The sequence below is a fragment of the Streptomyces sp. NPDC007205 genome (assembly GCF_040634095.1).
Taxonomy (GTDB): Bacteria; Actinomycetota; Actinomycetes; order Streptomycetales; family Streptomycetaceae; genus Streptomyces.
Genome location: NZ_JBEYEW010000003.1, coordinates 226,447 through 447,677, shown reverse-complemented (window position 1 = coordinate 447,677; position 221,231 = coordinate 226,447). Strand labels below are relative to the sequence as shown.

The 221,231-nt window shown below is 71.5% G+C and carries 224 protein-coding genes, 1 tRNA gene, 4 pseudogenes and 1 riboswitch (1 of these 230 running past the window's edge); of the genes and pseudogenes, 120 read left to right on the top strand and 109 right to left on the bottom strand.

The window, feature by feature from the left end; translation table 11 throughout:
• From pstC to pstB, 3 genes are all read left to right on the top strand, one after another.
• A protein-coding gene (gene pstC, locus ABZ624_RS08580; protein WP_360084008.1) for a phosphate ABC transporter permease subunit PstC crosses the window boundary here: on the top strand, window positions 1-879 show its 3' portion. Its footprint begins 129 nt before the window's first position; the window shows 879 of its 1,008 coding nt (coding positions 130-1,008); the start codon falls outside the window, past its left edge; it ends in the stop codon at window positions 877-879.
• The gene (pstA, locus tag ABZ624_RS08575; protein WP_360084006.1) at window positions 876-1,928 is read left to right on the top strand and encodes a phosphate ABC transporter permease PstA; all 1,053 of its coding nucleotides are present in this window, start codon (window positions 876-878) and stop codon (window positions 1,926-1,928) included. Before pstC ends, pstA begins: the two co-directional genes overlap by 4 nt.
• A gap of 84 nt (window positions 1,929-2,012) precedes the next feature.
• Window positions 2,013-2,789: a phosphate ABC transporter ATP-binding protein PstB gene (gene pstB / locus ABZ624_RS08570; RefSeq protein ID WP_360084004.1), complete on the top strand. Its 777-nt coding sequence runs from the start codon at window positions 2,013-2,015 to the stop codon at window positions 2,787-2,789.
• 115 nt (window positions 2,790-2,904) lie between these two features.
• On the opposite strand, the gene ABZ624_RS08565 is transcribed toward pstB, so the two are convergent.
• Both ABZ624_RS08565 and ABZ624_RS08560 read right to left on the bottom strand, forming a co-directional pair.
• Window positions 2,905-3,903 (bottom strand): inorganic phosphate transporter, encoded by a 999-nt coding sequence (locus ABZ624_RS08565; protein WP_360084002.1) that lies wholly within the window; start codon window positions 3,901-3,903, stop codon window positions 2,905-2,907.
• A 7-nt stretch (window positions 3,904-3,910) separates the two neighbouring features.
• Window positions 3,911-4,531, bottom strand: coding sequence for a DUF47 family protein (locus ABZ624_RS08560; RefSeq protein ID WP_351805165.1), 621 nt, complete (start codon window positions 4,529-4,531; stop codon window positions 3,911-3,913).
• Window positions 4,532-4,737: 206 nt separating this feature from the next.
• On the opposite strand from ABZ624_RS08560, the gene ABZ624_RS08555 reads away from it, so the two are divergent.
• Window positions 4,738-5,043, top strand: coding sequence for a metal-sensitive transcriptional regulator (locus tag ABZ624_RS08555; RefSeq protein ID WP_208900074.1), 306 nt, complete (start codon window positions 4,738-4,740; stop codon window positions 5,041-5,043).
• Here the strand turns inward: ABZ624_RS08555 and ABZ624_RS08550 are convergent.
• Both ABZ624_RS08550 and ABZ624_RS08545 read right to left on the bottom strand, forming a co-directional pair.
• Window positions 5,040-5,204 carry a hypothetical protein gene (locus tag ABZ624_RS08550; RefSeq protein WP_360084083.1) on the bottom strand — a complete coding sequence of 55 codons (165 nt, stop codon included), beginning with the start codon at window positions 5,202-5,204 and terminating at the stop codon, window positions 5,040-5,042. The genes ABZ624_RS08555 and ABZ624_RS08550 overlap by 4 nt on opposite strands.
• A 101-nt stretch (window positions 5,205-5,305) precedes the next feature.
• Window positions 5,306-6,154 (bottom strand): hypothetical protein, encoded by an 849-nt coding sequence (locus tag ABZ624_RS08545; RefSeq protein WP_360084000.1) that lies wholly within the window; start codon window positions 6,152-6,154, stop codon window positions 5,306-5,308.
• A gap of 142 nt (window positions 6,155-6,296) precedes the next feature.
• On the opposite strand from ABZ624_RS08545, the gene ABZ624_RS08540 reads away from it, so the two are divergent.
• On the top strand, window positions 6,297-6,482 hold the full coding sequence (locus tag ABZ624_RS08540; RefSeq protein ID WP_360083998.1) for a hypothetical protein: 186 nt from the start codon (window positions 6,297-6,299) through the stop codon (window positions 6,480-6,482).
• Here ABZ624_RS08540 and ABZ624_RS08535 read toward each other — a convergent pair.
• The 7 genes from ABZ624_RS08535 to ABZ624_RS08505 all read right to left on the bottom strand — a co-directional run bounded on the left by ABZ624_RS08535 (window position 6,464) and on the right by ABZ624_RS08505 (window position 13,463).
• Window positions 6,464-6,871, bottom strand: coding sequence for an NUDIX hydrolase (locus tag ABZ624_RS08535; protein WP_360083996.1), 408 nt, complete (start codon window positions 6,869-6,871; stop codon window positions 6,464-6,466). The two genes, ABZ624_RS08540 and ABZ624_RS08535, sit on opposite strands and share 19 nt — an antisense overlap.
• Window positions 6,868-7,938, bottom strand: coding sequence for a CHAD domain-containing protein (locus ABZ624_RS08530; protein WP_360083994.1), 1,071 nt, complete (start codon window positions 7,936-7,938; stop codon window positions 6,868-6,870). The genes ABZ624_RS08535 and ABZ624_RS08530 overlap by 4 nt, the downstream gene beginning before the upstream one ends.
• Window positions 7,919-10,153, bottom strand: a complete 2,235-nt coding sequence (locus ABZ624_RS08525; protein ID WP_360083992.1) for an RNA degradosome polyphosphate kinase — start codon at window positions 10,151-10,153, stop codon at window positions 7,919-7,921. Before ABZ624_RS08525 ends, ABZ624_RS08530 begins: the two co-directional genes overlap by 20 nt.
• Window positions 10,154-11,053: 900 nt before the next feature.
• Window positions 11,054-11,980: a mycothiol synthase gene (mshD, locus tag ABZ624_RS08520; protein WP_360083990.1), complete on the bottom strand. Its 927-nt coding sequence runs from the start codon at window positions 11,978-11,980 to the stop codon at window positions 11,054-11,056.
• A 217-nt stretch (window positions 11,981-12,197) separates the two neighbouring features.
• Window positions 12,198-12,845: a Uma2 family endonuclease gene (locus tag ABZ624_RS08515; protein WP_360083988.1), complete on the bottom strand. Its 648-nt coding sequence runs from the start codon at window positions 12,843-12,845 to the stop codon at window positions 12,198-12,200.
• 100 nt (window positions 12,846-12,945) lie between these two features.
• Window positions 12,946-13,239: a hypothetical protein gene (locus tag ABZ624_RS08510; protein WP_360083986.1), complete on the bottom strand. Its 294-nt coding sequence runs from the start codon at window positions 13,237-13,239 to the stop codon at window positions 12,946-12,948.
• Entirely contained in the window at window positions 13,236-13,463 is a 228-nt protein-coding gene (locus ABZ624_RS08505) for a hypothetical protein (protein WP_360083984.1), read from the bottom strand. The genes ABZ624_RS08510 and ABZ624_RS08505 overlap by 4 nt, the downstream gene beginning before the upstream one ends.
• Window positions 13,464-13,596: 133 nt before the next feature.
• On the opposite strand from ABZ624_RS08505, the gene ABZ624_RS08500 reads away from it, so the two are divergent.
• Together ABZ624_RS08500 and ABZ624_RS08495 are read left to right on the top strand one after the other, a co-directional pair.
• Window positions 13,597-14,421 carry a helix-turn-helix transcriptional regulator gene (locus ABZ624_RS08500; RefSeq protein WP_360083982.1) on the top strand — a complete coding sequence of 275 codons (825 nt, stop codon included), beginning with the start codon at window positions 13,597-13,599 and terminating at the stop codon, window positions 14,419-14,421.
• Window positions 14,418-14,639 carry a DUF397 domain-containing protein gene (locus tag ABZ624_RS08495; RefSeq protein WP_360083980.1) on the top strand — a complete coding sequence of 74 codons (222 nt, stop codon included), beginning with the start codon at window positions 14,418-14,420 and terminating at the stop codon, window positions 14,637-14,639. Before ABZ624_RS08500 ends, ABZ624_RS08495 begins: the two co-directional genes overlap by 4 nt.
• 101 nt (window positions 14,640-14,740) lie before the next feature.
• Here the strand turns inward: ABZ624_RS08495 and ABZ624_RS08490 are convergent, their stop codons facing one another.
• From ABZ624_RS08490 to ABZ624_RS08475, 4 genes are all read right to left on the bottom strand, one after another.
• Complete coding sequence (locus ABZ624_RS08490; RefSeq protein WP_360083978.1) at window positions 14,741-15,145, bottom strand: multidrug efflux SMR transporter; 405 nt, start codon at window positions 15,143-15,145, stop codon at window positions 14,741-14,743.
• 47 nt (window positions 15,146-15,192) lie between these two features.
• Window positions 15,193-15,513: an SMR family transporter gene (locus ABZ624_RS08485; protein ID WP_351239818.1), complete on the bottom strand. Its 321-nt coding sequence runs from the start codon at window positions 15,511-15,513 to the stop codon at window positions 15,193-15,195.
• A gap of 154 nt (window positions 15,514-15,667) precedes the next feature.
• Window positions 15,668-16,324: a DsbA family oxidoreductase gene (locus ABZ624_RS08480; protein WP_360083976.1), complete on the bottom strand. Its 657-nt coding sequence runs from the start codon at window positions 16,322-16,324 to the stop codon at window positions 15,668-15,670.
• The gene (locus tag ABZ624_RS08475) at window positions 16,321-16,809 is read right to left on the bottom strand and encodes a nucleoside deaminase (protein ID WP_360083974.1); all 489 of its coding nucleotides are present in this window, start codon (window positions 16,807-16,809) and stop codon (window positions 16,321-16,323) included. The genes ABZ624_RS08480 and ABZ624_RS08475 overlap by 4 nt, the downstream gene beginning before the upstream one ends.
• 188 nt (window positions 16,810-16,997) lie before the next feature.
• On the opposite strand from ABZ624_RS08475, the gene ABZ624_RS08470 reads away from it, so the two are divergent.
• The 8 genes from ABZ624_RS08470 (at window position 16,998) to ABZ624_RS08435 (ending at window position 23,145) form a co-directional block, all read left to right on the top strand.
• A complete protein-coding gene (locus ABZ624_RS08470; protein ID WP_360083972.1) occupies window positions 16,998-17,444 on the top strand; it encodes a MarR family transcriptional regulator in 447 nt (148 codons plus the stop codon).
• Between the two features lie 458 nt (window positions 17,445-17,902).
• The gene (locus ABZ624_RS08465; protein WP_360083970.1) at window positions 17,903-19,381 is read left to right on the top strand and encodes an AMP-binding protein; all 1,479 of its coding nucleotides are present in this window, start codon (window positions 17,903-17,905) and stop codon (window positions 19,379-19,381) included.
• The gene (locus ABZ624_RS08460; RefSeq protein WP_360083968.1) at window positions 19,378-19,635 is read left to right on the top strand and encodes an acyl carrier protein; all 258 of its coding nucleotides are present in this window, start codon (window positions 19,378-19,380) and stop codon (window positions 19,633-19,635) included. The genes ABZ624_RS08465 and ABZ624_RS08460 overlap by 4 nt, the downstream gene beginning before the upstream one ends.
• A gap of 106 nt (window positions 19,636-19,741) precedes the next feature.
• Entirely contained in the window at window positions 19,742-20,116 is a 375-nt protein-coding gene (locus ABZ624_RS08455) for an ectoine synthase (RefSeq protein ID WP_360083966.1), read from the top strand.
• A gap of 81 nt (window positions 20,117-20,197) precedes the next feature.
• On the top strand, window positions 20,198-21,352 hold the full coding sequence (locus tag ABZ624_RS08450; protein WP_360083964.1) for an acyl-CoA dehydrogenase family protein: 1,155 nt from the start codon (window positions 20,198-20,200) through the stop codon (window positions 21,350-21,352).
• Window positions 21,353-21,377: 25 nt separating this feature from the next.
• Window positions 21,378-22,064, top strand: a complete 687-nt coding sequence (locus tag ABZ624_RS08445) for a transglutaminase-like domain-containing protein (RefSeq protein ID WP_360083962.1) — start codon at window positions 21,378-21,380, stop codon at window positions 22,062-22,064.
• Between the two features lie 29 nt (window positions 22,065-22,093).
• Complete coding sequence (locus ABZ624_RS08440; protein WP_360083960.1) at window positions 22,094-22,903, top strand: maleate cis-trans isomerase; 810 nt, start codon at window positions 22,094-22,096, stop codon at window positions 22,901-22,903.
• Entirely contained in the window at window positions 22,900-23,145 is a 246-nt protein-coding gene (locus ABZ624_RS08435) for a DUF6253 family protein (RefSeq protein WP_360083958.1), read from the top strand. The genes ABZ624_RS08440 and ABZ624_RS08435 overlap by 4 nt, the downstream gene beginning before the upstream one ends.
• An 88-nt stretch (window positions 23,146-23,233) precedes the next feature.
• On the opposite strand, the gene ABZ624_RS08430 is transcribed toward ABZ624_RS08435, so the two are convergent.
• Together ABZ624_RS08430 and ABZ624_RS08425 are read right to left on the bottom strand one after the other, a co-directional pair.
• Window positions 23,234-23,656: a MarR family winged helix-turn-helix transcriptional regulator gene (locus ABZ624_RS08430; RefSeq protein ID WP_360083956.1), complete on the bottom strand. Its 423-nt coding sequence runs from the start codon at window positions 23,654-23,656 to the stop codon at window positions 23,234-23,236.
• Entirely contained in the window at window positions 23,653-24,543 is an 891-nt protein-coding gene (locus ABZ624_RS08425; RefSeq protein WP_360083954.1) for an NmrA/HSCARG family protein, read from the bottom strand. The genes ABZ624_RS08430 and ABZ624_RS08425 overlap by 4 nt, the downstream gene beginning before the upstream one ends.
• 119 nt (window positions 24,544-24,662) lie before the next feature.
• Here ABZ624_RS08425 and ABZ624_RS08420 point away from each other — a divergent pair, with 119 nt between their 5' ends.
• Complete coding sequence (locus ABZ624_RS08420) at window positions 24,663-25,142, top strand: MarR family transcriptional regulator (protein ID WP_360083952.1); 480 nt, start codon at window positions 24,663-24,665, stop codon at window positions 25,140-25,142.
• Window positions 25,143-25,217: 75 nt separating this feature from the next.
• Here ABZ624_RS08420 and ABZ624_RS08415 read toward each other — a convergent pair whose 3' ends face one another.
• The 6 genes from ABZ624_RS08415 to ABZ624_RS08390 all read right to left on the bottom strand — a co-directional run bounded on the left by ABZ624_RS08415 (window position 25,218) and on the right by ABZ624_RS08390 (window position 30,773).
• A complete protein-coding gene (locus tag ABZ624_RS08415) occupies window positions 25,218-26,681 on the bottom strand; it encodes a HAMP domain-containing sensor histidine kinase (protein ID WP_360083950.1) in 1,464 nt (487 codons plus the stop codon).
• Window positions 26,678-27,412, bottom strand: a complete 735-nt coding sequence (locus ABZ624_RS08410) for a response regulator transcription factor (RefSeq protein ID WP_360083948.1) — start codon at window positions 27,410-27,412, stop codon at window positions 26,678-26,680. The genes ABZ624_RS08415 and ABZ624_RS08410 overlap by 4 nt, the downstream gene beginning before the upstream one ends.
• A gap of 90 nt (window positions 27,413-27,502) precedes the next feature.
• Window positions 27,503-27,724, bottom strand: coding sequence for a hypothetical protein (locus ABZ624_RS08405; RefSeq protein WP_360083946.1), 222 nt, complete (start codon window positions 27,722-27,724; stop codon window positions 27,503-27,505).
• A gap of 31 nt (window positions 27,725-27,755) precedes the next feature.
• Entirely contained in the window at window positions 27,756-28,766 is a 1,011-nt protein-coding gene (locus tag ABZ624_RS08400; RefSeq protein WP_360083944.1) for a trypsin-like peptidase domain-containing protein, read from the bottom strand.
• A gap of 100 nt (window positions 28,767-28,866) precedes the next feature.
• The gene (locus tag ABZ624_RS08395) at window positions 28,867-29,892 is read right to left on the bottom strand and encodes a LacI family DNA-binding transcriptional regulator (RefSeq protein WP_360083942.1); all 1,026 of its coding nucleotides are present in this window, start codon (window positions 29,890-29,892) and stop codon (window positions 28,867-28,869) included.
• A gap of 71 nt (window positions 29,893-29,963) precedes the next feature.
• On the bottom strand, window positions 29,964-30,773 hold the full coding sequence (locus ABZ624_RS08390; protein ID WP_360083940.1) for a response regulator transcription factor: 810 nt from the start codon (window positions 30,771-30,773) through the stop codon (window positions 29,964-29,966).
• 169 nt (window positions 30,774-30,942) lie between these two features.
• Between ABZ624_RS08390 and ABZ624_RS08385 the strand changes: the two genes are divergently transcribed.
• Complete coding sequence (locus ABZ624_RS08385) at window positions 30,943-31,809, top strand: alpha/beta fold hydrolase (RefSeq protein ID WP_360083938.1); 867 nt, start codon at window positions 30,943-30,945, stop codon at window positions 31,807-31,809.
• On the opposite strand, the gene ABZ624_RS08380 is transcribed toward ABZ624_RS08385, so the two are convergent.
• From ABZ624_RS08380 to ABZ624_RS08315, 14 genes are all read right to left on the bottom strand, one after another.
• Entirely contained in the window at window positions 31,778-32,002 is a 225-nt protein-coding gene (locus ABZ624_RS08380) for a hypothetical protein (RefSeq protein ID WP_360083936.1), read from the bottom strand. The two genes, ABZ624_RS08385 and ABZ624_RS08380, sit on opposite strands and share 32 nt — an antisense overlap.
• Window positions 32,003-32,053: 51 nt before the next feature.
• On the bottom strand, window positions 32,054-33,112 hold the full coding sequence (locus tag ABZ624_RS08375) for an LLM class flavin-dependent oxidoreductase (protein WP_360083934.1): 1,059 nt from the start codon (window positions 33,110-33,112) through the stop codon (window positions 32,054-32,056).
• 139 nt (window positions 33,113-33,251) lie between these two features.
• On the bottom strand, window positions 33,252-33,428 hold the full coding sequence (locus ABZ624_RS08370) for a thiazolylpeptide-type bacteriocin (protein WP_360083932.1): 177 nt from the start codon (window positions 33,426-33,428) through the stop codon (window positions 33,252-33,254).
• A gap of 33 nt (window positions 33,429-33,461) precedes the next feature.
• Window positions 33,462-33,644 carry a thiazolylpeptide-type bacteriocin gene (locus ABZ624_RS08365; protein ID WP_360083930.1) on the bottom strand — a complete coding sequence of 61 codons (183 nt, stop codon included), beginning with the start codon at window positions 33,642-33,644 and terminating at the stop codon, window positions 33,462-33,464.
• A gap of 116 nt (window positions 33,645-33,760) precedes the next feature.
• A complete protein-coding gene (locus tag ABZ624_RS08360; protein WP_360083928.1) occupies window positions 33,761-35,005 on the bottom strand; it encodes an amidohydrolase in 1,245 nt (414 codons plus the stop codon).
• A complete protein-coding gene (locus ABZ624_RS08355; RefSeq protein WP_360083926.1) occupies window positions 35,002-36,915 on the bottom strand; it encodes a TOMM precursor leader peptide-binding protein in 1,914 nt (637 codons plus the stop codon). The genes ABZ624_RS08360 and ABZ624_RS08355 overlap by 4 nt, the downstream gene beginning before the upstream one ends.
• Window positions 36,912-37,670 (bottom strand): ABC transporter permease, encoded by a 759-nt coding sequence (locus ABZ624_RS08350; protein WP_360083924.1) that lies wholly within the window; start codon window positions 37,668-37,670, stop codon window positions 36,912-36,914. The genes ABZ624_RS08355 and ABZ624_RS08350 overlap by 4 nt, the downstream gene beginning before the upstream one ends.
• Window positions 37,667-39,853, bottom strand: coding sequence for an ATP-binding cassette domain-containing protein (locus tag ABZ624_RS08345; RefSeq protein ID WP_360083922.1), 2,187 nt, complete (start codon window positions 39,851-39,853; stop codon window positions 37,667-37,669). The genes ABZ624_RS08350 and ABZ624_RS08345 overlap by 4 nt, the downstream gene beginning before the upstream one ends.
• Complete coding sequence (locus tag ABZ624_RS08340) at window positions 39,853-40,947, bottom strand: lantibiotic dehydratase C-terminal domain-containing protein (protein ID WP_360083920.1); 1,095 nt, start codon at window positions 40,945-40,947, stop codon at window positions 39,853-39,855. The genes ABZ624_RS08345 and ABZ624_RS08340 overlap by 1 nt, the downstream gene beginning before the upstream one ends.
• Window positions 40,944-43,691 carry a lantibiotic dehydratase gene (locus tag ABZ624_RS08335; RefSeq protein ID WP_360083918.1) on the bottom strand — a complete coding sequence of 916 codons (2,748 nt, stop codon included), beginning with the start codon at window positions 43,689-43,691 and terminating at the stop codon, window positions 40,944-40,946. The genes ABZ624_RS08340 and ABZ624_RS08335 overlap by 4 nt, the downstream gene beginning before the upstream one ends.
• Before the next feature lie 14 nt (window positions 43,692-43,705).
• The gene (locus ABZ624_RS08330; protein ID WP_360083916.1) at window positions 43,706-45,295 is read right to left on the bottom strand and encodes a SagB family peptide dehydrogenase; all 1,590 of its coding nucleotides are present in this window, start codon (window positions 45,293-45,295) and stop codon (window positions 43,706-43,708) included.
• Window positions 45,296-45,323: 28 nt separating this feature from the next.
• On the bottom strand, window positions 45,324-47,273 hold the full coding sequence (locus ABZ624_RS08325; RefSeq protein ID WP_360083914.1) for a TOMM precursor leader peptide-binding protein: 1,950 nt from the start codon (window positions 47,271-47,273) through the stop codon (window positions 45,324-45,326).
• Window positions 47,270-49,483 (bottom strand): TOMM precursor leader peptide-binding protein, encoded by a 2,214-nt coding sequence (locus tag ABZ624_RS08320; RefSeq protein ID WP_360083912.1) that lies wholly within the window; start codon window positions 49,481-49,483, stop codon window positions 47,270-47,272. The genes ABZ624_RS08325 and ABZ624_RS08320 overlap by 4 nt, the downstream gene beginning before the upstream one ends.
• Window positions 49,484-49,682: 199 nt before the next feature.
• A complete protein-coding gene (locus ABZ624_RS08315; protein WP_360083910.1) occupies window positions 49,683-51,425 on the bottom strand; it encodes an AfsR/SARP family transcriptional regulator in 1,743 nt (580 codons plus the stop codon).
• A gap of 373 nt (window positions 51,426-51,798) precedes the next feature.
• Here ABZ624_RS08315 and ABZ624_RS08310 point away from each other — a divergent pair, with 373 nt between their 5' ends.
• Complete coding sequence (locus ABZ624_RS08310; RefSeq protein ID WP_360083908.1) at window positions 51,799-52,053, top strand: MoaD/ThiS family protein; 255 nt, start codon at window positions 51,799-51,801, stop codon at window positions 52,051-52,053.
• A gap of 4 nt (window positions 52,054-52,057) precedes the next feature.
• Window positions 52,058-53,260, top strand: a complete 1,203-nt coding sequence (locus ABZ624_RS08305) for a hypothetical protein (protein WP_360083906.1) — start codon at window positions 52,058-52,060, stop codon at window positions 53,258-53,260.
• Window positions 53,261-53,451: 191 nt separating this feature from the next.
• On the opposite strand, the gene ABZ624_RS08300 is transcribed toward ABZ624_RS08305, so the two are convergent.
• The 4 genes from ABZ624_RS08300 to ABZ624_RS08285 form a co-directional block, all read right to left on the bottom strand.
• A complete protein-coding gene (locus tag ABZ624_RS08300; RefSeq protein WP_360083904.1) occupies window positions 53,452-53,742 on the bottom strand; it encodes a DUF1416 domain-containing protein in 291 nt (96 codons plus the stop codon).
• Window positions 53,743-53,766: 24 nt separating this feature from the next.
• The gene (locus ABZ624_RS08295) at window positions 53,767-54,612 is read right to left on the bottom strand and encodes a sulfurtransferase (RefSeq protein ID WP_360083902.1); all 846 of its coding nucleotides are present in this window, start codon (window positions 54,610-54,612) and stop codon (window positions 53,767-53,769) included.
• 129 nt (window positions 54,613-54,741) lie between these two features.
• A complete protein-coding gene (locus tag ABZ624_RS08290) occupies window positions 54,742-54,822 on the bottom strand; it encodes an Ms5788A family Cys-rich leader peptide (RefSeq protein WP_350751515.1) in 81 nt (26 codons plus the stop codon).
• Window positions 54,823-55,044: 222 nt separating this feature from the next.
• The gene (locus ABZ624_RS08285; protein ID WP_360083900.1) at window positions 55,045-55,782 is read right to left on the bottom strand and encodes a DUF2993 domain-containing protein; all 738 of its coding nucleotides are present in this window, start codon (window positions 55,780-55,782) and stop codon (window positions 55,045-55,047) included.
• A gap of 118 nt (window positions 55,783-55,900) precedes the next feature.
• Between ABZ624_RS08285 and ABZ624_RS08280 the strand changes: the two genes are divergently transcribed.
• A complete protein-coding gene (locus ABZ624_RS08280) occupies window positions 55,901-56,164 on the top strand; it encodes a DUF3099 domain-containing protein (protein WP_360083898.1) in 264 nt (87 codons plus the stop codon).
• A 6-nt stretch (window positions 56,165-56,170) separates the two neighbouring features.
• Here the strand turns inward: ABZ624_RS08280 and ABZ624_RS08275 are convergent, their stop codons facing one another.
• Genes ABZ624_RS08275 through ABZ624_RS08265 form a run of 3 tightly spaced genes read right to left on the bottom strand, consistent with a single transcriptional unit; the run spans window position 56,171 to window position 57,176 of the window.
• Window positions 56,171-56,533 (bottom strand): DsrE family protein, encoded by a 363-nt coding sequence (locus tag ABZ624_RS08275; protein WP_360083896.1) that lies wholly within the window; start codon window positions 56,531-56,533, stop codon window positions 56,171-56,173.
• A complete protein-coding gene (locus ABZ624_RS08270; protein ID WP_360083894.1) occupies window positions 56,530-56,787 on the bottom strand; it encodes a hypothetical protein in 258 nt (85 codons plus the stop codon). Before ABZ624_RS08270 ends, ABZ624_RS08275 begins: the two co-directional genes overlap by 4 nt.
• Window positions 56,784-57,176, bottom strand: a complete 393-nt coding sequence (locus ABZ624_RS08265) for a hypothetical protein (protein ID WP_360083892.1) — start codon at window positions 57,174-57,176, stop codon at window positions 56,784-56,786. The genes ABZ624_RS08270 and ABZ624_RS08265 overlap by 4 nt, the downstream gene beginning before the upstream one ends.
• A gap of 172 nt (window positions 57,177-57,348) precedes the next feature.
• On the opposite strand from ABZ624_RS08265, the gene ABZ624_RS08260 reads away from it, so the two are divergent.
• The 5 genes and pseudogenes from ABZ624_RS08260 to ABZ624_RS08240 all read left to right on the top strand — a co-directional run bounded on the left by ABZ624_RS08260 (window position 57,349) and on the right by ABZ624_RS08240 (window position 59,928).
• A complete protein-coding gene (locus tag ABZ624_RS08260) occupies window positions 57,349-58,188 on the top strand; it encodes a helix-turn-helix transcriptional regulator (protein WP_360083890.1) in 840 nt (279 codons plus the stop codon).
• Window positions 58,170-58,463, top strand: coding sequence for a DUF397 domain-containing protein (locus ABZ624_RS08255; RefSeq protein ID WP_360083888.1), 294 nt, complete (start codon window positions 58,170-58,172; stop codon window positions 58,461-58,463). The genes ABZ624_RS08260 and ABZ624_RS08255 overlap by 19 nt, the downstream gene beginning before the upstream one ends.
• A 63-nt stretch (window positions 58,464-58,526) precedes the next feature.
• Window positions 58,527-58,715 (top strand): annotated as a pseudogene (locus ABZ624_RS08250) (hypothetical protein); the annotation flags it as partial.
• The gene (locus ABZ624_RS08245; protein ID WP_360083886.1) at window positions 58,696-59,211 is read left to right on the top strand and encodes a DUF6879 family protein; all 516 of its coding nucleotides are present in this window, start codon (window positions 58,696-58,698) and stop codon (window positions 59,209-59,211) included. The pseudogene ABZ624_RS08250 and the gene ABZ624_RS08245, both read left to right, overlap by 20 nt.
• A gap of 135 nt (window positions 59,212-59,346) precedes the next feature.
• Window positions 59,347-59,928, top strand: a complete 582-nt coding sequence (locus ABZ624_RS08240) for a hypothetical protein (protein ID WP_360083884.1) — start codon at window positions 59,347-59,349, stop codon at window positions 59,926-59,928.
• Window positions 59,929-60,012: 84 nt separating this feature from the next.
• Here the strand turns inward: ABZ624_RS08240 and ABZ624_RS08235 are convergent, their stop codons facing one another.
• On the bottom strand, window positions 60,013-60,171 hold the full coding sequence (locus ABZ624_RS08235) for a hypothetical protein (protein WP_360083882.1): 159 nt from the start codon (window positions 60,169-60,171) through the stop codon (window positions 60,013-60,015).
• Window positions 60,172-60,478: 307 nt separating this feature from the next.
• On the opposite strand from ABZ624_RS08235, the gene ABZ624_RS08230 reads away from it, so the two are divergent.
• The 6 genes from ABZ624_RS08230 (at window position 60,479) to ABZ624_RS08205 (ending at window position 65,879) form a co-directional block, all read left to right on the top strand.
• The gene (locus ABZ624_RS08230) at window positions 60,479-61,054 is read left to right on the top strand and encodes an FABP family protein (RefSeq protein ID WP_360083880.1); all 576 of its coding nucleotides are present in this window, start codon (window positions 60,479-60,481) and stop codon (window positions 61,052-61,054) included.
• Window positions 61,055-61,457: 403 nt separating this feature from the next.
• The gene (locus ABZ624_RS08225; protein WP_360083878.1) at window positions 61,458-62,126 is read left to right on the top strand and encodes a hypothetical protein; all 669 of its coding nucleotides are present in this window, start codon (window positions 61,458-61,460) and stop codon (window positions 62,124-62,126) included.
• 14 nt (window positions 62,127-62,140) lie between these two features.
• A complete protein-coding gene (locus ABZ624_RS08220) occupies window positions 62,141-63,814 on the top strand; it encodes an N-6 DNA methylase (RefSeq protein WP_360083876.1) in 1,674 nt (557 codons plus the stop codon).
• Complete coding sequence (locus ABZ624_RS08215) at window positions 63,811-64,440, top strand: restriction endonuclease subunit S (RefSeq protein WP_360083874.1); 630 nt, start codon at window positions 63,811-63,813, stop codon at window positions 64,438-64,440. The genes ABZ624_RS08220 and ABZ624_RS08215 overlap by 4 nt, the downstream gene beginning before the upstream one ends.
• Before the next feature lie 26 nt (window positions 64,441-64,466).
• Window positions 64,467-64,904 (top strand): Fur family transcriptional regulator, encoded by a 438-nt coding sequence (locus ABZ624_RS08210; RefSeq protein WP_360083872.1) that lies wholly within the window; start codon window positions 64,467-64,469, stop codon window positions 64,902-64,904.
• Window positions 64,905-64,913: 9 nt separating this feature from the next.
• A complete protein-coding gene (locus ABZ624_RS08205; RefSeq protein WP_360083870.1) occupies window positions 64,914-65,879 on the top strand; it encodes a folate-binding protein in 966 nt (321 codons plus the stop codon).
• Between the two features lie 4 nt (window positions 65,880-65,883).
• On the opposite strand, the gene dtd is transcribed toward ABZ624_RS08205, so the two are convergent.
• A complete protein-coding gene (dtd, locus tag ABZ624_RS08200; RefSeq protein ID WP_360083868.1) occupies window positions 65,884-66,309 on the bottom strand; it encodes a D-aminoacyl-tRNA deacylase in 426 nt (141 codons plus the stop codon).
• A gap of 157 nt (window positions 66,310-66,466) precedes the next feature.
• Between dtd and ABZ624_RS08195 the strand changes: the two genes are divergently transcribed.
• The 9 genes from ABZ624_RS08195 (at window position 66,467) to ABZ624_RS08155 (ending at window position 77,084) form a co-directional block, all read left to right on the top strand.
• On the top strand, window positions 66,467-67,123 hold the full coding sequence (locus ABZ624_RS08195; protein ID WP_360083866.1) for an aerial mycelium formation protein: 657 nt from the start codon (window positions 66,467-66,469) through the stop codon (window positions 67,121-67,123).
• A gap of 51 nt (window positions 67,124-67,174) precedes the next feature.
• Window positions 67,175-68,413 carry a GNAT family N-acetyltransferase gene (locus ABZ624_RS08190; protein WP_360083864.1) on the top strand — a complete coding sequence of 413 codons (1,239 nt, stop codon included), beginning with the start codon at window positions 67,175-67,177 and terminating at the stop codon, window positions 68,411-68,413.
• Window positions 68,414-68,714: 301 nt separating this feature from the next.
• Complete coding sequence (locus ABZ624_RS08185) at window positions 68,715-69,626, top strand: winged helix-turn-helix domain-containing protein (RefSeq protein WP_360083862.1); 912 nt, start codon at window positions 68,715-68,717, stop codon at window positions 69,624-69,626.
• A 55-nt stretch (window positions 69,627-69,681) separates the two neighbouring features.
• Window positions 69,682-70,569 (top strand): GntR family transcriptional regulator, encoded by an 888-nt coding sequence (locus tag ABZ624_RS08180; protein WP_360083860.1) that lies wholly within the window; start codon window positions 69,682-69,684, stop codon window positions 70,567-70,569.
• Complete coding sequence (locus ABZ624_RS08175) at window positions 70,569-71,294, top strand: HAD-IA family hydrolase (RefSeq protein WP_360083858.1); 726 nt, start codon at window positions 70,569-70,571, stop codon at window positions 71,292-71,294. Before ABZ624_RS08180 ends, ABZ624_RS08175 begins: the two co-directional genes overlap by 1 nt.
• A gap of 164 nt (window positions 71,295-71,458) precedes the next feature.
• On the top strand, window positions 71,459-73,705 hold the full coding sequence (locus ABZ624_RS08170) for an aminoglycoside phosphotransferase family protein (protein WP_360083856.1): 2,247 nt from the start codon (window positions 71,459-71,461) through the stop codon (window positions 73,703-73,705).
• Window positions 73,706-73,714: 9 nt separating this feature from the next.
• The gene (locus ABZ624_RS08165; protein ID WP_360083854.1) at window positions 73,715-74,329 is read left to right on the top strand and encodes a TetR family transcriptional regulator; all 615 of its coding nucleotides are present in this window, start codon (window positions 73,715-73,717) and stop codon (window positions 74,327-74,329) included.
• A 62-nt stretch (window positions 74,330-74,391) separates the two neighbouring features.
• Window positions 74,392-76,410 (top strand): AAA family ATPase, encoded by a 2,019-nt coding sequence (locus ABZ624_RS08160; protein WP_360083852.1) that lies wholly within the window; start codon window positions 74,392-74,394, stop codon window positions 76,408-76,410.
• A 134-nt stretch (window positions 76,411-76,544) separates the two neighbouring features.
• Window positions 76,545-77,084, top strand: coding sequence for a DUF6817 domain-containing protein (locus ABZ624_RS08155; protein WP_360083850.1), 540 nt, complete (start codon window positions 76,545-76,547; stop codon window positions 77,082-77,084).
• A gap of 1 nt (window position 77,085) precedes the next feature.
• Here ABZ624_RS08155 and ABZ624_RS08150 read toward each other — a convergent pair whose 3' ends face one another.
• A complete protein-coding gene (locus tag ABZ624_RS08150; RefSeq protein WP_360083848.1) occupies window positions 77,086-79,455 on the bottom strand; it encodes an excinuclease ABC subunit UvrA in 2,370 nt (789 codons plus the stop codon).
• A gap of 61 nt (window positions 79,456-79,516) precedes the next feature.
• Entirely contained in the window at window positions 79,517-80,155 is a 639-nt protein-coding gene (locus tag ABZ624_RS08145) for a LysE family translocator (protein WP_360083846.1), read from the bottom strand.
• A 141-nt stretch (window positions 80,156-80,296) separates the two neighbouring features.
• Between ABZ624_RS08145 and ABZ624_RS08140 the strand changes: the two genes are divergently transcribed.
• From ABZ624_RS08140 to ABZ624_RS08125, 4 genes are all read left to right on the top strand, one after another.
• Window positions 80,297-81,646, top strand: a complete 1,350-nt coding sequence (locus ABZ624_RS08140) for a PLP-dependent aminotransferase family protein (RefSeq protein ID WP_360084077.1) — start codon at window positions 80,297-80,299, stop codon at window positions 81,644-81,646.
• Window positions 81,647-82,047: 401 nt separating this feature from the next.
• Window positions 82,048-82,545 carry a helix-turn-helix transcriptional regulator gene (locus ABZ624_RS08135; protein ID WP_360083844.1) on the top strand — a complete coding sequence of 166 codons (498 nt, stop codon included), beginning with the start codon at window positions 82,048-82,050 and terminating at the stop codon, window positions 82,543-82,545.
• A 78-nt stretch (window positions 82,546-82,623) separates the two neighbouring features.
• Window positions 82,624-83,220 carry a hypothetical protein gene (locus ABZ624_RS08130; RefSeq protein WP_360083842.1) on the top strand — a complete coding sequence of 199 codons (597 nt, stop codon included), beginning with the start codon at window positions 82,624-82,626 and terminating at the stop codon, window positions 83,218-83,220.
• 103 nt (window positions 83,221-83,323) lie between these two features.
• Window positions 83,324-83,668, top strand: coding sequence for a DUF2516 family protein (locus tag ABZ624_RS08125; RefSeq protein ID WP_360083840.1), 345 nt, complete (start codon window positions 83,324-83,326; stop codon window positions 83,666-83,668).
• A 122-nt stretch (window positions 83,669-83,790) separates the two neighbouring features.
• Here ABZ624_RS08125 and ABZ624_RS08120 read toward each other — a convergent pair whose 3' ends face one another.
• The 3 genes from ABZ624_RS08120 to ABZ624_RS08110 all read right to left on the bottom strand — a co-directional run bounded on the left by ABZ624_RS08120 (window position 83,791) and on the right by ABZ624_RS08110 (window position 87,421).
• Complete coding sequence (locus ABZ624_RS08120) at window positions 83,791-85,095, bottom strand: fused response regulator/phosphatase (protein ID WP_360083838.1); 1,305 nt, start codon at window positions 85,093-85,095, stop codon at window positions 83,791-83,793.
• 288 nt (window positions 85,096-85,383) lie between these two features.
• A complete protein-coding gene (locus tag ABZ624_RS08115) occupies window positions 85,384-86,469 on the bottom strand; it encodes an NlpC/P60 family protein (RefSeq protein WP_360083836.1) in 1,086 nt (361 codons plus the stop codon).
• 166 nt (window positions 86,470-86,635) lie between these two features.
• On the bottom strand, window positions 86,636-87,421 hold the full coding sequence (locus ABZ624_RS08110; RefSeq protein WP_360083834.1) for a class I SAM-dependent methyltransferase: 786 nt from the start codon (window positions 87,419-87,421) through the stop codon (window positions 86,636-86,638).
• Between the two features lie 237 nt (window positions 87,422-87,658).
• Between ABZ624_RS08110 and mshA the strand changes: the two genes are divergently transcribed.
• A complete protein-coding gene (gene mshA, locus ABZ624_RS08105) occupies window positions 87,659-88,996 on the top strand; it encodes a D-inositol-3-phosphate glycosyltransferase (protein ID WP_360083832.1) in 1,338 nt (445 codons plus the stop codon).
• Entirely contained in the window at window positions 88,989-89,492 is a 504-nt protein-coding gene (locus ABZ624_RS08100; RefSeq protein WP_360083830.1) for a YbjN domain-containing protein, read from the top strand. Before mshA ends, ABZ624_RS08100 begins: the two co-directional genes overlap by 8 nt.
• A gap of 5 nt (window positions 89,493-89,497) precedes the next feature.
• On the opposite strand, the gene ABZ624_RS08095 is transcribed toward ABZ624_RS08100, so the two are convergent.
• Window positions 89,498-90,292 (bottom strand): AraC family transcriptional regulator, encoded by a 795-nt coding sequence (locus ABZ624_RS08095; protein WP_360083828.1) that lies wholly within the window; start codon window positions 90,290-90,292, stop codon window positions 89,498-89,500.
• Window positions 90,293-90,341: 49 nt separating this feature from the next.
• Here ABZ624_RS08095 and ABZ624_RS08090 point away from each other — a divergent pair, with 49 nt between their 5' ends.
• A complete protein-coding gene (locus ABZ624_RS08090; protein WP_360083826.1) occupies window positions 90,342-90,767 on the top strand; it encodes a DUF2000 domain-containing protein in 426 nt (141 codons plus the stop codon).
• A gap of 19 nt (window positions 90,768-90,786) precedes the next feature.
• Here ABZ624_RS08090 and ABZ624_RS08085 read toward each other — a convergent pair whose 3' ends face one another.
• On the bottom strand, window positions 90,787-91,260 hold the full coding sequence (locus tag ABZ624_RS08085) for a carboxymuconolactone decarboxylase family protein (protein WP_360083824.1): 474 nt from the start codon (window positions 91,258-91,260) through the stop codon (window positions 90,787-90,789).
• Between the two features lie 522 nt (window positions 91,261-91,782).
• Between ABZ624_RS08085 and ABZ624_RS08080 the strand changes: the two genes are divergently transcribed.
• The 3 genes from ABZ624_RS08080 to ABZ624_RS08070 all read left to right on the top strand — a co-directional run bounded on the left by ABZ624_RS08080 (window position 91,783) and on the right by ABZ624_RS08070 (window position 92,891).
• Complete coding sequence (locus ABZ624_RS08080; RefSeq protein WP_360083822.1) at window positions 91,783-91,992, top strand: hypothetical protein; 210 nt, start codon at window positions 91,783-91,785, stop codon at window positions 91,990-91,992.
• A 412-nt stretch (window positions 91,993-92,404) separates the two neighbouring features.
• Window positions 92,405-92,560 (top strand): VCBS repeat-containing protein, encoded by a 156-nt coding sequence (locus ABZ624_RS08075; RefSeq protein ID WP_360083820.1) that lies wholly within the window; start codon window positions 92,405-92,407, stop codon window positions 92,558-92,560.
• A gap of 100 nt (window positions 92,561-92,660) precedes the next feature.
• Window positions 92,661-92,891 carry a hypothetical protein gene (locus ABZ624_RS08070; RefSeq protein ID WP_360083818.1) on the top strand — a complete coding sequence of 77 codons (231 nt, stop codon included), beginning with the start codon at window positions 92,661-92,663 and terminating at the stop codon, window positions 92,889-92,891.
• 72 nt (window positions 92,892-92,963) lie between these two features.
• Here ABZ624_RS08070 and ABZ624_RS08065 read toward each other — a convergent pair whose 3' ends face one another.
• Entirely contained in the window at window positions 92,964-94,226 is a 1,263-nt protein-coding gene (locus ABZ624_RS08065; protein ID WP_360083816.1) for an MFS transporter, read from the bottom strand.
• A gap of 175 nt (window positions 94,227-94,401) precedes the next feature.
• On the opposite strand from ABZ624_RS08065, the gene ABZ624_RS08060 reads away from it, so the two are divergent.
• Together ABZ624_RS08060 and ABZ624_RS08055 are read left to right on the top strand one after the other, a co-directional pair.
• Window positions 94,402-95,163, top strand: a complete 762-nt coding sequence (locus ABZ624_RS08060) for a phosphoglyceromutase (RefSeq protein WP_360083814.1) — start codon at window positions 94,402-94,404, stop codon at window positions 95,161-95,163.
• Window positions 95,164-95,325: 162 nt separating this feature from the next.
• A complete protein-coding gene (locus ABZ624_RS08055) occupies window positions 95,326-96,153 on the top strand; it encodes a GAF and ANTAR domain-containing protein (protein ID WP_360083812.1) in 828 nt (275 codons plus the stop codon).
• 123 nt (window positions 96,154-96,276) lie between these two features.
• On the opposite strand, the gene ABZ624_RS08050 is transcribed toward ABZ624_RS08055, so the two are convergent.
• Together ABZ624_RS08050 and phoU are read right to left on the bottom strand one after the other, a co-directional pair.
• Window positions 96,277-96,432, bottom strand: a complete 156-nt coding sequence (locus ABZ624_RS08050; RefSeq protein ID WP_360083810.1) for a hypothetical protein — start codon at window positions 96,430-96,432, stop codon at window positions 96,277-96,279.
• 237 nt (window positions 96,433-96,669) lie between these two features.
• Window positions 96,670-97,359: a phosphate signaling complex protein PhoU gene (phoU, locus tag ABZ624_RS08045; RefSeq protein WP_360083808.1), complete on the bottom strand. Its 690-nt coding sequence runs from the start codon at window positions 97,357-97,359 to the stop codon at window positions 96,670-96,672.
• Between the two features lie 180 nt (window positions 97,360-97,539).
• On the opposite strand from phoU, the gene ABZ624_RS08040 reads away from it, so the two are divergent.
• Window positions 97,540-98,799, top strand: a complete 1,260-nt coding sequence (locus tag ABZ624_RS08040; RefSeq protein WP_360083806.1) for an ATP-binding protein — start codon at window positions 97,540-97,542, stop codon at window positions 98,797-98,799.
• Window positions 98,796-99,476, top strand: a complete 681-nt coding sequence (locus tag ABZ624_RS08035; protein WP_030342036.1) for a response regulator transcription factor — start codon at window positions 98,796-98,798, stop codon at window positions 99,474-99,476. Before ABZ624_RS08040 ends, ABZ624_RS08035 begins: the two co-directional genes overlap by 4 nt.
• A gap of 73 nt (window positions 99,477-99,549) precedes the next feature.
• On the opposite strand, the gene ABZ624_RS08030 is transcribed toward ABZ624_RS08035, so the two are convergent.
• A complete protein-coding gene (locus ABZ624_RS08030; RefSeq protein ID WP_360083804.1) occupies window positions 99,550-100,245 on the bottom strand; it encodes a DUF461 domain-containing protein in 696 nt (231 codons plus the stop codon).
• Window positions 100,246-100,848: 603 nt separating this feature from the next.
• On the opposite strand from ABZ624_RS08030, the gene ABZ624_RS08025 reads away from it, so the two are divergent.
• From ABZ624_RS08025 to ABZ624_RS07995, 7 genes are all read left to right on the top strand, one after another.
• The gene (locus ABZ624_RS08025) at window positions 100,849-101,331 is read left to right on the top strand and encodes a CarD family transcriptional regulator (protein WP_003953493.1); all 483 of its coding nucleotides are present in this window, start codon (window positions 100,849-100,851) and stop codon (window positions 101,329-101,331) included.
• Window positions 101,332-101,693: 362 nt separating this feature from the next.
• Window positions 101,694-102,446: a 2-C-methyl-D-erythritol 4-phosphate cytidylyltransferase gene (ispD, locus tag ABZ624_RS08020; protein ID WP_360083802.1), complete on the top strand. Its 753-nt coding sequence runs from the start codon at window positions 101,694-101,696 to the stop codon at window positions 102,444-102,446.
• On the top strand, window positions 102,436-102,933 hold the full coding sequence (ispF, locus tag ABZ624_RS08015) for a 2-C-methyl-D-erythritol 2,4-cyclodiphosphate synthase (RefSeq protein ID WP_360083800.1): 498 nt from the start codon (window positions 102,436-102,438) through the stop codon (window positions 102,931-102,933). Before ispD ends, ispF begins: the two co-directional genes overlap by 11 nt.
• Window positions 102,934-102,987: 54 nt before the next feature.
• Complete coding sequence (locus tag ABZ624_RS08010; RefSeq protein ID WP_360083798.1) at window positions 102,988-103,392, top strand: PPOX class F420-dependent oxidoreductase; 405 nt, start codon at window positions 102,988-102,990, stop codon at window positions 103,390-103,392.
• A 60-nt stretch (window positions 103,393-103,452) separates the two neighbouring features.
• Window positions 103,453-104,853 (top strand): cysteine--tRNA ligase, encoded by a 1,401-nt coding sequence (gene cysS, locus ABZ624_RS08005; RefSeq protein WP_360083796.1) that lies wholly within the window; start codon window positions 103,453-103,455, stop codon window positions 104,851-104,853.
• Window positions 104,854-104,944: 91 nt separating this feature from the next.
• Window positions 104,945-105,886 carry a 23S rRNA (guanosine(2251)-2'-O)-methyltransferase RlmB gene (gene rlmB, locus ABZ624_RS08000; protein ID WP_360083794.1) on the top strand — a complete coding sequence of 314 codons (942 nt, stop codon included), beginning with the start codon at window positions 104,945-104,947 and terminating at the stop codon, window positions 105,884-105,886.
• A 128-nt stretch (window positions 105,887-106,014) separates the two neighbouring features.
• A complete protein-coding gene (locus ABZ624_RS07995; RefSeq protein WP_360083792.1) occupies window positions 106,015-107,727 on the top strand; it encodes a DoxX family membrane protein in 1,713 nt (570 codons plus the stop codon).
• A gap of 57 nt (window positions 107,728-107,784) precedes the next feature.
• On the opposite strand, the gene ABZ624_RS07990 is transcribed toward ABZ624_RS07995, so the two are convergent.
• The 3 genes from ABZ624_RS07990 to ugpC all read right to left on the bottom strand — a co-directional run bounded on the left by ABZ624_RS07990 (window position 107,785) and on the right by ugpC (window position 110,387).
• Entirely contained in the window at window positions 107,785-108,516 is a 732-nt protein-coding gene (locus tag ABZ624_RS07990) for a nucleotidyltransferase family protein (protein ID WP_360083790.1), read from the bottom strand.
• Between the two features lie 63 nt (window positions 108,517-108,579).
• Window positions 108,580-109,041, bottom strand: coding sequence for a hypothetical protein (locus tag ABZ624_RS07985; RefSeq protein WP_360083788.1), 462 nt, complete (start codon window positions 109,039-109,041; stop codon window positions 108,580-108,582).
• Window positions 109,042-109,250: 209 nt separating this feature from the next.
• Window positions 109,251-110,387 (bottom strand): sn-glycerol-3-phosphate ABC transporter ATP-binding protein UgpC, encoded by a 1,137-nt coding sequence (ugpC, locus tag ABZ624_RS07980; RefSeq protein ID WP_360083786.1) that lies wholly within the window; start codon window positions 110,385-110,387, stop codon window positions 109,251-109,253.
• Between the two features lie 289 nt (window positions 110,388-110,676).
• Between ugpC and ABZ624_RS07975 the strand changes: the two genes are divergently transcribed.
• Window positions 110,677-110,754 (top strand) — tRNA-Thr (locus ABZ624_RS07975).
• A gap of 50 nt (window positions 110,755-110,804) precedes the next feature.
• Here the strand turns inward: ABZ624_RS07975 and ABZ624_RS07970 are convergent.
• Complete coding sequence (locus tag ABZ624_RS07970) at window positions 110,805-112,211, bottom strand: FAD-dependent oxidoreductase (protein WP_360083784.1); 1,407 nt, start codon at window positions 112,209-112,211, stop codon at window positions 110,805-110,807.
• A gap of 10 nt (window positions 112,212-112,221) precedes the next feature.
• Window positions 112,222-112,875 carry a rhomboid-like protein gene (locus ABZ624_RS07965; protein ID WP_360083782.1) on the bottom strand — a complete coding sequence of 218 codons (654 nt, stop codon included), beginning with the start codon at window positions 112,873-112,875 and terminating at the stop codon, window positions 112,222-112,224.
• A gap of 68 nt (window positions 112,876-112,943) precedes the next feature.
• On the opposite strand from ABZ624_RS07965, the pseudogene ABZ624_RS07960 reads away from it, so the two are divergent.
• The 3 genes and pseudogenes from ABZ624_RS07960 to ABZ624_RS07950 all read left to right on the top strand — a co-directional run.
• Window positions 112,944-113,556 (top strand): annotated as a pseudogene (locus ABZ624_RS07960) (aminoglycoside phosphotransferase family protein); the annotation flags it as partial.
• Between the two features lie 75 nt (window positions 113,557-113,631).
• Entirely contained in the window at window positions 113,632-114,111 is a 480-nt protein-coding gene (locus tag ABZ624_RS07955) for a GNAT family N-acetyltransferase (RefSeq protein ID WP_360083780.1), read from the top strand.
• 77 nt (window positions 114,112-114,188) lie between these two features.
• Complete coding sequence (locus ABZ624_RS07950) at window positions 114,189-114,878, top strand: pentapeptide repeat-containing protein (RefSeq protein ID WP_360083778.1); 690 nt, start codon at window positions 114,189-114,191, stop codon at window positions 114,876-114,878.
• 27 nt (window positions 114,879-114,905) lie between these two features.
• Here the strand turns inward: ABZ624_RS07950 and ABZ624_RS07945 are convergent, their stop codons facing one another.
• Window positions 114,906-115,406 (bottom strand): hypothetical protein, encoded by a 501-nt coding sequence (locus ABZ624_RS07945; protein ID WP_360083776.1) that lies wholly within the window; start codon window positions 115,404-115,406, stop codon window positions 114,906-114,908.
• 53 nt (window positions 115,407-115,459) lie between these two features.
• Here ABZ624_RS07945 and ABZ624_RS07940 point away from each other — a divergent pair, with 53 nt between their 5' ends.
• Window positions 115,460-116,848, top strand: coding sequence for a M1 family metallopeptidase (locus ABZ624_RS07940; protein WP_360083774.1), 1,389 nt, complete (start codon window positions 115,460-115,462; stop codon window positions 116,846-116,848).
• Window positions 116,849-116,969: 121 nt separating this feature from the next.
• Here ABZ624_RS07940 and ABZ624_RS07935 read toward each other — a convergent pair whose 3' ends face one another.
• Window positions 116,970-117,545: a TerD family protein gene (locus ABZ624_RS07935; RefSeq protein ID WP_031170907.1), complete on the bottom strand. Its 576-nt coding sequence runs from the start codon at window positions 117,543-117,545 to the stop codon at window positions 116,970-116,972.
• 193 nt (window positions 117,546-117,738) lie between these two features.
• Between ABZ624_RS07935 and arfB the strand changes: the two genes are divergently transcribed.
• Both arfB and ABZ624_RS07925 read left to right on the top strand, forming a co-directional pair.
• A complete protein-coding gene (arfB, locus tag ABZ624_RS07930; protein ID WP_360083772.1) occupies window positions 117,739-118,176 on the top strand; it encodes an alternative ribosome rescue aminoacyl-tRNA hydrolase ArfB in 438 nt (145 codons plus the stop codon).
• A gap of 93 nt (window positions 118,177-118,269) precedes the next feature.
• The gene (locus ABZ624_RS07925) at window positions 118,270-119,130 is read left to right on the top strand and encodes a sigma-70 family RNA polymerase sigma factor (protein WP_360083770.1); all 861 of its coding nucleotides are present in this window, start codon (window positions 118,270-118,272) and stop codon (window positions 119,128-119,130) included.
• A gap of 102 nt (window positions 119,131-119,232) precedes the next feature.
• Here the strand turns inward: ABZ624_RS07925 and ABZ624_RS07920 are convergent, their stop codons facing one another.
• Together ABZ624_RS07920 and ABZ624_RS07915 are read right to left on the bottom strand one after the other, a co-directional pair.
• Window positions 119,233-119,691, bottom strand: a complete 459-nt coding sequence (locus tag ABZ624_RS07920; protein ID WP_360083768.1) for a GNAT family N-acetyltransferase — start codon at window positions 119,689-119,691, stop codon at window positions 119,233-119,235.
• Window positions 119,692-119,741: 50 nt separating this feature from the next.
• Complete coding sequence (locus tag ABZ624_RS07915; RefSeq protein ID WP_360083766.1) at window positions 119,742-120,314, bottom strand: flavin reductase family protein; 573 nt, start codon at window positions 120,312-120,314, stop codon at window positions 119,742-119,744.
• 302 nt (window positions 120,315-120,616) lie between these two features.
• Here ABZ624_RS07915 and cdgB point away from each other — a divergent pair, with 302 nt between their 5' ends.
• Window positions 120,617-122,275 (top strand): diguanylate cyclase CdgB, encoded by a 1,659-nt coding sequence (gene cdgB / locus ABZ624_RS07910; protein ID WP_360083764.1) that lies wholly within the window; start codon window positions 120,617-120,619, stop codon window positions 122,273-122,275.
• Between the two features lie 118 nt (window positions 122,276-122,393).
• A complete protein-coding gene (locus ABZ624_RS07905; RefSeq protein WP_360083762.1) occupies window positions 122,394-123,329 on the top strand; it encodes a CBM35 domain-containing protein in 936 nt (311 codons plus the stop codon).
• A 198-nt stretch (window positions 123,330-123,527) separates the two neighbouring features.
• Here ABZ624_RS07905 and ABZ624_RS07900 read toward each other — a convergent pair whose 3' ends face one another.
• The 3 genes from ABZ624_RS07900 to ABZ624_RS07890 all read right to left on the bottom strand — a co-directional run bounded on the left by ABZ624_RS07900 (window position 123,528) and on the right by ABZ624_RS07890 (window position 126,720).
• Window positions 123,528-124,457, bottom strand: a complete 930-nt coding sequence (locus tag ABZ624_RS07900; protein ID WP_360083760.1) for a 1-phosphofructokinase family hexose kinase — start codon at window positions 124,455-124,457, stop codon at window positions 123,528-123,530.
• A 131-nt stretch (window positions 124,458-124,588) separates the two neighbouring features.
• Window positions 124,589-125,731 carry an N-acetylglucosamine-6-phosphate deacetylase gene (nagA, locus tag ABZ624_RS07895; protein ID WP_360083758.1) on the bottom strand — a complete coding sequence of 381 codons (1,143 nt, stop codon included), beginning with the start codon at window positions 125,729-125,731 and terminating at the stop codon, window positions 124,589-124,591.
• The gene (locus ABZ624_RS07890; RefSeq protein WP_360084075.1) at window positions 125,731-126,720 is read right to left on the bottom strand and encodes an ROK family protein; all 990 of its coding nucleotides are present in this window, start codon (window positions 126,718-126,720) and stop codon (window positions 125,731-125,733) included. Before ABZ624_RS07890 ends, nagA begins: the two co-directional genes overlap by 1 nt.
• Window positions 126,721-126,862: 142 nt before the next feature.
• Between ABZ624_RS07890 and ABZ624_RS07885 the strand changes: the two genes are divergently transcribed.
• From ABZ624_RS07885 to otsB, 3 genes are all read left to right on the top strand, one after another.
• A complete protein-coding gene (locus ABZ624_RS07885; protein WP_360083756.1) occupies window positions 126,863-128,116 on the top strand; it encodes an extracellular solute-binding protein in 1,254 nt (417 codons plus the stop codon).
• A 35-nt stretch (window positions 128,117-128,151) separates the two neighbouring features.
• Complete coding sequence (locus tag ABZ624_RS07880) at window positions 128,152-128,376, top strand: DUF3263 domain-containing protein (protein ID WP_360083754.1); 225 nt, start codon at window positions 128,152-128,154, stop codon at window positions 128,374-128,376.
• A 166-nt stretch (window positions 128,377-128,542) separates the two neighbouring features.
• Window positions 128,543-129,376, top strand: a complete 834-nt coding sequence (gene otsB, locus ABZ624_RS07875) for a trehalose-phosphatase (protein ID WP_360083752.1) — start codon at window positions 128,543-128,545, stop codon at window positions 129,374-129,376.
• Here the strand turns inward: otsB and ABZ624_RS07870 are convergent.
• Both ABZ624_RS07870 and ABZ624_RS07865 read right to left on the bottom strand, forming a co-directional pair.
• Window positions 129,364-130,803 carry a trehalose-6-phosphate synthase gene (locus ABZ624_RS07870; RefSeq protein ID WP_360083750.1) on the bottom strand — a complete coding sequence of 480 codons (1,440 nt, stop codon included), beginning with the start codon at window positions 130,801-130,803 and terminating at the stop codon, window positions 129,364-129,366. The two genes, otsB and ABZ624_RS07870, sit on opposite strands and share 13 nt — an antisense overlap.
• Before the next feature lie 74 nt (window positions 130,804-130,877).
• On the bottom strand, window positions 130,878-131,822 hold the full coding sequence (locus ABZ624_RS07865; RefSeq protein WP_360083748.1) for a glucosyl-3-phosphoglycerate synthase: 945 nt from the start codon (window positions 131,820-131,822) through the stop codon (window positions 130,878-130,880).
• Window positions 131,823-131,951: 129 nt separating this feature from the next.
• A riboswitch (SAM riboswitch) is annotated at window positions 131,952-132,099 on the top strand.
• Between the two features lie 17 nt (window positions 132,100-132,116).
• Between ABZ624_RS07865 and thrC the strand changes: the two genes are divergently transcribed.
• The 4 genes from thrC to groL all read left to right on the top strand — a co-directional run bounded on the left by thrC (window position 132,117) and on the right by groL (window position 136,219).
• A complete protein-coding gene (gene thrC, locus ABZ624_RS07860; protein ID WP_360083746.1) occupies window positions 132,117-133,400 on the top strand; it encodes a threonine synthase in 1,284 nt (427 codons plus the stop codon).
• On the top strand, window positions 133,397-133,672 hold the full coding sequence (locus tag ABZ624_RS07855; protein ID WP_360083744.1) for a MoaD/ThiS family protein: 276 nt from the start codon (window positions 133,397-133,399) through the stop codon (window positions 133,670-133,672). The genes thrC and ABZ624_RS07855 overlap by 4 nt, the downstream gene beginning before the upstream one ends.
• 432 nt (window positions 133,673-134,104) lie before the next feature.
• A complete protein-coding gene (locus tag ABZ624_RS07850) occupies window positions 134,105-134,308 on the top strand; it encodes a cold-shock protein (protein ID WP_004929928.1) in 204 nt (67 codons plus the stop codon).
• A 288-nt stretch (window positions 134,309-134,596) separates the two neighbouring features.
• Window positions 134,597-136,219 (top strand): chaperonin GroEL, encoded by a 1,623-nt coding sequence (gene groL, locus ABZ624_RS07845; RefSeq protein WP_184965634.1) that lies wholly within the window; start codon window positions 134,597-134,599, stop codon window positions 136,217-136,219.
• A gap of 38 nt (window positions 136,220-136,257) precedes the next feature.
• Here the strand turns inward: groL and ABZ624_RS07840 are convergent, their stop codons facing one another.
• From ABZ624_RS07840 to ABZ624_RS07820, 5 genes are all read right to left on the bottom strand, one after another.
• Window positions 136,258-137,619 (bottom strand): MFS transporter, encoded by a 1,362-nt coding sequence (locus ABZ624_RS07840; protein ID WP_360083742.1) that lies wholly within the window; start codon window positions 137,617-137,619, stop codon window positions 136,258-136,260.
• Window positions 137,620-137,704: 85 nt separating this feature from the next.
• Window positions 137,705-138,385, bottom strand: coding sequence for a Uma2 family endonuclease (locus tag ABZ624_RS07835; protein WP_360083740.1), 681 nt, complete (start codon window positions 138,383-138,385; stop codon window positions 137,705-137,707).
• A 59-nt stretch (window positions 138,386-138,444) separates the two neighbouring features.
• Window positions 138,445-139,269, bottom strand: coding sequence for a hypothetical protein (locus ABZ624_RS07830; RefSeq protein WP_360084073.1), 825 nt, complete (start codon window positions 139,267-139,269; stop codon window positions 138,445-138,447).
• A 250-nt stretch (window positions 139,270-139,519) separates the two neighbouring features.
• A complete protein-coding gene (locus ABZ624_RS07825) occupies window positions 139,520-139,720 on the bottom strand; it encodes a DUF397 domain-containing protein (protein WP_360083738.1) in 201 nt (66 codons plus the stop codon).
• Window positions 139,704-140,543, bottom strand: a complete 840-nt coding sequence (locus tag ABZ624_RS07820) for a helix-turn-helix transcriptional regulator (RefSeq protein WP_360083736.1) — start codon at window positions 140,541-140,543, stop codon at window positions 139,704-139,706. The genes ABZ624_RS07825 and ABZ624_RS07820 overlap by 17 nt, the downstream gene beginning before the upstream one ends.
• Before the next feature lie 114 nt (window positions 140,544-140,657).
• Here ABZ624_RS07820 and ABZ624_RS07815 point away from each other — a divergent pair, with 114 nt between their 5' ends.
• Window positions 140,658-141,077, top strand: coding sequence for a hypothetical protein (locus ABZ624_RS07815; RefSeq protein ID WP_360083734.1), 420 nt, complete (start codon window positions 140,658-140,660; stop codon window positions 141,075-141,077).
• 116 nt (window positions 141,078-141,193) lie between these two features.
• Complete coding sequence (locus ABZ624_RS07810; protein WP_360083732.1) at window positions 141,194-142,318, top strand: NADH:flavin oxidoreductase; 1,125 nt, start codon at window positions 141,194-141,196, stop codon at window positions 142,316-142,318.
• Window positions 142,319-142,367: 49 nt separating this feature from the next.
• Here ABZ624_RS07810 and ABZ624_RS07805 read toward each other — a convergent pair whose 3' ends face one another.
• From ABZ624_RS07805 to ABZ624_RS07790, 4 genes are all read right to left on the bottom strand, one after another.
• Window positions 142,368-142,937: a hypothetical protein gene (locus tag ABZ624_RS07805; RefSeq protein WP_360083730.1), complete on the bottom strand. Its 570-nt coding sequence runs from the start codon at window positions 142,935-142,937 to the stop codon at window positions 142,368-142,370.
• 202 nt (window positions 142,938-143,139) lie between these two features.
• Window positions 143,140-144,543, bottom strand: a complete 1,404-nt coding sequence (locus ABZ624_RS07800) for a PTS transporter subunit EIIC (RefSeq protein WP_360083728.1) — start codon at window positions 144,541-144,543, stop codon at window positions 143,140-143,142.
• A gap of 16 nt (window positions 144,544-144,559) precedes the next feature.
• Entirely contained in the window at window positions 144,560-145,483 is a 924-nt protein-coding gene (gene murQ, locus ABZ624_RS07795) for an N-acetylmuramic acid 6-phosphate etherase (protein ID WP_360083726.1), read from the bottom strand.
• Between the two features lie 71 nt (window positions 145,484-145,554).
• Entirely contained in the window at window positions 145,555-146,460 is a 906-nt protein-coding gene (locus ABZ624_RS07790) for a MurR/RpiR family transcriptional regulator (protein WP_360083724.1), read from the bottom strand.
• 56 nt (window positions 146,461-146,516) lie between these two features.
• On the opposite strand from ABZ624_RS07790, the gene ABZ624_RS07785 reads away from it, so the two are divergent.
• Window positions 146,517-146,900 (top strand): hypothetical protein, encoded by a 384-nt coding sequence (locus ABZ624_RS07785; RefSeq protein ID WP_360083722.1) that lies wholly within the window; start codon window positions 146,517-146,519, stop codon window positions 146,898-146,900.
• Window positions 146,897-147,175 (top strand): DUF4031 domain-containing protein, encoded by a 279-nt coding sequence (locus ABZ624_RS07780; RefSeq protein WP_360083720.1) that lies wholly within the window; start codon window positions 146,897-146,899, stop codon window positions 147,173-147,175. The genes ABZ624_RS07785 and ABZ624_RS07780 overlap by 4 nt, the downstream gene beginning before the upstream one ends.
• Here the strand turns inward: ABZ624_RS07780 and ABZ624_RS07775 are convergent.
• Together ABZ624_RS07775 and ABZ624_RS07770 are read right to left on the bottom strand one after the other, a co-directional pair.
• Window positions 147,157-148,224, bottom strand: a complete 1,068-nt coding sequence (locus ABZ624_RS07775) for a GNAT family N-acetyltransferase (RefSeq protein WP_360083718.1) — start codon at window positions 148,222-148,224, stop codon at window positions 147,157-147,159. The two genes, ABZ624_RS07780 and ABZ624_RS07775, sit on opposite strands and share 19 nt — an antisense overlap.
• 27 nt (window positions 148,225-148,251) lie before the next feature.
• On the bottom strand, window positions 148,252-148,896 hold the full coding sequence (locus ABZ624_RS07770; protein WP_360083716.1) for a hypothetical protein: 645 nt from the start codon (window positions 148,894-148,896) through the stop codon (window positions 148,252-148,254).
• 139 nt (window positions 148,897-149,035) lie between these two features.
• On the opposite strand from ABZ624_RS07770, the gene ABZ624_RS07765 reads away from it, so the two are divergent.
• Window positions 149,036-149,734 (top strand): copper homeostasis protein CutC, encoded by a 699-nt coding sequence (locus tag ABZ624_RS07765; RefSeq protein WP_360083714.1) that lies wholly within the window; start codon window positions 149,036-149,038, stop codon window positions 149,732-149,734.
• A 13-nt stretch (window positions 149,735-149,747) separates the two neighbouring features.
• Here the strand turns inward: ABZ624_RS07765 and ABZ624_RS07760 are convergent, their stop codons facing one another.
• The 7 genes from ABZ624_RS07760 to ABZ624_RS07730 all read right to left on the bottom strand — a co-directional run bounded on the left by ABZ624_RS07760 (window position 149,748) and on the right by ABZ624_RS07730 (window position 157,317).
• A complete protein-coding gene (locus tag ABZ624_RS07760; RefSeq protein ID WP_360083712.1) occupies window positions 149,748-150,569 on the bottom strand; it encodes a hypothetical protein in 822 nt (273 codons plus the stop codon).
• A gap of 55 nt (window positions 150,570-150,624) precedes the next feature.
• Window positions 150,625-152,712 carry an ATP-binding domain-containing protein gene (locus ABZ624_RS07755; protein WP_360083710.1) on the bottom strand — a complete coding sequence of 696 codons (2,088 nt, stop codon included), beginning with the start codon at window positions 152,710-152,712 and terminating at the stop codon, window positions 150,625-150,627.
• Between the two features lie 91 nt (window positions 152,713-152,803).
• Window positions 152,804-154,627, bottom strand: a complete 1,824-nt coding sequence (locus ABZ624_RS07750) for an ABC transporter ATP-binding protein (protein ID WP_360083708.1) — start codon at window positions 154,625-154,627, stop codon at window positions 152,804-152,806.
• The gene (locus ABZ624_RS07745) at window positions 154,624-155,049 is read right to left on the bottom strand and encodes a lasso peptide biosynthesis B2 protein (RefSeq protein WP_360083706.1); all 426 of its coding nucleotides are present in this window, start codon (window positions 155,047-155,049) and stop codon (window positions 154,624-154,626) included. Before ABZ624_RS07745 ends, ABZ624_RS07750 begins: the two co-directional genes overlap by 4 nt.
• Window positions 155,046-155,300: a lasso peptide biosynthesis PqqD family chaperone gene (locus tag ABZ624_RS07740; protein WP_360083704.1), complete on the bottom strand. Its 255-nt coding sequence runs from the start codon at window positions 155,298-155,300 to the stop codon at window positions 155,046-155,048. The genes ABZ624_RS07745 and ABZ624_RS07740 overlap by 4 nt, the downstream gene beginning before the upstream one ends.
• Before the next feature lie 23 nt (window positions 155,301-155,323).
• Complete coding sequence (locus ABZ624_RS07735) at window positions 155,324-157,171, bottom strand: lasso peptide isopeptide bond-forming cyclase (RefSeq protein WP_360083702.1); 1,848 nt, start codon at window positions 157,169-157,171, stop codon at window positions 155,324-155,326.
• A gap of 35 nt (window positions 157,172-157,206) precedes the next feature.
• A complete protein-coding gene (locus ABZ624_RS07730; RefSeq protein ID WP_228624525.1) occupies window positions 157,207-157,317 on the bottom strand; it encodes a keywimysin-related RiPP in 111 nt (36 codons plus the stop codon).
• Between the two features lie 446 nt (window positions 157,318-157,763).
• On the opposite strand from ABZ624_RS07730, the gene ABZ624_RS07725 reads away from it, so the two are divergent.
• Both ABZ624_RS07725 and ABZ624_RS07720 read left to right on the top strand, forming a co-directional pair.
• The gene (locus tag ABZ624_RS07725; protein ID WP_360083700.1) at window positions 157,764-157,946 is read left to right on the top strand and encodes a hypothetical protein; all 183 of its coding nucleotides are present in this window, start codon (window positions 157,764-157,766) and stop codon (window positions 157,944-157,946) included.
• A 90-nt stretch (window positions 157,947-158,036) separates the two neighbouring features.
• A pseudogene (locus tag ABZ624_RS07720) lies at window positions 158,037-158,245 on the top strand (transferase); the annotation flags it as partial.
• Here ABZ624_RS07720 and ABZ624_RS07715 read toward each other — a convergent pair.
• Complete coding sequence (locus ABZ624_RS07715) at window positions 158,194-159,846, bottom strand: DNA repair helicase XPB (RefSeq protein WP_360083698.1); 1,653 nt, start codon at window positions 159,844-159,846, stop codon at window positions 158,194-158,196. The pseudogene ABZ624_RS07720 and the gene ABZ624_RS07715 overlap by 52 nt on opposite strands.
• Window positions 159,847-159,908: 62 nt before the next feature.
• Window positions 159,909-162,608 carry a helicase-associated domain-containing protein gene (locus ABZ624_RS07710; RefSeq protein WP_360083696.1) on the bottom strand — a complete coding sequence of 900 codons (2,700 nt, stop codon included), beginning with the start codon at window positions 162,606-162,608 and terminating at the stop codon, window positions 159,909-159,911.
• 126 nt (window positions 162,609-162,734) lie between these two features.
• On the opposite strand from ABZ624_RS07710, the gene ABZ624_RS07705 reads away from it, so the two are divergent.
• Together ABZ624_RS07705 and ABZ624_RS07700 are read left to right on the top strand one after the other, a co-directional pair.
• A complete protein-coding gene (locus tag ABZ624_RS07705; protein ID WP_360083694.1) occupies window positions 162,735-163,793 on the top strand; it encodes a hypothetical protein in 1,059 nt (352 codons plus the stop codon).
• Window positions 163,794-163,918: 125 nt separating this feature from the next.
• Complete coding sequence (locus tag ABZ624_RS07700; protein WP_360083692.1) at window positions 163,919-164,563, top strand: HAD family hydrolase; 645 nt, start codon at window positions 163,919-163,921, stop codon at window positions 164,561-164,563.
• On the opposite strand, the gene ABZ624_RS07695 is transcribed toward ABZ624_RS07700, so the two are convergent.
• On the bottom strand, window positions 164,521-164,790 hold the full coding sequence (locus ABZ624_RS07695; protein WP_360083690.1) for a hypothetical protein: 270 nt from the start codon (window positions 164,788-164,790) through the stop codon (window positions 164,521-164,523). The two genes, ABZ624_RS07700 and ABZ624_RS07695, sit on opposite strands and share 43 nt — an antisense overlap.
• Before the next feature lie 174 nt (window positions 164,791-164,964).
• Between ABZ624_RS07695 and ABZ624_RS07690 the strand changes: the two genes are divergently transcribed.
• On the top strand, window positions 164,965-165,348 hold the full coding sequence (locus ABZ624_RS07690; protein ID WP_351239550.1) for a cold-shock protein: 384 nt from the start codon (window positions 164,965-164,967) through the stop codon (window positions 165,346-165,348).
• Window positions 165,349-165,371: 23 nt separating this feature from the next.
• Here the strand turns inward: ABZ624_RS07690 and ABZ624_RS07685 are convergent, their stop codons facing one another.
• The 4 genes from ABZ624_RS07685 to ABZ624_RS07670 all read right to left on the bottom strand — a co-directional run bounded on the left by ABZ624_RS07685 (window position 165,372) and on the right by ABZ624_RS07670 (window position 168,958).
• The gene (locus tag ABZ624_RS07685; RefSeq protein ID WP_360083688.1) at window positions 165,372-166,223 is read right to left on the bottom strand and encodes a 1,4-dihydroxy-6-naphthoate synthase; all 852 of its coding nucleotides are present in this window, start codon (window positions 166,221-166,223) and stop codon (window positions 165,372-165,374) included.
• On the bottom strand, window positions 166,213-166,959 hold the full coding sequence (locus ABZ624_RS07680; protein ID WP_360083686.1) for a futalosine hydrolase: 747 nt from the start codon (window positions 166,957-166,959) through the stop codon (window positions 166,213-166,215). The genes ABZ624_RS07685 and ABZ624_RS07680 overlap by 11 nt, the downstream gene beginning before the upstream one ends.
• Window positions 166,932-167,429: a DUF2771 domain-containing protein gene (locus tag ABZ624_RS07675; protein WP_360083684.1), complete on the bottom strand. Its 498-nt coding sequence runs from the start codon at window positions 167,427-167,429 to the stop codon at window positions 166,932-166,934. Before ABZ624_RS07675 ends, ABZ624_RS07680 begins: the two co-directional genes overlap by 28 nt.
• A gap of 131 nt (window positions 167,430-167,560) precedes the next feature.
• Window positions 167,561-168,958 (bottom strand): MFS transporter, encoded by a 1,398-nt coding sequence (locus ABZ624_RS07670; protein WP_360083682.1) that lies wholly within the window; start codon window positions 168,956-168,958, stop codon window positions 167,561-167,563.
• Window positions 168,959-169,290: 332 nt separating this feature from the next.
• Here ABZ624_RS07670 and ABZ624_RS07665 point away from each other — a divergent pair, with 332 nt between their 5' ends.
• Both ABZ624_RS07665 and ABZ624_RS07660 read left to right on the top strand, forming a co-directional pair.
• Window positions 169,291-170,217, top strand: coding sequence for a DUF3027 domain-containing protein (locus ABZ624_RS07665; protein ID WP_360083680.1), 927 nt, complete (start codon window positions 169,291-169,293; stop codon window positions 170,215-170,217).
• A 162-nt stretch (window positions 170,218-170,379) separates the two neighbouring features.
• Window positions 170,380-171,381 (top strand): alpha/beta fold hydrolase, encoded by a 1,002-nt coding sequence (locus tag ABZ624_RS07660; RefSeq protein WP_360083678.1) that lies wholly within the window; start codon window positions 170,380-170,382, stop codon window positions 171,379-171,381.
• A gap of 78 nt (window positions 171,382-171,459) precedes the next feature.
• Here ABZ624_RS07660 and ABZ624_RS07655 read toward each other — a convergent pair whose 3' ends face one another.
• Complete coding sequence (locus tag ABZ624_RS07655) at window positions 171,460-171,984, bottom strand: ATP-binding protein (RefSeq protein WP_360083677.1); 525 nt, start codon at window positions 171,982-171,984, stop codon at window positions 171,460-171,462.
• A 113-nt stretch (window positions 171,985-172,097) separates the two neighbouring features.
• On the opposite strand from ABZ624_RS07655, the gene ABZ624_RS07650 reads away from it, so the two are divergent.
• From ABZ624_RS07650 to ABZ624_RS07635, 4 genes are all read left to right on the top strand, one after another.
• Entirely contained in the window at window positions 172,098-172,943 is an 846-nt protein-coding gene (locus tag ABZ624_RS07650) for a helix-turn-helix transcriptional regulator (RefSeq protein WP_360083675.1), read from the top strand.
• On the top strand, window positions 172,940-173,131 hold the full coding sequence (locus ABZ624_RS07645; protein WP_360083673.1) for a DUF397 domain-containing protein: 192 nt from the start codon (window positions 172,940-172,942) through the stop codon (window positions 173,129-173,131). Before ABZ624_RS07650 ends, ABZ624_RS07645 begins: the two co-directional genes overlap by 4 nt.
• A gap of 33 nt (window positions 173,132-173,164) precedes the next feature.
• Window positions 173,165-176,341: a molecular chaperone Hsp90 gene (locus tag ABZ624_RS07640; RefSeq protein WP_360083672.1), complete on the top strand. Its 3,177-nt coding sequence runs from the start codon at window positions 173,165-173,167 to the stop codon at window positions 176,339-176,341.
• Between the two features lie 190 nt (window positions 176,342-176,531).
• On the top strand, window positions 176,532-177,362 hold the full coding sequence (locus tag ABZ624_RS07635) for a hypothetical protein (protein WP_360083670.1): 831 nt from the start codon (window positions 176,532-176,534) through the stop codon (window positions 177,360-177,362).
• Between the two features lie 3 nt (window positions 177,363-177,365).
• Here the strand turns inward: ABZ624_RS07635 and ABZ624_RS07630 are convergent, their stop codons facing one another.
• Window positions 177,366-179,762, bottom strand: coding sequence for an HAD-IC family P-type ATPase (locus tag ABZ624_RS07630; protein ID WP_360083668.1), 2,397 nt, complete (start codon window positions 179,760-179,762; stop codon window positions 177,366-177,368).
• Window positions 179,763-179,808: 46 nt separating this feature from the next.
• Window positions 179,809-180,075, bottom strand: coding sequence for a DUF2530 domain-containing protein (locus ABZ624_RS07625; protein ID WP_360083666.1), 267 nt, complete (start codon window positions 180,073-180,075; stop codon window positions 179,809-179,811).
• A gap of 171 nt (window positions 180,076-180,246) precedes the next feature.
• Between ABZ624_RS07625 and ABZ624_RS07620 the strand changes: the two genes are divergently transcribed.
• A complete protein-coding gene (locus ABZ624_RS07620; RefSeq protein ID WP_360083664.1) occupies window positions 180,247-181,698 on the top strand; it encodes an NCS2 family permease in 1,452 nt (483 codons plus the stop codon).
• A gap of 37 nt (window positions 181,699-181,735) precedes the next feature.
• On the opposite strand, the gene ABZ624_RS07615 is transcribed toward ABZ624_RS07620, so the two are convergent.
• Complete coding sequence (locus ABZ624_RS07615; protein ID WP_360083662.1) at window positions 181,736-181,918, bottom strand: ribbon-helix-helix protein, CopG family; 183 nt, start codon at window positions 181,916-181,918, stop codon at window positions 181,736-181,738.
• A 153-nt stretch (window positions 181,919-182,071) separates the two neighbouring features.
• Here ABZ624_RS07615 and ABZ624_RS07610 point away from each other — a divergent pair, with 153 nt between their 5' ends.
• Together ABZ624_RS07610 and ABZ624_RS07605 are read left to right on the top strand one after the other, a co-directional pair.
• Complete coding sequence (locus ABZ624_RS07610) at window positions 182,072-182,509, top strand: MarR family transcriptional regulator (protein ID WP_076087155.1); 438 nt, start codon at window positions 182,072-182,074, stop codon at window positions 182,507-182,509.
• 99 nt (window positions 182,510-182,608) lie between these two features.
• Window positions 182,609-183,880 (top strand): MFS transporter, encoded by a 1,272-nt coding sequence (locus ABZ624_RS07605; protein WP_360084071.1) that lies wholly within the window; start codon window positions 182,609-182,611, stop codon window positions 183,878-183,880.
• Between the two features lie 15 nt (window positions 183,881-183,895).
• Here the strand turns inward: ABZ624_RS07605 and ABZ624_RS07600 are convergent, their stop codons facing one another.
• Window positions 183,896-184,483 (bottom strand): Uma2 family endonuclease, encoded by a 588-nt coding sequence (locus tag ABZ624_RS07600; RefSeq protein WP_360083660.1) that lies wholly within the window; start codon window positions 184,481-184,483, stop codon window positions 183,896-183,898.
• A 106-nt stretch (window positions 184,484-184,589) separates the two neighbouring features.
• Here ABZ624_RS07600 and thpR point away from each other — a divergent pair, with 106 nt between their 5' ends.
• Window positions 184,590-185,162: an RNA 2',3'-cyclic phosphodiesterase gene (gene thpR / locus ABZ624_RS07595; protein ID WP_360083658.1), complete on the top strand. Its 573-nt coding sequence runs from the start codon at window positions 184,590-184,592 to the stop codon at window positions 185,160-185,162.
• Between the two features lie 177 nt (window positions 185,163-185,339).
• Here the strand turns inward: thpR and ABZ624_RS07590 are convergent, their stop codons facing one another.
• The 3 genes from ABZ624_RS07590 to ABZ624_RS07580 all read right to left on the bottom strand — a co-directional run bounded on the left by ABZ624_RS07590 (window position 185,340) and on the right by ABZ624_RS07580 (window position 187,752).
• Entirely contained in the window at window positions 185,340-186,344 is a 1,005-nt protein-coding gene (locus ABZ624_RS07590) for an aldo/keto reductase (protein WP_360083656.1), read from the bottom strand.
• Window positions 186,345-186,395: 51 nt separating this feature from the next.
• The gene (locus ABZ624_RS07585; protein WP_360083654.1) at window positions 186,396-186,980 is read right to left on the bottom strand and encodes a Uma2 family endonuclease; all 585 of its coding nucleotides are present in this window, start codon (window positions 186,978-186,980) and stop codon (window positions 186,396-186,398) included.
• A gap of 88 nt (window positions 186,981-187,068) precedes the next feature.
• Window positions 187,069-187,752, bottom strand: a complete 684-nt coding sequence (locus ABZ624_RS07580; protein WP_360083652.1) for an SGNH/GDSL hydrolase family protein — start codon at window positions 187,750-187,752, stop codon at window positions 187,069-187,071.
• Between the two features lie 111 nt (window positions 187,753-187,863).
• Here ABZ624_RS07580 and ABZ624_RS07575 point away from each other — a divergent pair, with 111 nt between their 5' ends.
• A complete protein-coding gene (locus tag ABZ624_RS07575) occupies window positions 187,864-188,856 on the top strand; it encodes a WD40 repeat domain-containing protein (RefSeq protein WP_360083650.1) in 993 nt (330 codons plus the stop codon).
• A 264-nt stretch (window positions 188,857-189,120) separates the two neighbouring features.
• Here the strand turns inward: ABZ624_RS07575 and ABZ624_RS07570 are convergent, their stop codons facing one another.
• On the bottom strand, window positions 189,121-189,837 hold the full coding sequence (locus tag ABZ624_RS07570) for a hypothetical protein (RefSeq protein WP_360083648.1): 717 nt from the start codon (window positions 189,835-189,837) through the stop codon (window positions 189,121-189,123).
• Between the two features lie 225 nt (window positions 189,838-190,062).
• Between ABZ624_RS07570 and ABZ624_RS07565 the strand changes: the two genes are divergently transcribed.
• Together ABZ624_RS07565 and ABZ624_RS07560 are read left to right on the top strand one after the other, a co-directional pair.
• On the top strand, window positions 190,063-190,638 hold the full coding sequence (locus ABZ624_RS07565) for a hypothetical protein (protein ID WP_360083646.1): 576 nt from the start codon (window positions 190,063-190,065) through the stop codon (window positions 190,636-190,638).
• Window positions 190,639-190,939: 301 nt separating this feature from the next.
• A complete protein-coding gene (locus ABZ624_RS07560) occupies window positions 190,940-191,908 on the top strand; it encodes an alpha/beta hydrolase (RefSeq protein WP_360083644.1) in 969 nt (322 codons plus the stop codon).
• Between the two features lie 68 nt (window positions 191,909-191,976).
• Here the strand turns inward: ABZ624_RS07560 and serC are convergent, their stop codons facing one another.
• Complete coding sequence (serC, locus tag ABZ624_RS07555) at window positions 191,977-193,095, bottom strand: phosphoserine transaminase (protein ID WP_360083642.1); 1,119 nt, start codon at window positions 193,093-193,095, stop codon at window positions 191,977-191,979.
• A gap of 157 nt (window positions 193,096-193,252) precedes the next feature.
• On the opposite strand from serC, the gene ABZ624_RS07550 reads away from it, so the two are divergent.
• From ABZ624_RS07550 to ABZ624_RS07465, 18 genes and pseudogenes are all read left to right on the top strand, one after another.
• Window positions 193,253-196,435, top strand: coding sequence for an FAD-binding and (Fe-S)-binding domain-containing protein (locus tag ABZ624_RS07550; RefSeq protein ID WP_360083640.1), 3,183 nt, complete (start codon window positions 193,253-193,255; stop codon window positions 196,433-196,435).
• Between the two features lie 88 nt (window positions 196,436-196,523).
• Entirely contained in the window at window positions 196,524-196,724 is a 201-nt protein-coding gene (locus ABZ624_RS07545) for an SCO3870 family protein (RefSeq protein WP_360083638.1), read from the top strand.
• Between the two features lie 148 nt (window positions 196,725-196,872).
• Window positions 196,873-197,655: a metallophosphoesterase family protein gene (locus tag ABZ624_RS07540; protein WP_360083636.1), complete on the top strand. Its 783-nt coding sequence runs from the start codon at window positions 196,873-196,875 to the stop codon at window positions 197,653-197,655.
• Window positions 197,656-197,980: 325 nt separating this feature from the next.
• Window positions 197,981-198,109 carry a hypothetical protein gene (locus ABZ624_RS07535; RefSeq protein ID WP_360083634.1) on the top strand — a complete coding sequence of 43 codons (129 nt, stop codon included), beginning with the start codon at window positions 197,981-197,983 and terminating at the stop codon, window positions 198,107-198,109.
• Window positions 198,110-198,215: 106 nt separating this feature from the next.
• Window positions 198,216-200,204 (top strand): ABC transporter ATP-binding protein, encoded by a 1,989-nt coding sequence (locus tag ABZ624_RS07530; protein WP_360083632.1) that lies wholly within the window; start codon window positions 198,216-198,218, stop codon window positions 200,202-200,204.
• Between the two features lie 123 nt (window positions 200,205-200,327).
• A complete protein-coding gene (locus ABZ624_RS07525; protein WP_360083630.1) occupies window positions 200,328-201,257 on the top strand; it encodes an EamA family transporter in 930 nt (309 codons plus the stop codon).
• 228 nt (window positions 201,258-201,485) lie between these two features.
• A pseudogene (locus ABZ624_RS07520) lies at window positions 201,486-201,665 on the top strand (transcriptional regulator); the annotation flags it as partial.
• A 622-nt stretch (window positions 201,666-202,287) separates the two neighbouring features.
• A complete protein-coding gene (locus tag ABZ624_RS07515; RefSeq protein WP_360083628.1) occupies window positions 202,288-202,437 on the top strand; it encodes a hypothetical protein in 150 nt (49 codons plus the stop codon).
• Between the two features lie 432 nt (window positions 202,438-202,869).
• The gene (locus ABZ624_RS07510) at window positions 202,870-204,042 is read left to right on the top strand and encodes a DUF4157 domain-containing protein (RefSeq protein WP_360084069.1); all 1,173 of its coding nucleotides are present in this window, start codon (window positions 202,870-202,872) and stop codon (window positions 204,040-204,042) included.
• A gap of 77 nt (window positions 204,043-204,119) precedes the next feature.
• Window positions 204,120-204,914: a TIGR03084 family metal-binding protein gene (locus ABZ624_RS07505; RefSeq protein ID WP_360083626.1), complete on the top strand. Its 795-nt coding sequence runs from the start codon at window positions 204,120-204,122 to the stop codon at window positions 204,912-204,914.
• Window positions 204,911-206,587: an acyclic terpene utilization AtuA family protein gene (locus ABZ624_RS07500; protein ID WP_360083624.1), complete on the top strand. Its 1,677-nt coding sequence runs from the start codon at window positions 204,911-204,913 to the stop codon at window positions 206,585-206,587. The genes ABZ624_RS07505 and ABZ624_RS07500 overlap by 4 nt, the downstream gene beginning before the upstream one ends.
• Window positions 206,584-208,182 (top strand): carboxyl transferase domain-containing protein, encoded by a 1,599-nt coding sequence (locus tag ABZ624_RS07495; RefSeq protein ID WP_360083622.1) that lies wholly within the window; start codon window positions 206,584-206,586, stop codon window positions 208,180-208,182. Before ABZ624_RS07500 ends, ABZ624_RS07495 begins: the two co-directional genes overlap by 4 nt.
• A gap of 11 nt (window positions 208,183-208,193) precedes the next feature.
• The gene (locus ABZ624_RS07490; RefSeq protein ID WP_360083620.1) at window positions 208,194-210,038 is read left to right on the top strand and encodes a biotin carboxylase N-terminal domain-containing protein; all 1,845 of its coding nucleotides are present in this window, start codon (window positions 208,194-208,196) and stop codon (window positions 210,036-210,038) included.
• Between the two features lie 7 nt (window positions 210,039-210,045).
• Complete coding sequence (locus ABZ624_RS07485) at window positions 210,046-211,206, top strand: acyl-CoA dehydrogenase family protein (protein ID WP_360083618.1); 1,161 nt, start codon at window positions 210,046-210,048, stop codon at window positions 211,204-211,206.
• 23 nt (window positions 211,207-211,229) lie between these two features.
• The gene (locus ABZ624_RS07480; RefSeq protein ID WP_360083616.1) at window positions 211,230-212,798 is read left to right on the top strand and encodes a 4-coumarate--CoA ligase family protein; all 1,569 of its coding nucleotides are present in this window, start codon (window positions 211,230-211,232) and stop codon (window positions 212,796-212,798) included.
• Entirely contained in the window at window positions 212,795-213,532 is a 738-nt protein-coding gene (locus tag ABZ624_RS07475; protein ID WP_360083614.1) for an enoyl-CoA hydratase family protein, read from the top strand. Before ABZ624_RS07480 ends, ABZ624_RS07475 begins: the two co-directional genes overlap by 4 nt.
• A 4-nt stretch (window positions 213,533-213,536) precedes the next feature.
• Window positions 213,537-214,136: a TetR/AcrR family transcriptional regulator gene (locus ABZ624_RS07470; RefSeq protein WP_360083612.1), complete on the top strand. Its 600-nt coding sequence runs from the start codon at window positions 213,537-213,539 to the stop codon at window positions 214,134-214,136.
• A gap of 248 nt (window positions 214,137-214,384) precedes the next feature.
• Window positions 214,385-215,419, top strand: a complete 1,035-nt coding sequence (locus ABZ624_RS07465) for a 2-oxoglutarate and iron-dependent oxygenase domain-containing protein (protein WP_360083610.1) — start codon at window positions 214,385-214,387, stop codon at window positions 215,417-215,419.
• 119 nt (window positions 215,420-215,538) lie between these two features.
• Here the strand turns inward: ABZ624_RS07465 and ABZ624_RS07460 are convergent, their stop codons facing one another.
• The gene (locus ABZ624_RS07460) at window positions 215,539-216,639 is read right to left on the bottom strand and encodes a citrate synthase 2 (RefSeq protein WP_360083608.1); all 1,101 of its coding nucleotides are present in this window, start codon (window positions 216,637-216,639) and stop codon (window positions 215,539-215,541) included.
• 194 nt (window positions 216,640-216,833) lie between these two features.
• Between ABZ624_RS07460 and pdxH the strand changes: the two genes are divergently transcribed.
• Complete coding sequence (gene pdxH / locus ABZ624_RS07455) at window positions 216,834-217,520, top strand: pyridoxamine 5'-phosphate oxidase (RefSeq protein ID WP_360083606.1); 687 nt, start codon at window positions 216,834-216,836, stop codon at window positions 217,518-217,520.
• A 48-nt stretch (window positions 217,521-217,568) separates the two neighbouring features.
• On the opposite strand, the gene ABZ624_RS07450 is transcribed toward pdxH, so the two are convergent.
• Both ABZ624_RS07450 and ABZ624_RS07445 read right to left on the bottom strand, forming a co-directional pair.
• Window positions 217,569-218,957 (bottom strand): PAS domain-containing protein, encoded by a 1,389-nt coding sequence (locus ABZ624_RS07450; RefSeq protein WP_360083604.1) that lies wholly within the window; start codon window positions 218,955-218,957, stop codon window positions 217,569-217,571.
• 396 nt (window positions 218,958-219,353) lie between these two features.
• Window positions 219,354-220,109, bottom strand: a complete 756-nt coding sequence (locus tag ABZ624_RS07445) for an SIS domain-containing protein (RefSeq protein ID WP_360083602.1) — start codon at window positions 220,107-220,109, stop codon at window positions 219,354-219,356.
• A 224-nt stretch (window positions 220,110-220,333) separates the two neighbouring features.
• Between ABZ624_RS07445 and ABZ624_RS07440 the strand changes: the two genes are divergently transcribed.
• Window positions 220,334-221,026 carry a metal-dependent transcriptional regulator gene (locus tag ABZ624_RS07440; protein WP_351239470.1) on the top strand — a complete coding sequence of 231 codons (693 nt, stop codon included), beginning with the start codon at window positions 220,334-220,336 and terminating at the stop codon, window positions 221,024-221,026.
• Window positions 221,027-221,231: the final 205 nt, after the last annotated feature.

The following is a 221,231-nucleotide window of genomic DNA, read 5'->3' as shown; positions in this document are numbered from 1 at the left end:
TCCGGCATCCTGCTGCTGGTGATCATGGCCGCGATCGCGGTCTTCCTCACCTACCGCGCCTCCCTCGCGATCAGCAAGGACCACGGGAACTTCCTGACCACCTCCGAGTGGAACACCAACCTCACCCCGCCGAGCTTCGGCATCGCGGTGCTGGCCTACGGCACGGTCGTCTCCTCGATCATCGCCATGGTCATCGCGGTTCCGATCGCCGTCGCGATCGCGCTGTTCCTCACCCACTACGCCCCGCGCCGGCTGCGCGGTCCCATCGCCTATGTGGTCGACCTGCTCGCCGCCGTGCCGTCCATCGTCTACGGCCTCTGGGGCGCCCTGATCCTCGTCCCGCACATGACCGGCCTGTACGGCTGGCTGAACGACTACCTCGGCTGGACCGGCCTCTTCTCCTGGGACGACGGCGCCCCCCGCGCCATGCTCACCGTCGGCATCCTGCTGGCGATCATGATCCTGCCGATCATCACCAACGTCAGCCGCGAGGTGTTCCGGCAGGTCCCGCGGATGCACGAGGAGGCCGCGCTGGCCCTCGGCGCCACCCGCTGGGAGGTCGTCCGCATGTCCGTCCTGCCCTTCGGCCGCTCCGGTGTGATCTCCGCGTCCATGCTCGGCCTCGGCCGCGCCCTCGGCGAGACGATGGCCGTCGCCACCGTGCTCTCCCCGGACTACGTCATCCACCTCAGCCTGCTGAACCCGGGCGGCGGCACCTTCGCCCAGAACATCGCCAGCAAGTTCGGTGAGGCCACCGAGCAGGGCCGCGACGCGCTGATCGCCTCCGGTCTCGTCCTGTTCGTCATCACCCTGCTGGTCAACGGCGCGGCCCGCGCGATCATCGCCCGCCGCAAGGAGTACTCGGGGGCCAACGCATGACCACCGCAGCCGTCACCGACAAGCGCCCCAGCACGCTGCGCGGCGCCAGCCTGCCGAAGTGGTCCCCGTGGGCCATCGCCGCCGGCTCGATCGGCCTGGCCGTGATCATCGGCCTGGCCGGCGGCCTGCACAGCAAGGTCCAGTGGGGCCTGATCGCCGCGATCCTCTTCGTCCTCGGCACCTACGGCATCGCCACCCGGGTGGAAGGCCGCCGGCAGGCCAAGGACCGGATCGCCACCTCCTTCGTCTGGGTCGCCTTCCTGCTCGCCGTCGTCCCGCTGGTCTCCCTGATCTGGGTGACCGTCTCTCGCGGTGTGAAGGTCCTCGACGTCTACTTCCTCACCCACTCCATGGGCGTCGTCGCCGACTCCGAGCCCGGTGGCGGCATCTACCACGCCATCATCGGCAGCCTGGAGCAGGTCGGCCTCGCCACCGTCATCGGTGCGCCGATCGGCATCCTCACCGCGATCTACCTGGTGGAGTACGGGCGGGGCAAGCTCACCCAGGCCGTCACGTTCTTCGTGGACGTCATGACGGGTATCCCGTCGATCGTCGCGGGCCTGTTCATCCTGTCGCTGATGCTCATCTTCCAGATGCAGCCGTTCGGCTTCGCGGGTTCGCTGGCGCTGGCCATCCTGATGATGCCGGTCGTCGTCCGCTCCACCGAGGAGATGCTCAAGCTCGTCCCGAACGAGCTGCGCGAGGCCTCGCTGGCACTCGGTGTGCCGAAGTGGCGGACCATCCTGAAGGTGGTCCTGCCGACCTCCATCGGCGGTATCACCACCGGCGTCATGCTGGCCATCGCCCGTATCGCGGGCGAGACCGCCCCGGTGCTGCTGCTGGTGTTCGGCAACCCGTTCATCAACAACAACCCGTTCGAGGGCGCGCAGGCGTCGCTGCCGCTGTACATCTACCAGCAGTACGCGCAGAGCGCGGGCGCCAACGCGGCCTACGACCGCGCGTGGGCGGCGTCCCTCACACTGATCGCCTTCGTGATGATCCTCAACCTGGTGGCACGCGGCATCGCCCGCTGGAAGTCCCCCCGGTGACCTTTCGCGGCTACCGCCGCGCGGCCGGCCGCTGACGCGGCCAACAGCGACCGAGCTTGAATCTCTGGAAGTGAAGTAGACGACATGGCCAAGCGAATCGACGTAAGCGGACTGACCGCCTACTACGGCTCCCACAAGGCGATCGAGGACATCTCGATGACCGTCGAGCCGCGCTCGGTGACGGCGTTCATCGGCCCCTCCGGCTGCGGCAAGTCGACGTTCCTGCGCACGCTGAACCGGATGCACGAGGTCACCCCCGGTGGCCGCGTCGAGGGCAAGGTGCTGCTGGACGACGAGGACCTGTACGGCGCCGGCATCGACCCGGTGTCCGTCCGCCGCGAGGTCGGCATGGTCTTCCAGCGCCCCAACCCCTTCCCCACGATGTCGATATTCGACAACGTGGCGGCGGGCCTGCGCCTGAACGGCAAGTACAAGAAGCCGGAACTGAACGACATCGTCGAGAAGTCCCTCAAGGGCGCGAACCTCTGGAACGAGGTCAAGGACCGCCTGAGCAAGCCGGGCTCCGGCCTTTCCGGTGGTCAGCAGCAGCGGCTGTGCATTGCCCGCGCGATCGCGGTCCAGCCGAAGGTGCTGCTGATGGACGAGCCCTGCTCGGCCCTGGACCCCATCTCGACCCTCGCCATCGAGGACCTGATCGGCGAGCTGAAGGAGCGCTTCACGATCGTCATCGTGACGCACAACATGCAGCAGGCGGCGCGTGTCTCGGACCGTACGGCGTTCTTCAACCTGGCGGCGGTGGGCCAGCCCGGCCGCCTGATCGAGATCGACGACACCGAGCGCATCTTCTCCAACCCGTCGGTCCAGGCGACGGAGGACTACATCTCCGGCCGCTTCGGCTGACCGTCCCCTGATCCCCTCGCGGTGCTGCATGGCGGTGCCACCGCGAGGACGCAAAAGGGCCCGCCCCTGGCTCCCGGGGGCGGGCCCGCTGCGTTCGCTGCGCCTGCCTCGGCCGCTACAGGACCGTCAGGTTCAGTACGCCGAACGCCAGCGCGGCGACCAGTGCCGCTGCCGGCATCGTGATGAACCAGCCCAGGACGATGTTCTTGGCCACACCCCAGCGGACGGCGTTGACGCGCTTGGTGGCACCGACGCCCATGATCGCCGAGGTGATGACGTGGGTCGTGGAGATCGGGGCCTTGAAGAGGTACGCCGTGCCGAACATGATCGAGGCACCGGTGGCCTCGGCCGCGAAACCCTGCGGCGGGTCCAGCTCGATGATCTTGCGGCCGAGCGTGCGCATGATGCGCCAGCCGCCCGCATAGGTGCCGAGGGAGAGCATCAGAGCGGAGACGATCTTCACCCAGACCGGGATCGGGTCGCCGTATGTCGTGTGGCCGGAAATCACCAGTGCCATGACGACCACACCCATCGTCTTCTGGGCGTCCTGGAGGCCGTGGCCCAGTGCCATGCCCGCCGCCGAGACCGTCTGCGCGATCCGGAAGCCGCGCTTGGCCTTGTGCGGGTTGGACCGGCGGAACAGCCACATGATGGCCAGCATCACGAGGTATCCGACGATCAGGCCGACCACCGGGGACAGGAACATCGGGATGATGACCTTGTCCACCACGCCGTTCCAGTGGACGGCGGTACCGCCCGCCAGGGCCGCGCCGACCAGGCCGCCGAACAGGGCGTGGGAGGAGGAGGACGGCAGGCCGAAGTACCAGGTGACCAGGTTCCAGGTGATGGCGCCGACCAGCGCGGCGAAGAGGATGCCCATGCCGGTCGAGCCGGACGGCGTCTCGATCAGACCCTCACTGACCGTCTTGGCGACGCCCGAGCCCAGGAAGGCACCGGCCAGGTTCATGACCGCCGCCATGGCGAGGGCCGCCCGCGGGGTCAGCGCCCGCGTCGACACCGACGTGGCGATCGCGTTCGCCGAGTCGTGGAAACCGTTCGTGTACGTGAAGAAGAGCGCGACCGCGATGGTCACGACCAGGGCGAAGGTGGCCATCGACGCCTCAGGACTCCTTGACGGCGATGGTCTCCACCGTGTTCGCCACGTGCTCGAACGCGTCCGCCGCCTCTTCCAGGACGTCCACGATCTGCTTGAGCTTGAGCACCTCGATGGCGTCGTACTTGCCGTTGAAGAGGTGCGCCAGCAGCTTGCGGTGGATCTGGTCCGCCTGGTTCTCCAGGCGGTTCACCTCGATCCAGTACTCGGTGAGGTTGTCCAGCGTGCGCAGGTTCGGCATCGCCTCCGCCGTCAGCTCGGCGGCCCGGGCCAGTACCTCGATCTGCTGCTCGACGCCCTTCGGCAGTTCCTCGACGTTGTAGAGGACGACCAGGTCGACGGCCTCTTCCATGAAGTCCATGATGTCGTCGAGGGACCCGGCGAGGGAGTAGATGTCCTCGCGGTCGAACGGCGTGATGAACGAGGAGTTGAGCTGGTGGAAGATCGCGTGTGTGGCGTCGTCACCCGCGTGTTCCGCGGCCCGCATACGCTCTGCGATCTCGGCTCGGGCAGGTGCGTCCGCCCCGAGCAGTTCCATCAGGAGCTTCGAGCCCGTGACGATGTTGTCCGCGGATGCGGCGAACATGTCGTAGAAGCTCGTCTCCCTGGGGGTCAGACGAAAGCGCACGTGGGGTCCTCGGGGTGCTTCGGTTTCGGTCAGGCTGATGCTAGGCGCATCATCCGGCCACGGCTATCGGGCCGCATCCCAGTGTCGCCCATCGGGCAGAGTGATCAGCACGGGGGCGTACCAAGGCCCTCCTACCCCGCAGAATTCGTTACCATATACCCAGTAGGGGTATGTATCCGCAGCTCGTTCCGAGAGGGAGGCCCGCGATGACGACGACCGAGGCCGGCGCCACGCACGGCTACCACAAGCAGAAGGACGAGCACCTCAAGCGGCTGCGCCGGATCGAGGGCCAGATCCGCGGCCTGCAGCGCATGGTCGACGAGGACACGTACTGCATCGACATACTCACCCAGGTCTCGGCCTCCACCAAGGCGCTGCAGTCCTTCGCGCTGCAGCTGCTGGAGGAGCATCTGCGGCACTGCGTGGCCGACGCGGCCCTCAAGGGCGGAGACGAGATCGACACCAAGGTGGATGAGGCGACGAAGGCGATCGGCCGCCTCCTGCGGTCCTAGGCCCTGCCGTCACGCTCCTCGGACACCCGCAGCACCTGGTCGATGCTCTCCAGGCTGAGCCGGTCCTCGGCCGCGGAGGCCGCGATGATCAGCTCTCCGCACAGCTCGATCTCGGCGAGGGCCACATGGTCCTGCACCGCCGTACCGCCGACCGGAGCCACCCGCCTCACCTCTTCCCTGCCGTCACCGACTTCCTAGGGTAGGCAGCCCTCTACACACCGCGCATGGCACGGACGGGCTACTTACGGGGTGGTGGGACGGACTAGTCGCCGCCCTCGGCGATACGGCCCGCGTAGATGTCCGCCGAGCGTGGCAGCCGTACGCCGGCGGGGGCGCCGAAGTCGTACAGCAGCGTCGTCGAGGCGACCGCCACGGGGATCTTCTGCCGGCTGTTGACAAAACTGAAGTGCTGCCTGAGCTTGCGGATGCGGCCCTGGTCGTCCAGGTAGGCGTCGAACGGAACCCGGGTGGTGGCGAACCCTTTCGCCGCCGCGGCCAGCGGCTGCCGGTTCTCGGCGGAGGCCAGGCGGGCCGCGCTGCGCAGGTCGGCCGTGCCCCGGTAGTGCCGTACGGCCGTGCCGCCGACCTCGGTCCTGCCGACGTAGGTCGCCGTCCGCGTCCCGAGCAGCACCTCGGCCGCCGCGTACGGGTCGGTCGCGCCGCCGGTGACCAGGTTGCCGTCGGACAGCGTGGCGGTGTCCACCCGCACCCACTTGTCGGCGGGCACGCCCGCGCCCCGGTTCTTCATGAACAGGGCCCCGGGAGCCAGGAGTTCGGTGATCGGCTGGTGCTCGGCGGTGCCCGACGGATCCTCGGGCAGGACGACCGTGAGCCGGCCGATCCGGCGCTCGAAGTCGTAGACGCCCTTGCCGCGGATGGTGACGCGGGTGCCGCCGGTCGCCATCTCCATGGACGTGGTGGCCTTGGAACTGCCCGCGCCGCGCAGGGTGTCGGCGGTCCGGTGCAGAACGGCGACCGGATCGCCCCCGTCCCTGACGTCCTCGGCGGCGGCCCCGGTGCCGGAACAGCCTGTGGCGCCTGCCCCGAGGCCGAGCAAGATGCCGACCGCGACGAACGTCCTGCCCGCGTTCCTGTGCTGCCGCCGATCCATCGCCTGCCTACCCCCAGCCGGTACGTCCGTCACGGGCCCCCTGTCGTCCGGTTAACGACCGGTAGGAGGCGCCGTCACGCGCCGGCCGGGCGCGGGGACAGCCGTGCGAACCCTTTGCGCACGGGTGGGTAACGTTGTCGGGGTGACAGTCACCGAGGCACGGCAGGACGGGCCGGAAGACGCCCGGTCCGGGCAGGAACACCTCGTCACGACGACCGAACAGGGCCGCTTCTGCGTGGCCCGCTGCAGCTGCGGCTGGCGCGGCCCCGCGCGCAGGGCCCGCAGCCAGGCCCGCACCGACGCGGAGGGTCACGCGGCGGAGCTGTGAAACGCGTCCACCAGGTCACGGTCGCGGGGGTGGGTGAGGCGGCTGCGGGCAGCGGCGGGCGAGAGCCACAGGATCCGGTCCACCTCGTCGTTCGGCGTGAAGTGGCCGGAAACCGCCTCGGCCGCCCAGTAACGCACCTGCTTGGGGCGGCCGTTGGCGAGATAGCACAGGGTCGGCAGCTCCTCGCCGGGCTCGGCCGTGTACCCGGTCTCCTCCGCGACCTCCCGCAGGGCACCCACGAGCGGCTCCTCACCCCGCTTGAGCTTGCCTTTTGGATGCGACCAGTCGTCGTACCTCGGCCGGTGGACCAGGCACAGCTCGACAGAGGCGTCCACCGGCGAGCGGCGCCACAGGACGCAGCCGGCCGCCTGGACCAGGGTGTCGCTCACACCGCCTCCACCGTCTCCTTCTGCCAGGCCTGCTGGAAGGCGAACCTGGCGGCCTCCACCTCGTGCCGCTGGTCGGCGTGGAGCACGCCGAGCGCGTACGCCGTCGCCGGGGCGATACGGGGCGTACGGGCGGCCTGGGCCGCCGCCGCTGCCGCCTCCGAGGCGTCCCGGTGCCGGTTCAGTGCCCGGCCCGCCGCCAACAGGCTCGCGTCCACCGGGGCGTTGCTCCCGTGCAGCACCTCCCGGGCGTACCGGTGCAGGCGCAGCAGCAGACGGACCTGGTGCCAGGGGCCGTCCTGGGGATGCGGGGACGGGTCCGCGGCCAGACCGTGGACGAGGGCCTCCGCGTTGTACGGGTGGCCCGCGGTGACCAGGGGGAGCGCGGCGACGGCGGCTGTCAGCCGTTCCTCCGCGGCGGCTGCCAGGGGGTGCAGGCCGGTGGTGGGGGCGGTGGGGGTGAGGGGGACTTCGCTGGCGAGTACGGCGACCTTGTCGGCGACGGCGTGGAAGCGGGACGAGCCGAGGGCCTGCAGTGCCGTGGAGTGGGCTCGGGTCCGGGCCAATGTCAGCTGGCGTTCCAGCAGGGCGCCTGCTTTTGCCGCGCCTACGGTGAGGTTGCCGCGTTCGGGGACGGGTGCCGCCCCAGCGGCACGACTGCCCGCAGCCACGACGGCTGCCGTATCGGCCACCTGGGCCGGGAGCGCCGTCAGCCCCGACAGGCGGTGCAAGGCCTGCAGCAGGCGTTCCAGGCGGGACTCGTATGCGTGCTCAAGGCCCAACGTGCCTGACAGCCAGGCCAGTTCGGGGCGCATCTCCTCGGACCAGTCGGGGTCGAGGAGAGGGCGGAAGGTGTGCAGGCTGCCGCTGATGCGGCGGGCCGAGCGGCGCAGCAGGCGTGCCGCGTCGACGGACTCCTCCGCACCGCCCGCCGTGGTGCCGCCGGTCTCCCGGTGCAGGCGCAGGGCGCGGAGGAACTCCGTGGCCCGGGCGCGCAGATACGCCGCGAGGGCGTCCCCGGTCACCACTTCGGCCGTGGGGTCCGTCGGGTCAAGGTGTTGCTGTGCCACGCCGGCGCCTCCGGGCGTCTATGAGCATCTCCTGGACGTTGCGCAGGGGTTGGCCGTCCGAGTCGGTCGCGTGCCGCGTCCACTCGCCGTCGGTGCCGAGGTGCCAGGAGACGGTCGTGTCGGACATGCCGGTGTCCAGCAGCCGGTTGAGGGCTGCGCGGTGGGCGGGGTCGACGACCCGCACCAGGGCCTCTATCCGGCGGTCGAGGTTGCGGTGCATCATGTCGGCGCTGCCGATCCAGACCTCGGGTTCGCCGCCGTTGCCGAAGGAGAACACGCGGGAGTGCTCCAGGAAACGGCCGAGGACCGAGCGGACCCGGATGTTGTCGGACAGGCCGGTGACGCCGGGGCGGATCGCGCAGATGCCGCGGACCCAGATGTCGACCGGCACGCCGGCCTGGGACGCCCGGTAGCAGGCGTCGATGACCGCCTCGTCGACTATGGAGTTGACCTTGATGCGGACGAAGGCCGGGCGGCCCGCGCGGTGGTGCTGGACTTCCTTGTCTATCCGCGAGACCAGGCCGTCCCGCAGGGACTTGGGGGCCACCAGCAGGCGGCGGTAGGTCTCGCGTCGGGAGTAGCCCGACAGGCGGTTGAACAGGTCGGAGAGGTCCGCGCCGACCTGCGGGTCGGCCGTGAGCAGGCCCAGGTCCTCGTACAGGCGCGCCGTCTTCGGGTGGTAGTTGCCGGTGCCGACGTGGCTGTAGCGGCGCAGGGTCTCGCCCTCCTGGCGGACCACCAGGGACAGCTTGCAGTGCGTCTTCAGGCCGACCAGGCCGTAGACGACGTGACAGCCGGCCTCCTCCAGTTTGCGCGCCCACTTGATGTTGGCGTGCTCGTCGAACCGGGCCTTGATCTCGACCAGGACGAGGACCTGCTTGCCGGACTCGGCGGCGTCGATGAGCGCGTCGACTATCGGGGAGTCGCCGGAGGTGCGGTACAGGGTCTGCTTGATCGCGAGGACGTCCGGGTCGGCCGCGGCCTGCTCCAGGAAGGCCTGGACGGAGGTGGAGAAGCTGTCGTACGGGTGGTGCAGCAGCACGTCCCGGGTGCGCAGGGCGGCGAAGATGTCCGGCGGGGACGCCGACTCGACCTCGGCGAGGTCGCGGTGGGTGCCGGCGACGAACTTGGGGTACTTCAGCTCGGGCCGGTCGAGGCTGTGGATGCGGAAGAGGCCGGTGAGGTCCAGGGGGCCGGGAAGCGGATACACCTCGGCCTCGCCGATCTTCAGCTCGCGGACCAGCAGGTCCAGCACCTCGCGGTCGATGGACTCCTCGACCTCCAGGCGCACCGGCGGGCCGAAGCGGCGCCGCATGAGCTCCTTCTCCAGGGCCTGGAGGAGGTTCTCGGCGTCGTCCTCCTCGACCTCCAGGTCCTCGTTCCGGGTCAGCCGGAAGGCGTGGTGCTCCAGCACCTCCATGCCCGGGAACAGCTCCTCCAGGTGGGCGGCGATGACGTCCTCCAGCGGGACGTACCGGCCCGGGGCGGCCTCCAGGAAGCGGGACAGCAGCGGCGGCACCTTCACACGGGCGAAGTGCTTGTGGCCGCTGACCGGGTTGCGTACGACGACGGCCAGGTTCAGGGACAGGCCGGAGATGTACGGGAACGGGTGCGCGGGGTCCACGGCCAGCGGGGTGAGGACCGGGAAGATCTGGTGGCGGAAGAGCGTGAAGAGGCGGGCCTGCTCCTTCTCGGCCAGCTCGTTCCAGCGGACCAGGTGGATGCCCTCGTCCGCGAGTGCGGGGGCGACGTCCTCGTGGTAGCAGGCGGCGTGCCGGGCCATGAGCTCGCGCGAGCGGGCCCAGATCATCTCCAGCACCTCGCGCGGCTGCAGGCCGGAGGCGGAGCGTGTGGCCACGCCCGTGGCGATGCGGCGCTTCAGCCCTGCGACCCGGACCATGAAGAACTCGTCCAGGTTGCTGGCGAAGATCGCGAGGAAGTTCGCCCGCTCCAGCAGGGGCGTGTTCGGGTCCTCGGCCAGTTCCAGGACGCGCTCGTTGAAGGCGAGCCAGCTGCGTTCACGGTCGAGGAACCGGCCCTGCGGCAACACTGCGCCGTCGACGTGCGACTCTTCGTATGCGTCGAGGTCGGCATCGATGTCGGGTTCCAGGTCGGAGACGGCCGCGGACACCGTGTGCGGGCGGTGCGCGGCGATGGAGCCCACGGAGGGCTGGACGTGCTGGACCTCGGCTGCCTGGGTGTCTTGCTGACTCATGAACCCATTCTTCCGCGCCAGGGGCGAGACGGGCGCGTCGGAACGTGCGGGTGGGAGCGTCACGATCCCGTTTCCCGCGGGCCCCTCGGGGGGCGGCGAAGGCTCTGGCACGGCGGGCTTCATTGGCCGAGCGTCGCAAGCCTGGCTGAATCAATGGTTACGGAGACATGACGTGCGGGATAGCGGGGGGCGGCTCCCGGGGGTCTTGCGCAGTCGTCGTGGGGCTGCGGGGCGTGCGCCGGGTGCGGGTGGCAGTGCGTCGGTGTGCGGGGCCCCGGCGCCGGCCGTCCCGGTGCCGGTCCGGCGGGCGCTGCGTGCCGTGATGCGGGTTGCCTCCGTGGGGCCCGCCGCGCGCCTGGGCCCTGTCGTGCGTCGGTCTGCGAGGGGCCCGGCGCCGGCCGTCGCTGTCCGGCGGACCCGACCTCGCCCCGGGGCGCTGAGGCCCGCTGCCCTCGCCCTCGCCCTGGGCCTCGCCTTCGTCGTGTACGACCCTGCCCGGCACACCACGGCCCCGGTGCCGGGGGCCTGTGGTGGGCGGCCGTGCTGCTGCTCGTGCCCTGCTGGTCCGGTCCCGGCCGGGGACGTCCCCTGTGGAGGCCGGGACCGCGTCGTGCCGGGACCGCGTTCGTGCCGGCCTCGCGGCGGCCGCGGTAGCCGTACCCGACGCGGAGGAGCCGGAACCCGGTCGGGCCCGCTCGTCGCCGCCCTGCCCGGTGCCGCCGTCCCTTATGCCCCTGCTGCCGCCCGCCTGCCGGGCGCGGTTCGTGACGCCGGCCGGCCCCGAGCGGGCCGGGGTGGGCGTGGGTGGGCATGGGTGCGCGCGGGGAGGCGCGGGGGTGGCGCCGGTGTGGGCGGTGGCGCCGCGCGAGCCGCCGGCCGGCAGGCGCTGGAGGCCGGTGTTCAGGTCTCCGTGCGGTACATCAGGTCCGTCTCGTACGTGCTGAACCCCAGCCGCTCGTACACCGACACCGCCGCCTGGTTGTCGGCGTCGACGTAGAGCATCGCGGTCGGCAGCTGCTGGGCGGCCAGGTGGCGCAGGCCGATCGTGGTGAGGGCCTTGCCGAGGCCGCCGCCCTGCTCACCGGGGCGGACCCCGAGGACGTAGACCTCGCCCAGCCCCTCCTCGGCGTGCACCTTGGTCCAGTGGAACCCGATCAACTCCCCGCGCCGCTCGGCGAGGAAGAACCCGGCAGGGTCGAACCACGGCTCGGCCTTGCGGTCGTCGAGGTCCCGCTGGGTCAGCGAGCCCTGCTCGGGGTGGTGGGCGAAGGCGGCGGCGTTGACCTCCAGCCAGGCCGCGTCATCCTTGCCGGACACGAAGGCACGCACGGTCACGCCCTCCGGCAGCACCGGGTCGGGCAGCGCCAGGTCGGTCAACGGCCGCCGCATCTGGCGCAGTTCGCGGAACAGGGTCAGGCCGAGCACCTGCGCGAGATGCCGGGCGGCGGAATGCCCGCCGTGTGCCCACACCCGCAGCCGCTTGCCGGAGGCGGCGAGCAGCGCCGACCCGAGCGCCCGGCCGTGCCCGTGTCCGCGGTGCGCGGGGTCGATGACGAGTTCGGCGGCCGGTGCCTCCACCGGGTCGGTGTCCTCCAGCTGGGCGTAGCCGACGAGTTCGTCGCCGACGGTCATCAGCAGATGCGAGACGCCCGCGCGGGGACCTCCGCGCAGCTGCAGCCGGCCCTGCTCGGACACCGGCTGCTGCCCGTCGACCCGGGCGGCCTCGGCGAGCAGGGCCGCCACGGCCTCGGCCTGGTCCGGGGTGAGCGCGGAATGGGTCTCGATGGAGCGGGCGGGGAAGGCCCGTACGGTGTCGTCGCTGCTCATGGGTAGAGGGTACGGCAGGTGACTCATTGATTGAGGTCTCACCGGAATTGCCCTGTTTCCGGCCAGGTGGTACATCGGCCTCACCCTCACTCAGGAGAAGCTCGACCAGAGGCAGCCGAAGCGGAACATCGGCGGGCGCGGGGCAACGGCCGTACGCAGACGCTGAATCAGGGGGACTCTTCCGGCATGGGCCCCACCCTACGAAGCCCCCGTACGCTCAGCTCCGCTTGGGCCCGGTGATGGCCTCACCGACGACGAATCCCTTGGCGGGGCCTTCGGGGATGGTGACGTCGGTGCCGTAGGGGACGCGGTGGATGTCCTCCCAGTCGGCCTTGTCGGGACGAGGGCCGGTGAAGAGGGTGACGGCGCCCTGACCGTCGTATTCGTCGATGAGGATGTAGACGGGGATGCCGGCGCGGGCGTATTCGCGGCGCTTGCGGAGCCTGTCGCGTTCCAGATTGCGGTTGCCCGGAGATGCCACTTCGACAAGGAGGTAGACGGCTGAAGCGACCAGGCCCAGTCCTTCCTCGTCAGCGTGCGACTCCAGGTCTTCCGGTGCGATCAGGAGGTCCGGGATCCATGCCTTGCGCTGGTGGATGACGTTGGTGTCCTGAAAGGCCGCGTATTGTCCCTCCCCCAGGAAGCGCACCAGCCCGTTTCGGAGGCGGTTGATGATCTGGGCATGGGACAGGCGGCCGGTGGGCGACACCTCGATGGCTCCCTCGATGATCTCGGCGCGGTAGCCCTCGGGGAGTTCCATGGCCTTCCATGCCTGCCACAGGACGTCGTCCAGGTCGGGTCCTTTCAGGGATTCAGCCGTGGCCTCGGACATGGTCTCGGGCCTCTCATGTGCGAGAGCGGTCAAGGTGGCACCTCCTCAAGTGTGGGCTGGGTTCGGCAGCGGCACAAGCAACGCGATCACGGTAGGCGCGGCTGTGCATATGACAGGGGAAAATGACCTGCGCTCACCCGATCGGGTCATGGGGCTGGATGCGCGCGCCCCTGCTGTAGGCGATGCGAAGCACCTCCGCCAGGGATTCCGACGCCCTGGTCAGTGCGAAGCGGACCGCGTGTTCCCCTGCGGCCTGGTCCGCGAGCACGGCCTTCGCGCCGGCGAGCACCTGCTCCCCCGACCGCAGCTGCGCGGCCTCCACGTCGTCGGCGAGGAGGGAGAGGCGGCTGTGGTCGTGCTCGGCGCTGAGGTAGCAGGGCTTGCCCTCCGGGGTGGTCCAGGGCAGGAGGCGGAGTCCGTCCCTCACGCGAACACCTCCACGTCGTGGAGGTACGGGCGTACGAGGGGGGTGTCGTACAGGAAGAGGTGTGCTTCGAGGTCGTCCTGCGGGTGGCCGGAGTCCGGCGGCAATGGCGGTCCGGTGTCCGGCAGTTGGAGCGGGCTCGCGCGGCGGCGCCCCCGGGCGGGGAGCAGGGCCCGGATGAGCAGGAGCAGCAGCGGTTCGATGAGTCCGGCGACACGTGCGCGCACGTCGACACTCCGTGGGAGGCAGGGGGTTTGACGAGCGGTGATTACCGTTCGTGCCTCGATCGTCACAGCTCCGGCGTACGCTGCGGAAGAGGTTCGGTGTTGCCTGGGGCGCCAGGCAACGGGGAGGGGTGACGTGGGGGAGAACGTTGACGCCGCGCCGGTTTCCGGTCGGGGCATGCTGGGGCAGACGCTGAGGGTGCTGCGCGACAAGGCCGGGAAGTCGCTGGGGCAACTGGCCGAGGAGACCGGGTACGACAAGAGCTATTTGAGTCGGCTGGAGTCGGGGGAGCGGCTGTCCAAGGTGACGGTCATGGAGGACCTGGACGGGTATTACGGCACGGGTGACCTGCTGGTCGGTCACTGGAAGGCGGCTCGGCTGGACGCATTCCGGGACCGGTACAAGGAGTTCATGAGGCTGGAGGCGACGGCGCGGATCATGTGGATGTTCACGCCGGGCGTGCCGGGGCTCCTCCAGACCGAGGATTTCGCCCGGGAGGTGTTGTCTGGGCCCCAGACAACACTGGAGGGCGACGACTGGGTCGAGGAGCAGGTGGCCGCTCGCCTGGGGCGGCAGTACCTGCTGCGACAGAAGCCGGTGCCCAGCGTCCGCATCGTCATGGACGAGTACGCGTTCCGGCGCCCCGCGGCCGTCCGGGAGACCTGGGAGGAACAGCTCCTCCGTATCGAGGCCGTCGCGATGCTGCCGAATGTGACGCTTCAGGTGCTGCCCTTCGCCGCCGGGGTCCACCACCACATGCACGCGTCGCTGACGCTGCTGTGGCAGAAGGACGCCAGCGGTGTTGCCTATGTGGAAGGCGACACCCGGGGCGAGTTGATCGAGGAACCGGACGGGGTCCTGCGGCACCGACTGTCCTACGATCGGCTCCGGGACATGGCGTTGTCCCCGTCGGACTCGCTCGCGTTCATCAGGGACGCACTGGAGGAGCACAGATCATGAACCACACCCCCGACCTCAGCACCGCCACCTGGCGCAAGTCGAGCTACAGCGACGGGGGAGCCAACAACTGCGTCGAGGTCGCCGACGGCTACCCCGGGATCATCCCCGTCCGCGACAGCAAGGCCCCGTCCGCCCGCCCGCTGATCTTCTCGGCCGCCTCCTGGTCCGGCTTCATGACCCTGGTGAAGAGCGAGGCGGGCCGGCCGTCGACGCGCTGAGGACTTGCAAGGCCAGTGAGCTGCCCCGGGTTTCGCAGAGTCCGCTGAAGACGAGATTACCGGACCTTACGAATCCCGGGGCAGCTCAGGTGGCTGGTGACTCAGCGGACCTGGGCCGCAGTCCTCTCCGTGGGCTCCTCGACAGGGTCCGGGGTGCTCTGCGGCCTGTCGGCGAGCTTGAGCCAGACCACTCCGACGATGATGAGGGCCAGCCACAGGGCCTGGACCGGGGTGAGCGTCTCGTTGAAGAAGACGGGGCTGAGCAGCGCTGCACCGGCTGCCCCGATTCCCGCCCAGACGGCATAGCCGATACCGACGTCGATGGTGCGCAGCGCGACGCTCAGTGCCCAGAGCGTCAGAAGGAAGAAGACGACGGCGACCAGCGACCACGACAGGCGGGTGAAGCCGTGGCTTCCGCCGACGGAGAGCGCGTAGCCGATTTCGAAACCTCCGGCGAGGAGGAGCGTGAGCCAGGAGTTGGCTGAGGAGCGGCCGGTGTTGGACATGTACGCGGGTCCTTTCGTAGAGATCGGGTCAGGTGGGGGCGGGATCCTCAGGCGGCACCACTGAGCTGGAGGCCGACGACACCGGCGATGATGACGACGATGCCGAGCGCCTTGCGCCAGTTCAGGCGCTGGCCGAAGAGCAGCGCCCCGAGAAGGGCGATGCCGATACCGGCGATGGACGTCCAGATGGCGTAGCCGACGCCGACGTCGAAGGTCAGCAGCGCCTTGCTGAGGAAGTAGGTCCCGATGGCACCGCTGACCAGCGTCGCGATGGTCCACCCGCGGTTCTTGAAGCCCTCGGCCTTGCCGGCTGCGATGGCGACGGTGATCTCGAAGATGTCTGCGATGGCGAGGTAGAGCCACTGCATGGGAGGTCCTTTCGTTCAGGGGAGGCCGGCGTTGCCGGCCCGGCCCGCTGTGGAGTTCGCCGTGGTGCGTGAACGGTGGTGGGCGCGACGAAGCGGTGGTCCGCCACGACGTCAGGTGGAGTCGGGACCGTCCGGCTCGGGACCGGCGTTCATGTCAGCAGCCGTCGATCCCGCAGGCGGCACCTCGGGCGACCGCCTGTTCGGCCTGGGCGTCGAGCACGGCCTTGCGGATCTGGGCCGCGGTGGGAACGCCTTCTATGCGGTGGCGTTCGCCGATGACGAGTGTGGGGACCACGGAGATGCGGTACGCCTCGGCGGTCCGCAGCGCCTCCTGGTGGGTGCCGGTGTACGTCCCGGCTGTGAGCGCCTCGGCGAAACCCCCTTCGTCCAGGCCGAGTTCGGATGCGATGCCGATGAGGACGTCCAGTTGGCCGATGTCCCGGTTCTCCTGGAAGAAGGCCCGCAGTACGCGCGGTGTGTATGCCGCGGCCTTGCCGTGGTCGGCCGCATACTGGTAGCCCTCGAACGCCAGCCGGGTGTAGGGCTGCGGGGAGACGGTGGGCAGGGTGATGTCCACGTTCATCCGGCGGGCCATCGGATAGACCGAACGGGCCCAGATCTCCGGCAGGTACTCGTCCTCCGGCCGCAGGGTCGGGGCCGGATGAGGCCGCAGCTCGAACGGCATCCACTCGATCTCGACGTCGAGGTCGCGGGTGGCCTCGTGCAGCGGGCCCTCGGCGAGCATGCAGAACGGACAGACATAGTCCGACCAGACCTTGATGCCGACTCCGCTGGATTCCGTCCCGGTCACACCGGCCTCCGGTTCAGGGCGAGGAACTCTTCGAACGGCTGCGTCCCTTCCGGGATCTGCAGCGAGGTGACCTTGATCGGCCAGAGCGCCGGGTCCTCGGCGAAGATCGAGTAGGACCCCGAGTAGTCGAAGCCGTACCGTGCGGCCGTCTTGCGGTCGACCGCGTGGACGATGTGGCTGACGTTGAAGTACAGCGAAGCCATGTAGCACAGGGCACAGGGTTCACCGGAGGCGATCAGCGTGGCCCCGGCGGTGGCGTGCAGTCCGTACTTGGCGGCAGCCTCACGCAGCGCGACCACCTCGGCATGCGCGGTGGGGTCGTTGTCCTCGCGTACCCGGTTGAAGCCGGTGCCGAGGACCTGACCGTCGTTGACCACCACCCCGGAGAACGGGATGCCGCCCTCGGCGACGTGCTCGCGGCTGATCCGTACCGCCTCACGGACGTACTCGGTCAGCTCGCTCTCTGAGATATCGGAATGAGACAACTTCGCTCCCGGCTCAGGTGCGGTGTGTGGTGGTGGAGGACGTGGAGGAGGACGTGGAACCCTTCGTACTTGCTTGTACGTGCATGTTACTCGGCCTCATAGAGTCCGGTGGAAGAGTTGGGTGGGCGGGATAGAGCTTGCATGAGCATGTATCTTGTTGTCAACGCCGCCTGAGAGGGAGCTGCCTCATGACCACGATCTCCTATGCGCCGGCCGCCTCGTCCGACCAGGCCATGTGGGGCAGAGTCCTCGCCCTGCACGCGCATGTGGAGCGCCGGCTCACCCAGGCCCTGCAGCGCAAGCACGGAATAGGACTCTCCGAATTCCGCGCACTGGAGTGTCTCGTCCACGCCAAGGACGGCGAGCTGCGCATGCAGGAACTCGCCGACAAGGTCGGACTGGGGCAGAGCTCGGTGACCCGGCTGGTCGGCCGGCTCTTCTCGGCCGGCTTCGCCTTCCGGGACCTGTGTCCCGACGACAAGCGCGGTGTCTACGCCGTCATCACCGACGACGGCAAGCAGCGCTACGCCGACGCGCGCGGTACCTACTCCGAGGTCCTCAGCGCGGCGCTGAACACCGCCGGAGCCACCCCGGAGCTGGCCGGTACGGTCCAGGCGCTGCGCAGCGCCCTCTGAGCGGCGCCCTCTGAGCGGCGCCCTCGTCTCCTTCCCGTTCCGCATCGAAGCCGCCCGGTGAAAGCCGTCCCCCCGGGGACGGCTTTCGGTGTTTCCGTACCGGGCCGAGCATTCCCGGGTGAATGCTCGATTCCGCAAAGGCGCGCCCTTCCCTAAACGCTGTGACATCTGGATGACGGGTATTACGCGAACCTGAAACCCCTAGTTCATCAAGCAAACTCGCCGGTTCCCGGTTTACGTTCGTCAGTGATCTGCATCACTATTGGGAAACCAAATACATGCTTGACTCTGCATGCACCGCCGGTACGGTTGGTTGCGGCTCGATCACGGGGGAGTGATGCGGGGCCGGCCGAGCAGATGGCTGCCGGGCTCCGCGAGTTCTTTGGCGCGACTCATGCGCCACCACCCCCTTGAGCATGGTCATTTTCGCATGGACACGTGCACAAACAGGGGGAACTGTGCCAGTACCACGCCTTTTTGACGCGCTGGCCGCGCACGCCCGGCGGCGGCCCGATCAGGTGGCCCTGATCCGGGGCGGGCGGCAGATGACGTACCGCCGGCTGGTCGGACTTGCCGAGGACCTGTCCGGCGCCCTGGACGGTCTCGGACTCGACCGGCGGCAGCCGCTGTGCGTGCCCGCGCACAAGACGCCCGCAACGATCGCCCTGCTCATCGGCGCCTTCCGGGCCGGTTACGCGGTCCTGGCGCCCTCGCCCGAACTGGGCTCCTCCGCCCGTGCGGCGCTCGCCGCGCAGGCCCGGTGCTCCCTGGTGCTGACCGTCGACGATCAGGGGGTGCTCGACACCGCCCCGGTCGTGCCGGACGAGCAGGCCGCCCGGGACTTCGACACCGTGGACGCCGCCACCGCATCCCTGCTGCTCACCACCTCCGGCTCCACCGGCACGCCGAAGATCGTGCCCATCCCGGGCGACGCCTTCGAACGGTTCGCCGACTGGGCGACCGGCCGGTTCCGCCTCACCGAGCGGGACACCCTGCTGAGTTACGCACCCCTGAACTTCGACCTCTCCCTGCTCGACGTGTGGACCGCGCTGCGGCTGGGTGCCCGGACCGTCCTTGTCGAGCAGGAGTTCAGCGCGGACGCCCGTCACCTGCAGGACCTGCTCACCCGGCACGAGGTCACCTTCGTCCAGGGCGTGCCCATGCTGCACCGGCTGCTCACCCAGGACGGGGCCGTCCATCCGACGGTCCGCACGGTGATCTCCACCGGGGACGCGCTGCCGCAGGCGCTGCTGCGGCAGCTGGGCACGGCCTACCCCGGCGCCGGCTTCCACAACGTCTTCGGGTGCACCGAGACCAACGACAGCTTCATCCACGACGCCGACCCCGCCGGGGCCGGTGAGCAGACCCCCATCGGCCGGCCGCTGCCCGGGGTGCGGGCCCTGCTGCTCGACAGCGAGGGACGGATCCTCGACGGCCCCGGAACCGGTGAACTTCTCGTGACCACACCGTTCCAGACCTTCGGATACCTGCAACGCTCCCGCAACGAAGGGGTGTTCGTGCCCGCCCCCGACGGCGGCGACGAAGTCTTCTACCGCACCGGCGACCTCGTCACCCGGGACGCCGACGGACTGCACTGGCTGCAGGGACGCACCGACTTCCAGGTCAAGGTCCGCGGCGTGCGGACCAATGTGCAGGAGGTCGAGAACGTCCTGGCGGCTCACCCCGATGTCGCCGAGGCCGCCGTCGTGGCCCTCCCCGACCCCGAGGCCGGCTACCGGCTGCACGCCCAGGTGACCAGGCGGCCGGGCACCTCGCTCACCTCCCTGCGGCTGCGCTCGCACAGCGCCGAGCGCCTGCCCCGCCACGCCATCCCGTCCTCCGTGCACGTGGGCGACGCCCCGCTGCCGCGCACGCCCACCGGAAAACCCGACCGCAACCTCATCAAGGCAGTACGACAGAAGGGAAATCCCGCATGACCTCCCTGGTGGACGAAATTCGCGGCTATGTCATCGCAGAGTTCCTCGACGGAGAGGACACGGCGGAGCTGACCGCCGAATTCGACCTCATCGACAACGGGGTCGTCGACAGCCTGGGCGTCGTCCGGATCGTCTCGCACCTCTCGCGGACCTACTCGATCCCGATCGACGACATTCCACTGACCCCGGACAACTTCCGCAGCATCGGCGCCATGTCGGCGTTCGTGGAGAACGCGACGAAGACCGCCGCCTGAGCCGGAACACATTCCCGGAAGCCCCTCCGGAAGGACATTCCGGAGGACATTCCGGAAGCCCTTCGGAAAGTCCTTCCGGAAGAACCCCTCACACAAGGAGACCGCAATGATCGTCCGCAGCATCAGCGAGCTCGCCCCCGTCGAGTGGGGCAACGGCACCAGCCACCGGCTGCTCACCGAGGCCGACGGCATGGGCTTCACCGTGTGCGAGACCCTGGTCCGCAAGGGCACCAAGAGCGCCCTGCAGTACCGCAGCCACCTCGAGGCCTGCTACTGCACGGGCGGCTCGGGCGAGGTCGTCACCACGTCCGGTGAACGCTACAAGATCACCGAGGGCACCATATACGCCCTCAACGAGAACGACGCCCACTACCTCATAGCCTCCGACTACGAGGATCTGAGACTGATCTCCGTGTTCAGCCCGGCCCTGCGCGGCGACGAGAAACACACGCTGTCTGCCGACGGCTTCTCCCAGTACTGAGTTCCGCGCCCCGGGGCCCGCCGGCCGACAGCGGCGCGGGCCCCGGCCCCGATCAGCGACGTACCGGAAGGCAGCACACGTATGACACCCGTACCGTCCGCACCGCGGATAGCCGGCACCGATCCGGACCCGTACACCCTGGCCGCCCCCTGGGCGGACGAACTCAACCACGACGTCGAGGAGTGGGACGCCCGCGCGGATTTCCCCTGGGAGAAGTGGAAGACCATCCAGCGCTCAGGACTGCTCGCCGTACCGTTCGAGACGCGGTACGGCGGCCGCGGCGGCACCCTGACCGACACGATGCGCGCCCTGGAGGGTCTCGGGCACACCTGTCGCGACGCCGGCCTCGGCTTCTCCGCCTCCACCCAGATCGTCAGCGTCGGCGTCCCGCTGCAGGCGTTCGGCTCCGAGGAGCTCAAGTCCCGCTTCCTGCCCCGAGTCGTCGCGGGCGACCTGATCACCGCACATGCCATCACCGAGCCGGACAACGGCTCCGACGCCCTGAACATCTCCACCACCGCGACCCGCGACGGCGACGACTACGTCATCGACGGCGGCAAGATGTTCATCACCAACGCCCCGATCGCCGATCTCTTCCTGCTGTACGTACGCACCGGCAAGCCCGGCCCGTTCGGCCTGAGCGTCTTCCTGGTCGAGCGGGACACCCCCGGTCTCAGGGTCGGCGAGCCGCTCGGCAAGATGGGGCTGCGCACCTCCCCGCTGAGCGAGGTGACCTTCGATGGGGTGCGCGTGCCCGCCGCCCGGCGCATCGGCCAGGAGGGCGCCGGCTTCCTGATCCTCGACCATGTGATGAAGCGGGAGATCCTCTTCTCCTTCTCCCTCACGCTCGGCGAGATGGAGCACCGTCTTGAGCGGGTGCTCCGGTACGCCAGGTCCCGCCGCCAGTTCGGCGAACCGATCGGCGCCTTCCAGGGCGTCGCACACAAGATCGCCGACATGAAGATCGCGGTGGAGACCAGCCGCAAGTGGCTCACCGACACCGGCGTCAAGGTGGAGGCCGGCCAGGACGCCGCGGTCGACGTCGCCGCGACCAAGACCGTGGTCAGCGAGGCCAACAAGCGCACCGCACTCGACGCCGTCCAGATCTTCGGCGGTCAGGGCTACCTCACGGCCACCGGCATCGAACGGGACGTCCGCAACGCGGTCGGCGGAACCATCTACTCCGGCACCAGCGAGATCCAGCGCAACCGCATCGCAGCCCTCCTGGGCCTGTGAGCCCGAGGCTGACGAAAGGGTCATCATGAACGTGCTCACACCGGACGACCTCCGGCGGCTCACCGCACCCACCGACTTCCTCGACTACGACAGCGACACCGTCCAGTCCTTCGTCGACGAGGCCGTCACCGACCGCGGCGCGGACAAGCGCCGGCTGGCCGTCGAGCTCTACTACGCCGTCCGCGACGACGTCTTCTACGAGGTGTACGGGGCCGACCTGTCCCCGCAGGGACTGCGGGCCAGCCACACCGCGTCCACCCGCAAGGGCTTCTGCCTGCACAAGTCGGCGCTGTACGCGGCGGCCTGCCGGGCCGTGGGCATTCCCGCCCGCGTCCACTACGGCGATGTGCGCAACCACCTGGCCTCCGACCGGCTGCGCGCCCACATCGGCGGCGACGTCTTCTTCCACGGCCTCAACTCGGTCCACCTCGACGGCACATGGGTCAAGGCCACCCCGGTCTTCAACAAGATCCTGTGCCGGCTGTACGGGATGAAGCCGCTGGAGTTCGACGGCACCGCCGACAGCCTGCACCACCCCTTCGACGACCAGGGCCGCCAGAGCATGGAGTTCCTGACCGACCACGGCGGCTTCGACGACGTTCCCTACGAGTTCGTGATGACGAACATGCGCCGCAAGCACCCCGGCTTCCTGAACGCCACCGGCACCGGCACGGTCCGCGGCGGCTCGCTGGCCGCCGAGGCGTCCGCCTGACCCGGCCCGACCACGAGGAGGACACCGAGATGAGCACCATCCGAGCTCAGAAGGACGGCTGGGAGGCGCGGGCGCGCATCGGCGTCGTCGTACCGCACGCGGACGTGGGCCCGGAGTCGGAGTTCCAGGCGATCGCCCCCGAGGACGTGTTCGTACACGGCTCCCGCGTCCACTTCGGCGCGATGCGGGCCGGCGGCGAGATGGACCCGAAGATCCCGCACGACCCGGTGCGGGCCTTCGTGGAGCCACCGCACATCGACGATGCCGTGGAGCTGCTGGCCGCCTCCCCGCTCGACGCGATCGCGCTCGGCTTCACCAGCTCCGCCTACGTCCTCGGAGCGAGCGGCGAGAAGGAGCTGTTCGCCCGTCTCGCGCAGTACACGCGGGGTCTGCCGCTCACCGGTACCACGACGGCGGCCGTGGCCGGTTTCACCGCGCTCGGTGCCCGGCGGATCGCCCTGGTCAACCCGCCGTGGTTCGACGACCGGCTCTCCGGGCTCGGCGCCGACTACTTCACCGAACAGGGCTTCGAGGTCGTCCACCACGGGCCGTGCGGGCTGCCCAGCAACCAGAAGCTGATCACCCCCGAGGCGCTGTCCGAGTGGATCCGCACCACGGTCGCCGGGCACCGGCCCGACGCCGTCCTGGTGGCCGGCAACGGCATCCGCGCGGTGGGCGTCATCGACGCCCTGGAGCAGGAACTGGACTTCGCGGTCCTGACCGCCAACCAGGTGCTGTTCTGGCACGCCCTGCACCTGGCCGGGGCGCACGACGCGGCCCGCCGGATCACCGGGTACGGCCGGCTGTACAGCACCGAGGTGCCTGGCGGCGCGGCATGAGCCTGCTGGCGGCCGACGGGCACGTGGCCCTGTTCGTCACCGACGAGGGGGACGCCCGCCGGCTCCCTCTCGTGTGCTGGCGCGAGGACGGCAGCACCGTCCACGGCATGGTCCTGTACCGGGGTGCGCTGCGCCGCGCCGAGCACGTCCCCGGCTTCCGCCGCTACGCCCATCCCCTGGAGGACGGCACCCCCGTGCGCGGCACGGACGCGTCCTGCCCGCCCCGGGAGGCATCCGTATGACCCAGGGGATGACCCAGCCGGTGGGTTCTCCCTGCTGAACGCCCGGCTGCCGGCGGCCCGGCTGGCGGGGGTGCCTGCCGGGCCGTCGTCACCGGCCCGGCGAAAGGGTGCCGTCCTCCGCGTTCCTTGCCATGCGTTCGAGGACCTGGACGGCGGTGCGGTACTCGTCCGGCGTGATGCCGGTCACGCAGCGCTCGCGGAACGCCTCGACCCGCTCGGCCACGGCGGTCAGCCGGCGCCGGCCGTCCGGGGTGAGGGCGAGCCGGTCCGGTGCGGTGCGGGTCGCCCAGCCGCCGGTGAGCACGGCGTCGACGGAGGCCTTGAGGGTGAGGACGTCGGCGTTGACGGCGAGGGCCGACAGGACGTCCGAGTCGCCGGCCCCGGGGCTGTCGCGGACGACGTTGAGCACCTGCCAGTCGACACGGGTGAGGCCGAACTCCGTCAGTGTGTCGTTCATGGCGCGGGTCAGGGCCTTGTCGGTGCGGTTGAGCCAGTAGCCGATGGGCTTCATTCGGGGGTTCCCTCGGGGTCGGGTTCGCCCAGCAGGGCGGGCCAGTTCTGGGCGGTGGCCCAGCTGGTGAAGGTGTGCCAGCCGATCTCCGGGTGGGCGCGGCGCAGGGCGGGGACGTCGATGTCCAGGCCCTGGGTGGTGAAGTACGCGAACATGGCCGCCAGGTCGGCGGAGCGGGTGCGGACGTGGTCGAGGGCGACCTCCCGGTGCCTGACCGGGCGGCCGGCGGCCCTGGTCAGGGTGGCGGCGATCTGCTCCGGGGTGCAGGTGTCGGACGCGATGTCGATGCGGCGGCCCGTGAAGTCCGTGCGGCGTTCGAAGGTGAGCGCGGCGAACGCGCCGATGTCGGAGGCGGGGATCAGGGCGAAGGGGCGGTCTGGGGGCATGGGCCAGCCGAAGACGCCCGCGCGCAGCCCGGCCAGCGTCCAGCCGCCGGTGTAGTTGTCCATGAACGCGGCCGGGGCGATCACCGTCCAGGGCGTTCCGGACGCGCGCAGGTGCTGCTCGATCCGGTACTTGCTGTCGTAGTGCGGGACGCCGGTGGCGCGGTCGGCGTGGGCGGCGGAGGTGAGGACGACGTGCCGGACGCGGGTGGCCGCCGCGGCGTCGACCAGGGCCTCGCCCTGGCGTACCTCGGTGGCGGTGTCGGTGCCGAACGGCGTGGTGACGGCGAAGAGGGCGTCCGCGCCGGTGAGAGCCGCGTCGAGGGAGGGGCGGTCGTCGAAGTCGGCGTGGCGGATCTCGGCGCCGAGGGTGCGCAGGGCTTGGGCGGCCGGTGCGTCCGGGCGGCGGGTCAGGGCGCGGACGCGGTGGCCGGCGGCCAGCAGGGCGCGGGCGGTGGCTCCGCCCTGGGCGCCGGTGGCGCCGGTGACGGCGACGGTGAGCATGGGTGTCCCCCGGTGGATAGGATGAGCGACGACTGAAAGCTGCGTGACGCATTAGCTGCGCCACGCAGGAGAATACCGGAGTTTCGCTGCGCCGCGCAGTGATTTTGGAGGCGAGCCGCGTGACGGACCCGAACCGGGCCCGGCTGTACGAGGAGCTGGCGACGGAGTCGCGCCGCTATCTGGCGGCGTATGTGCTGTTCAACCAGGCCGTCGCCGACCATCTCGGTCTGCACCCGACCGACGTACAGGCGCTGAGCCTGCTGACGGCCGGGCCCGAGCCGCTCACGGTCCGGCAGATCGCCGACATGACCGGCCTCACCACCGGCTCGGCCACCCGGCTGGTGGACCGGCTCGAACGCGGGGGCTACGTGGCCCGTACGCCGGATGCGCGGGACCGCCGACGGGTGCTGGTCACCCCGGTGCCGGAGCGTGTCGCCCGGGTCACCGCGGTGTGGGACGAGCTGGGCCGCACCTGGCAGACACTGCTCGACGACGACAGCGAGGACGAGCTGAGGGCGATCACCCGCCATATGCGCCGCGCGAACGACCTCAGCCGCGACCAGATCCAGCACCTGCGCTCCCTGCCGAAGCCGGACTGAGCCGCGGGGCCCACCGGGCGGATGGGGCCGGTTGGGCGGACGGGGCAGGTCGGGCTCAGGGTGTTGTCTGGTTGGTCAGTCGGCCGGGGTCCCGGGTGTCTCCGGTGGAGGCGTCGGTGCGCCCGGCAGGCGTACCGTTGCCGTCGTGCCGCCGCCCTCCGCTCGCGCCAGGGTGACCTTGCCGCCCGCCTGCTGGATCGTGCGGGCCACGATGGACAGGCCCAGGCCCGAGCCCGGCAACGCGCGGGCACTCGGTGAGCGCCAGAAGCGGTCGAAGACGTGCGGGAGTTCGTCCTCGGGGATGCCGGGGCCGTGGTCCCGTACCGTCAGCACGCCCTTGCTCAGCTGCACCTCGATCGTGTCCCCCTCGGGGCTGAACTTCACCGCGTTGTCGAGGATGTTGACGACCGCCCGCTCCAGCGCGGACGGCTCCGCACGGACGTACCAGGGCTCCAGGTCGGACGTGATCGTCAGCTCCGGGCCGCGCAGACGCGCCCGGCGCAGGGCCGCCTCGACGGTGTCCCGCAGCGCCACCACCTGGAGGCGCTCGCCGCGCTGGCCCTCCGGGCGGGACAGCTCCTGCAGGTCACCGATGAGCGCGGCCAGTTCCGTCATCTGTGCCTTCACCGAGGCGAGCAGGGCCTTGCGGTCCTCCGGCGGGAGCGGCCGGCCCGTCTCCTCGCTGCGGGTGAGGAGCTCGATGTTCGTGCGCAACGACGTCAGGGGCGTACGGAGTTCATGGCCGGCGTCGGCGATCAGCTGCTGCTGGAGGTCACGGGAGCTGGCCAGTGAGGCGGTCATGGAGTTGAAGGACCGGGAGAGCCGGGCGACCTCGTCCTCGCTGTCGTCCTCCACCGGGATGCGGATCGTCAGGTCCTCGGTCCGGGCCACCTCCTCCACGGCCTCGGTGAGCTCGTCGACCGGGCGCAGACCCGCTCGGGCCACCACGAGACCCGCGGCCCCGGCGCCGACCACTCCGATGCCGGAGACGAGGAGCAGGATGAGTGCCAGGTCGTTGAGGGTCCGCTGGGTGTCCTTGAGGGAGACGGCGACCATCAGGGCGACGCCCGGATAGCGCTGGGGAACGATCCCGGGGCCTCCCACCAGTATCGGCACGGTCTTGACCCGTACGTCATTGCCGTGGGCGTCCTTGGCGTCGTGGTAGATGCGGACGTCGCCCTTCGCGGCCACCTCCGCGTCCTGCGCCGAGGCCGTCACGACTCCTTTGGAGTAGTTGAAGACGCAGATCTGGCCGTTCGGCATCACCACCTGCATGTAGTAGAAGGTGGGCCGCACCGCGTTGGGCGGCTGGTCCACCGTCGTGGGGCAGGTGGCCAGCACCGCGGTGATCTGGTCCTCGGTCAGCCGCTGGTTGAAGTTGTCCAGGGTCTTCTTGACCTGATCATCCAGTTTGCGCTGCACGATGAACCAGCAGGTGACCGAGACCGCCGCCACCGCGAACGCCACCGCCGCCGCGACCAGCATCGCCAGCCGGGCCCGGATCGGCAGTGAGCGGTAGCGCCGTACCAGCTTGTTCACTCGGCGCCGCCCTGGCGCAGGACGTAGCCCACGCCCCGCACGGTGTGCACGAGGCGCGGCTCGCCGCCGGCCTCGGTCTTGCGGCGCAGGTACATGACGTAGACGTCGAGCGAGTTGGAGGACGGCTCGAAGTCGAAGCCCCACACCGCCTTCAGGATCTGCTCGCGGGTGAGGACCTGGCGCGGGTGCGCCATGAACATCTCCAGCAGGGTGAACTCCGTGCGGGTCAGTTCGACCTGCCGGCCGCCCCGCGTGACCTCCCGGGTCGCGAGGTCCATCCGCAGGTCCGCGAAGGTGAGGGCCTCGTCCTCCTGCGCCTCGGCCGACACCGCCGCCGCGTACGAGCTGCGCCGCAGCAGCGCGCGGATACGGGCGAACAGCTCGTCCAGCTCGAAGGGTTTGACCAGGTAGTCGTCGGCGCCCGCGTCCAGTCCGGTCACCCGGTCGCCGACCGTGTCCCTGGCCGTCAGCATCAGGATGGGCGTCGTGTCGCCGGCCCCGCGGATGCGGCGGGCCGCCGTCAGACCGTCCATGCGCGGCATCTGGATGTCGAGGACGAGCAGGTCGGGCTTGTAGGCGGTCGCCTTCTCCAGCGCGTCCGCGCCGTCGACGGCCACCTCCGTGTCGTACCCGTCGAACGCGAGGCTGCGTTGCAGCGCCTCGCGTACGGCCGGCTCGTCGTCGACGATCAGGATGCGCTGGGGGTCACGGTCGCCTTCGGCGGGGCTCATCGCTCGCGACTCCTCGGGGGTGCGGTGGACAGGATGAACGGTGTCTCTCAGCCTGCCACGCCCGACGGGCCGGGCGGCGCAGCGCCGGGATCAGGCCTGCACCGCGGTGAGGCGGTGCAGCGGCACCTTGCGGCGGTGGGGGCGGGCGGCGGAGGTGCGCAGGCCCATCAGCTCGCGGGGGGCCGGCGGCAGGGCCACCTCGGGGGCGCGGGGCGTCGGGACGGGCGCGTCCGGATCGCGGACGACCGACAGGGCGAGGGTGACGTCGGCGGGACGGAGGCCGGCGGTCTTGTGCGAGACATGCTGGTTCATGACGTACTCCCTGCTGACTGGGGGGAGGGTGTTAGCTCTTGTTGCCCGCCCGCAGCTTGGCCAGGTCGGACTTGACGGTGTTGACGGGGATCGCGAAGCCGAGCCCTATGCTGCCCGCGTCCGAGGACGAGGAGGACTGCCGGCTCGACGAGTACATCGCGGAGTTGATGCCGATGACGTTGCCGCTCGCGTCGATCAGCGCGCCGCCGGAGTTGCCGGGGTTCAGCGAGGCGTCGGTCTGGATGGCCTTGTAGGTCGTCGTGGACGAGCCCGTGTCACCGTTGAACTCACGGCCGCCGAACTGGAACGGCCACTGACCGTCGCCGCCCTGGCCCTGACCCTGGTTCTCGTCGGTGGAGACGGTCACGTCCCGGTTGAGCGCGGAGACGATACCGCTGGTGACGGTGCCGGTCAGGCCCTCGGGGGAGCCGATCGCGACGACCGTGTCACCGACCTGGACGCCCGACGAGTTGCCGAGCGCGGCCGGCTTCAGCCCGGAGGCGCCGCGCAGCTTGATCAGCGCGAGGTCCTTGGAGCTGTCGGTGCCGACGATGTCGGCGGTGTAGCTCTTGCCGTCGCTGGTGCGCACCTTGACGGACTGCGCGCCGGAGACGACGTGGTTGTTGGTGACGATCTCGCCGTTCGACGTGATGACCACACCGGAGCCGGTGGAGGAGCCGTTGTCGAGGGTCGCCTGGATCTCGACGACGCTCGGGCTGACCGCGGCGGCGATCGCGGCGACGTCGCCCCTCTTGCCGGTCGGCACCACATGCGTGGTCGTACCGGCGGAGGCGACCGTGTCCTCGCCGGTCAGCTCCTGGAAGCCGTACGCCGTGGCGCCGCCGACCGCGGCCGCCACGATCGCGACGGCCGCGAGGAGGGCGACGGGGCCCTGCTTGCGCTTCTTGCGCGGCTCGGGTGCCACGGCCGTCACCGGCTGGTACGGCGGCGGAGGCGGCCACTCGGGGTGCACGTCGGGGTTCACGGGAGCGGAGTAGCTGCTGCTGGGCTGCTGGGGAGGGGAACCCTGGCTCTCGGTCATGTCCACAAGAATCCCCCGTGACCATGAGAGGTTCCTGAGTGCCGACTGAGAAGCCCGGCAGAACCTCGTTTGCCCGATATAAAGAAGACCTTGGTGAGGCTCAGGCCTCGCAGCCGCAGCTCGTGCGGACCACCAGCCGGGACGGGAACGTCTTCAGGCGCTCGCGGCGTGACCCCGGCACCCGCAGCCCGTCGTCCAGGACCAGGTCGACCGCCGCCCGGGCCATCGCCGAGCGGTCCGAGGCGACCGTGGTCAGCGGCGGATCGGCCAGCGCCGCCTCCTTGATGTCGTCGAACCCGGCCACCGCCAGCTTGCCGGGCACGTCGATGCGCAGCTCGCGCGCGGCCCGCAGCAGGCCGATCGCCTGGTCGTCGGTGGAGCAGAAGACCGCCGGCGGCCGGTCGGGGCCGGAGAGGACGTCCAGGGCGACGCGATAGGCGTCGTAGCGGTTGTACGGCGCCTCGAACAGCCGGCCCTCGGTGGACAGCCCTGCCTCGTCCATGGCTCGTTTCCAGCCCTCGACGTGGTCGGAGACCGGGTCACCGACGGCCGGCGTCTCCGCCGTACCGCCCATACAGGCGACGTACTCGTAGCCGTGCTCCAGCAGATGGCGTACGGCGAGCTGGGCGCCGCCGAGGTCGTCCGTGACCACGGCCACGTCGTCGATGGCCTCGGGGCGCTCGTGCAGCAGCACCACCCGGGCGTCCCAGGCGTCGATCTCGGCGGCGGCGAGGTCGTTCAGGGCGTGGCTCACCAGGATCAGCCCGGAGACGCGCATGCCCAGGAAGGCGCGCAGATAGTGGACCTCGCGCTCGCCGATGTAGTCGGTGTTGCCGACCAGGACCATCTTTCCGCGCTCGGAGGCGGCCTGCTCGACCGCGTGCGCCATCTCGCCGAAGAAGGGCTGGCGGGCGTCCGGGATGATCAGGCCTATGAGGTCGGTGCGCCGGGACGCCATCGCCTGGGCGACCCGGTCGGGGCGGTACCCCAGTTCCTTGATCGCCGCGAGGACACGCTCGCGCGTGGCCGGGGCGACCGGCCGGGGTCCGTTGTTGATGACATAACTGACGACGGCGGTGGAGGTTCCAGCCAGCCGTGCCACGTCATCCCGAGTCACCTTGGCCACGCGCGGAGTCTACGCGGATTGATCTGCCCTGGGCAGGGCGTACCAGCCCTTGGATGGCGACCAGGGGTCCGCTAGGCGTCCGCGTGGACCTCGGCGCCGTCCCGGACGGCCGGTGCATCCGCGTCCTCCGCCTTTGCCCCGCCCGTCTCCGCCCGGTCGGCCTTGGCCCGGTCCGCCTTGGCCCTGGCCTCCTCGGCGGCCCGGTCGGTCTTCTCGGGCGTGACGAACCGGTAACCGACGTTCCGGACGGTGCCGATCAGCGACTCGTGCTCCGGGCCGAGCTTGGCGCGCAGCCGCCGTACGTGGACGTCGACCGTCCGGGTGCCGCCGAAGTAGTCGTACCCCCACACCTCCTGCAGCAGCTGGGCGCGGGTGAAGACGCGGCCCGGGTGCTGGGCGAGGTACTTGAGCAGCTCGAACTCCTTGAAGGTGAGGTCGAGGACCCGGCCCTTGAGTTTCGCGCTGTACGTCGCCTCGTCCACCGAGAGGTCGCCGTTGCGGATCTCCATCGGCGAGTCGTCATTGACGATCTGCTGGCGTCCCATGGCCAGCCGTAGCCGGGCCTCCACCTCGGCGGGGCCCGCGGTGTCCAGGAGTACGTCGTCGATGCCCCAGTCGGCGGTGACCGCGGCCAGACCGCCCTCGGTGACGACCAGGATCAGCGGACAGCCGGGGCCGGTGGAGCGGAGCAGCTGGCACAGGCTGCGCACCTGGGGCAGGTCGCGGCGGCCGTCGACGAGGATGACGTCGGCGCCGGGCGTGTCGACGAGGGCGGGGCCCTCCGCCGGGGCCACTCGCACGTTGTGCAGGAGCAGGCCGAGGGCGGGGAGCACCTCCGTCGACGGCTGGAGGGCGTTGGTCAGCAGTAGCAGAGAACTCATACGTCTGGTTCCTCCTCGGTCCCTGCGAGGACATGCGGACGGGCACTGCTCTGCGATCCCGAAGGCCCCGTACACCTGCGGTTTCCCGCTTCGTATACAACGCTTCCGAAAGCACAAAAGGACCCGGGGGCTGCGCTGCCCGAGTCCTCTGCCCAGCAGAATAGCCCACATGAGCAACGGTCCGGCAGGTCATGTGGCACGTTCCACCGTTCGTCCGTATCGCGAGACAGACAGACGGGCGCCTATCCGGACGTTTCTGCGCACGGCCGACGGAGTTCCGGTCGATTCCGTATACGACCCGGGCATGGCCGTATACGAACCGCGTCCGGATGCCTCCCGTACACCCTCACGCGACCTGGTGTTCGTCGTCGCCCACGGGTTCACCGGGGACGTGGACCGGCCGCACGTACGACGGGTGGCGGGCGTGCTGCGCGGTTACGGCGCGGTCCTCACCTTCTCCTTCCGCGGCCACGGACGCTCCGGCGGCCGTTCCACGGTCGGCGACAAGGAGGTGCTGGACCTCGCCGCGGCCGTCGAGCGGGCCCGCGCTCTCGGCCACACGCGCGTGGTGACCGTCGGCTTCTCCATGGGCGGCTCGGTGGTCCTGCGGCACGCGGCCCTGCACCCCGGCGCGGTCGACGCCGTCGTCTCGGTCAGCGCCCCGGCCCGCTGGTACTACCGGGGCACGGCCCCCATGCGCCGTCTGCACTGGCTGGTCACCCGCCCCGAGGGCCGCCTGGTCGGCCGCTACGGCCTGCGCACCCGCATCCACCACCGCGACTGGGACCCGGTCCCGTTGTCCCCGGTGGAGTCGGTCCCCAGGATCGCCCCCACCCCCCTCCTCATCGTCCACGGCGACCGGGACGCCTACTTCCCCCTCGACCACCCCCGGATGCTCGCCGAGGCGGCCGGTGACCACGGGGAACTCTGGGTGGAGCCGGGCATGGGCCACGCCGAGAACGCGGCCGACGACGCGCTCCTCGCCCGGATCGGGCAGTGGGTGCTCAGTCGTCCGCCGGCCGGCGCCGCTTCGTGAGCTGCCGGGCGCCGTAGGCCAGTGGCGGGACCACGAGGAGCCAGTACCAGGAACCGGTGAGGAGCATCAGCGTGATGCCGAGGACGCCGGACAGCGGGAAGAGGCTGTAGGCGGCGTACGTGGCGAGGTCCAGGGCGGCGCCGGAGCGTTCGCGGCGGGCCGGGGGACGGGCGGGGCCGGGGGTGAGGGACATGGCTCCTCTTTCGGAACTACGGGTGCCCGGGGCCTCGCCGGCCCAGGGCCTTCAGAGCTTAGGAAGGACCTCGTCGACGAAAAGTTTCATGCTCGCGTGCATCTGCTCGTAGTTCTGGCCACCGAAGTCGACGTTCCACAGATAGGTGTCGGCGCCGTAGGTCTCGTGCAGGGCGTGGATCTGTTCCACGGCGGACTCCGGGGAACCGATGACGGCCGTGCCGTAACGCTTGACGTCGAAGGAGCCCAGGTGCTTCATGTCACGGCCCATCGACTCGTAGCCGACGTAGCCGCTGGAGCTGGTGGTGCGCCAGGAGCCGGCCGCCTCCGTCCACACCCTGAGGTACTCGCGGTAGAACGGCTCGGCGAGGCGGTAGGCCTCCGCGTCGGTGCGGGCGATGTACAGCGGGGTGCTCATCGCGATGCGCGGGGTCCTCGCGGTGCCGTGGGTCGCGGTGAAGACCTCGCGGTAGTGGTCCACGAGATGCCGGCTGACCGACGTGTACTGGCGGGCCGGGGCGAGGGCGAGCATCACGCCGAAGCCCTTGGTGGCGAGCCAGGTGAAGCTCTCCGGCGACTTGACCGCCGCGCCCCACACCGGCGGGTGCGGCCGCTGGGTCACCGGCGGCAGCGAGGTGGCGTCGGTGTAGGAGAAGTAGGGGGTGTCCTCGCTGACCTTCTCCTCGGTCCACAGGCGTACGACGGCCTCGATGGTCGCCTCGTAGCGCGGGCGGCTCTCGTCCATCGGCACCTTGAAGGCGTCGAACTCGTACGGCAGCCAGGCCCGCCCGAAGCCGGCGTCGACCCGGCCGCCGCTGATCGCGTCCACCTGGGAGATGTGCGCGGCCAGCTGGATCGGGTGGTGGAAGGCCGGCAGCAGGGCGCCGGTCATCAGGCGGATCCGGGAGGTCTGCGCGGCGACTGCGGTGAGGAAGGTGAGCGGGCTCGGGCAGTAGCCGCCGTAGTCGCCGAGGTAGTGCTCGGTCATCTTGACGTAGCCGAGGCCCGCCTCGTCGCTGAACTTGCTGATGGCGATGGCGTCGCGGTAGTACTCCGCCGCCGTGCGCTGCTCGGGACGGCAGTCGGGCAGCAACGAGATGCCGTGTTCCATGGTTTCGATCACCCTGTCGCGGTTCGTCGGTGTTCGTCAGTGACCGTCGGGGGCTGTGCGGAGTACTCCGGTGCCCGCCGGTCCGGCGGCCGTGGCGGGGCGCCCCGCCACGGCCCTGTTCAGTGCGGCCTGCTGCCGGTCAGCCGCAGGAGCTGGTGCACGAGGTCGTGCTGGACGTGGTGCTGCAGCTCGTGGTGCTGGTGCAGCCGTCCATCATCGCGCCGCTGTCGTCGTTGTAGTCGTTGATCTCGAAGGTCTCGGACTCCAGCGCCAGCATGTCGCGCGCCAGGTCGGCGAGCGGGAGCTTGTCGGCCATGGGTTTCTCCTTACGGGTGAGGCGTTGGTGGCGTCAGGCGGTGCAGCAGGACGTGGTGCTGGTGGTGCTGGAGCTGCAGCTGCTGCTGTCACAGCTGGTCGACGAGCCGCCGAGCAGCTTGCCGTCGAACTCGCTGTAGTCGTTGATCTCGAACGTCTCGGACTCCAGTGCCAGCATGTCGCGTGCCAGGTCGGCCAGTTCCGCCTTGGGCGTCATGGCTGCCTCCCTCTGGTGGTCGCTTCTCGAATGGGCCGCGCCGCCCGGACGGGCGACGCGGTAGGGGCCCCGAGCCTTTGTAGGGCGAGGGCACTTCAAGTCCGCTGACAACCGCCTCACAGCTCGCTGACACCCGCCAGACACGTCAGGACCGCGCTGGTCATGGCCGTGATGCCGGTGCGCAGCGTGGGCACGGCGTCCGGGGCGAAACGCGGGGAGTGGTTCGGCGCGAGCACGCCGAACTCACGGCCGGGCGCCTCGGCGCCGGCCCGCTGCCAGGCGGCCCGGCCGACGCAGCCGAGCATCCAGTAAACGGCCGGAATCGTGCCCCCCGCCGTGTAGTGCGGGAAGTCCTCGGTGGCCAGGGAGGTCCGCCAGGGCAGCACCGCGCCGGGACCCAGCGCGGCGGTGTGCGCCCGGCGTACGGCGGCGAGGTGCCGGGGGTCGTTGACCGTCGGCTCCGCGCGCGCGGTCACCGTCACCTCGGGCGGGTGCCCGGGCAGCAGCCGCGCCGCCTGCCCGAGCACCAGCTCCCGTACGGCGGCGGTGCCCCGCTCGGCCGCCTCGGCCGTCCCGGCGCGCACGCTGACCTCCAGCGTGGCCCGGTCCGGTACGACGTTGACGGCGGTGCCCGCGTGCAGCGCGCCCGGGGTGGCCACCGCGTCCTCACCCACAGCCGCGCGCAGCCCGGTGACGACGGCGGCCGCCGCCTCGACCGGGTTGGCCGCACCGGCCGGGTCGGCCGCGTGCCCGCCGGGGCCGCGCAGCTCGATGCGCATGCTGCGGGCGGCGGCCAGCACGGTCTCGGCGTGCGCCACCCGGCCCACCGGGAACGGCGCGAGGTGCTGGGCGAGGACCGCGTCCGGGGTGCCGAACCGCTCGTACAGCCCGTCGCCGAGCATGGCCGCCGCACCCGACAGCGTCTCCTCGGCGGGCTGCGCCACGACGGTCACGGTGCCGCGCCAGCGGTCCCGGATGCGGCCGAGGACGTCCACGGCGCCGACGGCCGCCGCGAGATGGGCGTCGTGCCCGCACGCGTGGGCCACGGGCACCTCCCGGCCGTCCGGGCCCGGCGCGGTGACCGTGCTGGCGTACGGCAGCCCGGTCTCCTCCCGTACCGGGAGGGCGTCCAGCTCGGCCCGCACCAGCACGTTCGGCCCGTCGCCCCCGCGCAGCACCCCGACGACCCCGTGCCCGCCGATCCCTTCGGTGACCTCGCAGCCCCGCTCCCGCAGGGCGCGGGCGACCGCGGCGGCCGTCTCCCTTTCGGCACCGGAGAGTTCGGGGTTGTGGTGCAGGCGGAGGTACAGCTCCAGGGCGGCGGGGAGGGCGGCGGCGACCTCTGCTCTTGTGCCGGTCATGGGAACGGGTGGGGTATCGGCGTCAGATCGGCCTGGGTCAGATCGGTGTCCCGCAGGCCCGCTCTGCGGTGGGCGGTGAACATGCGGGGCATGTGCCGGGCACGCTGGCGGGCCCAGCCGAAGTCGAGGGGGAGCAGCCCGGGGACGACGGTGGCCACGGTGTGCACGCCCAGGCCGCGCTGTTCCGGGGAGGTCTGCTCGACCACGATCACCTCGTGGCCGGCATCCGCGAGGGCGCCGGTGACCAGGGCCAGGTCGGCGCGTACGTCGGCGGTGCGCGGCCGGGTGCGCTGCCAGCCGGCGTACACCTCGGCGAACGGCAGGGTGCGGGCCGGGGAGGTGTAGCGCTCGACGTGCGGGAGCATCTCCGGCAGGGAGAACAGCGCCGGGTGGTCGCGCAGCTGGCGGACGAGGAAGTAGTCGTCCAGCATCGCCCGGACCTCCGCCTCGCGGTCCCGGAAGCGGCGGGGCAGCTCGGGCAGGTAGGTGAGGATCTCCGACACCGCGCCGCGCAGCGCCGCGTGCGGGTCGAGGCTCGCCGCGGCGGCGAAGGAGAGCGTGCCGGGGCCGTGGTCGCGGCGTACGGCCACACCGGTGACGGCGGGCACCGGCAGGTCGATCCGGTTGTCGAAGAGGTGGACGTCGTAGCCCTGCAGTGCGGCCCGGTCGAGCATCATGCGCAGTTCGGGGTCGGCCACGGCGTCGACGTCGATCTCGGTCAGCGCGGCCCCGCCGTACCAGCCGAGCACGAACGAGTCGCGTTCGATGAGTTCGAGCAGCCCGAAGAGCACGGCCTCGGCGAGCGTGCCGCCGCTCGCGCAGCCGTTGGAGGAGTCGAAGACGAAGTTGTCGTCCGAGGTCTCGCCGCCGTAGTAGACGAGCCGTCGGGGCACCAGGACGTCCCGGCCGGTGGTCAGGTTCCGGCCCCGCACCCAGGGGATGGGCTTCGCCGGGTCGAACGGGGCGCAGGCGTCGTCGAGTTCGTAGGTCAGCTCGGAGTACGTGCCGCAGGTGCGCGGGTCCAGGGCCCGGTCGCGGACGTCGTCGTAGGCGGCGAGCAGCGGGGCGGCGCGGTGCCGCCGGGCGATGCCCGCGTACCGTTCCAGGCCCTCGAAGAAGGCGAGGTCGCGGCTGGTCCGGTAGGAGTTGTCCTGCCCGCTGAACGTCATCTCGGCGAGCCCGTAGTGCCCCTTGATCATCACCCGGCCGGTGACCGGCGCGGTGGTCGGCGAGGTGATGGTGTGGAAGGTGCGCGGGCCGAGGATGCCGCAGACGGGATTGACCAGGGCCTCCTCGGGCAGCGCGAAGCTGTCCGTCGGCCGGGCCCGGTAGGCGTCGGGCGCCTGCTTCGGGGAGGCGGGCAGGTCCCGGGTCACGGGTTCGGTGCCCTCGGTCCCGCACGCCGGGCACAGCGGGTCCGGGGTCAGCGGGAAGCGGCGCAGGTGCAGGGTGTCCAGCTCCAGCGCCCACACCCAGGCCGCGCCCAGCCGCCGGTCGGCGGGCGGCTCGGCCCCCGCGGCCGCCCGGTACAGCTGCCACAGGGCCTCCACGGCGGTCGGCAGCAGCAGCGGCCAGGCTCCCACCGGACGCGTGCCGGTGCCGAGTTCGAGTGCCTGGCGCTCGTACTCCGGGCGCAGCCGCTGCCACCGCAGGGCGAGACAGTGGCCACAGGGTCCCGAGGGGCCGTCGGTGAAGGGGCCGACGACCGCGTGGGCGGCGGCCAGGTGGACGGTCGCGGCGGGGCGCACGGCGGCCTCGGGATCGCCGGCCTCGGCGAGGACGTCGTACACGCCGAGCGTGGCGACCACGGGCGGTGCGGACGGAACGCCGGCCGGACCGGCCGCCGCGGCGTGCCGGGCCCGCAGGACCCGTTGCAGCGCCTCGGCGGCCGGCGTCAGCAGGGCGGTCATGACTTGTTCTCCCAGCGGAAGGTGCGGGCCGCGAGCGCGGACAGCGCCGCGGCGAACACCAGCAGGGCCAGCAGCCGCAGCGCGTACGGGCCGAGGCTGATCCGGCTGCCGTCGAGGACCCCGGTCACCGCCTCGTTCATGTAGCGCAACGGCAGCACGTGGGAGAAGGCCCGCAGCCAGCCGGGCGACTTGCTCAGCGGGATGAAGGAGCCGCTGAGGAACGCCATGGGCACCATCAGGCAGTTGGCGAAGGCGCCGACCGCGTCCGGGGTGCGGCACACGTTGCCGACGACGACCCCGATCGAGAAGAACGCCAGCGTGCCCGCGACCAGCACCGGCAGGGTCAGCAGCAGGCCGAGCGCGGAGGCGTGCAGCCGGAACGGCGGCAGCATGGCCACCGCGAGGAACAGCACCGCCTGGGCCACGGCCACCACACACACGATCACCAGCCGGCTGCCCAGCACGGTCAGCACCGAGGTCGGCGTGCGCCGGATGGTCCGCAGCAGGTCGGTGCCGCGCCACTTGACCAGTGAGTACGCGACGCCGAACACGGCCGCGTTGCCGACACCCCACGCCATCACGCCCGGGGCGAGGTAGTCGATGACGGTCTTGCCGTGGTCGGCCGGGTCGGAGCCGAAGAGCAGCCCGAAGACCACGATGAAGATCAGCGGGAAGGCGAAGGTGAAGAACAGCTCCGCCTTGTTGCGGCTGGAGGCGAGGAAGTGGGCCCGCACCAGCGGGGTGAATCCGGTCACCGGGTGAACTCCGCTCCGGTCAGGTTCAGGTACACGTCTTCGAGGGTCGGACGGCGGGTCTCCACCTGGTCCAGGTCCACCACCGCGCCGAGCGCGGCCAGTACTTCGGACACGGACTCGGTGCTGATCTCGGTGTCGGCCCCGGCCCGCCGGGTGCCCAGGACACCGGGCAGCGCGGCGGCGGCCTCGCAGGACAGCAGCTCGCCGGGGATCCGGATCCGGCTGGTGCCGCCGGCCGCGCGGATCAGCTGCCGTGGCGAGTCCAGCGCGACCAGCCGGCCCGCCTGCACGATCGCCGTGCGGTCGCACAACTCCTCGGCCTCGTCCAGGTGGTGAGTGGTGCACACGATGGAGCAGCCCTGCGCCCGGATCTCCCGCAGCAGCCGCCACAGGCCCCGGCGCGCCTCCGGGTCCAGGGCGGCGGTCGGCTCGTCCAGGAAGAGCAGGTCAGGCCCGTGCACCAGCGCGGAGGCGATCGCCAGCCGCTGGCGCTGGCCGCCCGACAGCTTGTCCACGCGCACGGTCGCCGAACCGCCGAGGTCCACCTTGGCCAGGGCCTCGGCGGCGGCCGTGCGGGGCAGGTCGTACAGGCCGGCCATGGTCTGCAGGTGCTCGATCGCGGTCAGGTCCGGGAAGAAGGAGGACGCCTGACTCTGGATGCCGAGCCTGCGGTACACGGACAGCTTCCGCGGCCAGGGGCTCTCGTCGAACACGGTGACCGTGCCGGAGTCCGGCACGCGCTGCCCGGCGAGCATCTCGATCAGGGTGGTCTTGCCCGCGCCGTTCGGGCCGAGGATGCCGAAGAACTCCCCCTTGCCGACCGTGAAGGAGATTCCGGCGACGGCCTGTGTGTCGCCGTAGGACTTGTGCAGGTCCCGCACGACCACCACGGGCTGGTGCGGCGGTTGTTGGTTCACGAGGGGGGAGCTCCTTCGGTGTGTGGCACGGGGTGGGGGAAGGGTGTCGGGGCCGCCCGTGGGCGGTTGCTGGGGTGGCGGTGTGCCGCGGCGTCTGCGGCGGCGCAGCCCGGCCGTGAGCGAGACCGCCGCCCACAGCGCGACGGCGGCCAGGACCAGCAGCCGGGTGGTGCCGCTGGTCGAGCGCGCGATCAGCAGCACGGCCCCGGTGGCGAGAGCGAGCACGGTCACGGTGAACAGGGCCGCGTAGCCGCGGTACAGCCACCGGGCACGCGCCGGGTACGGGGCGGCGCCCCGGGGCCGCCGGCGCCGCAGATACGTCCAGGTCTGCGGGCCGAGGTCGACGGTGCCCAGGGCGTGCTGGAGCATCCGGTAGCCGTCCAGGCCGGGCAGCGGGACGTAGTTGAACAGGGCGCGCAGGGTGCCGACGACGAGCAGGGCGGAGAGGCTGTCGTGGGTGACGTCCCCGTCCGGCAGCGCCAGCCACAGCGCGCAGAACGGCAGCAGGAACACCAGGTTCATGACCACACCGACCGCGGCCGTGGCCACCTGGTGGCGCCGGGACCGCATCAGCAGCACGTCGTCGGCCTCGCAGTAGAACATCACCATCGGCAGCCGCCAGCGCATCCCGATGGCGGTGGTCCGGCCGCCGTAGTGGTGGCACCACAGGCCGTGCCCGACCTCGTGCAGCGCGGACGACGCCCACAGCAGGAACCCGGCGAGCACGGTCAGTTCCGGGTGCCGGTACAGCACCGGCAGATCCCGCAGCAGCCCGGGCGCGCCCGCCGCGAGCCGGACCAGCATCGCGGCGCACAGCAGCAGCGTCACCACCGCGACCGCCGGGGAGAACACCCAGCGGATACGGCCGTGCAGCCGCCGCAGCAGCGGCTCGGGGTCGCCCCAGTTCAGCGAGCCGGTCAGCCAGGACTTCCGCGCGAGCGGCCCGGGCGCGGCGGGCGCCGGGGCGGGAGCGCCCGGGACGTCGAGGAAGGAGCGGCGCCACAGCGTGCCGAGGATCACCGACCAGGCCTTCTCGTCCAGGGCCCGCCCGTACGCGACCGCGTACTCGGCGCCGATCCCGCGCAGGGTACGGGTGCCGTCCAGGCGGGTGATGACGAAGTGCTCCTTGTCCCCGACCTCGAAGAACCGGCCGGTCCTGCGGTCCTTGACCAGGTGGACCGTGCGCGGGCCGCGCAGCACGGCGGGCCCGAGGGCCAGCTCGGGTGCGCGGCGCGGGCTGCCGTCCAGCAGAGCCGGGGCGGACATCACACCGCGCCTTCCGCCGCCGGCACGGAAGCGGACTCGGCGATGGCGCGGGCCAGCACATGGCCGAGGTACGCCTCGTCGGTCAGGGTGATGTGCAGCCGGTTGTTGGTCATGTGCAGATACGGCGGCAGCAGCCGCTCCAGTGCCTCCGCCGGGTCGGTGACGGTGACCCGCCGGGTGCGGTCCCAGGACGGGAAGACCAGGTCACCGGCGTGCGCGTGCCCGGTGATCCGCTCGCGCAGCTCGGTGCAGTGCCCGGCCCAGGCGCCGAGCGAGCCGGGCAGCCGCTCGCCCTCGCCCGAGCGCACGGCGGAGCTGATCACGGCGTACCGCTGCGCCACCGCGGCGGCCATCGCCGGGTAGCCGCGGTCGAAGTCGGACCCGGAGACCAGGTCGGTGCTCTGGAAGGAGCTGTCCCAGAAGTCCCGGTAGCGCCGCAGGAACCGGACGATGCCGGCGTCCGACTCCAGGAACACCGAGCACATCACCATCATCAACTGGCCCGCGTAGCCGAGCAGAACGCTGCGCATGTGCAGGTTCATCACGCTCATCGAGTCCAGCACCAGGTCGGTGGAGTGGGTGAAGTGCCATTCGGCGGCCCGGACGCCGACGGCGCCGCCGTACTTGTCGTACTCCGGCTCGTACGGCGCCCAGTGGAAGGAGTTGTTCTTCCGCAGACGCATCCGGCCGTCCTCGCCGAGGTACTGCGCGCGCTGCTCAGGGGTGAACTCCAGGTCGAACAGGGTGTTGTAAAGGCCGACGTAGAAGTCCGACTTCACCTCGTACAGGGAGGGGCGGCGGCGCAGGAACGCGGCGATCGCCTCCTCGGCCCGGGACCGCACCTCCTCCCGCGCGGCCGGGTCGGCCGGGTCGGCGAGGCGGAAGCGGACCCGGACGTGCGGGCCTTCCAGCCAGTAGTTGAGGAAGAAGTACTCGGTGACCAGACCGGCGGCCCGCAGCTCGGCGAAGAGCGGCTTGACGCAGGTGGTGAGCAACGGGCGCGGGTTGCCGGTGTAGAAGACGTAGACCGCGAGCCAGGACTCGTCCGTGGCCGGCAGTCCCTCGGCGGGCGGAAGCGCTGGATATGCCGTCATCGTTCCTCGCTGGGGTACGGCCGCCGCGCGGGCGGGGCGGAGAAGGTCTCCATCACGATCTCGGTGATGTGCGCGCCGTCCCGTGAGGCGGTGTGCAGGCCGGAGGCGTCCGGGAATATCTCGGTGACGGTCACCGAGGCCACCTCGTCGGTCAGCAGATGCTCGAAGAGCTGCAGGGACAGCACGCTGTCGAAGTCCAGGTAGTGCGGCTTCTGCCGGCGCGGAGGCGGCGCCCCGTCCTCGCCCTCGGGAGCGCGCAGCCGCAGGGTGACGAACACCTGGGCGTCCATGCCGTGCCTGCGCCGCCACTCCTGCCAGCGCAGGAACCACTCCCCGGTGCTCTCCCCGGTCCCGCGCACCGGCAGGGCGGCGGCCGGCACCGACCAGCTGCGCCGGCTCAGCACGAGCGAGCCGTGGCGCACCCGGGGCCGGGCGCTGACGCCGTCGTCGCTGCGCGGGCCCTCGGGGACCCCGCCCCACGGATCGATGGTGATCATCGCGGACGGTGAGAGCAGCAGCAGCGTGCGGGCCACCTCGGGCAGCGCGGCCGGCACCAGATAGCCGAGGTAGACGGGGATCACCTCGCGGTCCAGGGTGCGCGAGCGCAGCACCAGCCGGTCGGAGTCCGCGTCGTGGGCGAGGGTGAGGTCGTCCAGCGGGATGCGGGCCTCGGCGGGGGCGGTGCTGTGTTCGCCGGGGCAGACGATCTCGTAGTCGGTCAGCCGCGCGTGCAGGTTCAGGTTGGAGCGTGCGGTGCCGCCGGTGACCTCCGCGAACACCGCACCCGGCGGGCAGATGCGGCGCTGCCAGTCGCGCAGCCCGCCGGCCAGGTCCTGGTCGGCGAAGCCGTGGGTGAACCGGGAGAACGGGAACGACAGTCCGCCCCAGGACCGGTTGAGGACGGCGGCCGGACCGCCGGGGGCCGTGGACAGCTGAAGGAAGTGCGCCTCCGGCCGGAAGTCGGCGGTCAGCGGCCGCAGTTGGTCCGCGACCGCGTCCACGAGGGAGTCGTCCAGCACGATCTCCGTACGGTCGCCGTCCTTCTCCCACACCGCGCGCATGCGCGCGGCGAACAGCTGCCGGGCCGCGTCCACGGCGGTGATCTCCGGCTGGTCCAGCCAGTTGTCCGCCGGGACGTAGGAGCCGTCCTCGGCGAACGGGACCCGGGACGCCGACACCCTCAGATAGTGGTCGTAGATGTCCTCCTGGAAGTCGCTGACCAGGCCGAGCAGGTCGGTGCAGGTGCCGCCGCGGCCGTAGCGGGTCAGGAAGAAGCCGCGCAGGGTGAGCCGGTGCGGCAGGGCCAGGTCGAACGCCGGCATGATCCGCGACAGGGAGGCCAGCGACCGGCCGACCCGCCGCTCGAACTCCGGCCCGTCCAGCGGCAGTACGGCGGCCGAGGCGCGGGTGTCCTCGTACACCAGGGTCGGCGGCAGGGTGGCCTGGCCGGCGCCGAGCGCCTCGTGCAGCGCGGTGAGCGTGCCGCGTACGGCGGCCAGCAGCCGGCGCCGCTCGTCCAGGCCGGAGCCCCGGTAGGCCCGCACCATCGCGCCGACCTCGGTGAGGCCGTCCGCGAGCCGTGCCGACCAGGGCGCCCCGATCCCGCGGACCGATTCGGCGAAGGCGAGCACCGGGTCGGGGCTGTGCAGGTCGACGGCGAGCGCGGGCACGGACAGCAGGCCGAGCCGCAGCAGCGTGGCCAGGAAGCGGTCGCACTCCTCGGCGGGGGCCGCGACCCGCTCGGCGAACCGGGCCAGCAGCTCGCGGTAGCGCAGCGGGGTGCCGTCGGCGAACAGCGTGATCAGCACGTCGAGGCCGCCGGTGTGCCGCAGGAAGAACATCGTCTCGCTGACGGCGTCGAAGCTCGCCGTCACGCTGTCGTCCCCGGCGGTGACCGTGCGCCGCACATAGCGGATGCGGTCGGTGTCGCTGGTCCAGCCGCTGACCAGGGTGACGGGCAGGTCGGGCCGCAGCCGCTCGTCGGCGGTGAGCAGTTCGCCGAGCCGGTCGAGGACGGCGATGTTCAGCTGGGTGTGGTCGCTCCACCCCTCGTCCACGCCCAGCGCGAAGCCCTCGGGGCCGCCGGTGCGGAACTCGCCGACGGCGACGCCGGTGAACGCGCTGAACGGGCTGGTCTTGCAGGCGCTGCGGTAGACGTACTCCAGCAGTGAGCGTTCGATGCGCCGCTGCTTCTTGCCGAGCGGTCCGGGCCCGGCCGTCAGATACGAGCCGAGCTGCTCGTCGAGGACGGCGGAGGCCAGCAGCAGGCCCTGGCGCAGCCGCGGACGTCCCGCCAGCTGTGTCAAGTGGGCGCGGCAGGCGCTGAGTTCCTCCTCCACGACCGGCTCGGCGAGCAGCTCCCGCAGCTCCCGGTGGAGCCGCAGCCAGCGGTGCAGGTCCGCGCCCGGTGTGCCGCCGATCCGGTCGGCGATCTGCTCGCCGTCGCGCGGCAGCGCACCCGTGAAGACCTTGCGCCGGGTGGTGAGCAGCTGCCGCCGCAGGCGCTCGTCCTCGGTGGCGCCGACCAGCGCGTGCAGCGCGTCGCTCAGCAGCGCCCCCTCGGTGAGCAGGCGGTCCTTCAGAGCCAGGACGCGTTCGGCCCAGTCCGCCGAGCGCGGCTGGCGCAGCCCGGCGACGGCGTCGTAGGGCAGTCCGCCGATCCGCGCCATGAAACGCGGACCGTACGTCGTGTCCTCGGTGGCGCCGGTGCCCGCGACGGGCCCGGCGGTGAGATCGGCAGTCATCGTCGCCCGCCGCCTCAGCTGTTCTCGAACCGGCAGCCGGCGTACCGGCCGCGCTCGTGACCGACCATGAGGATCAGCAGCGGCTGCTCGCCGGAGCCTGCCGCCCCGAGCTCCTCCATGTACGAGATGTTGTCGAAGCCGAGCGCGGCGCCGCAGCCGACGCCGATTCCGCTGCTCGCCGTGTACACGGCCTGCGCGACGGATCCCACCAGGGCGTTGACCAGGCGGTAGCCGCGCGGCCCGGCCGCGTCGATCACCGCGTCGCCGCGCACCACCGGTACCACGACGGCCGCGGCCTGTTCCAGGTTGTAGTTGTTGAGGAAGTAGTTGCGCTGCAGGAAGGTGCCGTAGGAACCGGCCTTCAGCAGGGCCAGTTCGCCGGTGTCCGGCACGTACGCGTAGACGCCCGGCTCGACTCCCTCGACGTGGTTGACGAACACGTGGAACCGCACCAGGCCGAGCCCCTGCCCGTCGGCCGTGGACAGGTCGCAGGGCAGGGCGGCGCCCGTCTCGGCGGCCGCCAGGACCGTGCTCAGCTCGGTCCGGGTGAGCTTCTTGAGGGCGGAGAACTCGCCGAAGCTGCTGCGCCGGCCGCGCAGCGCCGTGGACAGCCCGGCAGCACCGAAGTCGGCCGGGCCGAGCGGCAGCCGCTGTCCGTCCCCCGCCGGGAGCGCCGTCGCGGGGGCGAGGGCCTCGGGTGCGGGGCGCTCGTCGGCGCCGGTGCGGGTGTCGGCGTGGATGGCCTGCAGCAGCTCGAACCGCAGCACGGTACGGGAGCGTTCCTCGTCGGTGTGCCGTACCCGCGAGCGCACCGGCGAGGAGGCGCTGCGGCCGCCGTCCCAGGCGAGCGGTACGACGGCGAAGACGCCCTCGTCGTCCGGGTCGACCCCGATCAGCTCGCCCAGCCGGTCCTCGTCGAACCAGAACGCCGGCCGGATGTCCAGGTTCCGTGCCCGCGCCCACAGCCGCCAGGTCTGCACGACGGTGCCGATGTCCATGGTGGTGGCGTGGTAGCTGAAGCTGTTGTATTTGAACGCGTTCTGCCAGAACTTCAGGCCCAGCAGCAGGAACTGGTCGGTGCCGGTGTCCCCGTCCGCCCCGCCGGCCCGGAGCGCCTGCGCGACCTGCCCGCTCACGTCCCCGGTGAGCAGCCGCTGGATGCCGTGCTGCGGCGAGTTGTAGTAGTAGACGCCGGGCGTGACCGGCGCGCTGGGGCCGGCCACCCAGTAGATGCTCACCGGGTACAGGCCGCCGCCGGAGGCGGTGCCTCGGGCGAACTTGGCGGAGCGGTACGACTGCACCTTGTCCAGGTCGTCGTTGGCGTTGATCTCGATCCGGCGGGCGAGGCGGCCGTAGGACTCCAGCAGCATCCCGGACAGCGACTGCAGGGTGAACCCGCCCGCGGCCGTGCCGTCCCCGGCGGCGAAGGCGGCCCGCAGCGAGGCGTCGCCGTCCACGGCGGCGGGCAGCTCGATGGTGTCCAGGTCCCGGTAGAGCTTGGTCTGCCGGGGAGCGTCGGCCCAGTCGGGCTGGAAGTTGCGGGGCGGCATGCCGTCGCGGCCGCGGTGCAGCACGGCGTCGAGGTACTCGTGCGCGAAAGCCATCGCGAAGTCCTTTGCAGTCATGGCAAGTTCAGGGGAAGGGATGCGGGGCGCGGTTGAGGTCCGCCTCGGTCAGGTCCCGGTCGGTGAGCCCGGCGAGCCGCGGGGCCGTGCGCAGCCGGGGCAGGTGGAGGGCGCGCTGCCGGGACCAGCCGAAGTCGATCGGCAGCAGACCGGGCACGATCACACCGGCCGTGTGCAGCCCCGACTCCCGTTGCAGGGCGAGGCTCTGGTCCACGACGACGACGTCGAAGCCGGCCTCGGCGAGCATCGCCACACAGGCGTCGACGTCCTCGCGCAGATCGGCGGCCGGGCGCTGCCCCGTCCCCAGGTCGGCGTAGGTCTCGGCGAGGGACCGCCGCTCGCCCGTCTTCAGCAGGAAGTCGGCGTGCCGCCGCATCGCCGGCAGGCCGTACAGCAGCGGATGGTCGTGCAGGCCGAGCACCCGGTCGAAGTCGTCCACCATGGGCGCGAGCCGGTCCAGGTTCCAGGCGACCCGGCGCGGCAGGTGCGGGGCGTCGGTGGCGATCTCCACCAGCGCCGCCCGCAGCGCCTGCTCCGGGTCCGGGGAGGCACCGGCGCCGAACGCCAGCGTCCCCGGGCCGCCGTCGGTCCGTTCGGCCACGGCGATGACGACGGGCACGGCGAAGCTCACGCGGGCGTCGAAGAACCGGGCCCGGTAGCCGTGCAGCGCGAGCCGGTCGATCAGCGCCCGGGTGGCCGCCGAGCGGCTGGTGGTGCCGTCGATCTCGGGCAGCGCGAGGCCGCCGTACCAGGCGAGCAGGAACGCGTCCCGTTCGATCAGCTCCATCAGCCCGAAGTGCACGGCCTCGGTCAGCGTGCTGCCCGAGGCGCAGCCGTTGGAGCACTCCTGGACGAAGCGTTCGGCGAGCGGCACCGAGTGGTAGTAGGTCAGCAGCTCCGGGACGAGCACGGGTGCGCCGTCGCGCAGCGAGCGGCCCCACACCCAGGGCAGGGTGCGGTCCTCGGTGAAGGGCTCCACGCGGCGCGGGTCGCTCGCGTAGAACTCCGCCGGGTACATCCCGCACTCGCGCGGGTCCAGCACGCGCCGCCCGGCCGCGCGCAGTTCGCGCAGGCTCGCCACGGTCGAGGTCACGCGGGCCCGTGACCGCATGCCGGCGTACCGCTCCAGGCCCTCCAGCAGACCGACGCGGGCGCTGTCGCGGTAGCTGAGGGTGTGCCCGCCCCAGAACGTCTCGTGCAGATAGGTCCCGGAGCGCAGGTCCATCCGCCCGTACGTCGACGCAGTGGTCGGGGAGTCGTACTCGCGCACCACCGCCGGACCCAGCACCCCGCACACGGGGTTGGCCAGTGCCTCCTCGTCCAGCGCGAGGTCGTCCAGGCCGCGCAGCCGGAAGCCGCCGCCGGCCGGTTTCGGCGAGCGGGGCAGCTCCCAGCGCGCGTGCCGTTCGTCGTCGGCGGTTACCTCCGCGCACACCGGGCACTCCGGGTCGGCGGTGAGCCGGAACGCCCGCGACCGCAGCGAGCGCAGGTCGAGCAGCACCACCGTGGCCGAGCCGGCCGGGCCGTGGGGATCCCGGGCGCCGGGGGCCTGGGCCAGGGACGCGAGGATCCGGCCGAGGCTCTCCACGGCGAACGGCGTGAGATACGGGGTGCCGTCCAGGGCCGAGGTACGGCCGCCCAGTTCCAGGGCGTCCCGCAACTCCTTGCTGCGCACCACCTGCCAGCGCCGGTTCAGGCACTGGCCGCACGGCCGCTCGGCGCCGGTGGGCCGCACCGGGCCGAGCACCGCCAGGTGTCCGTAGAGCCGCACGGACACCGTGGCACCGTCCGGCACCGGCATGCCGTCGTCCGTGGTGAGTTCGTCCCGGACGCCGAGCGAGGCGATGTCGGCCCGCAGACCGGTACCGGCGAGCACGGGGGCGAGCGCGGTGCGCAGTTCCTCCCAGGCCGGTTCGGTCCGCGCGCCGGCCTCGCGCACGGTCAGCGTGTCCGTCATGACCGCCCCGTGGCCGCGAACAGGACCCGCACCGCGTGCAGACCCGCCTGCCGCAGGTCGGGGGAGCCGTCGCCGACGGCGTACGGTTCGAGGCCGCGTTCGCGCAGCGCGCCGAGCACGGCGCCGGTGTCCGCCGCCGCGTTCGTGCCCAGGGCCACGGTGTCACCGGTGGCCAGGGTGTACGGGTCGAGGGACGCGACGATGCTCCGGCCGAGCGCCGCCTCCTCCTCGGGCCGTTCGCCGAGGATCTGGAACTGGCCGAGCAGATCGCGCAGTGCGGTCCTCGCGGCCCGTGCGGGGACGAGGTCCGCGCCGGTCGCCCAGCGGGGCGTGCCGTCGCCCTGCCGGGCACGGGCGAGCAGGACGGCCGCCGGTGTGCCGCTGTCCAGGCGCAGCAGCTCGACGGCGACCCCGAGGTTCTCGGCGCTGCGCAGCAGGAATGTCAGCTCGTCGTCGCCGGCCAGGCTCTCCGGGGTGACCGGCGAGAGCGGTGCCCCGGAGCTCACGGCGGTCCGCAGCGCGTGGTGGGCGAGCGCGGAGAACAGGGCCTCGTGGGCGGCCTCGCCGGCCGAGACGCCGACGCCGAGCCCGGCGGGGGTGGCCTCGAAGGCGCCGGCCGGGTTCAGGGCCGGCGCGCAGGGACGGACGGCGCCGGCGGGCACGAGCACCTCGGTGCCGTCGGCCAGCGACGCGGCGGCGCACCAGGCGTCGGCGGCGGGGCCGTCCTGGACGACACCGGTGAAGGTGGTCAGCGCCGCGGGCTCGATCCGCGGGACGCCCTGGCCGTCCGCGGCCGGCACCCGGTACGGCAGCGTCACCAGGTCGAGATAGTCGGCGGCGGCCCGGCGCAGCGCCCGCATCCGGGCGCCCGCGACATGGTGCAGGTCGAAGGCGGTCACCACGCGGCGGCTGCCGGTGCCGGTGCCGAACCGCAGCCGGCTGACCTTCAGCGGCAGCTGGGTGGGCCACTCGTCGTCGAACTCCCGGAAGACGCCGGCAGCGGCGCCGACCAGCTGGGCGGTCAGCTCGTCCAGCTCCGCCACGGCCGGGTCCGTGCCCTCGTCCGTGGCGCCGCGCACCGACGACACGACGGGGGCGGTGAGCCTCACCCGCCGCCAGTCCGGCGCCGCGGGTGCCGTCCCGCGGTCCGCGCACAGCGTGCACTGCGGATGCCTGAGCACCTGGGCGACGGCCGTGTCGAAGGAGTCGATCTCCTGGACGATGACGGAGTTCTCGGTCTCGGGCGGCAGGACACCGGTGAACTCGCGGAACACCTCGTAGCCGAGCAGGTTGCCGAGGATCGCCGACAGATGACGGCCCGGCTCGCGGCCTTCCTGCCCGCCGCCGAGGGCCACCGCGCGCCAGACGTCGGCTGCGGCGCCGGAGTCCCCGTTGAACCCGAGCCGCAGCATGGCGCAGGACCAGCAGGCGCCGTCGCCGCCGCCCCGGGCCAGCGGACCGACGACGACCCGGTGGCCGTACCGGGTCAGCGGCAGCAGCCGGCTGCCCTCCGGGACGCCCTGCGTCAGCAGCCGCACCACCTGGGCGGGGGCCTGCCGGCCGGTGCACACGACCAGGTCGAAGCCGTCCAGCTCGGACCAGTCCAGCAGCCGGTCGTACTCGGCGACCTGGGTGACGCTCGCCGGGGTGCCGGTCTCGGCCAGCTCGGCGGCCTCCTTCGCGGCCTGCGCGAAGACGTCCGCCGGGCCGGCGAAGCCTATGGACGCGATGCCGTTGCGCAGGGCGGCGACCGCGCACCAGCCGGCCACCGCGTCGTCGCCGAGGACGACGACCCGCGCGGTGCGGAAGGCGTGGAAGCGGGCCGAGGCACGGTCCTCGAAGTGGTCGATGTAGTTGATCTGCGCCTCGAACCGCTCGGCGACGGCGGGCTCCGGACCGGCGCCGCTCTCACCGGTGGCGGGCACGTCCCGGGCCAGTCCGCGTTCCATCAGCATCCGCACCAGGCTGCTGACCATCTGCTGCTGCTGCGGCGGGAGCATCTCGGACAGCTCGCGCACCGTGTAGTCGCCGTTGAGGTAGGGGACGATCAGCGAGGCGAACCGGTAGGCGGACCGCCCGGCCAGCTGGAAGCCGCCGTGCGCGTTGTGGAAGAGCACGCCGTTGTCGGTCTCGGTGAACAACACGTCGCGCTTGATCCGCACACGGGCGCCTGCGAACGGGATCACCGGTGGCGTGGCAGGTGTGGACACGATGTCTGTCAGTCCCTTCTGGGGTGGGCAAGTAGTGGGGCAAGGAGTGGTGGGCAAGAAGTGGTGGGCAAGGAGTGGTGGGCAAGGAGTGGTGAGGAAGACGCGAAGGGGCGCAAAGGGCGGGAAAGCCGCTTAACGGGCATGGATGGGTACGGCGCCCCCGGCGTGGGTGTGGTGACGGTGCGGCCGAGGAGGCGCGCTAGGGGGCCGGGGCCGTGGCGACCGCGGGGTCGCGGGGGCGCAGTGCGCCGCACAGATGGCCGCGCAGCAGGCCGTGCATGCGGTAGCGCCCACCCGGCCAGTAGTCCAGGGCGCTGGCCTCGATCAGCTGGTCGAGCAGCGCCTGCAGTTCGTCCGCGGGTGCGCCGAGCAGGTCCGCGCACTCGGCGAACGTGAGGGAGTCCGCGCGGGCCTCGGCCAGCCGTCTGAGGGCGGGTACGGCGTCGGCCGGGAGTGTGGCGAGGTAGTCGTCGAAGGCACGGGCGGCCGAGGTGCCGTGCGGACCGCCGACCGTCAGCTCGGCCAGGGAGGAGGACCGCGCCCGGTCGAGGGCGGCGCCGAGGTCCTGGCCGGGCCGCAGCAGCAGCCGGGTGGCGATCAGACGGAGCGCGATCGGGTGGTCCCCGCACAGGGCGGCCAGTTCGTCCGCGGCCTCGGGATCGGCCGTGGTCATCCGCTCGCCCAGGGTGCCGGCCAGAAAGCGCAGCGACTCGGCCCGGCGGAAGGGCCGCAGCCGGAAGACGCCGGCGCCCCTGCTGACGGCCAGGTCGGCGAGGCTGTGCCGGCTGGTGACCAGGACACGGTGGCCGGTCAGGGCGTCCAGCGCCGGTAGCGCCTGGTCGCTGGAGGTCACCCGGTCGAGGACGACGAGGGAACGTTCCGGCAGTGCGGGCACGCCGGTGCGGGCCGCGTCGGCGGCGTCCAGGAAGTGCCATCCGCCGGGCAGGTCCGCGCCGAGCCGGCGGGCGAGACGCAGGGCGAGCGCGGTCTTGCCGACCCCGGGGAGCCCTGAGACGATCACGGTCCGGGTCTGCTCCCCGGTCAGCAGCCCGGTCAGCTCGGCCAGTTCGGTCGTACGGCCGCAGAAGTCGGCGGGTTCCGCGGGCGGCGGCACCGGCGGCCGTACGACGGCCCGCTCCACCGGGGCCACGGTCTCCCGCGGTGTGGCACCGGCCCGCGTCCTCGGGCTCCATTCCTCGCCCTTGACGATGGCTAGGTGAATTCTTTGCAATTCCGGACCGGGATCGATGCCGAAGTTTTCCCGGAGGTAGCGCCTTACCGACTGGTATTCCGAAAGGGCCTCGCTCTGCCGGCCCGACCGGTAGAGCGCCTCCATAAGTTGCGCGGTCAACCTTTCATCGCCTGCATACTCCGCGGTCAATGCGCGCAGTTCGGGGACGATGGCCGCACAGTTTCCGCGGGCGAGTTCGATCTCATGACAGCGGGCCAGTGCGTTGATCCGCTCCTCGATCAGGGCGGCCACGGCCGAGGTCCGCAGCACGGCCGAGCCCACGCCCGCCACGGGAGCGCCCCGCCAGTGGGCCAGGGCCCGGCGCAGCAGGCCCAGCTCGGTCTCGGCCGAGTCGCACTCCCCGGCCCGGCGGACCGTGTCCCGGAAGGCGAGCATGTCCAGCGTGGTCGCGTCCGCGAGGATCCGGTAGCCGCCCGGAACGGTCTCTATCCCACTGCCGCCTGCACCGTTCAACCGGTACTTCTCCAGCAGCCTGCGCAGCCGCAACATCGTCGCGTGGATGGCGGAGGCGCCCGTCGCCGGCGGTTCGTCGCCCCACAGCACCCGGCGCAGGTACTCCTGGGACACCGTGGAGTTGGCGTGCAGCAGCAGGGCGCCGAGCAGCATGGTCGGCTTCGACGACGGCAGGACCACCGCCTCGTCCAGATGGTTGATCCGCAAAGGCCCGAGGACCTCGAAGAGGTGCCGCATCACATCCCAATCCCCCGTCGCGTGCCGTAAACGGCATGCGAACTTGAGCGCAATGAAAGGTCGTCAACTGGGCAGCGCTCGTCGGCATGGTCGGTACCGAATTCAAGTAGCCGCCGCAGATCGGGAACTTAGACCCGTTCCCCGCCATGAGGATAGAGGTGAAAACAGAACTTGAGGTTTATCTGAGGATCGCACTGTGGGTAACCACAAAAAGTGATCTTCAGGGAACCGGAACGCCGGAAACGGCCTCCGCGCGAGCGCCGGACTGCGGACCACGGCGACCCCGGAAACCGCGGAGGGGAGGGGGCGGGGCCGGGGGTGCCTTAGCCTGGCAGCGTCCGTCCGTACTCCCTGCCGTCGATTGAGGAACCAGATGCCCAAGGTCACGGTGCGCTACTGGGCCGCCGCGAAGGCCGCGGCCGGCGTCGCCGAGGAGCCGTACGACGCGGTCACGCTCGCCGAGGCGCTGGCCGCCGTGCGCGCGCGACACCCCGGTGAACTCACGCGCGTACTGCAGCGATGCTCCTTCCTCGTCGACGGTCATCCCGTCGGGACCCGCGCGCATGAGACGGTACGGCTGGCCGAGGGCGGCGCGGTCGAGGTGCTTCCGCCGTTCGCAGGAGGGTGAGGCGATGAGCGACCAGCCGTATCAGGGCGACCAGCCGTATCAGGGCGACCAGCCCTATCAGGGCGGCCCGTACGAGGGCTACGACCCGTACCAGCAGCAGTGGTCCGCGTACGACCAGCAGCAGTACGGACACGGACAGCAGCCCGGGTACGACCCCCAGCTGACCCAGCAGTGGCAGGGGCAGACCTGGGAGACGCAGACGCACGGGTCGATGCAGATGCCTGCGCAGGCGGCGCAGGCGGCGTACGTGCCGCCGCAGACGTTCGAGGGCCAGTACAGGCAGGACCAGTACAGGCAGGAGTACGCACAGCCGTACCCGGCCGCTCCTCAGCCGCAGCGCGCGCCGGCACCCGCGCCGGCGCCCGCACCGGCAGCGGCGCCGGCCCCGGAAGCCGTGGCGGAGGAGCCCGAGCCCGACTACGGTCCCGCCACGGTCGGCGGCAACGCCCGGATCACGGACGCCCAGCGGGCGCGTCTTGAGGGGCGTTCGCCGATCATCGAGCCCGGTATGCAGCCGGCGCTGCTCACCGCGGTGCTGGGCCTGCTGCTGGCCGCGACGGCGCCCGTCGCCTCGTACGCGCTGGTCGTCCCGCTCGTGCTGCTCCAGGCCGTGACGGCGGCGGGCTGGTTCCGGCTGAACGGCATGTGGCCGGCCCGGCAGGGCATCGCGCTGGCCTTCGCCGGCGGGCTCGCCGCGGACGTGGCGGTCCTGGCCGCGGGCCGCGACCACGTGCCCGCCGCGATCCTCGGCCCGCTCGGCGTCTGGGTCCTGCTGTGCCTGGTCCTGCAGCTGCGCTCGCACGCCTCGCCGGACGAGCGGATGTACGGCCTGATGGCGACGGTCGTCTCGACGGCGCTGTCGGTCCTGGCCACCGGGTATCTGGGCGCCGACCCGCACACGGTGTCGGTGGGCGCGGCGGCGGTGGCGGTGGCGATCCTGGCGAGGGCACTGCCGCTGCCCACCCCGGTGTCGGTGGTGGTCTCGGTACTGGCCGCTTCCGGCGCGGGGATCGCCGTGGGCGGCATGACGGGGCTGGGCGCAAAGGGGGCACTGCTGGGCGGGGCCGCCGCAGTGTGCGCGCTCGTCGGTCACCGGGTCGCGAGCTACGACTACCCGTCCCGCTTCGTCCACTTCACAGCGGGCGTGGCACTGCCCCTGTCGGCGGCGGCACCGGTGGTGTGGGTGCTGGGGCGCGCGCTGGGCTAGGCCCTGCCGTCGGATTCCCGCCTGCCCTGCGGGCGGGATGTGCGGCTTTGCCGCGTGGGCGCACACGAACGGGCCCCACGCACCCGTACTCGGCGACGGCCGCGCATCCCCATGGCGAGTAGCCGAAGGGCCGTACCCCCACTGGCGTCCAACCCCAGGGGTACGGCCCTTCGGCCCGTCACTGAACCCGCTCAGACCGCGATGGCGACCTCGGCCAGCGCGCCCTTCTCCGCCACGTGGACCGTACGGTCCGCCGTGCCGCCGGGCACCAGCGCGCGCACGGTCCACGTGCCCTCGGCCGCGTAGAACCGGAACTGGCCGGTCGCCGAGGTGGGCACCTCCGCGGTGAACTCGCCGGTCGAGTCCAGCAGACGGACGTAGCCCGTCACCGGCTCGCCGTCGCGGGTCACCTGACCCTGGATCGTGGTCTCACCGGGCTTGATCGTCGAGGCGTCCGGGCCGCCGGCCTTCGCTCCGCACATGCTGTCTCTCCAGAGGGGTTGGGATTACTTGTTGGCGCCGAGCTCGATCGGCACGCCGACGAGGGAGCCGTACTCGGTCCAGGAACCGTCGTAGTTCTTGACGTTCTCGACACCGAGCAGCTCGTGCAGCACGAACCAGGTCAGGGCCGAACGCTCACCGATGCGGCAGTAGGCGATCGTGTCCTTGGCGAGGTCCACGTTCTCCTCGGCGTAGAGGGCCTTGAGGTCCTCGTCCGACTTGAAGGTGCCGTCGTCGTTGGCGTTCTTCGACCACGGGATGTTGCGGGCGCTCGGGACATGGCCCGGACGCTGCGACTGCTCCTGCGGGAGGTGGGCAGGGGCGAGCAGCTTGCCGCTGAACTCGTCGGGCGAGCGGACGTCGACCAGGTTGTGCGAGCCGATCGCGGCGACGACGTCGTCACGGAAGGCGCGGATCGAGGTGTCCTGCGGCTTGGCCTTGTAGTCCGTCCTCGGGCGCTCGGGTACCTCGTCGCCGGCGACCAGCTCGCGGGCGTCCAGCTCCCACTTCTTGCGGCCGCCGTCGAGGAGCTTGACGTTCTCGTGGCCGTACAGCTTGAAGTACCAGTAGGCGTACGACGCGAACCAGTTGTTGTTGCCGCCGTACAGGATCACCAGGGTGTCGTTGGCAATGCCCTTCTCCGACAGGAGCTTCTCGAAGCCCTCCTGGTCGATGAAGTCGCGGCGGACCGGGTCCTGGAGGTCCTTGGTCCAGTCGATGCGGATCGCGTTCTTGATGTGGTTCTTCTCGTAGGCGGACGTGTCCTCGTCCACCTCGACGATGGCGATGGCCGGGTCGTCCAGGTGCTGCTCCAGCCAGTCGGCATCGACCAGGACGTCGTTGCGGCTCATGCTCTTTCTCCTCCGGGGCAGTTGCGGCGGGGCGTGCGAGTAGAGGGGTGCGCGCGCTCCAGGGCCGGGCGGCGCACGGGTGCCCTTCCAGCAGGGCGGCTGAGGGATGCGGAAGTCGGGGACTTTCGCTCAGAAGGGGCGACAGAGCATGGCGGCAACGCGGCACAGGTCCACTGCCCGCCGCTTCGTGAGATCCGCCTGTCGCTTCATGGGCTCGATCGTAGGGACGTCCGGGCGGGCGTGTCACCGGCGTGTCATATGGCGAGACACGATCGTCCGTATGGCGGAATGAGAAAGCGCCCGGCGGCCGTCGCGCGGCCCGCCGAGCGCTCGCCCGGGTCTCTCCATCTACGCTACGGACGTCCCCGTCTCGCCAGTCGGACCAGCCCGGACGGTGCCGGATGATGCCGGGGCGATCGGCTCCCTGTCCCGTTACCCCGCCAGCTTGACGTCGGAACCCTTCACCGTGATCTCCACACCGTTCTTCGCGGCCTGCACCTTGTCCAGCTTGATGCCGCCGGGCAGCCGGTCGATGGCCTGCTGGAAGTCGGTGATCTCACGGATGCGGTTCTCGGCGATCGCGGCGGCGCCGAGCCTGGGCAGCGAGTCGGCGTGGACCTGCACCTTGTCGTTCTCGACGGTCACCGTGCTGAGCACGGGCACGGTCTGCTTGATCCCGAGGGACGAGACGGTGCCCTCCACCATGACCTTGATCTTGCCGTTGCCGCCGTCGGACAGGCCGACGATCCGGGCCGTGATCCCGGGGGCGACCTCGGTCGGCTGGGAGCCCGCGGTCTTCAGCAGCTCGGAGTAGGAGATCGTCGCGGTGCCGGTGGCGCTGGCCGCGGTGGCGGAGTTGTAGTCCCCGGAGAACGAGACACCCTTCATGTCCGCCTTCAGGTCGTCGATCCGGATCGTCTGCCCTGCCTTGCCGGTGGCGGCCTGATAGTCCTTGATCCCGACCTCGACGTCATCGAGCGACCCGCCCGCGACCTGGGTCAGGAAGGGGAACCCCTTGATGTCCACGTCCGGCGTCGAGGCCAGGTTCTCGGTCGCCTTCAGCTTGTCGGCGGCCTGCCCCTCGGCGAAGTGCACGGCGACCCGGTCCGCGATCACGAACAGCCCGCCCAGGATCACGGCGAGGATCAGGATGATTCGCAGGGCGCGCATGTGGTGTTCCCCCCGGGGGCGGCGACTGGTGTGGCTACGCCACGGTAACCCCGCGGGGGCGGCCGAGCAGGAATTGTGGATCAGTTGTGACAGGGGCGGGCCGCCCTACCCTGGAGTCATGTACGCACGGCGGCGGCACGTGTACTTCGCCATGATGGGGACGTGCATCGGTCTCTTCGTCCTGGCGTGGGGAGTGGTGCGCCTCTGGTCGGTGCCGGCGGCCGTCGGTATGTGCGTCGTGGCCATGGTCATCCCGCCGGTCGCCGCGATGATCGCCAACCGGCGGGGCCCGGAGGACCGCTGGTGGGACGATCCCTCCGGCGACCCCAAGTCCGACGAGTGGTGGGACGAGCTGGACGGCAAGAAGCGCCCGCGCCCGTAAGGGGGCTCAGTAGACGAGCGCCTGGGTGGCGTCGGCGAGGGACTCCTGTACGAAGACCTGCGCACCCGCGATCCGTACGCCCTCGATGACGTCCTTCTCGGTGATCTCCCGCCGGGCGGCACACTGCGTGCACAGCGTGATGCGCCCGGCGGCGAGGATCGACTCGATCAGGTCCGGCAGCGGCGCCGCGTGCGGCAGCTCGAACTCGGCGGCCCGCCCCGGCAGCGCGAACCAGGACGACTCCCCGGTCAGCCACAGCGACACCTCGACCCCGCTGGCCACGGCCACCGCGGCCACCGTGAACGCCTGCGAACAGCGCTCGGGGGCGTCCGCGCCGGCCGTCACCTTGATCACGAGCTTCTTGTTCATGCCGGAAGCGTAGCCGCGGCGACGATCGTGACGAGCAGCGCGGCGACACAGAGAGCGGTGAGTACGCCGCTCACGGTGGCGCCGTCGAGCCGGGGCCGCTGCCGGTGCCGGTGCCGGGACCGGGTGGCGAAACCGGGGTGGAAAGGCGGGAGCGCATAACCCGGTGAGAGCGGCCCCTCGTCTCTCGGTGCGCCGTGCTCCGCCCGGTACCGCTTGCACTCCTCGTACGGCAGGCCGCCCTGGATGCCGCTCATGCGCGGTGCTCCTGCCGCTGGTGCTGCCGCAGCAGCACATTGGCGTCGGTCTCCGCGCTCCGATCGCACACCGCCCGCGCCGCCTCCCGCAGCTCGGCCATCCTCATGCACGCCGGGCAGCCGGGGACCGGCCGGGGTGGGCGGCTGAGGTCGTCGGGGTCGGGCGGCACGGCCCGCGTACGGCCGTTCACCGCGTGGACGCTCGCGCTGAGGCATTCGCGGTCGGTGGCCGGGCGCACCGCGGCGGGATCGGCCTGCCACTCGCGGCCACCGCCGAGGGGGCGCAGCAGCGCGTACGGCCCCGAGCGGTCCTGGTACTCGCCGACGCGGTGGGTGGCGGGGTCGTACAGCACGGTGCCGGGTTCGTAGCCGGCCGGTTCCGTTCTCATAGCGTTCGCTCCTTTGCTCAACATCTGTACGGAATGCGACAGTTGCACTACTCTGCGTGCTCCTGGGCTGATACGAGGATGGCGCAGGGCGGAGGCGGACACGGGCGGAATGGCGGCTAGTGCCACAGCGGGCGGCCCAAATTCCACAAGTTCCACGAACAGGGAGGGCGCGGTGCCGCAGCGGAGGGCGATCACGGGGCGGAGCCAGGAGCCGAGGGTTCGTTTCGGCGAGGAACTGCGGTTACTGCGGGCCGCGCGGGGCGTGAGCCTGCGGACGCTGGCCGACGCGGTGGGCTGGGACGCGTCCCTCTTCGGCAAGCTGGAGAACGGCCACACGCTGGGCGGACCGGAGGTGGCACAGGCGCTGGACCAGTACTACGGCACGGGGCGGTTGGTGCTGACCCTGTGGGAGCTGGCGGTGGCGGATCCGACGCAGTTCAAGGAGCGGTATCGGCAGTACATGCTGCGGGAGGCCGAGGCGGTGAGTATGTGGCAGTACTCGCCGAGCATCGTTCCTGGTCTGCTGCAAACCCCCGAATACGCCAGTGAGTTGCTCACGCAGGGTGGGCTGACCGGGGTGGAACTGGACAAGCAGGTGACGGCCCGCATGGGGCGTCGTGAGCCGCTGCTGGCGGAGGGCGGGCCGCAGTTCCGCGCAATCCTCTCGGAGACAGTGCTGCGCAGCCCGTTGAGTGATCCGGTCGCGTGGCAGGCGCAATTGCGTCATCTTCTGGCGATGGGCGAGCGCCCCAACGTCACCGTCCAGGTGCTGCCGCATGCGATGGGGCTGCACGCGCTGACGAACACCCACACCATGTTCCTGCACCACGCCGGCCGCATCGTCGCCTGGGTCGAGACGGGCTACTCGGGCGAACTTGTCCAGGAAAGCACGGCCGTCGACCGCCTCCAGCTCCGATACGATCGGGTACGCGATGTGGCCCTATCTCCGGGCGAATCGCGGGAGTTCATCGAACGGATCCTGGAGGAGGCGCCATGCGAGCCATCGATCTGAGCACCATCACGTGGCGCAAGAGCAGCTACAGCAACCAGGACGGCGGCGAGTGCGTCGAGGTCTCCGACGACCTCCTCCGCACCGCCGACTGGCGCAAGAGCTCGTACAGCAACCAGGACGGCGGCCAGTGCCTGGAGGTCGCCGACAACATCCCCGCGAAGCGGCTCGTCCCCGTCCGGGACAGCAAGGACACCACCCGCACCCCCCTCCTCTTCGGCGCGGGCGCCTGGGCCGCGTTCGTGGGCGGAGTCAAGCGTGGTAGGCCGCTCGGCTAAGCCCTCATGGTCGTCGACCTACCTGCTCCCATGCGCCCTTGACGGGCATCGCTCGCCAGGCGAACGGGGGATCTGCTGATCCAGTCCTACAAGGCCACCGAAGCTGAGGTGAAGGCATGCCAGCAGATCGGCTCTGTTCCGGGGCACTCGACGGACGTGCCGGACCACGAGACGATCATTCGGCTGCCCAAGGTCATGGTGCAGTACATCCCGCGCCCGGAGGGCAGCGCCAGTGATGAACCCTGTTCTTGAGGGTTTGGCCAAGGCCCAGCGCTCGGCCGTGCACCTCGAAATGCGCGATGCCTACCAGCCCGGTGATCGGGAGTTCATCGCGTGGCAGAACGGCAAGCGACTCGACCCCACCGCAGACCGGTCGACGTGGTGGCGTCCGTTCCTGGACGTGGTGATCGAGACCAGGGCGCGGGGAGTGGTGATGAGGCGGGCCCGGATCGTCTCGGAGCCGGTGACGGACTACATCAAGTACGAGTACGACGTAACGTTCCCCAACATCGCGGCCGGTGAGCTGGTGCGATGGCTGCCCCGGCGCAGGGCGGCGGACATCCCGCTCCCGGGAACCGACCTGTGGATGTTCGACAACTCCTCTGTGCTGTTCACGTACTTCTCCGGGAACGGTGAGGTGGTCGACCGTGAATGGCACACCGAACCGGCGGTCGTGGAGCTGGTGAGCACGGCGTTCGAAAAGGTCTGGGAGCGGGCCACGCCGCACGACGAGTACAAGCCGGTCTGACCGGTCGGAGCCATGCCCGCGTCAGGATCGTCAAGCCTTCAGGCAGCTCGGCAAGTCCTTGCCGACCGGATCCTGGCCACCGTCGGCATCCGCCAGGTACCAGCGGCGTGGATCCGGCAGACCCGGCCTGGCGGCGTGATCCTCGCGCCATGGGGTACCCCTTACGGCAACGCGGACGCCGTGGTCCGCTTGGAGGTCGAGGGTGAGATGGCTGTGGGGCCCTTCACCCGGTGCGTGGAGTTCATGAAGCTCCGCGCGCAAAGGGGCCCGGCCGTCAGCCACGCCGGCTATCTGTCGGCGGGCCCCCTGGAGGACGCGGAGCGGACCACGACACCCCTCACTGACGAGGAGTTCGTGACGGGGCAGTTCACAGATCTGCCGTTCGTGCTCGGCCTGCGGGTGTTCCAGTGCCGTCAGGCCGTGGCAGAAAAGCGCGACGGCGCTCGGCCTGTGTGGTTCTACAGCTTGACGGACGAGTCGTGGGCGTGCGTGATGTTCCGGGACGGCGAGCGGCGCGCGTGCGTCTGGCAGTCAGGACACCGACGCCTCTGGGACGAGGTGACCGACGCCTACCAGTGGTGGAAGGAGCGGGGGTCCCCGAGCGTGACCCGCTTCGGCCTCACGGTCGACGCATACGGACAACGCGTGTGGCTGGACGACCCGGCGAACGAGTCCTGGTCCGTCCCTGCCCCGCATATGCCCTGTGGGGAAAAGTAGGTGCGACTGCTGCCTCCCGCTGGCCAGGGTGCGATGGTGATCGGGACGCTGTGCCTCATCCTGCTGCCGTCACGTGACCAGGGCTCAGCCGAAGATTCCCGCGTTCAGCGGGGCGCCCACCAGGTCCGTGACGTCTGACAAGGCCGCAGGATCATCGTTCTGGGCGTGGGCAGTGGTCGGCATGACCGCCAGCAGCAGACCGGCAGCCACACCCGTCGCCATCGTTCGCAGCACCTTGAGCATGCTCTTCTCCCCGATCTCACGTTGAACCTGGATCAAGGTTCGGTGCCGGCCGATCCGGGGGCGAGTCAGGCGGGCCGAATGGGGCCGGGCCCCTGGTCGGCCCACCTCCTCAAGAGAGGCCGACCCGGGCCGCGTAAGCTGGGCCCCGGCTCTGTCGTATGCCCACCCCCGCTCAAGGAGCACCCGTGGAGACGTTCTTCGAAATCCTGCTGGTCCTGGTCTGCGTCGGCGTGCTCGCCTTCGCCGGTCTGACCGTGAAGAAGCTGTACCAGGGCCAGCGCTGACCCCCACCTAGGAAACGCCCCTCATGATCGAGATCCCGTCCGACCTGCACAAGGACCTCGTCCCGCTCGCCTTTCTGCTCGGCAACTGGGCCGGTGCGGGCGTGCACGACTTCCCCGGCTCCCAGAAGTGCAACTTCGGCCAGGAGGTCAGCTTCACCCACGACGGCCGGGACTTCCTGGAGTACCACTCCCACACCTGGGTGCTGGACAACGACGGCAACAAGGTCCGCCCACTGGAGTCGGAGTCCGGTTTCTGGCGGATCGACGCCGACCGCAAGGTCGAGATCACGATGGTCCGCGACGACGGTGTCATCGAGATCTGGTACGGCGAGATGGCCGACAAGAAGCCGCAGATCGACCTGGTCACGGACGCCGTCGCCCGCACGGCCGCCTCGCAGCCGTACACCGGTGGCAAGCGGCTCTACGGCTACGTCAAGAGCGACCTCATGTGGGTCGGCGAGAAGCAGACGCCCGAGGTCGAGCTGCGCCCCTACATGTCGGCCCACCTGAAGAAGGTCGTCACCCCGGAGGACGTCGAGCGCTGGGCCAAGGCCCTCCCGGACGATATGCCGGACGACGGCATCGCCTTCTTCAAGTAGGTTCCCGACGTCCCCGTACGCCTGCCGTTCCGGCTTGCGTCATCGTGATGGCTCCGTGCACTGCGCCGGGGCCGTCACTTGTTTCCGCGGGACACGAAACACTCAGGGGTTAACAGATTAGGGGCGCAGTGCACTGCGCTTGCGGTGGGTGATCTCCGTTGCTACCGTTGAGTGCAGCGACGCGAGACGCCAACGCAATGGGCACCGCGTCAAGAAGCTGTGCGCGAGAAACAGAAACCCCCGGCTGCCCTGAGGGCGGCCGGGGGTCCGGAAATCCGTGCCCTGGGTGGCGTGCTGTGCAGAGGCGGGCCCAGGGCTTTCGATACCCACCGTATCACGGTGAGGTCGTTCCCGTATCGACACGCGTCCCGGGCGCTGGTGTGCCCGGATGAGGGGGATCCCGATGACGGACAAACTGCCGGAGTGGATGCTGCGTGCGTTCTCGAAGCTGCGGCTGGCGCGCTACGTGGGTGCGGCGCGTGGCAACGCCGTGGTGGCGGGGCGACTGTACTGGTGGAACGTCGAGGCCTCGGCCGCGCTCTACGGCTCTCTGCACTGCCTCGAGCTCGCCCTGCGTAACGCGATCCACCGGCAGCTCTCCGTCGCCTGGCGCAGGGACGACTGGTGGACCACGGCTCCGCTCAATCCGAACGGACAGCGTCTCGTGGCCAAGGCCCGGAGCAAGTGCGAGCGCCGGGGGCTCGTGCCGGCGCCGCCCGACAGCATGGTGGCGGAACTGTCCTTCGGCTTCTGGGCGTCGCTGGTCAGCGGGGGGTCGGGCTACGACCGGTTGTTCTGGGTTCCCGTCGTGCACAAGGCGTTCCCGCACTACGCGGGCCGTCGCGATGTTCTGTACGACGGTCTGTGGTCGCTGGTGCTGCTGCGCAACCGGATCATGCATCATGAGCCGATCCACCATCGCGACCTTGCCGCCGACCATGCCAAGATCTACCGCATGCTCGGGTACCTCGACCCCGAGCTGGCCAAGGAGGCCCAGGCCATGGACCGTTTTCCGGCCGTCCTCGCGGGCAAGCGCGATGCTCTGCGTGGGTCCCGGCCATCCCGGTTCTGATGGGCGGAGGAGTGGTGAGCGACTTCGAGGGGGTCCTCGTCTCAAGGGCCGACATCGCCCGGTTCGCCGGGGTCAAGCGGCCTGCGGTGACGAACTGGGAGCGTCGGCACGCGGACTTCCCGCGGCCTCTGGGGCAGCCCGCCCAAGGGCACACGGACGTCGAGGTCTTCTCGGCGGCGGACGTGCTGGCCTGGCTCGGCCGGCGCGCCATCCCGGCGAACGCCAGGCGATCCGACGAGCCGGAAGGCACCACCTACGGTGATCGGTTCCGGGCCTCGCTCGGCGGAACGCGGACCGGAACACTGCTCAGGACCGTGGACAGGCTGAGCGGTGCGGAGGCGGAACGATTCCGTGGAGAACTGTCCCAGGCCGACTACATCACCGTGCTGCTCACTCTCGTCTATGTCCGCGGATGCCTGCCCGAGGAGTGGCAGAGCATCCTGACCGAGGCCCGCCGTTTTCAATTCCCCCACTCGGGCGAGCTGTTGGTGCGGATATTGGCGAGCGCGGCGTGCCGAGGGCTGGGAGCCGAGCAGGAGCGTCTCCTCCTCACGCCCGCCCAGAACCTGGGCGGCTCCCGCGTGGCCGAAACCATCCGGCTGCTGGATGACACGGGACCGGTGGACCGGGCCGAACACGCTCACGCTTTCGAAAGGCTCATGGCGCGCTACAGCGAGCTCATGGGCCGAAGGGCGGGCGACTTCTTCACGCCCCGGGCAGCGGTCGACGTGCTCGCCAAGCTCGTCGCCGACGGCAGCCAGGACGTCAGGAGCGTGCACGATCCCTTCGTACGCGCCGGTGAGCTGCTGGCGGCCGCGTGGGACGCCGTGGCGGACGCACAAGGCGGTTCCCCCGAGGCAACCGGCGCGGGAGTGGGCGAGCACCCGCTGGCGCTGGCCGGCATGAACCTTGCGTTGCACGGTGTTTCCCAGGCCAGCCTCGGGACGGGAAGCACGGCTCCCTCGGCCGGGCATCACCCCGGGCACCAGGGGTTCGACCGCATTCTGACGAACCCCCCGTTCAACATGAAGGTCGACCAGCCTGTTGAACGCGGGCACTGGCGTTACGGCCCGCCGCCCCAGCACAACGCGAACTTCGACTGGCTCCAGTACGTCGTGACCCGTCTCAGGCCAGAGGGCCGGGCAGCCGTGCTCATGCCCGACATCGCCGCGTTCTCCGCCAACCCCTCGGAGCGCAGGATCAGGGCCGCGATGGTGGAGGACGGCGCGGTGGAGGCGCTGATCGCGCTGCCCGCTCAGCTCTTCACGACGACGAGCATCCGTGTGACGATCTGGCTGCTGAGGCATCCGACGGGGACGTGTGACGAGATCCTGTTCGTCGATGCCAGTCACCTCGGATCGCTTGTCACCCGTGTCCAGCGGGAGCTGGCCCCGCACGAGACCCAGCGCATCCTCGAGGAGTACCGGTCCTGGACGGCAGCCCGGGCCGACGGCCGCACGTTCCCGGGAACCGAAGGCCTGAGCCGGGCCGTGCCCGTCGAGAAGATCAGGGAAAAGGACTACACCCTCAGTCCTGCCTTCTATGTGCCGAGCGGTACGCCGGCCGGTGCTCGCTCCGCAGAACCGGCGGACCTGGCCGCTCTCGCCAGGGACCTGACCGAGCTGCACGCCCGGGCGGCGGGCGCGGACGCCGCGGTCGAAGAACTGCTGGGGAGGTACGGCCTGTGAGCGAGGACGGACTCGAGGGTCTGCCGCCGGGGTGGCGGTGTGTCCCTCTCGGCGAGGTCTGCGACATCCAGGCGGGCGGCCCGGCCGTGCGCAGGAACGAGCATGTGCAGGCAGGCGTTCCCGTCGTGCGCCCAGGCGATCTACGTCATCAGAGGATCTCGGCGCAGTCCGTGGTGCACGTCGGTCCCGAGACGGCAGGGGGCCTGCTCAAGTACCGAATCGCCGCCGACGACATTCTGGTCACCCGTACGGGAACGGTGGGGCGGGTGGCGCTCGTCACCGACCGCGAGAGCGGCTGGCTGTACAACACCCACCTGCTGCGTGTGCGAGCACACGATCCCGCACAGGCCCCTTATCTGCTCGCCCACCTGTCCCTGCGACAGGTCGCCGAATGGCTGGAGCGCCGGGCGGCCGGAACCACCGGTATGCGGTCGATCACCGTGCGCACCCTGCAGGATCTGCCGGTGCCGCTGGCTCCTTTCGACCGGCAACGGGAGATCGGAGCCGCGCTCAAGGCGGTGGACGAGAAGATCAGGGCGCACGAGGAGATCGTCCGGGTGGCCACGGACCTGCGTGCGACCCTCGCGGAGCTTCTCATGGCGGACCGCTTGCCGACAGATTCCTGACGGCCGTTTCCTTCTACACTGGGCACGTGGTGAGCACCGATTGGAAGAGCGACCTCAGGCAGCGCGGCTACCGGCTGACGCCGCAGCGGCAGCTCGTCCTCGAAGCCGTGGACACCCTTGAGCACGCGACCCCCGACGACATCCTCAGCGAGGTGAGGAAGACGGCGTCGGGGGTCAACATTTCCACGGTCTACCGGACCCTGGAGCTGCTGGAGGAACTGGGCCTGGTCAGCCACGCCCACCTCGGGCACGGTGCGCCGACCTACCACCTCGCCGACCGCCACCATCATCTGCACCTGGTGTGCCGGGACTGCGAGAACGTGATCGAGGCCGATGTGGACGTCGCCGCGGAGTTCACCGCGAAGCTGCGTGCGCAGTTCGGGTTCGACACCGACATGAAGCACTTCGCGATCTTCGGCCGGTGCAAGGACTGCTCCCTGAAGAGTTCAACTACCACGTCGTAGGCTGGCCCCATGAAGAGCCCCCTGCTGACCCTGCCCGGCGCCGTCCCCGCCGAGGGCGTGGACGAAGGCGTCGCCGCCCACTACGGTGACCTGTTCCGCGAGCAGCGTGCCCTCGCCGACGGCACCGGATTCGTCGACCTGTCCCATCGGGGCGTCGTCACCGTCAGCGGCGACGACCGGTTGAGCTGGCTGCACCTCCTGCTCACCCAGCACGTCAGCGAGCTGCGGGCCGGTGAGGCGACCGAGGCGCTGATCCTTTCCGCGCACGGTCACATCGAGCACGCGCTGTACCTGGTGGACGACGGTACGACCGTCTGGGCGCACGTGGAGCCGGGGACACAGGAAGCGCTGGTCGCGTACCTGGAGTCGATGAAGTTCTTCTACCGGGTCGAGGTCGCCGACCGAACGGGTGACTTCGCCGTGGTGCACCTGCCCGCCGGGTCCATCGGCGAGGTGCCGGACGGCGTCGTCGTACGGGAGACGGCGTACGGCCGTGATCTGTTCCTGCCCCGGGCCCGGCTGGAGTCCTTCGCGGCCACGCACGGCCCGGCCGCCGGGCTCCTCGCCTACGAGGCGCTGCGCGTCGAGCACCACCGGCCGCGGCTCGGCTTCGAGACCGACCACCGGACGATTCCGCACGAGCTGGGCTGGATCGGCACGGCCGTGCACCTGCAGAAGGGCTGCTACCGGGGGCAGGAGACGGTCGCCCGCGTCCAGAACCTGGGCAAGCCGCCGCGCCGCCTGGTCTTCCTGCACCTGGACGGCAGCGACGTCCATCTGCCGGTGCCGGGCACGGAGATCCGCGTCGCCGACGAGGGGCCGGAGGGCCGGAAGATCGGTTTCGTGACGACGTCCGTACGGCACCACGAGCTGGGTCCGGTGGCACTGGCGCTGGTCAAGCGGAACGTGCCGGTCGACGCGCGGCTCCTGGCCGGAGAGACAGCGGCTGCGCAGGAGGTCGTGGTTCAGCCGTAGTCGCCTAGATCTCCAGCAGCACCGTGAACGGTCCGTCGTTCGTCAGGGACACCCGCATCTTCGCGCCGAAGCGGCCCGTGGCCACCGTCGCCCCCAACGTCCGCAGCTGAGCCACGACCTCGTCCACCAGCGGCTCGGCGACGTCGCCCGGGGCCGCCGCGTTCCAGGTGGGCCGGCGGCCCTTGCGGGCGTCGCCGTACAGGGTGAACTGGCTGATCACCAGCAGCGGGGCGTCGATGTCGCTGCACGACTTCTCGTCCTGCAGCATCCGGATCGACCAGAGCTTGCGGGCCAGCTGCGCCGCCTTCTCCTTGGTGTCCTCATGGGTCACCCCGACGAGGACGCACAGCCCCTCGCCCTCGATCGCGCCGACTGTCTCACCGTCCACGACGACACTCGCGCCGTCCACTCTCTGCACCACCGCACGCATGCGGACCATCATGCCGGGTGCCCGGTACGCGGACATAGGCGGTCCAATATAGATCCCTTACCCCCCATCTGGGGCTGTTCAGGGGCACACGGTCACATAGCAGCCAGTTGGGGTGGCACGATGCTTCCACACGCCGGTCGAGGGGACGGTCCGAAGCATGAGCACACCGAGTACCAGCGGGCGGCTGGAGACGCAGGGGGCAGCAGAGGTGCAAGGGGCGGAGGGGGTGAAAGGGATGGAAGGGATGCCGGGGGCGTATCGGCCGCCGGTTCAGCGCGCCGACGCTCCGGCGGAGCCGATCCTGTCCGCCGGGCCTCCCGAGCCCGATCTGCCCCGGCTGAGCCTGCCGGAGCTGCGCACCCTGCGCCGTGACGCCCAGCGTGACGAGGCGGACCTCAGTTATGTGCGGCGGCTGCTGCAGGGCCGGATCGACATCCTGCGTGCCGAGCTGTGCCGGCGCGGCCGGGCGTCCGTGCCCGCGCCGGCGGACGGCTCCATGGTCGACCGGCTGCCGGAGATCCTCAAGGACGCCCCGGCCCGGCACCGTTCCTCGGCCCGCCATGTCACGCTCGGCACCCCGCACAACGAGGAGTACCGGCAGCTGGCCGCCGAGATGCTCGCCGAGGTCGAGCTGTCGGACCTGGAAGCGCGGACGGACCTCGAACTGACCACGGCCATGGGCCGCCTGGTCCGTTACGAGCAGGAGGTCTCCCGTCGCCGCCAGCACCTGCAGCGCACGACCGACGACTGCAGCGCGGAGATCGCCCGCCGCTACCGGGTGGGTGAGGCCCAGGTGGACGACCTGCTGCTCTGAGTCGGAGGAATAGGGGCGACAGGTTCCGGGGGCGCCGCCTACCGTGGCCCCATGAGCGACGTCCGAAGCGTCACCGAGGCCGAGTTCGAGGGCTGGCTGCGCGCGCATGCCACCGGGTTTCTGCGGCCGCCCGTCCTGACGCCTGAGCAGATCGACGCCCGGCGCGCGCAGTTCGTGCCGGACCGGCTGCTCGGGGCCTTCGACGACGGCCGCTGTGTGGCCACCTTCCGGTCCTTCGCCCAGGAACTGACGGCGGTCGGCGGGGCGCCCGTGGCCGCGGACGCCATCACCAACGTCAGTGTCAGCGCCACCCACCGCCGCCGTGGCCTGCTGAGCCGGATGATGGCGCAGGACCTCGCGGCGGCCAAGGAGCGCGGTGACGTCGTCGCCACCCTGATCGCCGCCGAGTACCCGATCTACGGCCGCTACGGCTTCGGCCCGGTCACCTGGGCGAACCGGTGGACCATCGAGGTGCCCCGGGCCGGCCTCGACCCGCGCTGGTCGGGACCGGACGACGGGGGCCGGATCGATCTCGTGGACGGCGAGGACGTACGCAAGCTCGGCCCCGAGCTGTACGAGCGGTTCCGTCGCCTGCAGCCCGGCGCGGTCAGCCGCGACGAGCTGTGGTGGCAGGTGAACACCGGGGCGGTCCGCTTCCACGACGGCTGGACCGAGCCCTTCTACGCCGTCTACCGCTCGGCCCACGGTGAGGTCGAGGGCCTGGTGGCGTACCGGTCCGACGAGACCTGGACCGGCAAGCAGCCGGATCAGACCGCCGATGTGCTGGGGCTCGTCGCCACCACGGCGTCGGCCGAGCGCGCCCTGTGGCACTTCCTGTGCTCCATCGACTGGATCACGAAGGTCGACAGCGGCTACCGAGGCCCCGACGACCTGCTCCCGCGCTATCTCCCCGACCCGCGCGCGGCCCGGATCACCGAGCACGCGGACTGGCTCTGGATGCGGATCCTGGACGTCGCGGCGGCCCTGGAGGCGCGGACGTACGAGGGGGCGGGCACGGTCGTACTGGAGGTCGTGGACGGCGACGGACTCGCCGCGGGCCGGTTCCGGCTGGAGGTCTCGCCCGAGGGGGCGTCCTGCACGCCGGGGAGCACCGCGAGCGCCGATCTGACCCTGGAGGCAGGTGAGTTGGCCTCGGTCTGGCTCGGCGGTGAGTCCCTGCTGCGGCTGGCCGCGCTCGGCCGGGTGCAGGAAGAACGAGAGGGCGCCGCCCGGAAGGCCGACGCCCTGTTCCGCTCGCCCGGGCGGCCGTGGTGCCCGGACATCTTCTGACCGCTCCTCTCTCCCGGTGACGCTGACCGTTCATCCGTAGCGAGCTGTTCAGTTGTGGCTGTGCCGCGGTGTTCAGTTGTGGCTGTGCGAGGTCGTCTTCAGTTGTGACTGTGCGCTTCGGTGGCCGTCCCCTGTCCGGACTCCCGGCTCCCCTCCGGAAGGGAGCCCGATCGGCCAACCACTGGGAAGCTTGACCATGTCGTGAAGTTGGCAGCCAACTTCACTGTACTTATCTCCGTTGGGGCGCGACTCATAACCAGCCGTCGGCGAACTGCCGCAACTTGGCGGGAAGTTGTAGTGTTTGTCCGTGGACCCGGAGCACGCCTCCGCCAATGGACGGACGAGGTCACACCGGCCCCATGCGTCCCGCGACATCGCCGACGAACTGCGCGCCCGGATCAGGTCCGGTGTGCTGCGGGCGGGCCAGCGCATGCCCACGCAGGCCGCGCTGGCCGACGAGTTCGGTGTCGAACGGGCCGCCGTACGGCAGGCGTTGCGCATCCTGCAGTCGGAGCGGCTGCTGACCGACGTTTCCAAGGGCAGCCCGGCCACGGTGGCGGCGGTCCCGGGGCCGGCCTGCCCGCCGGCCGGACCGGCGGCACCGCCGCAGCCCACCCTGGTGGGCCTCGCGCCCCGCATCGCGGAGGCCTTCGCCGTCCCGCACGTGCGCATCGACGCGCTGTGCCTGACCGCGGTCTCGCTCACGATGGCCATCGGGGAGCCGCTGCGGCAGATCCACGCCGGGCGGCTGAAACCGGCCAAGATCGACGTCCGGGTGCTGCTGCCCAGCCGTGACATCGACCTCGCCTTCCCGGTGCCCGTGGCCGCCGACGACCACGGTCTGCTGCACCGCCGCTGGCTGGCCCAGCGCAACGCCCAGGGGCTGGTGCTGCGGCAGAACCTGCTGGCCCTGTACGCCACGCACGGCGTCGACGTACGGGTCTGCTTCCGCGCCCTGCCGTTCACCCCGCCGGTCAAGCTGTATCTGCTCAACGGCTCGGAGGCGTTGTTCGCGTACTACACGCTCAAACGGCGCGAACGGGAGATCGACCACGCGCACCTGGAGCTGTACGACGCCGACGGCACGCGCTCGATGCTGTTCGCGTTCGAGCGGCGTGCGGGGCAGCGGGACGCCGCGTTCGTGGAGCAGTCACGGCTGTGGTTCGACGCGCTGTGGGAGACGATCAGTTCGGAGCTGCTCCTCAGTCCCTAGCCAACTCGGAAAGGTTGGTAACCAACTCCCGGTAGATGGATCAGAGTTGTAGCGTTTGGCCGTGACCCAGGAGCATAGGGCAGCGAACGGCAGCAGAAGGCTCACGCCTCAGGAGATCGCCGACACCCTGCGCACGCGCATCCGCACCGGCGTGCTGCGGCCCGGCGAGCGGCTGCCGACCCAGGCCGAGCTGGCCGGGGAGTTCGGGGTCGAGCGGGGTGCCGTACGCCAGGCGCTGCGGGTGCTCCAGGGGGACGGACTGCTCGCCGGCGTCAGCAAGGGCAGCCCGCCGCGGGTCGCCGAGCCGCAGCCCGCGTGGCAGCGGGAGGAGCCCCAGCCGACGATGGTGGCGCTCGCACCCCGGCTGACCGAGGCGTTCGCGGCACCGCACGTGCGCATCGACGCCGTCTGCCTGACCGCACAGAGCCTGATACCGGCGCTCGGAGAGCCGCTGCGCCTGGTCCACGAGGGCCGGCTGCACCCGGAGCGGATCGACGCCCGCGTCCTGCTGCCGTCCCGCGACATCAACCTCGCCTTCCCGGTCTCGGTCGATGCCGGGAGCGAGGAGCACGAGGCCGTCCACCAGCGCTGGCTGGCGATGCGCAACGCCCAGGGCCAGGTGCTCCAGTACAACCTCCAGGCGCTGCGCGGCACCCACGACATCGACGTCCGCGTCACCTTCCGGGCGCTGCCGTTCACCCCTCCGGTCAAGCTGTACCTGCTCAACGGGAAGGAGGCGCTCTTCGCGCACTACATGATCACGCGCCGCGAGGAGCCCACCGACCAGGGGACGCTGGAGATGTACGACACCCTCGGCTCCGAGTCGCTGCTGTTCTCCTTCGAGCAGCGGGCCGGGCAGCGTGACGCGGCGTTCGTGGAGCAATCGCAGAAGTGGTTCGACGCCCTCTGGGAAACCATCACAACGGACCTGACACTCTCCTAGTGACTTCTGATGCGAGTGAGATCGAGAAGCTTCGGGAACTGATCACGCCGGCCCGGTTCGTGCTGTGGGACTTCGACGGGCCGATCTGCCGCCTCTTCGCCGGGCACAAGGCGGAACGGGTGGCCGCGGACCTGGTGGAGTGGCTGGCGCGGCAGGGCCTGCACGGTCTGCTCACCGACGCGGAACGGGACACGCTGGACCCCCAGGTCGTCCTGCGCGCCGTGGGCCGCAGACGCCCGGGCAGCGACCTGGTCGCCGGGCTGGAGGAGCGGCTCACCCAGGAGGAGCTGCGGGCCGCCGCCTCCGCGCTGCCCACCGCCTACGCCGACCCGCTGATCCGCACCTGGACCGCCGTCGGCGCCCGGCTGGCCGTCACCACCAACAACTCGCCCCGCGCGGCCCGCACCTATCTGGAGACCCGCGGCCTCACCGGCTGCTTCAGCCCGCACCTGTACGGCCGCACCGAGCAGCTGCACCACCTCAAGCCGCACCCGCAGTGCCTCAACCGCGCCCTGAACGCGATGGGTGCCGCGCCCCCGGCCGCCCTGATGATCGGCGACGCCCCCTCGGACCTCGCCGCGGCCCGTGCCGCGGGCGTTCCGTTCCTCGGCTACGCGCGTAACGAGGCGAAGGAGGGGCTCCTGCGCGCGGCGGGCGCCCGGCACGTCGTACGGTCGCTCCAGCCGCTGCTGCGGTTGCTCCGGAGCGGCCGCCCGGTCGGTTAGCATGCCGACACGTCCGGGTCACCGCTCGGACGCGTGCGTAACCGCGCGGGAGGAACGGCAACGAGCCGGCCCTCGGCCTGGCACAGACGAGTGGCGGACCACCCGCCCGGCTGCTCGACTGGGCCCGACCCTTCCTTTTCGCGCGATCGACCCCGGAGCGGCCAGTGGGCGCACCGCCTGTTCCCCGTGCCCCGGCCGGGGGGCACGCCGGCAGAATTCCAGCGGACGTCGTCCGGGCGTTCCTGGCCCGCGCGCTCGCCACCCGGCCCAGGGGCGCCGGCTTCCACCATGACAACCACGTGCTGCCGCTGACCGAGCCGCTGGCCCGGCTGCTCGGCCGGGAGCCGGGCACCCTGGTGACCGTACGGGTGCCGCGGCCGGACGTGCCGCCGGTCGTGATCCGTACCTGGCCGAGCGAGCCGGAGATCCTGCGGGCGGTGCGGGCGGTGCTGCCGAACGTGCCGGAATGCCTGCTGGAGGGGGACGGCTTCGCCCTCCACAGCCATGCCGAGGGCACCCCTCTGTCCGAGCTGCGCGGCCCCGGCACACCGGTCGACGGGTCCCTGCTGACGGAGCTGGCGGAGCTGCTGGCCGCCATCGTGCAGGTGCGCGGCGCGGCCCTGCCGCCGCTGCCGGCGTGCCGGCCGGCCGACCACACCGACTCCCAGGCCTTTCTGCGCACCCTCGCCCACCAGGCCGACCGGCAGATCCGCCGGCCCAACTGGCGCCGCTACGGCGGCCTGTTCACGGCCCTCGGCGTGCCCGAGGACGCCCTGCTGCGGTTCGCCGACCGGGTGCCGGCGATGACCCGGCGGCCGTACGGCCTGCTCCACGGCGATCTGCACCGCGGCAACCTGCTGGTGCCGGCCGCCGGTGACGCGCCGCTGCACTGCCTGGACTGGGAACTGGCGGGCTACGGCGACCCCTTGCACGACCTCGCCGTCCACCTCGTGCGGATGCGCTACCCCGACCACCAGTGGCCGGAGGCCACCGCCGCCTGGGAGCGGGCCGTACGCCGGGTGCGGCCCGCGGCGACCGCCGGGCTGCACAAGGACCTGCGCCACTACGTCGCCTTCGAGCACGCGCAGTCGCTCTACGCGGATGTGATCCGCGCCGCGCGCTCCCTGGAGGACTCCTGCGGCCGGCGGCGCCTGGACGAGGCGACGGCCGCCGTGCACGCGGCCCTGCGCCGCGCCACCGAGCCGCTGCGGCTGGGCCGGGTGCCGGAGCAGCCGGAGATCGAGCGGATCCTCTTCCGGCGGGGGGTCTCGGCCGGCGCCCGGCAGGCCGGCGCGGCGGGCCGCGCCCGCCGGGGCATCGCCTGGACCCCGGACCGGCGGGTGCCCGAACACCCCGCGTTCGGGCACCGTGCGGTCGCCGACGCGCTGGTCCTGGAGGGTTCCGCCCCGGCCGAGCGGGTGTTCAAGGGCGCCGCGCACCTCAACACGGTGATCCAGGTCCCCGGCACCCCCTTCCCCGTCGTCGTCCGCCGGGAGGCGACCGTCGTCCTGCGGCGCGAGCGCAGCTTCCTCAGCGAGCACGCCGTCCTCGCCGCGATCGAGCGGTCCGGGGCGTTCGTGGCCGCGCCCCGGGTGCTGGCGCTCGGCGAGAGCCACGCCACCGATCCCGCCCACCGCTACGCCGGGGACCGGTTCGCCGTCCACACCTACGAGGCCGGCCGCGACCTCGGCCGCAGACCCGAGCACCCGGTGCACGGGCTGCGCCCGCACGAGGCGGACCGCCTGGTCGACCAGCTGGCCGCGCTGGCCGGGATCGACTACACCACGGTCGACCCGGTGGCCGGTCGGCCCGGCTTCTACGGCTGGCTCAGCGACCAGCTGGTCGCGCTGGTGGCCGGTCTGCCCCGCCAGTCCCAGCAGTCGGCGCGCTTCCTCGGCCTGCCCGACGCGCCCCGGCTGCGCGAGATCCTCGCCCGGCACCGGGTCACCGACCGCGCCCCCGCCCTGCTGCACGGCGACCTCAACCCCTGGAACCTGGTGCGCCGCGACGACGATCTGGCGCTGACCCTCATCGACTGGGAACTGGCCCTGGTCGGCGACCCGCTGTACGAGCTGGTCCGGCACATGCACCTCACCCCGACCCGGCCGGAGATCCGCGACCGCATGTTCCGCCGCTGGGAGAGCCTGCTGCCCGCCCGGTTCACCCGCAACTGGCAGCAGGACTGGCGGGTGTACCGGTGGATCGAGATCGTCCGCTCCGCCTACGTCGACCTCGACCGGCTGGTCACCGGGACGAGCCTGGACGCCCCCAACGTCCGCCGCGCCGTGGAGTCGTACGCGATGACCCTGGCGGCGGCCACCGCCTCCCTGGGCCTGTCGTCCCGCCGCCGGACCGACCCGCACCTCGCCCGCACCCTGGCCTGGCCGATCCGCCCGGGCGGCGCTGCGTAGGCTCGCCCCATGGGTGAGATGGGCCTGCGTGAGCGCAAGAAGCAGCGGATGTACCAGGACGTGTCGGACATCGCCGTGCGGCTGTTCCTGGAGCGGGGCTTCGACGCGGTGTCCGTGGCCGAGGTCGCGGCGGCGGCCGGGATCTCCAAGCCGACCCTCTTCCGGTACTTCCCGGCCAAGGAGGACCTGGTCCTGCACCGGATCGCGGACCACGAGACGGAGGCCGCGCGGGTGGTCACGGGCGCGGCCGACCCGGTGGACGCACTGCGCCGGAACTTCCTCGACGGGCTGGAGCGGCGCGATCCGGTCACCGGCCTGAACGACCATCCTCAGGTGCTCGCCTTCCACCGGCTGCTCTACGGCACGCCGGCCCTGGTGGCGCGGGCGTACGGCCATCTGGAGCGGTCGGAGGCGGCGCTCGCCCAGGCGCTCGGGGGCGGGCTGGACGCGCGGCTGGCCGCCGGGCAGATCATCGCCGTGCAGCGCATCCTGGCCCAGGAGAACTGGCGGCGGGTCGCGGCCGGGGAGCCGGTCGCGCAGGTGGAGCCGGACGCCGTACGGGCGGCCGAGCGGGCGTTCCGGCGGCTGGGGGAGGGGCTGCCGGAGTGGAGGACCGGCTCGTGAGACCGGTCGTGAGACTCGGTTAAAAATGTAACTCGGTAACGTTATGGCGGTACGCTGGCGCCATGACGTCACTCGACCCCGGCCTCACCGACACCCTGCACACCGAGCGCGCCTACCACGACACCTGCCGTGCCGCCCTCGCCGCGATGATCGAGGACGCCGCCGAACAGGTCGTCATCGGCGAGGACGTCTCCGCCTCCGGAGCCGACGCCGAAGTCCTCGGCCGCCGGTTGCGCAGCCAGGCCAAGGCGCTGCGCGAACTCCCGCCGGGCCCGCTGTTCTTCGGCCGGCTGGACTTCGCCGAGGCCGCTCCGCCGGCACTGCACGTGGGCCGCCTCCGGATCACCGAGGGCCCGGCCGCCCCGCCCCTCGTGGTCGACTGGCGGGCCCCCGTCTCCCGTGCGTTCTACCAGGCGAGCGCCCGCGATCCACAGGGTGTGGACACACGGCGCCGGTTCGGCTGGGCGCCCGGCAGCAGCGGCGACTCCGCCGACCTCACCGGGCTGGAGGACGAGCACCTCGGCCGGGGCGAGTCACGGGCCAGCGCCATCGTGGCCCACGAGATCGAACGGCCCCGCGTCGGGCCCATGCGGGACATCGCCGCCACCATCCAGCCCGAGCAGGACGACCTCGTCCGGGCCGCGCTCACCGACTCGGTGTGCGTGCAGGGCGCCCCCGGCACCGGCAAGACCGCCGTCGGCCTGCACCGCGCCGCCTATCTGCTGTACACGCACGCCCAGCGGCTGCAGCGGTCCGGCCTGCTCATCCTCGGCCCCAACCGCACCTTCCTGTCGTACATCGCCGAGGTGCTGCCGTCGCTCGGAGAGGCAGGCGTCCGTCAGTCCACCCTCCTGGACGAGCTCGCCCGGCACCCCGTCACCGGCACCGACCCGCACCGCACGGCCGCCGTCAAACACGACGCCCGGATGGCCGAGGTGCTGCGCCGGGCGCTGTACGCGCGCGTGTCGGCGGACGGCGTCACCGACCTCGCCGTACCGGACGGCTCCTGCCGCCGGCGGGTCCCCGCCGCCGAACTCGCCGCGATCGTGGCGGAGGTACGCGCCGAGGAGCCGCCGTACGCCATCGGCCGGGAGCGGGTACGCGCCCGGGTGGTACGACGGCTGCGCGAGCGGGCCGAACGGCGCTCCGGAGTCCTGCCCGCCTCCTGGGTGCGCCGCATCGAACGGGCCCGGCCGCTCACCGCACACCTCGACCTGGTCTGGCCCAAGGTCCGCCCCGAGGAGATCCTCGCCGAACTCCTCACCGACGCCGAGGCGTTGAGCCGGTCGGCCGACGGTCTGCTGGACCCCGGCGAACAGGCCGCCCTGCTGTGGCCCCGCCCGCCACGCTCCCACAAGTCGGCCCGCTGGTCGGCGGCCGACCTGGTCCTGCTGGACGAACTCTCCGGACTGGTCGAACACCCCGAGGGCTACGGGCACATCGTCGTCGACGAGGCACAGGACCTCTCGCCCATGGAGTGCCGGGCGATCGCCCGCCGGGCGGTCTTCGGCTCGCTGACCGTCCTCGGCGATCTCGCCCAGGGCACCACCCCCTGGGCCGCCCGCGACTGGTCCGTCCAGCTGCGCCACCTCGGCCGGCCGGACGCGGTCGTCGTGCCGCTGACCACCGGGTTCCGGGTGCCGGCGGCCGTCGTCGCCCTGGCCAACCGGCTGCTGCCCCGCCTGGAGGTGTCCGTGCCGCCGGCCCACTCCCTGCGCAGAGACGGCAAGTTGACCCTCCGCCCCACCGACGACGTCCCCGACACGACGGTGACGGCCGTACGCGAGGCCCTCACCCACGAGGGCTCGGTCGGTGTCGTCGCAGCGGACGCGGAGGTGTCCGGCGTACGGGAGGCGCTGGTGGGCGCCGGTCTGGAACCGGCCGGTCCCGACACGCTCGGCGCCCGCGTGACCCTCGTCCCCGCGAGCATGGCCAAGGGCCTGGAGTACGACCATGTCGTCGCGGTGGAACCGGCCGCCGTCGCCGAGGCGGAGGAACGGGGCGCACACCGGCTGTACGTCGTGCTGACCCGCGCGGTGTCCCGCCTGGACGTGGTCCACGCCCGCCCGCTCCCTTTCTGACAGGGGGCAGCGCGCGGGCCGTGACCAAAGCGGAAGCTGGGGCCGGGGGAGGAGAACCGAGGATTGACCGGCAGCACCGGCCGCCGGATGATCGGCAGGGCGATGTCCCGCGGACCGACGGACGGAGGAGACCCGTGCCGGATTCCCCAGCCGCCGCGGTCGCGTTCCTGCGTGACCTGGGAGCCGCCGATCTCGCGCATCCGGGCGGCACCCTGCTCGCGCATCTCCGGCGCGTCGAACGGCAGCTGGCGGAGTGGGGCGCGCGCCCGGCTCTCCGGCTCGCCGGCCTGTGCCACGCCTGCTACGGAACCGACGGCTTTCCCGACGCTCTGCTGCCGCCCGGCCATCGCGCCGAACTGGCGGCCGTCATCGGTGCCGAGGCCGAGGCGCTCGTGTACCTGTACGGCTCCTGCGACCGCAAGGCCGCCTATCCGGCGCTGGCCGAGGACGACGGGGTCTTCCGGGACCGGTTCACCGGCCGCGCCCACGTCCCCGAGGCCGGCCCGCGCCGGGACTTCGCCGAGCTGACCGCCGCGAACGAACTCGACCTCGCCCGCCTGGACCCCGCCTTCCGCAGCCGGTGGGGACCGGCCCTCCTCGGTCTCTTCACCCGCGTCCGTCCCCTGCTGAGCCCATCGGCCTGGGCGACGTGCGAGAGGGTGCTCGCGGGGTAGTTCAGCCGCGCTTGACGTACTCGGCCAGGTGCTCCCCCGTCAGCGTGGGCTGCGCGGCGACCAGGTCGGCCGGGGTGCCCTCGAAGACGATGCGGCCGCCGTCGTGGCCGGCACCGGGTCCGAGGTCGATGATCCAGTCGGCGTGGGCCATGACCGCCTGGTGGTGTTCCACGACGATCACCGACTTGCCGGAGTCGACCAGGCGGTCCAGGAGGGAGAGCAGCTGTTCCACATCCGCCAGGTGGAGACCTGTCGTCGGCTCGTCCAGGATGTAGATCCCGCCCTTGTCGGCCATGTGCGTGGCCAGCTTCAGGCGCTGGCGTTCGCCGCCGGACAGGGTGGTGAGCGGCTGGCCGAGGGTGAGGTAGCCGAGGCCGACGTCGGACATGCGGCCGAGGATCCTGTGCGCCGCCGGGATGTGCCCCTCGCCCGCGCCGAAGAACTCCTCCGCCTCGGTCACCGACATCGCCAGCACCTGGGCGATGTCCCGCCCGCCGAAGGTGTACTCCAGCACCGAGGCCTGGAACCGTTTGCCCTCGCACTCCTCGCAGGTCGTGGCGACACCGGCCATCATCGCCAGGTCGGTGTAGACGACACCGGCGCCGTTGCAACCGGGGCAGGCACCCTCGGAGTTGGCGCTGAACAGGGCCGGCTTCACGCCGTTCGCCTTGGCGAACGCCTTGCGGACCGGCTCCAGCAGCCCGGTGTACGTCGCCGGGTTGCTGCGGCGCGAACCGCGGATCGGCGTCTGGTCGATCGACACCACACCCTCGCCGGCCGGGACCGACCCGTGCACCAGTGAACTCTTGCCGGAGCCGGCGACCCCGGTGACGACGCACAGCACGCCCAGCGGGATGTCGACGTCGACGTTCTGGAGGTTGTGCGTCGTCGCACCCCTGATCTCCAGGGCGCCCGTCGGCTTGCGCACGGTGTCCTTGACGGCGGCCCGGTCGTCCAGATGACGGCCGGTGAGCGTGCCGCTGGCCCGCAGGCCCTCGACCGTGCCCTCGAAGCACACGGTGCCGCCCGCCGTACCCGCGCCGGGACCGAGGTCGACGACGTGGTCGGCGATCGCGATGGCCTCCGGCTTGTGCTCCACGACCAGCACGGTGTTGCCCTTGTCGCGCAGCCGCAGCAGCAGCTCGTTCATCCGCTGGATGTCGTGCGGGTGCAGCCCGGTGGTCGGCTCGTCGAAGACGTACGTCACATCGGTCAGCGAGGAGCCCAGGTGGCGGATCATCTTCACGCGCTGGGCCTCGCCGCCCGACAGCGTGCCCGCCGGCCGGTCGAGGGAGAGATAGCCGAGGCCTATCTCCACGAACGAGTCGAGGGTGTGCCGCAGCGAGTCGAGCAGCGGCGCCACCGACGGCTCGGCCAGGGCCCGTACCCACTCGGCCAGGTCGCTGATCTGCATCGCGCACGCGTCGGCGATGCTGACGCCCGCGATCTTCGAGGACCGGGCCGCCTCGGTGAGCCGGGTGCCCGCGCACTCCGGGCACGTGGCGAAGGTGACCGCACGGTCCACGAACGCCCGGATGTGCGGCTGCATGCCCTCCCGGTCCTTGGCGAGCATCGACTTCCGGATCCGCGGGATCAGACCCTCGTAGGTCATGTTGATGCCCGCGATCTTCATCCGGGTCGGCTCGCGGTGCAGGAAGTCGTGCAGCTCCCGCTTGGTGAACTCGCGGACGGGCTTGTCCGCGTCGTACAGGCCGGACTCGGTGTAGAGGCGGTGGTTCCAGCCGCCGGACTTGTAGCCGGGGACGGTCAGCGCGCCCTCGTTGAGAGACAGCGAGTCGTCGAAGAGCTGGGTGAGGTCGAGGTCGGTGACCGTGCCCCGGCCCTCGCAGCGCGGGCACATGCCGCCGGTGATGCTGAAGCTGCGGCGCTCCTTCACCTGCTGCCCGCCGCGCTCCACGGTGACCGCACCGGCGCCGCTGACCGAGGCCACGTTGAAGGAGAACGCCTTGGGCGAGCCGATGTGCGGCCTGCCGAGCCGGCTGAAGAGGATGCGCAGCATCGCGTTGGCGTCGGTGGCGGTGCCGACGGTGGAGCGGGGGTCGGCGCCCATCCGCTGCTGGTCCACGATGATCGCGGTCGTGATCCCGTCGAGCACGTCGACCTCGGGCCGCGCCAGCGTCGGCATGAAGCCCTGCACGAACGCGCTGTAGGTCTCGTTGATCAGCCGCTGTGACTCGGCGGCGATCGTGTCGAACACCAGCGAGCTCTTGCCCGAGCCGGACACGCCGGTGAACACCGTCAGCCGGCGCTTGGGGAGCTCGACGCTGACGTCCTTGAGGTTGTTCTCGCGGGCGCCGTGCACCCGGATCAGGTCGTGGCTGTCGGCGGCGTGCGGGGCGGTGAGGTCCATGACGGCCACGCTAGCGGCGACGCACCGGCCGGCGCTTCTCGAATCCTGACGGCCTTGCCGGCTACGCCGGGCCCGAGGTGTCGACGGCCAGGGAGACGGCCAGAGCGCCGAGGACCGTACCCATCAGGTACCGCTGCACCTTGAGCCAGGAGGGACGGCGGGAGAGGAAGACGGCGATGGTGCCGGCGCCGAGCGCGATGGCCAGATTGACCGCGACGCTGACCGCGATCTGGACCGAGCCGAGGACCAGGCCCTGGAGCAGCACGTGTCCCTTGTCCAGGTCGATGAACTGGGGGATGAGGGAGAGGTACATGATGGCGATCTTCGGGTTGAGCAGGTTCGTCATCAGCCCCATGGTGAACAGCCTGCGCGGCGAGTCGTGGGGGACGTCCTGCGGGTCGAAGACGGAGACGCCGCCCGGCTTCAGCGCGTTCCAGGCGAGGTGGGCGAGGTAAGCGGCGCCGGCCAGCTTCACCGCGACGTACAGCTCGGGCACGGCGAGGAAGACGACCGACAGGCCGAGGTTCGCGGCGAGCAGGTACACCAGGAAGCCCAGTGCCACACCGCCGAGGGAGATCATCCCGGCGCGCCGGCCCTGGGTGATGCTGCGGGAGACGAGATAGATCATGTTGGGCCCCGGGGTGAGCACCATGCCGAGTGCCACCACCGTCACGCCGAGGACTCCGCCCCATCCCACCATGAAAACCCCCTCGTCGAGCGCCGGTCGCGGTGCAATGCCAGGAGCGTATGTCGAGGCAATCGCTCAGTGCAATCAAAATATTGCACTCGGTGCAATGGTGTGGTGGGATGGGGTGTCCGGGCGGCGAGGGGAGCGCGTGTGGTGCAGGACTACCGGAGCGTCGCCGACGCCGTGGCCGAGGAGATCAGGTCCGGCGCCCTGCGGCCCGGCGACCGCCTGCCCCCGCAGCGCACCTTCGCGCGGCAGCGGGGCATCGCCGGCTCCACCGCCGCCCGCGTGTACCGGGAACTGGCCCGCCGCGGCCTGACGGTGGGCGAGGTGGGGCGTGGCACGTTCGTGCGCGCGGCGTCCGCGGACCCGGGCGGCGGCTCGGCCCTCGCCCTCACGGAACCGGCGGCCACCCGCGTCGACCTGGGGCTGAACTACCCGGCCGTACCCGAGCCGATCGCTCTGCTCGCCGAGGGGCTCGGCGGGCTGCTGCGCCCCGACACCCTCGGCCACGCCCTCGGGCCCGTCGGCGCGGCCGGCGTGCCGGCCGTACGGGAGTCCGCCGCCGACCTCCTGGCCCGCGGCGGCTGGCGCCCCGACCCCGCGCGGATCCTGTTCGCGGGCAACGGACGCCAGGCCCTTGCGGCCGTCGTCACCGCCCTGGTGCCGCCGGGCGGTCGCCTCGGTGTGGAGGAGCTGACGTACCCCGTCGTCAAGGCCGTGGCCGCACGGCTCGGCATCACCCTGGTACCGCTGGCCATGGACGAGGACGGACTGGTCCCGCAGGCCGTGGCCGAGGCACACGCCACGGCCGGGCTGCACGCCGTCTATGTGCAGCCGAGACTGCACAACCCGCTGTCGCTGTCGATGCCCGAGGAACGGGTCGTAGCGCTGGCGGAGGTCCTGGACCGGCTCGCACTGCCCGCCGTCGAGGACGCCGTCTGGGCGTTCCTGCGCGACGAACTGCCGCCGCTCGCCGCCCACGCCCCCGAACGGACCGTCCTGATCGACAGCCTGTCCAAGCGCATCGCACCCGGTCTGACCCTCGGTTTCGCGGTGGCCCCGCCCGCCCTGCTGAGCGAGATCGCCGCCTGTCTGCGCTCGGGCGGCGGAGTGCCCCCGCGTTTCGCCCTGGAGGCCGCCCACCGCTGGCAGCAGGACGGCACCGTGCGCACGCTGGTGCGGGCCAAACAGCGGGAGGCGGTGGTACGGCAGCAGATCGCGGCCCGCCGGCTCGCCGGCTTCACCGTACGGAGCGATCCGCGCTCCTTCCACTGCTGGTGGCAGCTGCCGCGCCCGTGGCGCGCGGACACGTTCGTCGCCGCCGCCGCGCGGCACGGCATCGGGGTGGTACCCGCGGCGGCGTTCACCGTCGGCGACCACCACGCCCCGAACGCCGTCCGCCTGGGCCTGGCCACGGCCCCGCCGGACGTCCTCACCCAGGCGCTCGACACCCTCGCCGGACTCGCCCGGTCGGCGCCGGAGGACCTCGTCACCGACTGACCACAAGCTGCCCCGCCTGCACGAACCGGTCCGGCTCGCCCGGACTCACGGCACCAGCGCATGGAGTGCTCATGGTCCCGGCTCGCCCACGAGGCGGCCCCGGCCCGCTGGGACCGGCTCCGGCGGGGTGAGCGTGCTCGGTGAAAGCGGTGGTTGTGGTCAGGTCCGCGCTGACGCAGGGAAGGGAGTGCCTGAGGGTGACCAGGTGCGCGGCGAGGCGGATCCCGGCAGGGGATGATGATTTCGGGAATTCGACACGCCGTAGTCGGCATCCTACGGTGCGTCACCCGCACGCAGTCAGGCCTTGAACGGCCCAGGACCGCGGCGCGGTGGGCGCGCTTCGGCACACTCCTGCAAGCAGGTGCTTGCAATTGTTAGCGATGGTGGGGCAAGGTGGAGGCATGGCATCGCTGAACGTCGGCAATCTCGGTGAGTACCTGCGCGAGCAGCGGCGTAACGCCCAGCTGTCGCTGCGGCAGCTCGCCGACGCCGCCGGGGTGTCCAATCCCTACCTGAGCCAGATCGAGCGCGGGCTGCGCAAGCCCAGCGCGGAGGTGCTCCAGCAGGTCGCCAAGGCCCTGCGCATCTCCGCCGAGACGCTGTACGTCCGCGCCGGGATCCTCGACGCCGAGCGGGACCGGGACGAAGTGGAGACGCGCGCCGTCATCCTCGCCGACCCCTCGCTCAACGAGCGGCAGAAGCAGGTGCTGCTGCAGGTCTACGAGTCCTTCCGGAAAGAGAACGGATTCGGGATCGGCGCCCCCGCCGAGGACGAGGACGAGGACGAGCCGGACCGGGCAGGGGACGTGGACGAGGACACCGGCGGCACCGCCGTGCGCGGCACCCGCACGGCCGACGGAAGCGATACCGATGCCGGTCCGCGGCGGACGGCCGGGTAACCGGACCAGGGCGCCGGCCGCCCCACCGCGGACCACACCAACCTCAGCCGAACGCGAATCCGGGAGGACCTGATCACCATGGCGATCACCGACGACCTGCGCAAGACCTTCAGCGACCCGACTCCGCTCTACTTCGCCGCCGGCACCGCCGACCTCGCCCTCCAGCAGGCCAAGAAGGTGCCCGCCCTGGTCGAGCAGCTGCGCGCCGAGGCCCCGGCCCGCATCGAGGCCGTGCGCAACACCGACCCGAAGGCCGTGCAGGAGAAGGCCGCCGCCCGGGCCAAGGAGGCGCAGGAGACCCTCCAGACCAAGGTGAACGAGTTCATCGGCACCCTCGACGTCGACCTGAAGAAGCTCGGTGAGCAGGCCCAGGACTTCGCACTGCGCGGGGTCGGCGTCGCCGCCGAGTACGCCGTCAGGGCCCGCGAGACCTACGAGAAGGTCGCCGAGCACGGCGAGCAGGCCGTGAAGAGCTGGCGCGGCGAGGCCGCCGAGGAGATCGAGGAACTGGCGATCGCCGTCGAGGGCAAGCCCGAGCCGGCCGGGGCCACGGACGAGCCGACGCCGGGCGAGGCCCAGGCGGATCCCGCGGCGGAGAAGAAGCCGGCGGCGAAGAAGGCCCCGGCTCCGCGCAAGTCCACCACCGCGAAGAAGACGACGCCTCCGGCCAAGTGACCGGAGTCGGGGACGTCACAACGGGCCGGGCACCTTGGGGGTGCCCGGCCCGTTGTACGGGTACGGTGGCTGTACTGACGACTCGACCCGGGTGGTGGGCTTTGTGCTGATGATGGCAGTCGGCGGAGTGATGTGGCTGATCTTCACCGCCATGCTCGCGCTCGCCATCGTGGCGTTCGTGATGGCCGCGGTCTTCCGCCAGGACGCGTACCGTGCCGCGGACAAGCAGAACAAGGGCTTCTGGCTGATCATCCTCGGCGTCGCGGTCGCCGTGAACATGTTCGTCCCCATGCTGTTCCTGCAGCTCGCGGGCCTGGTCGCCACGATCGTGTTCTTCGTGGATGTCAGGCCCGCGCTTCAGCAGGTTTCCGGGGGCCGGGGATTTCGCCGCCGGGGCCGAGGCAGCAGCAGCGACGGTCCCTACGGGCCGTACAACGGCGGGCGCTAGGCCGACAGGGCCTGGGGGCGTCTCGCCGTAGGGTCACCGGTTGATCGCCGGGTGCGGGCAGTTCCGTGGCGTGTCGCCACCGCGCATCCGGCGACGGCGACATACCTCCTACGGCCAGACCCCTACGGCGCCCGGTCCAACAGCACCACGGCCACGTCGTCCGTCAGCTCGCCCCCGTTGAGGTCGCGCACCTCGCTCACCGCGGCCCGCAGCAGGTTCTCCCCGCGCAGTCCCTCGGACAGCTGCCGGCGGATCATCTCCACCATGCCGTCCTGGCCGAGCCGCTCTCCGCCCGCACCGACCCGGCCCTCGATCAGACCGTCGGTGTAGAGCATCAGGCTCCACTCGGAGCCCAGCTCCACCTGCATCCGCGGCCAGCGGGCGCCGGGGAGCAGGCCGAGGGCGGGGCCGTTGTTGTCGTAGGGGAGGAGACGAGCCGTACGGCCCGGACGGGCGAGCAGCGGGGCCGGGTGGCCGGCCAGGCACAGGCCCGCACTGCGGCCGTCCGGGGCGATGTCCACCGTGCACAGCGTCGCGAAGATCTCCTCGTCCGCGCGCTCGTGCTCCAGCACCTCCTGGAGGGTGCCGAGCAGTTCGTCGCCGCACAGGCCCGCCAGCGTCAGCGCCCGCCACGCGATGCGCAGCTCCACGCCGAGCGCGGCCTCGTCCGGGCCGTGGCCGCAGACGTCGCCGATCATGGCGTGCACGGTGCCGTCGGGCGTGCGGACGGCGTCGTAGAAGTCGCCGCCGAGCAGTGCGCGCGAGCGGCCGGGGCGGTAGCGGGCGGCGAAGCGCAGCGAGGAGCCGTCCAGCAGGGGCGTGGGCAGCAGCCCGCGCTCCAGACGGCGGTTCTCCTGTGCGCGCAGCTTGCCCTCGGCCAGGCGTCGCTCGGCGGTGTCGGAGCGTTTGCGCTCCACCGCGTAGCGGATGGCACGGCTGAGCAGGCGGCCGTCCAGCTCGTCCCGGAACAGGTAGTCCTGGGCGCCCACACGCACGGCCTCGGCGCCGCGCTCGGCGTCGCCGGAGGCGGTCAGCGCGAGGACGGCATGCCGGGGCGCGAGCTGGAGGACGTGCCGGAGCACGGCCAGCTCGTCGTCGGTGTCGCTGCCGCCCGGCGCCGGGAGCGCCAGGTCCAGCAGGATGCAGTGGACGTCGTCGGTGAGCAGCCGCTCGGCCTCGGTGAGGTTGCGGGCGGTGCGGACGCGGATCGGCTTGCCGGACGGGTCCAGCAGTTCGGGCACGATCGGCGAGCCGGCCGGATCGTCCTCGATCAGCAGCAGCGTGAGAGTGGCGCCGGTGCCGTGCACGGTCGTGGCGTCGCGGTGGGCCTCTTCCTTGAGGGGGCCGCCGCCGGCAACCGGGGCAGCCTGCGCCTGACCACTCTCCACGGCCGGGATCGCTCGCTGCCGCGGTACGGGTACGGGCATCGTCGTGGGTTCCTTCCCTCCCCCCGAGGGCACTGGTGGCACCGAGGGTCTCGAAGCCACCGACGGGTGACCATAGCGGCTCGGCCCGCCCCGATGGAATGGTGTGAGCCGCGTCGCTCCCGCGCAGGCCGCTGTCATATGCCGCGTTCCGTACGACAGTTGGACAGGACGACCCGGTGGCGGGGATGACGAAGCTCACGCGGCACCCGGTTCTGTACGGGGGTTGGGCGTGCGGTGGGTCACATGAAGGGGTCCGCGCGCGGCGTGTGCGCCGTCACATGACCTGCCTCACGCATCCGGTCGTACGACCCCCAGGATCGGCATCGAGCCGGCGCCCGCGACCGTCACCGTGCGTCCGGGGCGCGGGGCGTGGATGATCGCGCCGTCGCCGACGTACATCGCGACATGGCTGGCGTCGTCGAAGTAGATGATGAGGTCCCCGGGGCGCATGTCCTTGATGTCGACGTGCCTGAGCTGCTTCCACTGCTCCTGCGAGGTGCGCGGGACGGGGTGGCCGGCCGCCGCCCAGGCCTGGGAGGTCAGACCGGAGCAGTCGTAGGACTCCGGGCCCTCGGCGCCCCACACATACGGCTTGCCGAGCTGTGCGGTGGCGAACGCGACGGCCTTCTCGCCCTGCGCGGACGCCGCGCCGTGCACCTTCTTGAGGATGCCGGTGTCGAGCCACTTCGTCTGCGCCTTCAGCGCGGCCTGCTCCTCCAGCCTGGCGAGCCGCTCCTTGTCCTTCTTCTCCAGTTCCGACTCGAGTTTCTCGGCGGCGGAGATCTGCTGCTGGATCCTCTTCCTGGCGGCGGCCTTGGCCGTGCGCTCGGTGTCCAGCTTCTTCCACTGCTCGGCGGCGGCGTCGGCGTAGTCCTGCAACTGCTTCTGCGTACGGGCCAGTTCGCCGATCAGGGACTTCGTGGCCCGCTGGCCCTGCAGCACCAGCCCTGCCCCGTCCAGGACCTGGCCGGGATCGTCGCTGAGCAGGAACTGGGCGGTGGGCGGCATACCGCCGGTGCGGTACTGCTCGCGGGCGGCGGCGCCCGCCTGGTCCCTGAGCCCGGCGAGCCGCTGCCGCCCCTGGTCGATCTTCCTCGCCAGCGCGACGATCGTGGCGGACTGCTGCTTCGACCTCTCCTCGGCCGCGTTGTAGGCGTCGGTGGCGACGGCCGCGTCGTGGTAGAGCTTGTCGAGCTTCTCGCGGACCTGTTCAAGGTCCTTGCCGGGCGGGGGAGTCGGGGAGGCGCTCGGACCCGGGGTCGGACCCGGGGTCGGCTTCGGGGCGGCGAAGGCCGTGCCGGACGCGCCCAGCACGGTCACCGCGCAGACCACGGTCACGGCGGCCGAGAGGATGCTGCGCTTGCCCCAGCCCATCACACATTCCCCCAAGCTGATTTACCGTCAGTAACTTACGGTGTCCCGGGGATGGTGCCATGCCACGCCGCAAAGCGACAGAGGCGGGCGGCGCGACGATCTCCCCGCCGGTGTGACGAACGGCGCACGAGGATCGTTCCGTCCCACCGCCCCCGAACGGGTGAGGTCAGCCCAGCGGCGCCAACGCCTCCCACGCCACGGTCACTTCACCCTGCCGCCAGCGCGCCGGGGAGTCCGTCACCGGCCAGTCGGCCGCCAGGTCCCGTACCGCGCGCAGCCAGCGCTGGCGGGCGCCGTAGGAGGCGTAGGGCGCGGCGGCGGCCCAGGCGCGGTCGAAGTCCCGCAGGAAGGCGTGCACGGGCTCGCCGGGGACATTGCGGTGGATCAGTGCCTTCGGCAGCCGCTCGGCGAGGTCGGAGGGCTGCTCCAGGGAGCCCAGCCGGGTGGCGAACGTCACCGTCCTCGGCCCCTCCGGACCGAGCGCCACCCACACGTGCCGCCGCCCGATCTCGTCGCACGTCCCCTCGACCAGCAGCCCGCCGCGCGAGCTGCCGCCCGCCGGGGCGAGCCGTGCGCACAGCCGCGCCCAGACGGCGGCGACCTCGGTCTCCTCGTACTGGCGCAGCACGTTCGCGGCCCGGATGAGCATCGGTCGGCCGGGCACGGGGACCTCGAAGCCGCCGTGCCGGAAGGTGAGCCCCTCCCGCTCGTACGCCTTCGCCGCCGCGACCCGTTCCGGTTCGATCTCGATGCCGACGACGCGTGCGCGGGGCGCGACGGTCGTGAGGCGCCCGAGCAGCTCCACCGCTGTCCAGGGGGCGGCGCCGTAGCCGAGGTCGACGGCCAGGGGAGCGTCGGCGCGCCGCAGCTCGCCACCGTGCGCGGCGGCGATCCAGCGGTCCATACGGCGCAGCCGGTTGGGGTTGGTGGTCCCGCGCGTCACCGTTCCCACGACGGAGGTCCCCCGGCTCGGGCGAAGCCGAGAGCGGGGGAGGGACGCGGCGCGGGCTGACATGTGTACGAGGGTAAGGGGGAGCTGGGAAGGGGTGCGGGACCGTATCCCCCTAAGGTAATGATTGAGTAAAGTCCTAGGGCTGGGAAATGGCAGCGCACTCGTCCGATGTTGGACCACCGTGGAGGGCGAGGTCGGTCCTCCGCCCGGCATGCCCGCAGCAAGGAGGACCGCCAGGTGAGCCAGTACGTCAGCAGGCTCGGGCGACGCTCCCCGTCGGCCGCGTCACGGCTCCGTCTGCTCCGCCGGCCCCGCAGGGTCGCGATGCTCTCCGTGCACACCTCTCCGCTCCACCAGCCCGGCACCGGCGACGCCGGCGGCATGAACGTCTACATCGTGGAGCTGGCCCAGCGGCTGGCCGCGATCAACATCGAGGTCGAGATCTTCACCCGGGCCACGGCAGGCGGCCTCGCGCCCACGGTCCAGCTGGCCCCCGGCGTCCTCGTCCGGCACATCGACGCCGGCCCCTACGAGGGCCTGGCCAAGGAGGAGCTCCCGGCCCAGCTGTGCGCCTTCACGCACGGCGTGATGCAGGCCTGGGCCGGTCACCGCCCCGGCCACTACGACCTCGTCCACTCCCACTACTGGCTCTCCGGTCACGTCGGCTGGCTCGCCGCCCAGCGCTGGGGCGTGCCGCTGGTGCACGCCATGCACACCATGGCCAAGGTCAAGAACGCCAACCTGGCCGACGGCGACACCCCCGAGCCCGCCGCCCGGGTCATCGGCGAGACCCAGATCGTGGCCGCCGCCGACCGGCTCGTCGCCAACACGGCGGAGGAGTCCGACGAGCTGGTACGGCACTACGCCGCGGACCCCGCGAAGGTCGCCGTCGTCCACCCGGGCGTCAACCTCGACCGGTTCCGCCCGGCCGACGGCCGCGCCGCCGCCCGCAACCGCCTCGGCCTGCCGCAGGACGCCCTGATCCCGCTCTTCGCCGGCCGCATACAGCCCCTGAAGGCCCCGGACATCCTGCTGCGCGCGGTGGCGGTGCTGCTGGACGAGCGCCCGGAGCTCCGCTCCCGCATCCTCGTCCCCGTCGTCGGCGGCCCGAGCGGCAGCGGGCTCGCCAAGCCGGAGGGCCTGCAGAAGCTCGCCGCACGACTCGGTATCGCGGACGTCGTACGGTTCCACCCCCCGGTCGGCCAGGAGCAGCTCGCGGACTGGTTCCGGGCCGCGTCCGTGCTCGTGATGCCGTCCTACAGCGAGTCCTTCGGCCTGGTCGCCATAGAGGCACAGGCGGCCGGCACACCGGTGCTCGCGGCCTCGGTCGGCGGGCTGCCGGTGGCCGTGCGCGACGGCGGCACCGGATTCCTCGTGGACGGCCACAACCCGGCCGACTACGCGCGCGTGCTGAGCCGGTTCGCCGACGAGCCGTCCCTCGCGGCGAGCATGGGGGACGCCGCCGCGCGCCACGCCCAGTCCTTCGGCTGGGACACGGCCGCCGCCGCGACCGCCGACGTCTACACGGCCGCGACCCAGTCCCACCGCCGTCGCGTACGCTCCCACCATGGGTGAGGGAGAGAAGGCGGTCGGGCAGGCCCTGGAAGCCGTCCTGGAGGACGCCGAACTGGAGTGGGAGAGTCCGGAGCCCGGAACCTACGTGGTCAAGCTCCCCGGCACCCGCAAACTGTCCACGACCGTCTCCTTCCTCGTGGGCCGCCACTCCCTTTCCCTGAACGCCTTCGTCATCCGGCACCCCGACGAGAACGAGGCGGGCGTCCACCGCTGGCTCCTGGAACGCAACCTCAGGCTGTACGGCGTCAGTTACGCCGTCGACCGCCTCGGCGACATCTACGTCACCGCCCGCCTGCCCCTCGCCTCCGTCACCCCCGACGAGATCGACCGCCTCCTCGGCCAGGTCCTGGAAGCGGCCGACGGCGCCTTCAACACCCTGCTGGAGCTGGGCTTCGCCTCCTCGATCCGCAAGGAGTACGCCTGGCGCGTCTCCCGCGGCGAGTCCACGCGCAACCTGGACGCGTTCAGGCACCTGATCGAACGCCCGGCGGACTGACACGCTCAGCGCGAGCTGCGCCGATAGCGCCCCGGTGGCACCCCGACCAGCTTCTTGAAGTGCCGGGTGAGATGAGCCTGGTCGCAGAACCCGGTCACCGAGGCCACCTCGCCCGGTGCCAGACCGTCCAGCAGCAGCCGCCGGGCCCGCCCGACCCGCCGCGACATCAGGTACTGGTGCGGGGCGATGCCGTACGCACCGCTGAACGCCCGCACCAGATGGGCGGGATGGGCGTGCAGCAGGCGCGCGGACTCCTCCAGCGAGACACCGTCGACGACACGGGCGTCGAGCAGTTCCCGCAGCGAACGGGCGAGAACGCGATCCGGGCGGTGCGCCGGGGCGGCCGTCCGGCGCAGATGGTCCCGCAGCCGTTCCCCGACGAGGGTCAGCCTGCTCTCCGCCTCCAGTTCGTCACCGGGCCGGGCGAGGGCGGAGTGCAGCTGCCCGACGCGCCGGCGCAGCGCGGGATCCCGCAGATCGGGCCTGTCGACGGCGCGTCCGATGAGATCGTCGCCGAGACGGCTGCCGTCGAGGTAGACGACCCGCTTGCGGAAGCCGTCGGGCGTGGCCGGGGAGCCGTTGTGCGGCACGTGCGGCGGGAGGAGGCTGACGGTGTCGTGCGGGGTGCCGTGCTCGTGTCGGTCGAGGTCGTAGCGTACGGTCCCGTCGTCCACGATGAGCAGCGTCCAGGCGTCGTGGACGTGCATCGGGTAGGCGTACTCGGTGAAGCGGGCGTGGAAGACCTCGGTGACGCCCGGGACACGGGGGCGCCACGCGCTGACTTCCTGCCGGGCGGGCACGCAAAGAACGTACAAGACGACGCCGTACGACGCCCGGCAGTCTCATTCCATGAGCGCTGAACCCATCCGTTTCGACACGAAGATCGCCGTGCTGCTGCGCGAGGACCTGGCGCCCTGGCAGCGCCTGAACGTCACCGCGTTCCTGGTCAGCGGCCTGGGCGCGACGGCCCCCGAGGTGATCGGCGAGCCGTACGAGGACGCGGGCGGGGTGCCGTACCTGCCCATGTTCCGCCAGCCGGTGCTGGTCTTCGAAGGCGCGAAGGAGACCCTGAAGGCGGCACACGGCAGGGCGCTGAGCCGCGCCCTGCCCCGGGCCGTCTTCACCTCGGACCTGTTCGCCACCGGCAATGACCGCGACAACCGCGCGGCGCTTCGGGCCGTACCGACGACCGATCTGGACCTGGTGGGGCTGGCGGTGTACGGCCCGAGGAACGGGGTGGACAAGGTGCTGAGGGGCTCACGCATGCACCCGTGACGCGGCTGCTCGCCGGTCCTCAGCCGAACATGCCGGGCACGTAGTCGCCGGCGGGCTGCTGGACGAGGACGTTGATGCGGTTGTACGCGTTGATGAGGGCGATCAGCGCGACGAGGGCGGCGAGCTGGTCCTCGTCGTAGTGCTTGGCGGCGTTCGCCCAGACCTCGTCCGGGACGCCGCCGGCCGCGTCGGCGATCCGGGTGCCCTGCTCCGCCAGCTCCAGCGCGGCCCGCTCGGCGTCGCTGAACACCTTGGCCTCCCGCCAGGCCGCGACCAGGTGCAGCCGCTGCGCCGTCTCCCCGGCGGCGACCGCGTCCTTGGTGTGCATGTCGAGACACATCCCGCAGCCGTTGATCTGGCTGGCCCGGATCTTCACCAGCTCCTGCGTCGCGGCCGGCAGGCCGGAGTCAGAGACGGCCTTGCCCGCCGAGTTGATGTACTTGAAGAACTTGGCGGAGACGGGGTTCTCGAAGAGGTTCAGACGAGCGTCCATGATCTGCTCCCGTGGGGTGTTCGTGGTTCGTGGTTCGTGTCCGGTGGCCACACCTCTCTGACGGAACGATCCGGGGAGATGTGACACGGCCACCTGTGACGCGCGCCATACGCCGCACAGTGCACTCGGACGGCCTGCCCGCCCGCCTCCGGAGAGACCGCGCCCAATCTGCACAGCGCGTTCGCAACTGCGGAGCCGGCGGGTCCCCTTGGTGCGGAGTTGTCCTGGTCGGCGCGGCGCCGGCAAGAGCCGTGGTCCGCCTGTGTGCCCCGGCGTGTGGAGAAGCTGGCCCCAAAGCGTGACCGTGCCCGCACGGTTCGGTCACCCGGCGCGCCAACCGGCCACGGCCGGGCCTCGGTTGGCTGGATGCCCGGAGCGCTCCGTGATTTGATCGCTCGCGCCGCCGGGATCGCGTCACGGTGTCCTGAAAAGGACGGCGCATGCCTGCGGCCGCGGCCCACCGTCTGTCCCCAGCGGGGCCGCTTTCCCCTGTGGACCACCCATGCGAAGGGCAGTTTCCCCATGAACTCCGCTCACCAGGTTCAGACCCTCGAGATCTCCGACGCCGACCTCGACGCCGTCGCCGGCGGCCTGAGCCCCGAGGCCAGCCTCACCCTCGACTCCACCACCCTCGGCAGCGCCGGCGTGCTGTCCCAGCTCGGCGCCGTCAAGGGCGAGGCGCTGGGCGCCCTCGGCGAGTCCCACCAGATCGGCTTCAACGCCGCCCTCTGATCCCTCGGATCAGCGCACCGAGCCCCCTGCCAGGAGAAGTCCCGGGCAGGGGGCTCGCCGCAGAGGGGCTTTCGCGCTCGTACCGAGCGGAAGCCTGATGGGGACCCTGCCCGCCCGGTCCGACGACTGGCGCGGCAAGACGTCCTCACCAGCCCCGGCGACCTGAACGGCGACGGCTGCGCCGACTTGACCGGCGGCGGCCGTGCCGACCTGACCGGCGACGGGCCGGGCCGACCTGACCGGCGGCGGCCGTGCCGACCTGCTGGCCCGCTCTGCCCCGACCGGTGACGGCCGCGCCGACCTGCCGGCCCGCTCCGCCGCGACCGGTGACATCTACCTCTGTGCGGGAGGCGGCGGCGCCGGATTGGCTCCGCGCGTCAGGATCCGGTCCGCCTGGAAGGGGTGCACCCGGGTGCTCGGCGCCGGCGACCTGAACGGCGACGGCCGGGCCGACCTCCTCTCGGCCGACTCCGACGGCGTCACCCGGCTCAACCCGGGCACCGGACACGGCGGCCTCGGCAGCCGGGTCCGCGTCGGCTCGGGCTGGACGGGCCGCACCCTGGCCTGACGGAGGCCCCTAATCGGGTGCTTGTGTGCACGTCAACGCTTCTCGCACGGAGGCCGGCGGCATACCTCTGACGATCACACACCGATCGAAGGAGATGCTTATGCGTGTACGTGCCGCACTCGGCGCCATCGCTCTCGCCGGGACCGTTCTGCTCGGAGGCGCGGCCCAGGCCCTGGCCGACGACAACGACGACATGGGCAACGTCGGAGTCGAGTCCGGGAGCAGCGCGCCGGCCACGTCCGATGTCGGTCAGAGCGCGTCCGACACCGATCAGGACATGCCTGATTTCGGCAAGGTCGGGGGTATTTTCGACCGGCAGTTCGGCCGCTGACGGCGGGGCCGTACCTTCCTTCCCCGTTGCCGCCCCGCACCGTGATCTCTCGGTGCGGGGCGTGGGGGAGCGTCAGGCCTCTCCTCGGACTTCGGTGACCTGAACGGAGGCGGACGGCGGCTGAGCCGGAACCGGCCGCTCGGCCGCCAGGCCGCGCATGAGCACCCCGTACCCCAGTCCGGCCACCGTCCCCACCGCCGCACACATGCCCCACAGCCACTCCGCGCCCAGCCGGTCGATGACCGCGCCGGACATCAGCGGTGCGACCAGGGCGGCGACGGACCAGGACAGGGTGTAGACGCCCTGGTAGCGGCCGCGTCCGTGAACCGGGGACAGCAGGACCACGAGTCCGGTCTGGGTCGGTGCGTTGACGATCTCGGCGAGGGTCCACACGCAGACGGTGAGGGCGAAGACGCCGACGGAACCGGCGAACGCGGTGAGCCCGAAGCCGTACCCGGCGAGCACCGAGGAGACCACCAGCAGGGTGCGCGGGTCGCGGTGTTCGATGAAGCGGGTGACCGGGATCTGCAGGGCGACGATCAGGATGCCGTTGACGGCGATCGCGAGGCCGTAGTCGGCGGGCGAGAACCCGGCCCGTCCCATGGCCACCGGCAGCCCCACGGCCCCCTGCTGGAAGACCAGCGCGACCAGGAAGGACAGTCCGACGACAGCCATGTACCGCCCGTCGCGCAGCACGGTCCCGAGGCTGACGTCGGGGCCGGCCTGCTTGGCCGTGGCCGGGGGCCGCGACTCGGGCAGCTTGAGGAAGACGACGAGAGCGCAGACGGCCGTCATCCCGGCCTCGATCAGGAACCCGGCGCGGTAGCTGAACTCGGCGATGAACCCGGCGGCCGTGGAGGAGACGGCGAAGCCGAGGTTGATGGCCCAGTAGTTGAGCGAGAAGGCCCGCACCCGGTCCTCGGGCCGCACGATGTCGGCCATCATCGCCTGCACGGCCGGCCGGGAGGCGTTGGAGGCCATGCCGACGAGGAAGGCGACGGCGGCGATGGAGACGGGGTCGGTCATGAAGCCGAGCAGCGCGACCGAGGCGGCGGTGGCCGACTGGGCGATGAGCAGTGTGGGCCGCCGTCCCAGCCGGTCGGCCATGACCCCTCCCCCCAGTGAGGAGACGACCCCGCCCAGTCCGTGCAGCGAGGCGACGAGACCGGCGTACGAGGCGGAGTAGCCGCGTTCCAGGGTGAGGTACAGCGCCATGAAGGTGGCCACGAACGCGCCGAGCCGGTTGACCAGGGTGCTGGTCCACAGCCACCAGAACTCACGGGGGAGTCCGGAGACGGTCTCCCGGGCGGCACGTCGGAGACGGGCGGCGGACATGACAAGACCCCCCACGGATCGAAGAACGCCCCCGAGGGGCTGTAAGTGGCTCAACCGGTAAGCAGAACTTACAGATCGCGGGACCCGGTGGCCACTCGTTTAACAGATGCCGTCAACAGTCCACCCACTGGCCAGGCCGGGCACGGGCGCGAAACCGTGGATTACGCTCTCTGCCATGGCCGACGCACCGTACAAGCTGATCCTCCTCCGCCATGGCGAGAGCGAGTGGAACGCGAAGAACCTGTTCACCGGCTGGGTGGACGTCAACCTGAACGAGAAGGGCGAGAAGGAGGCAGTCCGCGGTGGCGAGCTCCTGAAGGACGCCGACCTCCTCCCCGACGTGGTCCACACGTCCCTGCAGAAGCGCGCGATCCGCACGGCCCAACTGGCCCTCGAGGCCGCGGACCGCCACTGGATCCCGGTCCACCGCAGCTGGCGCCTGAACGAGCGCCACTACGGCGCCCTCCAGGGCAAGGACAAGGCGGCGACGCTGGCCGAGTTCGGCGAAGAGCAGTTCATGCTCTGGCGCCGCTCGTACGACACCCCGCCCCCGCCGCTCGCGGACGACTCCGAGTTCTCGCAGGCGAACGACGCCCGCTACGCGACCATCCCGCCGGAGCTGCGTCCGAAGACGGAGTGCCTGAAGGACGTCGTCCACCGCATGCTCCCGTACTGGTACGACGGCATCGTCCCCGACCTCCTGGCCGGCCGCACGGTCCTGGTCGCGGCCCACGGCAACTCGCTCCGCGCCCTGGTCAAGCACCTGGACGGCATCTCCGACGCCGACATCGCGGGCCTGAACATCCCGACCGGCATCCCGCTCTCCTACGAGCTCGACGCCGACTTCAACCCGATCACCCCCGGCGGCACCTACCTCGACCCCGAGGCGGCAGCGGCGGCGATCGAGGCGGTCAAGAACCAGGGCAAGAAGAAGTAGCCCTGATTGATCAAGGCCCCTCCCTGCGGCTCAGCCGCTGGTGGGGGCCTTGTGCTGTGCCGGGGCCGGTAAAAGCGGTACGTCACTTGTCCCAGGCTGGGCACTCGGGGCGTGGAACAGTCGTGCCGGGCCTGCCCGACGGAACACCGGTGGGTGATGACCATGCCGCTGGAGCAGCCGCAGGAACCGGCTGGTGGCGGAGGGCCGCCGGACGGTCGGTCGCGGCTGTGGGCCTCTGAGACGCTCGCCGCCGCAGCGCGGCGCGCCGACGCCCCTCAGCAGGTGCCGGGCGCGCTCTGCGAGGCATGCGTACGGCTGCTGCCGATCAGCGGTTCCTCGGTGTCGATCTCCGGCGGGAAGGGCGTACGCATCACCTGGTGCGCCAGTGACCGGGTCGCCGCCCGGCTCGCCGAGCTGCAGTACACCGTGGGGGACGGGCCCTGCCAGAGCGCTCTCGACCAGGGCGCCCCGGTCGTCGCGGCCGACCTCACCGGCGGAACCGACGCCCGCCGCTGGCCGATCTTCGCGCATGAGGCGGTCGCACTGGGCGTGCGCGCGGTCTTCTCGCTGCCGCTCGGCGTCAGCGGTGCCGCGATCGGCACCCTCGACCTGTACAGCGAATCCGTGGGCGGGCTGACCGAGCAGGACATGCGGACCGCGCTGTGGGTGCGGGACGCGGTGACGTACGCGCTCGTGAGTCTCCAGGCGGCCGGCCGCGACGGCGCCGAGGAGGACACGGCGGAGGAGGTGGCGTCGTGGGTGGCGGCCTCCGAAGCCGACCACACCGAGGTGTACCAGGCGGTCGGCATGGTGATGGTGCAGCTGGACCTGGACCCCGGGCAGGCCCTGGACCGGCTGCGGGCCCGCGCGTACGTCGACGGCCGCACGGTCAGCCAGGTGGCCCGCGAGGTCCTGGCCCGCAAGCTCCGCTTTCACGAGGAGGGAAGGGAGGGAGGGGAATTAAGGGAGGGAAGGGACGGTGAACGGTGATGGGCCGTGGACAGCGGCTCGCCGAGGCGCCCGTCGGGCCGGCCGACTTCCTCGCCGGCCAGCTACACACGTAGGGCCGGTGTGAATCGCGTTCACACCGGCCCTACGACGTCGTTCCGTTCGTCAGCCGCACTGGCAGGGCGCGCCCGACTGGCACCCGCACCCGCAGCCCGAGCCGCACCCGCACGCGCCGATCAGCGGAAGGCTCGTGACGGGGGCGGGCTGGTCGGTCTCGCGCTCCTGAGTGGGGTCGGGCGTGGTGCCGGGGGATTCGGCCATGGTCCCTCCTAGACGCTGGGGCAGGGGTGCCCTCGTCCATTTCATGCCCGCAACCCCGGGCGCATCAACGGCGCACGGAGGCGCCCAAGCGCCCCCGTCTCAGCCCGTCTCAGCCCGTCTCGGCCCATCTCAGCCACTCTCAGCCGGTCCGGAGACTCCGCAAGCCTCAAAGTGCCCGGAATCCCTGGATCGCCCCGCCGCCCCGCCTGCCCCACCGGCCGCGCCGCCCCGCAGGAATCACGCGCCCTCGACGCCCGTCACCGGCTGGATGTCCGCCTGGAGTTCGTCCGCGTGCTCGCCCGTGACCAGGTAGACGACGCGCTTGGCGACGGCCACGGCATGGTCGGCGTACCGCTCGTAGTAGCGGCCCAGCAGGGTGACGTCGACGGCGGTCTCGATGCCGTGCTTCCAGCGGTCGTCGATCAGGTGCTGGAAGAGCGTGCGGTGCAGCTGGTCCATCTCGTCGTCGTCCTGCTCCAGCTGGAGCGCGAGGTCGATGTCCTTCGTGATGATGACCTCGGCCGCCTTCGCCATCAGGCGCTGCGCGAGCTGGCCCATCTCCAGGATGGTCGCGTGCAGGTCCTGCGGGACGGCCCGCGCGGGGAAGCGCAGGCGCGCCAGCTTCGCCACGTGCTGCGCCAGGTCGCCGGACCGCTCCAGGTCGGCGGACATCCGCAGGGAGGTGACGACGATACGCAGGTCGGTCGCCACCGGCTGCTGCCGGGCGAGCAGGGCTATCGCCCGCGCCTCCAGGTCGTGCTGCAGCTCGTCGACCTTCTGGTCCGCCTCGATCACGCTCTCGGCCAGCTTCAGGTCGGCATCCAGGATGGCGGTCGTGGCGCGCCCGATCGCCGACCCGACCAGCCGGGTCATCTCCACCAGACCGTCGCCGATCGAGTCAAGTTCCTCGTGGTACGCGTCCCGCATCAGGGCTCCCTCTCATAGGTGTGCTTGGTCCCCACGCTCCCACGTTCTGCCCCGCACGCGTCCGTTTCCGCCACCCCAAATGAACCAGTCCTGGCTCCAAGGTGAACTCTGGGCGACGAGTGTCCGAGGTCCCACCTCGACGGCTGGGGTCATGTCGTACCCCCTGCTTAACCTGGAGGCATGGACGTGAACGCGGCGGTCGCCGCAGCGGCAGCGATCGCCGGGGTGCTCACCGGCGTCATCGCCATGCTGGCGTTCCGCTGGAGCGAACGCGACCAGAAGCGACCGACCAGGACTTCCTTGCACACCGATCCCGTACTCCCGCCCGGCGTGGACACCGTGCTGTCCGTGCTCCGCTCCTCGGCCGTCGTCCTCGACGAGGCCGACGCCGTCGTCAAGGCCAGCTCCGCCGCCTACGCCCTCGGGCTGGTCCGGGGCGGCAAGCTCTCCGTCGAACCGATGCTCCAGATGGCCCGGGACACCAGACGGGACGGGGAGATACGGCAGGTCGAGCTGGACCTGCCCCGGCGTGGCACCGGACGCGGCGAGGCCCTCGCCGTCTCCGCGCGTGTGGCCCCGCTCGGCTCCCGCCTGGTCCTGCTGCTGGTCGAGGACCTGACCGAGGCCAGGAGGATCGAGGCCGTACGGCGCGACTTCGTGGCCAATGTGAGCCATGAGCTCAAGACGCCCGTCGGCGCGCTCTCCCTGCTCTCCGAGGCGGTCATGGACGCCTCCGACGACCCCGAGGCCGTGCAGCGCTTCGCGGGCCGCATGCAGATCGAGGCGACCCGGCTGACCAATCTGGTGCAGGAGCTGATCGACCTCTCCCGGGTGCAGAACGACGACCCGCTGGAGGACGCCGAGCCCGTCCGTGTGGACGAGCTGGTCGCCGAGGCCGTCGACCGCTGCCGTCACCAGGCCGGCACCAAGCAGATCACCATGGCCGCCGGAGGCACGGAGGACCTGGCCGTCTGGGGCAACCGGGGCCAGCTGGCCGCCGCCCTCGGCAACCTGGTCGAGAACGCCGTGAACTACTCCCCGGCCCGTACCCGGGTCGGCATAGCCGCCCGCCGGGTCAACGCCCCCGGCGGCGACTTGATCGAGCTGGCCGTGACGGACCAGGGCATCGGCATCTCCGAGAAGGACAAGGAGCGCGTCTTCGAGCGCTTCTACCGCGTCGACCCGGCCCGCTCCCGGCAGACCGGAGGCACCGGCCTGGGGCTCGCGATCGTCAAGCACGTGGTCGCCTCGCACGGCGGGGAGGTCACGGTCTGGAGCGCCGAAGGCCAGGGCTCCACCTTCACCATCAGGCTGCCGGAGGCGGGCGCGGCCCGCGACCGCGCACAACAGCACCCCGACCTCGACGAAGAAGACGAGGACGGCGGCGCCCCCGAGTCATCCCCGTACGAACCGCTTCCCTCCCCGGAGGTCCTTCCGTGACCCGAGTGCTCGTCGTCGAGGACGAGGAGTCCTTCTCCGACGCTCTGTCGTACATGCTCCGCAAGGAGGGCTTCGAGGTGGCCGTGGCGGCCACCGGCCCCGACGGCCTCGACGAGTTCGAGCGCAACGGCGCCGACCTCGTCCTCCTCGACCTGATGCTGCCGGGTCTGCCCGGCACGGAGGTGTGCCGCCAGCTGCGCGGCCGCTCCAACGTCCCCGTGATCATGGTGACGGCCAAGGACAGCGAGATCGACAAGGTCGTCGGCCTGGAGATAGGAGCCGACGACTACGTCACCAAGCCCTTCTCCTCGCGTGAGCTGGTGGCCCGTATCCGGGCCGTGCTGCGCCGCCGCGGCGAGCCGGAGGAGGTCACCCCGGCCGCGCTGGAGGCGGGCCCGGTCCGCATGGACGTCGACCGCCACGTGGTGACGGTCGCCGGCTCCAAGGTCGACCTGCCGCTGAAGGAGTTCGACCTGCTGGAGATGCTGCTGCGCAACGCCGGCCGCGTGCTGACCCGCATGCAGCTCATCGACCGGGTCTGGGGTGCCGACTACGTGGGCGACACCAAGACCCTCGACGTCCACGTCAAGCGCCTGCGCGCCAAGATCGAGCCGGACCCGGGCGCCCCGCGCTACCTGGTGACGGTGCGGGGTCTCGGCTACAAGTTCGAGCCGTAAGCCGTAACTACGGAGCTACGACGAAGGGCGGCACCCCGCGCAGGGGTGCCGCCCTTCGTTCATGCCCCGGTGCTCAGCGGCCGGCCGCCGACTGGGAGGCGGAGTCGCTCGGGGTGGCGCCGGTGCTCGCGGTACCGCTCGCCGTGTTGCTCGCCGTGCCGCTCGGGGACGACGACGGGCTCGCCTTGCCGCCCTTGTGCGGCTTGCCGTTGGCGGAGGCGCCCGGCGCCGGGGAGTTCGTCGCCGGGGCGGACGGCATCTGGGTCGGGCCCCACTTGTCGAAGTAGCTGGTGGCCGGCACCACGAAGGCGCGCAGGCTCACGTCGCCGGTCCTGCTGAAGGTGAAGGTGATCTTCTGGGCGTCGCCGTCCCGGACCGCCTCGCGGCCGCTGGGAATCTCGGCGGAGGCGTTGCCCTTGCCACCGAGGGTCAGGGAGCCGTGCGCCGGAATCGTCAGGCTCTGGCCCTTGGCGGGGGTCAGCTTGACGGTGCCGCTGCTGCCCGGGACGGTGATGGACTGCAGGGTCTCGGGGTCCTTGTCCGCGTTGAACACGGTCGCGGAGATCACGGCCGGACCCGTCGCCTTCAGATCCGGCTGGGTGATGATCAAAGCGTTCTGGATCTTGATGGTTCCGACGCTGGTCGCCGCGTTGTCCGGCTTGACTTCCAGGGTCTGTGAGTTGTTGCCGGCGCCGCAGGCGGCGAGCGAGGCGATCGAGAAGACGATGGCGGAGGCGGCGAGGGCGCCGCGTCGAAGGCTGCTGCTCACGGCGGCGGCAACTCCTTGAACGCGCGGGCGGCTCCTCTTGTAAAGCCACCCTAAGGGTCTGTCAGCGGCCTTAGGTTACCGAGCCGTTCCCGGGCGCCCGCACCCGACCCTCCCCGAGTACCCCGCTTCCGTCCGGCTGGGGGTACCGGAACCCTCGTCACTCTGGCCACAAGTGACCCTCCAGTCACTTTGCCGGGCGCTCGTCCGCCATTCACATAACCGCTCGCAAAATTTCCGTGAAGGAATGCGCGACGGCCCTGGATATCGATCACGCGCCGCCCTGTCCGGCAGCCGTTGATCAATTCCGGAATCGGCTTGGATCCGTCTCGGGCCACCGAACGGAGTAGCGGAAGTCGCACGCCTGGAACCGGACAAAACGGGACGTTCATCCACTTGGAGACGGGTCCGGAGGTGTGTGGCGTACGTGTTTCGCCCTGCCCGAAGAGCCCCTCCCACCTGCGAATTCCTCGTTCCGCAGGGCCCGGGAAGCACGTTCCTGTCGCAGTTGTCAAGCCCCGAGATATGCCCTGACCTGCGAAAACGCCATTCAGAAGACGCCGTATCCGTGTTACCCTGGATAGCCACGGAAGGGGTACCTGTCACATGACGTTCAAGGTTGGCGACACCGTGGTCTATCCCCATCACGGGGCCGCGCTGATCGAGGCCATCGAAACTCGCCAGATCAAAGGCGTGGACAAGACCTACTTGGTGCTGAAGGTCGCCCAGGGTGACCTGACGGTACGTGTGCCAGCGGACAATGCGGAGTTCGTCGGCGTGCGTGATGTGGTCGGTCAGGACGGGCTGGACCGGGTCTTCGAGGTGCTGCGCGCGCCGTACGCCGAGGAGCCCACGAACTGGTCGCGTCGCTACAAGGCAAACCTGGAGAAGCTCGCCTCCGGCGATGTCATCAAGGTCGCGGAAGTCGTGCGTGACCTGTGGCGTCGCGAGCGCGAGCGCGGACTGTCCGCCGGTGAGAAGCGCATGCTCGCCAAGGCCCGCCAGATCCTGGTGAGCGAGCTGGCTCTCGCGGAGAACACGAACGAGGACAAGGCCGAAGCCCTGCTCGACGAGGTGCTCGCCTCCTGACGCGCCACGGCAGCGATCCTTCGCTCCCACCACGCGCAGCACAGTAAATGCCGCGGTGCCCGATGACACTGATCCTGTCGCCGGGCGCTGCGGCATGTTCGTACCCGCTTCGTGCCCACGGCGGGTTCGTGCTCATGGCGCCGGATCCCGGGAAAGCCCGCTCTCCCCGCTCTTCCCGTTCTTCGGGCTCTACCGTGTTCTTCGGAAAGCCCCCGAGAAGCAAGCGGGCCCCCTGCTTGATGTGCCGGGCCCGGGCAGATGGCTCGACCAGGGTCACGGAAAGGGTCCGGTCAAGGCGTCGCGCCCGGCACTCGTCCACGCCATACCCACCTAGGTCGAGCACACAAACCTGACAGGAACCGATGTCTGACGAATCGCGCCCTTCGCCCGCGCCGACCCCCGTCGCCGCCGTGATTCCCGCCGCCGGCCGGGGCGTACGCCTCGGTCCGGGCGCCCCCAAGGCGCTGCGCGCGCTGAACGGCACACCCATGCTGGTCCACGCGGTCCGCGCGCTCGCCGCGTCCCGCCATGTCTCCCTGGTGATCGTCGTGGCCCCGCCGGACGGCGCCGCAGAGGTCAAGTCCCTCCTCGACGCACACGCCCTCCCCGAGCGCACCGACTTCCTGGTCGTGCCCGGCGGGGACAGCCGGCAGGAATCGGTCAAGCTCGGCCTGGACGCCCTGCCGCCCGAATACGGCGTCGTCCTCGTCCATGACGCGGCCCGCCCCCTGGTTCCGGTCGACACGGTCGACGCGGTCATCGAGGCCGTACGGGACGGCGCCCCCGCCGTCGTCCCCGCGCTGCCGCTTGCCGACACCGTCAAGGAGGTCGAGCCCGCGGCCGTCGCCGGTGACCCGGAACCGGTCGTCGCCACCCCCGAGCGGGCCCGCCTCCGCGCCGTCCAGACGCCCCAGGGCTTCGACCGCGCGACCCTGGTCCGCGCCCACGAGACCGTCACCGACAACGTCACCGACGACGCGAGCATGGTCGAGCAGCTGGGCCTGACGGTCGTCGCCGTTCCCGGTCACGAGGAGGCCTTCAAGGTCACCCGCCCCCTCGACCTGGTCCTCGCCGAGGCGGTCCTCGCCCGCAGGAGGCTCAACGATGGCTTCTGAGCAGCCGCTGATCCTCCCGCAGGTCGGCATCGGCACCGACATCCACGCCTTCGAGGAGGGCCGCGAGCTGTGGTGCGCGGGCCTGAAGTGGGAGGGCGAGGGGCCGGGCCTGGCCGGGCACTCCGACGCGGACGTCGTCGCCCACGCGGCCTGCAACGCCCTCTTCTCCGCCGCCGGACTCGGTGACCTGGGACAGCACTTCGGCACCGGCCGCCCCGAGTGGTCGGGTGCCTCCGGGACCGCCCTCCTCACCGAGGCGGCCCGGATCGTCCGCGAGGCCGGCTTCACCATCGGCAACGTCGCCGTCCAGGTGGTCGGCCCCCGCCCGAAGATCGGCAAGCGGCGCGACGAGGCCCAGAAGATCCTCTCCGAGGCGGCCGGCGCGCCCGTCTCCGTCTCCGGCGCGACGACCGACGGCCTCGGCTTCCCGGGCCGCGAGGAGGGACTCATGGCGGTGGCGACCGCACTCGTGGTGCGGCTGGGCTGAGGGCGTGCGAGGGTACCCACACCACCAGTGATCCCTGGACTCCGGAGGGTGCCCATGTCCGCCGTACTGTCCGACCGGCTGAAGTCCCTGCTCGACCGCAAGGTGTTCATCGTCGTCGGCACCGTCCAGCCCGACGGCAGCCCGCAGCTGTCACCGGTCTGGGTGAAGCGCGACGGCGACGACCTCCTCTTCTCCACCACCGTCGACCGCCGCAAGTACAAGAACCTGGACCGCGAACCCCGGGTGACGGTCGTCGTCATGAACCCCGACCAGCCCTACGAGTACGCCGAGATCCGCGGCACCGCCGCGATGACGACCGAGGGCGGCCCGGCCCTCATCGACGAACTGAGCGAGAAGTACACCGGCAGGAAATACGCCGACTTCAACCCCGCCTCGTCCCAGGACGCCCAGCGGGTGGTCGTACGGATCAGCCCCCGGAAGGTGGTCGGGATGCTGTGAGGCCCCGGCATTGTGGGGAAGGGGCGTGAGGCACCCTCTCGCGCCCACTACCCTGGAGTGGTGACCATTCGCCTGTACGACACCAGCGCCCGGCAGATCCGTGACTTCACCCCGCTCACGCCGGGCTGCGTCTCGATCTACCTGTGTGGCGCCACCGTGCAGGCGGCACCGCACATCGGGCACGTCCGCTCGTACCTCAACTTCGACATCATGCGCCGCTGGTTCCAGTACCGCGGCTACGAGGTGACGTTCATCCGCAACGTCACCGACATCGACGACAAGATCATCGCCAAGGCCCACGAGCAGAACCGGCCCTGGTGGTCGATCGGGTACGAGAACGAGCGCGCCTTCAACGACGGCTACCACGCCCTGGGCTGCCTCCCCCCGACGTACGAGCCCCGCGCCACCGGCCACATCACCGAGATGGTCGAGATGATGCAGCGCCTGATCGAGCGCGGGCACGCCTACGCCGCCGACGGCAACGTCTACTTCGACGTACGGTCCTTCCCGGGCTATCTGCAGTTGTCCCGCCAGGAGCTGGACAACCTGCTCCAGCCGTCCGGCGAGGGCGAGACCGGCAAGCGGGACCCGCGGGACTTCGCCATGTGGAAGGCGGCCAAGCCGGGTGAGCCGACCTGGCCCACCCCGTGGGGAGAAGGCCGGCCCGGCTGGCACCTGGAGTGCTCGGCGATGGCGCACAAGTACCTGGGCAGCGCGTTCGACGTCCACGGCGGCGGGCTCGACCTGATCTTCCCGCACCACGAGAACGAGATCGCCCAGGCCAAGGCCTACGGCGACGACTTCGCGCGGTACTGGGTGCACAACGCCTGGGTCACCATGGCCGGCGACAAGATGTCCAAGTCGCTGGGCAACAGCGTGCTGGTGTCGGAGATGGTCAAGGTGTGGCGCCCGATCGTGTTGCGCTACTACCTGGGCACCCCGCACTACCGCTCGATGATCGAGTACAGCGAGGAGTCGCTGCGCGAGGCCGAATCGGCGTTCGCACGGATCGAGGGCTTTGTGCAGCGGGTCACCGAGCTGGCCGGGAAGACCGTCGAACCGGCCGCCGAGGTCCCGCCCGCGTTCGCCGAGGCGATGGACGACGACCTGGGTGTCCCGCAGGCCCTCGCCGTGGTGCACACCACCGTCCGGCAGGGCAACAGCGCGCTGGCCGCCGACGACAAGGAGGCCGCCGTCGCCCGGCTCGCCGAGGTGCGGGCCATGCTCGGCGTCCTCGGCATGGACCCCCTCGATGCGCAGTGGGCGGGGGATTCCGACCAGGCCGAGGATCTGCACGGCGTGGTCGACAGCCTCGTCCGCCTGGTCCTCGACCAGCGCGAGTCCGCCCGCGCCCGCAAGGACTGGGCCACCGCCGACGCCATCCGCGATCAGCTGGGCCAGTCGGGCCTGGTCGTCGAGGACAGCCCGCAGGGCCCGCGCTGGACCCTCGGCCCGCGCTGAGCCCAGGCCCTTGATCGATTGTGCCGCCCGGCCCCCCGGGCGGCACACTGCATAGACGTACGCACACTTTTTCGCAGAGAACAGGTAGGTCATGGCCGCGAACAACCGTCGCATGTCCGGCAAGAAGGGCGCGCAGGTCGGCAGTGGCGGCCAGCGGCGCAGGGGCCTGGAGGGCAGGGGGCCGACCCCGCCGGCCGAGATGCGCAAGGGGCACAAGAAGAACCGCATCGCCACGGCCAAGGCGAAGCAGACCGCGCGCCGCCCCGTGGCCCGGGGCCGTGGCGGCAAGTCGGCCTCCGAGCTGGTCGTCGGCCGTAACCCGGTCGTCGAGGCACTCCGCGAGGGCGTCCCCGCCTCGACCCTCTACGTCCAGCAGTTCATCGACAACGACGAGCGCGTCCGCGAGGCCCTCCAGCTCGCCGCCGAGCGCGGCGGCATCAACCTCATGGAGGCCCCGCGCCCCGAGCTGGACCGCATGACGAACGGCCTCAACCACCAGGGCCTGGTCCTGCAGGTCCCGCCGTACGAGTACGCGCACCCCGAGGACCTGCTCGACGCCGCCGCCGACGAGGGCGAGGACCCGCTGGTCGTCGCGCTGGACGGCGTCACCGACCCGCGCAACCTCGGCGCGGTCGTCCGCTCCGTCTCCGCCTTCGGCGGTCACGGCGTGGTCGTGCCCGAGCGCCGCTCGGCCGGTATGACCGCCGGCGCCTGGAAGACCTCCGCCGGTGCGGCCGCCCGTACCCCGGTCGCCCGCGCCACGAACCTCACCCGGGTGCTGGAGGCATACAAGAAGGCCGGCGTCACGGTCGTCGGCCTGGCGGCGGACGGCGAGGTCGAACTCGGCGACCTGGAGGCCCTGGCGGGCCCCGTCGTCATCGTCGTCGGCAGTGAGGGCAAGGGCCTGTCCCGCCTCGTCGGCGAAACCTGCGACTTCCGCGTGCGCATCCCGATGCCGGGCGGCGCCGAGTCGCTGAACGCGGGTGTCGCGGCCGGCATCGTGCTGTACGAGGCGGCCAGCAGGCGGAGCTGAACAACCGTCCGCAACTTCGCCCCTGCGGGGGAATTCCGGCGCCCATATGGCGTTCGAGGCGGCTTTGACGGGGTCCGGACACATCCGCCCCGTCAAAGCAGTGTCCTAACACCACGTCACTCGGTTAGATGCGTGTGGACACCAGAACACCCCGCACACCCACGGGGGACCGCTCGTCGGGTTACGACGACGCTCCCGCGCTGAGCATGGTGAAGGTGCCGAGCGATCCGGCGCAGGTCATCGTCAATCACGTCAGCTTCCGCGTGCAGCTGGGAGCGTCGGCGAGGCGCGTTCAATCCCCGCGGATCGCCCGGCTCCTGAGTGCCGCCCAGGACAGCTCCCGCATGCCCGTCGTGGGCACCGCGGGCCGGGCCGGCGCCACCGGCCGACGCCGCCCCGTCGTGTGGAGCGGCAAGTCCGCCCCCGACGACACCGGCGCCCACCGGCTCCTCCAGGCCGTGCGGGGCAGCAGCGTCCGCCACGCCGAAGAGCCCGAGGCCGGAGCCACCCAGGTCATCCCGCGCGTCCAGACCGGCTACGCCGACACCTACGACGAGCTGGACCAGACCGTCGAGACCCCCGTCGTCGGCCACCAGCGCACCGCCCCCGACGCCGACGGCACCCGCCTGCTGCCGCACATGCGCACGGTGAGCGGCGCCTACGACGACCCGCCCTACCCGGACGCGGACCGGGAGCCGTACGACGGCTACGACGACCCCGACGGCTACGACGACCCCGACGGCTACGACGAACACGACGGCTACGACGGCTACGACGACGCGTCCGATCCCGACACCCCCCGCGGCGCCAGGCGCCACGCGGACGACCCGTCCCGGCACGCCTACTACCCCGGCCGCCGGATGAACCTCGGCGTGGTCCTGCTCCCGCTGCGCATCTTCCTGGGTTTCATCTCCATCTACGCCGGCATGGGCAAGCTGTGCGACCCCGTCTACTTCGACGGCGGCAAGCGCGGGTCGATGGTCAAGTGGCTCAACACCCTGCACCCGTGGGACGTCGCCGAACCGCTGCGCCAGTTCGCCCTGCACCACCCGGTCGGCTCCGGCCTGGTCATCGCCTTCCTCCAGGTGGTCGTCGGCGTCCTGACCGTGCTGGGCTGCTGGCAGCGGGTGGCCGCGGTGGTCGGCGCCCTGCTCTCCGCCGCGCTGATCGTCACCGTCAGCTGGAAGACGGTCCCCGCCTACGACGCCCCCGACATCATCTACCTCGCCGCCTGGTCCCCGCTGATCATCGCCGGCGCCCCCGTCTACTCCGTGGACGGCCGTATCGCGGCCAGCGCCTGGCGCCGCCTCGGCCCCCGCGCCGACATCTGGGACCTGCGCCAGTACGTCCTGCGCCGCGGCGCGCTGATCACCGTCGTCACGGTCGGCCTCACCCTGCTGGTCGGCTCCCTGCTCGGCGGCGCCGTACGCGACTCCAGCCGCGTGGTCGTCCCCGGCCCCGGCGAGGCCCCCCGCAACAACCTCCCCGGCTCCCCGCTCCCGCAGGACACCGGCAACCGGAACAAGAAGACACCGCCGGCCTCCAGCTCGCCCACGGGCGGCGCCACGGCCGGCGCGAGCCCGTCCGGCGCGGCGTCGACCCCGGGCGCGACCAGGTCCGCCGGCGGTACGACCGCGGCCCCCAGCCAGACCCAGGGCACCACGGGCCAGATCCCGCCCCGCCAGTCCGCCCCGACCGGCGGCGCCCCCAGCACCACGGCCGGCCCCACCGGCACCCGTGGCACGTCGACCGGCGGCAGCTCGTCCTCGGGCGGCTCGAGCAGCTCCGGCGGCAACGCGTCCGGCGGCCAGGAGGGCTTGGTGGGCGGCCTGCTCGGGTAACCGCTCCGAGAAGCCGAAGGCCCCGTACCCGGTGAGGTACGGGGCCTTCGCGATGAACTAGCGCCCCAGAGCCGCCAGCTCCTTGGCCGCCTCGGTCAGGTCCTTCGCCGTATCAATGGCCCGCCAATAGGCTCCCTGCGGAATCGGGAAGCCGAAGAGCTTCCGCTCCCGGGCCAGCCCGGGAAACGTCGTCCGCTCGTGATCCCCCCGCTCGGGCAGCAACCCCGCGAACTCGGGCGAGAAGACATACACACCCGCGTTGATCTCGAACGTCGACGGCGGAGCCTCGATGAAGTCGGTGATGTGCCCGAACCCGTCGGTCTTCACCGCACCCCAGGGGATACGCGGCCGGGCCAGGGCGAGGGTCGCGACGGCATCCCGCTCGGTGTGGAAGTCGGCCATGTCCCGCAGGGAGAAGCGGGTCCAGATGTCGCCGTTCGTGGCGTACCAGGGCCGGTCGGGGCGGGGAAGGTGCGCGGCGGCGTACTTGAGGCCGCCGCCACGGCCGAGGGGCTCGGTCTCCACCACGGTGGTGACGGAGACGGGCAGGTCGGCGGAGTCCAGCCATTTCTGCAGGACGTCGGCGAGGTGGCCGCAGGAGACCACCACGTCGGTCACGCCTTCCTCGGCGAGCCAGGTCAGCTGATGGCCGATGATCGGAGTGCCCGTGCCGGGGATCTCGACCATCGGCTTGGGCCGGTCGTCGGTGTAGGGACGCAGCCGGGAGCCCTGGCCACCGGCCAGGACCACGGCTTGAGTGGGGCGCGACGCGGCGTTCGGATGGGTCATGACCGCACTGTACGTGGCGCCCCGCCCGGACCGGCCGGCAGCGGCGCGTTCCCTGAGGAGCCGTCAGCCGCGCGCGGCGAGCACGCCGGAGGCGAACGACGTGTCGCACACCGGGCGGGCGTAGGACTGGGCGCGCGGAACGCCGTACATGCGCGCCGCGGCCTGGCCGAGGGAGCGGGCGATGGAGGCGCAGTGCTTGGCCAGCGAGGGGTGGCCGTTGACGGCCTGCTGGAGGTGGGTCAGGACGACCCCCGGGTTCTTCTTCTGCAGCTCGGTGATCAGCCGGTCGCGGAGCAAATCCTGCGGGGCGCGGGAGGCCGTCTTGGCGGAGAGCGCCGCCGACGAGACGTCCGAGGCGGCCAGCGCCGAGCTGGAAGGGCTCCCCGTCCAGTTGACCCGGGTGACCGCGAGGGTTCCGGAGAGCACCAGGACGACGGGCAGGACGAGGGCGAGAGTGCGGCCGATACGGCGGGCAGGGCCGCCCCGATGGCCGCGTCGCGTCTGTGGAGTGGTGGAGTGCTTCACGCGTGTGAGGGTAGCGCGGGGTAATGATTTGGCGACATTTAGTCACCCTTTCGGGGGATGAGGTGCCGCATTTTTCTGGGTAAGGGGTTGACGCGCCACGCCCGAAATAATCGCTGTGCCGGGATATATCCGGGGGTATGCCTCACACGAAAGGGGCCCTGCGGCACTCCGCAGGGCCCCTTTCGTCAACTTGGGTGCAAACGCGCTGCTCAGTCGGAGAGACGCTCGCCCGTGGACGTGGAGAACACGTGGATCTCGCCCGGCCGCGGCACGACGTGCAGGGTGGAGCCCTTCTCCGGCACCTGGCGGCCGTTGACGCGGACCACCAGGTCCTTGACCTCGTCGCCGACCTCGGCGGTGCCGTAGACGTAGCCGTCGGCGCCCAGTTCCTCGACGACGTTCACGGAGACGGCGAGACCGGCCGGCGCGTCCGCGGCGTCCTTGGACAGGGAGGCGGCCACGGAGCCGTTGTGCTCGACCACGTCGAAGTGCTCGGGCCGGACACCGACGGTCACCGTGCGGTCACCCTTGTCCGAGGCGGCCGTCAGCGCCTCCCGGTTGACGGGGACGACACTGTTGCCGAACTTCACGCCGCCGTCGGTGATTGGTACCTCGACCAGGTTCATGGCCGGGGAGCCGATGAAGCCGGCGACGAAGAGGTTCGCGGGCCTGTCGTACATGTTCCGCGGCGAGTCGACCTGCTGCAGCAGACCGTCCTTGAGTACGGCCACCCGGTCGCCCATCGTCATGGCCTCGACCTGGTCGTGGGTGACGTAGACGGTGGTGATCCCGAGCCGGCGCTGCAGGCCGGCGATCTGCGTACGGGTGCTCACCCGGAGCTTGGCGTCCAGGTTGGACAGCGGCTCGTCCATGAGGAAGACCTGCGGCTCACGCACGATCGCGCGCCCCATGGCGACCCGCTGGCGCTGACCACCCGACAGCGCCTTCGGCTTCCGGTCCAGGTACTCGGTGAGGTCGAGGATCTTCGCGGCCTCCTCGACCTTCTGCCGGATCTCCGCCTTGTTGACGCCGGCGATCTTGAGCGCGAAGCCCATGTTGTCGGCGACCGTCATGTGCGGGTAGAGGGCGTAGTTCTGGAACACCATGGCGATGTCCCGGTCCTTGGGCGGCAGGTGCGTGACATCGCGGTCACCGATGCGGATGGCGCCGCCGTTGACGTCCTCCAGGCCCGCGAGCATCCGCAGCGAGGTGGACTTTCCGCAACCCGACGGGCCGACCAGGACGAGGAACTCGCCGTCCTCGATCGCGATGTCGAGCGCGTCGACGGCGGGCTTGGTGGAACCCGGGTAGATCCGGGTCGCCTTGTCGAACGTGACAGTGGCCATGGTGAATGGGCCCCCTTCTACCGGCAGGAACGTGCCGGACGATCCGTTGTAGGAAGGTGGTTGGTGTAGTCCACCCAGGTGAACTGCGCGAACTGGCTCAGGACGGTACCTGGCGTTCACTCGTTCTGTCAGTACCTGGGCCCTGGTGAACTTCGCGGAAATTTTCGAGTCCGCCTTCTTCTTCCGCTGCGGACCGGCACGTCTTCGCCGAGCCGAACGCCGTGGCCGCGCGGAACGCGCTCTGTGTACAGTGGAGCCGCCCTTCGCGTACGGCTCTGTAGTGCGCGATGCCTCCTTAGCTCAGTCCGGCCAGAGCAACGCACTTGTAATGCGTAGGTCGTCGGTTCGAATCCGACAGGGGGCTCCAGACGCACAACGGCCCCGGACTCCTCGTCCGGGGCCGTTTGCCGTGCCCGCTCAGTGCCTGCCCGCCACCCGGTCCGCCACCTTCGCCAGCCGGGAGGACTCCGTCCCCGGGTGGAGGCGTTCGCGCTGGTCGGCGGTGCGGTACGTGGCGTACATGCCGTGGACGCCGAGCCAGCGGAAGGGTTCCGGTTCCCACTTGCGGACCTTGTGGTTCACCCAGGGCAGGTCCGTCAGCTCGGTGCGGCCGCCCTGGCCGGAGTCCTGCTGGACCAGGTCGCGCAGGGTGCGGGCGGCCAGGTTGGCGGTGGCGACGCCGGAGCCGACGTAGCCGCCGGCCCAGCCGAGGCCGGTGGAGCGGTCGAGGGTCACCGTGGCACACCAGTCGCGCGGCACGCCGAGGACGCCCGACCAGGCGTGTTCCACGCGCACGCCGGCCAGGGCGGGAAAGAAGCGGGTCAGGATCTCGTGCAGGGCCTCGACGGTCTCCGGCTGTGTCCGGCCGTCGTTGTCCGTCCTCGACCCGAAGCGGTACGGCACCCCGCGTCCGCCCAGCGCGATCCGGCCGTCGGCGGTGCGCTGGGCGTACATGTAGGCGTGGGCCATGTCGCCGAGGGTTTCGCGGCCCGCCCAGCCGATCGACTCCCACTGCTCGTCGGTCAGCGGCTCGGTGGCGATCATGGAGGAGTTCATGGGGAGCCAGGTGCGTCTCTGGCCCTTCAGGGACGCCGTGAAGCCCTCCGTGCAGCGCAGGACGTACGGGGCGCGGACGGTGCCGTACGGGGTGACGGCGTGCTTGGGGCGGATCTCCGTCACCGGCGTGGACTCGTGGACGGTGACGCCCAGCGCCTCCACCACGGCCGCCAGGCCCTTCACCAGCTTCACCGGGTGCAGCCGGGCGCCGTGCGGGGTCCAGGTGGAGCCGACCGCGTCCGCGATGCGGATCCGCTCGGCCGTCTCCCGGGCGCCGTACAGCTCGCGGTCCTTCTCGCCGTACGACAGCTCGCGCTCGTGGAAGGCCTTCAGGCGTGTCAACTGGGCGGGTGTGGTGGCGACTTCGAGGACACCGCCCCGGTGCACGTCCGCCTCGATGCCCTCGGCCCCGGCGACCGCGACGACCTCGGCCACGGTGTCGTTCATCGCCTTCTGCAGCCGTACGGCGGCGTCACGGCCGTGCAGCCCGGCGTACCGGTCGCGGCCGGCGATGCCGTTGTAGAGCCAGCCGCCGTTGCGGCCGGAGGCGCCGTAGCCGCAGAACTTCTGCTCCAGGACGGTGATGCGGAGGAAGGGGGCGGCCTTCTTGAGGTAGTACGCCGTCCACAGGCCGGTATAGCCGCCGCCGACGATGACGACGTCGGCCGACGCGTCCCCGGACAGCGGCTCGCGTACCGCGGGGAGGCCGTCGTCCGCGTACCAGAAGGAGATCCCGCCGTTGACGACACTGCTTGCCGAGCTGCTCATGGCCGGGACGTTAACTCCTGAGTGCGGCCAGTGTCTCCTTCGGATTCCATGCTTTTCCGCGGCCCCTCGTCAGCGGGTGGCAGGCCAGACCGATCAGTACGGAGACGAAGTGGCCGAGCTCGGTGAAGGACCGCTCCATGGCCAGCGACAGCCCGAAGAGGGCCAGCACCGCCAGCAGGTACGCGTACCGCCAGGGGGCCGAGACCCGGTAGGTGAGCGCGCCGATGACCCCGGCGAGCGCGTAACTCACGCCGACATCCAGGGTGTTGACCGCCGAGTGCGGGGCGATGCCGTCCCGGATCGCCAACAGCAGGGCACCCTCGCTGATCAGCGTGGCCAGCACGTGCGCCAGCACGCACACGGCGAGCCAGCGGGCGGTACCCAGCCAGCGTTCGGCCGGTGCGTGGAACGCCGTGTACAGCACGGCGTACGGGATCCAGTGGCCGCTGTCGATCCACATGGCGCTGGCCACCAGCACCCGGACCGGGTTGCGGGACAGCTCGTGGATGTTGGTCGACCGCTGCCGCAGGAAGTGCTGCTCGAACTCCGGCGACATGTGGTGCAGGGCGACGGTCGTGATGAACAGGATCGTCAGCCACACGTATGTGCCGGGGGCGCTGCGGACGTACGCCCACACGCCGCCGGGGCCCCGGATAATGCGCATGAGCCGATTCACGCACGTCAGTATCGTTCGGTACGTGATTGACATCCCCGGCGATCTGGCGGAAGCGGCCGGATCTCGCGGTGGCCTTCCTGGACCGGTGGGGGCTGCGGCCGGCCGGACCCTCGATGAACGGTGTCAGCGCGCTGGTCCTGCCGGTCGTCCGCGCCGACGGCGGCCCCGCGGGTCCTGAAGCTGCAGCTGCCGGACGAGGAGAGCGAGGGCGAGCCGGTCGCGCTGCGGGTGTGGGACGGCGACGGGGCCGTACGACTCCTCGACCACGACCCGGGCGAGGCCGTCCTGGTCGTCGCGCGGCTGCTGGCCCGTCTGACGTCGTTCCCGGCGCCGCCGGGCATGCGACGGCTCGGCGACATCGCCGAGGGCATGCTGGAGCGGACCCCGTGGGCACTGGAGCGCATCCCCGACGTCCGGGCCCGCCGCCTGATCGCGGACTGTGCGGCCGCCGTGCGCGAGGTGGCCGCCGAGCCCGGCGACCGGCTGCTGCACTGGGACCTGCACTTAGAGAACGTCCTCGCCGCCGACCGCGCCGAGTGGCTCGCCATCGATCCCAAGCCGCTCGCGGGTGACCCCGGCTTCGAGCTGTGGCCCGCGCTGGACAACCGCTTCGAGGCGGCCGAGGTCCGCCGGCGCTTCGACGCGATGACGGAGGTACTCGGCGCGGAGACTGCGCACGGCGTGACCGAGCCCGCGCGGTAAACCCGCGTGCCCCGGTGTGGTGGCCCCGGTTAGCCTCCTCGCATGATTCGTACCGCTGCCCCTGCCGACATCCCCGTCATCCATGCCCTGGTCCGTGAACTGGCCGAGTACGAGAAGGCCCCGGAGGAGGCGCGGGCGAGTGAGGAGCAGCTGCGGGAGGCGCTGTTCGGTGAGCAGCCGGCGGCGTTCGCGCATGTCGCGGTGGACGACGCCGACGGTGAGCCGGTCGGGTTCGCGCTGTGGTTCCTGAACTTCTCCACCTGGCGCGGTGTGCACGGGATCTATCTGGAGGACCTGTACGTGCGGCCGAGTGCGCGCGGCGCCGGGCACGGGCGGGCGCTGCTGACGGAGCTGGCGCGCATCTGTGTGCGGCGCGGGTACGAGCGTCTGGAGTGGTCGGTGCTCGACTGGAACCGGCCCGCGATCGGTTTCTACGAGGCGCTCGGTGCCCGTCCGCAGGACGAGTGGACGGTGTACCGGCTCACGGACGGGGCGTTGGCGGCGCTGGGCTCAGGTCACTGATTCCGGTACCGGTGCCCTGACGGCCGGCATTTTCCCAGGTCAGGGGGTTTGTCAGTGGCGGGGTGCAGCATGGGGTCATGGCGAGGAGAGCGACGGGCGGCCGTGCGGCGGGCCGGGCAGGGGTGAAGGGTGCGCGACGGCCGGAGCTGCGGCTGCCGTCGCTGGAGCCGTGGCCGGACGGGGAGTTGCGACCGGACGGGGACTATGACGGGCTGGAGTTCCGGGACGCGGACCTCACCGGGCAGGACGGGGTGGGCGCCCGGTTCATGGACTGCGCGCTGACGGGCTGCTCGGTGGACGGTACGGCGCTGGGCCGGGCCAGAGTGCTGGACTCGGTCCTGACGGGACTGCGCGGGGTGGGCACGCATCTCGCCGAGTCCACGTTCCGGGACGTCGAGCTGATCGACGCCCGGCTGGGCGGCACCCAGCTGCACGGCGCCGTCCTGGAGCGGGTCGTGGTGCGCGGCGGCAAGATCGACTACCTGAATCTGCGCGAGGCCCGCCTCAAGGACGTCGTCTTCGAGTCGTGCGTGCTCGTCGAGCCGGACTTCGCGGGCGCGAGCCTGGAGCGGGTGGAGTTCGTCGACTGCGCGCTGAGAGAGGCCGACTTCGGCAGTGCGACGCTGACGGACGTGGACCTGCGCGGGGCCGCTCCGCTGGAGATCGTGCGGGGCCTGGACCGGCTGTCGGGGGCGGTGATCAGCACGGGCCAACTGCTGGATCTGGCACCGGTGCTGGCGGCGGAGCTGGGAATCCGGGTGGAGTGACCCCGCTTCCGGGGCCCTGCCGCGGTCCTACGCCACGCGGGGAAAGCGGGCCTGGAGTGTCCAGATCGCCGGGTTTTCCGACAGGTCCTCATGGAGGTCGGTGAGGTCCGCGATCAGATCGTGCAGGAAGTCGCGGGCCTCGCGGCGCAGTGCGGTGTGGGAGAAGGACAGCGGGGACTCCTCGGCCGGCACCCAGTCGGCGGTGATGTCCACCCAGCCGAAGCGGCGCTCGAAGAGCATCCGGTCGGTGGACTCGGTGAAGTCCAGCTCCGCCCGCTGGGGCCGGGCGGCGCGGGAGCCCATCGGATCCCGGTCCAGCCGTTCCACGATGTCGCACAGCGCCCACGCGAAGTCCAGCACCGGCACCCATCCCCAGGCTGTGGACAGCTCCCGGTCCGTCTTCGTGTCCGCGAGATAGACGTCCCCGCAGAACAGGTCGTGCCGCAGCGCACGGACGTCCGCGCGGCGGTAGTCGGTCTGCGGGGGGTCGGGGAACCGGTTGGAGAGGGCGTAGCCGATGTCGAGCACGGAAGAGATGGTGTCATGCCTGCGTACGAGCCCCGACGCATAAGATCACTGGCATGCCCAGACCCGTACGCCTTGTGCCGGCCGTAGCCGTCCTGCTCGCCCTCACCGGCACCGCGTGCGGCGCCGGAGTGCACGGCACCCCGGGCGGCTCCGGGGTGCGCGACCCGTACTTCCCGAAGGCCGGCAACGGCGGCTACGACGTCGGGCACTACGACCTCACCCTCGACTACACCCCCGCCACCCGCCGTCTGACCGGTACGGCGGTGATCACCGCCCGCGCCACCCAGAACCTGTCCGCCTTCGGCCTCGACCTCGCCGGGCTGGACGTCGGCTCGGTCACCGTCGAGGGCAGGAAGGCCCGCTTCAACCGCGCCGGCCAGAAACTCACCGTCCGCCCGCACGACGACCTGAGCAAGGGCGAGACCTTCCGCACGGTCGTCCGCTACTCGGGCACCCCGCGCACCCTCACCGACCCCGACGGCTCCGAGGAGGGCTGGCTGCCCACCGCCGACGGCGCCCTCGGCCTCGGCGAACCCGTCGGCTCCATGGCCTGGTTCCCCGGCAACAACCACCCCTCCGACAAGGCCACCTACGACATCACCGTCACCGTCCCCAAGGGCCTCCAGGCCGTCTCCAACGGCGAGTTGGCGGACCAGTCCACCAGGGGCGGCCGTACGACCTACCACTGGCACACCGCCCAGCCCATGGCGAGCTACGTCGCCACGGTCGCCGTCGGCCATTTCGACATCAGCCGCAGCACCGGCCCGCACGGGCTGCCGATCATCACCGCCGTCGACCCCACGCAGGCGAAGGCGAGCGAGGAGGTGCTCGCGCAGCTCCCCGGCATCATCAGGTGGGAGGAGATCAACTTCGGGCCGTACCCCTTCTCCTCCACCGGTGCGATCGTCGACCGGCCGGGCTCCGCCGATTACGCCCTGGAGACCCAGAACCGGCCCGTCATCCCTGCCGACCACCTGGCGACCGGCACGCTCGTGCACGAACTCGCCCACCAGTGGTACGGCGACGCGGTCACCCCGAAGTCCTGGCAGGACATGTGGCTCAACGAGGGCTTCGCCACCTACGCGGAGTGGCTGTACCAGGAGGACCACGGCGGCAAGAGCGCCCAGCAGACCTTCACGGACCTCTACGACGGCGACAACGAGGCGATCTGGGCCTATCCGCCCGCCAAGCCGTCGAGCGCCGCGCACATCTCCGACAGCCCTGTCTACCAGCGCGGCGCGATGGTCCTGCAGAAGATCCGGCAGAAGGTCGGCGACGACACGTTCTACGACATCATCCAGGGCTGGGTGGCCACCCACCGGTACGGCAACGTGAGCACCGCCGACTTCACCGCGTACGTCGAGAAGAAGGCCCCGCACCGGGACTTCACCGAGATCTGGAAGGACTGGCTGTACGGCGACCGCAAGCCGGACCACCCGTGACGGGCGATCCGGCCACCGTACGGGATCCGCTATGCGGACGGGGTGTGCGGAGTCGACTCCCTTGCCTTTCCCCGGCCGGACGGCCGGGGACTCCGAGGCTTCACCGCCGGGGCAGGCCTGCTCAGACGTTCACACCGAAGTCCTGGGCGATGCCGACCAGACCCGAGGCGTAACCCTGGCCCACGGCGCGGAACTTCCACTCCGCGCCGTTGCGGTACAGCTCGCCGAAGACCATGGCCGTCTCGGTGGCGGCGTCCTCGGAGAGGTCGTAGCGGGCGATCTCGGCGCCGCCGGCCTGGTTGACGATGCGGATGTAGGCGTTGCGGACCTGGCCGAAGTTCTGGCCGCGGTTCTCGGCGTCGTAGATGGAGACCGGGAAGACGATCTTGTCGATGTCGGCCGGGAGCGCGGCCAGGTTGACGTTGATCGCCTCGTCGTCGCCCGCGCCCTCGCCCGTGCGGTTGTCGCCGGTGTGGACGATGGAGTTGTCCGGGGTCTGCTTGTTGTTGAAGAACACGAAGTGCGCGTCCGAGTAGACCTTCCCCTGGCCGTTCACCGCGATGGCGGAGGCGTCCAGGTCGAAGTCCGTGCCGGTGGTGGTGCGGACGTCCCAGCCGAGGCCCACGGTGACGGCGGTCAGGCCCGGAGCCTCCTTGGTGAGCGAGACGTTGCCACCCTTGGACAGGCTTACAGCCATGTTGGGAGTCCCTTCCCTCGGATATCTGTTGGATATCTGTGTATCTGTGCCGATGAGCTTGCCGATGAAGCTACCGTCACCCGGGAGAACGTCGAGAGGGGTGCCGTCGGTTCCGGGTCTCTTTACCTTTTTTACCGAGCGGGAGGGCCCGGGCCGGAAATCCAGGTGACGAGGAGCGGGCGCGACCGGGAACATGGAACGCATGTCCGGTCCTTACGTCATCCGCGGCTCCGTCTCGCTCCCCGAGGCCGAGCTCATGTGGCGTTTCTCCAGGTCGTCCGGGCCCGGCGGACAGCACGTCAACACCAGCGACTCGCAGGTGGAGCTGCGTTTCGACCTGGCGCGCACCGAGGCGCTCCCCGCGGTGTGGAAGGAGCGGGCGCTGCAGCGGCTCGCGGCCCGGCTCGTCGACGGAGTGGTGACCGTACGGGCCTCCGAGCACCGCTCCCAGTGGCGCAACCGCGAGGTCGCCGCCGTACGCCTCGCCTCCCTCCTCGCGGAGGCCGCCGCGCCCCCGCCCAAGCCGCGCCGGCCGACCCGGATCCCGCGCGGCATCAACGAACGCCGGCTGCGGGAGAAGAAGCAGCGCTCGCAGACCAAGCGGGGCCGCTCGGGCCGCGACTGGACGTGAGGCCCGGAGACGGTGTGCCCGTCACATCTCCGGTCCGGCGTTCGTCAGTGAGGCGAGAGGACCCCCGAGGGTGACGGAGAGGCCGGACAGCACATGACGAGCGACAACGGGCAGCACCGCGACGACGACCTTCTCGCCGAGCGGTTCCAGGCGTACCGGGGGCATCTGCGGGCCGTCGCCTACCGGATGCTGGGCTCGGCCGCGGAGGCCGAGGACGCGGTGCAGGAGGCGTGGTTCCGGCTGCGCCGGTCCGACACCGGTGAGGTGAGCAACCTCGGGGGCTGGCTGACGACCGTCGTCGGCCGGGTCTGCCTCGACATGCTCCGCTCCCGCCGCTCCCGCGGTGAGGAGCCCCTGGACACCTGGCGTGCGGGAGCCTCCGCCGAACCGGACCCGGCACAGGACGCCGTGCTCGCGGACTCGGTCGGGGTGGCGCTGCTCGTCGTCCTCGACACGCTCTCCCCGGCCGAGCGGCTCGCGTTCGTGCTGCACGATCTGTTCGGGGTGCCGTTCGAGGAGGTCGGCGGCATCCTCGGGCGCAGCCCGGCCGCCGCACGGCAGTTGGCCAGCCGGGCGCGGCGCCGGGTGCGGGGCGCGGAGGCGCCGGAGGCCGACCTGGTCCGGCAGCGGGAGGTGGTCGACGCGTTTCTGGCGGCCGCGCGGGACGGTGACTTCGACGGATTGCTCGCGGTGCTCGACCCGGACGTGCTGGCCCGCAGCGACGCCGGTACGAGCATCGGGGCGGCCGGGGTCGCCTCCGGCGCGCGGAACTTCGCCCATCTGGCCCGGATGGCGCGTCCCGCGCTGGTCGACGGGGCCACGGGGCTGGTCGTGTACGCCGACGGCCGCCCGGAGCGCGCCCTGACGTTCACCTTCGTCGCCGACCGGATCGCGTCCATCGACATCGTGACGAACCCGGACCGGTTGGCGGAGCTGACGATCGAGCAGGGGTAGGCCGGTTCAGCGGGCGGTGCGGGTAGTCGGGCGGGGGTGAGCCGGGTTGGGCCGGGGTCGGCCGGGGTCGGCCGGGGTTGGCGACCCGCATCCGCGTACGGCTCATACGGCCAGCACCCCCACCGTCTCACCCCCGTCGACCTCCCCCGTCGGGCGGAAACCCAGGCCGAGGTAGAAACCCTCCGGTCCGTCCGCGCCGGGGTGCCAGCAGACGTACATCTCCGTGCCGCCCCGGCCGCGGATCAGGTCGGCCACGGCGGCGACGGCGAACCGGCCGTAGCCCCGCCCCTGCGCGTCGGCGGCGATGTTGAGGCGCCACAGCCCCGAGCGGCGCACGCTGCCGTCGCCGTACCAGTCGATGTCGAGGAAGGCCATCAGAAAGCCGACCGGGCGGTCGTCGTCGACGATGAGCCGGGGCCAGGCCACGCCGCAGGGGTGGACGTACGCCTCGGCAAGGGACTGCACGACCGGCCGGACCGCGTGTTCCTGGTCGGGGCGGATCCGGATGCCGATCGCGGTGTCGAAGTTCGCGGGCGTTACTTCTTCCAGACGAGGTGTCATCCGGGCACCGTAGACACCCGGTTCACTCCCCGGCCACGCGATATCGGGGCTCAGCCCACGTGCCGGTACCGGCCGCGGAAGTACAGCAGCGGGCCCCCCTCCGCGCTCGGCACCCGCGCGGTCAGGACGCGGCCGATGACGAGGGTGTGGTCGCCGGCCGTCACCCGCTGCTCGGTGCGGCACTCCAGCGTGGCCAGCGCGCCGCCCACCAGCGGTGCGCCGGTGGCCTCGCCGCGGACGTAGGCGATGTCCTCGAAGAGCAGACGGTCGCTGATGCGGCCCTTCATGGCGAAGCGGCCCGCGATGTGCCGCTGGCTCTCGGCGAGCACTGACACCGCCCACAGGGGCTGCTCGTCGAGCAGGTCGTCCATGCGGGAGCCCTCGCGCAGGCTGACCAGGACCAACGGCGGGTCGAGGGAGACGGACAGGAAGGCGGTGGCGGTCATGCCGACGTCCTCCATGCCGGGCGCGCCCGGGTCGTCCGGGTCCAGCGGCGGCTCCTGCGCGGTCACCAGGACGACCCCGGCGGCCAGTCGGGACATCGCGGCCCGGAACTCGTCGTTGCTCACCCCCTCAGCATGCCCGGTAGCTGCGGTGGCGGTGGGTGAGGGAGTCTTCAGCACGCCGGAAACGCTAGTCTCCGCCCCGCGCGGGCCACATCGGGCCTCGGCCCGAACCGGGTCCTAGGACCAACGGACGACCGGTGGGTGCGTCAGGTGAACAGATCCGCAAAGCTTGCGTTCGGGAAACGCACGGGGAAAGTGCGGAAACTCCACTCAATTGTTCACGTTCTTCTGTGACTTGAGTCACAAGAGGCAGGAATTGTTGACCCTGTGTACCGAGTGGGCAGCGCGCTGTGATTCAGTGGCAGGGAAGCTGTACGAGCACCCTTGATTCGCTGCGAGGTCTCGGGGGGAGGGCGAGCATGGAGACCGAGTCGGAGCCGTATGTCCGTCTTGCGTCCCTGCGACAGCTGCACCAGGTCATGGCCGACATGAACACGGCACGCAGCCTGGCGGACACACTGCAGACCGTCTCCGACGGCGCCGTGCACGCCCTCGGGTACGAGATGGCGTGCGTGAACCTCGTACGCCCCGACGGCGATCTCGTCGTCGCCGCGTTCTCCGGCAACTCCGCCGCCGAGGCCCTGATCACCGGCCGGGTCGGCTCCCGCGAGTCCTGGGAGCGGCGGCTGGACATGGGCGAGCGCTGGGGTGACCTGGTCTTCATACCGCACACCGAGGGCTGGGTCCTCGACGACGACGACGTCCCCCAGTGGTACACCGACGGCCCGGCGCCCCGCTTCGAGGACGAGTGGCACCCCTCCGACCGCCTCTTCGCGCCCATGTACACACCCGGCGTGCAGGGCGGCTCCTGCGGCGAGCTGCTCGGGGTGATCTCCGTCGACCGGCCGCGCAACGGCCGCCGCCCTGGCGCCTGGGGCCGCGAGGCCCTGCAGATGTACGCCTTCCAGGCCGCCATCGCGATCAGCAACGCGCGTCTACGTGCGAACATGCAGCGCGCCCTGGTCCGTCTGGAGCGTGATCAGCAGGCCCTGCGCGCCAGTGAGGAATCCTTCCGGCAGGCCTTCGAGTACGCCCCCTCCGGCATGGCCATCGCCGAGATGGGCGGTGACCAGCACGGCCGCATCCTGCGCAGCAACGACGCCCTGTGCCGCCTCCTGGGCCGCCCCGCCTCCGCGATGCGCCGCTACTCCTTCTCCGACCTGGTCCACCCCGAGGACATCGGCACCCTGCTGCGCACCTCGGCGGAGGGCGGCCGCGCGGAACTCCGCCTGGGCCGCCGCGACGGCACGTACGTGTGGGTCTCCCTGCGCAACTCGGTCGTGGCCGACGCCGCCGACGGCCCCCGTTTCCTCCTCACCCACGTCGAGGACATAGAGGAGCGCAAACGCCGCGAACTGCAGCTGGCCCACCGCGCCTCCCACGACTCCCTCACCGGCCTGCCGAACTCCGCGGAACTGCGCTCCCGCCTCTCGGCCCGCCTCTGCCGGCGCCCCGCCCACGCCGGCGACCTGGAATCCCTGGACGCGGCCTACGGCCACCCGGCCTTCGACGCGCCCGCGGCGGCCCACGGCTTCGACTACCGGCCGGGCACGGAGGCGTACGACACCTTCGACCACCACGTCCACGCGGTCGCTCCCGAGGACGGCCGCGACGACGGCACCAAGGGCCTCGCGGTCCTCTTCTGCGACCTGGACGGCTTCAAGTCGATTAACGACCGCTTCGGGCACAACGCGGGCGACGCGGTCCTGATCGAGGTGGCCCGACGCCTCTCACGCGGGGTCCGCGACGGCGACACGGTGGCCCGCCTGGGCGGCGACGAGTTCGTGATCCTCGCCGACGGCCTCGGCCGGGCCGACGCCCAGGACCTCGCCGTACGGCTGCGCAACGAGATCATCCAGCCGATCCGGGCCGAGGGCCGGGCCGTCCGGGTGGGCGCGAGCTTCGGTATCGGCTGGGCACACTGCGGCATGACGGCGGACGAAGTGCTGAAGTCAGCCGACGAGCGTATGTACGTAGAGAAACGATCTCGTCCCAAACAACACCGACGCGCCGGATGATCCCCAGGTCAGGGACCTGATGCGATTCGAGTCACCCGTTTGGGCCAGCCAGAGCGGGTAGGCTCGCTGTTCCATACCCCGTATCGCATCCGCCCGCACCCGCTGAGGAGACCAAGGGATGACGCCCGGCGAAAACGGCCCGAGCACGCCCGAGGACGACGACCCGTTCGGCTACCTGTATGCCGACGGCCAGGCCAGAGGAGCCCAGCCGCCGTCCGGCGGTTACGGCTACCCGAACTCGGTCAGCAGGGTGCGTACGGTCGGTGAGCGGCAGTACGGCCAGCAGCCGCCGCAGTACGGCCAGCCGGCCGTGCCGCAGCAGCAGGGCGCCCCCGGCCGGCCGAACGCCTACTACCAGGCCCCGGAAACCCTCCCCGGCGGCACCCCGCCGCCCGGCCGCCCGCAGACCCAGCCCGCCCCCAGCCGCCGCGGCCCCAACACCAAGGGCCTGCTGATCGGCGCGATCGCGGTGGTCGCCGCGGTCGTCGTCGGCATCGGCGCCGCGATGCTCAACGGCAACGACGACAAGAAGAAAGCCAACCAGGCGGGCACGCCCCCGACCCAGTCCCAGAGCCACGCGCCCAGCCCGTCCGGCAGCAGCTCTACGGCGCCGGGGGAGCTGCCGAAGACGGACGCGAGCGCGCTGCAGCTCGGGCCCGGTGTGACGACAGCGTCGACTACCAAGGGGGCGCAGGCCAAAGGTGGCAGCTACGTGACCGGCTTCAACCAGGTCGGAGCCTCGGTCACCTGGACCGTCAACGGCATCCCCAAGTCCGGCAAGTACAGCGTGTACGTCGGTTACAGCGTCCCAGGCAAGGACGCCACTGCCACCCTCACGGTCAACGGCACGGCTTCCGAGAGGCCCGTCGGCCTGAACAACTGGGCGCACGCCGCCGAGGGCGACTATGAGAAGGGCTGGACGAAGACCTACAACTGGATCCAGCTCAACAAGGGCACGAACACCATCAAGCTCTCGTGCGAACAGGGCAACCAGTGCGACGCCCTCATCGATCAGATGTGGCTGGTCAACGGCTGGGTCAATTACAGCGGCTGAGTTCCGCAGTCGTATCCCAACCTCGCGGCCGCCGGAGCTGTTGGCTGCCGGCGGCGTCCGCCTTCGACACAGAGGACGGCCACCCGGAAGGGCCCCCGGACGGGGCATCAGGGTCGGTGACCACGGCCAGGCCCTTCCGTGCCGGGAGTGGCACGGATCTACCGATCTCGCGATCGCTCCGCTGCTCGACTTCGGGTGTCACGCCGCGCTGACCACCCCGGTCACCGTCACCCGCCCCCGCAGCTCCTCGTACACCGCAGGGTCGAACTCGCCGGCGGCCGGAGCCCGTACCGTCGCCGCCGACAGCGCGACCGCGCGGGCCAGCCGCTCCGGCCAGGGAAGATTCTCCAGCAGGCCCGAGAGCAGGCCTGCCACGGCCGAGTCGCCCGCGCCGGTGGGGTTGCCGCGCACGCGGGCCGGTGGGGTGGCGCGCCAGCGGCCCTCGGGGGTGACGGCCAGCAGGCCCTGGGCGCCGAGGGAGGCCACCACCGCCTGCGCCCCACGCCGCCGTGCATCCTGAGTGGCGCGCAACGGTTCGTGTGAGCCGGTCAGTTCGGCCAGTTCGTCGGTGTTCGGCTTGATGAGGTCGGGGCGGGCGGCCACCCCGCGGCGCAGGGGTTCGCCGCTCGTGTCGAGGAGGACCAGGACGCCTGCGGAACGTGCCGACCGGACCAGGTTCGCGTACGCGCCGACCGGGACGCCAGGCGGCAGGCTGCCGCACAGGGCAACTGCCGAGACGGACGGCAGCAGTTCCTCGTAGCGGTCCAGGAACGCGCCCCACTCGGCCGGCGCGATGTGCGGGCCCGGCTCGTTCAGCTGGGTCGTGTCACCCGAGAGTTCGTCCACGATCGCGATCGTGCGCCGGGTCGCACCGGCGACCGGGACCAGCGCGTCCGTCAGCCGGGGTACATCCGTCAGCCGGTCGCGTATCGACCGGCCTGTCGCGCCGCCCGTGAAGCCCGTGACCGTCACCTCGTGGCCGAGGGCGGCCAGTACGCGGGCCACGTTCACGCCCTTGCCGCCCGGCCGTTCGATGACCTCCGAGACCCGGTGCGAGGCGTGCGGCCGTAGCGACCGCACCCGATAGGTGAGGTCGAGAGCGGTGTTCAGCGTGACCGTGAGGATCACCCGGGTCGACCTCCCTCGAGTCCAGCGGCTGCCATCGCGCCTGTCATCGGTTTCCGGGGCCCGATCATGCCAAAGAGACGGCGGCCGGCCCAGTCACGAGTCGGCCGCCCTCAAGGGAAAAGACGGGCAGATCAGGCCAGTTGGGGAGCGACCACCCACTCGCCCCGGCGCATCACGCCCTTCACGTCGAAGTTGGCGTCCAGCAGGACCAGGTCCGCGTCCTTGCCGGGCTCCAGGGAGCCGATGCGGTCGGAGAGGCCGAGCAGACGGGCGGGGTTCACCGACAGCGCCGTCACCGCGTCCTGCACCGACAGCTTGTCGACGGTCACCGCCCGCTGGAACGCCCGGTCCAGGGTGAGCGTCGAGCCCGCGATCGAGCCGCCCTCCACCAGCCGGGCCACGCCCTCGCTGACCTCGACCTCCAGCGGGCCGAGCAGATAGCGGCCGTCGCCGGCGCCGGCCGCGTCCATCGCGTCCGTGATGAAGGCGACGCGGGAGGCGCCCGCGTGGTGGAAGGCCAGCTCCAGGGCGGCGGGGTGGAGGTGTACGCCGTCGTTGATCAGCTCGACCGTGACCCGCTCGTCCTCCAGCAGGGCGGCGATCGGGCCGGGCGCGCGGTGGCCCAGCGGGGGCATCGCGTTGAAGAGGTGGGTGGCGACCGTGGCGCCCGCGTCGATGGCCTGGACCGTCTGCTCGTAGGTCGCGTCCGTGTGGCCGACGGCGGCGATCACGCCGTGCTCGGCGAGGAGGCGTACGGAGTCGATGCCGCCCGGCAGCTCGGTGGCGAGGGTGACCATCGTCGCCCTGCCGCGTGCCGCGTCGATCAGCTTGCGCACCTCGGCCGGGTCCGGGTCGCGCAGCAGCCCCTCGGAGTGCGCGCCCTTGCGGCACGGCGAGATGAACGGCCCCTCGAAGTGGATACCGGCGATCTCTCCCTGCTCGGCCAGCTCGCTCAGCAGCCCGGCCTGCGTCACCAGCAGGTCCATCTCGTCGGTGACGGTCGAGGCGACGAGGGTGGTGGTGCCGTGCAGACGGTGTGTACGGATGGCGTGCAGTACGTCATCGGCCGTACCGGAGAAGGAGGCCCCGCCGCCGCCGTGGTTGTGGATGTCGACGAAGCCGGGGACCAGCCAGTGGCCGGTCACGTCGATCACCTCGGCGTTCCCGGGAGCGGCGGCCGTGATCTTCGTGCCCTGCACGGAGACACGGCCGTCGTCCACCACTCCGCCGGGCAGCACCACCCGAGCACCTGCGAGAACCAAGCTGGGAGCCATCAGGCGGTTACCTCCGAGGGGTCGGTGGGGTCGAGGTCGGTGGAGTCCAGCAGGTCCTGCGCCAGCAGCCCCGCGCCCAGGCACCCGGCGGTGTCACCCAGGGCCGCGGGCACGATCGTCGGGAGTTTCTGGAAGGTGACCCGCCGCCGGACGGCGTCCCGCAGCGGCTGGAACAACACTTCCCCCGCCTCGGCGAGACCGCCACCGATGATCAGGGTGCGCGGGTCCAGCAGGGTGAGCGCGGTGACCAGGCCGTCGGCGAGCGCGTCGACCGCCTGCTGCCAGATTCGGACGGCGTTCGGGTCACCGGACGCGACGGCCTTGGCGCAGTCGGCGGCGTCCGCGTCCGGGTCGCCGCAGGCCGCCGCCCAGGCCTCGCTGACGGCGGACGCGGAGGCGTACCGCTCCAGGCAGCCGTGCTGTCCGCAGGGACACGAGATCCCGCCGGGCCGTACGACGATGTGGCCGATCTCGCCGGCGAAACCGTGCGCGCCCGCCTCCACCCGGCCGTCGATGCCGATGGCGCCCGCGATCCCGGTGCCGAGCGGCACGAACAGGAACCGGTCGGCGCCCCGGCCCGCGCCGATCCGGCCCTCGGCGAGGCCGCCGGTGCGTACGTCGTGGCCGAGGGCGACGGGGACGCCGAGCCGCTGTGCGAGCAGCGCGCGCAGGGGTACGTCCCGCCAGCCGAGGTTGGCGGCGTACGCGGCGACGCCCTGCTCCTCGTCGACGATGCCGGGGACGGCGATGCCGACAGCGGCGGCGGCCTCGCCGTAGCGTTCCACGCCGTAGGTGTGCAGCTCGGCGGCGAAGTCGAGGATCGTCGCGACCACCGCGTCCGGTCCGCGTTCGCGTCCGGTGGCGCGTCGGGCGCGGTGGAGCAGCGCGGGGGTTCCGGGGGGTGGCCCCCCGCAAGACGCCGTGCCGGCGCCGACGAGGGCGGCCTTCATTCCGGTACCGCCCACGTCCAGGGCGATGACATGTCTCACCACGGCCCCTAGTGTGAACCTCGCACCCGCAAGAGGTCTAGTCCACTTACGTGGTGTAGACCTTGTCTATCCATATATTGAACGGTCAGACAGCAGGGTTGGGGCTTTTACGGTGCGTCGGCGTACGGCAGGAACGATCGCGGTGGTGTCCGCACTGGGCATGACGGCGGTTCTCAGCGGCTGCGGGAGCACGGGCTCCTCCGACGTCACCCTGAGACTGGTCGCCGCCGACTACGGCGACTCGGCCGCCCACAGTTCCAAGAAGTACTGGGACGCCCTGGTCAAGGAGTACGAGTCCAAGCACCCCGGCGTGAAGGTCGACGTCAGCGTGTACTCCTGGAACGACGTCGACGCCAAGGTCAAGAACATGGTCGCCGCGGGCCACGCCCCCGACCTGGCCCAGATCGGCGCCTACGCCGACTACGCGGCCGCGGGCAAGCTCTACCCGGCCTCCGAGCTGCTCTCCATCCGCACCCAGGCGGACTTCCTCTCCCAGCTCTCCGACGCCGGCCAGTGGAACCACACGCAGTACGGCATCCCCTTCGCCGGCTCCACGCGCGTGCTCTTCTACAACAAGACCCTGTTCACCAAGGCCGGCATCACCCCGCCCACCACCTGGGACGAGCTGGCCGCCGACGCCAGGGCGCTCAAGGCCAAGGGCGTGAAGTACCCCGTCGCGCTGCCGCTCGGCCCCGAGGAGGCCCAGGCCGAGACCATGCAGTGGCTGCTCAGCGGGGGCAACGGCGGCACCGGCTACACCGATGACATCGGCACCTACACCATCGACTCCGCGCCGAACGTCAACACCTTCACCTGGCTCAGGGACGAGCTGGTCGGCAAGGGCCTGACCGGCCCGGTCGCGCCCGGCAAGCTCAACCGCGCGGACGCCTTCGCCGCCTTCGCCGACGGCCAGGTCGGCATGCTCAACGGACACCCCACGCTGATCCAGCAGGCCGAGAAGAAGGGCGTGAAGTTCGGCATGGTGCCGATGCCGGGCCGCACCGGCAAGTCCAGGGCCTCCATGGGCGTCACCGACTGGATGATGGCCTTCAAGCAGAACGGGCACGCCGAGCAGACAGGCGACTTCCTCAACTTCGTCTACAGCGAGAAGAACGTCCTCGCGTTCTCCCGCGAGTACGGCCTGCTCCCGGTCACCGGCTCGGCCTCCAACACCATGAGCGACTCGGACTCCCCGGCCGACCAGGCCCTGCACCCCTTCCTGGAGCAGCTGCCCACCTCCGAGCTGTACCCCGTCGGCAAGACCTCCTGGGCGGCGGTCAGCGCGGCCGTGAAGCAGAACATCGGCCAGGCCGTCGCCCCCGGCGGCAGTCCCTCCGCTGTCCTGTCCCGCCTCCAGGCGACGGCGACCGCGGCCGACAGCGGCGACGCGAGCTGAGCCGGTTGTCCGTGCCCGGCGCTACGGTGACGGGCATGGAACTCGGCCACCGCGAACAATCAATCCTCGCGCTGGAGCGCCGCGGCTTCTCCGGCCCCGGCGCGAAGGAGCGGGCGATACGCGAGGAACTGGGCCTGTCCCCGGTCCGCTACTACCAGCTGCTGAATGCGTTGCTGGACGACGAGAGAGCACTGGCGCTGGATCCGGTGACGGTGAACCGCCTGAGGAGGGTACGAGAGTCCCGCCGCTCGGAGCGCTGACCCCGGTACGCGGGTGCCCGCCGCTGCTGCCGGCCTGGCGGGCGCCCGTTCAGCCGAACGAGTCGGGTGGTGGGTGGGCGAGGCGGGGTCCAGGGGCGGAGCCCCTGGCGGGGTGTGGGGCGGAGCGCCAGGCGTGACCACGGCCCGCGCTGGATACTGTCGGGGTATGGACCCTCTGCCCACCCCGCAGACCCAGCCCGGCCGGGACGGATTGGCCGCCTTCCTGGCGAAGCCCACCGCAGCGATCGTCGGTCTCGACTTCGACGGCACCCTCGCCCCCATCGTCGCCGACCCCGAACAGGCCCGCGCCCACCCCGAGGCCGTACCGGCGCTCGCCGCGCTCGCCCCGAAGGTGGCCTCCATCGCCGTGATCACCGGCCGCCCGGCCGGGGTCGCGGTCCGGTACGGCGGCTTCGCCGGCGTCCCCGGCCTGGAGCACCTGACCGTCCTCGGCCACTACGGCGCCGAACGCTGGGACGCGGTCACCGGCACTGTCACCGCCCCGGCCCCGCACCCCGGTGTCGCGGCGGCCCGCGCCGAACTGCCGGGCGTACTGGACCGCAATGGAGCCTGGCACGGCACGTGGATCGAGGAGAAGGGCCGGGCGGTCGCCGTGCACACCCGCCGCGCCGACGATCCGCAGGCCGCGTTCGAGGCGCTGCGCGGCCCCCTCACCGACCTCGCCACCCGCCACGGGCTGATCGTCGAACCCGGCCGGATGGTCCTGGAACTGCGCCCGCCGGGCATGGACAAGGGCGTGGCGCTCGGCGAGTACGTCCGCAAGACCGGCGCCGAGTCGGTCCTCTACGCCGGTGACGACCTCGGTGACCTCCCCGCCTTCGCGGCCGTCGAGGAACTCCGCTCCGACGGCATCCCCGGCGTCCTGGTCTGCAGCGGCAGCACGGAGGTCACGGAACTGGCGGAACGGGCGGACCTGGTCGTGGACGGCCCGGCCGGCGTCGTCCACCTGCTGCGGACGCTGGCGGCTCAGCTGGGCTGAAGCTCTTCGAGCGCCCGCAGCTGCTGGAGGAACCACTGGGCGGGCGGCAACGCGGTGGCGGCGGCAGCCAGCCGCTTCGACCGCTCCGCCCGCTCCCCGTCCGGCAGGGACAGCGCCTCGTGCAGGACCCGCGCGGTCTGCAGCACGTCATAGGGGTTCACCACGAGCGCGTCGGCGCGCAGTTCCTCGTAGGCCCCGGCCTCCCGGGACAGCACCAGCGCACAGCCCCGGTCGGAGACGACCGGGATCTCCTTGGCGACCAGGTTCATGCCGTCCCGGATGGGGTTGACCAGGGCCACGTCGGCGAGCCGGTAGGCGGCCAGGGAGCGCGCGAAGTCGTCCTTGACGTGCAGCACGACCGGGGTCCAGCCCGGCGTGCCGTAGGCGGAGTTGATCTCCTCGGCCACCCGCTGCACCCCGGCGGTGTAGTCGCGGTACACGGCGAGGTCCTGCCGCGACGGATACGCGAACGCGAGGTGCACCACCCGCTCACGCCACTCGGGGTGGTCCTCCAGGAGCTGCCGGTACGCCAGCAGCCCCCGCACGATGTTCTTCGACAGCTCGGTGCGGTCGACCCGGACGACGGTCCTGCGGCCCTCGCCGATCTCCTCCCGCAGTGCCGCCATCCGCTCCTCGACGTCCGGCTCGTGCGCACGCCTGCGCAGGAATTCCCCGTCCGCCCCCAGCCCGTGCACCCCGATCCGCGTGTCCGCGGGGATCCCGGACGCCAGGACCGCCTGCGCGCAGTCCCGGAACGCGTCCGCCCAGCGCCGCGTCAGGAACGCCACCCGGTCCGCCGCGAGCATGCCGGCCATGAGCTGTTCGCGGATGTCGTCCGGGAGCAGCGCGAAGTACTCCCGCGGCGCCCACGGCGTGTGCGAGAAGTGACCGATCCGCAGATCGGGGCGGAGGTCACGGAGCATCCCGGGCACCAGGCACAGGTGGTAGTCCTGCACCAGCACCGCCGCCCCCTCGGCCGCCTCCTGGGCCAGCGCCTCGGCGAACGCCCGGTTGTAGGCCTCGTACGACGCCCACTGCCGCCGGAACTCCGTGTCGAAGACCGGCTCCAGCGGGGTCTGGTACAGCATGTGGTGGACGAACCAGAGCACCGAGTTGGCGATGCCGTTGTAGGCGTCCGCGTGCACGGCCGGGTCGATGTCGAGCATCCGCACACGCTGCCCGCCGGTGTCCTCGGCCGGCAGCAGCCCGCCGTCCGCACGCCGTACGGCCTCCCGGTCGCCGTCGCCGAGCGCGGCGCACACCCACACCGAGCCCGCGTCCGAGCCGATGGCCGACAGCCCCGAGACCAGCCCGCCGCCGCCCCGCCTGGCATGCAGCGAGCCGGCCCCCTCGTCGGCGTACACCGTGTACGAAACCGGGCCGCGATTGGACGCGACCAGTACCTCAGCACCCTGCGTGGCAGCCATGGTCCTCAACCTAGCCCGGCCCGGAAACGCTCAAACGTACGGCTACGCCCGGCATGCAGCCGTATACGACGGGTTCACGCCACCTTGCGTTCGGCGTACTCCGCGATCTCCGCCATCGGCGGCCGTTCCTCGGTGTCCACCGAGTAGGTGCGCGGCTCGAAGCCGTCCTCGCCCCGCTCGAACTGGGTGAGGGAGGGGCGGATCAGATGACCGCGGGCCAGCCTCAGCTGGGCCGTGCGGTAGATCGCCGCCGCCATCCGGCCCAGCGCCTGTCCGTCCTGGTGCCGGTGCTTGCGGACCCCGACATCGACCTGGGCCAGCGCGTCCAGCCCCACCAGGTGCAGTGCGTCGACCAGCATGCCCAGCTCCACGCCGTAGCCGACGGGGAACGGCAGCTGCTCCAGCAGTGAGCGGCGGGCCGCGTACTCCCCGCCGAGCGGCTGCACGAATCCGGCCAGCTGCGGCCAGTGCATGTTCAGCAGCGGGCGGGCCATCAGCTCGGTGACCCGGCCGCCCTGCCCGGCGGCGCCGCCGAGCGGGCGGTCGTACATCGCCTTGACCAGGTCCACGTCCGGCTCGGTGAGCAGCGGGCCGACGATTCCGGAGACGAAGTCGGGGGAGAACTCCCTCAGGTCGGCGTCGATGAAACAGAGGATGTCCCCGCCGGTGACCAGCAGGGAGCGCCAGAGCACTTCACCCTTTCCGGGGACGGCGGGGAGGCGGGGCAGGATCTCGTCGCGGTGGACGACCCGGGCGCCCGCGGCGGCGGCGACCTCGGAGGTGCGGTCGGTGGAGCCGGAGTCGACGACGACGATCTCGTCGACGAGCGGCACCTGCTCCGTGAGGTCGTGACGGATGACCGCGACGATGTCGCCGACCGTCTCCTCCTCGTTGAGCGCGGGCAGCACGACGCTGATCGTCTGGCCCGTGCGCTGTTTGGCGGACAGGATCCGGTGGAGAGGGCGATCGGTCACGGACCAGGAGCGGGTGGCCAGCCAGCGCTCGACTTCTTCCAGCACGGTCTGTGGCTCCTCACGTTGTCTCGCGGTTCGGACGACTATCTCAACTGTCCTGGCCTTCGGTTACAGTCTTGAGCAACGCCGGTGACCATCGCATGTCGGGGGTCCCGGGCGTCCACAACCGAATACCGCTCATCCAGAGGGGCAGAGGGACACGGCCCGATGAAGCCCCGGCAACCCTCCAGCCGGTTCTTGTCACATTGATGTGGCGAGGCTCCCGGCTAGGGAAGGTGCCAAATCCGTCTCACGGCGAGATGCGTCGTGAGGAAGATGAGGAGAAAGGGCCTCGCCTCCATGGCTGTGCAGACAGTTGCAAGCTCCAGCAGTTCCACCGTCGACCTCGGTCCCGCCGCGGCCCTGAGCTGTCGCGAGTGCGGTCACCGCGTCCCGCTCGGCCCGGTGTTCGCCTGCGAGGAGTGTTTCGGCCCACTGGAGATCTCCTACGACTTCTCCGGCTACGACACCGAAGAGCTGCGCCGCCGTATCGAGGCCGGCCCCGCGAACATCTGGCGGTACGCGCCGCTGCTGCCCGTCCCGGCCGACGTGGCCGACAAGCCGAACCTGAACCCCGGCTGGACCAAGCTCGTCAAGGCCGACAACCTCGCCGCCGAACTCGGCGTCACCGGCGGCCTGTTCGTGAAGGACGACTCCGGCAACCCGACGCACTCCTTCAAGGACCGTGTCGTCGCCCAGGCCCTGGAGGCCGCCCGCGCCTTCGGCTTCACGACGCTCTCCTGCTCCTCCACCGGCAACCTGGCCGGTGCCGTCGGCGCCGCCGCCGCCCGGGCCGGCTTCCGCTCCTGCGTGTTCATCCCGCACGACCTGGAGCAGGGCAAGGTCGTCATGGCCGCGGTCTACGGCGGCGAGCTGGTCGGCATCGAGGGCAACTACGACGACGTGAACCGCTTCTGCTCCGAGCTGATCGGCGACCCGGCCGGCGAGGGCTGGGGCTTTGTCAACGTCAACCTGCGGCCGTATTACGCGGAGGGCTCCAAGACCCTGGCGTACGAGATCTGCGAGCAGCTCGGCTGGCGGCTGCCCGACCAGATCGTGGTCCCGATCGCCTCCGGATCCCAGCTCACGAAGATCGACAAGGGTCTGCAGGAACTGATCAGGCTCGGTCTGGTCGAGGACAGGCCCTACAAGATCTTCGGTGCACAGGCCGAGGGCTGCTCGCCGGTGTCCACCGCCTTCAAGGCCGGGCACGACGTCGTACGGCCGCAGAAGCCGAACACCATCGCCAAGTCCCTCGCCATCGGCAACCCGGCCGACGGGCCCTACGTCCTGGACATCGCCCGGCGCACCGGCGGTGCCGTGGAGGACGTCACGGACGAGCAAGTCGTCGACGCGATCAAGCTGCTGGCCCGCACCGAGGGCATCTTCGCGGAGACGGCGGGCGGGGTGACCGTCGGCGTCACCCGCAAGCTGCTCAAGGACGGCGCCCTGGACCCGGCGAAGACCACGGTGGTCCTCAACACCGGCGACGGCCTGAAGACCCTCGACGCGGTGGCCGGGACCGGTCTCACCGCCACCATCCGTCCGACCCTGGACTCCTTCCGAGAGGCTGGCCTCGCATGAGCGTGACCGTTCGCATCCCCACCATCCTGCGCACCTACACCGGCGGCCGGGCCGAGGTCGCGGCCGAGGGCACGACCCTCGCCGAGGTCATCGAGGACCTGGAGAAGAACCACACCGGGATCGCCGCCCGCGTCCTGGACGACCAGGGCAAGCTGCGCCGGTTCGTGAACGTCTACGTCAACGACGACGACGTCCGCTTCGAGCAGGGCCTTGAGACCGCCACCCCGGACGGCGCCGGTGTCTCCATCATTCCGGCGGTCGCCGGCGGCTGATCGTTACCTTGGGTAACTTCAGTTACCCATTGTTCATGGAATTGCCTCCTCCGTGAGAGAAGCGGAGGGGGCAATTCTGCGTGATTGAGCACGGTACAGTTGGGGAACCTGGTCACGGTTCCCCGGCCGTGGGCCCTGGATTTCATGCCGCACACCCCGCAAGAAGCAGCCAAAATGCGAGGGCTTTATGCGGCTTTTGTAACGTTTACGGGGCCCGACTTGCTCCGAAGTAGGGTGAATTCTCACCACATTCCGGACCCCTCGCGTCCAGAATTCTCGTCCGATTGACCTGTTGCAGACGGCAGTTGGACAGATACATTCAGCCGCGGTCGACGCGTTCCGGCGCACGCCCCCGACCGATTGGGGGGTGAGGTCTGACCCGGGTCCGCGAAGTGTGGATCTGTGCAAGGGCCAGTAATAGGGGAGTTAGGCATGGCTCAGGGCACCGTCAAGTGGTTCAACGCGGAGAAGGGGTACGGCTTCATCGCGGTCGACGGTGGTGCGGACGTCTTCGTCCACTACAGCGCCATTCAGATGGACGGCTACCGCACCCTGGAAGAGGGCCAGCGGGTGGAGTTCGAGATCTCGCAGGGCCAGAAGGGCCCGCAGGCCGACATGGTTCGCCTCAGCGCCTGAACGGTTTTCGCACGAAGGGCCCGCACCTCGCACAGGGTGCGGGCCCTTCGGCGTGTCCGGGCTGCCCCTGTTCGCACCGGGCTGATCCGGCTGAGCCGCTTGCACTCGACCATGCCGAGTGCTAATCATTGGCGTTAGCACTCTGAAGGTGAGAGTGACAAAGAAGGACCGGGTCGGTGAGGCCCGCAGGCCAGGTGGGGCAAGGAACCACGGGGCCGGCGAGCCGTCCGTCGCGGGCGCGGGCGCGGTCCGAAGGAATCACCCCCAGTCCTGGAGGGACCACTTCACATGGCCAAGATCATCGCGTTCGACGAGGAGGCGCGGCGCGGCCTCGAGCGCGGCATGAACCAGCTCGCGGACGCCGTCAAGGTGACGCTCGGCCCCAAGGGCCGCAACGTCGTCCTCGAGAAGAAGTGGGGCGCCCCCACGATCACCAACGATGGTGTCTCCATCGCCAAGGAGATCGAGCTCGAGGACCCGTACGAGAAGATCGGCGCCGAGCTGGTCAAGGAAGTCGCCAAGAAGACGGACGACGTCGCCGGTGACGGTACGACCACCGCGACCGTCCTCGCCCAGGCCCTCGTCAAGGAAGGCCTGCGCAACGTCGCCGCCGGCGCCAACCCGATGGCCTTGAAGCGCGGTATCGAGAAGGCCGTCGAGGCCGTCTCCGCCGCCCTGCTGGAGCAGGCGAAGGACGTCGAGACCAAGGAGCAGATCGCCTCCACCGCGTCCATCTCCGCCGCCGACACCCAGATCGGCGAGCTGATCGCCGAGGCCATGGACAAGGTCGGCAAGGAAGGCGTCATCACCGTCGAGGAGAGCAACACCTTCGGCCTGGAGCTCGAGCTCACCGAGGGCATGCGCTTCGACAAGGGCTACATCTCCGCCTACTTCGCGACCGACATGGAGCGCATGGAGGCGTCGCTCGAGGACCCGTACATCCTCATCGCCAACTCCAAGATCGGCTCCGTCAAGGACCTGCTCCCGCTCCTGGAGAAGGTCATGCAGTCGGGCAAGCCGCTGCTGATCATCGCCGAGGACGTCGAGGGCGAGGCCCTGTCGACCCTGGTCGTCAACAAGATCCGCGGCACCTTCAAGTCCGTCGCCGTCAAGGCCCCGGGCTTCGGCGACCGCCGCAAGGCCATGCTCGGCGACATCGCCATCCTCACGGGCGGCGAGGTCATCTCCGAGGAGGTCGGCCTCAAGCTGGAGAACGCGACCCTGGACCTCCTGGGCCGCGCCCGCAAGGTCGTCATCACCAAGGACGAGACCACCATCGTCGACGGTGCCGGCTCCTCGGACCAGGTCAACGGCCGGGTGAACCAGATCCGCGCCGAGATCGAGAACAGCGACTCGGACTACGACCGCGAGAAGCTGCAGGAGCGCCTGGCGAAGCTCGCCGGCGGCGTCGCGGTCATCAAGGCCGGTGCCGCCACCGAGGTGGAGCTCAAGGAGCGCAAGCACCGCATCGAGGACGCCGTCCGCAACGCCAAGGCGGCCGTCGAGGAGGGCATCGTCGCCGGTGGTGGCGTGGCCCTGCTGCAGGCCTCCCAGGTCTTCGAGAAGCTGGAGCTCGAGGGTGACGAGGCGACCGGCGCCAACGCCGTGCGCATCGCGCTCGAGGCCCCGCTGAAGCAGATCGCCGTCAACGCCGGCCTCGAGGGCGGTGTCGTGGTGGAGAAGGTGCGCAACCTGACCCCGGGCCACGGCCTGAACGCCGCGACCGGCGAGTACGTCGACCTGGTCGCCGAGGGCATCATCGACCCGGCGAAGGTGACCCGTTCCGCGCTGCAGAACGCCGCCTCCATCGCCGCGCTGTTCCTCACCACCGAGGCCGTCATCGCCGACAAGCCGGAGAAGGCCGCCGCGCCGGCCGGTGGCGGCATGCCGGGCGGTGACATGGACTTCTGATCGGCCTCGGGGCTCCGGCCTCCGGTTGATCAACGTCCTTACCGAGGGCGGCACTCCCTGTCAGTGGCAGGGAGTGCCGCCCTCGGGCGTGTCCGGGAGCCGCTCGCGGGCGCGGTGAGAGCCGTCAGCCGCCGCAGGCTGGCCTGCCGCTGCACCACGCTCAGCCCGGTGACGGCTGCACCGAGCGCCAGCCAGCCCGCCGGACCGGCCGTCATCACCGCGCCGGTCAGCAGCAGCGGCCCCACCGACTTCTGCACCGACTGCGCCATCCCGGCCACGCCCAGATAGGAGGCGCGGGCACGCGGCGGCGCCAGGACGACCGCCAGCTCCCAGGAACTCACCGAGCGCAGCAGTTCGGCCAGGGTGACCAGCAGCGCGGCCGCGAGCATGGCGAGGGAGGCCGGCCAGGCCGTGCCGCCGGTGGCGGTCGCCAGCACGAGGCAGCAGGCGAGCAGCGTCATGCCGTACCAGCCCACTGCCGCAGCCGCCCTGCGCGGGCCTTCGGCCCATGCCGAGACCCGGAGTTGCAGGACCACGACCAGCACGGTGTTGACCACCAGGAAGGCGGGGACGACCGCGTGCGGCGCGCTGGTGTGGTGCACCAGCCACAGCGGCAGCCCGACGTTGAGGACGGAGTCGTCCAGGTTCATCGGGATGTCGAGCAGGACGAAGAGCAGGTAGCCGCGGTCACGCCAGGGGGTGAGGGCGGGGGCGGGGGTCCCTGGTCCGTCGCAGGTGCTGTCGTCGGCGTGGTTGCTGTGCGCCACGACCAGGCCGTGACCTGCCGGCTCGCGGGTCCGCCAGACCAGCGCGGCGGCCAGGAGGTAGGAGAGCGCGTTGGCCAGGATCAGCGCGCGGTAGGCGTTCGGGGTGCCCACGCCGAGGCCGAGCGCGGCGATGCCCGCGCCGACGGCGTAACCGGCGTTGGCCACGCTGCGGAACAGCGCTTGGTAGGTGGCCCGCCGCTCACCCGCGGCCCGGGTGGCGAAGAGCATCTCCAGCGTCTTGGCCGCTCGCTCTCCCAGGCTGGTGAGGGCGACCACGGGGAGCAGGGTGGCGAGGTCGTCGGCGACCAGCAGCAGGACCATCGTCCCCAGGCGCAGCAGATGGCAGCCGATCAGGAGGTGGCGTACGGGCAGCCGCTCGGCAGCCCGCCCGGCGAGCGGCGACCCGGCGATCCCGGCGACTGCGCCCACCCCCAGCAGCAGCCCGAGTCGGCCGGCGTCCAGCCCGCTCACAAAGGTGAAGTAGAGCACGGAGGCCGCGGCCCACACGCCCGTACCGGTCCGGTCCACGCACTGCGCGAGCAGCATGATCCGCGCGTCCCGACCGCCGGGCGGCCGCCGCAGCTGCGCTATCAGCCCGTCCCCGCCGTTCTTGCCGCTTCCGGCCCGTCGCATGGCCAGCCCCCGTTTCCACCGTCGCGATAATCTCGATGTCAAGATACTTGATATCGATAGACCGGACGAGGGGCAGCGGGACGGGTCAGTCGGCGTAGTCCTTCAGTTTCTCGGTGTCCAGCGTGATGTCGACGGGGGAGGGGAGTACGACGGTGGCGCCCCAGGGATGGGACGAGGACTGCTGGTAGCGGCCGTCCTTGGGTTCGCTGAAGACCGTGAGCGTGTGGTGATCGCGGTCGATGAGGAGGTAGACGGGGATCTCGGCCCCGGCGTAACCGATGGGCTTGTCGATGCGGTCGCGCTCGTCGGTGTCGCGGTCATGGGAGGTGATTTCCACGGCCATGAGGGCGCCGTCGGTGTCCGACCACTCGCCGTGCCCCCTGAAGTGGCCCTCCGGCGCGAGGAAGCCGTCCGTGCGGGCACGACCCTTGCGATAGGCCTCGGCCTTCACGCCCCGTTCGGGCATGAGGTTCAGCTCGGGGCGCTGCTGCATGCACTGACGGAGCAGCCACATGAAGATTTCGCCGTGGTTGCCGTCCGGCATGGCCTTGACTACTACCTTTCCGTTGACGTATTCCAGCCGCACGGTTTCGGGGGCTGAGGCCTCCAGCTCCTCGAACTCCTCGACGTCGAGGGGCCCGTGTCGAACGCACAGGCGCCCGCCGAGGAACTCCAGCCGGTTGCGCAGCTCCCTCGGAGCCCTGCGGGCGAGTTCCTCGAAGTCTTCGACGGACATCTGCGGGCGTTCTTCGGTGTCAGGGGTCATCGCGTCGCCTCCTCCCTTCCATCGTGCCCCGGGGTGGTCTCGCCGGACCGTAGGGGCGGTCATGTGGGTGTCCTCTCTTGTCGGCGTAGGGACATCGCAGCCCGGATCTCGCCCGCGCGGGCGTGGACCGCGGTGGCGGGCAGGGGCGCACCTGGGTGCGCGGGGGCGCGTTCGCCCCGGCAGCCGCCGCACACGCCTCCCGGCAGTGCTTCCGGCCGCCCCGGCACCCCGCACTCCGCGCACTCCAGGACCCGGCGGGGCGCTGGGCGGGGGACCGGTTCCGGTGGGATCTTGTCGATGAGGCGGCGGCGGACCAGTGCGGCCGGGTGGTGGACCGGCGTCGGCAGGCCCTCGGTCAGCGCGCGAAGTACGGCCTCGTCGGTGGCCCCGCGCGCGAACCACTCCGTCAGCAGCGGGGCGAGCGTGGCGCAGTCGGCGGCGGAGAGGGACAGGACAGGGGCCGTGCGGCCCAGGGCGGCGAGGAGGATGTGGGCGCGGGAGCGGGTGGGGCCCGGTCGTTCGGGTGGGTGCGGCTCCTCCGGTACGTCTCCGCGCGTGAACGCCGCCCACCAGGCGTCGTCGCGTGCGGTACGGGACCACCACGATCGGGTGATCCAGCGTGAGCCGCCGGAGTCGGTCTCCAACCGCTCCCGGCCTCGCCTCAAGTGGCCGGCCGCCTGGAGCCGGTTGAGGGCCGTACGCAGGGCGCACTGGCCGTAGGGAAGCTGCTTGGCCAGCGTTTTCACCGAGATGTCGGCGCCGTCGGGGAGGCGGTCGAGGTAGGCGGCGATGGCTGCTTCGCGGGGCGGGAGGTGCGTGAAGTCGTGGTTGGTGCGGGTGCGTTGGTCGGGCGCGGAACGCTTTCCGTAACCCGGATTGGCCATCGGGTGCGGGGACGCGTGCGCGGGCAGGAGGGCAGGGCTAAAGTTGGCTACAGCCATGGGATCGAGCCTCGTAATCGATCTCGTTGGTCAAGCCCCCGCAGGTGTTCCCGCACCTGGCGGGGGCTGTTCGTTATGCGGGCACGCTAGAGCCTCGTGACTGTGCGTGGCAAGTCGAATGCGTGAGGTCAACTCTCAGGGTGGGCGGGTGGGTTGGGCCCTCCACCCATTCCTTGCAAAGAGGGCTCGAAGCTCAAAGCTTGAGGTTCGCGACGAACGCCGACCACGCCTGCGACCGGAACACGAGCTTCGGGCCGTGGGGGGCCTTGGAGTCTCGGACGGGGACGAGCGTGGAATGGCCGTCGGCGACTTCCAGGCAGTTGTCGGCGTTGCCGCTGTAGCTCGACTTGATCCATGCGGCCGCGCTCAGATCTGGGTCAGGGATGTGCCTCATGGGCGTAATCCTCCGCCAACGCCTCGACCAGGGCCAGGGACTTCGCCTGTGAGAGCGCGGAGGCCACGAGGAGGTCGAACACGAACCTCAGTTGGGTGACGGTGGCCGGGTCGTCCTCCAGTCGTCCCGTGCGGACTCCTTCCAGGCAGGCGAGCGGAGGAGCGTCCTCGAAGTCCATCAGCTTCAGGGCGCCCTCCATCGCGGTGTGCGCACCCGCGCTGAGCGGCAGCACCTGCATGATGACCCGGCCCCGCCGGGCCAGACCGGCGACGTGGAGCAGCGCCTCTGCCATCACCGCCCTGCCGCCTGCCTCTCGGCGCAACGCCGCCTCGTCAAGCACCACCCACAACAACGGCTTTGTTGGATGGGCGAGTAGACGGGCCCGCGCCATCCGGTTGTCCACCCACTCCTGGATGATCTCCTCCGGTGCCGTCGGGTCGTACGCGTGGTTCACGGCCCTTGCGTAGGCGGGCGTCTGCAAGAGCCCGGGGATGAGCAGCGGGGCGTACTGCCTGATCGCCGTGGCGTCGGTCTCCGACTCCGCCACCTCCGCGAAGTGCTCCTGATATCGCGACTTGGCTGCTGCCTTGTAGTTCCGCGCGAAGAATCCACCCGTCTCCAGAACCTCATCCAGCATCCGCGCATACTCCAGCTGCATCCGCCGCGTGCCCGCCTCCAGCTGCCCGATGAACGAGCCGCTGATGAACAGCCGTTGACCCAGCTGCTCCTGGCTCAGGCTCCTCCGCTCGCGGGCATGCCGTAACTCCGCCCCCAGCAAGGCGCGTGGCGATGACGACGGGTCGAGGTCCTTCGGTCCCGGCATGGCAACTCCTCGTCCTACAAACAGTGCTGTTGGGACGCCGTGTCTGGCCAGTTAGGACGCCGACGGCCACGCTGTGTGGTGAACGGCAACACTCAGCGTGGAGGAATTGGCGCAATGGAAGCGAAGGAAATGAACGCCGATGAGCGGCCCGCCCGGACGGCCGAGGAAGCCGTCGAGCGGCTGCGCGCGGCCTTGCGCGGGGTCGGCGTCGTCCTGCCGTCGCTGCGGGTCGACCCGCTGAGCGTCTCGGACGAGGACCCGTACGCCCTGGTCGACCTGGGCCGCTGCAATCTCGGCGTGGCCTCCCGGCTGGCGGCCGCGCTGGGCCGGGTGCCGGAGTACGCCGTCGACGCGCGCAGCGGGCGGCTCGGTGAGGTGATGGGGCGGGTGGGCGGCCGCGTGCAGTTGCGGCCCGTCGGGGGTGGGCGGGAGTGGGACTGCCCGCCGGAGTCGGTCGAGCCGGCGCCGCCGGGGGAGGTGCTGCGGGAGCGGGTGCGGCGACTGAACCGGAACAGTGTGAGTGGTGTCACGTGAAGGGCTTCGGCGGGGGCGGAATGCGGAGCAGCGCCTAGGTGATTACTTAAGAAGCTGCAACAATGCGTGCTCACATACCGACCGGTTAACCCTGCCTTTCACGAGGAGCCCCTCACGTGACCGTCACGACGTCCGCCTCCCGCGCGGCCCAGATCCTGTCCCGCCCGATCGCGCTCAACGGTCTCACCGTGCCGAACCGGATCGTGATGGCGCCGATGACCCGCATGTTCTCCCCGGGCGGCATCCCCGGTGAGGATGTGCGCTCCTACTACGCGCGCCGCGCCGCCGCCGGTGTCGGGCTCATCGTCACCGAGGGGACCTACGTCGGCCACGAGTCGGCCGGCCAGAGCGACCGGGTGCCGCGGTTCCACGGTGCGGAGCAGCTCGCGGGCTGGGCGAAGGTCGCCGAGGACGTGCACGCGGCGGGCGGCACCATCGTGCCGCAGCTGTGGCACATCGGCATGGTCCGCAACCAGGGCGACGCCCCGTTCCCGGACGCCCCGGCCGTCGGCCCTTCCGGCCTGGTCACCGCGGGCGCCGAGCCCACGGGCAAGGCGATGACCCAGAAGGACCTGGACGACGTGATCGGGGCGTTCGCCGAGGCCGCCGCCGACGCCGAGCGCATCGGCTTCGACGGCGTGGAGCTCCACGGCGCCCACGGCTACCTCCTGGACCAGTTCCTGTGGGAGGGCACCAACCGGCGCACGGACGCCTACGGCGGCGACCCGGTGGCCCGTACGAAGTTCTCCGCGGAGATCGTCGCCGCGGTCCGCGAGGCGGTCTCCGCCGACTTCCCGATCCTCTTCCGCTACTCGCAGTGGAAGCAGCAGGACTACACCGCCCGGCTCGCCGAGACCCCGGAGGAGCTGGAGGCCATCCTGACCCCGCTCGCCGCGGCCGGCGTCGACGTCTTCCACGCCTCCACCCGCCGCTACTGGCTGCCGGAGTTCGACGGCTCGGACCTGAACCTGGCCGGCTGGACGAAGAAGCTCACCGGCAAGCAGGTCATCAGCGTCGGCTCGGTCGGCCTCGACGGCGACTTCGTCAACGCTTTCCGGGGCGAGGGCTCCCCGGTCAAGGGCATCGACAACCTCCTCGACCGTCTGGAGGCCGACGAGTTCGACATGGTCGCGGTGGGCCGCGCGCTGCTCCAGGACCCGGAGTGGGCGGCCAAGGTGCTCGCCGACCGCTTCGACGAGCTGAAGCCGTACGACGCGGCCTCGATGAAGACGCTCAGCTGAACACGGGAGGGATAGGACTTTCCCGCCGTTGCCCTTGCTGACCTGACGCCTACAGGTTGCCCATGGGCTCGATGTCGACGTGCACGGGTGTGCCCCACACCCGTAGCACCTCATAGTCGGTGAACTCGTGCACGAGCCGGTACGCCATCGCGGGCCGCGATCCTCGCCGCTGGGCGGCGAGATACGCCTCGGCCTCGCGCCGGTCCCTGCGCGGCGTCCCGCACAGCTGCCACTCCTGCCCGTTCCACGCCTCCGGCAGCCAGCGCTGCTGCGGCTGCGGCCGGTCGGCGCGCACGCCGTACCGAGAGGGTGCGGTCGGCACCGGCTGCGCCGGACCGGGCCGGCCCTGGAACTCCGACCGCCGAGCAGCGCGCCGCCGGGTCTCACAGAGCAGACACAGATCGGGCGCGCTCTCGTCGACGGGCCCTTGCGGGTGCTCGGGGCACCGGGTGCTCGGCGCGCTGGAGGAGACACTCTCGTCCAGCAGGTCGAGCGCCCTGCGCAGATCTGCCTTGATCTCGTGCAGCCGGGCGTCCGGCGTATCGGCGGTCACCGCCTCGCCGTGCTCCCCGAGCAACCGGAGGGCCCGTCCGAGAGCGGCGAGCTGGGCGTGGTTCATGGTCGGTCCGTGTAGCCCTTCAGTTTCTCGGTGTCCGGTGTGATGCCGACCGGGGGCGGCAGCTCGACGGTAGCGCCCCGGTCATGGCGTTGCCTCCTCCAGGGTGTACGAGGTCGGCCGGGAGGCCCGCCGGCTGCTTCCGGGGGCCGTTTCCGGCGGCGGCTCATCTGGCGCTGCACCCTGGGCCGGCAGCGGCCGGGGCTCACGCGGGTGTGGTCGGCCGGCGTCGGCGGGGGAAGCCGAAGAGGTACGTCGCCGCGAAGCCGACCGCGTATCCGGTCAGGAGTCCGCCCGCGTAGATCGCCGCCGCGACCGCCGGGCCCCGGTTTCCCGTCAGCAGCGGGAACAGGGCCCAGCCCGACGGTCCGATCGCCGTCGCTCCCACCCGGCTGCCGAGCATCGCGAAGAACCCGACGAACGCCCCGCCCGCCGCGCCGCCCGCGCAGGCCGTCAGGAAGGGCCGGCCGAGGGGGAGCGAGACGCCGTAGATCAGGGGCTCGCCGACGCCCAGCAGCCCGGCCGGGAGCGCCGAGCGGATCGTCGTGCGCAGGGAGACGTCATGGCGCAGGCGGACGTACACCGCGAGCGCCGCGCCCACCTGGCCGGCGCCCGCCATGGCCAGCAGGGGGAGCAGGACGGTGTAGCCCTGCTGTTCGATGAGGGTGGTGTGGATGGGAATGAGGGCCTGGTGCAGGCCCAGCATGACCAGGGGGAGGAAGAGGCCGCCCAGGACGAGTCCGGCGACGGCTCCGGCGGTCGCGAGGAGCCAGTTCGCCGCCGTGCCGATCGCCGACGCCACCGCACCGGCCGCGTACATCAGGCCGTACAGCGTCACCAGGCCGGGGACGAGCACGGTGACCGTGGGGGTGAGCAGGACGTCCAGGGCTCCGGGGACCCTGCCCCGGCACCACTTCTCCACCCGCGTCGCCAGCAGCGCCGCCATGAGCGCGCCGAGCACCCCGCCCTGCCCGGGTGCCAGGTGTGTCCCGAACGCCGTCACCTTCGCCACGCCCGGATAGACGACGACGGCGGCGACCGCGGCGCCGAGCACGGGTGTGCCGCCGAACTCCCGGGCCGTGTTGTGGCCGACGAACACGGCGATCAGGGCCAGGAAGGCGGAGGCGACGGCGGCCAGCGCGGGCGTCAGGCCGGGCAGCCAGCCGGCGTTCACCAGCAGGCCGTTCAGCCCGGCGAGGACACCGCAGCCGATCAGGGCGGGGATGAGCGGCACGAAGACGTTCGCGACGCGCCGCAGGGCGGTCTTGAACGGGGTGGCGTTCCGCCGCCGCAGCTCCTCCTTCCACCGCGCCCCGTCCTCTGCCGACCGGGCCCCGCCGCCCGCCGGTCGCCCCGCGGTGACCTGTGCCTCCACCTCCCTCGTGACCTCGTCGACCACCCCGGGGCCGAGCACGATCTGGCAGACGGGGCCGTCGGACACCACTCCGAGGACACCGGGCAGGGCGCGCAGCTCCGCCTCGTTCGCCGCCGCCGGGTCGGCGAGGGTCAGCCGGAGGCGGGTCATGCAGTGGGCCACGGAGGTGACGTTGGCCGGGCCGCCCACCCGGGTCAGGAGGGCGGTCGCGGCGGAGGCGGGGTCGTTGCGCACGCCCCGAGCGTGCGGGTCAGCGGGCCGTGTGCGCCAGCGCGGCACGCAGATGGCCGCCGGACTCCTCCAGAAGGCGGGCGGCCGTCGGGCCGTCGACACCGGCGAGCAGCGCCAGGATCGCGTTCTTCACCTCGCCGCCGGACTCGCTGAGGGCCTTCTCGATCTCCTCGTCCGAGGCGCCCGTGGCGAGGGAGACGATCCGGCGGGAACGGGCCCGGAGTTTGTCGTTCGACGCGCGGACGTCGACCATCAGGTTCCCGTAGGTCTTGCCGAGCCGGATCATCGTGATCGTCGACAGCATGTTGAGGACGAGCTTCTGGGCCGTGCCGGCCTTCAGCCGGGTCGAGCCGGTGACCAGCTCGGGGCCGACCACCACCTCGATGCCGTGCTCGGCCGCCGCCGCGAGCGTGCTGTGCTCGTTGCAGGCCAGGCCGATGGTCAGCGCCCCCAGGGCGCGGGCGTGCTCGACGGCCCCGATCGCGTAGGGGGTACGGCCGGAGGCGGAGACCCCGACGACCGTGTCGTCCGGAGTGACCTTCAGGGCGTCCAGGTCCCGGCGGGCCAGCTCGTCCGAATCCTCCGCGCCCTCGACGGAGGTGACCATCGCCTCGGGGCCGCCCGCGATGAGGCCGACGACCTGGGCGGGATCGGTGTTGAAGGTGGGCGGGCACTCGGAGGCGTCCAGCACACCGAGCCGGCCGGCGGTGCCCGCGCCGGCGTAGATCAGCCGCCCGCCGCGCGCCATCCGTTCCGCGAGGGCGTCGATGGCGGCGGCGATCCGGGGAAGCTGGACGGCGACGGCGGCAGGCACGCCCGCGTCCTCACCGTTCATCAGGCGGGCGATGTCGAGGGTGGGCAGACGATCGATGTCGGCCAGCTCCGGCCGGAAGGCTTCGGTGGTCAGGGAAGCCAACTGACGACGCAGGTCAGAGGAGGTCATGGGGGGTGGCTCTCTCAGGTCTGGGTGCCGTGGTGCGTGCTGTTGCTCACCCGAGGTGATGCAGAGGTGATTCACCTGGGGCTGGTGCGATGCCGGTGAGCCAGCGCCTCGTACGACGCGGCCAGCGCGGGCGCCGCCGTCTCGTAGGTCCGCTGGGCCACTCCCACGAACAGGCAGTCCACCACGAGCAGTTGACTCGTCCGCGAGGACATCGCGGCCGGTCGCAGCTCGCTCTCCCGTGAGGTGGACGTGGTGAGTACGTGGTCGGCGTACTGGGTGACCGGCGAGTCGGGCCGGCCGGTGATGGCCACGGTCGTGGCCCCGTGCTCGAAAGCGACCCGCAGCGGCTCGATGACGTCCCCCGTCGAGCCGGAGTGGGTGATCGCGATCGCCACGTCGCCCGAGCGGAGCTGCACCGCGTTGGTCACCGCGAGGTGCGGATCGCCGTGGGCGTGGGCTATGAGGCCTATGCGAAGCAGTTTCTGGGTGAGGTCCTGGGCGACGAGCCCGGACGCCCCTATGCCGTACACGTCGGTGCGCCGCGCGCCGGCCAGCGCGCCGACGGCGGCGTCCAGCTGGGCGGTGTCGAGGCCGGCGGCCGTGTCGGCGAGGGTCTGCTGCTCCTCGTAGGCGAGCTTGGCGACGACGTCGGCGATGGGGTCGTCCACCGCGATGTCGGTCGTGATCGCGGGCGCGCGCCCCGACTGCTGCTGTGCGGCGAGGCCGGCGAGGGCGAGGCGCAGATCGCGGTAGCCGGGGTAGCCGAGCAGACGGGCGGTGCGGACGACGGTGGCCTCGCTGGTGCCGGTGAGTTCGGCGAGGCCGGTGACCGTGAGGGCGGCGCAGCCGGCCGGGTCGCTGGCGACGGCCTCCGCCACGCGGTGCATGGACCGGGTCATGGAAGGGCCGAGGGTGCGCACCTTGGCGGCGAGGGAACCGCCCGGACTGCCGAAAATTTCCTTCACGTCCTGGGTCACACATGAAAGATATTTTCGGTTCGGCGTCGTGGTCAAGAGTGCGGACAATGAGTTGCATGGAACCCCTCACTCCTCTTGAGCAGGCCCTGCACGCCGCGCGCGCCCTCGTGCTCGCCGACCTCGTCGCGGGCCAGGTGGCGGAGGCGGCCGTGGTGTCGCTGGTCGAGGACTCCGTCGCGGAGCGGCGCTGGTGGGTCGAGCAGTGGCCGGACGGCGCCGCCTATGTCGCCGGGCTGGTCGCACAGGACGTCCAGGACGCGCTGCTGGAACGGTACGGCCGCTGGCCGCTGTGCCCGGTGTGCGGTTCCGGCGATCCGCACGCGCTGGACGTGGAGCCCGAACTGGGCCCCGACCCGCACTGGGTGTGCACCAAGGCGGGCGTGAAGGTCGCGGCCGTGGGCTCGCTGGGTACGGCCACCGGCGGAATGACCTCGTCGTGACGCTGTACATCGACCCGCCCGCCTGGCCCGGACACGGCCGCATGTGGTCGCACCTGGTCAGCGATGTGTCGTACGACGAACTGCACCTGTTCGCCGCGCGCTTGGGCGTGCCCCGGCGGGCCTTCGAGCGCGATCACTACGACCTGCCGTCACACCGGTACGCGGACGCGGTGGCCGCCGGAGCGGTGGAGGTCAGCAGCCGCGAGGTGGTGCGGCTGCTCACCGACTCGGGCCTGCGCCGGCGCAAGGGGCTCGCTCAGCGGCGCAGTTCGTAGGCGAACTCGTCACCCTCGTCGCTGACCTGCGTGAACCCGGCCCGGCCGACCACGGCCTGCGAGGCGGTGTTGTCCCGCTCGACGGTCGCGAAGAGGGAGCCGACGTCCTCACGGGCCAGCGCCCAGTCGGCCAGGGCGCGCAGCGCCTCCGTCGCGTAGCCCTGGCCGCGGGCGCCCTCGACGAGGTCGTAGCCGATCTCCACCCGGCCGTCCTCGTCCGGGACGCCGTGGAAGCCCATGCCGCCGATCGCGCGGCCGTCCTCGTGCCGGACCAGTGCGAAGACCCCGAACTCCGGGCGGTGCACGCCGGCTTCGTACGCCTTCAGCAGGGCGGAGCAGGCCCTCCGGGTGCCGTCGTACGGCCCGCCGTCGAGCCAGCTGAAGCCACCGTCGCCGCCCAGCCGCAGATCATGGGCGGCGGACGGGCGGACGCCGACCAGGGTGACGCGCTCGGCCGGGATGACGAGGTTGTGGTACCAGGTCCACCCGGTGACCGGGGCACGGCCGGGCAGCTCCCCGCGGCCGCTGGCCCACAGCAGCGTCGGCCAGGGCGCGGGACCGGGCCGGACGTGCGGGAAGAGGCAGGCCAGGAGGGATGAGGCGAGGCCGGCCGGCGGCTCGTAGCCGATCCCCAGCCCCTCGGCCATGTCGTGCGTGTGCAGCAGCACCTCGGCGATGCCCATCGCCGCGAAGCCCTCCGCGTCCGTGCTGCGGAAGGGGGAGGGGTGGAAGGCGCGGACACCGGGCGGTGCGGTGCGGACGGCGGCGGCGAGCAGCGCGCCGGTCGTCTCGATCACGTGCAGCAGGCCCGCGTTGTCCGTGCCCTCGTCCAGGGTCAGCTCGAAGGGGACGTACGCGTCCTGCGCGCGTCCGGCCAGGCTGGCGGCGTAGGCGATCAGGTCGTCGGCGACATGGACCGCGGTGGCATGGCAGTCCCACTCCACCCGCCCGGCCCGCACGGCCCGCCAGTCCCGGTCCACCGCCGGTCGCAGGGCTGTCGTGCAGCCTGCCACAGCCTCGATCACATCGTCCCCGTCCATCGGTCGCATGGGGCGAACCCTAGGGGGCACCTTCCCTCAGGGCGACAGCATTTCCAGCTCGCCGGAGAGGTTGTAGCGGGCGGTGGCCTCCCAGTGCTCCTGGCCGTACGGGGTGCGGAACAGCCGGGGCAGCTCCAGGAGTTGCCGCAGAACCGCCGAACGCCCTTCCCGGAAGGCGTCGTTCGGCACGAAGTGGTACTCCTCGCGCACCTCGGCGGTGTAGGCCGCGTACGCCGACGGGGGTGCGGCCAGGATCGCGAGGTCGGCGTCGCACAGCACCTGCCCGTCGCGGTCGTCGTCGGCCGGGTCGTGCGTGACGGTGAGCCGGACCAGCCGGGCCACTTCGGCGGTCCTGGCCTGCGAGACGCCGGCCTCGGGGAGGGCGCGTTCGGCGAGGCGGGCGGAGCGCTCCTCGTTCGTCGACCGCTCGGGCAGATAGACGGCGTCGTGGAACCAGGCTGCCAGGCGTACGACGTCGGGGTCGGCGGCGTACTTCTCCAGGACGTCGATACGGTCGAGGACCGCCGCCAGATGCGCGACGGTGTGGTACCGGCGATGCGGCTCCTGCCAGCGGCGCAGCAGGACGTCGGCGTATCGGTACGGGTCCGGGTGGCAGGGGTCGTCCCGTGTCGCGAGCAGGGCCCGCGCCCAGCGGGAACGCAGGTCGTCGAGGTCGGCCATGCCGTCATTCTCCCGCCGGGCGACCGATGCGCCCAGCACGGCGCCCGGTGAACGGGGGCACGGCACCTTCGGACGGGGGGCACGGGCGTACTCTTGGAATTGGACTAGACCTGTACTGCCGACGGACGAATGGGGTGCCATGAGCAAGCGTGCAGTCCTGGAGGTGATCGCGCTCGACGTCGAGGACGCGGTCGCCGCCCAGGCCGGAGGCGCGGACCGCCTGGAACTGGTCACCGACATGGCGGCCGACGGGCTCAGCCCCGCGCCCGCCACCGTCGCCGGGATCCGGGCCGCCGTCGACATCGACCTGCGCGTGATGCTCCGCCTCGCGGACGGGTTCGCGGCCGGTGACGTGGACCATCTGGTCCGGGTGGCCGGTGAGCTGCGCGAGGCCGGCGCCGACCAGTTCGTCCTCGGCTTCCTCGACGCGGACGGCGCGGTCGACCTGGCGGCGGTGGAGCGGGTGGTCCACGCGCTGGACGGCTGCGCGTGGACCTTCCACCGTGCGATCGACCGCGCCGCCGACCGCAACGCCCTGCGCAGACAACTCGCCGGGCTGCCCGGCCTCGACACCTACCTCACCGCGGGCGCCGCCGACGGCGTGGACGCCGGCCTGCCGACGCTGCTCGCGGAGGCGGAGCGGCGGGGCGAGCCGGGGTACGAGCAGCAGCTCCTGGTGGGCGGCGGACTGCGCCTGGACCACGTCCCGAGGCTGCGAGCCGCCGGTATCGACGCCTTCCACATCGGCGGGGCGGCCCGGCCCTCCGGGTGGGAGGGGCCGGTGTCGGCGGAGGCGGTCGCCGGGTGGCGCGCGACGCTGGACGGCGTGGCCGCCTAGCGTCCGCGCCGCCTCACTTCACCGGGCGCAGGCACAGCGTGGTCATCTGGTCCGTGCCGTACTCGATGTCGGCGACGTATTCGCCGGACGCGCAGATGCCGTCCTTCGGGTCCTTCACGAGGTACTGGGCGTCTGCCGCGTCGCAGGACACCTTCTTGAGGTCCCAACGGGTCAGGGTGCCGTCGTTGTGCGCACACTCCCCGGCCGACAGGGGCGCGGCGCTCTTCGTCGGGTGGAAGGCGGCGCCGCTGCCGCTGTCATCGGCCGACGAGGCGATGAGGATGAGCACCGGAACGGCCACCAGCATCAGGACGAACCCGGTGAGCGGGACGAGTCCGACCAGTCCCGTCGGCCGCTTGAACACCGGTTTGCCCGGGTCCAGGCCGGGGCGCTGGGCGGCGGCCGGTGCGGGGAGCCTGCGGATCCTGGACAGGGCGAAGAGGTTGATCAGCAGCGTGATGGGCGTGATGAACATGGACATGGGACCCCACCACCCCTGCGCCATGGTGTCCGACTGCATCTTCCGGAAGACGGCGAGCGCGCAGGGGTGGCAGAAGGTGCCGCGCCGCCGCAGCTGCCGCATGATCACCAGGAAGCCCTGGTGGCCGCGGATCGTCACCGCCGTCGCGGGCGCCGCGCCGCACACCTCGCACCCGGCGCCGGGAGCGGACGGGTAGGCGCCCGGGGCGGACGGGTAGGCACCGGGGGCTTGCGGGTACGGCGCCTGCCCGTAGCCGCCCGGTGCCTGCTCGTACGGCCCGGAGTTCGGCTGGTACGGGTTCTGCTGGTACGGGTTCTGCTGGTATGCGGGGTGCGGAGGCGGCGGAGTGCTCAACGGAGGCCTTTCCATGGGGACGTGACGGAGCCGCAGAGCACCCTAAGCCCTGCCGTCAGGCCAACTGGGCCGGTACCGGGGCCGAGTGCGTCACGATCAGACCCGACACCGCACGTGTCAGCGCCACGTACAGACGTCGCAGGCCGGTGCGTTCGTCCGGCTCGCCGTCCACCACCGCCTGGGGCTCGTCCAGGACCACGTAGTCGTACTCCAGGCCCTTGGCGAGGGACGCCGGGACCAGGGTGAGGCGGGTTTCGCGGGTGGTCTCCTCGCCGGGGGCCAGATACGGGAACCCCGCCGCCGTCAGCGCCTCGGCCAGCGCCGGGATCCGGGCATCAGCGGCGATCAGGCCCGTCGAGCCCTCGTTGCGCAGCAACTCATCGCAGGCCGCGACGACTTCGGAGGTCCCTGTCGTGGTACGGACCTCGAAGAAGCCCGGGTTCTCACGGACCGACGCGACCGGGGTGAGGCCCGGGGCGATGTGCGGGAGGAGGCGGGAGGCGTAGCTGATGACGTCCGTGGGGACGCGGAAGCCCGCCGTCAGCTCCTCGATGACGCCCTCCGTCTTGCCGAGGTGGGCGAGGGCCTCCTCCCAGCTGCGGGTCGCCCAGGGAGTCGTACCCTGCGCCAGGTCGCCCAGCACCGTCGCGCTGCCCGTGGTGCAGCGGCGGCCGACGGCCCGGTACTGCATGGGGGAGAGGTCCTGCGCCTCGTCGAGGACCACGTGGCCGAGCGAGTGCGTGCGCTGGATCAGGTCCGCCGCCTCGTCGATCAGCACCGCGTCCGCCGGCGCCCACTTCGCCGACTTCACGCTGCGCACCGGCCTGTCCCACAGGATCGTCTTCTGCTCGTCCTCGTCCAGGACCCCGGCGGCGTGCTCGGCGAGGAAGTCCGCGTCGGTCAGCAGCCGCAGGACCAGCTTCGCCGGGTCCACGACCGGCCAGACCTGCTTCACGGCCGCCTTCACCGCGCTGTTGCGGGCGACGGCGTCCTGCACCCGGTCGTCCGGCGCCTCCCCGGCCCGCTCCATCTGCACCAGCACCGCGTGCGCGATCCGCTGCGGCAACGCCTCGCGGGCGGCCCCGTACCGGATGTCCCGCTGCAGCAACTCCCGGACGATCTCCTCCAGTTCGTACGCGGGTACCCGCCAGCGCCGCGAGCCGCGCACCACCACCACCGGCTCCGTCGGCAGGCTCACATGGGAGTACAGGGCCCGGCGGAGCACCTCGGCCATCCGGGCGTCGCCCTTCACCACCGCCGCGGCCGCCTCGTCCGTGCCGCGCACCTCCACCTGCGCGACCAGGTCGTCCACGGTGGCCTGCTGCACCGCCAGTTCGCCCAGGGCGGGGAGGACCTGCTCGATGTAGTGGAGGAAGGAGCGGTTCGGTCCGATGACGAGGGTGCCGGTGCGGGCGAGGCGGTCCCGGTGGGCGTAGAGGAGGTAGGCGACCCGGTGCAGGCCGACGGCGGTCTTCCCGGTGCCGGGGCCGCCCTGGACGCAGACCGTGCCGGAGAGACCCGAGCGGACGATCTCGTCCTGCTCGGGCTGGATGGTGGCGACGATGTCCCGCATGGGGCCGACGCGCGGCCGTTCGATCTCCTGCTGGAGCAGCTTGCTGGTGGTGGCGGCCCCCGACGGCTCCGCCGGGTCGGACAGGTGCTCGTCCTCGTACGCGGTCAGCTCGCCGCCGGTGTAGCCGAAGCGGCGGCGCAGCCCGACGTCCATCGGGTCCTTCTTGGACGCCCGGTAGAACGGCTGCGAGACCGGCGCACGCCAGTCGATGACCATGGGGTCGCCGCCGGCGTCGTGCACATGCCGCCGCCCGATGTAGAAGCGTTCTCCGTCCGCTCCCTCGGCCTGGTCGGCGCCGGGTGCGTGCAGGTAGTCCAGCCGGCCGAAGAACAGCGGGGTGCCGCTGAGGTCGGCCAGGGCCTTGATCCGCTCGTCGATCTGACGGGACAGCACTTCGGCGTTGACCCAGTTCGCGGTGACGTCGCGGATGTCCAGCGCCTCCACGTCCTCGCGCATGGCGCGCAGGGCGAAGCGGGACGCGGCGAGGTGCGAGCGCTCTCGGGCGAGCGGGTCGTCGAGCGGTTCGTGGGCGGGCGCGGACAAGGGATGCCTCCGGATCTGCTCTTTCATGACCGGGCATGACGGGGCCGCCCGGTTTCCGTCCGGGCGGCGGCACTCCATGGAGGGAGGCGGGCAAGAGCGGAGATTCTAAGGGAGGCGCTCAGGGACGGGCCAGTGAATTGTTCCCGGCCGCACCCGCCGGCCGGACCATCTGCGCCGCCGCCAGCCGCCGGTACACCGGACTGGTGGTGAGCAGTTCCTCATGGCGTCCGCAGGCGGTGACCCGGCCCTCGTCCAGGACGACGATCCGGTCCGCGTGCTGAACGGTGGAGAGCCGGTGTGCGATGACGAGGACCGCGCACTCCCGGGTGATGTCCTTCAGCGCCGCGGTGAGCGCGGCCTCGTTGAGGGCGTCGAGGTGGGAGGTGGGTTCGTCGAGGAGCAGCAGCCTCGGGCGGGTGAGCAGGGCGCGGGCCAGGGCGACGCGCTGGCGCTCGCCGCCCGACAGGGTGGCGCCGTGTTCCCCGACGGCGCCGTGCAGTCCACCGGGCAGCCGCTCGGCCACCTGTTCGAGGCGGGCCAGCCCGAGGGCCCGGCGCACCTCGTCCTCCGTGGCGTCCGGGCGGCCGTAGACGATGTTGTCGCGGAGCGTGCCGCGCACGACGTGGCTGCTCTGGTCCACGATCGCGAGTCCGGCCCGGCTGGCGTCCCGGCCGAGGTCCGTGGCGGGGCACCCGTGGAAGCGGAGCCGGCCCGCGTCGGGTTCGTAGAACCGGGCGATCAGCGCGAACACGGTGCTCTTGCCCGCCCCGGAGAGCCCGACCAGAGCGACCTGCCGGTGCTGCGGCACCGTGAAGGAGACCCCGCGCAGCACCGGCCGCCCGGGCCGGTAGGCGAAGTGGACGTCCTCCAGCGCCAGGGCCGGTACGTGCGCGGATGCCTGCCGGACGGGCGGGGCCGCCGGGCCGGTGGGCTCGACGGGCAGGTTCAGGGTCTGCTCGATCCGCAGATGGGCGCCCATGCCCCGCTGGATCAGACCGGCCGCGCGGAACACCGAGGACAGGGGGACGACGAGGTAGGAGGCGTACAGCAGGAACGCGACCAGGTCGCCCACGGAGTGGCCGTGGCCGTGTGTGCGCAGGCCTCCCACGACGAGGACCAGGAGGAAGGAGCCCTGGACGGCGAGTTCGACGGCCGAGCTCATGACCGCGGCGTACTTCGCGGTCCGTACCCCGGCGGCGCAGGCGTCGTCGACGCGGGCGCCGATGCGGGCCGCCTCCCGCTGCTCCGCGCGGTACACCCGGACCATGGACAGCGCGCCCAGGGCGCGTTCCAGGTCGGCGGCGAGGGCGCCGACGGACGACTGCATGTGCTCAGAAGCGGTGCGGATGCCCCTGAGCAGCAGGGCGACCACGACCGCCGCGGTCACCACGGTCGCCATGACGAGCACCAGCAGCAGCGGGTCCAGCCACGCCATCAGGGCCAGCGCGCCGACGGCGACCATGGCCCCGGTGACCAGGTCCACCAGCGCCTGGGCGACCACGTCGCGCAGCAGGGTGGTGTCGGCGGTCACCCGTGCGATCAGGTCACCGCAGCGCTGTTCGTCGTACTCCCGCATCTCCAGGCGCAACAGCTGCCCCACCAGGGTGTGGCGCAGCTTCCGTACGACGCCTTCGCCCGTCCGCTCCAGCAGGAACCGGCCGGCGGAGCCGGTGGCGGCCTCGGCGGCGAACAGGGCGGTGAGCAGCAGCAGCGGCGGCCAGAGATGCTGCTGCCCGCCGCTCGCGTCCACCACCTGCTTGGCCAGCAGCGGCTGGGCGAGCCCCAGCGCGGACGCGACGAGGGCCAGCGTGGTGGCCAGGGCGATCGCCCCGCGGTGGCGGGCGGTGAGCCGGTAGACAGCGAGGACCGCGGCACGCGTGGACCGGTCGATGTCGTCCTCACCACGGGCGTCCTGCTCACCGGCCGTCGTCGCCGTCGTCATCGCCGTACCGGCCCGACGGCCATCAGACGGGCGAAGTAGTCGTCGGGTGCGTCCTCGCCGACCGGCAGGCCCTCCGCCTCGACCCAGGCGTGTGCGGTGAACGGCGGTACGACGCGGACGCCCGTGCACCAGGTCGGCCAGGTGCCGCCGAGACGGCACAGCAGGGCGGCCGCCAGGGAGCGGGGCAGGCAGCCCTTGGGCCCGGCGCAGCGCAGGCTCACCGCGCACACGGCGTCGCGGGCGCGCAGGGCCTGTGCCGCGGTCGCGGGGGCGGCGCCGCGGCGCAGCAGACCGAGGACCGCGCGGATGCGGCGCGGAGGCAGCAGCGAGAGGACGACGGCGGGTACGAGGACCGCGCGGGCGGCGAGCCGACGCCCGAGGGGAACCCCGTACGGCCGCTCCAGGGCACTGGGCGTGGTCATTCGGCCAGCCCGCCGGCGCGCAGCTGCTCCACCAGAGTGGTGACGTCGGCCCGTGCGCGGTCGGGGTCGACGTCGAACGCCTTCATGACCGCCGCCGTCGCGGCCGCCTCGTCACCGCCCGCCATGAGCGTGTCGACCACCAGGGTCGCGGTCGGGTTCAGCTCCCAGTACGTGCCGGAGCGCTGGTCGAGGAGGACGGTGCCGTAGTCGGTCTTCGCGGTGCAGATCTCGGCACCGAACCGCAATGCCATGACGGCTCTCCTTTGTCTGTCGGTCACTTCGGTACGTCCTGCCGCGCCCGGTCGAGCGCCCGCAGCCACACCTCGACCGAGATGGTCGAGTACAGGACGGCCTCCCGCAGGTGCCGGGTGGCGGGGCGCTCGGCCAGGCGGCGCAGCATCTCGCCGTCCACCAGCCCCAGCCGTTCCAGGTGGGAGTCGTCCCACAGCGCCTTCAGGTCGGCGCGGTGCTCGCGCAGCCCGTCGGCCGCGTCCCTCGCGGCGGTGGCCTTGTTGCTGCGGCGCAGGCACTCATCGGGCACGATGCCGCGCATGGCCGTGGTCAGGAGCGGCTTGTACCGCCAGGGTGAGACGCGTTCGTCGGGGCGGACGGCGAGGGCGGCCTCGATGACCCGGTCGTCGAGGAACGGCGAGGCCATGGGCAGCCCGCAGCGGGCCGCCATGTGGTCCCACTGCCGGATGATGCGGGTGCAGTTGCGGATCTGCTCCAGGTCGGCGTGGAGTCCCCGGTCGGGATGCAGGGGCCCGGTCCGCCGGGCGGCCGTGCGCAGTGCCGTACGGGCCGACTGCTCCGCCTCGGGGGTCACCCACTCGAACAGGCGCGGGCTCATGCCCCAGCCGAGGCCGGTGGCGACCGTCGGGGCCAGCGGGTCGCGCAGCCGGTGCTCCGCGTCCGCCAGCCAGGTGCCGTAGGACCGGGAGTCGGCCAGGGCGCCCAGCAGGGGGCCGAGCGGCCACTGCCACAGCGCCTTGAAGCCGCGCAGCTGCCGCAGCGCGAACAGCGGGCGGCGCCGGGCGAGCCGGTGGTAGTACGCCTCGGAGCACCAGGCGATGTGGTCGCCGCCGATGCCCGTCAGATGTACCCGGCTGCCCCGCTCGGCCATGGCGGGCAGGTGGTGCAGGACACGGGCGCGGTCCATGACGCCGATGGTGGGTTCGTCCAGGACGTCGTCGATGTCGAGCAGCCCGTCGTAGACGAGAGGTGAGGCCTCGGCGTCCCAGATAACGTGCTCGACGTCCGGCAGGGCGGCGGCGGCCCGCTTCGCCCAGTGCAGGTCGGTGTCGGCGGGGTCGCGTCCCGGCCAGGTGGAGGCGACGACGTGGGCCGGTGAGCGGTCGGCGAGGAAGCAGACGGAGGTGGAGTCGAGGCCGCCGGACAGGTCGCAGCTGACCGTGCCGCCGTGTCCGGTGCGGGCGCGGACGGCGTCGGCGAGGGCCTCGCGGACCAGGGGGGCGCCCGTGCTGAGCGGGACGACCGGTTCCGGGGGCGTCCACCACCGGGTGTGGCGTGCGCCGTGGCCGTCCGGCGCGAGGATCAGCGCCTCGTGCGGGGCGACGGCGGTGATCTGGGGCCACAGCGGTTCGTCGAGCAGGGGGTGCGGGACGGGCCAGAGCAGCCGTACGGCCAGGCGTTCCGGCGCCGGTTCAACGCCGAGCGCGGCGGCCAGGACGTCCGCCCGGGTCGCGGCCACTCGGGTGCCGTGCACCGGGGCGTGGAAGACCAGCCGGAGTCCGGAGGCCGTGCCCTGCACCCGGATCCGTCCGTCGAGGGCGGCGACGAGGTGGCAGCTGCCGGGCAGCGAACGGGCCCACGCGTCCAGGGCGGCGAGGTCGCGAAGGGAGCGGGCGACCCGTTCCAGTTCCGTGCCGTCGACGGGGACACAGCCGACGAGGGCGACGGCGGCGGGGCCGACACGGGCGCTGACGATCTCCTGGTCGTGCCAGTGGCCCACGAGCCAGGGCCGGCCCGAGGCGTGATCGAGGGTGCGGGTGCCGGGGCGGGCGAAGGAGCGGGCCACGGCGGCCGCGTCCGCGCGGTCGGCGAAGACCGCGAAGTGCGCGTCGCCGTGGCCCGTCCCCGCACTTGCGTGCAGATCAGTCATGACGTCAGGTCAGAGACCTTCCCTCGTCGTCCTGTTCAGTTCTTGCTCAGGATGAGCCGGTCGTTGCCGTGCCGCTGCAGGAGCCCGGTCTCCTTACGGAAGGAGCCCAGTCGGACGAGGGTTGGTGCTTCGTAGGCCTTCTTCATGACCTGTTCTCCTTACAGGTTGTCCTTCCGCCCCCCGAGGGCGGCCTGTCTCCAGCTAGCCGGGGAGCGGGACGGTCCGACAAGATGAAGGAGAACAGTCGGATTGTCTGAATATCCTGTCCGTTCAGGGTTTGTTCGAGCGCTGAACGAGGGTCTGGCCGGCGGCCGCCCGCGCTCCGCAGATGCCGGTGGCGTGTGCCGGAGGAACGTTTCCACGTGGATCGGGCACGACCCGCAGGCCCGGACCGGAACGGGCCCGGGAGGAGGTCGCGAGGCGTTCACGCGGGCGCACACCGGGTCCGGGCCGCGAATCGGAATGTGGACCCCTAGGGGGCGAAGCCGCCCGGCGTAGGGGGAGAGCTCCCTCCAGGGAGGTACGCGAAGAGCGGGGAGATTGGCTCCGCAGATCGATGCCGATCACGCCGCGCGAGAGCGACCATGAGGGCATGAGCGCAGCAACCATCCATCCAGTCCCCGTCCGCCCGCCGACCGGCGCCACAGCCGTGGACGGCCCGCACCATCACCCCCTCGGCAACGCCCTGCGCGCCATCAAGGTGTTCGCCGAGGCCGCGTTCGGCGTGGTCATCCTCGGCGAGTACGGCGAGGAAACGGGCATACACCGCAAGTAACCGCATAGGGTCGCGTCCGTGGCCCAACAGACGGCGCGAAACGGCTACCGCCGCTTCTCCCGGCTGTCTCCCTGCCCGTCTCCCTGACCCCTGCCGATCTCACCGATCAGCTTGTCGCACCACTGGGTGTGGCGCGTCCCGCTCCTCGCGGGCGCGATCTGCACCTGCCTTGGTGGCACCAGCCACCGGCGTCGCCGTGCCCCCTGCTGGGGCCGGCGCTGAGCGCGGCGGCGGCGCTGCGGGCGGTTCAGCCGGCGCTGTCCTCGGCCAGGATCTCGTCCGCGTCCACGATCCGGTAGGCGTAGCCCTGTTCGGCCAGGAAGCGCTGGCGGTGGGCGGCGAAGTCCTGGTCGATGGTGTCGCGGGCGACGACCGAGTAGAAGTGCGCCTGGTGACCGTCGGCCTTCGGGCGCAGGACCCGGCCGAGTCGCTGGGCCTCCTCCTGGCGGGAGCCGAAGGTGCCGGACACCTGGATGGCGACGGTGGCCTCGGGCAGGTCGATGGAGAAGTTCGCGACCTTGGAGACGACCAGCACGCTGATCTCACCCTCGCGGAAGGCGTCGAAGAGCTTCTCGCGCTGGGCGTTGGAGGTCTCGCCCTTGATGACGGGAGCGTTCAAGTGCTCGCCCAGTTCGTCCAGTTGGTCGATGTACTGGCCGATGACGAGGGTCTGCCGGCCGGCGAACCGGCGGACGATCGCCTCCGTCACCTTCCGCTTGGTGTCGGTGGTGGCACAGAAGCGGTACTTCTCCTCCGTCTCGGCCGTCGCGTACGCCAGCCGCTCGGAGTCCGTCAGATTCACCCGGACCTCGACGCAGTCGGCCGGCGCGATGTACCCCTGCGCCTCGATCTCCTTCCACGGCGCGTCGAACCGCTTCGGCCCGATCAGCGAGAACACATCCGACTCGCGGCCGTCCTCGCGCACGAGGGTGGCCGTCAGACCCAGCCGCCGCCGCGCCTGCAGATCGGCGGTGAACTTGAAGACAGGAGCCGGCAGCAGATGCACCTCGTCGTAGACGATCAGCCCCCAGTCCCGGGAGTCGAACAGCTCCAGGTGCGGATAGACACCCTTCCGCTTGGTCGTCAGCACCTGGTAGGTGGCGATGGTGACCGGCCGGATCTCCTTGCGTGTCCCGCTGTACTCACCGATCTCGTCCTCGGTCAGCGAGGTCCGCTTCACCAGTTCGTGCTTCCACTGCCGCGCGGAGACGGTGTTGGTGACCAGGATGAGCGTGGTCGACTTGGCCTGCGCCATGGCCCCGGCACCGACCAGTGTCTTCCCGGCGCCGCACGGCAGGACCACGACCCCGCTGCCGCCGTGCCAGAAGTTCTCCACGGCCTGCTTCTGGTACGGCCGCAGCGCCCAGCCGTCCTCCAGCAGCTCGATCGGATGCGCCTCACCGTCGACGTACCCGGCGAGGTCTTCGGCCGGCCAGCCCAGCTTCAGCAGCACCTGCTTGATCTGCCCGCGCTCGGAGGGGTGCACGACGACGGTGTCCGGGTCGAGCCGCGCCCCCACCAGCGGGGCGATCCGCCTGGACTTCAGCACCTCCTCCAGCACCGGCCGGTCGGTGGTGGTCAGCACCAGGCCGTGCGCGGGGTGCTTGCTGAGCGTGAGCCGCCCGTAGCGGTCCATCGTCTCGGCGATGTCCACGAGCAGCGCGTGCGGCACCGGATACCGGCTGTACTGCACCAGCGCGTCCACGACCTGCTCGGCGTCATGCCCGGCGGCGCGCGCGTTCCACAGCCCGAGCGGGGTGACCCGATAGGTGTGGATGTGCTCGGGCGCCCGCTCCAGCTCGGCGAACGGCGCGATGGCCCGACGGCAGTCGTCGGCCCGCTCGTGGTCGACTTCCAGGAGCAGGGTTTTGTCGGACTGGACGATCAGTGGACCATTCACGCGCGGTACACCCTTTCCGTACGGCCAAACGTCCAGTGTGCCCTATGGGCCGATGATCAGGGTCAGTCCTCCGCGAGCTCCGCCACCCCCGTGATCCGGTGCAGCGGATAGGTGCGCACCTCGTCCGCCGTGTGGTCGTACGCCGTGACGAAGCCGCCCTCGACGCGGACCGGGGCGATGACGCGCTGGCTGGCGGTGCCCTCGGCGTTGACGTAGCCGATCCAGAGGGAGTCGCCGGTCAGGACGGCGGCCTGCATGGTGGCGAGGGTCTCGGCGGAGGACGTACGGGGCAGTTCGCCGCCCGCGAGAGGAGTTGCCGCTCCGGTCGGCTTGCGGGGGGTGGTGGCGGCCAGGTCACCCGCCCGGATCGCGCGGATCGCCGCCGCGAGGAGCGTGGTGTCGGGCGCCGGCGGCCCGTCCGGGACCGGCGCGGGGGCGGTGCGCGGTGGGGTGCGGTGGGCGTGGGCGCGGGCGATCAGGACGTCACCCTCGGCGGACTCGGCGGCCGGTGCGTAGCCCATCGCGCGCAGGCCCTCCAGCAGCGTCGCCGGATCGGACTGGGCGGCCAGCACGGTCGGGGCGAGGCGGCGCAGCCGCAGGGCCGCGGCGCGCCGGTCGGCCAGGATCTCGTTCAGCATGGTGTCGTCGTCGCAGCGTACGTACGCCGAGGCCGCACCGACCCGCAGATGGCCGTGTTTGCGGGCCACGTCGTCGATCAGATAGGCGAGCGGCTGCGGTACCGGGGTGCGGGAGTGCTCGGCGAGGAAGGCGTGCAGATCGGTGGCGCTGCGGCCGGCGTCCAGGGCACGCCGCACCGAGGCCGGGGTGAACCGGTACACGGTCGCGCCGCCCTTGGACTCGACGTCCGCGAGCACGCCCAGCACGTCGGCGAGCGGACGCCGCAGCGGCCCGGGCGCCACCGCCGTCAGGTCGGCCTGGAGCAGCACGTGGTCCAGCGGTTCGGGCAGGAGCGGCGCGAGGAGGCGGGCGGCGGCGGCCGTCGCCACGGACTGTTCGGCGGGGGAGAGCGGGGCGGGGGCGGCCGTTGGCCGGTGGTGATGGTGGACGGGCAGCTTGTCACCGGGCCCGGCGGAGCCGGCCGGCGTGGTCGGCCTGGTCGAGCGGGCGGAGACGCGGGTACCGGCGGACGTGCGGGCGGCCGTGGTGGCGAGGGAGCCGGAGGCGTCGGGTGATACGACGGTGCCGGAGGACGGACCCGAGGCCGCAGGGCCGGCACCCGGGGCACCCGAGGTGGCACGCCAGTCCGTCGTCGCCGGGGCACCCAGCAGTGCGCGGCCGTGGGCCGACAGGGCGCCGCGCCCGGTGAAGCCCAGCAGTTCGGCCTCGGACAGGGTCCAGCGGGCCAGCCGGGAGCGCAGGTCCTCCTCGCCGTCCGGCCGCTGGGGTCCGCGCAGCGGCCGTTCCCAGCGCAGCCGGGCCAGCACCGACTCGGGGTCCGGGGCCGCGCCCGCCGGGAGACCGGCCAGCAGGGTCAGCACCCGGTGCCGTACCTCGGGCGCGGCCGAGCGGTCCAGACCCGGCCCGAGCGCGGCGAGCGTGCGGTCCTTCGCGTCCCGCCCGCCGACCAGCCCCGGCGTCCGGGTGGCCGCCAGCCAGGCCTCGGCGAGACGGGCCCAGCGCTCGGCGGCGGGCCGCTCCAGCCACTCGTCGTAGGCGGGCGTGGCCGCGTACCGCTCGTCGGCCTCGCCGTCGGAGGCGACCAGGCCCGCCGCGTACGCCAGCTCCACCCAGAACGCGGCGACCGGCTCGGACACGTCCAGTGCGACGGCGGTCCGCTTCAGATCGCGGACGCTCAGGCCGCCGGCCCGCAGCACGGCCGGGCCGCCCTCGTCCCAGTCCTTCAGCAGCTCCTCGACCGTCGCGAGGGCGGTGTACGCCTGTCCGGCCGCCGTCGCGTCCACCACCTGCGGACCGTGGGTCGCGGCCGGCTCCACGGCGGGCGGCAGCGGCTCCGGCGCGCGGTGGGCGCGGCCCTCCCGCAGATGCAGGGCCACCTCGCGGGGCAGTACGACCGTGCCGGGCGCGGTCGGCAGCAGCAGACCGCGGTCGAGCAGCCAGCGCAGATGCGCGGCCGGATCCGGGGTGACCTGCCCGTACGGCGGCCCCCACACCAGCCGCGACAGCACCTCGCGGGACGCCTCCGGAGCGCCGGCGAGCAGCTTGCCCATCTTCTTCCGGTCGGCGAACAGTGTGGTGAGCGCGGCCACGGCGGACACCGAGTCGTGTGTCGAGGGCAGCCCGGCCGCCGTGACGATCTCCTGGATCCGGCCTGGCGACATGCCCGAGGTGGCCTCCTGCACGGTCGGCCCGAGCCCGGTCGGGGAGGGGTGCTGCGGTGAGGGCGCAAGCACCTCGCGGGCGGTCCGCACCAGCCGCAGCCGCTCGTCGTCGCCCCACACCAGCGCCTGCTCGCGCAGGGTGGCGAGAGCGTGCGGCAGCGCGGCGGCGACCGCGTCGTCCGCGCCGTACCCCGCCATCAGCCCGAGCAGCGTGTCGTACGACGCCGGGTCCGGGGCCACGGCCAGTGCCTCCGCCGTCTGCAGCGCGAACCGGTCCAGCCGCTCCAGCGCGCGCAGCACCGAGGCGCGGGTACCGGCGCGGGTGGCCAGCTGGGTGAGGTCGGTCGGTACGGGCGTGATGAGGTCGGGGCGGCTGCGCAGCAGCGCGGCCAGGGAGACGTCGTCCCGCGCGCGGAGCGCCTCCGCGAGGGAACGAGGGGCTGGGTGGGCCGCTGGGCTCATCTGACCCACGGTAGCGGTTGCCGGTGTCGAGGGGGGGCTCCCCCGGTCCCGGCGGCGGGCTCGGCGAAGCGACTCTGCGCTACCGTCCTCACGGGGTCTCATCGCCGTCACCCCGGAGGGGTTCCGTTGGGGATCGAGAGCGACCAGGTCGTCTACGAGTACCTGAGCCGTGTCGGAGACATCGCTCAGCAGCGACAGCTGCCGTCGGGCACGCGGATGCGGCTCGTGTCGGAGCTGCGCAACGAGATCGACCGGCACCGGGCCAGGGCGACCGTCGACAGCCCCGCCGCGGTCCGCCGCATCCTGGACAGCCTGGGCACCCCGGACGACGTCGTCGCGGCGGCGGGCGGCACGGCCGGTGTGTCCGGCGGGTCGAGCGGGCCCGGCGGATTCGGTGCCGGGCGGGTCGTGCAGCCGCCCGGCACCGTGCCCGTACAGCCCGCGCCGGGCGCGCGGAAGCGCGAGCCTGCGGACGGGGACCGGGGCGGGGAACGGCGCAGGGGCCTGCGCCGGGTCGTCCCCCGGCCGCGCCCGGCCGAACCCGGGCCCTCCGCCCCGCGCCACGCGCCGTCACCGCCGCACCTGGCCCCCGCGCACGAACTCGGGGACAGCGCTATGCAGCCCGACTGGTGGCGGATGAGGGGCAGCGGGCCGGCCGCCGAGACCGACTCCGTGCCGGGGTTCGTCGGCGGTGTGGAGATCCCGGAGCTGCTCAAACGGCCACCGGAGCCGACGGAGGCGACGACGGCGCCGGCCGGGCCGGCCGCCCCGGGCACCGTGGCGCCGGCACCGGAGGCCACCGAGGCCGAGGCCGTCCCGCGCCGCCGCCTGCTCCCGCGCCCTGCGGCCGGCTGGACCAACCCCCTCCTGCTGCTGGCCGCCGCCGCGCTGGTCGCCGGTGCGGTGCTCGGGAACTGGTTCGCCCTGATCCTGGGCTGGGCGATCGCCTACGGCTCCCGGCGGCTGACCCCCGCGGAGACCAAGTGGGCCGTGATGGTGCTGCCGGGCGCGGCGGTCGCGGCCGGGTTGGTGTGGCTGTGGGGCAGGGACAACGGACGCTGGGGCGAGCCGATCGCGCGGGGCCACATGAACGACGCGATCGCCGGGACGTGGCCGTGGGTGGTGAGAGGCGCCGCGGTGGCGTCGGCGCTGTACCTGGTGTGGCGCTCCCAGCGGAGACGGTGAGGAGCGCCCCGAAGGGGCGCGGGGAACTGCGCGAGCAACCACGACGGACCCGCATCCGGCAATGGCCAGGTTCCCCTACGGCGCCACCCGTCCGGCCCGAACCGCCGGAGGCACCCGCTGACACAATGCCCCGTATGACTTTCACCGTCGGCTTCGACCTCGACATGACGCTCATCGACTCCCGGCCGGGCATCCGCGCGTGCTACCTGGCGTTGGCCGAGCGGACCGGGACGTACATCGACGCCGATCTGGCGGTGACCCGGCTCGGCCCGCCGCTCGTGGAGGAGCTGAGTAACTGGTTCCCCAGGGACCAGGTCAGTGTCATGGTCGACCTGTACCGGGAGATGTACCCGTCGATCGCCATCGCCGCGACGCCCGCCATGGAGGGCGCCGCGGAGGCCATGGAGCGGGTGCGCGCGGCCGGTGGCCGGACGCTCGTGGTCACGGCGAAGTACGAGCCCAACGCCAAGCTGCACCTGTCCCACCTCGGCATCGAGCCGGACGTGGTCGTGGGTGACCTGTGGGCCGAGCAGAAGGCGGAGGCGCTGCGCGAGTACGGCGCGGGCGTGTACGTCGGCGACCATGTCGGAGACGTGCGCGGGGCCCGTACGGCGGGAGCGGTGGCGGTCGGCGTGGCGACCGGGCCCTGTTCCGCCGACGAGCTGCTCGCCGCCGGGGCGGACGTCGTCCTCGACGACCTGTCCGTGTTCCCCCCGTGGCTGGCCGGCTACTGCGGCGCGGATCCGGAGCGGGAGGCGCCGCGCGTCTGACGCCGGGCGGCGGCCACCGACCGCAGGACGCCCGCACCGGCGACGAGGAAACCGACCGCCATGAGCATGCTCAGTCCGAACATGTAGGTGGGGAAAGGCTTCGCGCCGAGGAACAGCGGTGCCACCGTGACCAGAGTGGCCACGGCGCCGACGAAGAAGACGATCGCCCCGGCGCGGATCAGCCCGTCACCGGGCGCGGCGGAATTCGTTTGGGTTTTGTCACGCACCGGACCAGGGTAGTTCCCAGCGCGAGAGAACAACCGGGGGACGTCTTGTCACCCGCCCCGAGACCATTAGCCTTGGTAGCGGCGGGTCATGGTCGACCCGCTCTACTGCTATCCAGAGCACTTTCGAAGCAGTGGCAGCAGTTTCCCCAACGAGTACGAGGACGAGGACAGACGGTGCCGACCGGGCGTGTCAAATGGTTCAACAGCGAGAAGGGCTTCGGCTTTCTCTCCCGCGACGACGGCGGTGACGTCTTCGTCCATTCCTCGGTTCTCCCCGCCGGAGTCGATGCACTCAAGCCGGGACAGCGCGTGGAGTTCGGCGTCGTCGCCGGTCAGCGCGGTGACCAGGCGCTGTCGGTGACCGTGCTGGATCCGACGCCGTCGGTCGCCGCCGCCCAGCGCAAGAAGCCCGACGAGCTGGCCTCGATCGTGCAGGATTTGACGACCCTCCTCGAGAACATCACGCCGATGCTGGAGAAGGGCCGTTATCCGGACAAGGCCTCCGGCAAGAAGATCGCCGGCCTGCTGCGGGCGGTCGCCGACCAGTTGGACGTCTGAGCCGGCGCAGAACAAGACCCGGCTTACGGGAACGCAAGCGCATCCGGGCCGAGGGGCGGCACCAGCCCCTCGGCCGCCGCACGTGTGAGCAGGCCGCGAATCGCGGCGTAGCCGTCCTCGCCGAGGTCGGCGGTGAACTCGTTCACGTACAGCCCGATGTGCTGGTCCGCCACGGCCGGGTCCATCTCCTGGGCATGGGCCATGACGTACGGCCGGGACGCCTCGGGGTCGTCCCAGGCGGCCCGTACGGAGGTACGGATGGAGTCGGCCAGTCGCGTCAGCGCCTCCGCGCCCAGCGAGCGCTTCGCGATGATCGCGCCGAGCGGGATCGGCAGCCCGGTGGTCCGCTCCCAGTGCCGGCCCATGTCGGCGAGCTTGTGCAGGCCGTAGTTCTGGTAGGTGAACCGGGCCTCGTGGATGACCAGACCGGCGTCCACCTTGCCGTCCCGCACGGCCGGCATGATCTCGTGGAACGGCATGACGACGATCTCACCGACCCCCTCGGCCGCGAGCGTGTCCGCCGCCCACAGGCGGAACAGCAGGTACGCCGTCGACTTCTCGCTGGGCACCGCGACCGTACCGCCCGTCAGGTCGACGTCCGGCTCCCGCGTGAGCACCAGCGGCCCGCAGCCCCGCCCCAGCGCCCCGCCGCACGGCAGCAGCGCGTACGCGCCGAGGACGTACGGCAGCACGGCGTACGACACCTTGAGCACGTCGAACTCGCCGCGCTCGGCCATACCGTTGGTGAGGTCGATGTCGGCGAAGGTCACGTCCAGCGCGGGGGCGCCGGGGACACGGCCGTGGGCGAGGGCGTCGAAGACGAAGGTGTCGTTGGGGCAGGGCGAGTACGCGATCTGCAAGGGCTCAGCGGTCATACCGTTTCCAACTCTCCAGTGCGGGCGCCGACTTCCCGAACGCCTCGGTGAGGGCGGTGAGGGCGTCGCCGATGCGCCAGGCGGCGCGGTCGCGCGGGCCGACCGGGTTGGAGACCGCGCGCAGTTCCAGCACCGGTACCCCGTGCGCGGCGGCCGCCTCCGCCACCCCGAAGCCCTCCATGCCCTCGGCGAGCGCCTCGGGGTGCCGGGCGCGCAGGGCGGCGGCGCGGGCGGCGGTGCCGGTGACGGTGGAGACGGTGAGGACGGTGCCGGTGAGGGCGCCGGTCGACTCGGACACGGCGCGGACGGCGGAGTGCGGCGGGCGGTGGGTGACGGTCCCGAAGCCCAGCTCGGTGACCGGAAGGAAGCCGTCGGCGGTCTCGGCGCCCAGGTCGGCCACGGTGATCGCGTCAGCGACGACGAGCGAGCCGACGGGCGCCCCGGGCGCGAAGCCGCCGCCGATCCCGGCCGAGACGACCAGGTCGTACGGAGCGCCCGCGAGGGCGGCGGCGGTCAGGGCGGCGGCGGTGGACGCGGCGGCGAGGGCCGGACCGACCCCGGCGGCGAGCAGGTCCCAGCCGGCGGCGGTACGGCACAGGAGGGCGCCGGGGAGCCGTACCCCGGTCACGGCCCCGGGGAACGCCTGTGCCACCGCGTCCCGCTCGACCGGGACCGCGGTGGCCACGAGGACCCGTACGGAAGCCGTGATCAGGCCTTCTTCAGCTTGAACGACCACATGCCCAGGTTGGAGGTCTTGCCCATCCGGATGGTGACCGTGTTGGTGTCGCCCTGGGTGCCGTACTGCTGGTTGAAGAACGCGCTGCCCGGGATGGTGCGGTAGGTCTTCTTGCTGACGTCGGTGAACTGCTGGCCGTTGACCAGGATGACCCAGCCGGCGTCCGCGATCTTCGGGTCGACGCCGAAGCGGACGGTCTCGTCCTGGTCGACCTTGATCGACTCGGCCTTCTCGACGTTCTTGACGCACTGCGTCAGCGACTTGGTGTCCAGCGCCTTGCCGTCGTTGTAGCAGGTGGCCTCGGAGTTGACCGAGTCCTTGCCGACGGTGACCGTCGAGACGGGCGACGGCTTGTCGCAGGCCGACAGGGCGAGCAGTCCGGCGGATACGGCGCCGACAACGGCGACGGCGCGGCGGCGTCGCACAGCGCGTTGAACATCAGCGGCTTCGCCGCGGGGCAGCGTGGTCATGGCCGAAGGCTATCGGGCGCCCTGAGCCCTCCGCCCACGCGGGGTGCGACGTGCCCGGTTCGTTACGCCAGCCGGTCCTGCGGACCGGACATCGTGTCCGGTTCGTTATGCCGGGCAGGTGCCTGGGGGGATCAGGCGACGCGGGGCCGTGGGCGGCCGCCGTGCCGGGCCGAGGCGAGCAGCCCCTTCAGCGTGGTCAGCCAGCCGACGGCGACGAACACCGCGCCGATCAGCAGGCCGACGGACCCGTTGAGCGGCAGCACGATGCCGACGGCGCCCCCGAACACCCACGCCATCTGCAGCAGCGTCTCGGAGCGGGCGAACGCCGAGGTGCGCACCAGCTCCGGCACGTCCCGCTGGATCAGCGCGTCCAGGGCCAGCTTGGCCAGCGCCTGGGCGAACCCGGCGACAGCGGCGAGGCAGGCCACCAGGAACGCCCCGAAGAACAGTCCGGCCACGATCGCCGTGCCCAGCACCACCGCGACCACGGCCACGATGATGACCTCCGGCGCACGGGACTTCAGCCAGGCCCCGACGGCCGTGCCCAGCGCGTTGCCCGCACCGGCGGCCACCCCGACGATCCCCAGCGAGACCGCCGCGCTCTCGCCGGTCAGCGGATGCTCGCGCAGCAGGAAGGCGAGGAAGAAGATCAGGAAGCCGGACAGACAGCGCAGGGCGGCATTGGCGCCGAGCGCGTGCGTGACGGCGGGACCCACGGTCCGCAGCCCCGGCCGTTTCACCTGCTCCTTCCTGCGCTGCGGCCCGTACAGATGCTGCTCGTCGGCCGCGAGCAGTGCCACGTCCTCGCCCTTGGCCGAGTCCACCGCGGGCGGCAGCGAGAACGACAGGAACGTTCCCCCGACGAAGATCACGAAGGCGCCGTAGAGCGGCCAGGGATCTCCGGCCCTGTGCAGCCCCGCCGCGATCGGGGCGGCGACACCGGTGGCCAGCAGCCCGGCGAGGGTGACCCGCGAATTGGCCTTCACCAGCGAGAACCGGGGCGGCAGCAGCCGCGGTACGACCGCACTGCGCACCACCCCGTACGCCTTCGACGCGACCAGCACGCCCAGCGCCGCGGGATACAGCTCCAGGCTGCCGCTCGCCACCGCCCCCGAGATGACCAGCGCGAGCAGCGCACGGGCCAGCATGGCCCCGGCCATCGCGGCGCGCCGCCCGTGCGGCAGCCGGTCGAGGAGCGGCCCGATGACCGGGGCGAGGACGGTGAAGGGCGCCATCGTGATGGCGAGGTACAGCGCGACCCGCCCCCGCGCCTCGGCGGTCGGCACGGAGAAGAACACGGTGGAGGCGAGCGCCACGGTGACCATGACGTCCCCGGCGCCGTTCACCGCGTGCAGCTCGATCAGCTTGCCCAGCCCCGACTCGCCCGCGCCGTGGGCGTGCGTGGCCCTGCGGATGCCCCGCGCGGCACCGGTGACCGGCAAGTGCAGGGCACGCCCGACAGAGCGGACGGCGCCACCGACCCGGCTCGCGCCGCCACCCCGAACACCACGCCTGTCCGCGGTCGCCACGTGCTTCATAGTGCCCCGAGAAGGCGGCGGATAGTGCGGTACGGCGCGCACGGCGGCCAACCCTGCCGCTGATCCGGCGACTTCCGGGCGCGACGGCACCGGGGGGACGGCCGGGCGGCAGGGGGTGGGCGGGCAGGAAAACCTGCCGCGTAGCGGCGACCGATCCTGTTCGGTGTAGCGTGCGTATCTCAGCCATAACGCAGAATGGATGGCAGAGGTGCGCCCGAGCGCGCGGATGCAGACGTCGATGCGGTCCCCCGGTCCGCTCCGTCGGCAGGCCCGCCTTCAGGCAGCCGCACTCGACGAGACGGCGTAGGAGAGAAGCGATACCTGTGAGCGCAGCGACCACGCGAAGCCGCACCCCCGACCGCTTGTGCGCCGAGGCCGTCGACCTCGCCCGCGGTGCCGCCGAGGAGGCCGCCGCGCCCGGCGTGGTCGGCGAGCACGCCGGCCTGGTGTCCGAGGGCGACCGTGTGGTCACGCACTTCTTCGAGTGCAAGGAACTGGGTTACCGCGGCTGGCGCTGGGCGGTGACCGTGGCCCGCGCCTCCCGCGCCAAGATCGTCACGCTCGACGAGGTGGTCCTCCTCCCCGGCCCCGACGCCCTGCTCGCCCCCGAGTGGGTCCCCTGGAGCGAGCGCCTGCGTCCCGGCGACCTCGGCCCCGGCGACCTGCTCCCCACCGACCAGGACGACCTGCGCCTGGAGCCGGGCTACACGGGCGAGGACGAGCCGCTGCCGAGCGCGGCGGTGTCCGAGAAGATGGCGGAGCTGGCGGAGGCCGAGGACGCCGAGGTCACGCCGGGCACCCCCGCCGTCCAGCCGACGACCCCCTTCCGGGGCTCGATCGCGGCGGTGGCCGAGGAACTGGGCATGCGCCGAGCCCGGGTCCTTTCGCGCTACGGCCTGCATGTCGCGGCCGACCGCTGGGAGGAGTCGTACGGCCCGAAGACCGCGATGGCCCAGGCGGCCCCGGCCACCTGTGTGAGCTGCGGCTTCCTGACCCCCATCGGCGGTTCCCTCGGCCAGGCCTTCGGCGTCTGCGCCAACGAGTTCTCCCCCGCCGACGGCCGCGTGGTCTCCCTCGCCTACGGCTGCGGCGGCCACTCGGAGGCCGCGGTCATGCCCAGGCCGCCGCAGCCGGCTCCGCCGGTCATCGACGAGACGAGGGTCGACCCCTTCCCGCTGCGCCCCGCCCGCGACTCGGGCTCGGTCCCGGAGACGGGCGACGAGGAGACGGCGGAACTGGGTCACTCGTAGCGGGACGGTCGCGCTCGGGCCGCCCGCTTCTTGGCCACCAGTCAGGTGAAACAGGGTCCTCCAAAGGAGGCGCTCTGCGCCGTTTTCCAGGCCCGCTCGGAACCCGCTCCTTGATCATCGCCGCGTCGGCGCTCGGCCGGCACCGAGGCGAGGAGTGGTCCGATGGCGGGTCGGAGTGTGTCCCAGAAGCGGTCGAACCGGCGGCGCGGCAGGTGGGCCGCGGTCTGTGCGGGGCTCGCCCTCGCGCTGGGCGTGGGGCAGGGGACGGCAGTTGCGGCGGGCGCCCCCGCGCCCCCGGTACCGCGGGGGAAGATCCTCTCCGCCCCGGCGGCGCTGGCCGGGGGCATCGTCCACCCGGACGCGCCGCCTGCCGGTGCCGACGACTGGAACTGCAAGCCCTCGCACGAGCATCCGCGTCCGGTCGTCCTGCTGCACGGGACCTTCGCGAACGCCTATGACGACTGGGGCCTGATGTCCCCGTACCTGAAGCAGCTCGGCTACTGCGTCTTCGCGCCCAACTACGGGGCGCCGCCCGGTTCTCCGGTCAAGGCCACCGCACACATCCCGGACTCCGCCCGGCAGATCGCCGACTACGTCGACCGCGTACTGAAGGCCACCGGCGCCCACCAGGTCGACCTGGTCGGACACTCCCAGGGCGGCGGTGTGACGCCCCGCTGGTATCTGCGGTTCGACGGCGGCACGGACCCCGCGCACCCGGAGCGGAACAAGGTGCACAGCCTCATCGGCCTGGCGCCGTCCAACCACGGCACGACCGCCTCCGGCCTCGGCACCCTGACGACCAGGCTGGGGCTCAACCCGACCGTGTCCGCCGTCGTCGGGCAGGCGTACGCGGACCAGATGGTCGGCTCCGAGGTGAACACGGAGCTGGACCGGGGCGGGGACACACAGCCGGGGGTCGGCTACACCGTCATCGCCACCAAGCTCGACGAGGTCGTCACCCCTTACACGCAGCAGTTCCTGACCGCGGGACCGGGCGCGACCGTCAAGAACATCACGATCCAGGACATCTGCCCCCGGGACCTCTCCGAGCACGTCTCGATCGCGTACGACTCCAACGCCGCGCAGCTCGTGCGCAACGCCCTGGACCCCGCCCACGCCCAGCCCGTCGGCTGCGGCCTGACCCTTCCGGTACTCGGCGGCTGACCGAGCCTGCCGCCCGGCCGCCCGGTATCGGGCGGCCGGGGGCACAACCAGCCGCCATGCCACCCAAGTTGGTGCATTTCACTCTCGTGAGTGAGTTTGCCTCGCGGGAGGGAGGGGTGGGGCTTGGTGGGGTTCTTTATCCCTTGAGTGCCTTGGGAAAAGACCGCCCCCGACACCGGAGCACGGATCCCCGGGTTCCGGCGCGAAACGGACTTCCGCCCACACCGTCTTGCGCGGCGGCAGCCCCGGCGCGACACCCCATTTGTCGGCCAGCGCCTCCACGAGGAGGAGACCTCGGCCGGAGCCGGCGTCGGGAGCGGGATGCGTGGGCTGGGGGAGGCGGTCACCGCGCGTGTCCGTCACCTCGATACGGAGGGTGTCGCCGACGGCGTACAGCGTCAGACGGAAGTCCCGGCCCGCGACCCGGCCGTGGGTAACCGCGTTGGCGGCGAGTTCGGCGACGATCAGCTCCGCCGGGTCCAACGGAATTCCCCAGGAGCGGAGTTGTTCCGTGGCGAGCAACCGGGCGAGGCGGGCGCCCCGAGGTGTGGGGGACAGCTGGGCGGTGAAGTTCGGGACGGGGGTGGAGATTCTCTCGTTCACGTCACTCAGAGTGGCTGCGCCTGCTACCTGTGAATAGTGACGACGCGGTTGCGTACGGTCACTGTCCTGGTGTTGCCCGGTGATGTCCGGGCTGTCGAGGAAGGGGGCGCGGAGTGAGCGAGGAAGAGGAGCCGGGGTGGGAGGTCGACCCGGATGACGCGTGGGGCGTGGCCGTCATCGCCATGGTGGGACGGCAGTTGAAGCTGAGGCGCGAGGCGGTCGGGATGCGGGCCGCCGACTTCGGCAGGGCCATGGGCTACAGCGAGGACATGGTCTACAAGCTGGAGTCCGGCAAGCGGATCCCGAGGCTGGAGTACCTCGACAAGGCGGACACGGTGTTGAAGGCGGGCGGATTGATCGCCGCGATGAAGGAGGACGTGGAGAAGGTCCGGTATCCGAAGAAGGTTCGGGCTTTGGCGGAGGTGGAGGCCAAGGCGGTGGAGATTCAGTTGTACGACCCGCTGAACATCCATGGTCTGCTCCAGACGCCGGAGTACGCGCGTGCGCTTCTCGTCATGCGGCGCCCTGCTTACACAGAGGCTGAAGTCGAGCGGTTCTTCGCTGCTCGGATGGCCCGCAAGTCGGTCTTCGAACGGGACCCGGCACCCGAAGTCGGTTTCGTCCTTGAGGAGTGGACACTACGGCGCCCGCTCGGAGGCCGGACGCAGCTCCGACGCCAGCTCGAACACCTACTGGCAGTAGCGCAGTTGCGGAACGTCGAGCTTCAGGTGATGCCCATGGACCGTGAAGAGCACGCGGGGCTGGCCGGTGGCATCGAGGTGCTGAAGTTCGCCGACGGATCGGCGGTGGGGCGCTCGCCTGCCGTGGCTAACGGACGTACGGTCGAGGAGCCGAAACACCTCCGTATCCTTGAGCTGCGGTATGGCATCATCCGGGCTCAGGCGCTCACTCCCCGTGAGTCGACGTCCTTCATCGAGGAACTGCTGGGGGCAACATGATCCGCTGGTTCAAGAGCAGCTACAGCAGCAGCAGTGAAGGCGACTCCTGCGTCGAAGTGGCCCTGGACCGGAACACGACCCTCACCACCACCATCCACATCCGCGACTCCAAGCAGACCGACGGCCCTCAGCTCACCGTCACCCCCGCCACCTGGACCGACTTCCTGGGCTACGCCGCCGGACGCTGAACGGTCCGCCGCGCTGTACCTTCTCCTCAGCCGATGAGGAGAGTGAACGTGAGCAGCAAGTACGTGCGGCCGGCGGCCGAGGGGGCCGATCCGTTCGGGACGGCCCGGCTGCGCCGTGGTGTTCTCGACGCCTGGGCCACCAGCCCCGCCCGCTTCCGCGAGGACGCCAACGCCGAGGAGGATCTCGTCCTGGGCGGCTACCGGGACCGCCTCGTGGTCGAGCTGGCGCAGAACGCCGCCGACGCCGCCGCCCGTGCGCGCACCCCCGGCCGGCTGCGGCTCACGCTCCGGGACGGGGTCCTCGTCGCCGCCAACACCGGTGCCCCGCTGGACGCGGCCGGCGTCGAGTCGCTGTCCACGCTGCGCGCCTCGGCGAAGCGGGACGCCGATGTCACCCAGGGTGCCGTCGGCCGGTTCGGGGTCGGGTTCGCCGCCGTGCTGTCGGTGACCGATGAGCCCGCGATCGTCGGACGGCACGGCGGGGTCCGGTGGTCCCTGGCCGAGGCGCGCGAGCTGGCCGGTGACATCGCCCGGCACAGTCCGGGGCTCGGGGACGAAGTCCGGCGCCGTGACGGACACGTACCGCTGCTCCGGCTGCCCTTCGCCGCCGAGGGCACCGCCCCGGAGCCGTACGACACCGCCGTGATCCTGCCCCTGCGGGACGCGGCCGCCGCCGATCTCACCGAGCGGCTGCTGAACGCCGTCGACGACGCCCTGCTCCTCGCCCTGCCGGGGCTGGAGGAGCTGGTGATCGAGGTCAACGGTGATCAGCCGCGCACGCTGAGGCGGCGTACCGAGGGCGCCGTCACTGTCGTGGAGGACTCGCGGGAGGGCACCACGCGGTGGCGTACCGCTGCCGCCCATGGGCCGCTCACCCCCGATCTGCTCGCCGACCGGCCCGTGGAGGAGCGGCTGCGGCCCCACTGGTCGGTGACCTGGGCCGTGCCCGAGGACGCGGCCGGCCGTCCGGTGCCTCCTCGGACGACCGCCGTCGTGCACGCGCCCACCCCCAGCGACGAGCCTCTCGGCGTCCCCGCCCTCCTCATCGCCTCCTTCCCCCTCGACACCACCCGCCGGCACACCGCGCCCGGCCCGCTCACCGACTTCCTGGTGCAGCGCGCGGCCGACGTCTACACCGAACTGCTCGCCGACTGGCGGCCGGTGACGGACGGGATCATCGACCTCGTGCCCGGACCGCTCGGCAAGGGCGCGCTGGACGGGGCGCTCCGGCAGGCCGTCCTGGAGCGGCTGCCCCGCACGGAGTTCCTTCCGCCCGCCCACCCGGCCTTCCTGCCGCCCGACGCGGGGGCCAAGGAGGAGGGCGACGAGCTTCCGGAGTCGCTGCGGCCCCGCGACGCGGAGATCGTGGAAGGGGGCGGGGCGGACACCGTGCGGGTGCTCGCCGAGGTGCTGCCCACGCTGCTGCCCGCCGGACTTGAGCGGCGGGTCGAGCTGCGCACCCTCGGCGTCGCCCGGCTGCCGCTCGCCGACGCCATCGACCGGCTCGCCGGGCTGGAGAAGGACCCCGACTGGTGGTGGCGGCTCTACGAGAGCCTCGCCGGGGTCGACCCCGATCGGCTGTCCGGGCTGCCGGTGCCGTTGGCGGACGGCCGGACCACGATCGGGCCCCGGCAGGTGCTGCTGCCCACCCCGGACGGCGCCCGGATCGACGCGGACGTCCTCGGGCGGCTCGGGCTGAAGGTCGCCCACGAGGACGCCGTGCACCCGCTGCTGGAGAAGCTGGGCGCGCTGCCCGCCACTCCGCGCGCGGTGCTCACCACCCCGCAGGTGCGGGCCGCCGTCGCCGCCTCGCTGGACGACGAGGGCGGTATCGGGGGCTGGGAAGAGGACGCTCCGGATGCCGAGGAGCTGGCCGACACCGTGCTCGGGCTGGTGCGCGACGCGGGCCTGGAGCCCGGGGACGAGCCCTGGCTGGGTGCGCTGGCCCTGCCCGACGAGGACGGGGAGCTCGCCCCCGCCGGTGAACTCGTCTACCCCGGCAGCCCGTTCGCCCAGGTGATCCGCGCGGGCGAACTGGCCGCCGTGGACCGTGACCTGGCCGGGAAGTGGGGCGAGCAACCGCTGACCGCCTGTGGGGTGCTCGCGAACTTCGCGCTGGTCCGCGCCGCCGACGTCGTCCTCGACCCGGACGAACTGGAGCCCCGGGAGAGCGACTTCGCCGAGCCCGACGACGCCGGGCTGCTGGACGCCGTCGACGTGTGGTGTGAGGACATCCTCGACCGCTTCCCGGACAGCCCGGTGCCCCCGGTCGCCACCGAGCTGGTCGCCGTACGCGATCTGGACCTGGTGGACGACGAGCACTGGCCCCAGGCCCTCGCGCTGCTCGCCCAGCCGCCGCTGCGGGACGCCCTCACCCAGCCGGTCCGCATCCTGCTGCACGACGGCACGCACGAAACCGTACGGCCGTACACCGCGTGGTGGCTGCGCGGGCACCCCGTGCTGGACGGCCGTCGCCCGGGCGGTCTGCTCGCGGCCGGCGGGGATCCGCTGCTGCGCGGGCTGTACGACGAGGCCGACGCCACCGGGTTCGAGGACGAGCAGGTGCTGCGGGCACTGGGGGTGCGCACGTCCGTGGCGGCCCTGCTGGACGAGCCCGGCGGCGCCGCCGAGCTGCTGGACCGGCTGGCCGACCCGCAGCGGCCGGTCACCCCGGCCCAACTGCACGGGCTGTACGGGGCGTTGGCGGAGCTGGATCCGGAGCAGGTGACCCTGCCGGACGACCTGCGGGCGGTGACCGACGGGCGCGTGGAGGTGGTGGACGCCACCGAGGCCGTCGTGGTCGACTCGCCGGACCTGCTGCCCTTCACCTCCGGGGTGCCGCTGCTGCCGGTCCGCCCGGCCCGGGCCGCGGAGCTGGCGGAGCTGTTCCAGGTGCGGCGGCTCAGCGAGTCCGTCACCGGCGAGGTGCACTCCGAGGGCACCGAGCACGAGGTGCCGGCGCCGGTACGGGTGCTGCTCGGGGGGCGTACGCCGCGCACGTACGTCGAGCACGGGGAACTGGTCGTGGACGGCGTGGAGATCGACTGGCGGCTCACCGACGACGGGGTGCTGCACGCGGCCACGCTGGAGGGCGTCGCGGCGGGCCTGGCCTGGGCGGCGGGACAGTGGCCGCGGCGCTTCGAGGTGGCGGCCCTGCTGGAGGACCCGTCCCGGACGGAGGAACTGGCCAGGGACCGCTGGTTCGACTGACCATCCGGCTGACCACCGGGATTCCCGGCCACAGGAATTCGCCGTAGTAAACATCCCGTCATGGGAGCGCAATCCGGTCACAAAATCTGGCCGGATTGCGCTCTTGCCGTACAACCAGTCGCTTGGGTCGCGGATCTGATCGCGTGAGTCAACCGACTCCCCGATCACTTCTCCCTCCAGGGGAACGCACATGCGCATACGTGCCACCGTGGCCGCCGTCTCCGGCGCCCTGGCCCTCACCGCCCTCGCAGTCCCGGCCGCGCAGGCCGTCACCGACTCGGGCACGCCGTACACCCTGAACGTCAGCTTCTCGAACGTCACGATCGCCAAGGCGATCAAGGTCGGCAGCACCAACGAGGTCAGTGCGACGTACTCGTACACGCTGACCCACGGCTCGGACGTGGACGTCACCGCGAGCGACTTCTACTCGGACGCCTTCCTCTACCACGGCACCTACAGCGACTCGTCCCCCGAGCTGTACGGCGACAACCCGGCGAAGTGCACCGTCACCTCGTCCACCACCGCCACCTGCACGGGCACGGTCGACATCTACCCGAGCGACGCCGACCCGAAGATCGCGGACGCCGGTACCTGGAGCGTGGCCGCCGAGGCCGTCGCCTTCAACGGCCAGGACCAGCAGAACCCCGACATGAGCAAGGTCGGCTACAAGGACCAGAGCGGCCTGGGCACCACCCTGGTGCAGCGCTACTCGAAGCTGACGACCACCGTCAGCTCGACGTCCGTCTACAAGGGCAAGACCTTCACGGCGTCCGGCAAGCTCTCCCGCGCCGACTGGGACGACAACCTGTACCACGGCTACGCCAACCAGCCGGTCAAGCTCCAGTTCCGCAAGGCGGGCACGAGCACGTACACCACCGTCAAGACGGTGTACACCGACTCCTACGGCAACCTGAAGTCGTCCGCGACCGCGAACGACAGCGGCTACTGGCGTTACAGCTTCGCCGGCACCTCGACGACTCCGGCGGTCAGCGCCACGGGTGTGTACGTCGGCGTGAAGTAACCCTCAGTCCGGAAAGCGGCGGTCGACCCACTTCCACAGGAACTCCAGGGCGACCGCCGCCACCACCGCGACGCCGACGGCGGTCCACGGCATCGCCAGGCCGACCAGCTTCAGCGCGAAGAAGCCCTGCAGCCCCGGGACGGCCAGGACCAGGAGGAACGCCGCACCCATCGCGGCCACCAGGGTCACCCGCCACCAGGTGTAGGGGCGGGCGATGATCGCCAGGATCCACATGGAGACGAGGAAGAGCGTCAGGGTGGCCGCGCTGGTCTCCGCGTCCAGCCGGCCCGGCCCGGTGTAGGAGTGGCGGGCGATCAGGTACATCGCGAAGGTCGCCACCCCGGCCACCACCCCGCCCGGGATCGAGTACCGCATCACCCGCCGTACGAAGTGCGGTTTCGCCCGCTCCTTGTTGGGGGCCAGGGCTAGGAAGAACGCCGGGACGCCGATGGTGAGGGTGGAGAGCAGGGTCAGATGCCGGGGCAGGAACGGATACTCCACCTGCCCGCACACCACGAGGACCGCCAGCAGCACCGAGTAGACGGTCTTCACCAGGAACAGCGTCGCCACCCGGGTGATGTTGCCGATCACCCGGCGGCCCTCGCCCACCACCGACGGCAGGCTCGCGAAGCTGTTGTCCAGCAGCACGATCTGCGCCACCGCCCGCGTCGCCTCCGAGCCGGAGCCCATGGCGACCCCGATGTCGGCGTCCTTCAGCGCGAGCACGTCGTTCACGCCGTCGCCGGTCATCGCGACGGTGTGCCCGTGCGACTGGAGCGCGCCCACCATGTCCCGCTTCTGCTGCGGGGTGACCCGCCCGAAGACGGTCCCCCCGCGCAGCGCCTCGGCCATACCGGGCCGGTCGGCGGGCAGGTGCCGCGCGTCCACCGTCGTACCCGCCAGGCCCAGCTTGGCGGCGACCGCGCCGACCGAGACCGCGTTGTCGCCGGAGATGACCTTGGCGCGGACGTCCTGGTCCGCGAAGTAACGCAGCGTGTCGGCCGCGTCGGGCCGCAGCCGCTGCTCCAGGACGACCAGGGCGGTGGGGCGGGCGCCGCGGGCCGGCTCGGGGTCGTCCAGGTCCCGGCTCGCGCGGGCCAGCAGCAGCACCCGCAGCCCCTGCTCGTTCAGGCGCTCGGTGGCGGCCAGCGCCGGGTCGCCGTCGGCGAGCAGCACGTCCGGGGCGCCGAGCAGCCAGGTGCTGGTGTCGCCGTCGGCCTCGCTGAACGCGGCCCCGCTGTACTTGCGGGCCGAGGAGAAGGGCAGCGACTCCACGCACCGCCAGTCCTCGCTGTCCGGGTAGGCGTCGATGATCGCCTGGAGGGAGGCGTTGGGGCGCGGGTCGGACTCGCCGAGCGCGCCGAGCACCTTGCGCACGTACCCCTCGTCGGCCCCGTCGAGGGGCCGTAGCTCGGTGACGTCCATGCCGCCCTCGGTGAGCGTGCCGGTCTTGTCCAGGCAGACGGTGTCCACGCGGGCCAGTCCCTCGATCGCCGGCAGCTCCTGCACCAGGCACTGCTTGCGCCCGAGCCGGATGACGCCGATCGCGAAGGCGACGGAGGTGAGCAGCACCAGCCCCTCCGGGACCATCGGGACGATACCGCCGACCGTGCGGGCCACGGCGTCCCTGAGGCCGTTGCTCTTGACCACGAGCTGGGTGATGACCAGGCCGATCGTGGCCGGGACCATCATCCAGGTGACGTACTTGAGGATCGTGGAGATGCCGGTGCGCAGCTCGGAGTGGACCAGGGTGAAGCGGGAGGCATCCTCGGCGAGCCGGGCGGCGTAGGCCTCGCGGCCCACCTTGGTCGCCTGGAAGGCGCCGCCGCCCGCGACCACGAAGCTGCCGGACAGAACGGGGTTGCCGGGGCGTTTGACGACGGGGTCGGCCTCGCCGGTGAGCAGCGACTCGTCGATCTCCAGCCCGTCGGCCTCCACGCACACCCCGTCGACCACGGCCTTGTCGCCGGGCCCGATCTCGATCAGATCGTCCAGCACGATCTGATCGGTGGCGACCTCGGTGGCTCTGCCGTCCCGGCGTACGGTCGGCCGGGCCTCCCCGATCACCGCGAGCGAGTCCAGCGTCTGCTTGGCCCGCCACTCCTGGACGATGCCGATGCCCGTGTTGGCGAGGATCACGAAGCCGAACAGGCCGTCCTGGATCGGCGCGACGCACAGCGTGACCAGCCAGAGCACGCCGATGATCGCGTTGAACCGGGTGAAGACGTTGCCCCGGACGATCTCGCCCAGCGACCGGCTGCTGCGCACCGGAACGTCGTTGACGAGGCCGCGGTGGACGCGGTCCGCGACTTCGGCACCGGTCAGCCCGGCCGAGGGGCTCTTCGGCAGGGCCACGGGATGCACAGGGTCGAGTTCGGCGCCCGCGTCTATGTGGCTCATGACATCGACGGTACGTGCGGATTTGCCCCCATGCCCGCTTTACGGGTCACTCGGCCGGCGTCGCCTCCGGACCGGCCGCCGTCTTGATCGCCGCGTCCCGCTTCCGGACGTACCAGATGCCGATCAGCCCGAGGCCGCCCCCGGTCAGGCAGGTCCACAGCCACCACAGGTGCCCGTGGTCCTCGAACCAGCCGTAGAACGGCAGCTGGACCAGGAAGAGCACGAACCACACGATCGTGCCGCCGGTGATGGTGGCGACCACGGGCCCCTCCAGGGGCTCCGGCGCCTCGTGCTTGGGGGTCCATTTGGCCATGCGCACAGCTTAAGCGCCGCTCCTTCGCTGCCCCTTTCCCCGCACGTCTACGCGCGGAGATAGCGCTCACGCGGTCATACGTTCATACTGAAACCGTTTGCCTTTGACCACTTCTGCTCGTATGAAACTCCAACAAGGCTCGGGGGAACCTCGTCGGAGATGAGGTCTCGCATGTCCACCTCGGCACCTGCCAAGGCGCCCACCCCTGAGAAGCCGGGCGGCACGCCCGTCTTCGGCGCGCTCGACCGCTACTTCAGGATCTCCGAGCGCGGCAGCTCCGTCGCCCGCGAGATCCGCGGCGGTTTCGCCACCTTCTTCGCGATGGCGTACATCATCGTGCTGAACCCGATCATCCTCGGCAGCGCGAAGGACATGTACGGGCACCACCTGGACAACGGCCAGCTGGTGACGGCGACCGCGCTCACGGCCGCCTTCGCCACCCTGCTGATGGGCGTCATCGGCAACGTCCCGATCGCGCTCGCCGCCGGCCTCGGCGTGAACTCGGTCGTCGCCCTCCAGCTCGCGCCCCGGATGTCCTGGCCGGACGCCATGGGCATGGTCGTCCTCGCGGGCATCGTGGTCATGCTGCTGGTCGCCACGGGTCTGCGCGAGCGCGTCATGAACGCCGTGCCGTTCGGTCTGCGCAAGGCCATCTCCATCGGTATCGGCCTGTTCATCATGCTGATCGGCCTGGTCGACTCCGGCTTCGTCACGCGTATGCCGGACGCCGCGCAGACCACCGTCCCGCTGCAGCTCGGCGTGGGCGGCCATCTGCACGGCTGGCCGGTGCTGGTCTTCATCCTGGGCGCGCTGCTGACCTTCGCGCTGATCGTGCGCAGGACGCCGGGCGCGATCCTGATCTCGATCGTCGGCATGACCGTCCTCGCGGTGATCATCAACGCGGTCGCCACGGTCCCGTCCTGGGGGCTGACGGTCCCGAAGTGGCCGGGCAACCCCGTCGCCAGCCCCGACTTCGGCCTGGTCGGCCACGTCAGCCTGTTCGGCGGTTTCTCCAAGGTCGGCCTGCTGACCGGCATCCTGTTCGTCTTCACGGTCCTGCTGTCGTGCTTCTTCGACGCGATGGGCACGATCATGGGCATCAGCGACGAGGCCAAGCTGACCGACGCCGAGGGCTATATGCCGGGCATCAACAAGGTCCTCTTCGTGGACGGCCTCGCGGTCGCGGCGGGCGGTGCCAGCTCCTCGTCGGCCACCACCGCGTTCGTCGAGTCCACGGCCGGGGTCGGCGAGGGCGCCCGCACGGGCCTCGCGAACGTCGTCACCGGCGGCCTCTTCGCCGTCGCGCTGTTCCTCACCCCGATCGCCACGATGGTCCCGTCCCAGGCGGCCACTCCGGCGCTGGTCGCGGTCGGCTTCCTGATCCTGTCGAACTCGATCAAGGAGATCGACTGGGCGGACTACACCATCGCCATCCCGGCGTTCGTGACGATGCTGGTGATGCCGTTCACCTACTCGATCACCAACGGCATCGGCATGGGCTTCATCACCTTCACCGTCCTGCGGCTGGCCGCCGGCCGGTTCCGGGACATCCCGGTCGCGATGTACGTCGTCTCGGCGGTGTTCGCCTTCTACTACCTGATGCCGGCCCTGGGTCTGACCTGACCCGTGGCCTTCTGCGGCGTCATGGCTTTCTGCAGCGTCAGGTGACCCCGTAGAACTTCTCCGTCTCCTCGACGGCGGCCTGGAACCGCTCGTCGAAGTCGTCCCGGATGAGCGTGCGGACCACATAGTCCTGCACGCTCATTCCTCTTTTCGCCGCATGGCGCCGGAGCCTTTCGAGCAGCTCCCGGTCCATCCGCAGGCTGAGCACACTGGTCCCCATGGGTACGAGGGTCGCCACATCCGGGCATCCGGTGCGTCACTTTCCTGAACGGACTCACTCATATGGGTGATCGTCGGAGGTAGTGGCGGGTATCACGGGGTACGGGCGTGTCCTGGTGGTCTTTAGCGAGGGTAATGAGTTACTCTAAAGAACATGCCGGACCTCACCCATGGCGACGACGCAGCCGCCGTGAACTCCCTCCGCTCCGCCGTGATGCGGTTGTCCCGTCGGCTCAAGCACCAGCGGGTCGACGAGTCGCTGAGCCCCACCGAGATGTCGGTGCTCGGCACCCTCTTCCGCTGCGGCTCGGCCACGCCGGGCGAGCTGGCCCGCAAGGAGCACGTCCAGCCGCCGTCGATGACCCGCATCGTCGCGCTGCTCGAAGCCAAGGGGCTGGTCCGGCTGGAGCCGCACCCCGAGGACCGGCGCCAGAAGGTCGTCACCCAGACCGAGCAGGCCGAGGCGATGCTCGAGGAGAGCCGCCGCAAGCGCAACGCGTTCCTGGCCGGCCTGGTCGAGGGCCTCGACGAGGACGAGTGGGCCGCCCTGCGCGCCGCCGCCCCCGTGCTGGAGAAGCTCGCACATCTGTAAGGACGTATCGCAAGGAGGCGAACGCTTTTGAGTACGGGATCCGGAAAAGATTCCGCCCCCGCACCGACCACTTCTACCCCCACCTCCCGCAAGTCCTCGATGTTCAGCTCGCTGAAGATCAGGAACTACCGGCTCTTCTTCATCGGCCAGGTCGTCTCCAACACCGGCACCTGGATGCAGCGCATCGCCCAGGACTGGCTCGTCCTCAGCCTCACCGGCTCCTCCGCGGCCGTCGGCATCACGACGGCCCTGCAGTTCCTGCCGATGCTGCTCTTCGGTCTCTACGGCGGCGTCCTCGTGGACCGCCTGCCCAAGCGCCCCACGCTGCTGGTCACCCAGGCGTCGATGGCGGTGACCGGTCTCGCGCTGGCATTCCTCACCCTCTCCGGCCACGTCCAGGTCTGGCACGTCTACGTCGCCGCCTTCGCCGTCGGTCTCGCCACGGTCGTCGACAACCCGGCCCGGCAGTCCTTCGTCTCCGAGATGGTCGGCCCCGCGCAGCTGCAGAACGCGGTCAGCCTGAACTCCGCGAACTTCCAGTCCGCCCGTCTGGTCGGCCCCGCCGTCGCCGGCCTCATGATCACCGGGGTGGGCACCGGCTGGGCGTTTCTCGCCAACGGCCTGTCCTTCGCCGCGCCCGTCACCGGCCTGGTGCTGATGCGCGCCCGTGAACTGCATGCCGTCGAGCGCGCGCCGCGCGGCAAGGGCCAGCTGCGCGAGGGCCTCCAGTACGTGGCCAAGCGGCCGGAGCTGATCTGGCCGATCGTCCTGGTCGGCTTCATCGGCACTTTCGGTTTCAACTTCCCCGTGTGGCTGTCGGCCTACGCGGACGACGTCTTCCACTCCGGCGCCGGCTCCTACAGCCTCTTCAACACCCTGATGGCCGTCGGCTCCCTGGGCGGCGCCCTGCTCGCCGCCCGGCGCGGCACGGCCCGGCTGCGCATCCTGATCGCCGCCGCGCTGGCCTTCGGCACGCTGGAGATCGTGGCCGCGCTGGCGCCGTCGTACTGGCTGTTCGCGCTGCTGATGATCCCGATCGGCGTTTTCGGTCTCACGGTCAACGTCACCGCCAACACCGCGGTCCAGATGGCCACCGACCCGGCCATGCGCGGCCGGGTGATGGCCCTGTTCATGATGGTGTTCATGGGCGGTACGCCGGTGGGCGCGCCGGTCGTCGGCTGGATCACCGACACCTACGGCGCGCGGGTGGGCTTCGCCCTGGGCGGCGTCATCTCCGCCGCGGCGGCCGCGGTGATCGGCCTGGTCCTGGCCCGCATCGGCGGACTGCGGCTCGCGGTGGGCTGGTACCACGGTCACCCGCGGGTGCGGTTCGTTCCGCGCGAGCGGGAGGAGCTGACTACGGCGGCGTAGGAGCGGCGATCCGGGTCAGTCGCGGGGGAACTCGTCGGTTGTGAGGGTGAGGCCGACCGGGGTGCGGGTCAGGTCGATGTCGTCGCCGAAGGGGAAGCTGACGTCGCTGTGGTACTTGCCGTCCTTGGGCATGGAGTGCAGATGCCACTCGCCGCTGTACGGGTCCACGATCAGGTACACCGGGACTTCGGCCGCGGCGTAGGCGTCCTTCTTCGGCCCGTAGTCGTTGGCGGCCGTGTCCTTGGAGATGACCTCGGCCACGCATTCGACGTCCTGGTAGCGCCAGCGGCCCTTGCTGTCCTTCACTGACCGTTCGGCCATGGCCACCACGTCAGAGGCGAAGCCGTTCAGACGCCCGGGGAAGTCGATCCGGACGTCCGATGCCAACCGCTTGCGCGGGTACTTGGCGCGCAACTGCTCCGCAATGTCGAAGATGATCTCCCATTGGGTCTGCCGCTGCGGTGACATGAAGATGTTCCCCCCGACGATCTCGACCTTCGTTCCCTCGGGGATGGGCATCTTCTCGAGCCACTCGAACATGACGTCCAGAGTCAGCTCGCCGCATTCCTCGGCCATCTCGATCCTGTCGTCAAGGACGGTCATCGTGGCACTCCTCCCCGGCTGCCCCCCCCGCACAGGTGCAGCCGCGCGGTACAACGATACGCACGGTCATTCGGACACGCCCGCACGCCGTGGGCAGACTGGTCCCATGAGACTCTTCGCCGCCGTCCTGCCACCGGAGGACGTCACCGTCCAACTGGCCGCCGAGATCGCCGCGTTGAAGAAGCTGCCCGGCGCGGACGGCCTGCGCTGGACCGGCCTGCCCGGCTGGCACTTCACTCTCGCCTTCTACGGCGAGGTCGCCGACGAACTCGTACCGGACCTGTCGGAGCGCTTGGCCCGCGCGGCCCGCCGCACGGCCCCCTTCGCCCTGGCGCTCTCCGGCGGCGGGCAGTTCGGGCACGGCAAGGCCCTGTGGACGGGCGCCTCCGGCGAGGTGGAGGCGCTGCGGCTGCTGGCCGACCGGGCGGAGTCGGCGGCACGGAAGGCGGGCGTGCCGATGGGGGAGCACCGGCGGTACAAGGCCCATCTGACGGTGGCGCGGGGCCGGGACTCGGTGGACGTACGGCCGTATGTGGAGGCGCTGCGCGCCTTCGGCAGTCGTACCTGGACCGTGGACGACCTGGTCCTGGTCCGCAGCCACCTGCCGAGGTCCGGGGTGGCGGGGGAGCAGCCGCGGTACGAGGCGGTTGCCCGCTGGGAGCTCGGCGGGGTTGGTTAGTCTCGTTGGGTGGACCCTAAAACCCGGAACCGGATCATGGCCGGTGTGCTTGTGCTGATGTTCGTGGTGGTGGCTGTGTCGGCGGCTGTCAGGTAGGAGCGTGGGGAACTGCGGCCGGCTGTCCGGCTGCGGCCCGTTGTGGCTGGTCGCGCAGTTCCCCGCGCCTCTACCGGGCGCTCACCAGGCGAAGGCCTCCGGGGAGGGACCCGGGCCCGGGAACACCTCGTCCAGGCCGGACAGCAGCTCCTCGCTCAGCTCCAGCTCCACGGCCTTGATCGCCGACCCCAGCTGCTCCGCGGTGCGCGGGCCCACGATCGGGCCGGTCACGCCGGGGCGGGTCAGCAGCCAGGCCAGGGCCACCTCGCCGGGCTCCAGGCCATGCTTGTCGACCAGGTCCTCGTATGCCTGGACCTGGGCGCGGGCGGTGGGGTTCTTGAGGGTGTCGGCGGCCCGGCCGGAAGCGCGGCGACCGCCCTCGACCTCCTTCTTGAGGACCCCGCCGAGCAGTCCGCCGTGCAGCGGCGACCACGGGATGACCCCGAGGCCGTAGTCCCGCGCGGCCGGGATGACCTCCATCTCGGCGCGCCGCTCGGCGAGGTTGTACAGGCACTGCTCGCTGACCAGCCCGATGGTGCCGCCGCGGCGGGCGGCGGTCTCGTTGGCCTGGGCGATCTTGTAGCCGGGGAAGTTGGAGGAGCCGGCGTAGAGGATCTTGCCCTGCTGGACCAGGGTGTCGATGGCCTGCCAGATCTCCTCGAACGGGGTGTTCCGGTCGATGTGGTGGAACTGGTAGAGGTCGATGTGGTCGGTCTGCAGCCGCTTGAGGCTGGCGTCCACCGCTCGGCGGATGTTCAGCGCGGAGAGCTTGTCGTGGTTGGGCCAGGCGGGCCGGCCGGGCTGGGCGTCGGGGGCCATGTTGCCGTAGACCTTGGTGGCGAGGACGACCTTGTCGCGGCGGTCGCCGCCCTTGGCGAACCAGTTGCCGATGATGGTCTCGGTGCGGCCCTTGTTCTCACCCCACCCGTACACGTTGGCGGTGTCGAAGAAGTTGATGCCCGCGTCCAGCGCCGCGTCCATGATCGCGTGGCTGTCGGCCTCGTCGGTCTGCGGGCCGAAGTTCATGGTCCCGAGAACGAGTCGGCTGACCTTGAGTCCCGTGCGTCCTAGCTGCGTGTACTTCATGGTCCACCAGCCAACGGCTTGAAGTGCGCTCGAAGCAAGGGCCGCCGGCGGTCAGTCGCGGGGGAACTCGTCGGTGGTGAGGGTGAGGCCGAGGGGGGTCGTGGTCATGTCGACGTCCGCTCCGAAGGCGACCGTCAGCTCGCTGACGTACTCGCCGTCCTTCGGTTGGCTGTAGAGATGGCACTTGCCCTGGTAGGGATCGGCGATGAGGTAGACGGCCACCTCGGCGGTGGCGTAAGCCGTTTTCTTGGGGCCGTAGTCGTTGTGTCCCGTGCCCTTGGAGATGACCTCGGCGACGAACTCCACGTCCTCACAGCGCCAGAGGCCCCCGGGTGTCTTCTCGGCGCCCTCCGCCACGAGCGTGACGTCTGAGCAGAAGCCGTTGAGGTGGCCCGGGTAGTCGATCCGGACGTCCGACTTGACGCGCTTGCGCGGGTACTTGGTGCGCAACTGCTCAACGATGTCCAGGATGATCTCCCAGTGGGTGTCCCGCTGCGGCGACATGAAGATGGCCCCCTCGACGATGTCGACCTTGTATCCCTCGGGGGTGGTCCGCTCAAGCGACTCGAACAGGTCGTCCAGAGTCAGCTCGCCGCTCTCCTCGGCCATCTCGATCCTGTCTTCAAGGACGGTCATCGTGGCGCTCCTCCCCGGCTGCCCCACGCACAGGTGCAGCCGCGCACTTCAACGATACGCACGGTGACCGGGATACACCGGAATTCGGTCAATCCGTTCCAGCCACGTACATACGTCCAACACCCCACGCCTCCCACATCGCCCCCGCGAACGCCCCCGCGATCCGGTGCTCCCCGCTCGCGTTGGGGTGCGTGCCGTCGTAGGTGTCGGTGTGGATGTCGTACGACTCCGGCGGTGACGCCAGCAGGATCGGCGAGCGGGGCTCGTCCAGGTCGGCGACCGCCTTCGCGAGCAGGACGTTGAAGAGGTCCACCTGCGCGGCGAAGGACTCGTCCGCCTCGGCTCGGATGTTCGGGATGACCGGGAGCAGGACCATGCGGATGCGGGGCCTGGCCTCGCGGGCGCCCGCGACGAAGGCGCGTACGTTTTCCGCCGTCTGTTCGGCGTCGGTGTAGAAGCCCAGGTCGATCAGGCCGAGGGAGACCAGCAGCACGTCCGCCCGGTGTGCGCGCACCGCCTCGCCGATCAGCGGGGCCATGTGCAGCCAGCCCTCGCCCCAGCCCGCCAGGTGGTGGCGCGGGAAGCCGGGGTCGGCGTAGGCGTACGACGTCGGGGCGTCGGCCGACTTGTCGTACAGCTCCTCGCGCGGGCCGACGAACGTGAAGGGGCCGTCGTACGTGTCGCGCAGGTGCTGCCACAGCCGGTAACGCCATGTGTGCTCGCCGGCGCTCCCGATCGTCATGGAGTCACCTACGGGCATGAACCTGAGCATCCGCTCATGATGGACGATCACGCGCACCGATGGGGTGTGAGGCCCGCCACGCACGACGAGCCCTGCGGAACCCGCCCCGTGAACCCCCGGAGGGAATGGCACGCTTGGGGCATGCGTCGATCGTTCGCCGTTCTCGCCGGGGTGCTGCTCGCCGGCGCCTGCGCGCTGCCCGCCTCCGCCGCCGACGGGGACGGCGACCAGGGGTTCACCCTCAAGGACCCGCGGATCACCGAGTCCAGCGGACTCGCCGCCTCGCACCTGCACCCCGGCGTCTACTGGACGCACAACGACAGCGGCGACGGGCCGTACCTCTACGCTGTGGACAGCCGGACCGGGAAGACCGTCGCCCGGATCACCTTGCGCGGCATCGGCTCGCCGCGCGACGTCGAGGCCGTCTCCATCGGGCCGCACAACCAGATCTACCTGGGCGACATCGGTGACAACTTCGGCGGCAAGTGGCCGTACGTGTGGATCTACCGGCTGCCCGAGCCGAAGAAGCTGAAGGACCAGACGGTCACCGCCACGCAGTACGTCGTGAAATACACGAACGGGCCGCGGGACGCCGAGTCGCTGATCGTCCACCCGAAAACGGGGCGGGTCTACATCATCGACAAGAAGGAGGACGGCGGGCACCTGTACGAGGGCCCGGCCACCCTCTCCGCCTCCGGCGCGAACATCTTCAAGCCGATCGCCCCCGTCGATCTCTGGGCCACGGACGCGGCCTTCTCGCCGGACGGACGGCAACTCGCCGTGCGCGGGTACCTGGGCGGGATCTACTACGACTGGAACGGCGGCCGTATCAAGCGCGCGGGCCAGCTCGACGTGCCCTTTCAGGGGCAGGGAGAGGGCGTCACGTACTCCGCCGACGGGACCGAGCTGCTCTACAGCAGCGAGGGTGCGGACAGCGAGGTGGTGGCGAAGGACGCGCCTGGCCGACCTGCCGCCAAGTCCCCTACGGGGAGCGGAAGTCCGACCACGGCCGGGGGCGGGATCGGCAGCGGGTTCGGAATCGGGAGCGGCGGGAGTCTGACGGTCGGTGCCGTCGTCGTCGCGGCCGGAGCGCTCGCCCTCTTCGGGGTGCGACGGCGGCGCCGGCGCGGCTGAGGCGCCCCGCCGCGCGACCTTGACGTGCCACGACGGGGGCAGGCAGAGGGCGTCACGTACTCCGCCGACGGGACCTCGTACACGGTGAGCAGCGACGGGTCCGAACCGGTCCGACCGTGACCGCGGTGAACGCCGCTCACCACGGCGGTGTGGGGGTGGGCGGTTCGGTGAGCTTCGGGTTCGGGGGCGCGCCGGGCGGGACCGCGGCGGGTGCCACGGCCGCGGTCCCGCCCCCGGAACTTTGGGCCCGTGGCGTCTATGGCGTCACTTCACACACCCGGGCGCCGGGAAGTCCGTCGTGCTCGCGGGGTGGCCGCCGCCCTCCATGTTGGTGAGGAGCTTGGGGGCGGGCCCGTACGGGTCCACGATGCGGGCGACGAAGCCGGCGCTCTTCGGCAGCGCGGGGTGCGCGCGGTTGACGACACCGCCGACGCGCGTGCCGTCTGCGACCTTGAAGAACGCCTCCGGCCCCTTGGGGCCGTTGCTCAGCATGGCGATGGTGCCGGCTCCGATGGACTGCTCCGTGATGAGGGTGCAGCCCCGCGCGTCGGGGGTGCCGACCTTGGGCAGCGGGAAGGTGTGAGTGCCCCCCTTGGGCGAGGTCACCCGCAGCGTGGGAGCGGAGCCGCCGGCGCCCACCAGGCGCAGGGAGAGGCCTCGTTCCCGGGCTGTGACGTGGCCCCGGTCGAGCCCGGCCAGGACGCGGAACATGTAGTCGTCGCCCTGCTGCCAGTGCGCCGGCACGGCCCGGATCCACGCCTCGGGGCCACCGGCGCGGGGGTCGTTGCGCAGGACGGCGACCATGTCCTGGCCGATGGCGACGGCCTTGCCCGCGAAGCGTGCGGACGGAGCGGCGGCGGTCTGCGCGGTGGGGGCGGCCGATGCGGTCGCCACCGGCAGGAGGGCGGTGGCGCCGACGGCGCTCAGCAGTACCGAGGCGGTCAGCAACGAGCGGCGGTGGCGTGCGAACACGGGTTGCATGGAGAGCTCCTCGAAGCGACGACCGGGAACACCGGAAGGGAACACCGGAAGGAAAGGACCTGCATCTGCATGCCGCTCCTCACCGGTCCTGTGGCCGGCGAGACGGGGGGTGGCGACGGGACGACGATATGTGGCGGAATTGCATATTCATGTGCCGGAATTGTCACGGAAAATCGACAGGAACCGGAATTTTGGGCTCCACGGGCGCGGCCGAGGGGCCGGCGGATGCCGGTCGAGCAAAGTTCGCCATTGTGTACGCGCATCCCTGCTGGTAACGTCCTACCTGCATTGACCACGCAATTTAAGAACGTATGGGGGATTGACTTCGTGAGCGTGCGAAGCAAGGGGATTTCTGCTGCGATCGCCTTCGCCATGGCTGGCGTGATGTGTGGCGTTGGTACCCAGGCAGCAAATGCAGTCGACATGCAGCCCCGCGGCGTCGGGGCTAATGAGATCTGCACAGTCATCGGAATCGGCAGTGGCGCGGCAGGCCTTTCCAAGGCATTGGCCAAGGGTGCCTCGTGGGTGGGAATCGGCGCCAGCATCGGGTGCTATGCGTACTCGAAGGCGAAAGAGGTTACGCCTGCCCAGCAGCGAGCCGGCATGATCAAGTCGTACAATGACTTCCAGGCGAAGAGCGACCTCGGAAAGCTTGACGCGCTCGGTTATTACTGCCGGAAGAAGAGCAGTGGCGGCGGCGGTGGGGGCGGTGATTTCACGACCCCCCGTATCGCGAAGATAGGGTACCGGGACATTAAAATGAAGGGCGTGACCTACTCGTGTACCGCCACCGGGGACTGACCGGTCGGCGCGGCCTGAGCCATGGAGAGCAGTTGCTGTTCTCCATGGCGCTGGTCGTGGTGAGCCTGATGTGGATCAACCAGGACATGGCCTCATGGGCAACCGCACTGTGTGGGGTCGGTGCCGCCGGGGGAGTGCTCGGGATGCTCTACTTCGGATGGCGCTGTATTCGCTCCCGCGGGGATTCGCGGTGAGGTTTTCCCGGTGAGATCTCCGGTGCGGCATGCCGGCCGGCGAGCCTTGCGCCGGTACCGCGTTGCGGCAGCAATTGCGTGCATCGTACAGGCGTATGCTCCGCACCATGGTTGAGCACCGCATGATCGACGCGAACGGTATCCGGCTGCACATCGCGGAGGAGGGTGAGGGCCCGCTCGTCGTGCTGCTGCACGGCTTCCCCGAGTCCTGGCACTCCTGGCGCCACCAGTTCGGCCCGCTGGCCGCCGCCGGGTTCCGGGTGGTCGCCCCCGACCAGCGCGGATACGGCCGCAGTGAGCACCCGGAGGACGTGGACGCGTACACCATCCTCCATCTCGTCGGGGACGTGATCGGGCTGATCCACGCCCTGGGTGAGAAGGAGGCGTTCGTCGTCGGCCATGACTGGGGCGCCCCGGTGGCCTGGCACACCGCGCTGCTGCGGCCCGACGTGGTGCGCGGGGTGGCGGGGCTGAGCGTGCCGCCGCCGTTCCGCGGGGAGCGTCCGCCGCTCGTCACCATGCAGGAGCGGTTCGGCGGGCGGTTCTACTGGAACTACTTCGACCAGCCGGGGGTCGCCGACGCCGAGTTCGGCAAGGACGCCCGCACCGCCCTGCGCAAGCTGTTGTACTCGGCCTCCGGTGACGCCCCCGACGCCGGCCGCCCCGACGGGGCCCTGGTCGCCGACCCGGAGCGGGGCTGGCTCGCGGACATGACGGATCCCGGCGTGCTGCCGGACTGGTTCACCGAAGCGGACCTGGACCAGCTCACCGAGAGCTACGCCGAGGGCTTCACCGGCGCCCTGAACTGGTACCGCAACCTGGACCGCAACTGGGAGCTGACCGCGGCCTGGCACGGCGCGGTCGTCAGCCCGCCCGCGCTGTACATGTACGGCGACCGCGACCTGGTCCCGGCCTTCCCGGGCACGCCCGAACTCATCGCGCAGCTAACGGAGTTGATGCCCAGTCTGCGGCGCGAGCCGATCGTGCTGCCGGGCTGCGGACACTGGACGCAGCAGGAGCGGCCCGAGGAAGTGAGCGCCGCGCTGATCGAGTTCCTGACAGAGCTGCGGGACTGAGGCCGGCGCGTGACATGAGCGAGGGGCGCCCGGTGTTCACCGGGCGCCCCTCGTCGTAGTCGTAGCCGCTACAGCTTCTCGATCACGTAGTCGACGCACTTCGTCAGTGCCTCGACGTCCGCCGGGTCGATCGCCGGGAACATCGCGACGCGCAGCTGGTTGCGGCCGAGCTTGCGGTACGGCTCGGTGTCCACGATGCCGTTGGCGCGCAGCACCTTGGCGACGGCGGCCGCGTCGATCTCGTCGGAGAAGTCGATCGTGCCGATGACCTGCGAGCGCTTGGCCGGGTCGGCGACGAACGGGGTGGCGTACTTGGACTCCTCCGCCCAGCTGTACAGGCGGGTCGAGGAGTCCTTGGTGCGGGCCGTGGACCAGGCGAGGCCGCCCTGGCCGTTGAGCCACTCCAGCTGCTGGTCGAGGAGGAAGAGGGTGGCCAGCGCCGGGGTGTTGTACGTCTGGTTCTTGCGGGAGTTGTCGATCGCGGTCGGGAGCGAGAAGAACTCCGGGACGTGGCGGCCGGACGCGTGCACACGCTCGGCGCGCTCGATCGCGGCCGGGGAGAAGACGCCGATCCACAGGCCGCCGTCGGAGGCGAAGGACTTCTGCGGGGCGAAGTAGTAGACGTCGGTCTCGGCGATGTCGACCGGGAGGCCGCCCGCGCCGCTCGTCGCGTCCACGAGGACGAGCGCGCCCTCGTCGGCCCCTTCCACTCGCCTGATCGGCATGGCGACGCCGGTCGAGGTCTCGTTGTGGGTGAAGGCGTAGACGTCGACGCCCGCCTCGGCCTGCGCCTCGGGGTGGGTGCCGGGGTCGGCGGAGACGACGGTCGGCTCGGCCAGCCAGGGCGCCAGCTTGGCGGCCTTGGCGAACTTGGAGGAGAACTCGCCGAAGGTCAGGTGCTGGGACTTGTTCTCGATCAGACCGTGGGTGGCGATGTCCCAGAAGGCGGTCGAGCCGCCGTTGCCGAGGACCACCTCGTAGCCCTCGGGGAGCGAGAACAGGGAGCTGATGCCCTCACGGACCTGGCCCACCAGGTTCTTGACGGGGGCCTGGCGGTGTGAGGTGCCCAGGAGGGACGTACCGGTGGCGGCGAGGGCGTCCAGCGCCTCGGTGCGCACCTTGGAGGGGCCAGCGCCGAAACGTCCGTCGGCGGGCTTGATGTCAGCGGGGATCTGGATGTCGGCCACGATTCGGAGGGTATCCCGGTGGGCGAAACCGGGCGCAACAGCGTCCGTCGGATGAGACGAGATCACCGAAGCGTGGACTTGTGAAGTAGTACGACGATATGTGCGGGGCTGTGGACAACTTTCGGTGACTGTCCGTGAGCGGATGCATCCTGGAGGCATGACGGATCACTCGGGTCTCGAAGCGGAGCTGCGCGGTGCCGTCCGGGGCGAGGTCGGTTTCGACACCACCTCCCGGGCGCTGGTCACCATGGACGCGTCCAACTACCGGCGTGTCCCGCTGGGCGTGGTCGCCCCCGGAGACGCCGACGACGTGGCCGCCGCGCTGGAGGTCTGCCGAGCGCGCGGGGTTCCCGTGGTGGCGCGCGGCGGGGGCACGTCGATCGCCGGCCAGGCGACCGGCACCGGCGTGGTGCTGGACTTCACCCGGCACATGAACGGCCTGCTGGAACTGGACCCGGGCACCCGCACGGCCGTCGTACAGCCGGGGCTCGTCCTCGACCGGCTCCAGGAGGCCGCCGCCCCGCACGGTCTGCGCTTCGGCCCGGATCCCTCCACGCACAGCCGGTGCACGCTCGGCGGAATGATCGGCAACAACTCCTGCGGCTCACACTCGGTGGCCTGGGGGACGACCGCGGACAGCGTGCGCGAGCTGTCCGTCATCACCGCGCGGGGACGCCGGCTGCGGCTCGGACGGGACTGGGCGGGCGCGCCGGAAGGGCTGCGCGAGCTGGCGGACGGCGAACTGGCCCGCCTGCGCACCGGCTTCCCGGACCTGCCCCGCCGCATCTCCGGATACGCGCTGGACGCACTGCTGCCCGAGAAGGGTGCGGACGTCGCCCGCTCCTTCTGCGGCTCCGAGGGCACCCTCGGCATCCTCACCGAAGCGGTCGTCCAGCTGGTGCCGGCCCCACGCGCGCGTGCCCTGGCCGTGCTGGCGTACGGCGACGAGAGCGCCGCGGCCGAGGCCGCCGCCGGGCTGCTGCCGCTCGACCCGCTGACGGTGGAGGGCATGGCAGCCGACCTGGTGCGCTCGCCGGCCGGACTGCCCAAGGGAGGCGCCTGGCTGTTCGTGGAGACCGGCGGGGAGTCACCGGCCGAGGCACGCGCGCGTGCGCAGGACATCGTCCGCGCGGCCGACGTGGTCGACTCCCTGGTGGTGACGGACCCGGCCGCCCAGCGCGCCCTGTGGCGCATCCGCGAGGACGCGAGCGGCACGGCCACCCGGATGCCGGACGGCAGTGAGGCCTGGCCCGGCTGGGAGGACTGCGCGGTGCCACCCGCCCGGCTCGGCACCTATCTCCGGGACTTCCGCGCCCTGCTGTCGGCGCATGGTCTGCGCGGCACGCCGTACGGCCACTTCGGGGACGGCTGCATCCACGTCCGTATCGACTTCGACCTGCTCACCGAGACCGGCATCGGCCGCTTCCGCCGCTTCTCCGGGGAACTGGCGGACCTGGTGGTGGAGCACGGCGGCTCGCTGTCCGGGGAGCACGGCGACGGGCAGGCCCGCGCTGAGCTGCTGCCGCGCATGTACGGCGCCGAGACGGTCCGGCTCTTCGAGCGGGCCAAGGCGGTCTGGGACCCCGACGACCTGCTCAACCCCGGCATGCTGGTCCGCCCCGCCCCGCTCGACGCCAACCTCCGCTTCTCCGTGCTGCCGCGAGGACCCGTCGACGTGGCCTTCGGCTACCCGGCCGACGGCGGCGACTTCCGCGCGGCCGTCCGCCGCTGCGTCGGCGTCGCCAGGTGCCGTACGACCACGGCGGCCGGCCCCGCCGTGATGTGCCCGTCCTTCCGGGCGACCGGCGAGGAGGAGCACTCCACGCGCGGCCGGGCCCGGCTGCTGCACGAGATGCTGGCCGGCGAACTGGTCACCGACGGCTGGCGCTCGACGGAGGTCCGTGACGCCCTGGACCTGTGCCTGTCCTGCAAGGGCTGCCGCTCCGACTGCCCGGTCGGCGTGGACATGGCCACCTACAAGGCGGAGTTCCTGCACCACCACTACGCCGGCCGCCGCCGTCCCGCCGCCCACCTCAGCATGGGCCGCCTGCCGCAGTGGCTGAGCTGGGTGGCCCGCACCCGCACGGCCCCGCTGCTCAACGCCCTTGCGTCGGTGCGGCCGTTGGCCCACGCCGGCAAGCGGCTGGGCGGGATCGCGACGGAGCGGGAAATCCCCCGTCTGGCGACGGAGACGTTCACCGGCTGGTGGCGCCGGAGGGAACCGGCGCGGGGTTCGGTGTGGGGGGCGGGTGGGGTGTGGGGGGCGCAGAGTTCGGTGCGGGGGGCGGGTGGTGCGGTGCTGGGGGCGGGTGGTGCGGTGCGGGGGTCGGGGAGTTCGGTGCCGGGGCCGGGTGGTGCGGTGCGGGGGTCGGAGAGTTCGGTGCCGGGGCCGGGTGGTGCGGTGCGGGAGTCGGGTGGTGCGGTGCGGGGGTCGGAGAGTTCAGTGCCGGGTCCGGGCGGTTCGGCGCCGGGTCCGGGTGGTTCGGTGCCGGGGTCGGGTCGTTCGGCGCCGGAGGCCGACCGCTCCGGTCCGGGTGACCTGGTCGTCCTCTGGCCGGACACCTTCACCGAGCATCTGTCCCCGTCCGTCGGCCGGGCCGCCGTCCGGGTGCTGGAGGCCGCCGGCCTGCGCGTGACCCTCCCGCCCACCCTCCGACTCCGCCGGGGGGCGATCGGGGACGGCCGCACCCGAGCCGCCACCGCACTCCTCACCGCCCGCCGGGCCCGCGTCTGCTGCGGCCTCACCTACATCTCGACCGGCCAACTCGACCGCGCCCGCAGCATCCTCAAGCGCACGCTCGACCTCATGGAACCGGTGTTGCGGGCCGGCGTCCCGGTCGTCGTCCTGGAACCGAGCTGCGCGGCCGCCCTGCGCACCGACCTGCCCGAGCTGCTGCCCGACGATCCCCGGGCATCCCAACTCGCCTGCTTGGTCGAGACGTTCGCCGAGACACTGGAACGGCACGCCGCGCACTGGGCCCCTCCCCCCGTCGGCCGCCCGGTCGCCGGCCAGACCCACTGCCACCAGCACGCGGTGCTCGGCGACGCCCCCGACCGCCGACTGCGCGAGGCCGCGGGCCTCACCGGCGAGCTGAGCGGCGGTTGCTGCGGCCTCGCGGGCAACTTCGGCTTCGAGAAAGGCCACTTCGAGGTGTCGAGAGCCTGCGCGGAGGAGCAACTCCTCCCCTCCGTCCGCGCAGCACCCGAGCAGACGGTGATCCTGGCCGACGGCTTCTCCTGCCGCACCCAACTGGAACAGCTGGCCGGGGTGCGGGGCCTGCATCTGGCGGAGGTGCTGGCGGAGGCACTGGAGAGACGGGAGGAGGGAACGGGGACTTGAGAGGCGTTCGGATAGGCCAAGGGCTCGCCGGCGGCGGGTGCATAGACTCGGGAGCGACCAGTCGTCTCGCAGCTCAGAGGAACTGCCCATGAACAAGGTCCCGTTCGCATCCTTGACCGCCGTGATCGCGGCGCTCGGCACGGCTCTCGCTTTCCTCACGCTCCAGCTCCGCTCGCACGGCTACGAGCCGTACGTCGAATCCGTAGCCACCGCCAGCATCGTGATGTACGTCACCGCGGCCCTCATCGTGGTGACGTGGGTCCGTGACGGTCGGCGGCACTCGAACTGAACCGGCCCGGGGCACCTCGCGCGTACGCGGCAAGCCTGCCGGGATGCGCGGTCGGCAGCTCGGGGAGGTGGTGGGGGAGGTGCCGGAGGTGAAGACCGAGGTGAGACCGAGGTGAAGCGACCGAGGTGAAGACCGAGGGGGCAGCGAGGTGACCGGGGAATACGGCAGGTTGGCCGTGCTGTCCGACATCCATGGCGTGCTGCCCGCCCTGGAGGCGGTGCTGGCGGAATCCGAGGTGGCGGCGGCCGACCGGATCGTCCTGACCGGTGACATCACCGCGGGCCCCCAGCCGGCGGAGGTGCTGGACCTGCTGCGGGCGCAGGGCGACCGGGTGCTGTGGCTCGCGGGAAACGCCGACCGGGAGCTGGTGGAGTACCGGCGCGGGGAGCGCACCCGGATACCCGACCCCATCGGCCCGTTCGCGGCCCGGGCACTGCGCGAGGACCAGGTCGACTTCCTCGCCGACCTGCCCCGGACCCTCACCCTGCGCGTCCGCGGCCTCGGCACGGTCCTGTTCTGCCACGCCACCCCGCGCGACGACGAGGAACTGGTCCTGGTGGACTCCCGCCCGGCCCGCTGGTCGGAGGTCTTCACCGGCCTGCCGCCCGACGTCGGCACGGTCGTCTGCGGCCACACCCACATGCCCTACGTCCGCCTCGCGCACGGCCGCCTGGTGGTCAACCCCGGCAGCGTCGGCATGCCCTACGGCCGCCCCGGCGCCCACTGGTGCCTCCTCGGTCCCGGTGCCGACCTGCGTGTGACGCCGTACGACATACCCGCGGCCGTCGCCCGGCTCACCGCGGAGTGCGCCTACCCGGACATCGCCGAGTGGGCCGACTACTTCCTCCAGGCCCGCGCGACGGACACGGAGGTGCTGGCGGCCTGGGGACCGAAGGACGGGCGGGAGGACCCGACGTCCGGGCGGGCATGACCATCCCACCGGCACCGGCACCGGCACCGCCGCCGTACGCCGGATTCCGTTCATGCCGAGGACGCTGGATCGCGGGTCCGGTGTCCGGCGTCGGCCCCTGAGCGGACCCGCGCGTCCCCTCACGGGCGTACATCCAAGGCTGCGCTCAGGTTCATAAGAGAAATCCCAGGTTCGCGCGGCTCTCTCAGGAACTCCAAAGGTATTCACAGCAACCCCCTTGCCGATTTCGCATTGCGGCTCCCGGGCGGCGTGTAAGTTCTTCGGTGTCGGGTTCGGGACGCGGAATTCGGCACCACACACGAACAGTGCGACATTAGGAGTCGGAATGAGCCTCAAGAAGCTCGCCCCGCTGCCCCCGAAGCCGAAGAAGCAGCTGCCCCCGCCTGCGCCGAAGCACAGGAAGAAGCACGCGCCGAAGCCGCTGCCCAAGCCGCTGCCCGGCCAGGACCGTTGATCCGGCACTGAGCCGAAGGGGGCCGATGGTGCACCGTCGGCCCCCTTTCTCATTTTTCCGGGAAGGTGGTTCGAAAGGAGAATAAAATGGGTGACGGGGGAATTCGATGACGGGTGAGAACGGAAACGGCGACGGCGACGGCGACGAATTTGAGTACGAAACTCCCACCATTCCCGCCCGGGCGGCGTTCCGTCGTTTCTGGCCGCTGACAAAAGGGCTCAGAAAATGGCTGCTCCTCGTGTGGCTGTGCACGGTGCTCGCCGCGCTCGCCGAGACCGAGGCCATCCTGCTGTTCAGCGACCTCACCGACCATGCCCTGCAGAAGGGCTCACCGGCCGCCTTCTGGAGCCCGGCGGCGAAGTGGCTGGGCATCGCGGTGCTCGGCGCGCTCGTCGCGTACGCCGGTAACTCCCTGGCCGCCTGGGCGACCGAGCGGTTCGTGATGCGACTGCGTGAGCACGTCTTCGACCACGTCCAGCAACTGCCCCCGCACTTCTTCCAGCGTCACCGACAGGGTGATCTGCTCTCCCGGCTGACCAGCGACGTCGAGGCGATCGAGACGATGGTCGTGTCCGGCCTGGTCGGTGCCGCCTCGGCGGCCTTCACCGCCCTCTTCTACGCGGTCGCCGCGTTCTGGCTGCGCTGGGACCTCGCCGCCGCCACCTTCGTCCTCGCGCCCCTGTTCTGGCTGGCCGCCCGCCGCTTCTCCGGCTCCATCAAGGACGTCTCCCGCGAGGGCCGGGTCGCCGACGGTGCGATCACCTCCGTGGTGGAGGAGTCCCTCGGCAACATCGTGCTCACCCAGGCCTACGACCGCCGGGACGCCGAGCGCCGCCGGCTGCACGAGGAGGCGAGCGCCTGGTTCCGGGCCTCGGTCCGCTCCACCCGCCTGAACGAGGCCTACGAACAGCTCGTCCAGGTCATCGAGACGGTCTGCGTGCTCGCCGTGATCGGCATCGGCGCCTGGGAGATCTCCACGGGCCGGATGACCCTCGGCCGGCTCCTCGCCTTCGCCGCCTTCCTCGGCTACCTCTATCCGCCGGTACGCGGCCTCGCCCAGCTGGGCCTCACCGTCACCGCCGCCACCGCGGGCGCCGAGCGGCTCATCGAGATCCTGGACGTCCGGCCCTCGGTCGCCGACCCGCAACGCCCTTCGGACACGGGCCGCCCGGACGGAACCGTCGAGGTCCGGGACGTGACCTTCCGCTACCCGGGCGCCGAGGAGAGCGCCCTCGAAGGCCTGTCCTTCTCGGTCAGTCCCGGCGAGCTGGTGATCGTCACCGGCCCGAGCGGCGCGGGCAAGTCCACGGTGTCCAAGCTCCTGCTCCGCTTCTACGACCCGGAATCCGGAGACATCCTCCTGGACGGCGTACCCCTGCGCGGCTTCCCGCTGGCCCGCCTGCGTGAGTACGTCACACTGCTCCCCCAGGAGACCCTGGTGCTGCACGACACAGTGCGCGCCAACATAGCCTGCGGCCGGCCCGGCGCCAGCGACCGGGCGATCGAGGCGGCGGCGAAGGCCGCGGACGCCCACGACTTCATCGTGCGGCTGCCCGACGGTTACGACACGCAGGTGGACCCCAACTCGGCCCGCCTGTCCGGCGGCCAGCTGCAGCGCCTGGCCATCGCCCGCGCCATCCTGCGCGACGCACCCGTCCTGGTCCTGGACGAGCCGACGACCGGCCTGGACGCGATGGCCGCCCGCCGCGTCGTCAAACCCCTGCGCCGCCTGATGACCGGCCGTACGACGATCATGATCACCCACGATCTCAACCTCGCCCCCGACGCCGACCGCATCCTCGTCGTCGACCGGGGCCGGATCGTGGAGGCCGGCCGCCATGACGAGCTCCTCGCCCGGGGCGGGGCCTACGCACGGCTGCACCGCTCGCAGAACAACGCGACGATGGACACCGGTGAGCTGCGCATGCCGCTGTGGGAGGAGGTCCGGCCGCAGCCGCCGGCATACGACCATGGGGCCCACGCCCCCGCGGGTACCTGGGCCCAGCCCGCCTACGAGCCGTACGGAGATGTTCCCTCGTACCTCCCCGACGGCCGCCCCGTCTTCCGCGACGAGCAGGCCTGGCCGGGGATCTGACCGCGCCCAAGTCCCACCATCCGGGACAGTGCCGTCAAGGGTTCACGCTCCTGTCCAAGTCCATTACCCTGGACTCGGTAGTACATCGCGATGAACGAACTCGATCAAGCACCAGGACCGCCCGTGACCGCCACCTCCAGCACCACCACGCAGACCCCGGTCACCCCGGTCCCAGGACCGCGCCGCTTCGGCTCGCTCGGCCCGCTCGGACTGGTCCTGTCCGGTGGCATCTCCGTCCAGTTCGGCGGCGCCCTCGCGGTGACGCTGATACCGCGGGCCGGCGCACTCGGTGTCGTCACCCTGCGCCTTCTCGCGGCGGCCGTCGTCCTCCTCCTGGTCTGCCGCCCCCGGCCGCGCGGCCACTCCCGCGCCGACTGGGCCACGGTGACCGCCTTCGGTATCGCCATGGGCGCGATGAACGGCCTCTTCTACGAGGCGGTCGCCCGTATCCCGCTGGGCCCTGCGGTCACCCTGGAGGTCCTCGGCCCCCTGACCCTCTCGGTCCTGGCCTCCCGCCGCGCGATCAACGCGCTGTGGGCGGGACTGGCCCTGCTCGGCGTCTTCCTTCTGGGCGGCGGAGGCTTCAGCAACCTCGACCCCATAGGTGTCGCATTCGCCCTGGGCGCCGGAGCCATGTGGGCGGTCTACATTCTCTTCAGCGCCCGTACGGGCCGCCGCTTCCCCCAGGCGGACGGCCTGGCCCTGGCCATGGCGGTGGCCGCCCTTCTCTTCCTCCCCATCGGCGTGGCCTCGGCCGGCACCCGTCTGCTGGACCCCGCCACCGTGGCCCTCGGCTCCGCAGTGGCCCTGCTCTCCTCGGTCCTCCCCTACACCCTCGAACTCCTCGCCCTGCGCCGCCTGCCCGCCTCCACCTTCGCGATCCTGATGAGCCTCGAACCGGCGCTCGCGGCAACCGCCGGCTTCCTCATCCTCGGCCAGTCCCTGTCCCTGCCGGAGGCAGGCGCCATCGCCCTGGTCATCGCAGCGAGCATCGGCGCGGTCCGCACCCAGGTGGGCCGGGGCGCGGCTCGCGGGGAGGCGCCGGAGGCCTGACGTGGCGGTCCTGGTGCGCAGGATCGTCCGCGGCAGTCCGCTCGCCCGCAGCAGGCGTTCGGTCGCCCGGTGCGCGAGCGCGAAACCGGGATGGCCGCCGGCGCCGGTCGGGCTCGTGTGGACGACGTGGTGGATCCCGTCCCGTACGGCGGCGTCCAGCACCGCCGTGTGCCGTCCGATCACGCTCGGTCCTCGGCGGCACAACCACCCGCCCCAAGAAGGCAGTCGATGCCGCCCGCGCACCCCGGGGCGACCGCCACTCCCGCCGGCCTCCAACCCTGTGGACGCGAGGAGCATGCCGACTGCGGCATCCGTGACGTCCTGGACCGCATCGGCGACAAGCGGTCGGTGCTCGTGATCGTCGAACTCGCGCGCGGCCCACGCCGGTTCCGTGAACTCCAGCGCGCGTCGACGGCAACTCGCAGCGCGCATGCCCGAAGAAGCCCTGGAACTCGCCGGGGCCGAGCAGCCGGTCCCCGAGGTCGTCGGACGCTCCGAACTCGCGCTCCACGCTCGCGTGTTGACGGATACGTCTCCGGCCTCTCCACGGCCCCCGGGCTGGAAGGCCGGCGGTCACACCGCCCGGAACCTCACCGGCCCGGCGCCCCTGAACCGCACCGCCTGTGGCACGGGGCTCTTCCCGCTCCTCACCGCCGCGTCCTACGAGTCGGACTCCAGCACGACGAGCCGGATCCCGTACGAGGACCAGCGGGGCGCCGATGTCAGACGGGCACGCGGCCCCACGGAGGTCTTGCCGGGGCGCGGACGCCTGATCGCCGCCGTATGCCCGCATGACCCGTACCGCCGATCCGATGGGTCGGCCGGTGACAAGCTGAAAGGGGTTCACCGAGGGAACCACGGCCCGACTCTGAGGGTGGCTCACCCGCTCGGATGCGCTCGGCGAGCAACTGGTTGCGAGGCTGTGCATGGTGAGTTCATGAACACTACACCTCACCCCAAGAAGGCCGTTTCCCGGATTCCGCGAGTATTCGCGGTGAGTGCCGCCGTGGGCATCGCATGTGCCGCGGGAGTGGCAACTGCCACATCCGCCGTGGCCGCGACGCCCGCCACGCACGTCGCCGTGAAGGCCGCCCCAGCCTACGGTCACGGCGGCGGAGAAGGCGGAGAGCACTTCCAGTGCGGCAACGGCCTCCTCGACCTGCTCAACTTCTGCAACTGACGGGAAACCGGCGGTAGTTCCCTGCCGCAACCACACAACCGCACATGGAAGAAGCCCACCCACCCACCCATCCACCCCCAGGGCGGTCAGGAGCAGAGGCAGGATCTCTCTCCCTGACCGCCCTGCCGACCGAACCGACGGCCTGCCGGTGGCAACAGGCAGCCACTTCACGCCCGTTCACCGGGACGGGGCGAGGTGTGTCCACCGGTGGTAGGCGGTCCGAACGGCTCCGCACGCTGCCCTCGCACGCAGTGGACTCTGCCCCTGCGGACCTGGCGCCCACGGTGGTGCGCCCGGTAGTCAGGTGGAGTCGAAACCGGCGTGGGGAGTAGGTCTGTGCGAGCGAGAGACGCATCCAAGGAGCCCAAGCGCGAAAACCGGCGGCGGCCGAAGGGAGGCCGGGCCCCTGAAGAGCCCGCGCTCGCCCCGCTCATGGGCCTGCAGGGCACCATCGGCAACGCGGCCGTGGTGCAGAGGCTCCGCGCGGCAGGGCACCTCGCCGAGGAGGAGGGGGAGCAGTACGCCACCGACCACGAACACGGTGAGACCGAGCACCGCCCCGCCGTGCAGCGGTCCGCGGTGCACGACGTCCTGCGCGGGCCCGGCCAGCCGCTCGACAACGCCACCCGCACCGACATGGAGGCACGCCTCGGCGCCGACTTCTCCGACGTACGCATCCACAGCGGCGCCGCGGCGAGAACCTCCGCCGCCGAGATCGGGGCCCGCGCCTACACCTCGGGCAGCCATGTGGTCATCGGCGCCGGTGGCGGCGACAGGCACACGCTCGCCCATGAGCTGACCCATGTCATCCAGCAGCGCACGGGCCCCGTGGCGGGCACCGACAACGGGGCGGGACTCAAGGTCTCCGACCCCTCCGACCGGTTCGAACGCGAGGCGGAGTCCAACGCGCGCAGGGTCATGTCCGCCGGCCCGTCCGCGCAGCGCGCCACGCCGCCCGCCCCCGGGGAACCGTCGCACGCACAGCCCGCGGTCCAGCGCGTGGTCGAGTCGGGAAACCGCCCCGCGATCACCCACCAGGACCCGAACGACGACTGGTTCGCCGACAACACCACCGCGGCCCGCGGGGACGGCCTCGTCCTGAGCGGTCACGGGGGCTGGGAGAGGGTGGACGGCTACTTCCGGGTGCCCAGGGGTACGAGGGTGCACTTCTACACGGTGCACGGGCAGACCGTCCCGGACGACCTGGGCGGAGACGTCGAGCAGGGCACCAATCAGGGCGGCAGCGTGGAGCAGGGCCAGCAAGCCGGCGCCGCACGCACCGTGGTGGGCGGCCGGAGCGTGTCCAACTACCGGATCTCCTACCCCGCCGGGCTCACCATCAGAGGCAATCCGGTGGTGGCCACGCCCGTCGCCGGCGGCTACGACGTCGAACTCGACCCGGGGACCCCGGCGGCCACCGTCATCCGCGTGGCCACACTCACCGACCAGCGGCTCGCCGGACACTCGATCGTGTTCGACGGCGACGTCCTGCTGAGCGACATCCTCCACGAGAACATGGGCGACGTGCACTTCGCGGCCTGCCGCTTCGTGGAGACCGGCCGCCAGGGCACCAGGAACCAGCGGGACGGCCTCTTCAACCCCTAGGGCCCAGCCCATCCCCGGCCCGTTATTTTCATGCAAGCGTGCTTGATTGTTTCTGGGGTCGCTGCCATGCTCCCCTCATGGCCGACCCCATGCCCGTCATCGACGACCTGCGCGCGGAGAGCGAGGAACTCGACCGGCTCACCGCCGGGTTGAGCCCCGGACAGTGGGCGCTGCCCACACCCGCGCCCGGCTGGACCCTCGCCCACCAGATCGCCCACCTGGCCTGGACCGACCACTCGGCGCTGCTGGCCGTCACCGACGCGGACGCCTTCCAGACGCTGGTCGAGAAGGCCCTCGCCGCTCCCGACGCGTTCGTGGACCAGGGCGCGGAGGAGGGCGCCCGTCTCCCGCCCGCCGAGCTGCTCGCGCGGTGGCGGGCGGGACGTGACGCGCTCGACCGGGCGCTGCGCACCGCCCCACCCGGCGCCCGTTTCCCCTGGTACGGCCCGCCCATGTCGGCCGCCTCAATGGCCACGGCTCGTCTTATGGAGACCTGGGCCCATGGACTGGACATCGCCGATGCGCTGGGTGTGGTCCGCCCACCCACCGATCGGCTCAGGCATGTGGCACGGCTCGGGGTGCGGACACGCGACTTCGCCCACACCGTCCACGGGCTCACCCCACCCACCGACGAGTTCCGCGTGGAGCTCACGGCGCCCTCCGGCGCGTTGTGGGCCTACGGCCCCGAAGGCGCCCCGCAACGCGTCACCGGCCCCGCCCTCGACTTCTGCCTCCTCGTCACCCAGCGCGCCCACCGCGCCGACCTCGCCCTGACCGCCGTAGGCCCGGACGCCGACCGCTGGCTGGACATCGCGCAGGCCTTCGCGGGCCCGCCCGGCACCGGCCGCCCGCCGAAGGGGGCGTCGGCGTGACGGTGCTGCGCATCGGCAACTTCTCCGGCTTCTACGGCGATCGCGCAGGCGCCCTGCGCGAGATGCTCACCGGCGGCGAGGTGGACGTCCTCACCGGCGACTACCTCGCCGAACTGACCATGCTGATCCTCGCCCGCGACCGGCTGAAGGACCCCTTGGCCGGATACGCCCGCACCTTCCTGCGCCAGCTGGAGGACTGCCTCGGCCTGGCCCGGGAACGCGGCGTGAAGATCGTCACCAACGCCGGCGGACTCAACCCGGCCGGACTCGCCGACGCCGTCAGGGCGTTGGCCGGCCGGCTCGGCATCCCCGCCGCCGTCGCGCACGTCGAGGGCGACGACCTCACCGCCCGCCACCCCGGCGCCCTCGCCGCCCACGCCTACCTCGGCGGCTTCGGCATCGCCGAGTGCCTGCGCGCCGGCGCGGACATCGTCGTCACCGGGCGGGTGACCGACGCGGCGCTCGTCACCGGGCCCGCCGCCGCCCACTTCGGCTGGGGGCCCGGGGAGTACGACCGGCTCGCGGGTGCCGTCGTCGCCGGGCACGTGCTGGAGTGCGGGACACAGGCCACCGGCGGGAACTACGCGTTCTTCCGGGAGGCCGACATACGCCGGCCCGGCTTCCCGCTCGCCGAGATCCACGCCGACGGCAGCAGTGTCGTCACCAAGCACCCCGGCACCGGCGGCCTGGTCGACATCGGCACCGTCACCGCCCAGCTGCTGTACGAGACCGGCGGCGGCCGGTACGCCGGGCCCGATGTCACCGCCCGGCTGGACACCGTACGGCTGAGCCAGGACGGCCCGGACCGGGTGCGGATCGAGGGCGTGCGCGGGGAGGCGCCGCCGCCGACGCTCAAGGTCGGCCTCAACCGGCTCGGCGGCTTCCGCAACGAGGTCGTCTTCGTCCTCACCGGGCTCGACATCGAGGCCAAGGCGGACCTGGTGCGCGAGCAGCTCACCGACGCGCTCGCCCCGTCACCCCCGGCCGAGGTGAGGTGGGAACTGGTCCGCACCGACCGGGCCGACGCCGACACCGAGGAGACCGCGAGCGCCCTGCTGCGGCTCGTCGTACGGGACGCGGACGAACGGGTCGTCGGGCGGGCGCTGAGCGGGGCCGCCGTGGAGCTGGCGCTCGCCAGCTATCCGGGCTTCCATGTGCTTTCCCCACCCGGAAAGGGCGACCCTTATGGGGTCTTCGAGGATGTGTACGTCCCCCATGGTGCCGTGGACCATACGGCCGTCCTCCACGACGGCCGCCGTGTCCCTGTGCCGCCGCCCCGGCAGACGCGGGCCCTGGACGACGTACCGCCCCCGGCCCTGCCCGAGCCGCTGCCGGCCGGTCCGACCCGGCGGGCGCCGCTCGGGCTGGTCGCCGGCGCCCGCAGCGGGGACAAGGGAGGCAACGCCAACGTCGGCGTGTGGGCCCGTACCGAGGACGCCTGGCGGTGGCTCGCGCACGAGCTGACCGCCGAAAGGTTCCGGCAGCTGATCCCCGAGAGCCAGGAGCTGCCCGTCACCCGGCACGTGCTGCCGCAGCTGCGCGCCGTCAACTTCGTCGTCGAGGGCATCCTCGGCGCGGGCGTCGCCGCCCGGCACCGCTTCGACCCCCAGGCCAAGGCGCTCGGCGAATGGCTGCGCTCCCGCCGTCTGGACATCCCGGAGGCCCTGCTGTGACCACCCTGACCTCGGCCCTGGACCCGGGCAGCCCCGACCACCGGGCCCACCGCGAGGCCATGCTCGCCAAGCTCGCCGAACTCGACACCGAACACGCCAAGGCGCTCGCGGGCGGCGGCGAGAAGTATGTGCAAAGGCACCGGAAGCGCGGCAAATTGCTCGCGCGGGAGCGGATCGAGCTGCTGCTCGACCCGGACACGCCCTTCCTGGAGCTGTCCCCGCTCGCCGCCTGGGGGAGCGACTACACCGTGGGCGCCTCGCTCGTCACCGGCATCGGCGTGGTCGAGGGCGTGGAGTGCCTGATCACCGCCAACGACCCGACCGTGCGCGGCGGCGCGAGCAACCCGTGGAGCCTGAAGAAGGCCCTGCGGGCCAACGACATCGCCCTCGCCAACCGGCTGCCCTGCATCAGCCTGGTGGAGTCGGGAGGTGCGGACCTTCCGTCGCAGAAGGAGATCTTCATCCCCGGCGGCGCGATCTTCCGCGACCTCACCCGGCTGTCCGCGGCCGGGATTCCGACGATCGCGGTCGTCTTCGGGAACTCCACCGCCGGGGGCGCCTACATCCCTGGCATGTCCGACCACGTGATCATGGTCAAGGAGCGGGCGAAGGTCTTTCTCGGCGGGCCCCCGCTGGTGAAGATGGCCACCGGTGAGGAGAGCGACGACGAGTCCCTGGGCGGCGCGGAGATGCACGCGCGCGTGTCCGGCCTCGCCGACTACTTCGCCGTGGACGAGCCGGACGCGCTGCGCCAGGCCCGCCGCGTGGTCGCCCGCCTCAACCACCGCAAGGCGTACCCGGACCCCGGCCCCGCCGAGCCGCCCGCGTACGACCCGGAGGAACTCCTCGGCATCGTCCCCGGCGACCTCAAGATCCCCTTCGACCCGCGCGAGGTCATCGCCCGGATCGTCGACGCCTCCGACTTCGACGAGTTCAAACCGCTGTACGGCACCAGTCTGGTGACCGGCTGGGCGAGCCTGCACGGCTACCCGGTCGGGATCCTCGCCAACGCACAGGGTGTCCTGTTCAGCGCGGAGTCGCAGAAGGCCGCCCAGTTCATCCAGCTCGCCAACCAGCGCGACATCCCGCTGCTCTTCCTGCACAACACCACCGGCTACATGGTCGGCAAGGAGTACGAGCAGGGCGGGATCATCAAGCACGGCGCCATGATGATCAACGCGGTCAGCAACAGCAGGGTGCCGCATCTGTCCGTCCTCCTCGGGGCGTCGTACGGCGCCGGGCACTACGGCATGTGCGGACGCGCCTACGACCCCCGCTTCCTGTTCGCCTGGCCCAGCGCCAAGTCGGCTGTCATGGGCCCGCAGCAGCTCGCCGGAGTGCTGTCGATCGTCGCCCGCCAGTCGGCCGAGGCGAAGGGACAGCCGTACGACGAGGACGCGGACGCCGCCCTGCGCGCGCTGGTGGAGCAGCAGATCGAGTCCGAGTCGCTGCCGATGTTCCTGTCCGGGCGGCTGTACGACGACGGCGTCATCGACCCGCGCGACACCCGCACCGTCCTCGGCCTGTGCCTGTCGGCCGTCCACACCGCGCCCTACGAGGGCGCGCGCGGTGGCTTCGGCGTCTTCCGGATGTGAGGGACTCTTCAGTGATCACTTCTGTGCTGGTCGCCAACCGGGGCGAGATCGCCTGCCGGATCTTCCGCACCTGCCGTGAGTTGGGAATCCGGACGGTCGCCGTGCACTCGGACCCGGACGAGAACGCGCTCCACGCGCGCGTGGCCGACACGGCGGTACGGCTGCCGGGCGCGGCGCCCGCCGAGACGTATCTGCGCGGCGATCTGGTGGTGAAGGCGGCCCTGGCCGCCGGCGCGGACGCCGTGCACCCCGGCTACGGCTTCCTCTCCGAGAACCCCGGCTTCGCCCGCGCCGTCCTGGCCGCCGGCCTGACCTGGATCGGCCCGCCCCCGGAGGCGATCGAGGCGATGGCGTCCAAGACGCGGGCGAAGAAGCTGATGGGGCTCGCGCCCCTGGCCGAGGTGGGTGAGCCCGACCTGCCGGTGCTGGTGAAGGCGGCCGCCGGCGGCGGGGGGCGCGGGATGAGGGTCGTGCGCCGCCTGGAGGAGCTGGGCGCCGCGCTGGAGGGCGCGCGTGCCGAGGCCGCGAGCGCCTTCGGTGACGGCGAGGTGTTCGTCGAGCCGTACGTCGAGAACGGCCGGCACGTCGAGGTGCAGGTGCTCGCGGACGCGCACGGCACGGTGTGGGCGCTGGGCACCCGCGACTGCTCCCTCCAGCGCCGCCACCAGAAGGTCGTCGAGGAGGCGCCGGCGCCCGGGCTCTCGGCACAGCTGGAGGAGGAGTTGCGCACGCTGGCCGTACGCGCCGCACGCGCCGTCGCGTACGTCGGCGCGGGCACGGTGGAGTTCCTGGTGGCCGGCGGCAAGGCCCACTTCCTGGAGATGAACACCCGCCTCCAGGTCGAACACCCCGTCACGGAAGCCGTGTTCGGCCTCGACCTGGTCGCCGAACAGATCCGCATCGCAGAGGGCCACCCCCTCGCGGCCGACCCGCCACGCGCGCGTGGCCACGCCGTCGAGGTGCGCCTCTACGCCGAGGACCCGGCGAACGGCTGGGCCCCGCAGACCGGCACCCTGCACCGCCTGACGGTCCCCGACGTCCGCCTCGACAGGGGTTACGGCGACGGTGACGACATCGGCGTCCACTACGACCCCATGCTCGCCAAGGCCGTCGCCCACGCCCCCACGCGCGCGGAGGCGATCCGCCGGCTCGCGGGCGCACTGGAGCGCGCGGTGATCCACGGCCCGGTCACCAACCGGGACCTGCTGGTGCGCTCGCTGCGGCACGCGGAGTTCACGAGCGGCCGCATGGACACCGGCTTCTACGACCGCCACCTCGCCGGACTCACCGAGCCCACCCCCGACCCGTACGCCCCCCTGGCCGCCGCCCTCGCCGACGCCCACGGCCGCTCCCGCTTCGGCGGCTGGCGCAACGTTCCCTCACAGCCGCAGACCAAGCGGTACGCGATGGCGGGGCAGGAGCACGAGGTCCGCTACCGGCACACCAGGCAGGGGCCGGCGGCGGACGGGGTGCGGGTCGTGCACGCCGGAAAGGACCTGGTCGTCCTCGAAGCCGACGGCGTACAGCGCCGGTACCAGGTGTCCGCGTACGGCGACGAGGTGTACGTCGACTCCACCCGCCTGACCGCCCTGCCCCGCTTCCCCGACCCCACCGCCCAGCTCGCCCCGGGCTCCCTCCTGGCCCCCATGCCGGGCACGGTCGTACGCATCGCCGAGGGCCTGACGGAGGGGGCAACGGTTCAGGCCGGCCAAGGCCTCATATGGCTGGAGGCGATGAAGATGCAGCACCAGATATCGGCGCCGGCCGCGGGAACGCTGACGGCCCTGCCGGTGGCCGCCGGACAGCAAGTGGAGCCAGGAACGTTGCTGGCCATAGTCGAGGAACTCTCTTCCTAGGAGCCCCATGACTCCCGTCATCGAATCCGAAGAACACCAAGCCCTCCGGTCCGCAGTAGCAGCCCTGGGCAAACGCTACGGCCGTGACTACCTCGTACAAACCGTCACCGCGGGCAAACCCCCCACCGAACTCTGGACCGACGCCGGCAAACTCGGCTACCTGGGCGTCAACCTGCCGGAGACATACGGAGGCGGCGGCGGAGGCATCACCGAACTCTCCATCGTGCTCGAAGAGCTGGGCGCCGCAGGCTCCCCGCTCCTCATGCTCGTCGTCTCCCCGGCCATCTGCGGAACGGTCATCTCCCGCTTCGGCACAGAGGCCCAGAAACAGACCTGGCTCCCCGGAATCGCCGACGGCACCCGCCTCATGGCCTTCGGCATCACCGAACCCGACGCCGGCTCCAACAGTCACCGCATCACCACCACCGCCCGCAGGGACGGCGCCGACTGGCTGCTCACCGGCCGCAAGGTGTTCATCTCCGGCGTCGACATGGCGGACGCGGTACTGATCGTCGGCCGCACCGAGGACGCTCGCACCGGCAACCTCAAGCCCTGCCTGTTCATCGTCCCGACGGACGCCGAGGGCTTCCAGAAGCGGCCGATCGACATGGAACTGGGCGCCGCCGAGAAGCAGTTCGAGCTGGTCCTGGACGAGGTACGGCTCCCTGCCGACGCGCTCGTGGGCGACGAGGACGCCGGTCTGCTGCAGCTCTTCGCCGGGCTCAACCCCGAGCGGATCATGACGGCGGCCTTCGCCATCGGGATGGGCCGGTACGCGCTCGCCAAAGCCGTCGAGTACGCCCGCGACCGCACCGTCTGGAAGACGCCCATCGGCGCCCACCAGGCCATCGCCCACCCCCTGGCGCAGGCGCACATCGACCTGGAGCTGGCCCGGCTGATGATGCAGAAGGCGGCCCACCTCTACGACGCGGGCGACGACCTCGGCGCGGGCGAGGCCGCCAACATGGCCAAGTACGCGGCCGCAGAGGCCTGCGTGAAGGCCGTCGACCAGGCCGTGCACACCCTCGGCGGCAACGGGCTCACACGGGAATTCGGGCTCGCCTCGTTGATAACGGCCGCACGCGTGGCTCGTATTGCTCCGGTGAGCCGGGAGATGATTCTCAACTACGTCTCCCACCAGACCCTGGGTCTGCCCAAGTCGTACTGATCGCACCCGTGCGAGGAGGAACCGTGTTCCGCAGCGAGTACGCAGACGTTCCGCCCATAGCACTCCCCATCCACGACGCCGTCCTGGGCCACGCCGCCGGCTTCGGCGCACGCCCCGCCCTCATCGACGGCACGGACGGCACCACCCTCACGTACGAGCAGGTGGACCGGTTCCACCGGCGCCTCGCCGCCGCCCTCGCCGACGCGGGCGTCCGCAAGGGCGACGTCCTCGCCCTGCACAGCCCCAACACCATCGCCTTCCCGACCGCTTTCTACGCCGCCACACGCGCGGGCGCCTCCGTCACCACGGTGCACCCGCTGGCCACGCCCGAGGAGTTCGCCACACAGCTCGGCGACAGCCGCGCCGGCTGGATCGTCACCGTCTCACCCCTGCTGGAGACGGCCCGCCGCGCCGCCGAACTCGCGGGCGGTGTACGGGAGATCTTCGTCTGCGACAGCGCGCCCGGACACCGCTCGCTGATCGACATGCTCGCCACCACCGCCCCCGAACCGCATGTCACCATCGACCCGGCCGAGGACATCGCCGCACTGCCGTACTCCTCCGGCACCACCGGCGTCCCCAAGGGGGTGATGCTCACCCACCGCCAGATCGCCACCAACCTCGCCCAGCTGGAACCGGCCGTACCGGCCGGACCGGACGAGCGCATCCTCGCCGTGCTGCCGTTCTTCCACATCTACGGCCTCACCGCCCTGATGAACGCGCCCCTGAGGAAGGGCGCCACGGTCGTCGTCCTGCCCCGCTTCGACCTGGAAACCTTCCTCGCCGCGATCGAGAAGCACCGCATCACCGGCCTGTACGTCGCCCCGCCGATCGTCCTCGCCCTCGCCAAGCACCCCGCGGTCACCCGCTACGACCTCTCCTCCCTGAAGTACGTCATCAGCGCCGCCGCCCCGCTGGACGCCGCCCTCGCCCGCGCCTGCGCGCAACGGCTCGGCCTGCCCCCGATCGGCCAGGCCTACGGCATGACGGAACTGTCCCCCGGCACCCATGTCGTCCCCCTCGACCGGCTGCGCGACGCCCCCGCCGGCACCGTCGGCAGGCTCATCGCCGGCACCGAGATGCGCATCGTCTCCCTCGACGACCCCGACAAGGACCTCGGCACCGGCGAGTCCGGCGAGATCCTGATCCGCGGCCCCCAGGTGATGAAGGGCTACCTCGGCCGCCCCGACGCCACCGCCGCGCTGATCGACGCCGACGGCTGGCTGCACACCGGAGACGTCGGCCACGTGGACGAGGGGGGCTGGCTCTTCGTCGTCGACCGCGTGAAGGAACTCATCAAGTACAAGGGCTTCCAGGTGGCCCCCGCCGAACTGGAGGCCCTGCTGCTCACCCACCCCGGCATCGCCGACGCCGCCGTCATCGGCTCCTGCAACGACGACGGCAACGAGATCCCGCACGCCTTCGTCGTCCGGGCCGAGGCCGCAGAGGACCTGACCGAGAACGAGATCATGCTGTACGTCGCCGAACGCGTCGCCCCGTACAAGCGCGTGCGCCGGATCACCTTCCTGCACACCGTGCCCCGCGCCACCTCCGGAAAGATCCTGCGCCGACAGCTCCGGGAGCGCGCATGACCGCACCGGTCACACGCACACGCGCGCGTGGCGTCGAAACCCTCAGCCTCGACGCCACCGACACCCGCAACGCCCTGTCCGCCACCCTGGTGGACCGGCTCACCGACGCCCTGACCGACTGCGGGAAGGACCCGGACGTCCGGGCCGTCGTCCTCACCCACACCGGCACCACCTTCTGCGCCGGCGCCGACCTGCGCGACCCACCCCACCCGGACGCCCTGGCCGGCCTCCTCCGCCAGATCCTGGAGCTGCGCAAACCCGTCGTCGCCCGGGTCACCGGCCACGTCCGCGCGGGCGGCCTCGGCCTCCTGGCCGCCTGCGACATCGCCGCCGCCGCCACGGCGGCCACCTTCGCCTTCACCGAGGTCCGCATCGGAGTGGCCCCCGCGGTGATCTCCCTCCCGGTGATCCCGCGCGCCGACCCGCGCGCCCTGGCCCGCTACTACCTCACCGGCGAACGCTTCGACGCGCGCGAGGCCGTACGCGTCGGACTCGTCACCGTCACCGCCGACGACGTCGACGAAGCCCTCGCCCCGGTCCTCGACGGCCTGCGCCGCTCCTCCCCCCAGGGCCTGGCCGAGACGAAATCACTGCTCACGGCTAGGGTGCTGGAAACGTTCGACCGGGACGCGGCGGAACTGACCGCGCTCTCGGCCCGGCTGTTCTCCTCCGCCCAGGCCCGGGAGGGGATGACGGCCTTCCTGGAAAGACGGGATGCGGCATGGGTGGTGTGACCACATGAACACGACGGTGGAACGCGACCGCGTACCCAAGCAGGACCGCAGCCGGGCCACCCGGCAGCGGCTCCTGGAGGCCGCCGTGGCCTGCCTGGCCGAACACGGCTGGGCGGGCTCCACCGTCGCCGTCGTCGCCGAACGCGCCGGCGTGTCCCGTGGCGCCGCCCAGCACCACTTCCCGACCCGCGAGGACCTGTTCACGGCCGCCGTCGAGTACGTCGCCGAGGAGCGTTCCACCGCCCTGCGGGCCCTCTTCCCGGCCGGTCCCGCCGACCGCCGTGCGGTGGTCTCCGCCCTGGTCGATCTCTACACCGGCCCCCTCTTCCGCGCCGCCCTGCACCTGTGGGTCGCCGCCTGTGACGAGGACCAGCTGCGCCCGCGGGTGACCGAGCTGGAGGCCCGCGTCGGCCGCGAGACCCACCGCATCGCCGTCGACCTGCTCGGCGCCGACGAGTCCCGCCCCGGCGTCCGCGAGACCGTCCAGGGCCTGCTCGACATGGCCCGCGGCCTCGGCCTCGCCAACCTGCTCACCGACGACACCGCCCGCCGGGAACGGGTCGTCGCCCAGTGGGCCGATCTGCTGGACGATTCCCTGGGCTGAGCCGTCGTCAGAGGTTCTCAGCCAGTGAAGTGGGCCACACCCGTATCCGGCAGGGAGCAGTACCCTTGCCGCATGCTTCCGATGCTCGTTCGACGCCGCCACGTGGACTACGGGCGCGTCACGAGCATGGGCTGTCGGCATTCGGCCTGATTCAGCCCCTTTTTCTTCCCCTTCTTACGGCATCCTGGGCGCCGCCCCCCTACCCTCGGCGGCCTGCCCGTGGCCCACACACCCCTGTGGACGCTCCCATGACGACGCACACCGCGACGACGACCTCGTCGTACGACCAGCTCCCCGTGATCGACCTGTCGGCCGCCGACCGCGGCCCCCAGGCCCGCGCACTGCTCCACGCCCAGCTGCACAGCGCCGCGCACGACGTCGGCTTCTTCCAGCTCGTCGGACACGGAGTGACCCCGGCCGAGACCGACGCGCTGCTCACCGCCATGCGTGCCTTCTTCGCCCTCCCCGAGGCCGACCGCCTGGCCCTCGACAATGTCAACTCGCCCCATTTCCGCGGCTATACCCGCACCGGCGACGAACGCACCGCCGGCGCGCGCGACTGGCGCGACCAGCTCGACATCGGCGCCGAACGCCCCGCCCGCGTCCCCGGCCCCGGCGAGCCCGCGTACTGGTGGCTGCAGGGCCCCAACCAGTGGCCCGTCGCCCTCCCCGAACTCCGCACGGCGGCCCTCGCCTGGATCGACAGGCTCAGCGGAGTCGCCCACCGCCTCCTGCACGAGCTCCTGACGGCCATCGGCGCCCCGGCCGACTTCTACGACCCGGTCTTCGGCGACCACGCCCACCCACACCTCAAGCTCGTGCGCTACCCCGGCAGCGCGGGCGACGGCGCCGACCAGGGCGTGGGCGCCCACAAGGACTACGGCTTCCTCACCCTGCTCCTGCAGGACACGGTCGGCGGCCTCCAGGTCCACCGCGAGGACGGCCGCTTCCACGACGTCCCGCCCATCGACGGCGCGTTCGTCGTCAACCTCGGCGAACTCCTGGAGGTCGCCACCAACGGCTACCTCCTCGCCACCAACCACCGCGTGGTCAGCCCGCCCGGAGCGACGGAACGTTTTTCGGTCCCGTTCTTCTACAACCCCCGCCTGGACGCCAGGGTCGAGCCCCTGCCCTTCCCGCACGCCGCCGAGGCCCCCGGCATCACCACCGATCCCTCGAACCCCCTGTACGCCGAATACGGCTACAACGAACTCAAGGGCAAGCTGAGGGCACACCCGCTGGCGGCGGAGAAGCACCACGCGGAGTTGCTGGCGCCTGCGTGAAAAGCCGCCCGAAGGGGCGCTGTTCAGGGGCGCGGGGCTGTATCGATATGCGGCTCCGCCGCGCGGGCGCGACCAGCCGCAACCGGCCCGCAGTCGCCCGCGCTCCTGAGCCACCCTTCTCAGTGGGCGGTCTCTTCGTACCCCTGGATGTCCTCCGGCTTCCGCGGTCCCGGCCCCACATAGCGAGCAGAAGGCCGCACCAGACGACCGGTCCGCTTCTGCTCGAGAATGTGCGCCGACCATCCGGCGGTCCTCGCACACGTGAACATGGACGTGAACATGGAGGCCGGAACTTCGGCGAAGTCCAGCATGATCGCGGCCCAGAACTCCACGTTGGTGGCGAGCACCCGGTCCGGCCGGCGGTTGTGCAGTTCCTCCAGCGCCGCCTTCTCCAACGCCTCGGCGACCTCGAACCGCGGAGCACCCAGCTCCCGCGCCGTACGCCGCAGCACCCGCGCCCGCGGATCCTCCGCCCGGTACACCCGGTGCCCGAACCCCATCAGCCGCTCACCCCGGTCCAGGGCCTGCCTGACGTACGCCTCCGCGTCCCCCGTCCGCTCGATCTCCTCGATCATCCCGAGCACCCGCGACGGCGCTCCCCCGTGCAGCGGCCCCGACATCGCCCCGACCGCCCCGGACAGCGCGGCGGCGACATCCGCGCCCGTCGACGCGATCACCCGCGCCGTGAAGGTGGAGGCGTTCATCCCGTGCTCGGCCGCGGACGTCCAGTAGGCGTCCACGGCGGCGACATGCTTGGGATCCGGCTCCCCCCGCCACCGGATCATGAACCGCTCCACGACCGACTTCGCCTTGTCGATCTCCCGCTGCGGCACCATCGGCAGCGTCTGCCCGCGCGCGGACTGGGCGACGTACGACAGCGCCATGACGGCGGCCCGCGCCAGGTCGTCCCGCGCCTCCCGCTCGTCGATGTCGAGCAGCGGCTTCAGCCCCCACACGGGGGCCAGCATGGCGAGCGCCGACTGCACGTCCACCCGGATGTCCCCGGAGTGCACCGGGATCGGGAACGGCTCGGCGGGCGGCAGACCGGGGTTGAAGGCGCCGTCGACCAGCAGCCCCCACACGTTCCCGAACGAGACGTGCCCGACCAGGTCCTCGATGTCGACGCCCCGGTAGCGCAGGGCGCCGCCCTCCTTGTCCGGTTCGGCGATCTCCGTCTCGAACGCGACGACTCCCTCGAGTCCGGGTACGAAATCGGACATCAGGCGGCTCCTCGTGATGTGGTCGGCGGCGGTCACCCCGGTGATGCCCCGATCGGCCGGTGGTCACCCAAACCGCAAGGGAACCAGCACGATAACCCCCAGTGTCACACTTGGGGAGCCCGTACGACACTCAGTGCCAGACCCGTTCCACACCGTCTCGACGGCACGCACCGCACGTACGGCAAGATGACCGGGTGACCGACCGCGAACCCCTCCTGGACCCCCTCTTCGACCCGGCCGCCATGCGCAAGCAGTACCGGGCGGAGGGCCTCGCCGAACAGGATCTCGCCACGCACCCCATGGACCAGTTCGCCCGCTGGTTCGAGGACGCCGCCCGTGCGGCCCTGCACGGCACGGTCTACGAACCCAACGCGATGGTCGTCTCCACGGCGGACGCGGCGGGCCGCCCCAGCTCGCGCACGGTCCTGATGAAGCAGTTCGACACCGAGGGCTTCGTCTTCTACACCAACTACGACTCCCGCAAGGGCCGCGACCTCGCCGAGAACCCGCACATCTGCCTGCTCTTCCCCTGGCACCCGCTCGCCCGCCAGGTCATCGTCACCGGCACCGCCCACCGCACCGGCCGCGACGAGACCGCCGCCTATTTCCGCAGCCGCCCGCACGGCTCACAGCTGGGCGCCTGGGCCAGCGCCCAGTCCTCGGTGATCGCCTCCCGCACCGAACTGGACACCGCCTACGCCGACCTGGAGGCCCGCTACCCCGAGGACGAGCAGGTCCCCGTCCCCCCGCAGTGGGGCGGCTACCGCATCACCCCGGAAACCATCGAGTTCTGGCAGGGCCGCGAGAACCGCCTCCACGACCGGCTGCGGTACGTCTTCCGGCCAGACGGCCACTGGACCGTGGAACGCCTCAGTCCCTGAGCGGCCTCAGTTTCTGAGCGGCATCAGTCCCTCAGCGCCCGAGGTCTCCTACGCGTCCCGTACCGCTTCCGCCAGATCCAGCGCCGCCGCGATACGGACCGCCACGTCCTCCGCATAGGCCGCGTCGGACCGCTCGAAGCGGCTGCGGCCGGAGCCGCGCAGGAAGGTCACCACGCCCAGCGTCCGCCCCCGGCTGCGCAGCACCGCGCACAGGGCGTGCACCGCGTCACCGGGCCACTGCCGGGCCAGCGCCCACTCCCGGGCCTGTTCCGCCGGGACCGAACCGGCGTCCGCACGTACGGCCCCGGCCCGCTCCACGCACTGCAGCGCCGGATGACCCGCCTCGTACCGCACGGGCAGCCCGGCCGCGCCCGTGAGCAGGCTCGGTCCCGGCGCTCCGGCGGGCGTCGCGGCGAGCCGCACCAGCCGCACGGCCGCCTCCTCGCCCTCCGAGCGCGGGGAAGGCGCCGTACGGTCGATCAACGCGTGATCGGCGAAGCCCGCGAGGGCGAAGTCCAGGTGGACGACGGCCGCCTCGGCCGGATCCTCGCACTCGGCGGCGGCACGGGCGGCCCGGTGCAACTGGTTGGTACGGAACCGCAGCAGCGCCGCCTCCTGCTCGCCCTGCTTGGCCTCCGTGACGTCCTGGAACAGCCAGCCGACGCCCAGCGGTACCGGCTCCTCCGCGAGCGGCGAGGCCAGCCGCACGAACCCGTTCCGCCAGCAGCGCCGCTCCTCGCCCTCCGGGGTGCGCACGGTCACCCACATCTCGGCGGGAGCGGGCGGCGCGCCCTCGGCCAGCACATGGGTGAGCGCGGCCTCCAGCTCCTCCACGCCCTGCGCGAGCAGCTCGCCGAGCGGCCTGCCCAGCGCCGACGTACGCCGGATCCCGAGGGCACGGGCCGCGTGCGCGTTGACGACGGCCGGCCGCAGATCGGCGTCGACCAGTACGACGCCCCACGCCGCGTCCTCGAACAGCGCCTCGCTCAGCGCGATCGACCGCTCCAGATCGATCTGCGCGTGCACCTCGCTGAACGCGCAGTACACCCCGGCTGGCTTCCCCTCGGGCCCGCGCACGGCGGCCGACTGCGTGCGTACGAGCACCCGCCCGCCGCCCTTCGTGACCAGCGCGAACTCATGCACCTGCCGGCCGGGCGCGTGCATCGCCGACATCAGCCGGGCCTGCACCTCCTCGGCGTCGGCACTGCGCACCGCCCACCCGGCGAACCCGTGCCGCCCGACCGCCTCGGCGGCCGTCCAGCCGAGGATCCGCTCGGCCTCCCGGTTCCAGTGCGTGACGACCCCGTCCGCGTCGAAGGCGCACAGCGCCGCGTCCATGCCGTCGAGCAGCGCGGCGAGCAGATCGGAGCCCCCGGACTCACCGGGCTCGTCCGGCCCCAGCTCATCGGTGGTCCCACTCCGCCGGGAAGCACTCACCTGGACCCCCTGGAGGCTGCGTTACATCCGGCCTTCATTCAACTGGAACGTGACTCAGCCCACATCCTGTTCCCACAAGATTGAGGCAGTCAATGCGCACCAGAAAAAGGGTTGAGCGTCTCCCCTCGGCTTCCTAGGGTGTGGGGTACACGAGAAGGGAGGTGGTTCGGCAGATGTATGAGAACCGGACGCGTGAGGTGGCTGCGGGCTAGCGGTCCGCCACCACATCCAGTGCGGTGCCGGACCAGCATGCGACAGACGTGTGCAGCCGGCCCCATCCCAAGCAGTCCACCCGACCCGCGAGCTCGCCGGTACGTCCGGCCGGCTTCTCCGCCGAGAGGCGGAGGACCCGAGCTCGCGGGTCGTCTGCGTGCTGCGGGCCCCGCACACCCGGTGTCAGCGGCGGTAGAAGATCCGGTCGCCGTACTCCCGCAGCACCCGGCCGTTCCACTCGTGGCCGCCGTCGACGTTGCCCGAGCGCAGAAGCGGGGGCTCGATGCCGCGGTCGGCGAGGGTGGCGGCGGTGGTCGCGATGACGGCCTGCATCAGGGCGGTGGTGACGACCGTGGAGGCGGGGGCGAAGGGCGCGGGGATGGTGTCGAGGGTGAGTTCCGCGTCGCCGACCGCGATCTTGGAGTCCAGGACGATGTCGCAGTGGTCCCTGAGGAAGGTGCCGGAGGCGTGCCGGGGCGTGGTCTGGGTGGCGTAGGCGACCGAGGTGACGCCGATGACCTTCACGCCGAGGGCGCGGGCCTTGACGGCCATCTCCACGGGCAGGGCGTTGCGGCCGGAGAGGGAGATGATCACCAGGGCGTCGCCGGAGCGGATCGGTGAGGTGTCGAGGACGGCGCTCGCGAGGCCGTCGACGCGTTCGAGGGCGGAGCCGAGGGTGGCGGGGGTGACGTCGACGCCGACGACGCCGGGGACGGCGAGCAGGTTCATCAGGGCGAGGCCGCCCGCGCGGTAGACGACGTCCTGGGCGGCCAGCGAGGAGTGGCCGGCGCCGAAGGCGAACAGGCGGCCGCCGCCGGCGACGGTGTCGGCGAGCAGGGTGCCGGCCGCGGTGATCGACTCGGCCTCCTCCTCGCGGACCCGTTGCAGCAGGGTGATGGCGGCGTCGAAGAACAGGTCGGCAGGCGTGCCGTCGCTCATGCGGTGCCCCTTCGCAGCGTCTGTGTCGCGGATCACCGTGCGGTCTGGACCAGTACGGTGTCAATACGAGCAACCACCACGGACCCGCACCCGGCAACGGACCCATACCCCACGGCAGCCCCCCGTTTTCGGCGCGGCCCCCGGATGTCAGTGGGATCCGGCAGAATTGGTGCCAGGGCCAGCGCACGCGCCGGGCTGCCGGCTGAGGTAATCGAGGGGCACGTATGTCCGGACTGATCGACACCACGGAGATGTATCTCCGCACCATCCTCGAACTCGAAGAGGAAGGCGTCGTCCCCATGCGCGCCCGCATCGCGGAGCGGCTCGACCAGAGCGGGCCGACGGTGAGCCAGACGGTCGCGCGGATGGAGCGCGACGGCCTGGTGTCCGTGGCCAGCGACCGGCATCTGGAGCTGACCGACGAGGGCAGGAGGCTCGCCACCCGCGTGATGCGCAAGCACCGGCTGGCCGAGTGTCTCCTCGTCGATGTGATCGGCCTGGAGTGGGAGCAGGTGCACGCGGAGGCCTGCCGCTGGGAGCACGTGATGAGCGAGGCCGTCGAGCGGCGCGTGCTGGAGCTGCTGCGGCACCCGACCGAGTCGCCGTACGGCAACCCGATCCCGGGCCTGGAGGAGCTGGGCGAGAAGGACGGCGCCGAGGCGTTCCTGGACGAGAGCATGGTCTCGCTGGCCGACCTGGACCCGGGCACGGACGGCAAGACGGTCGTCGTCCGCCGTATCGGCGAGCCGATCCAGACGGACGCGCAGCTGATGTACACGCTGCGGCGCGCGGGTGTGCAGCCCGGCTCCGTGGTGAGCGTGACGGAGTCGGCCGGCGGTGTGCTGGTGGGCAGCGGCGGCGAGGCGGCCGAGCTGGAGGCGGACGTCGCCTCGCATGTGTTCGTCGCCAAGCGCTGAGCAGGGGAAGACCCCGGCGCCTTGTGGCGCCGGGGCCTTTCCTCCCCTGTGCTGACCCGGAGCCCCGAGCTCTCAGGGTCAACCCCCTCGGACCGTTTTTCCCCGAGCGGTCCGCCTCCCGCCAGAAAAGATCCCCTGGGCGGCGGCGATCATTCCTTGTGGGGTGTCACTCGAATGAGGGGTGTTGTCCGCAGAGACAGATCTT

Coding starts and splice junctions, on each gene's coding strand:
- ispD (WP_360083802.1), top strand. CDS start 101,694: ATGTCTGACGAATCGCGCCCTTCGCCCGCGCCGACCCCCGTCGCCGCC.
- ABZ624_RS08380 (WP_360083936.1), bottom strand. CDS start 32,002: ATGTCCCTCACCCCCGGCCCCGCCCGTCCCCCGGCCCGCCGCGAACGC.
- ABZ624_RS07445 (WP_360083602.1), bottom strand. CDS start 220,109: ATGAGCGACGGCACGCCTGCCGACCTGTTCTTCGACGCCGCCATCACC.
- ABZ624_RS07610 (WP_076087155.1), top strand. CDS start 182,072: ATGCCGGACCTCACCCATGGCGACGACGCAGCCGCCGTGAACTCCCTC.
- pstB (WP_360084004.1), top strand. CDS start 2,013: ATGGCCAAGCGAATCGACGTAAGCGGACTGACCGCCTACTACGGCTCC.
- ABZ624_RS08255 (WP_360083888.1), top strand. CDS start 58,170: ATGCGAGCCATCGATCTGAGCACCATCACGTGGCGCAAGAGCAGCTAC.
- ABZ624_RS07570 (WP_360083648.1), bottom strand. CDS start 189,837: ATGCAACCCGTGTTCGCACGCCACCGCCGCTCGTTGCTGACCGCCTCG.
- ABZ624_RS07660 (WP_360083678.1), top strand. CDS start 170,380: ATGGCGGGTCGGAGTGTGTCCCAGAAGCGGTCGAACCGGCGGCGCGGC.
- ABZ624_RS07850 (WP_004929928.1), top strand. CDS start 134,105: ATGGCTCAGGGCACCGTCAAGTGGTTCAACGCGGAGAAGGGGTACGGC.
- ABZ624_RS08490 (WP_360083978.1), bottom strand. CDS start 15,145: ATGTCCAACACCGGCCGCTCCTCAGCCAACTCCTGGCTCACGCTCCTC.
- ABZ624_RS07535 (WP_360083634.1), top strand. CDS start 197,981: ATGAGCCTCAAGAAGCTCGCCCCGCTGCCCCCGAAGCCGAAGAAGCAG.
- ABZ624_RS08335 (WP_360083918.1), bottom strand. CDS start 43,691: ATGACTGCCGATCTCACCGCCGGGCCCGTCGCGGGCACCGGCGCCACC.
- ABZ624_RS07580 (WP_360083652.1), bottom strand. CDS start 187,752: ATGCTCAGGTTCATGCCCGTAGGTGACTCCATGACGATCGGGAGCGCC.
- ABZ624_RS08445 (WP_360083962.1), top strand. CDS start 21,378: ATGAACGTGCTCACACCGGACGACCTCCGGCGGCTCACCGCACCCACC.
- ABZ624_RS08435 (WP_360083958.1), top strand. CDS start 22,900: ATGAGCCTGCTGGCGGCCGACGGGCACGTGGCCCTGTTCGTCACCGAC.
- ABZ624_RS08100 (WP_360083830.1), top strand. CDS start 88,989: ATGGGTGAGGGAGAGAAGGCGGTCGGGCAGGCCCTGGAAGCCGTCCTG.
- murQ (WP_360083726.1), bottom strand. CDS start 145,483: ATGACCTCCTCTGACCTGCGTCGTCAGTTGGCTTCCCTGACCACCGAA.
- ABZ624_RS07590 (WP_360083656.1), bottom strand. CDS start 186,344: ATGAAGTACACGCAGCTAGGACGCACGGGACTCAAGGTCAGCCGACTC.
- ABZ624_RS08010 (WP_360083798.1), top strand. CDS start 102,988: ATGTCCGCCGTACTGTCCGACCGGCTGAAGTCCCTGCTCGACCGCAAG.
- ABZ624_RS08285 (WP_360083900.1), bottom strand. CDS start 55,782: ATGCGCGCCCTGCGAATCATCCTGATCCTCGCCGTGATCCTGGGCGGG.
- ABZ624_RS07830 (WP_360084073.1), bottom strand. CDS start 139,269: ATGGCCAATCCGGGTTACGGAAAGCGTTCCGCGCCCGACCAACGCACC.
- ABZ624_RS08270 (WP_360083894.1), bottom strand. CDS start 56,787: ATGAGCGGCATCCAGGGCGGCCTGCCGTACGAGGAGTGCAAGCGGTAC.
- ABZ624_RS08555 (WP_208900074.1), top strand. CDS start 4,738: ATGACGACGACCGAGGCCGGCGCCACGCACGGCTACCACAAGCAGAAG.
- ABZ624_RS08565 (WP_360084002.1), bottom strand. CDS start 3,903: ATGGCCACCTTCGCCCTGGTCGTGACCATCGCGGTCGCGCTCTTCTTC.
- ABZ624_RS08410 (WP_360083948.1), bottom strand. CDS start 27,412: ATGAGCCCCGCCGAAGGCGACCGTGACCCCCAGCGCATCCTGATCGTC.
- ABZ624_RS08025 (WP_003953493.1), top strand. CDS start 100,849: ATGACGTTCAAGGTTGGCGACACCGTGGTCTATCCCCATCACGGGGCC.
- ABZ624_RS07740 (WP_360083704.1), bottom strand. CDS start 155,300: ATGGCATTGCGGTTCGGTGCCGAGATCTGCACCGCGAAGACCGACTAC.
- ABZ624_RS07870 (WP_360083750.1), bottom strand. CDS start 130,803: ATGGCTGCCACGCAGGGTGCTGAGGTACTGGTCGCGTCCAATCGCGGC.
- ABZ624_RS08300 (WP_360083904.1), bottom strand. CDS start 53,742: ATGTGCGGAGCGAAGGCCGGCGGCCCGGACGCCTCGACGATCAAGCCC.
- ABZ624_RS07620 (WP_360083664.1), top strand. CDS start 180,247: ATGTCCACCTCGGCACCTGCCAAGGCGCCCACCCCTGAGAAGCCGGGC.
- ABZ624_RS07840 (WP_360083742.1), bottom strand. CDS start 137,619: ATGCGACGGGCCGGAAGCGGCAAGAACGGCGGGGACGGGCTGATAGCG.
- ABZ624_RS08330 (WP_360083916.1), bottom strand. CDS start 45,295: ATGGCTTTCGCGCACGAGTACCTCGACGCCGTGCTGCACCGCGGCCGC.
- ABZ624_RS07475 (WP_360083614.1), top strand. CDS start 212,795: ATGACCGCACCGGTCACACGCACACGCGCGCGTGGCGTCGAAACCCTC.
- ABZ624_RS08060 (WP_360083814.1), top strand. CDS start 94,402: ATGGCCGACGCACCGTACAAGCTGATCCTCCTCCGCCATGGCGAGAGC.
- ABZ624_RS08470 (WP_360083972.1), top strand. CDS start 16,998: ATGACCACGATCTCCTATGCGCCGGCCGCCTCGTCCGACCAGGCCATG.
- ABZ624_RS07955 (WP_360083780.1), top strand. CDS start 113,632: ATGATTCGTACCGCTGCCCCTGCCGACATCCCCGTCATCCATGCCCTG.
- ABZ624_RS08145 (WP_360083846.1), bottom strand. CDS start 80,155: ATGGTGGGATGGGGCGGAGTCCTCGGCGTGACGGTGGTGGCACTCGGC.
- ABZ624_RS07855 (WP_360083744.1), top strand. CDS start 133,397: ATGAGCGTGACCGTTCGCATCCCCACCATCCTGCGCACCTACACCGGC.
- ispF (WP_360083800.1), top strand. CDS start 102,436: ATGGCTTCTGAGCAGCCGCTGATCCTCCCGCAGGTCGGCATCGGCACC.
- ABZ624_RS07645 (WP_360083673.1), top strand. CDS start 172,940: ATGATCCGCTGGTTCAAGAGCAGCTACAGCAGCAGCAGTGAAGGCGAC.
- ABZ624_RS08455 (WP_360083966.1), top strand. CDS start 19,742: ATGATCGTCCGCAGCATCAGCGAGCTCGCCCCCGTCGAGTGGGGCAAC.
- ABZ624_RS08440 (WP_360083960.1), top strand. CDS start 22,094: ATGAGCACCATCCGAGCTCAGAAGGACGGCTGGGAGGCGCGGGCGCGC.
- dtd (WP_360083868.1), bottom strand. CDS start 66,309: ATGCGTGCGGTGGTGCAGAGAGTGGACGGCGCGAGTGTCGTCGTGGAC.
- ABZ624_RS08225 (WP_360083878.1), top strand. CDS start 61,458: ATGACGGACAAACTGCCGGAGTGGATGCTGCGTGCGTTCTCGAAGCTG.
- ABZ624_RS07940 (WP_360083774.1), top strand. CDS start 115,460: ATGCCCAGACCCGTACGCCTTGTGCCGGCCGTAGCCGTCCTGCTCGCC.
- ABZ624_RS07465 (WP_360083610.1), top strand. CDS start 214,385: ATGACGACGCACACCGCGACGACGACCTCGTCGTACGACCAGCTCCCC.
- ABZ624_RS08205 (WP_360083870.1), top strand. CDS start 64,914: ATGAAGAGCCCCCTGCTGACCCTGCCCGGCGCCGTCCCCGCCGAGGGC.
- ABZ624_RS07730 (WP_228624525.1), bottom strand. CDS start 157,317: ATGAAGAAGGCCTACGAAGCACCAACCCTCGTCCGACTGGGCTCCTTC.
- ABZ624_RS07745 (WP_360083706.1), bottom strand. CDS start 155,049: ATGACCACGCCCAGTGCCCTGGAGCGGCCGTACGGGGTTCCCCTCGGG.
- thpR (WP_360083658.1), top strand. CDS start 184,590: ATGAGACTCTTCGCCGCCGTCCTGCCACCGGAGGACGTCACCGTCCAA.
- ABZ624_RS07675 (WP_360083684.1), bottom strand. CDS start 167,429: ATGACCACGCTGCCCCGCGGCGAAGCCGCTGATGTTCAACGCGCTGTG.
- ABZ624_RS08195 (WP_360083866.1), top strand. CDS start 66,467: ATGAGCACACCGAGTACCAGCGGGCGGCTGGAGACGCAGGGGGCAGCA.
- ABZ624_RS07755 (WP_360083710.1), bottom strand. CDS start 152,712: ATGAAAGAGCAGATCCGGAGGCATCCCTTGTCCGCGCCCGCCCACGAA.
- ABZ624_RS08080 (WP_360083822.1), top strand. CDS start 91,783: ATGAACTCCGCTCACCAGGTTCAGACCCTCGAGATCTCCGACGCCGAC.
- ABZ624_RS07460 (WP_360083608.1), bottom strand. CDS start 216,639: ATGTCCGATTTCGTACCCGGACTCGAGGGAGTCGTCGCGTTCGAGACG.
- ABZ624_RS08345 (WP_360083922.1), bottom strand. CDS start 39,853: ATGTCCGCCCCGGCTCTGCTGGACGGCAGCCCGCGCCGCGCACCCGAG.
- ABZ624_RS08290 (WP_350751515.1), bottom strand. CDS start 54,822: ATGAAGCGACAGGCGGATCTCACGAAGCGGCGGGCAGTGGACCTGTGC.
- ABZ624_RS08450 (WP_360083964.1), top strand. CDS start 20,198: ATGACACCCGTACCGTCCGCACCGCGGATAGCCGGCACCGATCCGGAC.
- pstA (WP_360084006.1), top strand. CDS start 876: ATGACCACCGCAGCCGTCACCGACAAGCGCCCCAGCACGCTGCGCGGC.
- ABZ624_RS07530 (WP_360083632.1), top strand. CDS start 198,216: ATGACGGGTGAGAACGGAAACGGCGACGGCGACGGCGACGAATTTGAG.
- ABZ624_RS07635 (WP_360083670.1), top strand. CDS start 176,532: ATGCGCATACGTGCCACCGTGGCCGCCGTCTCCGGCGCCCTGGCCCTC.
- ABZ624_RS07920 (WP_360083768.1), bottom strand. CDS start 119,691: ATGACACCTCGTCTGGAAGAAGTAACGCCCGCGAACTTCGACACCGCG.
- ABZ624_RS08265 (WP_360083892.1), bottom strand. CDS start 57,176: ATGAGAACGGAACCGGCCGGCTACGAACCCGGCACCGTGCTGTACGAC.
- ABZ624_RS08325 (WP_360083914.1), bottom strand. CDS start 47,273: ATGACGGACACGCTGACCGTGCGCGAGGCCGGCGCGCGGACCGAACCG.
- arfB (WP_360083772.1), top strand. CDS start 117,739: ATGGAACGCATGTCCGGTCCTTACGTCATCCGCGGCTCCGTCTCGCTC.
- thrC (WP_360083746.1), top strand. CDS start 132,117: ATGGCTGTGCAGACAGTTGCAAGCTCCAGCAGTTCCACCGTCGACCTC.
- ABZ624_RS08545 (WP_360084000.1), bottom strand. CDS start 6,154: ATGGATCGGCGGCAGCACAGGAACGCGGGCAGGACGTTCGTCGCGGTC.
- ABZ624_RS07925 (WP_360083770.1), top strand. CDS start 118,270: ATGACGAGCGACAACGGGCAGCACCGCGACGACGACCTTCTCGCCGAG.
- ABZ624_RS08070 (WP_360083818.1), top strand. CDS start 92,661: ATGCGTGTACGTGCCGCACTCGGCGCCATCGCTCTCGCCGGGACCGTT.
- nagA (WP_360083758.1), bottom strand. CDS start 125,731: ATGGCTCCCAGCTTGGTTCTCGCAGGTGCTCGGGTGGTGCTGCCCGGC.
- ABZ624_RS07605 (WP_360084071.1), top strand. CDS start 182,609: ATGTTCAGCTCGCTGAAGATCAGGAACTACCGGCTCTTCTTCATCGGC.
- ABZ624_RS07600 (WP_360083660.1), bottom strand. CDS start 184,483: ATGACCGTCCTTGACGACAGGATCGAGATGGCCGAGGAATGCGGCGAG.
- ABZ624_RS08040 (WP_360083806.1), top strand. CDS start 97,540: ATGGACGTGAACGCGGCGGTCGCCGCAGCGGCAGCGATCGCCGGGGTG.
- ABZ624_RS08360 (WP_360083928.1), bottom strand. CDS start 35,005: ATGACCGGCACAAGAGCAGAGGTCGCCGCCGCCCTCCCCGCCGCCCTG.
- ABZ624_RS08400 (WP_360083944.1), bottom strand. CDS start 28,766: ATGACCGAGAGCCAGGGTTCCCCTCCCCAGCAGCCCAGCAGCAGCTAC.
- ABZ624_RS08085 (WP_360083824.1), bottom strand. CDS start 91,260: ATGGACGCTCGTCTGAACCTCTTCGAGAACCCCGTCTCCGCCAAGTTC.
- ABZ624_RS08120 (WP_360083838.1), bottom strand. CDS start 85,095: ATGCCCGTACCCGTACCGCGGCAGCGAGCGATCCCGGCCGTGGAGAGT.
- ABZ624_RS08130 (WP_360083842.1), top strand. CDS start 82,624: ATGGCGATCACCGACGACCTGCGCAAGACCTTCAGCGACCCGACTCCG.
- ABZ624_RS08310 (WP_360083908.1), top strand. CDS start 51,799: ATGCCCAAGGTCACGGTGCGCTACTGGGCCGCCGCGAAGGCCGCGGCC.
- ABZ624_RS07585 (WP_360083654.1), bottom strand. CDS start 186,980: ATGACCGTCCTTGAAGACAGGATCGAGATGGCCGAGGAGAGCGGCGAG.
- ABZ624_RS07725 (WP_360083700.1), top strand. CDS start 157,764: ATGAGCGCAGCAACCATCCATCCAGTCCCCGTCCGCCCGCCGACCGGC.
- ABZ624_RS07625 (WP_360083666.1), bottom strand. CDS start 180,075: ATGGCCAAATGGACCCCCAAGCACGAGGCGCCGGAGCCCCTGGAGGGG.
- ABZ624_RS08280 (WP_360083898.1), top strand. CDS start 55,901: ATGTACGCACGGCGGCGGCACGTGTACTTCGCCATGATGGGGACGTGC.
- ABZ624_RS08090 (WP_360083826.1), top strand. CDS start 90,342: ATGAGCGCTGAACCCATCCGTTTCGACACGAAGATCGCCGTGCTGCTG.
- ABZ624_RS07880 (WP_360083754.1), top strand. CDS start 128,152: ATGGAACTCGGCCACCGCGAACAATCAATCCTCGCGCTGGAGCGCCGC.
- ABZ624_RS07510 (WP_360084069.1), top strand. CDS start 202,870: ATGGGCCTGCAGGGCACCATCGGCAACGCGGCCGTGGTGCAGAGGCTC.
- ABZ624_RS08485 (WP_351239818.1), bottom strand. CDS start 15,513: ATGCAGTGGCTCTACCTCGCCATCGCAGACATCTTCGAGATCACCGTC.
- ABZ624_RS07630 (WP_360083668.1), bottom strand. CDS start 179,762: ATGAGCCACATAGACGCGGGCGCCGAACTCGACCCTGTGCATCCCGTG.
- ABZ624_RS07825 (WP_360083738.1), bottom strand. CDS start 139,720: ATGAGGCACATCCCTGACCCAGATCTGAGCGCGGCCGCATGGATCAAG.
- ABZ624_RS07685 (WP_360083688.1), bottom strand. CDS start 166,223: ATGACCGCTGAGCCCTTGCAGATCGCGTACTCGCCCTGCCCCAACGAC.
- ABZ624_RS08165 (WP_360083854.1), top strand. CDS start 73,715: ATGGGTGAGATGGGCCTGCGTGAGCGCAAGAAGCAGCGGATGTACCAG.
- ABZ624_RS07765 (WP_360083714.1), top strand. CDS start 149,036: ATGAGCAAGCGTGCAGTCCTGGAGGTGATCGCGCTCGACGTCGAGGAC.
- cdgB (WP_360083764.1), top strand. CDS start 120,617: ATGGAGACCGAGTCGGAGCCGTATGTCCGTCTTGCGTCCCTGCGACAG.
- ABZ624_RS07835 (WP_360083740.1), bottom strand. CDS start 138,385: ATGACCCCTGACACCGAAGAACGCCCGCAGATGTCCGTCGAAGACTTC.
- ABZ624_RS07440 (WP_351239470.1), top strand. CDS start 220,334: ATGTCCGGACTGATCGACACCACGGAGATGTATCTCCGCACCATCCTC.
- ABZ624_RS08275 (WP_360083896.1), bottom strand. CDS start 56,533: ATGAACAAGAAGCTCGTGATCAAGGTGACGGCCGGCGCGGACGCCCCC.
- ABZ624_RS08365 (WP_360083930.1), bottom strand. CDS start 33,644: ATGACGCCCAAGGCGGAACTGGCCGACCTGGCACGCGACATGCTGGCA.
- ABZ624_RS08235 (WP_360083882.1), bottom strand. CDS start 60,171: ATGCTCAAGGTGCTGCGAACGATGGCGACGGGTGTGGCTGCCGGTCTG.
- ABZ624_RS07905 (WP_360083762.1), top strand. CDS start 122,394: ATGACGCCCGGCGAAAACGGCCCGAGCACGCCCGAGGACGACGACCCG.
- ABZ624_RS08495 (WP_360083980.1), top strand. CDS start 14,418: ATGAACCACACCCCCGACCTCAGCACCGCCACCTGGCGCAAGTCGAGC.
- ABZ624_RS08355 (WP_360083926.1), bottom strand. CDS start 36,915: ATGACCGCCCTGCTGACGCCGGCCGCCGAGGCGCTGCAACGGGTCCTG.
- groL (WP_184965634.1), top strand. CDS start 134,597: ATGGCCAAGATCATCGCGTTCGACGAGGAGGCGCGGCGCGGCCTCGAG.
- phoU (WP_360083808.1), bottom strand. CDS start 97,359: ATGCGGGACGCGTACCACGAGGAACTTGACTCGATCGGCGACGGTCTG.
- otsB (WP_360083752.1), top strand. CDS start 128,543: ATGGACCCTCTGCCCACCCCGCAGACCCAGCCCGGCCGGGACGGATTG.
- ABZ624_RS07805 (WP_360083730.1), bottom strand. CDS start 142,937: ATGAACCACGCCCAGCTCGCCGCTCTCGGACGGGCCCTCCGGTTGCTC.
- ABZ624_RS08460 (WP_360083968.1), top strand. CDS start 19,378: ATGACCTCCCTGGTGGACGAAATTCGCGGCTATGTCATCGCAGAGTTC.
- ABZ624_RS07965 (WP_360083782.1), bottom strand. CDS start 112,875: ATGCGCATTATCCGGGGCCCCGGCGGCGTGTGGGCGTACGTCCGCAGC.
- ABZ624_RS08525 (WP_360083992.1), bottom strand. CDS start 10,153: ATGAGTCAGCAAGACACCCAGGCAGCCGAGGTCCAGCACGTCCAGCCC.
- ABZ624_RS07575 (WP_360083650.1), top strand. CDS start 187,864: ATGCGTCGATCGTTCGCCGTTCTCGCCGGGGTGCTGCTCGCCGGCGCC.
- ABZ624_RS08150 (WP_360083848.1), bottom strand. CDS start 79,455: ATGGACCTCACCGCCCCGCACGCCGCCGACAGCCACGACCTGATCCGG.
- ABZ624_RS08190 (WP_360083864.1), top strand. CDS start 67,175: ATGAGCGACGTCCGAAGCGTCACCGAGGCCGAGTTCGAGGGCTGGCTG.
- ABZ624_RS08230 (WP_360083880.1), top strand. CDS start 60,479: ATGATCGAGATCCCGTCCGACCTGCACAAGGACCTCGTCCCGCTCGCC.
- ABZ624_RS08160 (WP_360083852.1), top strand. CDS start 74,392: ATGACGTCACTCGACCCCGGCCTCACCGACACCCTGCACACCGAGCGC.
- ABZ624_RS07615 (WP_360083662.1), bottom strand. CDS start 181,918: ATGGGGACCAGTGTGCTCAGCCTGCGGATGGACCGGGAGCTGCTCGAA.
- ABZ624_RS07775 (WP_360083718.1), bottom strand. CDS start 148,224: ATGCGACCGATGGACGGGGACGATGTGATCGAGGCTGTGGCAGGCTGC.
- rlmB (WP_360083794.1), top strand. CDS start 104,945: ATGGCCGCGAACAACCGTCGCATGTCCGGCAAGAAGGGCGCGCAGGTC.
- ABZ624_RS07950 (WP_360083778.1), top strand. CDS start 114,189: ATGGCGAGGAGAGCGACGGGCGGCCGTGCGGCGGGCCGGGCAGGGGTG.
- ABZ624_RS07545 (WP_360083638.1), top strand. CDS start 196,524: ATGAACAAGGTCCCGTTCGCATCCTTGACCGCCGTGATCGCGGCGCTC.
- ABZ624_RS08375 (WP_360083934.1), bottom strand. CDS start 33,112: ATGGAACACGGCATCTCGTTGCTGCCCGACTGCCGTCCCGAGCAGCGC.
- ABZ624_RS07995 (WP_360083792.1), top strand. CDS start 106,015: ATGCGTGTGGACACCAGAACACCCCGCACACCCACGGGGGACCGCTCG.
- ABZ624_RS07785 (WP_360083722.1), top strand. CDS start 146,517: ATGGAACCCCTCACTCCTCTTGAGCAGGCCCTGCACGCCGCGCGCGCC.
- ABZ624_RS07710 (WP_360083696.1), bottom strand. CDS start 162,608: ATGAGCCCAGCGGCCCACCCAGCCCCTCGTTCCCTCGCGGAGGCGCTC.
- mshD (WP_360083990.1), bottom strand. CDS start 11,980: ATGAGCAGCGACGACACCGTACGGGCCTTCCCCGCCCGCTCCATCGAG.
- ABZ624_RS08115 (WP_360083836.1), bottom strand. CDS start 86,469: ATGGGCTGGGGCAAGCGCAGCATCCTCTCGGCCGCCGTGACCGTGGTC.
- ABZ624_RS07550 (WP_360083640.1), top strand. CDS start 193,253: ATGACGGATCACTCGGGTCTCGAAGCGGAGCTGCGCGGTGCCGTCCGG.
- ABZ624_RS08405 (WP_360083946.1), bottom strand. CDS start 27,724: ATGAACCAGCATGTCTCGCACAAGACCGCCGGCCTCCGTCCCGCCGAC.
- ugpC (WP_360083786.1), bottom strand. CDS start 110,387: ATGGCCACTGTCACGTTCGACAAGGCGACCCGGATCTACCCGGGTTCC.
- ABZ624_RS07565 (WP_360083646.1), top strand. CDS start 190,063: ATGCCGGTCGAGCAAAGTTCGCCATTGTGTACGCGCATCCCTGCTGGT.
- ABZ624_RS08305 (WP_360083906.1), top strand. CDS start 52,058: ATGAGCGACCAGCCGTATCAGGGCGACCAGCCGTATCAGGGCGACCAG.
- ABZ624_RS07470 (WP_360083612.1), top strand. CDS start 213,537: ATGAACACGACGGTGGAACGCGACCGCGTACCCAAGCAGGACCGCAGC.
- ABZ624_RS07815 (WP_360083734.1), top strand. CDS start 140,658: ATGGAAGCGAAGGAAATGAACGCCGATGAGCGGCCCGCCCGGACGGCC.
- ABZ624_RS07990 (WP_360083790.1), bottom strand. CDS start 108,516: ATGACCCATCCGAACGCCGCGTCGCGCCCCACTCAAGCCGTGGTCCTG.
- ABZ624_RS08295 (WP_360083902.1), bottom strand. CDS start 54,612: ATGAGCCGCAACGACGTCCTGGTCGATGCCGACTGGCTGGAGCAGCAC.
- ABZ624_RS08425 (WP_360083954.1), bottom strand. CDS start 24,543: ATGCTCACCGTCGCCGTCACCGGCGCCACCGGCGCCCAGGGCGGAGCC.
- ABZ624_RS07640 (WP_360083672.1), top strand. CDS start 173,165: ATGAGGAGAGTGAACGTGAGCAGCAAGTACGTGCGGCCGGCGGCCGAG.
- ABZ624_RS07970 (WP_360083784.1), bottom strand. CDS start 112,211: ATGAGCAGCTCGGCAAGCAGTGTCGTCAACGGCGGGATCTCCTTCTGG.
- ABZ624_RS08065 (WP_360083816.1), bottom strand. CDS start 94,226: ATGTCCGCCGCCCGTCTCCGACGTGCCGCCCGGGAGACCGTCTCCGGA.
- ABZ624_RS08050 (WP_360083810.1), bottom strand. CDS start 96,432: ATGGCCGAATCCCCCGGCACCACGCCCGACCCCACTCAGGAGCGCGAG.
- ABZ624_RS07735 (WP_360083702.1), bottom strand. CDS start 157,171: ATGACTGATCTGCACGCAAGTGCGGGGACGGGCCACGGCGACGCGCAC.
- ABZ624_RS07750 (WP_360083708.1), bottom strand. CDS start 154,627: ATGACGACGGCGACGACGGCCGGTGAGCAGGACGCCCGTGGTGAGGAC.
- ABZ624_RS08055 (WP_360083812.1), top strand. CDS start 95,326: ATGCCGCTGGAGCAGCCGCAGGAACCGGCTGGTGGCGGAGGGCCGCCG.
- ABZ624_RS07935 (WP_031170907.1), bottom strand. CDS start 117,545: ATGGCTGTAAGCCTGTCCAAGGGTGGCAACGTCTCGCTCACCAAGGAG.
- ABZ624_RS08390 (WP_360083940.1), bottom strand. CDS start 30,773: ATGAGTTCTCTGCTACTGCTGACCAACGCCCTCCAGCCGTCGACGGAG.
- ABZ624_RS07770 (WP_360083716.1), bottom strand. CDS start 148,896: ATGGCCGACCTCGACGACCTGCGTTCCCGCTGGGCGCGGGCCCTGCTC.
- ABZ624_RS07505 (WP_360083626.1), top strand. CDS start 204,120: ATGGCCGACCCCATGCCCGTCATCGACGACCTGCGCGCGGAGAGCGAG.
- ABZ624_RS08385 (WP_360083938.1), top strand. CDS start 30,943: ATGAGCAACGGTCCGGCAGGTCATGTGGCACGTTCCACCGTTCGTCCG.
- ABZ624_RS08315 (WP_360083910.1), bottom strand. CDS start 51,425: ATGCGGCACCTCTTCGAGGTCCTCGGGCCTTTGCGGATCAACCATCTG.
- ABZ624_RS08340 (WP_360083920.1), bottom strand. CDS start 40,947: ATGACGGCATATCCAGCGCTTCCGCCCGCCGAGGGACTGCCGGCCACG.
- ABZ624_RS07700 (WP_360083692.1), top strand. CDS start 163,919: ATGCCCCGTATGACTTTCACCGTCGGCTTCGACCTCGACATGACGCTC.
- ABZ624_RS08370 (WP_360083932.1), bottom strand. CDS start 33,428: ATGGCCGACAAGCTCCCGCTCGCCGACCTGGCGCGCGACATGCTGGCG.
- ABZ624_RS07485 (WP_360083618.1), top strand. CDS start 210,046: ATGACTCCCGTCATCGAATCCGAAGAACACCAAGCCCTCCGGTCCGCA.
- ABZ624_RS08135 (WP_360083844.1), top strand. CDS start 82,048: ATGGCATCGCTGAACGTCGGCAATCTCGGTGAGTACCTGCGCGAGCAG.
- ABZ624_RS07560 (WP_360083644.1), top strand. CDS start 190,940: ATGGTTGAGCACCGCATGATCGACGCGAACGGTATCCGGCTGCACATC.
- ABZ624_RS07820 (WP_360083736.1), bottom strand. CDS start 140,543: ATGCCGGGACCGAAGGACCTCGACCCGTCGTCATCGCCACGCGCCTTG.
- ABZ624_RS08430 (WP_360083956.1), bottom strand. CDS start 23,656: ATGAAGCCCATCGGCTACTGGCTCAACCGCACCGACAAGGCCCTGACC.